At 67.8% G+C, this 211,245-nt stretch carries 199 protein-coding genes, 2 tRNA genes and 3 pseudogenes; 80 read left to right on the forward strand and 124 right to left on the reverse strand.

The window, feature by feature from the left end; translation table 11 throughout:
• Positions 1-99: 99 nt before the first annotated feature.
• From VMT40_RS34690 to VMT40_RS34700, 3 genes are all read right to left on the reverse strand, one after another.
• Positions 100-897, reverse strand: a complete 798-nt coding sequence (locus VMT40_RS34690) for a CPBP family intramembrane glutamic endopeptidase (RefSeq protein WP_326363732.1) — start codon at positions 895-897, stop codon at positions 100-102.
• Between the two features lie 95 nt (positions 898-992).
• Positions 993-1,145, reverse strand: coding sequence for a hypothetical protein (locus VMT40_RS34695; protein WP_326363734.1), 153 nt, complete (start codon positions 1,143-1,145; stop codon positions 993-995).
• Between the two features lie 17 nt (positions 1,146-1,162).
• Positions 1,163-3,988, reverse strand: coding sequence for an ATP-binding protein (locus tag VMT40_RS34700; protein WP_326363736.1), 2,826 nt, complete (start codon positions 3,986-3,988; stop codon positions 1,163-1,165).
• A gap of 164 nt (positions 3,989-4,152) precedes the next feature.
• Here VMT40_RS34700 and VMT40_RS34705 point away from each other — a divergent pair, with 164 nt between their 5' ends.
• The 4 genes from VMT40_RS34705 to VMT40_RS34720 all read left to right on the forward strand — a co-directional run bounded on the left by VMT40_RS34705 (position 4,153) and on the right by VMT40_RS34720 (position 7,032).
• The gene (locus tag VMT40_RS34705) at positions 4,153-4,500 is read left to right on the forward strand and encodes a VOC family protein (protein WP_326363738.1); all 348 of its coding nucleotides are present in this window, start codon (positions 4,153-4,155) and stop codon (positions 4,498-4,500) included.
• Positions 4,501-4,534: 34 nt separating this feature from the next.
• Positions 4,535-4,993, forward strand: coding sequence for an iron chaperone (locus tag VMT40_RS34710; protein ID WP_326363740.1), 459 nt, complete (start codon positions 4,535-4,537; stop codon positions 4,991-4,993).
• A gap of 337 nt (positions 4,994-5,330) precedes the next feature.
• Positions 5,331-6,668, forward strand: coding sequence for a hypothetical protein (locus tag VMT40_RS34715; RefSeq protein WP_326363741.1), 1,338 nt, complete (start codon positions 5,331-5,333; stop codon positions 6,666-6,668).
• A gap of 181 nt (positions 6,669-6,849) precedes the next feature.
• Positions 6,850-7,032: a hypothetical protein gene (locus tag VMT40_RS34720; protein WP_326363742.1), complete on the forward strand. Its 183-nt coding sequence runs from the start codon at positions 6,850-6,852 to the stop codon at positions 7,030-7,032.
• Positions 7,033-7,091: 59 nt separating this feature from the next.
• Here VMT40_RS34720 and argH read toward each other — a convergent pair whose 3' ends face one another.
• The 3 genes from argH to VMT40_RS34735 are packed head-to-tail and all read right to left on the reverse strand — an operon-like array spanning position 7,092 to position 10,663.
• Positions 7,092-8,513 (reverse strand): argininosuccinate lyase, encoded by a 1,422-nt coding sequence (gene argH, locus VMT40_RS34725; RefSeq protein WP_326313647.1) that lies wholly within the window; start codon positions 8,511-8,513, stop codon positions 7,092-7,094.
• Positions 8,510-9,421: a class I SAM-dependent methyltransferase gene (locus VMT40_RS34730; protein ID WP_326363744.1), complete on the reverse strand. Its 912-nt coding sequence runs from the start codon at positions 9,419-9,421 to the stop codon at positions 8,510-8,512. The genes argH and VMT40_RS34730 overlap by 4 nt, the downstream gene beginning before the upstream one ends.
• 39 nt (positions 9,422-9,460) lie before the next feature.
• Entirely contained in the window at positions 9,461-10,663 is a 1,203-nt protein-coding gene (locus VMT40_RS34735) for an argininosuccinate synthase (protein WP_326363745.1), read from the reverse strand.
• 244 nt (positions 10,664-10,907) lie between these two features.
• On the opposite strand from VMT40_RS34735, the gene VMT40_RS34740 reads away from it, so the two are divergent.
• Positions 10,908-11,675, forward strand: a complete 768-nt coding sequence (locus VMT40_RS34740; RefSeq protein WP_326363746.1) for a trans-aconitate 2-methyltransferase — start codon at positions 10,908-10,910, stop codon at positions 11,673-11,675.
• Here VMT40_RS34740 and VMT40_RS34745 read toward each other — a convergent pair.
• Entirely contained in the window at positions 11,668-12,408 is a 741-nt protein-coding gene (locus tag VMT40_RS34745; protein WP_326363747.1) for a hypothetical protein, read from the reverse strand. The two genes, VMT40_RS34740 and VMT40_RS34745, sit on opposite strands and share 8 nt — an antisense overlap.
• A 284-nt stretch (positions 12,409-12,692) precedes the next feature.
• Here VMT40_RS34745 and VMT40_RS34750 point away from each other — a divergent pair, with 284 nt between their 5' ends.
• On the forward strand, positions 12,693-12,851 hold the full coding sequence (locus tag VMT40_RS34750) for a hypothetical protein (RefSeq protein WP_326313652.1): 159 nt from the start codon (positions 12,693-12,695) through the stop codon (positions 12,849-12,851).
• A gap of 24 nt (positions 12,852-12,875) precedes the next feature.
• On the opposite strand, the gene VMT40_RS34755 is transcribed toward VMT40_RS34750, so the two are convergent.
• Positions 12,876-13,598, reverse strand: coding sequence for an NmrA/HSCARG family protein (locus VMT40_RS34755; protein ID WP_326364021.1), 723 nt, complete (start codon positions 13,596-13,598; stop codon positions 12,876-12,878).
• Positions 13,599-13,768: 170 nt separating this feature from the next.
• On the opposite strand from VMT40_RS34755, the gene VMT40_RS34760 reads away from it, so the two are divergent.
• Entirely contained in the window at positions 13,769-14,206 is a 438-nt protein-coding gene (locus VMT40_RS34760; RefSeq protein ID WP_326363750.1) for a MarR family winged helix-turn-helix transcriptional regulator, read from the forward strand.
• Positions 14,207-14,236: 30 nt separating this feature from the next.
• Here VMT40_RS34760 and VMT40_RS34765 read toward each other — a convergent pair whose 3' ends face one another.
• Complete coding sequence (locus tag VMT40_RS34765) at positions 14,237-15,391, reverse strand: glycosyltransferase (RefSeq protein ID WP_326363753.1); 1,155 nt, start codon at positions 15,389-15,391, stop codon at positions 14,237-14,239.
• A 60-nt stretch (positions 15,392-15,451) separates the two neighbouring features.
• Between VMT40_RS34765 and VMT40_RS34770 the strand changes: the two genes are divergently transcribed.
• Together VMT40_RS34770 and VMT40_RS34775 are read left to right on the forward strand one after the other, a co-directional pair.
• The gene (locus VMT40_RS34770) at positions 15,452-16,084 is read left to right on the forward strand and encodes a TetR/AcrR family transcriptional regulator (RefSeq protein WP_326363755.1); all 633 of its coding nucleotides are present in this window, start codon (positions 15,452-15,454) and stop codon (positions 16,082-16,084) included.
• Between the two features lie 122 nt (positions 16,085-16,206).
• Entirely contained in the window at positions 16,207-17,658 is a 1,452-nt protein-coding gene (locus VMT40_RS34775) for an HNH endonuclease signature motif containing protein (RefSeq protein WP_326363757.1), read from the forward strand.
• Positions 17,659-18,717: 1,059 nt separating this feature from the next.
• Here VMT40_RS34775 and VMT40_RS34780 read toward each other — a convergent pair.
• The 6 genes from VMT40_RS34780 to argC are packed head-to-tail and all read right to left on the reverse strand — an operon-like array spanning position 18,718 to position 24,547.
• Positions 18,718-19,245: an arginine repressor gene (locus VMT40_RS34780; RefSeq protein ID WP_326313379.1), complete on the reverse strand. Its 528-nt coding sequence runs from the start codon at positions 19,243-19,245 to the stop codon at positions 18,718-18,720.
• Positions 19,242-20,186, reverse strand: a complete 945-nt coding sequence (gene argF, locus VMT40_RS34785) for an ornithine carbamoyltransferase (protein ID WP_326363758.1) — start codon at positions 20,184-20,186, stop codon at positions 19,242-19,244. Before argF ends, VMT40_RS34780 begins: the two co-directional genes overlap by 4 nt.
• Positions 20,183-21,376: an acetylornithine transaminase gene (locus VMT40_RS34790; protein WP_326363759.1), complete on the reverse strand. Its 1,194-nt coding sequence runs from the start codon at positions 21,374-21,376 to the stop codon at positions 20,183-20,185. Before VMT40_RS34790 ends, argF begins: the two co-directional genes overlap by 4 nt.
• Positions 21,373-22,272, reverse strand: coding sequence for an acetylglutamate kinase (argB, locus tag VMT40_RS34795; RefSeq protein ID WP_326363760.1), 900 nt, complete (start codon positions 22,270-22,272; stop codon positions 21,373-21,375). Before argB ends, VMT40_RS34790 begins: the two co-directional genes overlap by 4 nt.
• On the reverse strand, positions 22,269-23,477 hold the full coding sequence (gene argJ / locus VMT40_RS34800) for a bifunctional glutamate N-acetyltransferase/amino-acid acetyltransferase ArgJ (protein WP_326363761.1): 1,209 nt from the start codon (positions 23,475-23,477) through the stop codon (positions 22,269-22,271). The genes argB and argJ overlap by 4 nt, the downstream gene beginning before the upstream one ends.
• Positions 23,474-24,547 (reverse strand): N-acetyl-gamma-glutamyl-phosphate reductase, encoded by a 1,074-nt coding sequence (gene argC / locus VMT40_RS34805; protein ID WP_326363762.1) that lies wholly within the window; start codon positions 24,545-24,547, stop codon positions 23,474-23,476. The genes argJ and argC overlap by 4 nt, the downstream gene beginning before the upstream one ends.
• 88 nt (positions 24,548-24,635) lie before the next feature.
• Here argC and VMT40_RS34810 point away from each other — a divergent pair, with 88 nt between their 5' ends.
• Together VMT40_RS34810 and VMT40_RS34815 are read left to right on the forward strand one after the other, a co-directional pair.
• A complete protein-coding gene (locus VMT40_RS34810; protein ID WP_442790112.1) occupies positions 24,636-26,336 on the forward strand; it encodes an LCP family glycopolymer transferase in 1,701 nt (566 codons plus the stop codon).
• Positions 26,337-26,364: 28 nt separating this feature from the next.
• Complete coding sequence (locus VMT40_RS34815; RefSeq protein ID WP_326363765.1) at positions 26,365-27,141, forward strand: isocitrate lyase/PEP mutase family protein; 777 nt, start codon at positions 26,365-26,367, stop codon at positions 27,139-27,141.
• On the opposite strand, the gene VMT40_RS34820 is transcribed toward VMT40_RS34815, so the two are convergent.
• Positions 27,142-28,047, reverse strand: a complete 906-nt coding sequence (locus VMT40_RS34820; protein ID WP_326363766.1) for an RNA polymerase sigma-70 factor — start codon at positions 28,045-28,047, stop codon at positions 27,142-27,144.
• Between the two features lie 121 nt (positions 28,048-28,168).
• Between VMT40_RS34820 and VMT40_RS34825 the strand changes: the two genes are divergently transcribed.
• A complete protein-coding gene (locus VMT40_RS34825) occupies positions 28,169-28,660 on the forward strand; it encodes a nitroreductase/quinone reductase family protein (protein ID WP_326363768.1) in 492 nt (163 codons plus the stop codon).
• A gap of 15 nt (positions 28,661-28,675) precedes the next feature.
• On the opposite strand, the gene VMT40_RS34830 is transcribed toward VMT40_RS34825, so the two are convergent.
• Positions 28,676-29,419 carry an SDR family oxidoreductase gene (locus VMT40_RS34830; protein WP_326363769.1) on the reverse strand — a complete coding sequence of 248 codons (744 nt, stop codon included), beginning with the start codon at positions 29,417-29,419 and terminating at the stop codon, positions 28,676-28,678.
• Positions 29,420-29,571: 152 nt separating this feature from the next.
• Here VMT40_RS34830 and VMT40_RS34835 point away from each other — a divergent pair, with 152 nt between their 5' ends.
• The 4 genes from VMT40_RS34835 to VMT40_RS34850 all read left to right on the forward strand — a co-directional run bounded on the left by VMT40_RS34835 (position 29,572) and on the right by VMT40_RS34850 (position 34,838).
• Positions 29,572-31,026 (forward strand): flavin-containing monooxygenase, encoded by a 1,455-nt coding sequence (locus VMT40_RS34835; protein WP_326363771.1) that lies wholly within the window; start codon positions 29,572-29,574, stop codon positions 31,024-31,026.
• 132 nt (positions 31,027-31,158) lie between these two features.
• Positions 31,159-32,718, forward strand: a complete 1,560-nt coding sequence (locus VMT40_RS34840) for an FAD-dependent monooxygenase (RefSeq protein WP_326363773.1) — start codon at positions 31,159-31,161, stop codon at positions 32,716-32,718.
• Between the two features lie 123 nt (positions 32,719-32,841).
• A complete protein-coding gene (locus VMT40_RS34845; RefSeq protein ID WP_326363774.1) occupies positions 32,842-33,720 on the forward strand; it encodes an alpha/beta fold hydrolase in 879 nt (292 codons plus the stop codon).
• 2 nt (positions 33,721-33,722) lie between these two features.
• A complete protein-coding gene (locus tag VMT40_RS34850; RefSeq protein WP_326363776.1) occupies positions 33,723-34,838 on the forward strand; it encodes a GlxA family transcriptional regulator in 1,116 nt (371 codons plus the stop codon).
• On the opposite strand, the gene VMT40_RS34855 is transcribed toward VMT40_RS34850, so the two are convergent.
• The 6 genes from VMT40_RS34855 to VMT40_RS34880 all read right to left on the reverse strand — a co-directional run bounded on the left by VMT40_RS34855 (position 34,814) and on the right by VMT40_RS34880 (position 41,767).
• Positions 34,814-35,533 (reverse strand): helix-turn-helix domain-containing protein, encoded by a 720-nt coding sequence (locus tag VMT40_RS34855; protein WP_326363778.1) that lies wholly within the window; start codon positions 35,531-35,533, stop codon positions 34,814-34,816. The genes VMT40_RS34850 and VMT40_RS34855 overlap by 25 nt on opposite strands.
• 337 nt (positions 35,534-35,870) lie before the next feature.
• Positions 35,871-36,242, reverse strand: a complete 372-nt coding sequence (locus VMT40_RS34860; RefSeq protein ID WP_326363779.1) for a DUF6188 family protein — start codon at positions 36,240-36,242, stop codon at positions 35,871-35,873.
• Positions 36,243-36,313: 71 nt separating this feature from the next.
• Positions 36,314-37,762 (reverse strand): GntP family permease, encoded by a 1,449-nt coding sequence (locus tag VMT40_RS34865; protein ID WP_326363780.1) that lies wholly within the window; start codon positions 37,760-37,762, stop codon positions 36,314-36,316.
• Between the two features lie 10 nt (positions 37,763-37,772).
• Positions 37,773-38,414 (reverse strand): bifunctional 4-hydroxy-2-oxoglutarate aldolase/2-dehydro-3-deoxy-phosphogluconate aldolase, encoded by a 642-nt coding sequence (locus tag VMT40_RS34870; protein ID WP_326363782.1) that lies wholly within the window; start codon positions 38,412-38,414, stop codon positions 37,773-37,775.
• Positions 38,392-40,086: an N-acyl-D-amino-acid deacylase family protein gene (locus VMT40_RS34875; protein WP_326363784.1), complete on the reverse strand. Its 1,695-nt coding sequence runs from the start codon at positions 40,084-40,086 to the stop codon at positions 38,392-38,394. Before VMT40_RS34875 ends, VMT40_RS34870 begins: the two co-directional genes overlap by 23 nt.
• A 10-nt stretch (positions 40,087-40,096) precedes the next feature.
• Positions 40,097-41,767, reverse strand: coding sequence for an amino acid deaminase (locus VMT40_RS34880; protein WP_326363785.1), 1,671 nt, complete (start codon positions 41,765-41,767; stop codon positions 40,097-40,099).
• Positions 41,768-41,890: 123 nt separating this feature from the next.
• Between VMT40_RS34880 and VMT40_RS34885 the strand changes: the two genes are divergently transcribed.
• Genes VMT40_RS34885 through VMT40_RS34895 form a run of 3 tightly spaced genes read left to right on the forward strand, consistent with a single transcriptional unit; the run spans position 41,891 to position 44,107 of the window.
• Positions 41,891-42,925: a sugar kinase gene (locus tag VMT40_RS34885; protein ID WP_326363787.1), complete on the forward strand. Its 1,035-nt coding sequence runs from the start codon at positions 41,891-41,893 to the stop codon at positions 42,923-42,925.
• Positions 42,922-43,692 (forward strand): IclR family transcriptional regulator, encoded by a 771-nt coding sequence (locus VMT40_RS34890; RefSeq protein ID WP_326363789.1) that lies wholly within the window; start codon positions 42,922-42,924, stop codon positions 43,690-43,692. Before VMT40_RS34885 ends, VMT40_RS34890 begins: the two co-directional genes overlap by 4 nt.
• A 10-nt stretch (positions 43,693-43,702) precedes the next feature.
• Positions 43,703-44,107, forward strand: coding sequence for a RidA family protein (locus tag VMT40_RS34895; protein WP_326363791.1), 405 nt, complete (start codon positions 43,703-43,705; stop codon positions 44,105-44,107).
• 72 nt (positions 44,108-44,179) lie between these two features.
• Here the strand turns inward: VMT40_RS34895 and VMT40_RS34900 are convergent, their stop codons facing one another.
• Positions 44,180-45,211 carry a hypothetical protein gene (locus tag VMT40_RS34900; protein WP_326363793.1) on the reverse strand — a complete coding sequence of 344 codons (1,032 nt, stop codon included), beginning with the start codon at positions 45,209-45,211 and terminating at the stop codon, positions 44,180-44,182.
• Positions 45,212-45,248: 37 nt separating this feature from the next.
• On the reverse strand, positions 45,249-45,758 hold the full coding sequence (locus tag VMT40_RS34905; protein ID WP_326363795.1) for a PspA/IM30 family protein: 510 nt from the start codon (positions 45,756-45,758) through the stop codon (positions 45,249-45,251).
• 349 nt (positions 45,759-46,107) lie between these two features.
• Here VMT40_RS34905 and rho point away from each other — a divergent pair.
• Positions 46,108-47,265, forward strand: a pseudogene (gene rho, locus VMT40_RS34910) (transcription termination factor Rho); the annotation flags it as partial.
• Here rho and VMT40_RS34915 read toward each other — a convergent pair.
• Both VMT40_RS34915 and VMT40_RS34920 read right to left on the reverse strand, forming a co-directional pair.
• Positions 47,252-48,037 carry an alpha/beta hydrolase gene (locus VMT40_RS34915; protein WP_326363799.1) on the reverse strand — a complete coding sequence of 262 codons (786 nt, stop codon included), beginning with the start codon at positions 48,035-48,037 and terminating at the stop codon, positions 47,252-47,254. The pseudogene rho and the gene VMT40_RS34915 overlap by 14 nt on opposite strands.
• A gap of 34 nt (positions 48,038-48,071) precedes the next feature.
• Positions 48,072-48,539 carry a winged helix-turn-helix transcriptional regulator gene (locus VMT40_RS34920; RefSeq protein ID WP_326363801.1) on the reverse strand — a complete coding sequence of 156 codons (468 nt, stop codon included), beginning with the start codon at positions 48,537-48,539 and terminating at the stop codon, positions 48,072-48,074.
• Positions 48,540-48,627: 88 nt separating this feature from the next.
• Here VMT40_RS34920 and VMT40_RS34925 point away from each other — a divergent pair, with 88 nt between their 5' ends.
• Entirely contained in the window at positions 48,628-50,034 is a 1,407-nt protein-coding gene (locus VMT40_RS34925; RefSeq protein ID WP_326363802.1) for an MFS transporter, read from the forward strand.
• Between the two features lie 107 nt (positions 50,035-50,141).
• Here VMT40_RS34925 and pheT read toward each other — a convergent pair whose 3' ends face one another.
• From pheT to VMT40_RS34940, 3 genes are all read right to left on the reverse strand, one after another.
• Complete coding sequence (gene pheT, locus VMT40_RS34930; protein ID WP_326363804.1) at positions 50,142-52,643, reverse strand: phenylalanine--tRNA ligase subunit beta; 2,502 nt, start codon at positions 52,641-52,643, stop codon at positions 50,142-50,144.
• A gap of 32 nt (positions 52,644-52,675) precedes the next feature.
• Complete coding sequence (pheS, locus tag VMT40_RS34935) at positions 52,676-53,734, reverse strand: phenylalanine--tRNA ligase subunit alpha (protein WP_326313418.1); 1,059 nt, start codon at positions 53,732-53,734, stop codon at positions 52,676-52,678.
• A gap of 93 nt (positions 53,735-53,827) precedes the next feature.
• Positions 53,828-54,607: a potassium channel family protein gene (locus VMT40_RS34940; protein ID WP_326363806.1), complete on the reverse strand. Its 780-nt coding sequence runs from the start codon at positions 54,605-54,607 to the stop codon at positions 53,828-53,830.
• Between the two features lie 83 nt (positions 54,608-54,690).
• Between VMT40_RS34940 and lipB the strand changes: the two genes are divergently transcribed.
• On the forward strand, positions 54,691-55,383 hold the full coding sequence (lipB, locus tag VMT40_RS34945; protein WP_326363807.1) for a lipoyl(octanoyl) transferase LipB: 693 nt from the start codon (positions 54,691-54,693) through the stop codon (positions 55,381-55,383).
• On the opposite strand, the gene VMT40_RS34950 is transcribed toward lipB, so the two are convergent.
• Positions 55,299-55,811 carry a DoxX family protein gene (locus tag VMT40_RS34950; RefSeq protein WP_326363809.1) on the reverse strand — a complete coding sequence of 171 codons (513 nt, stop codon included), beginning with the start codon at positions 55,809-55,811 and terminating at the stop codon, positions 55,299-55,301. The genes lipB and VMT40_RS34950 overlap by 85 nt on opposite strands.
• 27 nt (positions 55,812-55,838) lie before the next feature.
• Positions 55,839-57,287 carry an MFS transporter gene (locus VMT40_RS34955; RefSeq protein WP_326363810.1) on the reverse strand — a complete coding sequence of 483 codons (1,449 nt, stop codon included), beginning with the start codon at positions 57,285-57,287 and terminating at the stop codon, positions 55,839-55,841.
• A 104-nt stretch (positions 57,288-57,391) separates the two neighbouring features.
• On the opposite strand from VMT40_RS34955, the gene VMT40_RS34960 reads away from it, so the two are divergent.
• Positions 57,392-57,967, forward strand: coding sequence for a TetR/AcrR family transcriptional regulator (locus VMT40_RS34960; RefSeq protein ID WP_326363812.1), 576 nt, complete (start codon positions 57,392-57,394; stop codon positions 57,965-57,967).
• On the opposite strand, the gene VMT40_RS34965 is transcribed toward VMT40_RS34960, so the two are convergent.
• From VMT40_RS34965 to infC, 5 genes are all read right to left on the reverse strand, one after another.
• Positions 57,968-59,482 (reverse strand): APC family permease, encoded by a 1,515-nt coding sequence (locus VMT40_RS34965; protein WP_326363813.1) that lies wholly within the window; start codon positions 59,480-59,482, stop codon positions 57,968-57,970. It lies immediately after the preceding gene.
• 53 nt (positions 59,483-59,535) lie between these two features.
• Positions 59,536-60,360 carry a TrmH family RNA methyltransferase gene (locus tag VMT40_RS34970; protein WP_326363814.1) on the reverse strand — a complete coding sequence of 275 codons (825 nt, stop codon included), beginning with the start codon at positions 60,358-60,360 and terminating at the stop codon, positions 59,536-59,538.
• Between the two features lie 10 nt (positions 60,361-60,370).
• Positions 60,371-60,751 carry a 50S ribosomal protein L20 gene (gene rplT / locus VMT40_RS34975; protein WP_326313427.1) on the reverse strand — a complete coding sequence of 127 codons (381 nt, stop codon included), beginning with the start codon at positions 60,749-60,751 and terminating at the stop codon, positions 60,371-60,373.
• 135 nt (positions 60,752-60,886) lie between these two features.
• Positions 60,887-61,081 carry a 50S ribosomal protein L35 gene (rpmI, locus tag VMT40_RS34980; protein WP_033090982.1) on the reverse strand — a complete coding sequence of 65 codons (195 nt, stop codon included), beginning with the start codon at positions 61,079-61,081 and terminating at the stop codon, positions 60,887-60,889.
• A 64-nt stretch (positions 61,082-61,145) separates the two neighbouring features.
• Positions 61,146-61,838: a translation initiation factor IF-3 gene (gene infC / locus VMT40_RS34985; protein ID WP_326364023.1), complete on the reverse strand. Its 693-nt coding sequence runs from the start codon at positions 61,836-61,838 to the stop codon at positions 61,146-61,148.
• 332 nt (positions 61,839-62,170) lie between these two features.
• Here infC and VMT40_RS34990 point away from each other — a divergent pair, with 332 nt between their 5' ends.
• Positions 62,171-62,539, forward strand: a complete 369-nt coding sequence (locus VMT40_RS34990) for a DUF1844 domain-containing protein (RefSeq protein ID WP_326363816.1) — start codon at positions 62,171-62,173, stop codon at positions 62,537-62,539.
• 80 nt (positions 62,540-62,619) lie between these two features.
• Here VMT40_RS34990 and VMT40_RS34995 read toward each other — a convergent pair whose 3' ends face one another.
• The gene (locus VMT40_RS34995) at positions 62,620-63,228 is read right to left on the reverse strand and encodes a TetR/AcrR family transcriptional regulator (protein ID WP_326363818.1); all 609 of its coding nucleotides are present in this window, start codon (positions 63,226-63,228) and stop codon (positions 62,620-62,622) included.
• A gap of 6 nt (positions 63,229-63,234) precedes the next feature.
• A complete protein-coding gene (locus VMT40_RS35000) occupies positions 63,235-64,071 on the reverse strand; it encodes a class I SAM-dependent methyltransferase (protein ID WP_326363820.1) in 837 nt (278 codons plus the stop codon).
• 125 nt (positions 64,072-64,196) lie between these two features.
• Here VMT40_RS35000 and VMT40_RS35005 point away from each other — a divergent pair, with 125 nt between their 5' ends.
• The 5 genes from VMT40_RS35005 (at position 64,197) to VMT40_RS35025 (ending at position 71,000) form a co-directional block, all read left to right on the forward strand.
• Positions 64,197-64,898: an alpha/beta fold hydrolase gene (locus VMT40_RS35005; protein ID WP_326363821.1), complete on the forward strand. Its 702-nt coding sequence runs from the start codon at positions 64,197-64,199 to the stop codon at positions 64,896-64,898.
• Between the two features lie 316 nt (positions 64,899-65,214).
• Complete coding sequence (locus tag VMT40_RS35010) at positions 65,215-66,036, forward strand: LppX_LprAFG lipoprotein (RefSeq protein ID WP_326363822.1); 822 nt, start codon at positions 65,215-65,217, stop codon at positions 66,034-66,036.
• Between the two features lie 196 nt (positions 66,037-66,232).
• Entirely contained in the window at positions 66,233-67,717 is a 1,485-nt protein-coding gene (locus VMT40_RS35015) for a fatty acid desaturase (RefSeq protein WP_326363824.1), read from the forward strand.
• A 213-nt stretch (positions 67,718-67,930) separates the two neighbouring features.
• A complete protein-coding gene (locus tag VMT40_RS35020) occupies positions 67,931-69,040 on the forward strand; it encodes a type III polyketide synthase (RefSeq protein WP_326364025.1) in 1,110 nt (369 codons plus the stop codon).
• 22 nt (positions 69,041-69,062) lie between these two features.
• Positions 69,063-71,000: an ATP-binding cassette domain-containing protein gene (locus tag VMT40_RS35025; RefSeq protein ID WP_326363825.1), complete on the forward strand. Its 1,938-nt coding sequence runs from the start codon at positions 69,063-69,065 to the stop codon at positions 70,998-71,000.
• A gap of 65 nt (positions 71,001-71,065) precedes the next feature.
• Here the strand turns inward: VMT40_RS35025 and uvrA are convergent, their stop codons facing one another.
• Both uvrA and VMT40_RS35035 read right to left on the reverse strand, forming a co-directional pair.
• Positions 71,066-74,065 carry an excinuclease ABC subunit UvrA gene (gene uvrA / locus VMT40_RS35030; RefSeq protein ID WP_326363827.1) on the reverse strand — a complete coding sequence of 1,000 codons (3,000 nt, stop codon included), beginning with the start codon at positions 74,063-74,065 and terminating at the stop codon, positions 71,066-71,068.
• A gap of 160 nt (positions 74,066-74,225) precedes the next feature.
• Positions 74,226-75,068, reverse strand: coding sequence for a sigma 54 modulation/S30EA ribosomal C-terminal domain-containing protein (locus VMT40_RS35035; protein ID WP_326363828.1), 843 nt, complete (start codon positions 75,066-75,068; stop codon positions 74,226-74,228).
• A 256-nt stretch (positions 75,069-75,324) separates the two neighbouring features.
• On the opposite strand from VMT40_RS35035, the gene VMT40_RS35040 reads away from it, so the two are divergent.
• Both VMT40_RS35040 and VMT40_RS35045 read left to right on the forward strand, forming a co-directional pair.
• The gene (locus tag VMT40_RS35040) at positions 75,325-75,972 is read left to right on the forward strand and encodes a response regulator transcription factor (protein ID WP_326363829.1); all 648 of its coding nucleotides are present in this window, start codon (positions 75,325-75,327) and stop codon (positions 75,970-75,972) included.
• Positions 75,973-76,067: 95 nt separating this feature from the next.
• Positions 76,068-77,801: a GAF domain-containing sensor histidine kinase gene (locus VMT40_RS35045; RefSeq protein WP_326363831.1), complete on the forward strand. Its 1,734-nt coding sequence runs from the start codon at positions 76,068-76,070 to the stop codon at positions 77,799-77,801.
• Here VMT40_RS35045 and VMT40_RS35050 read toward each other — a convergent pair.
• Positions 77,798-78,994: a beta-ketoacyl synthase N-terminal-like domain-containing protein gene (locus tag VMT40_RS35050; RefSeq protein WP_326363833.1), complete on the reverse strand. Its 1,197-nt coding sequence runs from the start codon at positions 78,992-78,994 to the stop codon at positions 77,798-77,800. The two genes, VMT40_RS35045 and VMT40_RS35050, sit on opposite strands and share 4 nt — an antisense overlap.
• A gap of 173 nt (positions 78,995-79,167) precedes the next feature.
• Here VMT40_RS35050 and VMT40_RS35055 point away from each other — a divergent pair, with 173 nt between their 5' ends.
• Positions 79,168-80,502 carry a diguanylate cyclase domain-containing protein gene (locus VMT40_RS35055; RefSeq protein ID WP_326363834.1) on the forward strand — a complete coding sequence of 445 codons (1,335 nt, stop codon included), beginning with the start codon at positions 79,168-79,170 and terminating at the stop codon, positions 80,500-80,502.
• Between the two features lie 175 nt (positions 80,503-80,677).
• The gene (locus VMT40_RS35060) at positions 80,678-82,939 is read left to right on the forward strand and encodes a HelD family protein (RefSeq protein ID WP_326364027.1); all 2,262 of its coding nucleotides are present in this window, start codon (positions 80,678-80,680) and stop codon (positions 82,937-82,939) included.
• 97 nt (positions 82,940-83,036) lie between these two features.
• Here the strand turns inward: VMT40_RS35060 and VMT40_RS35065 are convergent, their stop codons facing one another.
• From VMT40_RS35065 to VMT40_RS35075, 3 genes are all read right to left on the reverse strand, one after another.
• Positions 83,037-83,489 (reverse strand): universal stress protein, encoded by a 453-nt coding sequence (locus VMT40_RS35065; protein WP_326313455.1) that lies wholly within the window; start codon positions 83,487-83,489, stop codon positions 83,037-83,039.
• Between the two features lie 474 nt (positions 83,490-83,963).
• Positions 83,964-84,380: a DoxX family protein gene (locus VMT40_RS35070; RefSeq protein ID WP_326363836.1), complete on the reverse strand. Its 417-nt coding sequence runs from the start codon at positions 84,378-84,380 to the stop codon at positions 83,964-83,966.
• A gap of 103 nt (positions 84,381-84,483) precedes the next feature.
• Positions 84,484-85,368 carry a helix-turn-helix domain-containing protein gene (locus VMT40_RS35075; RefSeq protein WP_326363837.1) on the reverse strand — a complete coding sequence of 295 codons (885 nt, stop codon included), beginning with the start codon at positions 85,366-85,368 and terminating at the stop codon, positions 84,484-84,486.
• Positions 85,369-85,424: 56 nt separating this feature from the next.
• Here VMT40_RS35075 and VMT40_RS35080 point away from each other — a divergent pair, with 56 nt between their 5' ends.
• Positions 85,425-85,895: a VOC family protein gene (locus VMT40_RS35080; protein WP_326363838.1), complete on the forward strand. Its 471-nt coding sequence runs from the start codon at positions 85,425-85,427 to the stop codon at positions 85,893-85,895.
• 50 nt (positions 85,896-85,945) lie between these two features.
• On the opposite strand, the gene uvrB is transcribed toward VMT40_RS35080, so the two are convergent.
• A complete protein-coding gene (gene uvrB, locus VMT40_RS35085) occupies positions 85,946-88,111 on the reverse strand; it encodes an excinuclease ABC subunit UvrB (RefSeq protein ID WP_326363840.1) in 2,166 nt (721 codons plus the stop codon).
• A gap of 527 nt (positions 88,112-88,638) precedes the next feature.
• Here uvrB and VMT40_RS35090 point away from each other — a divergent pair.
• On the forward strand, positions 88,639-89,064 hold the full coding sequence (locus VMT40_RS35090) for a DUF402 domain-containing protein (RefSeq protein ID WP_326363843.1): 426 nt from the start codon (positions 88,639-88,641) through the stop codon (positions 89,062-89,064).
• Positions 89,065-89,148: 84 nt separating this feature from the next.
• On the opposite strand, the gene VMT40_RS35095 is transcribed toward VMT40_RS35090, so the two are convergent.
• On the reverse strand, positions 89,149-89,604 hold the full coding sequence (locus VMT40_RS35095; protein WP_326363845.1) for a hypothetical protein: 456 nt from the start codon (positions 89,602-89,604) through the stop codon (positions 89,149-89,151).
• A 207-nt stretch (positions 89,605-89,811) separates the two neighbouring features.
• Here VMT40_RS35095 and VMT40_RS35100 point away from each other — a divergent pair, with 207 nt between their 5' ends.
• The gene (locus tag VMT40_RS35100; RefSeq protein ID WP_326363847.1) at positions 89,812-90,336 is read left to right on the forward strand and encodes a DUF402 domain-containing protein; all 525 of its coding nucleotides are present in this window, start codon (positions 89,812-89,814) and stop codon (positions 90,334-90,336) included.
• Between the two features lie 72 nt (positions 90,337-90,408).
• Here VMT40_RS35100 and coaE read toward each other — a convergent pair whose 3' ends face one another.
• The gene (gene coaE / locus VMT40_RS35105) at positions 90,409-91,605 is read right to left on the reverse strand and encodes a dephospho-CoA kinase (RefSeq protein ID WP_326363848.1); all 1,197 of its coding nucleotides are present in this window, start codon (positions 91,603-91,605) and stop codon (positions 90,409-90,411) included.
• Between the two features lie 290 nt (positions 91,606-91,895).
• Between coaE and VMT40_RS35110 the strand changes: the two genes are divergently transcribed.
• Entirely contained in the window at positions 91,896-92,114 is a 219-nt protein-coding gene (locus VMT40_RS35110) for a hypothetical protein (protein ID WP_326313473.1), read from the forward strand.
• 69 nt (positions 92,115-92,183) lie between these two features.
• Here the strand turns inward: VMT40_RS35110 and VMT40_RS35115 are convergent, their stop codons facing one another.
• Positions 92,184-93,713, reverse strand: a complete 1,530-nt coding sequence (locus tag VMT40_RS35115) for a phospholipase C (protein WP_326363849.1) — start codon at positions 93,711-93,713, stop codon at positions 92,184-92,186.
• Between the two features lie 233 nt (positions 93,714-93,946).
• On the opposite strand from VMT40_RS35115, the gene VMT40_RS35120 reads away from it, so the two are divergent.
• A complete protein-coding gene (locus VMT40_RS35120) occupies positions 93,947-96,223 on the forward strand; it encodes an MMPL family transporter (protein WP_326363851.1) in 2,277 nt (758 codons plus the stop codon).
• On the opposite strand, the gene VMT40_RS35125 is transcribed toward VMT40_RS35120, so the two are convergent.
• Both VMT40_RS35125 and rpsA read right to left on the reverse strand, forming a co-directional pair.
• Positions 96,169-96,801 carry a TetR/AcrR family transcriptional regulator gene (locus VMT40_RS35125; protein WP_326363853.1) on the reverse strand — a complete coding sequence of 211 codons (633 nt, stop codon included), beginning with the start codon at positions 96,799-96,801 and terminating at the stop codon, positions 96,169-96,171. The two genes, VMT40_RS35120 and VMT40_RS35125, sit on opposite strands and share 55 nt — an antisense overlap.
• A 94-nt stretch (positions 96,802-96,895) precedes the next feature.
• Positions 96,896-98,359: a 30S ribosomal protein S1 gene (gene rpsA / locus VMT40_RS35130; protein ID WP_326364028.1), complete on the reverse strand. Its 1,464-nt coding sequence runs from the start codon at positions 98,357-98,359 to the stop codon at positions 96,896-96,898.
• A 286-nt stretch (positions 98,360-98,645) separates the two neighbouring features.
• On the opposite strand from rpsA, the gene VMT40_RS35135 reads away from it, so the two are divergent.
• Entirely contained in the window at positions 98,646-99,518 is an 873-nt protein-coding gene (locus VMT40_RS35135) for a class I SAM-dependent methyltransferase (protein WP_326363854.1), read from the forward strand.
• A 58-nt stretch (positions 99,519-99,576) separates the two neighbouring features.
• On the opposite strand, the gene VMT40_RS35140 is transcribed toward VMT40_RS35135, so the two are convergent.
• Entirely contained in the window at positions 99,577-99,735 is a 159-nt protein-coding gene (locus VMT40_RS35140; protein ID WP_198347797.1) for a hypothetical protein, read from the reverse strand.
• A complete protein-coding gene (locus VMT40_RS35145; RefSeq protein WP_326363856.1) occupies positions 99,735-100,616 on the reverse strand; it encodes an SPFH domain-containing protein in 882 nt (293 codons plus the stop codon). Before VMT40_RS35145 ends, VMT40_RS35140 begins: the two co-directional genes overlap by 1 nt.
• Positions 100,617-100,778: 162 nt before the next feature.
• Between VMT40_RS35145 and VMT40_RS35150 the strand changes: the two genes are divergently transcribed.
• A complete protein-coding gene (locus VMT40_RS35150; RefSeq protein WP_326363858.1) occupies positions 100,779-102,071 on the forward strand; it encodes an alpha/beta hydrolase family protein in 1,293 nt (430 codons plus the stop codon).
• A 15-nt stretch (positions 102,072-102,086) separates the two neighbouring features.
• On the opposite strand, the gene VMT40_RS35155 is transcribed toward VMT40_RS35150, so the two are convergent.
• Positions 102,087-103,445: an FAD-binding oxidoreductase gene (locus tag VMT40_RS35155; protein ID WP_326363859.1), complete on the reverse strand. Its 1,359-nt coding sequence runs from the start codon at positions 103,443-103,445 to the stop codon at positions 102,087-102,089.
• Positions 103,446-103,516: 71 nt separating this feature from the next.
• On the opposite strand from VMT40_RS35155, the gene VMT40_RS35160 reads away from it, so the two are divergent.
• From VMT40_RS35160 to VMT40_RS35170, 3 genes are all read left to right on the forward strand, one after another.
• Positions 103,517-104,449, forward strand: a complete 933-nt coding sequence (locus VMT40_RS35160) for a LysR family transcriptional regulator (protein ID WP_326363861.1) — start codon at positions 103,517-103,519, stop codon at positions 104,447-104,449.
• Positions 104,450-104,516: 67 nt separating this feature from the next.
• Positions 104,517-104,948 (forward strand): helix-turn-helix domain-containing protein, encoded by a 432-nt coding sequence (locus tag VMT40_RS35165; protein WP_326363862.1) that lies wholly within the window; start codon positions 104,517-104,519, stop codon positions 104,946-104,948.
• Positions 104,945-105,787 (forward strand): alpha/beta fold hydrolase, encoded by an 843-nt coding sequence (locus VMT40_RS35170; RefSeq protein WP_326363864.1) that lies wholly within the window; start codon positions 104,945-104,947, stop codon positions 105,785-105,787. Before VMT40_RS35165 ends, VMT40_RS35170 begins: the two co-directional genes overlap by 4 nt.
• A 73-nt stretch (positions 105,788-105,860) precedes the next feature.
• Here the strand turns inward: VMT40_RS35170 and VMT40_RS35175 are convergent, their stop codons facing one another.
• The 4 genes from VMT40_RS35175 to VMT40_RS35190 form a co-directional block, all read right to left on the reverse strand.
• The gene (locus tag VMT40_RS35175; RefSeq protein WP_326364030.1) at positions 105,861-106,613 is read right to left on the reverse strand and encodes an amino acid ABC transporter ATP-binding protein; all 753 of its coding nucleotides are present in this window, start codon (positions 106,611-106,613) and stop codon (positions 105,861-105,863) included.
• A 54-nt stretch (positions 106,614-106,667) separates the two neighbouring features.
• Positions 106,668-107,609, reverse strand: coding sequence for an amino acid ABC transporter permease (locus VMT40_RS35180; RefSeq protein WP_326363866.1), 942 nt, complete (start codon positions 107,607-107,609; stop codon positions 106,668-106,670).
• Positions 107,610-107,615: 6 nt separating this feature from the next.
• Positions 107,616-108,527 (reverse strand): ABC transporter substrate-binding protein, encoded by a 912-nt coding sequence (locus VMT40_RS35185; protein ID WP_326363868.1) that lies wholly within the window; start codon positions 108,525-108,527, stop codon positions 107,616-107,618.
• 173 nt (positions 108,528-108,700) lie between these two features.
• Complete coding sequence (locus VMT40_RS35190; RefSeq protein WP_442790108.1) at positions 108,701-109,795, reverse strand: isocitrate/isopropylmalate dehydrogenase family protein; 1,095 nt, start codon at positions 109,793-109,795, stop codon at positions 108,701-108,703.
• A 93-nt stretch (positions 109,796-109,888) separates the two neighbouring features.
• Between VMT40_RS35190 and VMT40_RS35195 the strand changes: the two genes are divergently transcribed.
• Complete coding sequence (locus tag VMT40_RS35195) at positions 109,889-110,383, forward strand: 2'-5' RNA ligase family protein (protein ID WP_326363870.1); 495 nt, start codon at positions 109,889-109,891, stop codon at positions 110,381-110,383.
• A 78-nt stretch (positions 110,384-110,461) separates the two neighbouring features.
• On the forward strand, positions 110,462-110,827 hold the full coding sequence (trxA, locus tag VMT40_RS35200; protein ID WP_326363871.1) for a thioredoxin: 366 nt from the start codon (positions 110,462-110,464) through the stop codon (positions 110,825-110,827).
• Between the two features lie 123 nt (positions 110,828-110,950).
• Here trxA and VMT40_RS35205 read toward each other — a convergent pair whose 3' ends face one another.
• The gene (locus VMT40_RS35205) at positions 110,951-111,382 is read right to left on the reverse strand and encodes a 2-keto-3-deoxygluconate kinase (protein WP_326363873.1); all 432 of its coding nucleotides are present in this window, start codon (positions 111,380-111,382) and stop codon (positions 110,951-110,953) included.
• A 453-nt stretch (positions 111,383-111,835) separates the two neighbouring features.
• On the opposite strand from VMT40_RS35205, the gene VMT40_RS35210 reads away from it, so the two are divergent.
• Entirely contained in the window at positions 111,836-112,168 is a 333-nt protein-coding gene (locus tag VMT40_RS35210) for a hypothetical protein (protein WP_326363874.1), read from the forward strand.
• A 52-nt stretch (positions 112,169-112,220) separates the two neighbouring features.
• On the opposite strand, the gene polA is transcribed toward VMT40_RS35210, so the two are convergent.
• Entirely contained in the window at positions 112,221-114,986 is a 2,766-nt protein-coding gene (polA, locus tag VMT40_RS35215) for a DNA polymerase I (protein WP_442790109.1), read from the reverse strand.
• A 92-nt stretch (positions 114,987-115,078) separates the two neighbouring features.
• Here polA and VMT40_RS35220 point away from each other — a divergent pair.
• Positions 115,079-115,151: transfer RNA gene (locus VMT40_RS35220), tRNA-Trp, on the forward strand.
• A gap of 64 nt (positions 115,152-115,215) precedes the next feature.
• On the opposite strand, the gene VMT40_RS35225 is transcribed toward VMT40_RS35220, so the two are convergent.
• The 6 genes and pseudogenes from VMT40_RS35225 to VMT40_RS35250 form a co-directional block, all read right to left on the reverse strand.
• On the reverse strand, positions 115,216-115,911 hold the full coding sequence (locus VMT40_RS35225; protein ID WP_326364032.1) for an ABC transporter ATP-binding protein: 696 nt from the start codon (positions 115,909-115,911) through the stop codon (positions 115,216-115,218).
• Between the two features lie 138 nt (positions 115,912-116,049).
• Positions 116,050-116,952: pseudogene (locus VMT40_RS35230) on the reverse strand (ABC transporter ATP-binding protein); the annotation flags it as partial.
• 35 nt (positions 116,953-116,987) lie between these two features.
• The gene (locus VMT40_RS35235) at positions 116,988-118,217 is read right to left on the reverse strand and encodes a branched-chain amino acid ABC transporter permease (RefSeq protein WP_326363876.1); all 1,230 of its coding nucleotides are present in this window, start codon (positions 118,215-118,217) and stop codon (positions 116,988-116,990) included.
• A complete protein-coding gene (locus VMT40_RS35240) occupies positions 118,214-119,254 on the reverse strand; it encodes a branched-chain amino acid ABC transporter permease (RefSeq protein ID WP_326363878.1) in 1,041 nt (346 codons plus the stop codon). Before VMT40_RS35240 ends, VMT40_RS35235 begins: the two co-directional genes overlap by 4 nt.
• Positions 119,255-119,332: 78 nt before the next feature.
• Positions 119,333-120,565 carry a branched-chain amino acid ABC transporter substrate-binding protein gene (locus VMT40_RS35245; RefSeq protein ID WP_326363879.1) on the reverse strand — a complete coding sequence of 411 codons (1,233 nt, stop codon included), beginning with the start codon at positions 120,563-120,565 and terminating at the stop codon, positions 119,333-119,335.
• Between the two features lie 225 nt (positions 120,566-120,790).
• Positions 120,791-121,414 carry an ANTAR domain-containing response regulator gene (locus VMT40_RS35250; protein ID WP_213560578.1) on the reverse strand — a complete coding sequence of 208 codons (624 nt, stop codon included), beginning with the start codon at positions 121,412-121,414 and terminating at the stop codon, positions 120,791-120,793.
• A 222-nt stretch (positions 121,415-121,636) separates the two neighbouring features.
• On the opposite strand from VMT40_RS35250, the gene VMT40_RS35255 reads away from it, so the two are divergent.
• A tRNA-Leu gene (locus VMT40_RS35255) sits at positions 121,637-121,723 on the forward strand.
• Between the two features lie 132 nt (positions 121,724-121,855).
• Here VMT40_RS35255 and VMT40_RS35260 read toward each other — a convergent pair.
• Both VMT40_RS35260 and VMT40_RS35265 read right to left on the reverse strand, forming a co-directional pair.
• The gene (locus VMT40_RS35260) at positions 121,856-123,271 is read right to left on the reverse strand and encodes an aldehyde dehydrogenase family protein (RefSeq protein ID WP_326363880.1); all 1,416 of its coding nucleotides are present in this window, start codon (positions 123,269-123,271) and stop codon (positions 121,856-121,858) included.
• Positions 123,272-123,402: 131 nt separating this feature from the next.
• Positions 123,403-124,116, reverse strand: coding sequence for a GntR family transcriptional regulator (locus tag VMT40_RS35265; protein WP_326363881.1), 714 nt, complete (start codon positions 124,114-124,116; stop codon positions 123,403-123,405).
• Between the two features lie 165 nt (positions 124,117-124,281).
• Here VMT40_RS35265 and VMT40_RS35270 point away from each other — a divergent pair, with 165 nt between their 5' ends.
• Positions 124,282-125,544 carry an MFS transporter gene (locus tag VMT40_RS35270; RefSeq protein WP_326363882.1) on the forward strand — a complete coding sequence of 421 codons (1,263 nt, stop codon included), beginning with the start codon at positions 124,282-124,284 and terminating at the stop codon, positions 125,542-125,544.
• 21 nt (positions 125,545-125,565) lie between these two features.
• Positions 125,566-126,495: a serine/threonine-protein kinase gene (locus VMT40_RS35275; protein WP_326363883.1), complete on the forward strand. Its 930-nt coding sequence runs from the start codon at positions 125,566-125,568 to the stop codon at positions 126,493-126,495.
• On the opposite strand, the gene VMT40_RS35280 is transcribed toward VMT40_RS35275, so the two are convergent.
• The gene (locus VMT40_RS35280; RefSeq protein WP_326363885.1) at positions 126,492-127,199 is read right to left on the reverse strand and encodes a TetR/AcrR family transcriptional regulator; all 708 of its coding nucleotides are present in this window, start codon (positions 127,197-127,199) and stop codon (positions 126,492-126,494) included. The genes VMT40_RS35275 and VMT40_RS35280 overlap by 4 nt on opposite strands.
• A gap of 107 nt (positions 127,200-127,306) precedes the next feature.
• Between VMT40_RS35280 and VMT40_RS35285 the strand changes: the two genes are divergently transcribed.
• Positions 127,307-128,008 carry an NAD(P)-dependent oxidoreductase gene (locus VMT40_RS35285; protein ID WP_326363887.1) on the forward strand — a complete coding sequence of 234 codons (702 nt, stop codon included), beginning with the start codon at positions 127,307-127,309 and terminating at the stop codon, positions 128,006-128,008.
• Positions 128,009-128,060: 52 nt separating this feature from the next.
• On the opposite strand, the gene VMT40_RS35290 is transcribed toward VMT40_RS35285, so the two are convergent.
• Positions 128,061-129,497 (reverse strand): MFS transporter, encoded by a 1,437-nt coding sequence (locus tag VMT40_RS35290; protein WP_326363888.1) that lies wholly within the window; start codon positions 129,495-129,497, stop codon positions 128,061-128,063.
• Positions 129,498-129,825: 328 nt separating this feature from the next.
• Here VMT40_RS35290 and VMT40_RS35295 point away from each other — a divergent pair, with 328 nt between their 5' ends.
• From VMT40_RS35295 to VMT40_RS35310, 4 genes are all read left to right on the forward strand, one after another.
• Positions 129,826-130,143, forward strand: a complete 318-nt coding sequence (locus VMT40_RS35295) for a hypothetical protein (protein ID WP_326363889.1) — start codon at positions 129,826-129,828, stop codon at positions 130,141-130,143.
• A gap of 148 nt (positions 130,144-130,291) precedes the next feature.
• Positions 130,292-130,864 (forward strand): monooxygenase family protein, encoded by a 573-nt coding sequence (locus VMT40_RS35300; RefSeq protein WP_326363891.1) that lies wholly within the window; start codon positions 130,292-130,294, stop codon positions 130,862-130,864.
• Between the two features lie 143 nt (positions 130,865-131,007).
• Entirely contained in the window at positions 131,008-131,697 is a 690-nt protein-coding gene (locus VMT40_RS35305) for an arsenate reductase/protein-tyrosine-phosphatase family protein (RefSeq protein WP_326363892.1), read from the forward strand.
• 197 nt (positions 131,698-131,894) lie between these two features.
• Positions 131,895-132,257, forward strand: coding sequence for a hypothetical protein (locus tag VMT40_RS35310; protein ID WP_326363893.1), 363 nt, complete (start codon positions 131,895-131,897; stop codon positions 132,255-132,257).
• Positions 132,258-132,419: 162 nt separating this feature from the next.
• Here the strand turns inward: VMT40_RS35310 and VMT40_RS35315 are convergent, their stop codons facing one another.
• From VMT40_RS35315 to VMT40_RS35365, 11 genes are all read right to left on the reverse strand, one after another.
• Positions 132,420-133,331, reverse strand: a complete 912-nt coding sequence (locus tag VMT40_RS35315; protein ID WP_326364033.1) for an acyl-CoA thioesterase — start codon at positions 133,329-133,331, stop codon at positions 132,420-132,422.
• Between the two features lie 13 nt (positions 133,332-133,344).
• Positions 133,345-134,769: a pyruvate kinase gene (gene pyk / locus VMT40_RS35320; RefSeq protein ID WP_326363895.1), complete on the reverse strand. Its 1,425-nt coding sequence runs from the start codon at positions 134,767-134,769 to the stop codon at positions 133,345-133,347.
• A gap of 90 nt (positions 134,770-134,859) precedes the next feature.
• A complete protein-coding gene (locus VMT40_RS35325) occupies positions 134,860-135,528 on the reverse strand; it encodes an amino acid ABC transporter permease (RefSeq protein ID WP_326363897.1) in 669 nt (222 codons plus the stop codon).
• Positions 135,529-135,548: 20 nt separating this feature from the next.
• A complete protein-coding gene (locus VMT40_RS35330; RefSeq protein ID WP_326363899.1) occupies positions 135,549-136,307 on the reverse strand; it encodes a transporter substrate-binding domain-containing protein in 759 nt (252 codons plus the stop codon).
• A 187-nt stretch (positions 136,308-136,494) separates the two neighbouring features.
• Positions 136,495-136,950 (reverse strand): TM2 domain-containing protein, encoded by a 456-nt coding sequence (locus tag VMT40_RS35335; RefSeq protein ID WP_326363901.1) that lies wholly within the window; start codon positions 136,948-136,950, stop codon positions 136,495-136,497.
• Between the two features lie 50 nt (positions 136,951-137,000).
• Positions 137,001-138,155: a prolipoprotein diacylglyceryl transferase gene (gene lgt / locus VMT40_RS35340; protein ID WP_326363903.1), complete on the reverse strand. Its 1,155-nt coding sequence runs from the start codon at positions 138,153-138,155 to the stop codon at positions 137,001-137,003.
• A gap of 187 nt (positions 138,156-138,342) precedes the next feature.
• Positions 138,343-139,143, reverse strand: coding sequence for a tryptophan synthase subunit alpha (trpA, locus tag VMT40_RS35345; protein ID WP_326363905.1), 801 nt, complete (start codon positions 139,141-139,143; stop codon positions 138,343-138,345).
• Entirely contained in the window at positions 139,140-140,375 is a 1,236-nt protein-coding gene (trpB, locus tag VMT40_RS35350; protein WP_326364035.1) for a tryptophan synthase subunit beta, read from the reverse strand. The genes trpA and trpB overlap by 4 nt, the downstream gene beginning before the upstream one ends.
• Positions 140,376-140,434: 59 nt before the next feature.
• Positions 140,435-141,253: an indole-3-glycerol phosphate synthase TrpC gene (gene trpC, locus VMT40_RS35355; protein WP_326363907.1), complete on the reverse strand. Its 819-nt coding sequence runs from the start codon at positions 141,251-141,253 to the stop codon at positions 140,435-140,437.
• Between the two features lie 149 nt (positions 141,254-141,402).
• Positions 141,403-142,446, reverse strand: a complete 1,044-nt coding sequence (locus VMT40_RS35360; RefSeq protein ID WP_326363909.1) for a TIGR02234 family membrane protein — start codon at positions 142,444-142,446, stop codon at positions 141,403-141,405.
• Positions 142,443-144,008 carry an anthranilate synthase component I gene (locus VMT40_RS35365; RefSeq protein ID WP_326363910.1) on the reverse strand — a complete coding sequence of 522 codons (1,566 nt, stop codon included), beginning with the start codon at positions 144,006-144,008 and terminating at the stop codon, positions 142,443-142,445. The genes VMT40_RS35360 and VMT40_RS35365 overlap by 4 nt, the downstream gene beginning before the upstream one ends.
• 221 nt (positions 144,009-144,229) lie before the next feature.
• On the opposite strand from VMT40_RS35365, the gene VMT40_RS35370 reads away from it, so the two are divergent.
• From VMT40_RS35370 to VMT40_RS35385, 4 genes are all read left to right on the forward strand, one after another.
• Complete coding sequence (locus tag VMT40_RS35370) at positions 144,230-144,535, forward strand: hypothetical protein (RefSeq protein ID WP_326363912.1); 306 nt, start codon at positions 144,230-144,232, stop codon at positions 144,533-144,535.
• Between the two features lie 102 nt (positions 144,536-144,637).
• Positions 144,638-145,096 (forward strand): peroxiredoxin, encoded by a 459-nt coding sequence (locus VMT40_RS35375; RefSeq protein ID WP_326363914.1) that lies wholly within the window; start codon positions 144,638-144,640, stop codon positions 145,094-145,096.
• Positions 145,097-145,154: 58 nt separating this feature from the next.
• Entirely contained in the window at positions 145,155-145,751 is a 597-nt protein-coding gene (locus VMT40_RS35380) for a permease (protein ID WP_326363916.1), read from the forward strand.
• Between the two features lie 191 nt (positions 145,752-145,942).
• Entirely contained in the window at positions 145,943-146,440 is a 498-nt protein-coding gene (locus tag VMT40_RS35385) for a MarR family winged helix-turn-helix transcriptional regulator (RefSeq protein ID WP_326363917.1), read from the forward strand.
• 18 nt (positions 146,441-146,458) lie between these two features.
• Here the strand turns inward: VMT40_RS35385 and hisI are convergent, their stop codons facing one another.
• From hisI to VMT40_RS35410, 5 genes are read right to left on the reverse strand one after another with little or no spacing between them, the layout of a single operon-like run.
• Positions 146,459-146,809, reverse strand: coding sequence for a phosphoribosyl-AMP cyclohydrolase (gene hisI / locus VMT40_RS35390; protein ID WP_326363919.1), 351 nt, complete (start codon positions 146,807-146,809; stop codon positions 146,459-146,461).
• The gene (gene hisF, locus VMT40_RS35395) at positions 146,806-147,579 is read right to left on the reverse strand and encodes an imidazole glycerol phosphate synthase subunit HisF (RefSeq protein WP_326363921.1); all 774 of its coding nucleotides are present in this window, start codon (positions 147,577-147,579) and stop codon (positions 146,806-146,808) included. Before hisF ends, hisI begins: the two co-directional genes overlap by 4 nt.
• Positions 147,576-148,391, reverse strand: coding sequence for an inositol monophosphatase family protein (locus tag VMT40_RS35400; protein WP_326363922.1), 816 nt, complete (start codon positions 148,389-148,391; stop codon positions 147,576-147,578). Before VMT40_RS35400 ends, hisF begins: the two co-directional genes overlap by 4 nt.
• A 4-nt stretch (positions 148,392-148,395) precedes the next feature.
• Entirely contained in the window at positions 148,396-149,127 is a 732-nt protein-coding gene (gene priA, locus VMT40_RS35405) for a bifunctional 1-(5-phosphoribosyl)-5-((5-phosphoribosylamino)methylideneamino)imidazole-4-carboxamide isomerase/phosphoribosylanthranilate isomerase PriA (RefSeq protein WP_326363923.1), read from the reverse strand.
• A gap of 9 nt (positions 149,128-149,136) precedes the next feature.
• Positions 149,137-149,649 (reverse strand): hypothetical protein, encoded by a 513-nt coding sequence (locus VMT40_RS35410; RefSeq protein WP_326363924.1) that lies wholly within the window; start codon positions 149,647-149,649, stop codon positions 149,137-149,139.
• Here VMT40_RS35410 and VMT40_RS35415 point away from each other — a divergent pair.
• On the forward strand, positions 149,648-149,908 hold the full coding sequence (locus VMT40_RS35415) for an LppP/LprE family lipoprotein (RefSeq protein ID WP_326363926.1): 261 nt from the start codon (positions 149,648-149,650) through the stop codon (positions 149,906-149,908). The genes VMT40_RS35410 and VMT40_RS35415 overlap by 2 nt on opposite strands.
• Positions 149,909-149,917: 9 nt before the next feature.
• Here the strand turns inward: VMT40_RS35415 and VMT40_RS35420 are convergent, their stop codons facing one another.
• Positions 149,918-150,373: a MarR family winged helix-turn-helix transcriptional regulator gene (locus tag VMT40_RS35420; RefSeq protein WP_326363927.1), complete on the reverse strand. Its 456-nt coding sequence runs from the start codon at positions 150,371-150,373 to the stop codon at positions 149,918-149,920.
• A 99-nt stretch (positions 150,374-150,472) separates the two neighbouring features.
• Between VMT40_RS35420 and VMT40_RS35425 the strand changes: the two genes are divergently transcribed.
• Positions 150,473-150,946, forward strand: a complete 474-nt coding sequence (locus VMT40_RS35425; protein WP_326363928.1) for a nuclear transport factor 2 family protein — start codon at positions 150,473-150,475, stop codon at positions 150,944-150,946.
• Between the two features lie 164 nt (positions 150,947-151,110).
• The gene (locus tag VMT40_RS35430; RefSeq protein ID WP_326363929.1) at positions 151,111-151,560 is read left to right on the forward strand and encodes a hypothetical protein; all 450 of its coding nucleotides are present in this window, start codon (positions 151,111-151,113) and stop codon (positions 151,558-151,560) included.
• 8 nt (positions 151,561-151,568) lie between these two features.
• Here VMT40_RS35430 and hisH read toward each other — a convergent pair whose 3' ends face one another.
• From hisH to VMT40_RS35455, 5 genes are all read right to left on the reverse strand, one after another.
• The gene (hisH, locus tag VMT40_RS35435; protein WP_326363930.1) at positions 151,569-152,207 is read right to left on the reverse strand and encodes an imidazole glycerol phosphate synthase subunit HisH; all 639 of its coding nucleotides are present in this window, start codon (positions 152,205-152,207) and stop codon (positions 151,569-151,571) included.
• Entirely contained in the window at positions 152,204-152,836 is a 633-nt protein-coding gene (gene hisB / locus VMT40_RS35440) for an imidazoleglycerol-phosphate dehydratase HisB (RefSeq protein ID WP_157392819.1), read from the reverse strand. Before hisB ends, hisH begins: the two co-directional genes overlap by 4 nt.
• Positions 152,833-153,963 carry a histidinol-phosphate transaminase gene (locus tag VMT40_RS35445; RefSeq protein WP_326363931.1) on the reverse strand — a complete coding sequence of 377 codons (1,131 nt, stop codon included), beginning with the start codon at positions 153,961-153,963 and terminating at the stop codon, positions 152,833-152,835. Before VMT40_RS35445 ends, hisB begins: the two co-directional genes overlap by 4 nt.
• The gene (hisD, locus tag VMT40_RS35450) at positions 153,960-155,297 is read right to left on the reverse strand and encodes a histidinol dehydrogenase (protein ID WP_326363933.1); all 1,338 of its coding nucleotides are present in this window, start codon (positions 155,295-155,297) and stop codon (positions 153,960-153,962) included. The genes VMT40_RS35445 and hisD overlap by 4 nt, the downstream gene beginning before the upstream one ends.
• A 92-nt stretch (positions 155,298-155,389) precedes the next feature.
• Positions 155,390-156,109: a DsbA family protein gene (locus tag VMT40_RS35455; RefSeq protein WP_326363935.1), complete on the reverse strand. Its 720-nt coding sequence runs from the start codon at positions 156,107-156,109 to the stop codon at positions 155,390-155,392.
• Between the two features lie 192 nt (positions 156,110-156,301).
• Between VMT40_RS35455 and VMT40_RS35460 the strand changes: the two genes are divergently transcribed.
• Genes VMT40_RS35460 through VMT40_RS35485 form a run of 6 tightly spaced genes read left to right on the forward strand, consistent with a single transcriptional unit; the run spans position 156,302 to position 166,040 of the window.
• Positions 156,302-156,607: a hypothetical protein gene (locus VMT40_RS35460; RefSeq protein ID WP_326363936.1), complete on the forward strand. Its 306-nt coding sequence runs from the start codon at positions 156,302-156,304 to the stop codon at positions 156,605-156,607.
• Positions 156,608-156,639: 32 nt separating this feature from the next.
• Positions 156,640-160,683, forward strand: coding sequence for a hypothetical protein (locus VMT40_RS35465; RefSeq protein WP_326363938.1), 4,044 nt, complete (start codon positions 156,640-156,642; stop codon positions 160,681-160,683).
• 54 nt (positions 160,684-160,737) lie between these two features.
• A complete protein-coding gene (locus VMT40_RS35470) occupies positions 160,738-161,280 on the forward strand; it encodes a hypothetical protein (RefSeq protein WP_326363940.1) in 543 nt (180 codons plus the stop codon).
• 28 nt (positions 161,281-161,308) lie between these two features.
• Positions 161,309-161,584 (forward strand): hypothetical protein, encoded by a 276-nt coding sequence (locus VMT40_RS35475; protein ID WP_326363941.1) that lies wholly within the window; start codon positions 161,309-161,311, stop codon positions 161,582-161,584.
• Positions 161,574-162,173: a hypothetical protein gene (locus VMT40_RS35480; RefSeq protein ID WP_326363942.1), complete on the forward strand. Its 600-nt coding sequence runs from the start codon at positions 161,574-161,576 to the stop codon at positions 162,171-162,173. The genes VMT40_RS35475 and VMT40_RS35480 overlap by 11 nt, the downstream gene beginning before the upstream one ends.
• Positions 162,174-162,179: 6 nt before the next feature.
• Positions 162,180-166,040 carry an AAA family ATPase gene (locus tag VMT40_RS35485; protein WP_326363943.1) on the forward strand — a complete coding sequence of 1,287 codons (3,861 nt, stop codon included), beginning with the start codon at positions 162,180-162,182 and terminating at the stop codon, positions 166,038-166,040.
• On the opposite strand, the gene yidC is transcribed toward VMT40_RS35485, so the two are convergent.
• The 4 genes from yidC to VMT40_RS35505 form a co-directional block, all read right to left on the reverse strand.
• A complete protein-coding gene (yidC, locus tag VMT40_RS35490) occupies positions 166,007-166,795 on the reverse strand; it encodes a membrane protein insertase YidC (protein WP_326363944.1) in 789 nt (262 codons plus the stop codon). The two genes, VMT40_RS35485 and yidC, sit on opposite strands and share 34 nt — an antisense overlap.
• Positions 166,796-166,895: 100 nt before the next feature.
• The gene (locus VMT40_RS35495; RefSeq protein WP_326363946.1) at positions 166,896-167,192 is read right to left on the reverse strand and encodes a DUF6412 domain-containing protein; all 297 of its coding nucleotides are present in this window, start codon (positions 167,190-167,192) and stop codon (positions 166,896-166,898) included.
• Between the two features lie 285 nt (positions 167,193-167,477).
• Positions 167,478-167,765 carry a putative quinol monooxygenase gene (locus VMT40_RS35500; protein ID WP_326363947.1) on the reverse strand — a complete coding sequence of 96 codons (288 nt, stop codon included), beginning with the start codon at positions 167,763-167,765 and terminating at the stop codon, positions 167,478-167,480.
• A gap of 55 nt (positions 167,766-167,820) precedes the next feature.
• The gene (locus VMT40_RS35505) at positions 167,821-168,867 is read right to left on the reverse strand and encodes an aldo/keto reductase (RefSeq protein ID WP_326363949.1); all 1,047 of its coding nucleotides are present in this window, start codon (positions 168,865-168,867) and stop codon (positions 167,821-167,823) included.
• A gap of 146 nt (positions 168,868-169,013) precedes the next feature.
• Here VMT40_RS35505 and VMT40_RS35510 point away from each other — a divergent pair, with 146 nt between their 5' ends.
• On the forward strand, positions 169,014-169,862 hold the full coding sequence (locus VMT40_RS35510) for a helix-turn-helix transcriptional regulator (protein ID WP_326363950.1): 849 nt from the start codon (positions 169,014-169,016) through the stop codon (positions 169,860-169,862).
• An 88-nt stretch (positions 169,863-169,950) separates the two neighbouring features.
• On the opposite strand, the gene VMT40_RS35515 is transcribed toward VMT40_RS35510, so the two are convergent.
• The 3 genes from VMT40_RS35515 to VMT40_RS35525 all read right to left on the reverse strand — a co-directional run bounded on the left by VMT40_RS35515 (position 169,951) and on the right by VMT40_RS35525 (position 173,699).
• Positions 169,951-171,543, reverse strand: a complete 1,593-nt coding sequence (locus VMT40_RS35515) for a serine/threonine-protein kinase (RefSeq protein ID WP_326363951.1) — start codon at positions 171,541-171,543, stop codon at positions 169,951-169,953.
• A 268-nt stretch (positions 171,544-171,811) separates the two neighbouring features.
• On the reverse strand, positions 171,812-172,687 hold the full coding sequence (locus tag VMT40_RS35520) for an arylamine N-acetyltransferase family protein (protein WP_326363952.1): 876 nt from the start codon (positions 172,685-172,687) through the stop codon (positions 171,812-171,814).
• Positions 172,688-172,754: 67 nt separating this feature from the next.
• Positions 172,755-173,699, reverse strand: coding sequence for an NAD-dependent epimerase/dehydratase family protein (locus tag VMT40_RS35525; RefSeq protein ID WP_326363954.1), 945 nt, complete (start codon positions 173,697-173,699; stop codon positions 172,755-172,757).
• Between the two features lie 106 nt (positions 173,700-173,805).
• On the opposite strand from VMT40_RS35525, the gene VMT40_RS35530 reads away from it, so the two are divergent.
• On the forward strand, positions 173,806-176,295 hold the full coding sequence (locus tag VMT40_RS35530) for an ABC transporter permease (protein WP_326363956.1): 2,490 nt from the start codon (positions 173,806-173,808) through the stop codon (positions 176,293-176,295).
• Here VMT40_RS35530 and VMT40_RS35535 read toward each other — a convergent pair.
• Complete coding sequence (locus tag VMT40_RS35535) at positions 176,282-177,457, reverse strand: citrate synthase (protein WP_326363959.1); 1,176 nt, start codon at positions 177,455-177,457, stop codon at positions 176,282-176,284. The genes VMT40_RS35530 and VMT40_RS35535 overlap by 14 nt on opposite strands.
• A 90-nt stretch (positions 177,458-177,547) precedes the next feature.
• Between VMT40_RS35535 and VMT40_RS35540 the strand changes: the two genes are divergently transcribed.
• Positions 177,548-178,762, forward strand: a complete 1,215-nt coding sequence (locus VMT40_RS35540) for a citrate synthase (RefSeq protein ID WP_326363960.1) — start codon at positions 177,548-177,550, stop codon at positions 178,760-178,762.
• Positions 178,763-178,979: 217 nt separating this feature from the next.
• Here VMT40_RS35540 and VMT40_RS39465 read toward each other — a convergent pair whose 3' ends face one another.
• Positions 178,980-179,225: a MarR family transcriptional regulator gene (locus VMT40_RS39465; RefSeq protein WP_442790110.1), complete on the reverse strand. Its 246-nt coding sequence runs from the start codon at positions 179,223-179,225 to the stop codon at positions 178,980-178,982.
• 69 nt (positions 179,226-179,294) lie between these two features.
• On the reverse strand, positions 179,295-180,491 hold the full coding sequence (locus VMT40_RS35545; protein WP_326363961.1) for a helix-turn-helix domain-containing protein: 1,197 nt from the start codon (positions 180,489-180,491) through the stop codon (positions 179,295-179,297).
• Positions 180,492-180,526: 35 nt separating this feature from the next.
• On the opposite strand from VMT40_RS35545, the gene VMT40_RS35550 reads away from it, so the two are divergent.
• Positions 180,527-181,234, forward strand: coding sequence for an HAD family hydrolase (locus VMT40_RS35550; protein ID WP_326363962.1), 708 nt, complete (start codon positions 180,527-180,529; stop codon positions 181,232-181,234).
• A gap of 129 nt (positions 181,235-181,363) precedes the next feature.
• Here VMT40_RS35550 and VMT40_RS35555 read toward each other — a convergent pair whose 3' ends face one another.
• Complete coding sequence (locus VMT40_RS35555) at positions 181,364-181,846, reverse strand: NUDIX domain-containing protein (protein ID WP_326363964.1); 483 nt, start codon at positions 181,844-181,846, stop codon at positions 181,364-181,366.
• A gap of 129 nt (positions 181,847-181,975) precedes the next feature.
• Here VMT40_RS35555 and VMT40_RS35560 point away from each other — a divergent pair, with 129 nt between their 5' ends.
• Together VMT40_RS35560 and VMT40_RS35565 are read left to right on the forward strand one after the other, a co-directional pair.
• Positions 181,976-182,599 (forward strand): PhzF family phenazine biosynthesis protein, encoded by a 624-nt coding sequence (locus VMT40_RS35560; RefSeq protein WP_326364037.1) that lies wholly within the window; start codon positions 181,976-181,978, stop codon positions 182,597-182,599.
• A 145-nt stretch (positions 182,600-182,744) separates the two neighbouring features.
• Positions 182,745-183,047, forward strand: a complete 303-nt coding sequence (locus tag VMT40_RS35565) for a hypothetical protein (RefSeq protein WP_326363966.1) — start codon at positions 182,745-182,747, stop codon at positions 183,045-183,047.
• Between the two features lie 105 nt (positions 183,048-183,152).
• On the opposite strand, the gene VMT40_RS35570 is transcribed toward VMT40_RS35565, so the two are convergent.
• The 5 genes from VMT40_RS35570 to VMT40_RS35590 all read right to left on the reverse strand — a co-directional run bounded on the left by VMT40_RS35570 (position 183,153) and on the right by VMT40_RS35590 (position 187,332).
• Positions 183,153-183,656, reverse strand: coding sequence for a hypothetical protein (locus VMT40_RS35570; protein WP_326363967.1), 504 nt, complete (start codon positions 183,654-183,656; stop codon positions 183,153-183,155).
• A 293-nt stretch (positions 183,657-183,949) separates the two neighbouring features.
• The gene (locus tag VMT40_RS35575; RefSeq protein ID WP_326363968.1) at positions 183,950-184,360 is read right to left on the reverse strand and encodes a DUF6086 family protein; all 411 of its coding nucleotides are present in this window, start codon (positions 184,358-184,360) and stop codon (positions 183,950-183,952) included.
• Positions 184,361-184,574: 214 nt separating this feature from the next.
• On the reverse strand, positions 184,575-185,246 hold the full coding sequence (locus VMT40_RS35580; protein WP_326363970.1) for an O-methyltransferase: 672 nt from the start codon (positions 185,244-185,246) through the stop codon (positions 184,575-184,577).
• Between the two features lie 293 nt (positions 185,247-185,539).
• Entirely contained in the window at positions 185,540-186,409 is an 870-nt protein-coding gene (locus VMT40_RS35585) for an SDR family NAD(P)-dependent oxidoreductase (protein ID WP_326363971.1), read from the reverse strand.
• Between the two features lie 83 nt (positions 186,410-186,492).
• Positions 186,493-187,332: a LysR family transcriptional regulator gene (locus tag VMT40_RS35590; protein ID WP_326363974.1), complete on the reverse strand. Its 840-nt coding sequence runs from the start codon at positions 187,330-187,332 to the stop codon at positions 186,493-186,495.
• Between the two features lie 105 nt (positions 187,333-187,437).
• Here VMT40_RS35590 and VMT40_RS35595 point away from each other — a divergent pair, with 105 nt between their 5' ends.
• A complete protein-coding gene (locus VMT40_RS35595) occupies positions 187,438-188,163 on the forward strand; it encodes an SDR family oxidoreductase (protein WP_326363976.1) in 726 nt (241 codons plus the stop codon).
• Between the two features lie 4 nt (positions 188,164-188,167).
• Here the strand turns inward: VMT40_RS35595 and VMT40_RS35600 are convergent, their stop codons facing one another.
• Complete coding sequence (locus VMT40_RS35600) at positions 188,168-189,136, reverse strand: alpha/beta hydrolase family protein (RefSeq protein ID WP_326363977.1); 969 nt, start codon at positions 189,134-189,136, stop codon at positions 188,168-188,170.
• A 100-nt stretch (positions 189,137-189,236) separates the two neighbouring features.
• On the opposite strand from VMT40_RS35600, the gene VMT40_RS35605 reads away from it, so the two are divergent.
• From VMT40_RS35605 to VMT40_RS35615, 3 genes are all read left to right on the forward strand, one after another.
• Complete coding sequence (locus tag VMT40_RS35605) at positions 189,237-190,415, forward strand: winged helix DNA-binding domain-containing protein (protein ID WP_326363979.1); 1,179 nt, start codon at positions 189,237-189,239, stop codon at positions 190,413-190,415.
• 153 nt (positions 190,416-190,568) lie between these two features.
• Positions 190,569-191,039: a tellurite resistance TerB family protein gene (locus tag VMT40_RS35610; protein WP_326363981.1), complete on the forward strand. Its 471-nt coding sequence runs from the start codon at positions 190,569-190,571 to the stop codon at positions 191,037-191,039.
• A gap of 85 nt (positions 191,040-191,124) precedes the next feature.
• The gene (locus tag VMT40_RS35615) at positions 191,125-191,307 is read left to right on the forward strand and encodes a hypothetical protein (protein ID WP_326363982.1); all 183 of its coding nucleotides are present in this window, start codon (positions 191,125-191,127) and stop codon (positions 191,305-191,307) included.
• 60 nt (positions 191,308-191,367) lie between these two features.
• Here VMT40_RS35615 and nadC read toward each other — a convergent pair whose 3' ends face one another.
• The 3 genes from nadC to nadA all read right to left on the reverse strand — a co-directional run bounded on the left by nadC (position 191,368) and on the right by nadA (position 195,341).
• Positions 191,368-192,228, reverse strand: a complete 861-nt coding sequence (gene nadC / locus VMT40_RS35620) for a carboxylating nicotinate-nucleotide diphosphorylase (protein WP_326363984.1) — start codon at positions 192,226-192,228, stop codon at positions 191,368-191,370.
• A gap of 70 nt (positions 192,229-192,298) precedes the next feature.
• Positions 192,299-194,020, reverse strand: a complete 1,722-nt coding sequence (locus VMT40_RS35625) for an L-aspartate oxidase (protein ID WP_326363986.1) — start codon at positions 194,018-194,020, stop codon at positions 192,299-192,301.
• 256 nt (positions 194,021-194,276) lie between these two features.
• Positions 194,277-195,341 carry a quinolinate synthase NadA gene (gene nadA / locus VMT40_RS35630; RefSeq protein WP_326363988.1) on the reverse strand — a complete coding sequence of 355 codons (1,065 nt, stop codon included), beginning with the start codon at positions 195,339-195,341 and terminating at the stop codon, positions 194,277-194,279.
• Positions 195,342-195,418: 77 nt separating this feature from the next.
• Between nadA and VMT40_RS35635 the strand changes: the two genes are divergently transcribed.
• A complete protein-coding gene (locus VMT40_RS35635; RefSeq protein ID WP_326363990.1) occupies positions 195,419-196,177 on the forward strand; it encodes an NUDIX hydrolase in 759 nt (252 codons plus the stop codon).
• 36 nt (positions 196,178-196,213) lie between these two features.
• Here the strand turns inward: VMT40_RS35635 and VMT40_RS35640 are convergent, their stop codons facing one another.
• The 11 genes from VMT40_RS35640 to VMT40_RS35690 are packed head-to-tail and all read right to left on the reverse strand — an operon-like array spanning position 196,214 to position 208,812.
• On the reverse strand, positions 196,214-196,591 hold the full coding sequence (locus tag VMT40_RS35640) for a VOC family protein (RefSeq protein WP_326363991.1): 378 nt from the start codon (positions 196,589-196,591) through the stop codon (positions 196,214-196,216).
• Positions 196,588-198,063, reverse strand: coding sequence for an MFS transporter (locus tag VMT40_RS35645; protein WP_326363992.1), 1,476 nt, complete (start codon positions 198,061-198,063; stop codon positions 196,588-196,590). Before VMT40_RS35645 ends, VMT40_RS35640 begins: the two co-directional genes overlap by 4 nt.
• A gap of 23 nt (positions 198,064-198,086) precedes the next feature.
• The gene (locus VMT40_RS35650) at positions 198,087-198,887 is read right to left on the reverse strand and encodes an ABC transporter permease (RefSeq protein ID WP_326363995.1); all 801 of its coding nucleotides are present in this window, start codon (positions 198,885-198,887) and stop codon (positions 198,087-198,089) included.
• The gene (locus VMT40_RS35655; protein WP_326363997.1) at positions 198,884-200,047 is read right to left on the reverse strand and encodes an ABC transporter substrate-binding protein; all 1,164 of its coding nucleotides are present in this window, start codon (positions 200,045-200,047) and stop codon (positions 198,884-198,886) included. Before VMT40_RS35655 ends, VMT40_RS35650 begins: the two co-directional genes overlap by 4 nt.
• Complete coding sequence (locus VMT40_RS35660; RefSeq protein ID WP_442790113.1) at positions 200,044-200,724, reverse strand: ABC transporter ATP-binding protein; 681 nt, start codon at positions 200,722-200,724, stop codon at positions 200,044-200,046. Before VMT40_RS35660 ends, VMT40_RS35655 begins: the two co-directional genes overlap by 4 nt.
• 52 nt (positions 200,725-200,776) lie before the next feature.
• A complete protein-coding gene (locus VMT40_RS35665) occupies positions 200,777-201,400 on the reverse strand; it encodes a class I SAM-dependent methyltransferase (RefSeq protein ID WP_326363999.1) in 624 nt (207 codons plus the stop codon).
• Positions 201,401-201,442: 42 nt separating this feature from the next.
• Entirely contained in the window at positions 201,443-202,879 is a 1,437-nt protein-coding gene (locus VMT40_RS35670; RefSeq protein ID WP_326364000.1) for a cytochrome P450, read from the reverse strand.
• 11 nt (positions 202,880-202,890) lie between these two features.
• On the reverse strand, positions 202,891-203,595 hold the full coding sequence (locus VMT40_RS35675) for a class I SAM-dependent methyltransferase (RefSeq protein WP_326364001.1): 705 nt from the start codon (positions 203,593-203,595) through the stop codon (positions 202,891-202,893).
• 32 nt (positions 203,596-203,627) lie between these two features.
• Positions 203,628-206,870 carry a thiamine pyrophosphate-dependent enzyme gene (locus VMT40_RS35680; RefSeq protein WP_326364003.1) on the reverse strand — a complete coding sequence of 1,081 codons (3,243 nt, stop codon included), beginning with the start codon at positions 206,868-206,870 and terminating at the stop codon, positions 203,628-203,630.
• Positions 206,858-207,916 (reverse strand): aminotransferase class I/II-fold pyridoxal phosphate-dependent enzyme, encoded by a 1,059-nt coding sequence (locus VMT40_RS35685; RefSeq protein ID WP_326364005.1) that lies wholly within the window; start codon positions 207,914-207,916, stop codon positions 206,858-206,860. Before VMT40_RS35685 ends, VMT40_RS35680 begins: the two co-directional genes overlap by 13 nt.
• Positions 207,913-208,812, reverse strand: coding sequence for a UbiA family prenyltransferase (locus VMT40_RS35690; RefSeq protein ID WP_326364006.1), 900 nt, complete (start codon positions 208,810-208,812; stop codon positions 207,913-207,915). The genes VMT40_RS35685 and VMT40_RS35690 overlap by 4 nt, the downstream gene beginning before the upstream one ends.
• A 354-nt stretch (positions 208,813-209,166) precedes the next feature.
• Between VMT40_RS35690 and VMT40_RS35695 the strand changes: the two genes are divergently transcribed.
• Positions 209,167-210,027 (forward strand): haloalkane dehalogenase, encoded by an 861-nt coding sequence (locus tag VMT40_RS35695; protein ID WP_326364007.1) that lies wholly within the window; start codon positions 209,167-209,169, stop codon positions 210,025-210,027.
• 109 nt (positions 210,028-210,136) lie between these two features.
• Here the strand turns inward: VMT40_RS35695 and VMT40_RS35700 are convergent.
• Positions 210,137-211,245: pseudogene (locus tag VMT40_RS35700) on the reverse strand (Fe-S oxidoreductase); the annotation flags it as partial.

The raw sequence follows: 211,245 nt of genomic DNA on the forward strand, positions 1-211,245 counted from the left end.
CACGCCCGCCGGGTCCTCGGCCGCCCCCGCACCCCCTTAACTGGGGGGGGCCCCGCGCCCCCACCCCCCCCCCCCACAACTGTTTCCGGAGACGGGGTCTCACACCAGATTCAAGACGACGGCGAGAGCGCCGAAGGCCGCCATGGTCGAGGTCACGCCGACGTGCATGCCGATCGACACGCGGATGTCCCGGTGCCGCCAGGCGAGCCAGAATCCCGGGAACATGAACAGCACCCGCGAGACGAACACCCACGGTGTCCAGAAGTGGTAGAGCGAGAACAGGATCGCGCTGGCCACCGGCGCCCAACCGCCCAGATGAGCGAGGCGGGGCAGCAGGAAACCGCGGAAGTACAGCTCCTCGATCAGCGGGAGGGAGACACCGGTCAGCGGCAGGCAGACCAGCATCGTGACGACCATGGTCGAATGCGAGTACCCGTTCATGAATCCGGTGAAGCTGCCCGCGCCGGAGGTGAAGGGGACCCAGCCGAAGAAGTGGTGGAGGAAGAAGCGATTCACCGGCCCGGTGACGACACTCAGCACCGCCATCCACACGATGAGCGGCCCGACCAGCGCCATCAGCTTCCCGCGCGGCAGCGGTCGGTCGGTATAGCGCAGCGCGCCGAGGGAAACGCGGCCATCGCCTCGGCGGCCCAGCCACAGCAGTCCCAACAGGATGGGTATCAGCACCAGGCACAGGGCAATTGCCCACCCCAGCAGGGTCGGGTAGTGAATGGCCCGAATGAACGGTTGACCGATGAGCAGGTACGCGGCGACGACCAGAGCGCCGGGCAGCAGGTGCAGAACGACCGACAGCGGCAGGGAGTGCCGTTCGCTCAGCAGCCGCCCGACCAGCCCATTCCGGGTCGCGGCAGTTGGGATCACGCTGTTGTTCGACATGCCGACCACCGTCCATGACCCGCCTGCCATGGAGCTGATACAGACCTGACACCCGCGCCGACATGCCGCCGCACGGACCAATTCCCAAGGTCGACCTACAGGTGCCCGGGTGCGGTCATCGGAGCCAGGCCGAGGCCGCTGAGCGCCGCCCCGCCTCGGGCGGTCACCTCGTCTCCCGCCAGAATCTTGCCGCGGGCCGACTGGAAGAGGCAGCCCGCGGCGTCGAAAGTAGTTGCGGTGGAGAGCAATCGGTCGTGGGGTCGACCTAGAGGTGGACAGGCGCGGTCATCGGGGCCAGGCCGAGGGCGGTGAGCGCGGCCGCTCCGGCAGTGGCCGCGTCGCCACCGGCGAGAATCTTGGAGCGGACCGACTGGTAGAGGCAGCCCGCAGCGTCGAAAGTGCTTGCGGTGGATAGCAGTTTGTCGCGGTCCTTGGCGAGAATGGCCTCGGTACGGTCGATGATGGCGGTGGCCACGGGATTTTCGCTGACCGCCGCGCGCGCCTCGGCCAGATCGGCTGCGGCGTTCGGGGATCCGCTCAGGGCGGCGGCCTCGGCGTGCAGTGCCACATACCAGGGGAACCACGCACCGGCCACCTGGGTCCGCGCTTGCGTCGGGGTAAGCGGCGTGCGTTCCACCGCGTCCAATGGCTGGCCGTGGTGCAGCATCAGCAGCGCGTCGAAGACCGCCTGATAGCCATCGATATCCGAGGCCGGGGTGGCGAGTTGTTGTAGCACACCGGTCCATTCGCGTTCGGCGTCGAAGTCGTCGCGCAATCCGTGGATCATACGGACCCCCGCCACCGCCGCGCCCAGCGCCGACCGGGCCGGTCGGTCCTCGCGCTGCCAGGCCTCCAGAAAACGCGCCCCGTGCGTGAGCACCTCATCCACATTGCCCGCCAACGCATCCGCCACCAGCAGCCGACTGGTCGCGGTATGCCCGACCTCCGCGAGCATCGGATGTTCGGCCAGCTGCCGTGCCCACCGTCGTGCCCCCGCGAAGTCCCCAGCCCCGAGCCCGAATTCGGTGGCCTGCCCGAGCGCATCGATCAACTCGAGGGTGCCCACCGGCGTATCGGGCACGGTGGACAACAGCCGAATCCGCTTCCGCGCTGTGGCGGCTGCGCCCGCGAGATCCCCACCCCGACTCTGAGCGGCCGCAAGTGTATCCAGCGCCGCGGACTCGACCAACGGATCACGGGCAGCCCGCGCCAGCTCAACGGCCCGCTCTGCACGCGAAACCGCTTCCGCCGCCGAGCTTTCCGAGACTTCCGGGTCCGCGCCGAACGGATCCGACAAGACAGCGGCCTCCGCGACGGCGATGGCCGCACGGGCAATGTCCGGCCGCGCGAGGCGGTCGCCGGTCTCGCCGACTTCGGCCAGCCGCTGAGCTTCGGTGAGGAGCGTGCGGAGTTCTTCGCGGGTGGGAAGGTGCTCGAATCTGTCCCAGAAGCGGCGGGCGGCGGCCGCGGCATTGGCCAGGTCGGTGGCGGCGGCCCCGGAATCGCCTGCGCGCTGGGCGAAGTCGGCGGCGGTGCGGAGCAGGCGGTACAGGTCGTCGCCATTGCCCTGGCAACCGGCGGCGGCCGCGGCCTGGCGGAGCAGTTCGGCGGACTCGGCCGGGTTCTCGCCCAGGTGGGCGGCTTGTTCGTAGCGCCACTGGGATTCGCCGGTGAGGTGGCGGGTGAACAGGAGGCGGGCGAGGTGGCGCGCGAGCCGGTAGGCGTCCGCGCGCCGGTCCGGCTGCTCGCCCGCCCAGCCCAGAGCGGCGCGGAAATCGTCCGCGGCGGCATCGAATCGGGGTCGCCAGTCGGCGCGCACGACGGCGAGCGCGTCCGCCTCGGCCAGGCACCAGCGCAGGTGTCCGGCGCGGGCCACCGTGACCTCGTCGGCCGCCTCGAGCTGCTCGAGACCGTACTGGCGGATGGTCTCCAGCGCGCGGAACCGCGTGCCGGTCGGCGTATCGGTGACCACCAGCAGACTCTGTTCGGCAAGTCGCGCCAATCCCGCTGCGGCGCTGCCCTTTTCGATACCGGCCGCCTCGGCCGCCGCCTCGACCGGGAAGGCGGTCATGAATACCGAGATCCGGCGCAGCAACGCCCGGTCCTCGGGTTCGAGCAGGGTGTGACTCCAGTCCAGGGCCGCCCGCACCGACCGGTGCCGGTCGTCGGCGCGCGCGCCGCCGGAGAGCATGCGCAGCTGATCGTCCAAACCGGCGGTGAGGCCGTCCAATCCGAGCGTGGTCCAGCGGGCCGCCGCCAGTTCGATGGCCAGCGCGACACCGTCCAGGCGCTCACAGAACGACGCGACCTGGTCGCGCAGGGCGTGGTTGGGCGGCCAGCCGCCAGCGGCCGCCCGATCCATGAACAGATCGACCGCGTCCGACGCGCCCTCCCCGGCCAGCGACATCGGCGGCACGGTGTACACGCGCTCGAACGGCACCATGAGCCGGGCGCGGCTGGTGGCCAGCACGCTCACGCCCGGGCAAGCTGCCAGCAACTGTTCGATGAAGGGCGCGACCCCATCCCGAATGTGCTCGCAATTGTCCAGTACCAGCAGGGCGTTGCGGTCGGACAGCGCCGAGAGCACGGCGCGATCGAACCCGCGACCGGGTTGCTCACCGAGCCCCAGCGCCATGGCGACGGTGCCCGCGACCACACACATGTCGGCGCTGGCGAGCGGCACCAGATCGACGAACCAGACGCCGTCGGCGAAGTCGGCGGCGACATCGGAGGCCACCGCCAGCGCGAGCCGCGTCTTACCCACCCCGCCCGGCCCGACCGCCGTCACCTGCCGCTGCGTCTCGAGCAATTCCGTCAGCTCGGCCCGCTCGCGGGAGCGACCGATGAAGGAGGTCAACGGCTTCGGCAGCGCGGGCGCGGGACCGGGACTCGCGGGACGCGACGCGGCGGCCCGCTGGGCCAGCGCCCGCCGATCGGGCACATCCAGCTTCCGCAGCAGCGACGAGACGTGGCTCTCCACCGTGCGCACGGAGATGAACAGTCGCGCACCGATCTCGGCATTGCTGAGATGCTCGCCGACCAGCTCCAGCACCTCGGCCTCGCGGGTGGAGATTTCCAACGTCACAACCATGGAGTCAGTCTGCCGCATCAGCGCGCCACGCACGGTACGGACGAATACCGAGCCGCGCTCCGTGGTGGATTCCGTGGTCACCACGGATGTGACCGCACCCCGGTCCGAGCGAAGCTGAAGGCACACCGGAATTCCCCGGAAACGACCGCCGAACAGGAGAGATCATGACCACGATGGGCATCAGGACGGTCCTGCACCCCGTCTCCGATCTGGCCGCCGCCAAGACCGTATACGCCGCGCTGCTGGGCATCGACCCGCAGACCGACTCCCCGTACTACGTCGGTTTCGAGGCCGAGGGTCAGCACATCGGCCTGGTGCCCGACGGCGGCCCGCAGTCCATGACCGCCCCGGTCTCCTACTGGCACGTCACCGATATCGAGGCAAAGCTGGCCGCCCTCACCGCCGCGGGCGCCACCGTCGAGCAGCCCGCCCACGAAGTGGGTGGTGGCCGCCTGGTCGCCACCGTCGCCGACACCGATGGCAATGTCCTGGGCCTCATCCAGGACCGCTGACCCTCACTCCCCCACTCGCACAAAGGATTCCCCCATGGCCACCAAGTCCACCACCGCCCAGAAGACCACCGTCGGCTTCAGCGCCGAAGAGCGCGCCGCCATGAAAGCCCATGCCGCCGAACTGAAGACGGCCGCCCGCCGCTCCTCCCGCTCCGCCAAGGCCGACGGCGAACAGGACGTGCTCGCCAAGATCGCCGACATGACCGGCACCGACCGCGAATCCGCCGAACGCCTGCACGCCCTCATCAAATCCGAGTTCCCCGACCTCACCTGCAAGACCTGGTACGGCATGCCCTCCTACATGGTCGACGGCAAGATCGTCTGCTTCTTCCAGCCCGCCACCAAGTTCAAGACCCGCTACGCCACACTGGGTTTCAACGACATCGCATCCCTCGACGACGGCGACCTGTGGCCCGTCTCCTTCGCCCTCCAGAAGATGACCCCGGCCGTCGAAGCCCGGATCACCGACCTCCTCCGCAAGGCGCTGAGCTGATCCCGCCTCTCTTGTCCATCACCGCGACATCCAGCTATGGTGTCGCGGTGATCCTCACTAATGGAAAGGGCGCAGTGCGCCCCTGCCGGTGACCCCCGGCCAGTGGTCGGCTCCCGATATCTCGGATGACCGAACCACTATTCTCTCTCACGCTCTCAGCCTCACGGCACTACACGGCCCTGGACCGTGGCCACGCGGTGGAAGTCCCCTTCCGGATGAGCAATCCGCCGAGTCGCGGTTTCTCAGTTCGACTGTTATCGACGGCATACGAACACATCACGGCGGCTCGGCCGACGAATCCCCACCCGTCACCACACTGATCGACCTGATCGCGGCGGTGCTGTCGGCACCCGACGCCAAAACCTTGACCGTCCTGCACGATCGGCTTGCGGAATGCAATGCCATCGATGTGGCGGACGACCTGGTCAAAGGGTTGCGGGCACTCGATCCACCGGCCGAGGACTTGCGCGCCCTGGCGCGCTGGCTGGCCGAGCACGGCACTCGGCGCAATGCCGTGGCGCTCGGCATCGTCATGCTGGGCGTGGCGGGCGACGAGCGCGATCAGGAATTGCTGCTGCTCCTCGGCGCTTTGGAAGATTTGACGCTGTATGTGATTGTCGCGCTGGGCAATTCTCAACCCGACCGAGAACAGGCGATCTACTGCTTGGCTCGTCGGGTCCAGGACTGGGGTCGTATCCACGCCGTGGAGCGGTTGCGCGGAACACAAGACCCCGAGGTCAAGTCTTGGCTGCTTCGCGGAGGATTCCGCAATGGAATCCTGGACCAGTACCTCGCCCATATCGCCGCCACCACAGGAGATCTCTACGCGGCCCTGCTCGCGCCCGAGATCGACGCCGAACTCCTCGACGGCGCGGCGGGAATCCTCGACGCGCTCATGGATCTGTCCGGCCCGAGCTGGGATATCCGGAATTACGCGGACGCCCTCCCGTGCCTCGCCCGATTCGGTGAATTGATCGCCGACTTGCCCCCGAATCTCAGTTACATCGACACCGCCCAGCGCGTGGAAGCTCTATTGAAAGATCCTCCACCCGTGGAAGATTGGCGGGAGTCCGACATCTCCCGTGTGCTCGGTCAATATTCCGCCCTATTGGCTCGCTCCGATTGGTCACAACGCGTCCGGACGGCCTTGGAGCAGTTCGGACGCGAGTCCGATTTCCGCCTCGGGCTCGCCTGCTCGCAGGCGGTCGGCGTCGACGCGCTCCCACATGCGATGTCCCGCCTTCGACAACCTCTTTACGATCGGTACGTCTGGCACTGGGCGATCACCCACACTCCCGAGCACGAATACGCTGCCCTCGTGCGCCTGGCTCGCCAGGTGCTGCCATTGGACGAGATGGCGGTCGAGGGCCCGGACCCCGAAAGGATCATCGGGAGCTCGAACACGGAGGGTGTCCTCGACCTCGTCCTGAGTTATCTCGGTGAATCCGACGCGGCGGATGTCGATCTGCTGCCGCTGATCCGGACCGCACTGCGGGCAAGCGGTTTGCGAGTGCGCGGCTTCGCCCTACGGACGTTGGACAGCAGGTACGGTCGGAACCTTCCCGCCGCCGCTCGCACCTGGGTACACGAGGCCGCCGCCATCGAACCGGACGACGAGCTGCGCGCGAAGTTCGCTGACCTGCTGGAACGGACCGGACCGACCGACGAGAAATAAATGGGATGCGGCGGAGGCGCGCTCGTGGTTACAGTGCTCGGCATGTGGCTGATCCTGTTCTCCTGAGCACGCTTCGCTATTGATGCCCGGCGGTCGTCCAATCCGACCGCGCCTGCGGCTTTCCCGATTCCGACCGGCAACTCAACCGGTTAGTCGGTCATGCATATTTCTAGGAGGACTCATGCCTGAGCGTTTTTCGCTGCCCGAAATCCCCTCTGAACAGCCCGTCGATCAACCGCTTTCGCGGCGGGAGCGGCGGGGGAAGGGGAAGAAGCAGCAACAACAGGGCGGCAATGGGAAGGTGCACGGCGTTGGACGTGTGGCTGTGCCCGCCGCGAAGCATATGAATTACCGGCGCGGATGACGAACGGCCCGTTGGGTTTCCAGTGTGGGAACCCAACGGGCCGATTTCAGTTGTGGGGGTCAGCTCAGCCAGGCGCGCTGGGTGGCGGCGGTGCCGCGCACCTCCTCGAGCTGCTTGGCGACCTGGGTGCCCGCGGTTCCGCCGCGCGCGTTGCGGGAGGCGATGGAGCCCTGGACGGTGAGGACCTCACGCACGCCCGGGGTCAGGGCCGGGTCGACGGCGGCGAATTCCTCGTCGGTGAGCTCGTCCAAGCCCACACCGCGCGCCTCGGCGGCACGCACACACCCGCCCGCGGCCTCATGCGCCACACGGAACGGAACGCCCTGGCGGACAAGCCATTCGGCGATGTCCGTGGCGAGGGTGAAGCCCGCCGGTGCGAGCTCGGCCATGCGGTCGGTGTGGAAGGTGAGGGTGGAGACCAGGCCCGCGATGGCGGGCAGCAGCAGTTCCAGCTGCGCCACCGAGTCGAAGACCGGTTCCTTGTCTTCCTGCAGGTCACGGTTGTAGGCCAGCGGCTGGGCCTTCAGGGTCGCGAGCAGGCCGGTCAGGTTGCCAATGAGGCGGCCCGCCTTGCCGCGGGTGAGCTCGGAGACGTCCGGGTTCTTCTTCTGCGGCATGATCGACGACCCGGTCGACCACGCGTCGGCCAAGGTGATGTAACCGAATTCCGGTGTGCTCCAGATGATCACCTCTTCGGCCATGCGGCTCAGATCGACGGCGATCATGGACAGCACGAACGCGGCCTCGGCGGCGAAGTCACGCGAGGAAGTGGCGTCGATGGAGTTCGCGGCGGAGGAGTCGAAATTCAGTTCGGCCGCAATGGCTTCCGGGTCCAGGCCGAGCGAGGAGCCCGCCAGCGCGCCGGAACCGTAGGGCGACACCGCGGCCCGCTTGTCGAAATCGCGAATCCGGTCGATATCGCGCAGCAGCGGATGCGCGTGCGCGAGCAGGTGGTGGGCCAGCAGCACCGGCTGGGCGGCCTGCAGGTGGGTCTTGCCGGGCATGACCGCGTCCGGGTGCGCGGCGGCCTGCTCGGTGATCGCGTCGACCACATCCAGCACGCCGGAGGCGATGTGCCGCATGGCATCCCGCAGCCACATGCGGAACAGCGTCGCCACCTGATCATTGCGCGAACGCCCCGCGCGCAGCCGCCCGCCGAGCTCGGCCCCGACCCGGTCGATCAGCCCGCGCTCGAGCGCACCGTGCACGTCCTCATCGGATTCCAGGGGCCCGAACGCACCCGAGGCCACGTCGGCGGCCAGGGCATCCAGTCCGGCCAGCATGCCCGTCAGATCGCCGTCCGAGAGCAGCCCGGCCTTGTGCAGCACGCGCGCATGGGCTTTGGAGGCGCGGATGTCGTACGGCGCGAGCGCCCAGTCGAAGTGGGTCGACTTGCTCAGCGCCGCCATGGCCGCGGCCGGGCCGGACGCGAAGCGTCCACCCCACAGCGCGCCTTCGTTCGTGCTGCCGCCCTGGGTCATTGCGTCTCGTCTCCTCGCGGTTTCGTCGCGGTCATCAGAATGTGTTGCCCCATACCGGCCTTGGCCGCCTCGGGGACGGACCGGCCGTGGTCTTCGAGCACGGCGACCGGATCGCCCTCGCTCACCAGCCACCGGTGCATGGCGAACCAGTCGCGGGGGTCCGCGCGGTCCTCCCACGAATAGAACAGGTTTTCCAGGTCGAGCTGGATTCCCGCCTCCGCCATGACCTTCCGACGCCGTTCCCGATCGTCGGACAGGTCATTGCCCATGCCCAGGTTCAACGCCATCCGACTGCCTGGTGCGCTGAGTTCCACCACCTGCTCGAGCAACCGGTTCTGCGCGTGGCCGGGCAGGTACCGCAGCAGCCCCTCCGCCAGCCAGGCGGTGGGCTCGCCCGGCTCGAAGCCCTTGTCCAACAGGGCTTTCGGCCAGTCCTGGCGCAGATCGATCGCCACCTCACGACGGTCGACGGTCAGCTCCTCGGCCGCGAGCACCCGGTCCTTGAAGGCCAGCACCTTCGGCTGATCGAGCTCGAAAACCCGCGTGCCCGAAGGCCATTCGAGCCGGTAAGCACGCGCATCGAGTCCGGCGGCCAGGATCACGATCTGCCGGATTCCCGCGCGCGCCGCCGACGCGAAGTACTCGTCGAAGTACAGCGTGCGAGCAATCAGGACACTGCCCATCGACCAGCCGCGCAGCTCACCGTCGCTGACGCTCTGGCCGCCGAGCCGCCCCGCCATCAGGGAGTTCCAGCCGTCGGATCCCACCGCGCCGACCAGCTTCGCCGCATACGGATCGCGGAACAGCGCGTCCTCGCGACTGGTCTCGTAGGCCCGAATGGCCGCTACCCCGAGCGCCGTCGCGCCCACGCTCTCCGTGATATCCCAACTGTCGTCATCGGTTCGCATGGGCGCGTCTCCTTCGGCCGAGGTCTCGGTCGCAGGCTACTACTTGCTGTTGAGATCCCGGCGGGCCGCGACCTTGGAGGACAGGCCGTGGATCTGCACGAAGCCCTTGGCCAGCGACTGGTCGAAGGTGTCGCCCTCGTCGTAGGTGGCCAGGTTGAAGTCGTAGAGCGACTCGTCCGAGCGGCGGCCGTTCACGACGACATTGCCGCCGTGCAGGACCATCCGCACATCGCCGGACACGTGCTGCTGGGTCTCGGCCACGAACGCGTCGAGCGCGCGCTTCAGCGGCGAGTACCACAGGCCGTCGTACACCAGCTCGCCCCAGCGCTGCTCGACCTGCCGCTTGTAGCGACCCAGCTCGCGCTCGATGGTCACCGCTTCCATCTCCTGGTGCGCGGTGATCAGCGCGATGGCACCGGGGGCCTCGTAGATCTCGCGCGACTTGATGCCCACGAGCCGGTCCTCGACCATGTCCAGGCGGCCAACGCCCTGGCGTCCGGCCCGCTTGTTCAGCTCGGTGATGGCCTCGAGCATGGTGACCGGGCGGCCGTCGATGGCCACCGGCACACCCTTGTCGAAGGTGACGATGAGCTCGTCGGGCGCTTCGAAGTTGACCGTCGGGTCCACGGTGTAGTCATAGACGTCCTTGGTCGGCGCGTTCCACAGGTCCTCGAGGAACCCGGTCTCGACCGCGCGGCCCCACAGGTTCTGGTCGATGGAGAACGGCGACTTCTTCGACACATTGATCGGCAGGTTGTTCTCACCCGCGAACTCGATGGCCTTCTCACGGGTCCAGGCGTAGTCGCGGACCGGCGCGATGACCTTCAGGTCCGGCGCGAGCGCGCCGATGCCGACCTCGAAGCGGACCTGGTCGTTACCCTTGCCGGTGCAGCCGTGCGAAACGGTGTCCGCGCCATGGTATTCGGCGGCCTCGACCAGGTGCTTGACGATCAGCGGCCGGGAAATGGCCGAGACCAGCGGGTAGCGGCCCATGTAGAGGGCGTTGGCCTGAATGGTGGGCAGGCAGTACTCGTTGGCGAACTCGTCGCGGGCGTCCACGACGATGGACTCGACCGCGCCGCAGTCCAGCGCGCGCTGGCGCACGTCGTTCATGTCCTCGCCACCCTGGCCCAGATCGATGGCGACGGCCACGACCTCCGCGCCGGTCTCCTTGGCGATCCAGCTGATGGCGACAGAGGTGTCCAGCCCGCCGGAGTAGGCGAGTACGACGCGCTTCGTCATAGTCCGTGTGCTCCTCGATTGTGCTTATAGGTCCCGGGCCGGTGCGCTGCGGTCCCGAGCCGTGTCGGCTCTGCTGTGGCGCGCTCCGTCGTCCTGCAAATGATTATGCATGACGATGCAATCCCATTCATAACCGGGTCCCCCGGCCAAGGAAACCGACCGCCACCATCCTTGCACCCGGCCGTCGAGCGGGAATACAGTACAGACGTACGGTTTGGGATTTCGACAACGATCGGAGCGGCCCATGTGGGATCCGGACAAGTACCTCGCCTTCGACGACCTGCGCGCGCGGCCGTTCTTCGACCTGGTGAATCGGGTCGGAGCCGAGAAGCCGCGACGAGTGGCCGACCTGGGCTGCGGACCCGGAAATCTCACCGTCACGCTGGCGGAACGCTGGCCGGAGGCGACCATCGAGGCCTTCGATTCCTCACCCGAAATGGTCGACGCGGCAAGGGAATACGGCATCGACGCCACCGTCGCCGACGTCCGCGACTGGAAACCGGCCCCGGACACCGATGTCGTGATCACCAATGCGGTCCTGCAATGGGTACCGGATCACCTTGCGCTCCTGCCGAATTGGATCGATGCCCTCCCGACGGGCGCTTGGTTCGCCCTACAGGTCCCCGGAAACTTCGACGCGCCTTCACATCTCGCGATCCACGGCCTCGCCTCCACCGAACGCTGGTACGACAAGCTCGCGGACGCGGGCATCCTCGAACGCCAGGCCGTCCCGGATCCGGCCGGTTACGCCGGAGTCCTGACCGCGGCGGGATGTCGCGTGGACGCCTGGGAGACAACGTATTTGCAGCCGCTCACCGGAGATGACCCGGTGCTGGAATGGTTGACGGGCACCGCGTTGCGGCCGGTTCGAGACGCGCTCGACGACGCCGACTGGCAGGCCTTCCGCGCCGAACTCGCCCCAATGCTGCGCTCGGTCTACCCCCGCCAGCCCGACGGCACCACCTGGCTGCCCTTCCGCCGCATCTTCGCGGTGGCCCACAAGCTCACCTAGGGTCCGAGGTGGTGTCGTGGATCCAGTCGATCACCGCGAGTTGCCCCAGCGGCTGTGGCACCCCACCGACCATTCTGATCACCACGAACGCCGACCCCGGCGCGCCCAGGTAGCGATTCTGGTTGATCATCGTGACGACCCCGTTGCCGTCGGCCGACACCAGCGATGCCGTGACGACGCCGGTGTGGCCGGGGTGCGCGTCCTGCCCGAAGCTGAGCACATCACCGGGCACGGGCACGCGGCCTCGGCCCGGATATACGCGAATCAGTGGGGTCTGGGACATATCGAAGCCGAGCCGCGCCTGAATCACGGGATCGAAATAGGTATCCACCAGGGCGTCGCCGTTCACCGAGACGGTCGGCAGGTGATATCGCTGATTCAGATATCGCTCACTGAGCTCCACGCATTCCCATTCCAGCGCTCCACCCCATCCGACATGCGGGTCGGATGCGGAAACCACGTCGTTATTGGGACCGCACGCGATGAGATCACCCCAGCGCCCGATTTCCACACTGCCGGGATTGGTTTCCGGATCGCAGACTCCGCCCTCCCACCAGGAGGGTAGGCCGAAGGTCGGGGCCGACATGCCACCTCCGACCGACACACCCGCCGACGCCGCACTCGCCGAGAGCGTTTCGATGGTGGAGGGCAAATCCGGGTTTTTCCCGGCCGCCAATGGCGCGAACAGAGCGATTCCCAACGTCACGCCACCGACGAGCCACGCAATTCGCATTGGTGCGGATCCTCCATTCTTTCGATACCCGGCCGGAAGGGGTTTCGCGTATCGATCCGAACGCAAAACCCGCCGGGACGTTATCAGGAGCCGCGGGCGAATTATCGGCACGAACAAATGACGCGCCGATTTGTGAAATAAGTATTTTTCTGCCGCGAGAAGAGCGCGCCGTCGACCAGGGCAATCCACCGAAACCGCGCAGACCGGCGCGATTCCCAATCACAGCCGTCCAGTCTGTGCCACCCTGAAGATCATCACCCCCGCGTAGAACCGGAGGACTCGCCATGCTCTCAACCCTCGCCCAGAACGTCGGCACCCTGGGCCACGACATCCTCTCCATCGGCTCGGCCGCCTTGCAGTTCGCCCAGGACCTCATCACCGCGGGCGGCACCGGCGGCGGCGGAACCGGCACCTACCCGCCCGGGCAGTACCCCCTCAACTGAGCAGCACCATGGCCACCCGTCGGCTCACCGGCGGGTGGCCATCCATTCCCGCACGGTGAGCAGCCCCGGATGGCGGCGACGCAGCGCGGGAATGTCGGCCCGGTAACCGGATTCGCCGAACCAGAAGAACATTCGCGACTCGGGACCCATCATGCGCAGCACGCGCTGCGGTAGCCGGACGTAGCCGCGCCCGGTGGCCGCCGCGAGCTGTGGAACAGTGAGCTCATCCCCCGCGATCTCCAGTGCGCGGCCGACGTATTCGGCCGGATCGGCGAAGGCCAGGGCGGCGAAGATGCCGATATCGCGGACCGAGATCACCTGCAGCGTCTTGTCTTTGCCCAGCACGGACGCGAGCATCCCGAGGCCGATGGTCGCCACCACCGGCGTCGCGAAACCCTCCATATAGCTGGTCGGGCGCAGGATGGTCGCGGCCAGCCCGAGCTCGCGAATGCGCTGCTCCACCAGCCATTTACTGTCGAAGTGCGGAATACCGCGCACACGCTCCACGCCACCCACGGACGAGTACACGAAGTGCTCGACCCCGGTCGCTGCCGCCGCTTCGGCGAGCGCGATACCCCGCTCCGCCTCCCGATTGCCACGAGGTCCGACCGCGAAGACCCCGTAGACATCGCGCATGGCCGCTGTGAGCTCATCCGGCCGATCCAAATTCGCCGCCACCACCTCGGTTCCGGCTTGTCGCAGGGCTTTCGCCTTGCGCCCGTTCGGATTCCGGGTGACCGCACGAATCTCTCACTCCCCCTGCGCTGCCCGCAGCGCCGCGACCACGGCACCGCCCTGATGGCCGGTGGCTCCCGTGACGAGGATGGTCTTCATACTTACTCCCTAGATAATTACCTAATAGATAGTTACCTAGTTCATTATCACCGTGTTCACCGATGGCCGCTACACTCGAGGACATGACAAGTACCGGTCGCACCGAGGTGACCGCCACCGAACTGGGCGAGTTGCTACAGAAGGCATCTCACGCCTTCGCCCGGCGCGGCATTGCCGGGTTCGCCGCGCACGATCTGTCCCCCGCCCGCGTGCGATTGATCGTCACCGTCGGCGAATCCCCCGACATTCGCATGCGCGAGCTCGCCGATCGCTTGGGCGTCACGGCTCGCGCCGTCACCCCGTTGGTCGACCGCCTGGAGCGGGAGGGCCTCATCAGCCGCACACCCGACGCCACCGATCGCCGCGCGTTCCGCTTGTCATTGACCAAACGTGGCGAGAATCAACGCGAGGCCATTGCCGCCCTCCAAGAGTCGGTCAGCGCAACAGCTTTCGCCGCTCTTACCAGCAAAGAGCAAGTCCAACTGGCCGATTTGTTGACCAAATTCTTGACACCGCAGTGATTCCGACGATGGTTGCCCACCCGTGCCGGGTCACGCCTGGCGAGCAAAGCGCGGCAGTTCGGCCGCAACTGCCGCCGCCGAGGGTCGCTCGGAGATCTCGGCACATAGGCGTTCGGCGGCCTCACGATAGGACGTCTCGGTGAGCACCGACTCCATCGCGCCACGCACGGTGTCGGGAGTCACCCGATCGGGTGGCAGCACCCGCGCCACTCCGGCTGCGGCACACGCGCTCGCGGTGGGGAACTGGTCCGCGCCGCGCGGGGACAGCACCAGCGGGATCCCGTGTGACAGTGCGGCGAGCGTCGTACCCGCACCGGCGTGGCAGAGTACCGCATCACAGTGCGGCAGCAGGGCGGCCAACGACAGCCACTGCGCCACATGGACATTGGCGGGCACCGGCCCGAGATCCGACGGCGCGGTCTCGGTGCCGACCGTGGCGACGACATCGATATCCAGATCGGCCAATCCCGCCAGCAGAGGCCCGAAGGCGGTGGGCTGGTTGAAGATCGGAACGGTGCCCAGCGACACATACACCAACGGCCTGCGGCCCATCCGCTGAATCGCCTCGGGGAGTTCGTCGTCCACGCTGCCGGACACCGCGGGCCGGATCGGCTGCGCGATATCGGCCGCGGGACCGAGGTCGGGCTGCAGGCTGGCCGGGACGGGATCGAGGTAGCCGTAGCGATAGAGCCCGGCGTGCGCATCGGGTTCGATGCCGAATGAATCCCAGAGCGGCGCAACCCATTCGGCCATCGCCGCGATAAGCTCCGGCTCCAGCATCAGACCCGTCCCGTAGGTGAGGGACGGAATCTTGCAGACCATCGCCACCAGCGGCGCGGCCAGATCGACGGGCGCGTGCAGGATCACGTGCGGCTCGAACTCCTCGACGATCTCCAGCAGGTCGGTCGTCTTCCGGGGTGCCATGACCCGGCTGAACATCACGGCACCGATGCGCCAGGGTTGTTGCCCCGCAGCGAATTCCGGCAGGGTGACCGCCTCGGCGGCCGCTTCCGGCGCATCGGGTCCGGCCGCCACCACCGCCAGCCCGGCCTCGCCGACCCGCCGCATCAGCTGTGGCGCGGTCGCGACCAACACCTCATGCCCCTGCGCCAGCAACTCCCGCGCCAGCGGAGCCACCGGCGCGAACACGCCCTCCATCGGGGTTGTCGAGATCAGTACGCGCATAGCCCGATCCTCCCATCGCTATAGCGCACTATATAGTGAACTATAGATACGATGGGCAGCATGTCAACCGCAGACAATCGCACCCGCCGCCGACAGGCGACGAAACGCAAGGTCGCCGAGGCCGCGGCCACCCTATTCGCCGAACGCGGCTACGCGGCGACCACCCTGCAGGCCATCGCGGATGCCGCCGGGGTACACGTGCAGACCATCTATCAGGCGTTCGGCACCAAGGTCGGCGTGCTCGCGGAGACCGCGGCGGTCCTCGTCGCCGGACCCGAGGAGGAGGCCTCGACACCCCCGCCCGAACGTGCCTGGGTCCGTGAGCTTTTCGCCGAACCCGATCCGGCCCGCCAGCTCGCGCTGTACGCCGCGCACATGCGCACGGTCGCCGAACGCTATCTGGGCCTGCTCGACATCATGCGGGTCACCGCCGCGGTCGACCCCGAGGTGAGCGCCTTCCTGACCGCAGCCGAACAGGGCCGATACGACGGCCCCCGCCACATCACCCCGGAACTCGCGGCCAAGGGCGCACTCAAACCCGGCCTGTCGCCCGAGCGCGCCGCCGACATTATGTACGCCCTCACCACCTACGACGTGTATCGCTCACTACTGGTCGACCGGGGCTGGTCCGGTGCCGACGCCGAACGTTTCGTCGCCGAAACGCTGGCGACAGCACTGCTTTCGAAGCCCTAGTGGAGCAAATCCAACTGGCCGCCTTGTTGGCCAAATTTCTGGCACTGCGGAAATTCTGAAAAGCCGTATATAACAATGGAATTCGACTATCGCCGAGATCAATTCGGCGGTAGAATTAGAACATGGATTCGATGGGGGTGACATTCGACAACTGCGGGATCTCCGAACTGGGGGCCGCGGTCGAAACCGTGTCGAATTCGGTCCTGCATGGTCGCCTCGAGTTCTCCAATACCGAGGTCGTGGCCTTGATGCAGCAGCTGGAAACCTACATTCGTCGACTGTCGGCGCTGGATTCGAAGCTGATCATCGAAGCCCACGAACGCGCGCTGCCCGAGGAAAGTGGTGCGGGCAAGCTGATTCCGTTTCTGCGCCACACCCTGGGCTTGTCCGCCCACGACGCGTCGGTGCGGGTGAAGATCACCCACGAGTGCGGGGAATTCCGGGAGCCGACCGGGCATCTGCGCCCGGCGAACCTGGCGATCGCCGCCGACGCCTATGCGGCCGGGGCAATTTCGCGGGACCATGTCCGCCACATCGTCACCATCATGACCCATCTGCCCACCGACATCCCCACCGAAGCACGCGCGCAGACCGAGCAGCTCCTGGTGGAGAAGTCCGCCGAAGGCCTGTTCCCCGACGACCTCCCGAAGATCGGGCGCGAGATCCTCGCCCGCCTCGACCCGGACGGCACCGTCATCAACGACGCCGATCGCCGCCGTCGCCGCGGCATCATCGTGGGCCGTCCCGGCGTGGACGGGATGAGCCACATCGAAGGCTGGATGACCCCCGAACTGCGCGCACTCTGGGATGCGGTGATGGCCAAGTTCGCCCGACCCGGTATGTGCAACCTCGAAGACGAAACACCCCTCACCACCAAGGACGCCGTGATCGAGTCCTCGGTGTTGGACGCCGCCGCGCGTCGTGACCGCCGCGACCAGAGCCAGCGCACCCACGACGCCTTGGTTGCGCTGCTGCAGCCCGGTGTGGACATGAGCAAGCTCGGCTCCCACCGCGGCATGCCCGTCCAGGTCACGTTGACCATGGCGCTCACCGACCTCGAGCGCGGCACCGGCATCGCCACCACCGCCTCGGGCACCCACATGTCCATCAACGAAGCACTGAAGATGGCCTCCGGCACCCGCCCGGTGCTCGCGGTCCTCGACGACCACGGGATTCCGCTCTACCTGGGCTACGGCGAACGGATCGCCACCCCCGGCCAACGGCTGGCGCTGATCGCCCGCGACAAGGGCTGCACCCACCCGGGCTGCGACGTCCCACCCACCATGTGCGCCGCCCACCATGTGATCGACTGGGCCAAGGGCGGACCCACCGACCTGACCAATCTCGCCCTCGTGTGCGACCACCACCACGCCATGGTCAACGACAGCGAACACGGCTGGAAGACAGTCATGTTGGGTAAAGACTCCCCGCATCGCGGACGCGTGGGATGGATCGCCCCCAAATCCCTCGATCCGACCGGCACACCCCGGGTCAACGAGAAACACCACCTCGCAGGGCAAATCGCCACCGATATCGAAGTCAGTTGCCAGCACTGGGGCGCGCGGGCCGCATAACCCGCCGGGTTCGCGCGTGCCCGCGCCCGCCCAACATGTGATTCAGATGCCCGAGGCCAGGTAACCCGAGCGAAGACAACCAAGGCTCATGCCCCACAACGGGATTGCCCCAAGATGGCATGTACCGGAAGTGTGGTTGCGTCGCCGGACCTACCGGACCTGAGCTGACGCGACCCGAGTGCCGCACCCGCCGATCCCAGCCCCCGGACTGCACGCATTACGTTCTAAAGACCAACCAACCCAACCTCACGCCGGGATGTCGTGGCGGCCCAATCCCCGAGGAGGCTGGAACCGCAACCGAGCTGCCCAACCCAGCCAGCCCCTCCCCCTCCTCCAGGCATCTTTTGATCTTTTGTTCTTTTGTCTTTGAGCCCAATGCAGTAACCCGCATCGTCGGCGATGCGAACGAACGGCGGCGGACTCTCCGGGAGCCGCAGCCCAACACTATCGAGATCCCGAGGATAGGGACGCCGCAAACGAGCGGTGCGCCCACCGGGTTCAGTAGGCGGAGTGTGAGGCGGATAATCCGGAACCCGAATGGGTTGCGGCACCGTAGCATCCGACCAACTGAGCACCGTCTGCCGTTCCGCCCGGAACAACACCCCACCCTGCATCCAATGCGAGGCGAGAATCCGCCCGGACAACGCCACCTCGAGAACGGTGAACCGACCACCATATGGATTGGGTGCCGATTCGGAAACGGCGTGGAAGCCGCAGGAGCAGTCCGGATCCGGAACCGCATGGCTGCGACCCCGCCGACATTCGGCCACGGCGTCGACCGGGTAGGGCGTGCCGCCGGTCGCTGGCACGAACAGCTCCCCCTCGATGCGATGAGCCACCTTGTGCGCCAGAACCACCCAGAGCCCATCGTCGGTCAGGGCGAGGCTGGGCTGGACTAGGTCGGGGACTTGGGGGCGGTGCGCTGTCCCGGTTTCGAAGGATGCGATCAGTCCATAGCCTTCGCACATGTGCGTTCCTCGCTCGGGGATGCTGTATCTCTCCGAGCGTACGCGCCCGTACGGCGAACGGTGCCGCAATTATCCTGCGGCACAGTCCGATTCAGGCCAGCTGTTCGATCTTGGCGGCCAGTTCCGCGCCGGTCATGGGCTCGCGGGCGATGACGGCGATGGTGTCGTCACCGGCGATGGTGCCCACGATCTCGGGCAGGGCGGCGCGGTCGAGGGCGCTGGCCAGGAAGTGCGCGGCGCCGGGTGGAGTTCGCAGGACTGCGATATTGCCGCTGGCGTCGGTGGAGACCAGCAGGTCGCCGAGCAGTTTCGAGAGTCGCTCTGTGCCGCCGGTGACGCCGCGCACGGGGCTGCCGTCCTCGGGGACGACGTAGACGCCCGCGCCGCCGTCGGCCGCGCGCAGTTTCACCGCGCCGAGTTCGTCGAGGTCACGTGACAGGGTGGCCTGCGTGGTCTCGATGCCCTCGGCCGAAAGCAGTACGGCCAGTTCGGATTGGCTGCGGACCTCGTGCTGGGACAGGATCGCGACAATGCGGGCCTGCCGTCCGGCGCGGGTGCGGGCGATGGCCGCACCCGACTTGCCGGACGGGGCGGGTGAGCGACGTTCGCCGCTACTCACCTCTCACCTCGCTCGAAGCGTTCGAGCAGCCACACCAGTAGCGCCTTCTGCGCGTGCAAACGGTTCTCGGCCTCGTCCCAGACCGCGCTGTGCGGGCCGTCGAGCACCTCGTCGGTGATCTCCTCCCCGCGGTGCGCCGGAAGGCAGTGCAGCACGGTCACATCCGCGGCGGCCCGCGACAGCAGGTCGGCGTTCACCTGGAACGGGCGGAAGGGGGCCACGCGGTCGCGGCCGTCGTTCTCCTGGCCCATGGAGGTCCAGGCGTCGGTGACCAGCGCGTCCGCGCCCTCGGCGGCGGCCTGCGGGTCGTTCGTGATCACAATGCGCGCACCGGTTTCGGCGGCGCGCTTCTGCGCGGCGTCCACGATCCAACCGAACGGCTCGAAGCCCTCGGGGGCGGCGATGGTGACGTTCATGCCCGCGGTCACGCCGCCGAGCATGAGCGAGTGCGCCATATTGTTCGCGCCGTCACCGAGATACGTCAGATTGCGACCGGTCAGGTCGGAGCCCTTGCGCTCCTTGAGCGTCTGCAGATCCGCCAGCACCTGGCACGGGTGGAACTCGTTGGACAGTGCGTTCACCACGGGAACCGTTGCGGCACCGGCCATCTCGTCGAGTCGGGTCTGCTCGAAGGTCCGCCACACAATGGCGTCCACGTACCGCGACAGGACCCGCCCGGTGTCGGCGAGGGTCTCCTCGCGCCCCAGCTGGGTGTCGCGCCCGTCCACCACGACCGCGTGCCCGCCGAGCTGGGCGATGCCCATCTCGAAGGAGAAGCGCGTCCGCGTGGAGTTCTTCTCGAACATGACCGCGACACCGCGCGGCCCTTCCAGGGGCCGCCGAGACTGGGGGGCGGCCTTCAATTCGGCGGCGAGGGCCAGGATTTCGGCCTGTTCGGCGGGGCTGACGTCGTCGTCACGCAGGAAATGCCGGATGGTCACTTGGTCTCCTCGGTGGCCTGGGCGGCATCCAGGATGCCGGGCAGGTCGGACAGGAAGTTCTCGGCCTGAGTCTCGGTGAGAACCAGTGGCGGCGCGAGTCGAATCACGTTGGGCTTGCAGGGATTCACCAGGTAGCCCGCTTCCCGGGCGGCCGCGTCCACCTGGGGCGCGACGTCGGCGGTGAGCTGGATGCCGATGAGCAGACCCGCACCCCGGACGTGATCGATCAGCGGGTGATCGAGGTGCTCGATGCCGTCGATGAGGATCTTGCCGACCGTCTCCACATGCGAGAGCAGCCCTTCCTCGTCGATGGTGCGCAGCACGGCCAACGCCGCGGCGGCGCAGACGGGATTGCCGCCGAAGGTGGTGCCGTGCATGCCGGGCTGCAGCAGATCCGCCGCCGCGCCCTGGGCCAGCACGGCACCGATGGGTAGGCCGCCGCCGAGGCCCTTGGCCAGGGTGATGACATCGGGCACGATGCCCGCCGCCTGATGCGCGTAGAACGCGCCGGTCCGGCCGATACCGGTCTGCACCTCGTCCAGGATCAGCAGCGCGCCTTGGTCTTTGGTGATGGCGCGGGCCTTGGCCAGGTAGTCGGCCGGTGGCACCACGACGCCGCTCTCCCCCATGATGGGTTCGAGGAACACCGCGGCGGTGTCCTTGTCGACCGCGGCGGCCAGCGCCATGGCGTCGCCGTAGGGCACGTGCACGACGCCCGCGGGCATGGGCTCGAACGGGGCCCGCTTGGACGGCTGACCCGTCAAGGCCAGCGCGCCCATGGTCCGCCCGTGGAACGCCTCCTCGCAGGCGACGATCTTGGTGCGTCCGGTCAGCCGCGCCATCTTGAACGCGGCCTCGTTGGCCTCGGTGCCGGAATTGCAGAAGAAGGCCTTGCCGTGCCCGTCACCGAAGTGGGCGAGCAAGCGCTCCGCCAGCTCGATGACCGGTTCGGACGCGAACAGATTCGACACGTGGCCCAGCGTGCCCAGTTGCTGGGTCACCGCCTCGAGGATCGCCGGATGCGCGTGCCCGAGGCTGTTGACCGCGATGCCGCCCAGGAAGTCCAGGTACCGCTTGCCGTCGGCGTCGTAGACCACCGCGCCCGCGCCGCGCACCAGCGCCACCTTGGGGGTGCCGTAGTTGTTCATCAGGGCGGTGTTCCACCGCTGCTGAATGTCGGCAGTACTCATGAGATCTCCTGTACTGGGGTGACCATCGTGCCGATGCCCTCCCCGGTGAACAGTTCCAGCAGGACCGAATGCGCGACCCGCCCGTCGATGACGTGCGCGGTCGGGACGCCGCCCTCGACGGCCCGCAGGCAGGCTTCCATCTTGGGCACCATGCCCTCGTCCAGCCGCGGCAGCAACTTGGCGAGTTCGTCGGTGTCGATGCGGGTGGTCAGCGACGACCGGTCGGGCCAATCGGTGTACAGGCCCTCGACATCGGTGAGAATGACCAATTTCTCCGCGCCGATGCCCTCGGCCAGCGCGGCCGCCGCGGTATCGGCATTGATGTTGTGCACCACGCCGTCCGCGTCGGGGGCGATGGTGGACACCACCGGAATCCGGCCCGCCGCGATCAGATCCAGCACGGCGGACGGTTCCACCGAGGTCACGTCGCCGACCAGGCCGATATCGGTGGCCTCCCCGTCGACCTGCACGGTCCGGCGGGTGGCGGTGAACAGGTGCGCGTCCTCACCGGAGATGCCGACCGCGTACGGACCGTGAGCGTTGATGAGCCCCACCAGTTCCCGGCCCACCTGCCCGAACAGCACCATGCGCACGACGTCCATGACCTCAGGCGTGGTGACCCGGAAGCCGCCGCGGAATTCGCCGGTCATGCCGAGCTTCTTCAGCATGGCGCTGATCTGCGGCCCACCGCCGTGCACCACGACCGGGTGCACGCCGACGGTGCGCAGGAACGCCATATCGGCCGCGAAGGCGCGCTTGAGCTCGTCGTCGATCATGGCGTTGCCGCCGTACTTGACGACCACGATCTTGTCGCGGAACTTCTGCAGCCACGGCAGCGCGTCGGCGAGGACGTGCGCCTTGTCGAGGGCCGAAAGCTGTTTCACCACATCGTTCATGAGCTGTAGGCCGAGTTCTCTTCGACGTAGCCGTGCGAGAGGTCGGTGGTGCGGACGGTGGCCTCACCGTCGCCCAGGCCGAGATCGGCCACCACGTGGATGTCCGCGCCGGACAGGTCCACCTCACGCGCGCCCGGCGCGCCGAACCCGTTGACGCACACCGGACTTCCATTGAACGACACCGAAACCAGGTCCGGCTCCAGGGAGATCGGCGCGATACCGAGCGCGGCGAGCACCCGGCCCCAGTTCGGGTCGGAGCCGAAGAACGCGCACTTGACCAGGCTGTCCCGGGCGACCGCGCGGGCCGCGACGAGCGCCTCCTCTTCGCTCACCGCGCCTTTCACGGTGATGTGCACGCGCTTGGTGACACCCTCGGCGTCGGACATGAGCTGCTCGGCCAGATCGTCGCAGACCGCCAGCACCGCGGCGTCGAGCTCCTCCTGCGACGGCGTGACCCCGCTCGCGCCGTTGGCCAGGAGGAGCACGGTGTCATTGGTCGAGCAGGAGCCGTCCACGTCGAGCCGGTCGAAGGTGTAGCCGGTGGCCTTGCGCAGCGCCTCGTCCAGCTGCGCGGGCGTCGCCACCGCATCGGTGGTCAGCACGACCAGCATGGTGGCCAGCGACGGCGCGAGCATGCCCGCGCCCTTGGCCATGCCGCCCACGTTCCACTTGTCATTGTGGTGGAAGGCAGCCTCTTTCGGCACGGTGTCGGTGGTCATGATGGCGCGCGCCGCCTCCGCGCCGCCCGACAGCCCGCCGCCCATCTCGTGGACGATCTCGGTGACGGCCGGGATCAGCTTGTCCATCGGCAGCCGGTCACCGATCAAACCCGTGGAGCAGACGGCGATCTCGCCCGCGCCGGTCTCGGTTCCCCAGTTGCTCAACGCCTTCGCCAGCTCCTCGGCGGTGGCGTGGGTGTCCTGGAAGCCGCCCGGGCCGGTACACGCGTTCGCGCCACCGGAATTCAGGATGACCGCGCGCAGGTGCCCGCCGGTGAGCACCTGCTGCGACCACAGCACGGGCGCGGCCTTGACCTTGTTGCGGGTGAACACGCCCGCCGCCGCGTAGTCGGGCCCCTCGTTGAACACCAGCGCCAGGTCCGGCTTACCGGTCTTCTTGATGCCCGCCGCGATGCCCGCGGCCCGGAAACCCAACGGTGCGGTGACGCCCTGGGTCCGCACCAGCTTGCCGTTGTCGATCGTCACGGTGCCACTCCTACGGTGGAAAGTCCTGCGGTCTCGTCGATTCCGAGAGCCAGATTCATCGATTGCACCGCGGCGCCCGCGGTGCCCTTGGTCAAGTTGTCGATCGCGCCGATGACCACCAGCAGCCCGGCGTCGGTGTCCACGGTCACCTGCAGGGTGACGGCATTGGAACCGAGCACCGAACCGGTCTGCGGCAGAACGCCTTCGGGCAGCAGGTGCACGAAAGGCTCCTCGGCATAGGCCTTCTCGTAGACGGCGCGGGCCTGCGCGGCGTCCACGGTGGTCGGGGCGGTGCAGGTGGCGAGAATGCCGCGCGGCAGCGGAGCCAGCACCGGGGTGAACGAAACACTCACGTCCACACCAACTGTGCCCCCGAAAAGCGCCGCCGCCTTCAGGTTCTGCGCGATCTCCGGCGTGTGCCGGTGCGCACCGGCGATGCCGTACGCGCGCAGCGAGCCCATCACCTCCGAGCCCAGCAGCCCCACATCGAGCTTGCGTCCAGCCCCCGAGGTGCCGCTCACCGCAACCACATTCACCCGCGGCTCGATGATCCCGGCCGCGACGGCCGGGGCCAGCGCCAGACTCGACACGGTCGGATAGCAACCGGGCACGGCGATCCGGGTCGCCCCGCGCAGCCGCTCGCGCCCGCCGGGTAGCTCGGGCAGCCCGTAGGGCCAGCTGCCCGCGTGCGCGGTGCCGTAATACTTCTCCCACGCCGCGGCGTCGGTGAGCCGGAAATCGGCCCCGCAGTCGATGATGATCGTGGACTCCGGCAACGCGGTGGCGATCGCCGCGGACTGCCCGTGCGGCAGCCCCAGGAACACCACGTCGTGACCGGCCAGCACCTCGACGGTGGTGGGCTCGAGCACCCGATCGGCCAGCGGCAGCAGATGCGGCTGCAGCTCACCCAGGGTGGTACCGGCATTGGACCCCGCGGTCAGCGCCCCGATCTCGAGGCGCCCGCTTCGGTAGGCTGGGTGCCCTAGCAGCAGGCGCAGCACTTCACCGCCCGCATACCCGCTCGCACCAGCAACCGCGACCCGCAGGGGCCCGTTCGAGACATCCGCCATGTGATGATTATGCACGAGCGTGCAAGCTCATTCACAACCGGGCGAGAATCTGACAGCGAGCGCCGCTTACGGCACACTCGACAGCGCCATGTACGACGACGCCACCCAACCGCTGCCGGTCGTCGGTCCAGAAAAGGGCCGCAGCCGCCGGGCACCGGAGACGCCCACCCAGACTCCTCGCCGGTCCCGGCGGGCGGAACCGACCTCGAACCGTCGGAGGGCAGGCAAGCGCCGTGCCGAATCCCCCCGCGAGAGCGCCGAGCGCACACCCGCCCAGCGGGCCCGCGACAAGAAACTGCGCCTCGCCGGACGCGGCATCACCGCGCTGGTGGCCGCCGCTGTGATGGGTATTACAGGCGCCGTCTGGTACGGCCGCATGGATTTCGATCAGGGCTTCGTGCGTTCGGGCGCGATCTCGCCGGAGGACGTGAACCTCGACGGCGATATCAATATGCTGCTCATCGGCCTGGACACCCGAAAAGACCTGAACGGCAACGACCTTCCCAAGGAGATCCTGGACCAGTTGCACGCCGGTGACGGCTCGGAGGGCGGCTACAACGCCAATTCGCTCATCCTGGTGCACATTCCGAAGGATCTGAAGCACATTGTCGCGTTCTCGATTCCGCGCGACGACTACGTGCCCGTACAGGGCATCCCCGGCTACGACCACGCCAAGATCAAGGAGTCGTACGGCCTCAAGAAGTACGACGTCGAGCAGAAGCTCAAGGCCAAGGGCATGGCCGAGGGCCCGGACCTGGAGCGCCAGGGCCGGGAGGCGGGGCGCGCCAGCATCGTTCAGACCGTGAAGGCGCTCACCGGTGTGCCCATCAACCGGTTCGCGGAGATCTCCCTCGCGGGCTTCTACGATCTGGCGACCGCGCTGGGCGGCGTCGACGTGTGCCTCAATCACGCCGTGGACGACAGCTACTACTCCGGCGCGCAGTTCCCCGCCGGACCGCAGCATCTGGACGGCTCCGACGCGCTGGCCTTCGTGCGGCAGCGCCACGGCCTCGAGAACGGCGACCTGGACCGCACCCACCGGCAGCAGGCGTTCCTCACCTCGGTCGCCAATTCCATGAAGAGCTCGGGCACCCTGGGCAATCCGGTGCGGCTCAAGCAGCTGATGGATGTGGCGCACAAGGACGTGGTGCTCTCCGACGGTTGGAGCCTCACCGATTTCGCCACCACGCTGGGCCGCGCGGAATCCCCGACCGTGGAGTTCCGGACCCTGCCGGTGCTGCGCTACGACAATATCGACGGCCAGGACGTGAACATCATCGATCCGGTGGCCATCAAGAAGACGGTGCGCGAGGCGTTCGGCGTCTCCACCCCGGCCGCGCCCAGCGCCCCGACCACCACGCCGACCTCGACCCTGGACGTGGCGAATGCCAGCGGCACCCCGGGTCAGGCCGCGAGGGTGTCGAAGCTGTTGGCGGCCAAGGGCTTCCCGCAGGGCGATGTCGCCAATGCCACCTACGCGGACGGCACCACCTCGACCATCTACTACGGGACCGGTGCCGACACCGATGCCAAGCAGCTCTCGGAAATGCTGGGTGGCATCCCGGTGAGCCCGTCCACGCAGCTGTCCTCGGGACACGTGAAACTGGTCGTGGGAAGCGATCTCGACATTTCCATCCTCGATCCGACGGCGGCCACCACCACCCCGACCACCACCGCGGGCGGGTCCTCGACCTCCGCCGCCACCTCCGACGCGGCCAGCTCGGACGCACCGGATTCGGGTAAACCCGTGACCACTACGATCGGTTCGAAGATTCCCTGTGTGAACTGACCCGCGGTCGACGAGAGCGGAGTGTGCGATGACGAAATTCGAGGTGCTCCGCGCTCTTCATGACGGCGACAAGCCGCTGTTGCTGCCGAACGCCTGGGACTTCGGGTCCGCGGCCATGCTCGCCGAGGCCGGATTCCCGGCCGTGGGCACCACCAGTCTGGGCGTGGCCGCGGCAGCCGGTCTGCCCGACGGCACGGCGGCCACACGGGACGAAACCCTGTCGCTGGCACAACGATTGGGCCGATTGTCGATTCCGGTGACGGTCGATATCGAGGGCGGCTTCAGCACCGATCCGGGCGAGGTCGCGGAGTTCTGCGCCGAGCTCGCCGCCGCGGGTATCGCGGGAATCAACCTGGAGGACAGCCGATCCAATGCGAAGCTGGCCGAACCGGACAGCCACGGCGAGGTGATCGCCGCCGTGAAGTCGCGGGTGCCGGAGCTTTTCCTCAATGCCCGAACCGATACGTACTGGCTGGGCATCGACACCGACTCGACGCTCGATCGGGTCCTGCACTACGAGAAGTGCGGCGCGGACGGCATTTTCGTGCCTGGCGTGACCGATCCGGACCGGATTCGCGCGCTCACCAACGCCCTGACCGCACCGCTGAACGTGCTGTTCTCCCCCACCGGCCCGACCGTGGCCGAACTCGCCGAGCTGGGCGTGCGGCGGGTCAGCACCGGCTCATTGCTCTACCGCGCGGCCCTGGCCGCCGCCGTGCACACCGCGGAATCGGTCACCCACGGGCATCAGCTTGTCGGTGAAATCCCCAGCTACGCAACGATTCAGCGGCTGCTGGAACCCTAGTCACCGATCGAGGGCACGGGTCAGCCCGGCCGTCCGCAGCTTGTCGGGATTGCGGACCGCGTACAACCCGACAATGCGGTCCCCGTCCACCTCGATCAGCTCCACGGTGTCGATCGCACCGTCCGTGCCGCGCAGCAGGATCGCGGGCAGTGCGTTGTAGGTGCCGAATTCGATCGTCATGTCCCCCAGGCTCTTTCGCACCAACCCGATCAGGTAGGCGGCGACCCGCTCCGCGCCGACCACCGGGCGACGCGCGGCGCTCACCTTGCCGCCGCCGTCGGAGATCTGCACGATATCGGGCGCGAGCACGTCCATCAGGGTCTGGACATCGCCGGTTTGCGCGGCCCGCAGGAACTTTCCGACGACCGCGCGACTGGTCTCGGCATCGGGTTCGAAGCGCTTCTTGCGCGCCTGGACGTGCGCGCGGGCCCGATGCGCGATCTGCCGCACCGTCGCATCGGATTTGCCGAGCATGGCCGCGATATCGACCAGGCTGTGCCCGAACACCTCCGAGAGCACGAAGACCGCGCGCTCGGTCGGGCCGAGGGTCTCGAGCACCAGCAGCATGGCCATCGACACCGATTCCGCCAGCAGCACATCGTGACTGGCGTCGGTCTCGGTGCGAATCGGTTCGGGCAGCCAGCTGCCCACATACTCCTCGCGCCGCCGTCGCACCGTGCGCAGATGGTTGAGCGACTGCCTGGTCACGATCTGCGTCAGATACGCCTTGACGTTGTGCACCTGCGTCGGGTCGGTGTCGCGCCAGCGGAGATAGCTGTCCTGCAACACATCCTCGGCATCGGCGGCGCTGCCGAGCATCTCGTAGGCGATGGTGAACAGCAGCGGCCGCAGCCGGTCGAACGCGTCCACATCGCCCATCGGACCGGAATCGGTGCCCACGGTCATGGTCGAAGCCTAACCACGAATCACCCGAACCCGGCACCGCGCCCCGGTCCGCCCCCACATTCACTCACTGGACACCATGTACAGTGAGCCGCGAGACGCCCGCCCGACCAGAGGAAATCCCATGCCCGACAACCCCTCCGGCAAGCTGACCCTCCAGGGCCGATTCAATCACTTCTCCAGCACCTACTTCGGTCCGATCGCGCGCTTCTACGGCCGTGTGCACCGCCGCCTCTACGAGCGCTTCGGCGGCACCCGATTCGGCACCCTCTTCGGCGACCCGGTCCTCGAACTCATCGTCCCCGGCCGCAAATCCGGTGTCCCGCGCCCGGTCATGCTCATGCAGGTCTGGTCCGGCGACGATCTGCTGGTCTGCGGCTCCAACGGCGGCAACCCCGGCACCCCCAACTGGTGGAAGAACCTCGCCGCCGTCGACACCGCCACCGTGCGCGTGGGCCGCGACACCTTCCCGGTCTCGGTCCGGATCGTCACCGACGACGCCGAGTACGAAACCCATTGGCGCACACTCACCGCGGCCTACGCGCATTTCGACACCTACCGGGCACTGAGCCCCCGCCGCTTCCCCATCGCCGTCCTCACCCGCAAGGGAGACTGACAGCCGTCGCGCGGGTCACCAGGAGACCGGCCCGAGGCGGTCGGTGAAGGTGCCGGTGGGTCCGTCGGCGGGGATCGTGGCGAGGCGGACGATGGCTTCCGCGCCCTCGGCCGCGGTCAGCTGTCCCCGGTGGCCGTTCATATCGGTGGCCGCGAACTTGCCATTGGCGACCTCGCCCGGGGTGATGGCATTGAACTTGATGTCCGGGAGCGCCTGGGCGTAGCGGACCGTCAGCATATTGAGCGCGGCCTTCGACGAGCTGTACGCGAGTTCGTGCATTTTCGAGGCGGCCTGAGCGGGGTCGCTGACGACGGCGAACGAGCCGACCGCACTGGAAACCATGACCACCCGGGGATTCTCGGCCGCCCGCAGCAGCGGGAGGAAGGCGTGGGTCACGCGAATCGGGCCGTAGACGTTGGTGTCGTAGACCGCGTGGATCTCGTCGACCGTGGCGTCGGCGGGGTTGATGGCGTGGCCGGGCGCACCGGCATTGTTCACCAGCACATCGAGCCGGTCGGTGTGGGCGCGAACCAGCCGAACCGCTTCCGCCACAGACTCATCCGAGGTCACATCGAGCGGCACCAGCACCGCGTCCACACCTTCGGCGGCCAGCTTCTCGAGGGCCGCCTGTCCGCGCTGAATATCGCGGGATCCGAGGAAAATCGTCCACCCCTGCGTGCCGAGGCTCCGAGCCGCCTCGAAGCCCAGCCCCTTGTTCGCGCCGGTGATCAGTGCCGTCTGCTTGTCCGTGTTCGTCATGCCCACAAGATGCTCGGGCCCAACGCCGCGTGACGCGATGTGAGCCAGTTCACCTTTCGATCGATCCGCGAACCACCGCCGGTTGACATCACCGCGCGTTACACATACCTTCGGTTTTCAAATACCGACGGTATCCAACAAGGAGGTTGGCGATGGCGTCACGGACCCCGCGGGTCGTGATCATTGGGGCCGGTGTGTCCGGGATTGCCAGTGCGATCACGCTGCAGCACAAGGGATTCCACGACTTCGTGATCCTGGAGAAGGGATCCGACGTGGGCGGGGTGTGGCATTGGAACCGCTACCCGGGGCTCACCTGTGATGTGCCGTCGCAGCTGTATCAGTTCGGGTTCGCACCCAAGCCGGACTGGTCGCATGTGTTCGCGCCCGGGCCGGAGATTCAGGGGTATCTCGCGGAGGTGGCCGAGCGATTCGGGCTGCGGCCACACCTGCGGCTGAACTCCGAGGTGGTCGCGGCCGAGTTCACCGGGTCCGGGTGGCGGGTGCGGACCGCGGGCGGCGAGGTGCACGAGGCCGATTTCGTCATCGCGGCCACCGGCGTGCTGCACCATCCCGCCTGGCCGAAGATTCCGGGGCTCGACGAGTTCACCGGGGATGTCGTGCACACCGCGCGCTGGGACGACTCCCTGCCGACGAAGGGCCGCCGGATCGCGGTGCTCGGCACGGGATCGACCGGCGTGCAGGTGGTTTCGGCGCTGCAGCCGGTGGCCGAGCGCATCACGCATTTCGTGCGCAGCCCGCAGTGGGTGATCTGGGCCCCGATGTGGCTGCCGCAGCCCGCCGTGGTGGGTGCCGTGCTGAATCGGCTGCCCAAGCTGAATCAGGCGCTCTACCAGGCGGGAATGACCGGCGCGAAGCTGTTCACCGATGTCGTCACCCGGCCCAGCTGGCGGCGGCGCGCGGTCCAGGAGTACGCGCGCTTCAGCCTGCGCGCCCAGGTCCTCGATGGCGACCTGCGCGAGCAGCTGACCCCGGACTACGAACCGCTGTGCAAGCGACAGGTGTTGTCCGGCAGCTACTATCGCGCGCTCAAAGCCCGCAATGCCGAGCTCGTCACCACCGCTATCGAGGCCGTCACCTCGACCGGCATTCGCACCACCGACGGCCGCGAGCACGAGGTGGACCTGATCGTCTGCGCCACCGGTTTCCGCGCCCATGACTACATGCGTCCCATGAAACTCACCGGCCGCGACGGCATGTCGATCGACGAGGCCTGGGCCAAGGGTCCGCGCGCCTATCGCATGACCGCGATCCCCGGCTTCCCCAACCTGTTCACCGTGCTCGGCCCCAACTCCCCGACCGGGTCGATCCCGCTGCATCACGCCGCCGAGGTCACCGCCAAGTACATCGCGGCGTGGCTCGAGCGTTGGAGCGCAGGCGAATTCGACACCGTCGAGGTCACCGAGGCCGCCACCGACCGCTTCGACGCGGAGGTCACCGCGGCCCTCGGCCCGACCGTCTGGAACACCGGCTGCAACTCCTGGTACTTCACGGAGGGCGGCAGCATCGACCTGTTGCCCTTCGACCGCCGCACCATGGAAAACATGCTCGCCGCGCCCGACGACCGCGATTTCACACTGGGCCGGTAAACGAATGAGGGAAAGGATCTCGAATCCTTTCCCTCTTCAACGTATATCGCAGGCCGGGGCTTGCCGCAAGACCCCTGTGGTGCTGCAGAATCGCTGCCCGTAGCGAAAACCCACGGAAACGGAGTAGTACGGGTGCGAATCGATACCGATGTGATCATCGTGGGTGCGGGCCCGACGGGTCTGATGCTGGCCGCCGAACTGCGGCTGGCCGGGGTGCGAACGGTGGTCCTGGAGCGGAGCCCGCAGCTGCGGACCGTGCCCAAGGCCAATGGTTTCAGCGGGCAAATCGTGCAGCTGCTGGCTTACCGGGGCCTGTCGGACCGGCTCGCGGCGATCGGCTCTCCGGCCGGTCCGACGGCCGCGATTCCGTTCGGCGGCATGCACGTGGACTTCAGCCCGCTCGCGGATCCGCCGCTGAAGGCCATGCACCTGCCGCAGCCGAAACTCGAAGGGCTGCTCGATGATTGGGCAGTCGAACTGGGCGCGGAGGTGCGGCGCGGCCACGAGGTGACCGGCGTCGAGCAAAACGACGACGCGGTCACCGTGACGGCCAACGGCCCCGACGGCGAATACCGGCTCACCGCACGCTATCTGGTGGCCTGCGACGGCGCGCGCAGCCGCGTCCGCACCCTGGCCGGAATCGACTTCCCCGGCACCACCTATCCGGAGGTCAACCGGCTGGGCCAGGTCAGCGTGCCCGAGTCGGTGACCACGCGCGAGGACGGCAGCCTCGAGGTCGCGGGGCACGTCGTGCCGACCGGTTTCACCCGGACCGACCACGGCGTCTTCGCGATGGGCGGGCTCTCCCCCGCCCGCACGGTCATGATCCAGACCACCGAGGACACGACCGGCGAAACCGACGACAACGAGCCGATGGCCCTGACCGAGCTGCAGGAGAGCATCCATCGCGTCCTCGGCGTCGAACTGCCCCTGGTCGATCCGATTCGCCTGTCGCGGTATCAGTTCCAGGCCCGTCAGGCCGAACGCTACCGCGCCGGACGGATTCTGGTGGCCGGTGATGCCGCGCACGCGTTCCCGGCGACGGGTGTGGGCATCAACGCGGGCATGCTCGACGCGATCAACCTGGGCTGGAAACTGGCTGCCGCCCTTCAGGGTTGGGCTCCCGACGCGCTGCTGGACAGCTACCACGAGGAGCGTCATTTCGCCGGGCGGCGCACCATGATGCACACCCAGGCACAGGTGGCGCTGCGGCGCGGCGACGATCCGGCGGCGGTCGCGCTGCGCGAGTTCTTCCAGGAACTGCTCACCGACGAGCCCGCGCTGTATCGGGTGGGCGCGCTCATCGCGGGCACCGACCTGCGCTACCCGCTGGCCAATCCCAACCGGCACCCGCTGACCGGAACGGTGGTTCCCGACCTGCCGCTGAAGACCGAGGACGGCGACGCGACCGTCGGCGATCTGCTGCATGCCGCCCGCCCGGTCCTGCTGGTCCTGGCCGATCGCACCGACCTGCGCGAGATCGCCGAGCCGTGGGCCGATCGCATCGATCTCCGCGTGGCCACCACCGACGATCGCCCCTCGGATGCCCTCCTGATCCGCCCGGACGCCCACATCGCCTGGGCCGCAACCCTCGACGAGCCCCTCGATACCGCGGCCCCCGCGCTGCGGGCCGCGCTCACCACCTGGTTCGGCGCGCGGACGGATGTCCCGGCGACTTTGGTCAGCGACTGACCGGATCGGCCACACCACTGATCCGTCCGGCCCGAGCCCTCGGCCAACGCTCCGTTCCGGCGTTCAATTTCGGCATGCCGCCCAGTGCGGCAACCGGACGAAATCGCTTGGAAGGACCGGAAAATGACCGAGTACGTAACCCTCGAGCACGGACGGATCGCGTGTGACGTGGTCGGTGACGGACCCTTGGTGGTGCTGTCGCACGGGATGGGCACCCGGCGGCAGGAGTTCCGCCACCTGGTCGGGCCGCTGGTCGCCGCCGGGCACCGGGTGGTCAACGCCGATATGCGCGGCCACGGTGAATCCAGCCTGGATTGGCCGTCGGTGACCGGCAAGTCGGCCATCAGCCGCACCGACGTGGCCCGCGACCTGCTCGGTGTCATCCGGCATTTCGGGGGTCCGGCGGTGATCGTCGGGCATTCGCTCTCGGGCGGTTCGGCCACCATCGCGGCGGCCGAGGCCCCCGAATTGGTGTCCGCCATCGTCGAGATCGACCCGTTCACGCTCACCCAGAGCCTGCATGTGGGCGCGCTGCTGTCGGATCGCCGCCACCGCCGCGCCATGGTGGAACTGATCGGCACCCAGCTGTTGAAGTCGCCGCGACTGTGGTTCCGGTACCTCGAGGGCGTGGCCTACCCGACCGCTCCCGCCGATCAGGACCGCTATCTGAACGGTCTGCGGGAGCACCTGCGCGAGCCGGGTCGCTGGGCGGAATTCATGAAGACCGGCGCGACCACCCCGGCCGACGCGCACGCGCGGATCGGCGACATCCGTTGTCCGGCACTGGTGTTGTTCGGTGCCCAGGATCCGGATTTCGCCGATCCTGCCGCCGAGGCCCGGCGGGTCGTCGATGCCATGCCGCTCGGACTGGGTGAGCTGGCCTTGATCGACGGCGGCGGCCACTACCCCCACGCGCAGTACGCGGACCGGGTGGCCGAGCTGATGATTCCGTTCCTCGCCAGGCACACCGCCCGCCCCGCGGCCGATTCGGTCAGCAACTGACCGTGGCGGACACGACCGTCGACTGCGATGATGGCGAGGTGCCCGCACCTCGCACCATTGTCTTCGTCGTCTTCCAGGGCATGCAGATGTCCGAGCTGGCCGGGCCGATGGATGTGTTCTCGGTACTCAATGGCGTCGCCGAGACACCGCCGCACGTCTTGCCGCCGGTCGCGCCGCGCGAGCGCCCGACCGGCGGCGACGGTCTGGCCCTGTGGAACGAGGTCAGCGAGACCCCGCCCTATCGACTGCTGACGGCCTCGCCGGGCGGTCGCCCGATCACCGTCGACGGGGGCATGACCATCTCGGTGCAGCACTCGCTCACCGACATTGCCGAGGGCGAGGACTTCGACACGCTGATCGTCGTGGGCGGCATGGTCTCCGGTCCCGGTGCCGCCGAGGTGGTTCCGATGCTGCCCGCCCTGGCCCGCAAGGCCCGGCGCGTGGCCTCGGTGTGCGCGGGCGCGCTGCTGCTGGCGTCCGCGGGACTCCTCGACGGCTATCGCGCCACCACGCACTGGGCCTCGACAGATCTGATGGCACAACGCTTTCCGCGCATCACCGTCGAACCGGACCGCATCTACGTCCGGGACCGCAATCGCTGGACATCGGCGGGGATGTCGGCCGGTGTCGATCTGGCCCTGGCCCTGGTCGAGGACGATCACGGCCGCGAGATCGCCGCCCTCATCGCGCGCATCCTGGTGGTGTTCACCCGACGCCCGGGCGGCCAAGCGCAGTTCAGCGCCCAGCTGCGCACCCAGCCCGCCCGCACGCCCGCCATTCGCGCCGTGCAGCAGTGGCTCCCCGATCACCTCGGCGAGGACCTCACGGTCGCGGCGCTCGCGGACCGTGCGGGCATGAGCGAACGCCATTTCGCCCGCGCCTTCCGCCTCGAAACCGGCAGTACGCCAGCGGGTTTCCTGGAGGACCTGCGCGTCGAGGCCGCGCGCCGCCTGCTCGAGTCCACCGAGCTGACCATCGGGGCGATCGCCCGCCAGGTCGGCTACCGCCACGGCGAGACCCTGCACCGCGTGTTCACCCGCCGCATGGCCACCACACCCGAGCGCTACCGGCAGCATTTCGCCAGTGGCGCGGCTCAATTGGCGGGCACGAGGGAGTAGATCCACCAGGGCCGTTGCGGCAGTTCGAATTTGAAGACCTGAATGTGGTAGGTGACCAGCTCGCCGGTGTCGGGCGAGTGGACGCGGGTGCGGCGGCCCTCGATCTCGTCGGACGGGATATCGGTGTTCCAGAAGCGATTCCACTCCGGGGCCGCGCTACACCGCTCGATGATGGCGCGCACCTTCTCGGGTGCGTGAATGGCCGGTGCCAGGTACCGGAACCCGTACACCATCAGGTGCGCGTCGCGTTCCCAGTCGGCCATGACCTCGCGGGCTCGCGGGTCCAGCAGCATCCATTCGAGGATGACGTCGCCCGGCTCCAGGCCCGGAAACGCCCGCAGATAGGCGTCATTCGCGGCCACCAGGTCGACGGCGGGCATGGTCTGGTAGCACGCGGGATGCGGCAGCCCGCGCAGGAAGTCGAGCTCGTAGGGTTCGGGCGGGGTGATTTCGGTGCCGAAGCTGGCCAATTCGGGCTGCAGCAGGGTGGCGGCGTGCTCGCGCACCTGGACCGGGACATCCAGCGCGGTGAACAGCGCGCCGAGCGCGTTCGAGGTCGGCTGTCGAGTGCCCTGCTCGATCTTCTGGATCAACGCCTCGGACACACCGGCCCGCCGAGACAGTTCACTCCGGGTCAGACCGGCCGCCTCACGCCGCACTCGCAAATAGTCCGCAATCCCCGAGAGGGCGGTCACCGACACCTCCAACTGGAAACATCTCCACAACACATTCGCTGGCAAACTTAGCGCAACGACACTGGGACAAATTGGGACAGGGTCGGCCTTGACCGGCGGCGGGTCGAATCGCCATGCTTTTCGGGGTCGCGCGATGCCGTCTGGGTCAGAAGAGCCGTTCTGGATCGGGACGGGTGTTGTGCGGCGACACCGGGTGTCCGCGAGGGGACGGCACGAACGCGGACCACAGAGCTGTCGCCCCTGTGCCCCGCGGCGCGTGCCGCGAGGTATCCGACGTCGCGGCGGTGAACCGATTCGTCGGACTCACCGGCCGCGGCGTCAACGGTGCTCGCGCCGTTCACGATTCGGCCGACCAGACGGCCAGCTCGCCGCCCGGCATGCAGACCGCCAGGTAGCGGCCGGGCGCGGTCACGTTCCAGGCCTCGAAGTACGGGTCGGGTTCCACCACCAGGCGATGCCCGGACTCCAGATCGATGCGCAGCTCGCCGCCGTCCGCGACCACGGCCGAGACGATCACCCCGGTCAGTGCCGCGGCCAGCTCGTCGGTGTGCGGTTCGCCCGGAATCCGGTGCAGGCTGGCCCCGGTGGGGCTGTGGACGGCCAGTTCGCCCTCGATATTGAGCAGGTATTCGCCCGCCGCCAGCGAGAGCTGATAGACGGTGGCAGCGGTCGATACGGCCAGAGTGGAACCAGCGATCGGTAGGTCCATGCGGGTCTCCCTATCCGAAGTGTCTGATTCCACTGTGCCCCAACGTCACCTCCGGATCTGCCTCATGACTCTCAGGTGAGGATCGCGAACAGCAGGGCGGCCACGGCGAAACTGACCACCGACAGCACGGTCTCGAGCACCGTCCAGGTTTGCAGGGTCTGCTTCACGGTCAGGTTGAAGAACTTCGCGATGATCCAGAAGCCGCCGTCGTTCACGTGGCTGAGAATGATGGATCCGGCGGCGATGGCCATGGCGATGAGCGCCAATCCCACCTGCGAGTATCCATGTTCGGCGACCAGCGGGGCGACAATGCCGCCGGTGGTGACAATGGCCACCGTGGCCGAGCCCTGCGCGATGCGCAGACCGCAGCTGATCACGTAGGCGAGCACGATCACCGGCAGTCCGGCCGCGGCCATGGTGTGCGCCAGGGCGGTGCCGATTCCGGTGGCGGAGATCACCTTTCCGAAGAACGCGCCCGCGCCGACCACCAGCAGCAGCATGCCGACCGGTCGCAGCGATTCCGCGGTGACGGTGCTCAGCTCCTGCACCGACGACCCGCGGCGAATGCCCAGGACGTAGAAGGCGACGAGCACGGCGAGCAGCAGGGCCACGGCGGGCGTGCCCAGGAAGGTCAGGACCTGAAGGGGTTTCGAGCCCTTGGTGAGCAGTTGGGTGCCGAAGGTCGCGCCCAGGATGAGGACCAGCGGGATGGCAATGATCGTGCCGATCAAGGCCACCGACGGCGGGCGTTCGGCCAGGGTCGCGGTGTTGTCCGTGGGTGCGGTGGCCGCGCCCGGCCCGTCGGATTCGTTGTCCTGCTTGCGAACCAGGAAGTCCGCGGGCACCTCGACCTGTACCCGCTTGCCGATCCAGCTGCCCCACACGATGCCCGCCGCGATGAATCCCGGTATGCCGCAGACGAATCCCATCACGATGAGCCAGCCCAGGCTCACGCCGAGCAGACCGCCCAGCGACACCGGGCCCGGGTGCGGCGGCAGGAAGGCGTGCGTCATGGACAGGCCCGCGAGCATGGGCAGCGCGTACAGCACCAGCGACCGACCGCCGCGCTTGGCGGCCACGTACACCAGCGGCGCGAGCACGAAGATGCCGATATCGAAGAACACCGGGATGCCGAAGATGAGCCCGAGCAGGCCCATGGCGACCGGAGCGCCCTTCTCGCCGAACGCATTCAGCAGTTTGGCGGTCAAGACGTCCGCGCCGCCGGAGCGTTCCAGGATCGCGCCGAGCACGGTGCCCAGGCCGATGATCACCGCGATATGGCCCAGAATCGAGCCGAATCCGGTCTCCAGCAGCGAATCACCGGATTTCAGCGCGGTGCCCACGATCTGCGAGACCGGCAGCCCGGCGGCCAGGGCCAGTCCGAGTCCGGTGAGCAGCAGGGCGATGAACGGTTCCAGCTTGAACCGAATGATCGCGATCAACAGTACGGCGATCGCCGCACCGCAGAGCAGCAGCAGTCCCGGCGTGCTGGTGCGCAGCCAGTCCACGGTGGTGCCCATGGGATACCTCTCAGTTCAACGCTCGAACGAATGCGGCCGCGCGCGAGGCGATTTCGGCCCATTCGCCCGCCGCCACGGCGGCGGGTGGTACGACATCGGTTCCGGCGGTGACCGCGACCGCCCCGTGGGCGAGGAAGTCCGCGGCATTGCCCGCATTGACCCCGCCGGAGGGGATCAGCCGGACATCGGGGAAGGGACCGCGCAGGTCCTTCAGGTAGCCCGGGCCCAGCGCCCGGGCGGGAAAGATCTTGACCGCGGCCGCACCGAGCTCCATGGCCCGCATGACCTCGGAGGGGGTGAAAGCGCCCATGACAACCGGGATCTCGCGCCGGGCGGCCACCTCGGCGACCTCCTCGGTGAGCCCGGGGGTGACCAGGAACCGCGCGCCCGCCTCGATCGCCGACTCCGCTTGGCCGCGGGTGAGCACGGTGCCCGCACCGATGATTCCCACCCCGGCATCGGCGATCGCACGGATCGCGTCCACTACGCCGGGCGTGGTGAAAGTCAGTTCCACCGCGCGGATTCCGGCTCCGGCCAGCGCCCCGGCCAGGGCGGCCGGGTCCGGGATCTCGGGTGCCCGCACCACGGTCAGCGCGCGGTCGGCCAGGATGGCCCGCAGGGCGGGTGAATCAGTGTCGACGACGGCGGTCATCGAATCTCCTTTCCGGCGGTGACGGGCAGTACCGACGGCCCGCCGCGAGCCCGGGTGCTCGGGTCTCTCCCAGCGCGGCGTCCATGCGGAGGGCGCGGCCCGCGCGGATGCCGGTGGGTTTGCCTGCGTCCAGGGCGAATTCGCCGTTGACGAGGACGTAGGGGATGCCGTGGGCTTGCTGTTTGGGTTGGTCGAAGGTGGCGGTGTCGATCACTGTCGCCGGGTCGAAGAGCACCAGGTCGGCGGCGTAGCCCGGGCGGATGAGGCCGCGGTCGCGCAGGCGGAGGCGTTGGGCGGGACGGCCGGTGAGGTGGTGGACGCAGTCCTCGAGGGTGAGGACGCCGAGTTCGCGGGTGTAGTGGCCCAGGTAGCGGGGGAAGGTGCCCCAGGCGCGGGGATGGGGTCGGTCGCCGACCAGGAGGGCGTCGCTGCCGCCCATGTGGCGGGGGTGGCGCATGATGGCGCGCACGTTCTCCTCGTGGCCGACGTGTTGAAGAATGGTGGTGGCCAGCTGATCTCGGGTCAGCAGGTCGAAGAAGACCTCGACGGGCGGGCGGCTCTGCTCGGCGGCGATCTCGGCGATCGTGCGGCCGACGAATTCGGCGAGCTCCCGATTGGCGACGCCGCTGATCTGAATGGTCTCCCATTCCACGGTCACGCCGTGACAGCCGTCGGAGCCATTGATATTGACGTCCTGGATGATTCGCGCCCGGGCCTCGGGGTCGGCGAGGCGCGCCAGCGCGGCATCCGGCCCGCCCGACATGGCCCAGCTGGGCAGCAGTGCCGAGAGCGTGGTCGAGCCGGGCAGGTACGGGTAGGTGTCGAGACTGATATCGCAGCCGTCGGCCAGTGCGGCGTCGATCATGGCCAGGAATTCCGGTGCGCGGCCGCGGTTCTCGCCGAAGTTCATGGTGGCGTGGGTGAGGTGCAGGGCACAGCCGGTGCGGCGCGAGAGGTCGATCATCTCGGCGTAGGCGTCCAGCGCACCGGCGCCGTAGGAGCGGGTGTGCGGGGCGTAGAAGCCGCCGAATTCCGCGACCACCTCGCACAGGGCCGCGAGTTCCGAAGTGTCGGCGTACATTCCGGGCGTGTAGGTGAGTCCGCTGGACATGCCCACCGCGCCCTCGGCGAGGGCCTGTCGCAGGATCAGCCGCATGTGCTGGATCTCCGCGGGTGTGGCGGCGCGCTTCTCGGTACCGACCACCATGAGGCGCAGTGTTCCCTGCGGCACGAGATACGCCGCGTTCGGCGTGATTCCCGCCGCGTCGAGCCGGTCCAGGTACTGCGCGACGGTGCGCCAGGAGAAATCGAAGTCGGCGGGATTCCCATTCCACCCGGCGATCTGGCGGCGCACGATCGCCAGCGCCGCCTCGTCGATCGGCGCGTAGGACAGCCCGTCCTGCCCGATCACCTCGGTGGTGATGCCCTGGCTCAGCTTCGGGAAGTGCCCCGGATCGGTGAGTAGATGCAGATCGGAATGCGCGTGCATATCGATGAATCCCGGTGCCAGCACCAGATTCTCGCCCTCGTCGAGAATCCGATCCGCCCCGGCGACCGTCCCCGGCGCGGCGATCTCGGCAATGCGCCCGCCCTCGACCACCACATCCGCCCGGAACCGCTCCCCACCGGTACCGTCGATCACGTCGATATCACGAATTAGCAAGTCGCCCATGACAGCCCACTCAGAAGTACGTGGGCAGAAAGTCCACGACCCGAGGCCGCTCGGCCTCCGCATCGTCGATCACCGGAATCAACCGCCACTTGTCGAAAGCGGTGCACGGATGCGAAAGCCCCAGCCGCACCACCCTTCCCACCGGCACATCGGCCTCGGACCCGCCGGGCAGCCGCAAAAACGTGTGCTGATCATTCAAGGCCGACACCATCGCCCCCTCGGGCAATCCGGTGCTTGCCGGTCCCGCCATCACCTGCGGGACCGGCAACCCCTCATCGAACGGCAGATCCCGCTTCCCCGCATCGAGCAATGCGAGCTCCGCCTCCGGCCGCGACACACACCGTGCCCAACCGTGCATGGCCGACCGCAACGAACGCTCCGCGCGCCCCGCCGCCAACGGCGAAATCCCCGAATAGAACCCATCGTCATGCACCAGATAGGCCCCGGACCGCAGCACCACGGCGGTCGGAACCCCGTGCGCCCCTTCCTCGTCCGCGAGTCCGCCCAGCCGCTCGACCACCAGATCGGGATACGCGCTACCCCCGGCGGTCACGATCGCCGCCCGCCCGCGGTGCGGGCCCGTGCTGCGCGAATCCGCGTCTCCCGCAGCGCGCTTCCTCTCGCTCCGGGCACGCGACTCCGCCGCGACCGCGCCACCGGGTACGCCCTCGTGCGCCGCGCCGACCACAGCCTCGCGTAAACCGCCGGTACCCGCTCCCCCACGCCCGCCGATCACACTCTCGCGCAGGCCACTGGACGCCCCGCCGCGCGCAGACGTGTCGGAATCTCGTGAAGATGACTCGCCACTGTCCTCACCGCCGGTGTCCTGGCCGAGGAATTCGTCGTAGCGTCCGGCGGCGGCGAGTTCCTGGTGCAGGATCGCGACTTCGTCGAGGTAATGGCGCACCGCGGCAAGGGCTTCCGGGCTGCGGTCGTGGGCAAGCGCGCCTTCGTAGCCGCCCACGCCCGCGAGGCGTAGGCGCGGTGATTTGTGCACGGCGTCGGCCACGGCATGAGCGGCAGCCAGGCCGCGCGCACCGGTACGACCATGCGGCCCACCGAGTTCCACGATCACATTCAGGCGCACGCCCTCGGGTGCGGATTCGAGGTGGCGTTCCATTTCGCGAACCGTGTCCACGCCGTCTACCCAGCTGTAGAGCTCGAAGGTCGGGTCGTTGGCGATTTCGGTTGCGGCCCAGTGCAGTCCGGTGGGGTCGACCAGGGAATTGGCCAGGACTATGCGGGTCAGGCCGAGGGCGCGGCCGATTTGGGCCTGCCAGGGGGTCGCGAGAGTGATGGCCCAGGCTCCGGCTTCGAGTTGTTCCCGCCAGAGTTGCGGGGACATGGTGGTTTTGCCGTGGGGGGCGAGGCGGACTCCGGCGGCGCGGGCCCAGTCGGCCATGGTCGCGCGGTTCAGGTCGAGTGCGGTGCGGTCCATGGTGAGGACCGGGGTTTGCAGGTCGTCCAAGTGCGGGACTGTGGCCAGGTAGTCGCGCACGGTCAGGCCCCAGGCCGCGGGCGGCAGCGACTTGTGCTGCGGGCCCAGGACCGTCTCCAGTACCGCCCCGGCAGACTTCGCCAGGTTCGTGTCCGGCCCCGGCCCAACGGAATCCGAGAGGGTCGATCCCGCTGGGATTCCGGCGGTCCGGGTGCGGGCTACGACTCCCTTGTCGGCGGCCACGGCGCTCCTTCCAATCAGAGCAAGCATGCATTGCATAATTTGCAACGCTTGTTGCACACCGTGTTTCTGGTGGTTAGTCTGCACGTAATGTCCGAATGCCGCAACCATTCGAAGGAGATTGGTGTGATCCAGCCGACCGCGCGGGCTGTCACCGTCGGTGAGGGGCTCGCGGTGCTCATCGCGGCGCCGGGCCCGCTCGAGGACTCCCCCGTGTTCGAGCGCGGCGCGGGCGGGGCCGAGGCGAATGTCGCGTGTGTGCTGAGCCAGCTGGGTGTGCCGACCGGGTGGCTGTCCCGGGTCGGGGACGACGGATTCGGGCGATACCTGGTGCGGCAGTTGGCCGATCGGGGCGTGGACACCTCGGCCGTCACCGTGGATCCGGCCCGGCCCACCGGGATCTATGTCAAGGAGCGCGGCGGCGGCTCGGGCGGGCCCGCCGATCTGGCCGCGGGCGCGAGCCGAATGCTGTACTACCGCACCGGATCCGCCGCGAGCGCCCTCTCACCGACGGACCTGGCCACGGCCGCGCCGATACTCGCGCGGGCCGAACTGGTGCACTTCAGCGGCATCACCACCGCGCTGTCCCCCTCGGCGACCGAGCTCACCGACGCCCTGCTCGCACTCCCGCGCCGCGACCGTCTGATCAGCTTCGATCTCAACTACCGGCCCGCGCTGTGGGCCCGCCGCTCCGAATCCGCCGCGGACATCCTGGCCCGCCACATTGGCGGCAGCGATGTCGTCTTCCTGGGCGCGGACGAGGCCGAGGAGGTCTTCGGCATCGGCGACGCGGACCGGCTGCGCACCGCGTTCCCGCAACCCCGGCATCTGATCGTGAAGAACGACAAGCACTCCGTGACCGGCTTTCTCGGCGCGGATCGCCTCGAGGTCCCGGCGCTGACCCTCGAGGTCACCGAAAGAATCGGTGCCGGAGACGCTTTCGCGGGCGGCTATCTCGCCGCCCTGCTCCAGGGCCGCCCGCACGAGCAACTGCTGCGCTTCGGTCACCTGTGCGCGGCCGCCGCCCTCACCGGCACCGGCGATATCGCCGACCTGCCGCCGCTGTCGGCCCTCGAATCCCTGGCCGCCGCATCGCCATCCGAGTGGTCGGCCCTGCATTACCGTCCGAGCCCGCTCGTGCCCGAGAATGTGGCGTCATGAGCCAGAGTCTCCAGCGCGCCCTCACCCTCCTCGTCGAACTCGGCGAGGAGCCGAAGTCGCTGGACCAGTTGGCGACTCGGCTCGGCGTGCACAAGTCGACGGTGCTGCGACTGCTGCAGACCATGGAGGCCGACCGCTTCGTCACCCATGACAGCGAGCACCGATATCGGCTGGGCACCAGGCTTTTCGAGCTCGCCAACCGGTCGCTGGAGGGCCGGGACGTGCGCACGGTGGCGCGGCCGCATCTGGCGGCGCTGAATGCCGAGACCGGCCAGACCGTGCATCTGGCCACCTATGAGTCCGGCGAGGCCGTCTACATCGACAAGCTCGACGCCACCCACAGTGTGCGCATGTACTCGCGCATCGGCCGCCCGGCGGCCCTGCACTGCACGGCGGTCGGCAAGGTGCTGGTGGCGGCGCTGCCGCGCGCCCAATGGCCGACCATCGCGGCGGGGCTGGACTACCGGCCCTACACCGACCGCACCATCCGCACCCCGGAGCGATACCTCGCGGAACTCGAACTCGTCGCGGCCCAGGGCTTTGCCGAGGACCACGAGGAGCACGAGAGCTTCATCAACTGCGTGGCCGTCCCGATCCACGACGGCACCGGCGCGACCGTCGCCGCGCTGTCGGTGTCGGTGCCGGACATGCTGCTCGATCACGACCAGGTCCTCGGCCTGCTGCCGCGCGTGCGCGACACGGCCGAGGCCATTTCCACCGAGCTCGGCTGGAGCCCGAGCCCGCGCAATGAGAATCCCGACCAGTGAAAGGCCGAGAATGAGCCAGAAGATCGAAATCCGCACCGACAAGGCCCCGGCCCCCGCGCACGTCTTCTCGCAGGGCGTGCGCAAGGGCCCGTTCCTCCAGGTGTCCGGCCAGGGCCCGGTCGATCCCGCGACGAGCGAGTACCTGCACCCGGGTGATGTTGCGGCACAGACGACCCGGACGCTGGAGAATGTGAAGGCCATCGTCGAGGCCGGTGGCGGGAGCTTCGACGACGTGGTGATGCTGCGCGTCTACCTGACCAAGCGCGAGGACTTCGCCATCATGAACGAGGCCTACGGCAAGTTCGTGAACGAGCACACCACCAGCGGCGTCCTGCCCAGCCGCACAACCGTTTTCACCGGCCTGCCGCGCGAGGAGATGCTGGTCGAGATCGACGGCATCGCCATCGTCGACTGACTCCTGCTGAAATAACACGGGGCCACACGCTGTTTCAGCGTGTGGCCCCGTGCGATATCGATCAGCGGGCGGTCAGTTCCCGGCGAGCACCGCGAGCACCGGCTCCGACAGGAAGAACGGCTCCAGCCGCTCCCGGATCAGCTTGGCCAGCACGCCGTTTCGCTTGGCGGCCTCGACCACGGCCGGGCCGTAGCGCAGGATCTCCTGGGCGATGACCGCCTCGGACAGCCCCAACTCCGGCAGCAGCGCCGCCAGGGTGTGATCGCCGTACTTCTCGAAGAACACCTCGACGCCCTGGTCCACCAGCACGCCCACGTATTCCTTGTTGCGGGTGGTCAGCGCGATCCGGTAGATGATCAGCGCCAGGTCGTGGAGATCCTGCTGGGACAGGTACTCCTTGAGCCCCGCGACCGGCTCCCCGGCGTGCAGGTCCCAGAATTCCATGGCCGCGTCGTGCACGGGCGCGTCCCGCAGCATCTCGCGAATCGCGTTGTTGGTGCGCTTGAGCGCGAATTGCGCGCCCTTACCGGCCATCTCACCGATGAAGGTGCCGCCCGCCTTCTCCGCGGCCTTGCGCGCGGACTTGGCGGCATTGGTGCCCATGGAGACCAGCGAGCCGACGCCGGGAATCTTTCCGGCGATCTGCTTGTTGGTCTCCATGAAATCGTCGACCAGCTTGTCCACGAACTTGGCGGCCACGGTCGCGATGAGGGGGCTCTCGGTCAGCCGCTCCAGGATGCGTTCCTGGGCCTGGTGCATTCCGAAGATCTTCTCCAGCAGCTGCTCGACGGGCTCGCGGTCCACGACGTCACCCAGGGTGTAGTCGGTGTTCTCCGCGATGTCCGCGTACAGCGAGTTGGCCAGCGTGCCGACCATCTCGCCCAGGACCGGGCTGCCGCCGATCAGATCGATGACATTGGCGACGGTCTGCTTGGCCTGATCGATCTCGACCACGTCGCGGAAGATGATGGTGTCTGCGACACCGACCACGTCCTTCACGTCGCGGGCGATCACTTCGGCGAAGCGGTCACCGCTCACCTCGGCGACAATGAAGTCGACCTGGAGGTCGAGCAGCTTCTCGGCGATCTCACGTGGTTCGGTCAAGGTTCCACCCAATCAAGTCTGAAGCGGACCGCCCGGATCACTCGGAATCGTTGCCGTGCACCGATTTTCGAATCTGTTCCAGGCGTTCCCGCGCGGCCTTCGCCCGCGCATCCCACTGTTCCTCTACGCTGCGACCCACCGGTGTCTGCCGATCGAGTTCGCCCATCCCCTGCGATGTGCCGTAGCGCTGCTCGACCTTATCGCGAACTGACTCGAAAGTAGGGACACCGGAGTTCGTATACCCGCCGATCGGGCCCGCGTCGGGCATACCCGCAGGCGGTACCGGTATTCCGGTCACCACCGGACCGGCTCCCACCTGCCCCGATGCGCCAGCCGTCTCAGACTGCGAATAGCCTTCCGTCGGCAGGGTGTCAGGAGTCACATCGATGACGTCCGGGGCATGACCGAGAGTGGCGGCCAGTGACTGGGCCACCGCGTGCAGGGCGGCCAACCCCGCCTTGCCCTCCGACGCGGCCGCCACCACGGCGGCGAGTTCGGCGTCGGGCAGCTGCGCCAACAAGGCCACGAGTTCCTTGGCATCGCTCATGGGATCCAGGCTACGCAGTGTCGGGAGCTTCGGACGGTATGTCGGCATTGCGTCGATGACGGAGGCGGCGTACGGTGGGGACGTCGCAATCCGTGGACGCAGGTAGACACCGAGTCCCTCCCACGAGATTTCTTCTCACCCCGAGTTCGAATTCGCGGCACAGCTGTAAGTCCCGTACGCGGGCAGTTCGGCTGCCTCCGCGATCACTCGGATTCACCGGCGGTTTCGCTCCGCCTTCGGCCATCTCCGGCCATTCCAATCACGCACTCCCAGTGCACAAGTCACTTGATCTTCCAGAGGAGAACACACCATGACCACCATCGATCCCACGCCGCGCGTCACACAGCACGACGCGGCCCGAGAACTCGAACACATCGAAACCCTGTCGCCCGCAACGGGACTCCTGGACATCCACGGTCAGACGGGAGTGCTCCGCACCAGCGGCTACCTCCCCGGCCCCGACGACATCCACGTCCCCACCCGCCTGATTCGCGGGCACGGCCTGCGCCGCGGCGACCTCGTCACCGGCCTGGCGCAGCCGAATCCCAAGAACGCTGCACAGCCGAATTCCAAGGGCGGCAAGCACGCTCCCCTGGTTCGGGTCGACACGGTCAACGGCCACCCGGTCACCCACCTGCCGAAGCGCCCGAATTTCGGGGACCTGACCCCCATTCATCCCAATGAGCGGCTGCGGCTGGAAACCGAGCCCACCAAGCTCACCACCCGCATCACCGACCTGATCATGCCCATCGGCAAGGGCCAGCGCGCCCTGATCGTGGCACCGCCGAAGGCGGGCAAAACCTCTGTCCTGCAGGCGATCGCACACGGCATCGCCGCCAATCATCCCGAGGCGCACCTGATGCTGGTGCTGGTCGGCGAACGCCCCGAAGAGGTCACCGATCTTTCCCGCGGCATCCCCGCCGAGGTCGCGGCATCCACCTTCGACGATTCCCCGGCCCAGCAGACCGCACTCGCCGAACTGGCCATCGAACGCGCACAGCGACTGGTGGAAGAGGGCCGCGACGTCGTGGTCCTGCTCGACTCCCTCACCCGACTCGCCCGCGCCTACAACATGACCGGCCACGGCTCCGGCCGAATCCTTTCCGGCGGTGTGGATTCCACGGCGCTGGTGCCGCCGAAACGGTTCCTGGGCGCGGCCCGCAATATCGAAGGCGGCGGCTCCCTGACGATCATCGCCACCACCCTGGTCGAAACCGGTTCGCTCGCCGACACCGTGATCTTCGAGGAGTACAAAGGCACCGGCAACGCCGAACTCAAACTCGACCGCACGATCGCGAGCCGACACATCTTCCCGGCCGTGGACATCGCCAAATCCAGCACCCGCCGCGACGAGTTGCTGTTCACCCCCGCGGAACGCCTGGCCGTGGACAAACTCCGCCGCACCCTGGCGGAACTCGACGATCAGCGCGCCCTCGACCTGCTCCTCGACGGGCTGCGCAAGACCGGCAGCAACGCCGAGTTCCTGGCCAATATCATCCGGAAGTGAGCCGCTTGGGCGGCAACACCCCGGCCGCCCAGCTGGCCACGGTATCCGCCCATCCCGGGAACCCGATGAGATCGTTGTGCATCCCACCCGGATAGATCACCAACTCCTTGGGTTCCGGTGCGGCCGCGAACAATTCCCGCCCCATCCGCACCGGCAACAGCTCATCCAGGTCGCCATGCATGATCAACACCGGGCACCGGAGTTTTCGAATCCGCCGCAGGCTCGGATACGCATTGGGCACGAACGCCTTCGGCAGAAACGGATACACCGCGACCGCGGCATCGCGCAGCCCCGTGAACGTGGACATGAGCAGGAGCGCGGCAGGCGGGAACGCATTCGCGAGCTCGAGCATCACTCCCCCGCCCAACGACTTGCCCAGATACACCACCCGGCCGGGATCCACCCCCGGCTGCGCGAGCAGCGCCTCGCGCGCCGCACGCACATCCCGGTACGTCCCCTGCTCACTGGTCCGCCCGGTACTGCGCCCATATCCCCGATAGTCGAAAACCAGCACATCGAACCCCACCGCGGCCAGCATGGCCAGCATCGGCGACCGATCGCCAATATTCCCGCCATTCCCGTGCGCGAACAGAATGTGCCCCAACGGCTCTTTCACCGCCCGCACGAACCACGCCACAATGGTCTCCCCATCCGACGTGGTCAGCGACAACTCCTCATAGGGCACACCGAACATCTCGGGCGTAGCCACGATCTGCCGATCGCCCGGCGCATAGGTAAGCGCGTTCAGAATCGGATTCGCCGGATGCCACATATCCCTTTCTTACCGCACGGGGACCGGACGCGGGTCAGGCGCGACCGGGCACCGGGAGTGCGCCGGGGCCCGGCTCCCGGTAGACGTCGCGGAGTTCGACCGGCCTGTGGCAGGCTCGGCAGATGCGGTGGCCGTCGATCAATCCGCCACAGTCGTTGTGCCGCACCACAACCGGCGGCCGGTCAGCCATGATGTGCTTGTCACCCCAGGTCATGAGCGCGTTCAGCACCGGCCAGAGTTCGGCGCCCTTGTCGGTCAGCAGGTATTCGAAACGTTCGGGACGCTCTTGATAGCGGTGCCGTTCCAGCAGCCCCTGCTCGGTCAGCCGGGCCAGGCGGTCGCTGAGCACGGTGCGGGCGAGTCCGAGGGTGTGCTGGAAGTCGGCGAACCGGGTAACGCCCCGGCAGGACTCTCGCAAGATCAGCAAAGTCCAACGGTCACCGACGATTTCGAGAGTCGCGGCGATCGAGCAGTGCTGGGAGTCGTAGGCCCGGGGAAGCATTTCTCAAGTGTAGCGTGAAGCTACTCACCCCTGGTATCGTCACGCTACCTAGTAGGTCCAATCACGATACCTACTGAGGGAGGTTGAAATGTCCCACGTACCGAACGATCCACCATCCCCCCGGTTACGCCTGATCCTGCTGCTGGTGTCGGCCGCGACGTTCATGGCCGGCCTGGACCTGTTCATCGTCAATGTGGCGTTCCCGAATCTGCGCAGTGCCTTCCACACCGATGACGCCTCGTTGTCCTGGGTGCTCAACGCCTACGCGATAGTCTTTGCGGCACTGCCGATTCCACTCGGCAGGTTGGCCGACGCCTACGGTCGGCGCGCGGGCTTCGCGGCCGGACTGGCGGTCTTCGCGGCGGCCTCGATCGGCTGCGCGGTGGCGCCGTCACTGGGCTGGCTGATCGCCGCCCGGGTCGCGCAGGCCGTCGGAGCAGCGGCACTGGTCCCCACCTCGCTGAGTCTGCTGCTCGGCGAATTCCCGCCCGCGCGCAGGCCTTCGGCGGTCGCCACCTGGGCGGCCAGCGGGGCGCTCGCCGCGGCCGCCGGACCACCACTCGGCGGGCTCCTGGTGCAGGCCGGGTGGCGCTGGGTGTTCCTGATCAACGTGCCCATCGCCGCGCTGGCGCTGATCGGCACCTTCTGGCTGGTGTCCGAATCCCGCGCCGAGGGACGACCACAGCTGCCCGATCTCGCGGGTGCCCTACTGCTGGTCCTCGGCATCGGGTTGCTGACGCTCGGTGTCGTCGAAGGCAACGATTGGTCCTGGGGCGCACCGGCAACCGTGATCTGCCTGATCGGTGGACCGGTGGCCGTGGCGGCCTTCCTCGTGCGCTGCACGCGGCACCGGCAACCGGTCATCGAGCCACGCATGTTCGGCGATCGGGCCTTCTCGGCCGCGACCGCCGTGACGGTACTGTTCTTCGCGGGCTTCGGGGCGATCGTGCTGGGCAACATTCTGTTCCTCGCCGACGCCTGGCACGGTTCGGTGCTGCGGGCCGGGCTCGAATTCGCGCCGGGTCCCGCGATGGCGGCGTTGGTCTCGTTCACCGTCGCCGCCAGGCTGATCGCGCGCTTCGGCCATCGATCCGTCGCCGTCTCCGGCGCACTGATCACCGCGCTCGGCAGCGCCTTACTGCTGGCGAGCCTGACCACCGACCCCGCCTATCTCTCCGATTACCTGCCGGGCGGACTCCTCATCGGCGCGGGAGTGGGCCTGACGCTGCCTACCCTGGCCGCCGCGATCTCGGCGCCGCTACCGCCGGACCGAAGAGCCGTGGGCAGCGGCATTTTCGCCATGGGTCGGCAGTTGGGCACCGTGCTCGGCGTCGCCGCCTTCATCGCCCTGCTGGGCCGCTCGGCGATCGACGAGGGCATGTCCGGTTACGACCGCGGCTGGGCCTTCATCACCGTCACCGAATTAGCGGCCGCCGCAGTCGGTTTCGGCATCATCGGCCGACCCGCCGTCGACCGCGTCCCGCAACACCAATAGCGCATCGGAACCATCGACATCGGCGGTCATGACATGGCCGCCAGCCGGAAGTTCACCGAAGGGCCCCGATCCAGCCGGATCGGGGCCCTGAAATTCGGCGTACGAAATCAGCCGCGCAGCACGGCTCCCACGGCGTCGGCGGCACGAGCGACGGCGGCGTCGCGGGCGGCGCTGGCCTCGTCCTCGGTCAGGGTCCGGTCGGTGGCACGGAAACGGAGGGCGTAGGTGAGGGATTTGCGGCCCTCGCCCGCCTGGGCGCCTTCGTAAACATCGAAGAGCGAGATGTTTTCGAGGAGCTCGCCCGCACCGCTGGCCAGAGCGGATTCGACGGCGGCGGCGGGAATGTTCTTCTCGACGCTCACCGAGACGTCCTGCAATACCGCCGGGAAGGCGGAAACCACGGGGGTGGGCCGGATTTCCCGCAGCGGCAGCGCGTCCAGGTCGATCTGGACGGCGCAGGTGCGCGGCGGCAGGCCCGAGCGCTCCAGGACCGCCGGGTGTAGTTCGCCCGCGTGGCCGACCACGACGCCGTCCACGAGGAGTTCGGCGCAGCGGCCCGGGTGCCACGGAAGGTATTGCGTGGCACGGCGTTCGATCGTCACACCGGCGGCATCGGCGATCGCCTCGACGAGGGCGAAGGCGTCGGCCGCTTCGACCGGGCGGCCCGGGCCCCACGGTCCGCGCGGTTCCCGGCGGCCGGTGAGCACCGCACCAACGCGGGTCGGCTGCTTGGGCAGCGAGCGGAGCAGCACGTCGATCTCGTCGTCGGTGGGTCGACGATCCACCGACAGCGGGCCGACCGGCACGGTCTCCTCGGTCGGCAGGGTGACCTGGCCGATGGCGTAGATCGCGAGATCGCGCTCGCCGCGGGAGATATTGCGGGCGGCGATCTCCAGCAGGCCCGGCAACAGCGTGGTGGACAGCTCGGCGCGCTCGACATCGAGCGGGTTCAGCACCCGCAGGGTCTTGCGACGCGGGTCGTCCGCGTCCAGGCCCCAGACGTCGAAAACCCCGGCGGGCATGAACACCGGCGACGGCACCTCGACGCAACCCTCGAACGCCAACGCCTTGCTCACGGCACGACGGCGACGCTGCGCGGCGGTCAGCCCGCGCCCGGCCGGAGCGGTCGGCAGCACCGAGGGAATCTTGTCCAGGCCCTCGAGGCGCAGCACCTCCTCCACCAGATCGGCGGGCTGGGTCAGGTCGGGCCGCCAGCTCGGCGGGGTGACGACCAGCTGACCGTGCCCGGCCTCGCTGACACCCACCTCGATGGAGCATCCCACCTGCTGCAGGCGACGGGTGGCCGCGCCCGGCGCGTAGTGCACGCCCGCGGTGCGATCGGCCAGATCGATATCCATGGCGATCGGCCGCACCGCCGCAGTCGGCACGCGCACGTCGGTCAGCACGGGTTCGACCGTGCCACCGGCGATCTCGGCCAGCAGCGTGGCGGCCCGATCGAGGGCGGCCAGGTTGAGCTCCGGGTCGACGATGCGCTCGAAGCGGCGGCTGGCCTCCGAGGACAGCTTGTGGCGGCGCACCGTGCGGGCGATGGCGACCGGGTTCCAGGTGGCGGCCTCGAGCAGGATGTCGGTCGAGGTGTCCGACACCTCGGTGCTCGCGCCGCCCATGGTGCCCGCCAGCGAGATGACGCCGGAATCGTCGGCGATCACCACGTCCTCGGCGTCGAGGGTGCGTTCGACATCGTCGAGGGTGCGCAGGGTTTCGCCCTTGTGCGCGCGGCGCACCACGAAACCGCCCTGCACCTTGGCCGCGTCGAAGGCGTGCAGCGGCTGGCCCAGCTCGAGCATGACGTAGTTGGTGACGTCCACGGCCGGGGAGATCGGGCGCACGCCCGAGAGCAGCAGGCGACGCTGCAGCCACCACGGGCTCACGGCCTTCGGGTCGACCCCGGTCACCCGGCGCACCGCGAAACGCGTGCACAGGGATTCGGGTTCGATCTTCACCGACCAGGCTTCCACCTCGTCGTCCGGTAGCAGCCGCACCGCCGGGTCGCTGTACTCCAGGTCGAAGCCGCAGGCCAGCTCGCGTGCCAGACCGCGCGCCGAGAAGGCGTACCCGCGGTCGGGGGTGATGGCCAGCTCGATGACCGTATCGCCCAGTCCCAGCAGCTCATTGGCGTCCGCGCCCGGCTCGGCCGTGCCCGGCTCCAGCACCAGGATGCCGCTGTGGTCCTTGCCGATCCCCAGCTCGGCGACCGAGCAGATCATGCCATTGCTGGTGTGCCCGTAGGTCTTCCGCGACGAGATCTTGAAGCCGCCGGGCAGCACACCGCCGGGCAGCACCACGACCACCAGATCGCCCACGGCGAAATTCCGTGCGCCGCAGACGATCTCCTGCAGCTCCGGATTGCCGACATCCACCTTGCAGAACCGGATCGGCTTCTTGAACTCGGTCAGCTCGGTGATCTCGGCGACGCGACCCACCACCAGCGGGCGGTCGATGTCACCGCCCACCGGCTCGAGCGGGTCGACCTCTTCGACCTCGAGACCGACCCGGACGAACCCCGCGTCGAGTTCCTCCGGCGTCACCGACCACCCGGGGGTGGTCCGCTGCAGGATTTCCGTCAGCCAGGACTGCGCTACTCGCACTTGACGTTTCGCTTCCTCGTATCGGGGTCAGGTCAGGACTGGATGCCGAACGGCAGGGTGAAGCGCACATCGCCCTCGACGATGTCGCGCATGTCCGGCAGGCCGTTGCGGAACTGCAGGGTCCGCTCCAGACCCATGCCGAACGCGAAACCGCTGTACACCTCGGGATCGATACCGCTGGCGATCAACACCTTCGGGTTGACCATGCCGCAGCCGCCCCACTCGACCCAGCCGGGGCCGCCCTTCTTGTCCTCGAACCACACGTCCACCTCGGCGGACGGCTCGGTGAAGGGGAAGAAGCTGGGCCGCATGCGCGTGGTGGTGTTCGGACCGAACAGGGCGCGCGCGAACGCGTCCAGGGTGCCCTTCAGGTGCGCCATGGTCAGGCCCTTGTCGATGGCCAGACCCTCGACCTGCGAGAACACCGGGGTATGCGTCGCGTCCAGCTCATCGGTGCGGAAGGTCCGCCCCGGGCACACCACGTAGATCGGCAGCTCGCGAGACAGCATGGTGCGCACCTGAACCGGCGAGGTGTGCGTGCGCAGCACCTGCCGCGAACCCTCGGGCGCGATGTGGAAGGTGTCCTGCATGGTGCGGGCCGGGTGGTCCGGCAGGAAGTTCAGGGCGTCGAAATTGAAGTGCTCGGTCTCGACCTCGGGGCCCTCGGCGACCTCCCAGCCCATGGCCACGAACACGTCCGCGACCCGCTCGGACAGCACCGCGATCGGATGCCGCGCACCCTGGGCGTGCCGCCGGGCGGGCAGGGTCACGTCGATGGTCTCCGCCACCAGGACCGCCGCGTCGCGCTCGGCGAGCAGTTCGGCCTGCCGCGCCTCGAACGCGCTCGACACCCGCCCGCGCGCCACGTTCACGCGCTTACCGGCCTCGGCCTTCTCCTCCTTGGGCAGGCTGCCCAGCGACCGCTGCGCCAACGAGATCGGCGACTTCCCACCCATGTACTCGGTCTTGGCCGTGGCCAATTCGTCGAGGGTGGCGGCCGCGGCGAACGCCTTCTCCGCAGCTTCCGCGGCGGCAGCGAGCGATTCCTCGCTCAAGGCAGCGTTCTGCTCGGCATTGTTGTCATCGGCCACGATGGTTCGTCACTCCCCAGGCTGGTTACGGGTCGGGCGGAATTACCCACCCATTCTTGCTGGTCGCATCGTAATCCTTGTAATCAGCCCACCTCACCTGGATTTTCCCAGCTCGCACACCCCTTCCGGCGTGGTGTGGAGCAGCTCGGCCCGCAATTGCGCGAGCTCGGCGCGCAGGCAACGCACCTCGTCGACGAGCTCCTCGAGGTCGCGATCGGCCCGCTCCACCGATTCGTCGACGATCCGCAGCTTGTCGATGACCCAGCTGGTGACCGCACCGATGGTGAAGGAGATCAAGCCAATTCCGACGGTCATGAGCACCACGGCGACCAGCCGCCCGGTCACCGTCACCGGATGGAAGTCCCCGTAGCCGACCGTGGTCACCGACACCACCGACCACCACGCCGCCTCACCGAGAGTGTGGATATTGGCCCCGGGCGCGTCCCGCTCGGCGTCGAAAACGGCCACGCTGCACAGCAGCACGAGCAGCACCGAGCTGACGCCCACGAACACCGCCAACCGCATGCGCGCCTGGAACCGGGTGTGCCGATCGACCGCGTCGATGATCAGCAGTGCCGCGCGCAGCAGTCGCAGCGGCCGCAGGGGCGGCACCACCACGATCGACAGGTCCAGCCAGTTGTGCCGCAGGAACCGCCGCCGATCGGTCGAAATCCGCAGCCGCAGCAGGAAATCCGCGGAGAACAGCACCCAGATGACAATGTCGACCCGGGTCAGCCAGCCGTCCAGCGCGGGCGTGCGACCGTGGTCGAGCACCTGCCAGACATACGAAACCAGAAAGGCGACGGCCAACGCCGTGAACGGCATCGCCGTCGCCCGCTCCCAATGCACCCGACGAGTTGCGATATCCGCCATGACCAGCAGCCTTGCACCCTCGAGTGGCGCGCGCCACACCTCCCCAGCGGGCCCGGGCAACCTCCGGTGGTACCAATGACTTCGTGAAGTCCAGGCCCGTGACCCTCATCGACGACACCGACCACCTCACCGAGTACGGGGCGGCCATGGAGCGCATGCAGCGAATGTGGGAGGAGCGCGTCGCCGACCAGCGGCCCGACACCCTGTGGCTGCTCACCCACGAGCAGACCTACACCATCGGCCGCCGCACCCCCGAATCACACCTGCCCGCCCCCGACACCAACATCCCCGTCTTCACCACCAATCGCGGCGGGCAACTCACCTACCACGCCCCCGGCCAACTCGTCGGCTACCTCATCGCCCGCCTGCAACCCGGCGAGGGCGTCGTCGATCTCATCCGCGATGTCGAACACCGAATCGTCGCAGTCCTTTCCGAACTGGGCATCCCCGCCGAACACCGTGACACCCCACCGGGTTCGGAACTGCTGACCGGCGTCTGGACCCGCGACACCGGCCGCAAGATCACCTCCATCGGCATGCGCGTCGGCCGCAATGTCTCCACCCACGGCTTCGCACTCAATGTCACAGGCGACCTCAGCCCCTGGAAGCTGGCGGTCGCCTGCGGCATGCCGGATGTGGATATGACTTCGATCGAGCGCGAGCTGTCCGGTCGGCCCGCGCCGACCATGGCTCAGGTGGTGGACACCGTCGCCCGCGTCTTCGAGGCGACTCCCGAAGTGGCTCCCAACGCGGCGAACAACGCCACCGCGATGTAGACAAGCTGCTCCGGCAGGCGGAACCACAGCGGTGTGGCGGGGTCGCCATGGAAGGAGATATGGTCCACGGCCGCATGGATATTCGCCGGGAGCAGCAGGACGAACATCAGTGCCAGGGCGAACCCGGCCGGGCGACGGAACCGGGTGAGGACCAGGCCGAGAGCGCCCATGTACTCCAGGACCCCGGTCGCATAGACGGTGAAACTCGGGAACGGCACGAACGACGGGACCATGGCGGTCAGGTCGTCGTGATTGGGGATGGCGGTGACCGAGGCGGGCGCGAAGTGGGCCGCGCCGGTCATGAGGAGCATGAAGGCCAGGCCGTGGGCGGCGGACACCCGCCAGGTGGCGAAGCGGGCGACGCCCAGCGCACCGAGGAGGCGCAGGACCAGCGTAGGGATCAGCAGCAGGAGCAGGGTCTGGAACATGGCGTGTCTCCGACGGATCGAATCCGGTCAGTGCGCGAGAGCCGGTGCGCCGGTGGATGATTCGGCCACCTGCCGACGGCTGGGCAGCAGCAGGGCGACCAACGCGCCGACCGCGACAATGCCCGCACCGACCTTGATCGCGGGGATGAGGCCGTCGACGTAGGTCGCGGGGCTGACATACGAACCGTAGGAAGCGAAGACCGACGCCAGGATGGCTACGCCCATGGCGACGCCGACCTCACGAATGGTGTTGTTCGTCCCCGAGGCCATGCCCTGGTCGGCGGGGGCGGCGCTGGCCATGACGGCGGTGGCGGTGGGCGCGAAGGTCAGGCCCATGCCGACGCCGCCCAGCACGAACGGCAGGACGAACGAGCCGTAGGAGGTGTCGACGCTGTTGATCAGCGCCATCCACAGCAGCGCACCCGACAGGAACACCTGGCCCAGCGCGATGAGCGGCCGCACGCCCACCCGATCCACGATCAGACCGGCCAGCGGAGCCACCACCATCGGTGCCATGGTCCACGGCAGCGTCCGAATCCCGGACTGCAGCGGCGAATAGCCCTGCACCACCTGGAAGTACTGCGCCAGCAGGAAAATCGAGCCGAACGCGCCGACCGAGAAGGTGAACAGCACGATATTCACGGCGGTGAAGCTGCGCGACCGGAACAGTCGCAGCGGCAGCATGGGATCCGCGGAACGGTTCTCCCACACCACGAACGCCGCCAGCAGCGCCACGCCACCGATCAGCCCGGTCAGCACCTTGGCCGAGCTCCAGCCGTCGTCCGCGCCGTGGATCACGCCCCACACCACCGCGAGCACGCCACCGGCCGAGAGTACCAGGCCCACCGGATCCAATTTCTTTGCGCCACCGAAGGATTCGTTCAACGTCCGGGCGACGAACGGGACGGCCGCGATGCCGATCGGCACATTGATCCAGAAGATCCACTGCCAGCTCAGCCCGGACACGACCGCGCCGCCGATCACAGGTCCGAGCGCCACGCCGAGCCCGGTGATGCCGCCCCAGATGCCGATGGCCGCGCTGCGCATCTTCTCCGGCACCGCCGCCGACAACAGTGTCAGCGACAGCGGCATCACCGCCGCCCCGCCGAAGCCCTGCACGGCCCGCGCGGCGATCAGCATCCACGGTTCGGTGGCCAGCGCGCACGCCGCCGAGGCCGCCGTGAACAGCGCGATACCGGCGACGAAGACCCGGCGACGCCCGAGCCGGTCGCCGAGCGCGGACGCGGTGAGCAGCATCGACGCGAACGACAGGGTGTAGGCGTTCACGAACCACTGCAGGTCGGTGAGGGTGGCGTGCATTTCGGTGCGAATGACCGGCAGCGCGAAGGTGACCACGAGATTGTCGAGGGTGGCCATGAACATGGGGATGCCGACGGCCGCCAGGACCGCGGCCAGCGGGCGCCGCTTGTCGTCGACTTTGCTTGCGAGAGTTGAGGTTCCGAGGGTTTCAGTCATGACCGATCCTTAGTTGTAATTGACTGATAACTAAAGAGTATGCATCGACTGATAACATGTCAATGGCAGGCAGCATTCCCCGACGACGAGGAGGTTCGACGGCTATGACCAGAACGCGGATGACGGCGAGCGAACGCAGCACGGAAGTCCTCGCGGCAGCCACCTCCGCCTTCGCCGAAACCGGCTACGCCGCAACGAAAACCGACGATATCGCGCGCCGCGCCGGGGTCTCCCAGCCCTACGTGATCCGACTGTTCGGCACCAAACAGCAGCTGTTCCTGGCCGTGCTGGACCAGGTGTGCGGGCGCATCGAGGAGCTGTTCCGTGCCGGGGCCACCACCGCCCCACCCGACGCCTCCCCCAAGGATCGCCTCGACTGCCTCGGCAGCTACTTCGGCGAGCACTTCCTCACCGACCGCGATCTGCCCCGGGTCTTCCTGCAGGGCATCGCGGCCGCGAGCGAACCGGCCATCGGCGCGAACATCCGCGACCACTTCGGGCAGCTGTTCAATCTCGCCAAGGAGTTGACCGGCGCGTCGGTCTCCGAGGTGCGGCGCTTCTTCGGCACCGGCATGCTGCTCATCGATCTGACCGCGCTGGGGGTCAGCGATCTCGCATGCGAGGGCAACCCGTCCTGGGCCACCGAGATCCTCACCAATCTCAGCGAGGAAGGGATCTGATCAGGCCCGCACCGGTTCGCCGGACTCCGGCTCGGCATCGGCCTCGATGATCTCCTCGGTCGGCGCGGGCAGCCGCCGCGCCAGCACCTCGCCGCGGAAGAACGCGGGCATGGCGCGCGCCAGCGTCAGATAGATCGGAACGCCGAGCAGCAACGTGCCCACGCCGAGCACGAATATCGCACTGAACCACGAGGTCACCGCCGTCCAGCCCGCCGCGAACAGCAGCGCCAGCCCGCCCAGCGTCGGCAGGATGCCCTTGATCACGAGTGTCCTTGGGCTCCCGGCGAATTCGTGCCGGTACAGCCAGGCGCAGCTGAGCCCGGTGAGCCCGTAGTACAGCCCGATGGAGATGCCGATGGCCGTGACCGCCTCGGCGATCAGCCGTCCACCCGAGGCGAAGTTCAACCCCACGTAGAGCGCCACCGACACCCCGCCGAACACCCAGGTCGAGAACACCGGGGTCCGGAAGCGCGGATCGATGCGCGCGAACGCGGCGGGCAGGGCGTGATGCAGCGCCATGGAGTAGGTGGTGCGCGCGGTCGGCAGGATGGTGGTCTGAGTGGAGGCGGCCGCCGAGGTCAGGACCATGCCGAACAGCAGGTACACCGCCGCGGTCCCGATCCAGCTGTCGCCGAACACGGCCCGCCCCAGCGCGCCCAGCACATCGTCGACGTGATCCGGATTGGCCAGTCCCAGACCGTCTTTCCCGACGCCCGCGAAGGCCTGCGCGGCCACGGTCACCAGCAGGTACAGCGCCACCAGCGTGATGGTGGACAGCACCGCGGACCGTCCCGGCGTGTGCCGCGGATCCACGGTCTCCTGATTGACCGAGACCGCGGAGTCCCAGCCCCAGTAGATGAACACCATCAGCAGCAGCGCCGTCACGAAGTCCGAGAACGACCCGATGGCGAAGGGGTTGAACCAGTCCCAGTGCGGCAGGCTCGACCCGTCGGGCCCGTGCCCGAGCAGCACCCGCCCGAGTGCCACCGCCGAGAACACCACGAGCATGCCGAATTCCACGCTCAGCAGCACCGACTGCAGCCGCGCCGACACATCGATGCCGCGCACCGCGACCACGGTCATGACGATCAGATAGGCAATCCCCAGCAACAACACCCAGATGCTGGTCCCATCCGACCCGAGCCCGTGCGCACCGAACAAATGGAAGGTGTACTGCGAGCTGATCTGCGCCAGGCTCGCCATCACCAGCAAATCCGACACGACAATGGCCCACCCGGCCATCCACCCGGTGAACGGCCCGAACGCCCGCGTCGCCCACACGAACGTGGTCCCCGGATCCGGTTCCACCGCATTGAGATCCCGATACCCGATCGCCACCAGCAGCATCGGCACGAACGCCAACACCACGATGATCGGCGACTGCGCCCCGACGGCCACCACGACCAGTCCGAGGGTCGCGGTAATGCTGTACGCCGGACCCGCCGACGCCACCCCGATCACCACGCTGGAGACCAGGGACAGCGCACCGGACCGCAGGGTGCTGGGGGATGTCACGGCTCGTAAGAATACGGGCAAATCCACAGCACACCGAATCGACCCGGCGTGGGTTACTTCGCGTGCTGCACCCGGGCGCTGGCGTAGAGGCAAATGGCCGCCGCCGCAGCCAGATTCAGGCTCTCGGCGCGGCCGTGGATGGGGATGCGGACGCGGTGGGTGGCGCGGGCGGCGATGGCCTTGTCCAGGCCGTGGGCCTCGTTGCCGAAGAGCCAGGCGACCGGGCCGCGCAGGATGTCGTCGGCGTCGTCGAGGTCGACCTCGCCCTTGGCGGTGGTGGCCAGGATCGCGATGCCCGCCGCCTCGAGGGCGTCCAGGGTGGCGTCGATGTCGCGGGAGCGGGCCACGGGGACGTGGAACAGGCTCCCGGCGCAGGCGCGCACGCATTTGCCATTGTGTGGATCCACCGAATCACCGGCCAGCACAACGCCATCCGCGCCCACGGCGTCGGCGACCCGGATGAGGGTGCCCGCGTTGCCGGGATCGGCGATCTCGACCGGGACGGCCAGCATGCGCGGGGAGGCGTCGAGCACCCCGCTCAGCGGCACATCCACCTGGCGGCACACCGCGACCAGCCCGGGCGGAGTCACGGTCTCCCCCAGCATTTCCGCGGCGCGGTCGCTCACCAGCGTGGTGCGCACCCGCTGCGCGGCGGCACTCGCCACCAGCTCGTGCTCGCGCTCGGCGGCCCGGGAGGAGAAGAACAGCTCCTCGATCCGTCCCGTATCCAGTGCCGCCTCAACCGAATTCGCGCCCTCGGCCAGGAACAGGCCGGTCTTTCGCCGAATCGGCGCGCGATGCAGCTTGACAGCCGAAACGACCCGCGAATTGCGCTCGGAGAGCGCGTCCGCGGGTCGTTTCGAATCGTGTGTCGTCACGCAGGCCGAATCAGGCGGCCGGGGCGTTGACGTCGGCCGGAAGGGCGGCCTTGGCGGCCTCGACCAGCTTGGCGAAGGCCTCGGCGTCGGAGACGGCGAGCTCGGCCAGGATCTTGCGGTCCACCTCGATGCCAGCGGCCTTGAGGCCCTGCATGAAGCGGTTGTAGGTCATGTCGTTCAGACGCGCGGCGGCGTTGATACGAGTGATCCACAGCTGGCGGAAGTCACCCTTGCGCGCCCGGCGATCCCGGTAGGCGTAGGTGAGCGAGTGCAGCTGCTGTTCCTTGGCCTTGCGGTACAGGCGCGACCGCTGACCGCGGTAGCCCTTGGAGGCCTCGAGAACGGAACGGCGCTTCTTCTGAGCGTTGACAGCCCTTTTGACGCGTGCCACTTGTCAGTCCTTGTTCGTTGGGGGCGCTGGGTTTCTCGCGGAGACCCGAGGTGATGCGCCCGAGGTAGTCGGTTTATGCGTTCCGCGAACGGATCGCTAGCGGCTGGCTCTGCCGTAAATCTGGCTGGGCCCGAATTACTTGGCGAGCAGCTTCTTGACGCGAGCGACGTCCGCCTTCGCGACGACCTCCACGCCGTCCAGACGACGAGTCCGGGTGGTCGGCTTGTGCTCGAGCAGGTGGCGACGGTTCGCCTGCTGACGCAGCAGCTTGCCGCTGCCCGACACCTTGAATCGCTTCGAGGCGCCGCTGTGGCTCTTCATCTTCGGCATGGATTCCTCATATCTGTCGTGCCGAAGGCGCGCGAGTTCCACACGCCTTCGGAGCTTCTCGTTATTACTGCTGCGGGGCAGCCGGTTCGGCAGCCGGGGCTGCCGTCTCGGCGGGCGCTTCGGCCGGAGCCGTCGGCGCAGTGCTGCGCTGCTGCGACGAGCTCGCGTCGTTCTGAGCCTTCGCCCGCGTCTTCGCGCCCTTGTGCGGCGCGAGGACCATGGTCATGTTTCGGCCGTCCTGCTTGGCCGACGTTTCGACGAAACCGAATTCGGCGACGTCGGAAGCCAGTCGCTGCAGCAACCGGAACCCGAGCTCGGGGCGCGACTGCTCGCGACCGCGGAACATGATCGTCACCTTGACCTTCGAGCCCGCCTGCAGGAAGCGCAGCACGTGGCCCTTCTTGGTCTCGTAGTCGTGGTCATCGATCTTCGGGCGGAGCTTCTGCTCCTTGATCACGGTCTGGACCTGGTTCTTCCGGGACTCACGCGCCTTCTGCGCGGTCTCGTACTTGAACTTGCCGTAGTCCATGATCTTGCACACCGGCGGGCGTGCATCCGGCGCGACCTCGACCAGGTCGAGGTCAGCTTCCTGAGCGACGCGTAGTGCATCTTCAACACGCACGATCCCAACCTGCTCGCCACCCGGTCCGATGAGTCGGACCTCGGGAACGCGGATGCGATCGTTGATGCGGGTCTCAGTGCTGATGGGGCCTCCTAGGTCAAGCGGTTCGTCAACGACCGCAAGCAATAACTGCAACCCCAATTTCAACACGAAAGCCCCGTGTTGGTATTTCACCACCACGGGGCCCGAGTCGACCGATCTTCGACGCAAACAAGCTGCATCGCACCACATGCAGGACAAACCCACATGCGGAACCCATCAGGTAAATGATGGGCGACCGGACCGTCGAACCTGGCAAGAGACTTGCCGGTAGACGGTGGGAGTCGGGCTCCACTTGATGCCCCGTGTCGGTTGCAGTAACCAGTCCGGGACGGTCGTCGCGGAAGAGTCTAACACTCATAGCCGCCAGCTCCGAATCGGCGGCCCCCGCGACCAGCGCGGACCGGCGCGATGCCATGCTCTACCCCATGAGCGAGGCAACCATGAACGAGGACTCCGGCCTGCTGGACGGTGAGGTCGTCCGCGAGCTGGCCGATATTCCCGCCGTGGAGGTCATCAGCCGGGCCGCCGTCATGCTGATGAGCTCCGCCGCCGAGAAGCTCGGCCTCGGCGACGAGGATCCTGCCAACAGCCCGCACCTGGACCTCGACGAGGCCCGCCGCGTCATCACCGCCCTCGCCGGTCTGGTCACCGCCTCGGTCGAGTACCTCGGCCCGCACGCCGGTCCGATCCGCGAGGGCCTGCAGTCCCTGCAGCGAGCCTTCCGCGAATCCTCCGCGTACCCCGACGCCCCCGGCGCGGGCCCGGGCGAGAAGTACACCGGCCCGGTCTACTGATCCACCGCTGCTTCGGCTTCCGGCCCGGCGCGACCGAACTCGGTCGCGCCGGGCCGTTTTTCGTGCGGTGCGCCGTGGCCTCAGCCGCGGGGTGCGATTCCGGCCCATAGGGTTGCGACCACCGTGTCGGGATCGACAGGGGTGCGGGGTGCGCCGGGCAGCAGCGCCGCGAGGACGGCGTCGTGGCAGATGCCGACGAGCACGGCGGTGGTGGCGTCGATGTCGGTGTCGGGGGCGAGGCGGGTGAGGTCGCGTTCGGCGCGCAGGTAGTCGGCCAGCAGCTCGCGCCAATCGGCCTCGCGGGCTTCGGATTCGGCGAAGCGGGTCAGGACGGCGGGGCTGGCCAGCAGACCGGCGAAGACCGGGAGGACCGTGCGGTGCAGGGCCAGACCGGCTCGCAGGTAGGCGGTCAGGTTGTCGCGGACGGTCGCGGTGCCGGGCGCGGGGAGCGGTCCGAGCTCGGCGTGCGCGGCGGCGACGTGCGCGCCGAGCGCCGCCGCGAGCAGTTCGTCCTTGTCCGAGAAGTGGTTGTAGAGCACGCCGTCGGCGACCCCGGCGGCGCGGGCGATGGCGCGGACGGTCAGACCGGCCGCGCCCTGTTCCGCCAGGAGGCGTTGGGCGGTGGTGACGAGGTGGTCGCGGAGGGCGTCGTCGGAACCGCGTAGCGCCGCTGCCTTTCTCGGGGACATGGGTGGTTACGGTAGCGGGGTGGCGGCGGTGACCAGCCAGGCGTCGACGCGCAGGCGGATGCCGTCGGGGGTGGCGTAGGGGGCCAGAGTCTCCGCGACCGACCGGCGGACCTCGGCGTCGGTGGCGAAATCGACCCGGGCGCGGTGGTAGTGGACCGGCCCCCAGCCCATGATGAATTCCGTGGCGTCGGGGACGTCTCGGCCCCAAATACCCTCGGCCTCACGGTATTCGACGGCGATATCGGTGAAACCCGCAGCGGTCAGCAGGGACCGGATGCGATCGGGGTCGGAGAACGGGCCTACCGAGGGGCCCACCACGAAATCGTCGAGATGAGCTGCGGCAGCGCCGAATACGGCACCCAGATCGGTGCCCGGCATCGGCGGCATGGCCACGAAGGCGAGGCGACCGCCCGGGCGCAGGGCGCGGGCGATATTGGCGAAGGCGGCCGCCGGATCGGCGAAGAACATGATGCCGAAGCGGCTGAGCGCGGCGTCGAAAGCGTTGGCGGGGAAGGGATAGACCTCGACGTCGCCCTGCTCGAAGGCGACATTGGCGACGGCTTCGGCGGCAGCGAGCTCCCGGGCGCGAGCGAGCATGGGGCCGGACAGGTCGACGCCCGTCGCGGAGCCGGTGCCCGCCCGCCGCGCGGCGGCTCGGGTCAATTGGCCGTTGCCGCAACCGATATCGAGGACGCGGTCGCCATCGGACACGGCGGCGGCGGTGAGCAGCGGTTCGTTGAAGCCGTGATTCACGGCGTCGTAGCGGTCATAGTTTCCGGCCCAGTGCTCGCCCTCGTAGCCGTTCCACGCTTCGGACTGAGCGGTATTCACGATCTCGGTCATGACGACTCCTATATGAACAATGGTTCATGAACGTGTGTTCATAATGCGCTCGCGACTCCACCGGGTCAAGACCCCCTAGGACACACGGGTTTTGACTGTCGGTGCGGTGTGCCATGCTTCGAGACATGGCACGGATATTGCTGGTCCCGGGGTTTTGGCTCGGGGCTTGGGCGTGGGAGGAAGTGGCCGAACAGCTTCGGGCACTCGGGGATGACGTGACGGCATTGACGCTGCCGGGCCTGGATCCACAGGATTCGGACCGACTCTCGGCGACGTTGGAGAGCCAGGCGCGGGCGATCGTGGACGCGGCCGGAGATTCGACGGTGCTGGTCGTGCATTCCGGCGCGGGGGCGTCCGGTTACCTGGCGACAGACCTGGCACCGGAACGCTTTTCGCGGGTGATCTACGCCGACACCGTTCCCTTCCCGCACGGGTTCGTCCTGCACCCCGCGCTCGGGGACGCGCCGGACTTCCTGCTACCGGCGACCTGGGCCGAGGTCGAGGCCATGGGCAACAGCCTGGAAGGACTGGACGAGTCGACGCTGGCGCGCTTCCGCGAGCGCGCGGTGTCGGTCCCGGCCGGGGTGGCGGGCCGTCCGGTCACGCTCGGCGATTCCACTGCGCGGCTGAAGATTCCGACCACGGTGATCTGCTGCAGCTTCCCGTCGGAGCTGGTACAGCGGCTGCGCGACGGCGGGGAGGAGCCGATGTTCCAGGAACTACGCAACCTCGACGCGGAGTACCTGGATCTGCCCACCGGCCATTGGCCGATGTGGTCCAAGCCGGTGGAGTTGGCGGAAATGATTCACCAAGCCGCCACCCGCTGAAATATTCAGCGACCAATCGGCAAATAATCAGCGACAGAACAGCATCCCCGTGGCGGCGGCTCAGCTTGCCACCACCACGAGGAACCTGTTAACACTCGGTCCCACGTGCGACATTTTCGGGTTGCAGGGTAATCGCTTGTGCGGCTCGATGATCAAAAATCTTGGCGACACGAACACTGTGCTGGTTGGATGCCGGAGTATCGCCCTTGTCCGGCGCGGACGCGGGCGATGTCCTGCATACTACGACGGGCAGCGGCAAGGCTGTCCTCACTACGAGATCGAATGGAAGCTTCGGGGGTTGTACATGAATGAACCGATGTCCCACGGAAAACGCGCGTCCGGCAGCCGAATTCGGCGCGGTGCCCTGCCCATCGTGATCGCCGCCGCGGCCGTGGCCGCTCTGGTCGCGGGCTGCTCCTCGTCCTCCAGCTCGGACAGCAAGGCCACCACCTCGCAGGCCGCGCCGCCGTCGCAGCTGCCGGACGGCGCGCAGATCGTCGCCGAGTCGGCCAAGACCACCCAGACCCTGCAGGCTGTGCACGCGGACCTGGCGGTCACCAATATCCCGAACCTGCCGTTCGAGAGCATCAAGGCCGACATCACCAACCAGCCGCAGGGCGCGGGCCAGGCCATCGGCGAGGCCAAGGTGAAGGTCAAGCAGGACGACGCCAACTACACCGACACCAAGTTCCTGGTCGTCGACAAGACTCTCTACACCGGCGACGGCAGCAAGTACGCCAAGGTCGGTCCGGCCGAGAAGGTCTACGATCCGGGCATCATCCTGGACAAGGACAAGGGTCTGGCCAACGCCATCGCGCAGGTCAAGAACGCCAAGGCCGAGGGCCGCGAGAAGCTCAACGGCCTGGACGTGGTGAAGATCAGCGGCACCATCGACGCCTCCGTCATCGATCCGATCGTTCCGCAGATCGGCAAGGACGGCGGCACGTTCCCGATCACCCTCTACATCCAGGATGTGGCTCCCCCGAGCGGCGCGGGCACCACGCTGCCGTCCACGGCGGCCTCGCCGGGCACCGGCCCGAACCTGGTGCGCGCCATCGTGACCAAGGACTCGGGCAATGTGTCCGTGACCCTGTCCAACTGGGGTAAGGAAGTCCACGTCACCAAGCCCGGTGGCTAAACGCGCGCTGCACCCTGTCATGTGAGTTCGGAGCCGGTTCGGGGAAAACGCAACGGCGGCAACGGTTGTCGTCGCGCCCCGGACCGGCTTTCGCGTTTGTTCAACCGTTTAAGAGTCTGTTCAGTGAAATGCAAGGCGCGGGATCGACGATTTCGTCTGAAAGTTGAACGTCGTCGCCTGCGTGTGGAGGGAAGAAATGACGATCGAACGCCCGGAAGCCGACGCGACGATCGAACGCCAAGAGCCCGAGGGCGAGTTCCGTCGGCCCCCGCTCGACGGCCCACCGCCGATCTCGAATGTCTGGGTCTACAACGGCAAAGCCTACGACCTCAGCGACTGGATTTCCAAGCATCCGGGCGGCGAGTTCTTCATCGGCCGGACCAAGAACCGCGACATCACCTCGATTGTCGGTTCGTACCACAAGAATCCGGAAGCCATCGGCAAGATCCTGAAGAAGTACTCGCTGGATCGTGATGCCCTGCCCGAGGACATTCACCCCAAGGCCAATGCGCCCGCCTTCCTTTTCAACGAGGGCTTCGACAGCTGGCGCGACACCCCGAAGTTCAACTTCGACAACAAGGACGACCTGCTCCACAAGGTGAAGGCGCGTCTGAAGGAACCCGAACTGGCCGCGCGCATCCGCCGCATGGACACCTACTTCAATATCGTGGTGGCCATTCTCGCGGTGGCGTACTTCGCGGTGCAGGGGCTGCGGCTGTTCGAGCGCAGCTGGATGCCGTTGCCGGTGTTCGTGATCGCCATGGTGCTGCTGCGCAGCGGCCTGGCCGGTTTCGGGCACTACGCCATCCACCGGGCCCAGAAGGGCATGAACAAGATCTACACGAACGCCTTCGACTTCAATTACGTCGCACTGGCTTTCGTGACCGCGGACGGCCACGCGCTGCTGCACCACCCGCACACCCAGAGTGAAGTCGACATCAAGAAGAACGTCTTCACCATGATGATGCGGATCCCGCGGCTGTACCGGGTGCCGATCCACACCCTGCACAAGTTCGGCCACACCGTGACCGGCATGATCATGCGCCTGCTCGATGTCTGCCGCCTCACCCGCAAGGTGGGCATCAAGGACATGTACGGCACCTGGGGTGGGGCGCTGCCGCACTTCATCGGTTCGTTCGGCGTGCGGTTCCTGCTGGTGGGCGAGCTGATCGTGTTCACCGTGATGGGCGACTTCTGGGCGTGGGCCCTGCAATTCGTGGTCACGCTGTGGGTCTCGACCTTCCTGGTGGTGGCCAGCCACGACTTCGAGGTCGAATCCGAGGAGCTCGAGCACAATTCCGAGGACTGGGCCGTCGATCAGATCCAGCAGGCCTACGACCTGAAGGTGGTCGGCAACCGCTACGTCGACTGCTTCCTGTCCGCGGGCCTGAGCTCGCACCGGGTGCATCACGTGCTGCCCTACCAGCGCAGCGGTTTCGCGAACATCGCGACCGAGGATGTGCTGCGCGAGGAGTCCGCGAAGTTTGGTGTGGAATGGCTGCCCGCCAAGAGCTTCTTCACCGACCGCTTCCCGAAGCAGATCCGCACCTACATTCTCGCGCCGTCCGACGACGCGGTGGAACGCAAGTGGGGGTTCGTCAAGGAGCACTTCTCACCACTGGCCCTGAAGACCTGCGCCGTCTACACGGTTCAGGGCTTCACCGGAATCGGAACCGTCTGAACCGATTCCACAACCGCGGTGCGCTCGAGCATGCGCCGATCGCACCGCGGGGCGTTATTTCGAAAACGAGGGGAGTATTTCGTGTCTATCACCATTGATGAAGGGGGCGCTCTGCCCGGTGCGGGGAACACCCTGCCCACGGCGGCGACCCGGTTCGCGGGGGGCGAACCCGGCTCTGCGTACTTCGACGACGCGAGCTTCGCGCCGAGCCCGCTGCCGCCGACCCCGCCGACCACCGTCGGCGTGATCGAGTCCATCGCCACCGGTTCGCCGACCCAGATCTTCTCGCAGGCCGACGCCGCCGCCCAGGTGGCCGGACTGTTCAGCGATCCGGTGCAGCAGCAGCGGATTCCGCGGATCTACCAGAAGACCCGGATCACCACCCGGCACCTGGCGGTCAACCCGATCGATCCCGAATTCCTGTCCTACAGCAAGGAAGTCGGCACCATTCGGGACCGCATGAACACCTTCTACGACCACGCGGTCCCGCTGGCCGTGGATGTGGCCGGACGCGCCGTCGGGCACCTGGAGAATCCGGCGGAGGAGATCGGCATGCTGGTCTTCGCCACCAGCACCGGCTTCATCGCGCCCGGCGTGGATGTGGCCGTGGTCAAGCAGCTCGGCCTGTCGCCCACGATCAACCGCGTGATCGTGAACTTCATGGGCTGCGCCGCCGCCATGAACTCCATTCGCGCCGCGGTGGATTTCGTTCGGGCGCACCCGGACAAGAAGGCGCTGGTCATCTGCCTGGAGCTGAGCTCGGTGAACGCCGTGTTCGACGACAACATCAATGACGTCATCATTCACAGCCTCTTCGGTGACGGCTGCGGCGCGGTGGTCATCGGCGCGAGCAACCCGCAGCGGGAACTACCCGCCGGGTCCGTGGTCATCCGCGACAGCTTCAGCTACCTGTTCGACGACGCGGAGGACGGAATCGTCCTGGGCGTCAACGACAATGGCATCACCTGCGAGCTGTCGGAGAACCTGCCGCAGTACATTCTGCGCGGGGTCGACCCGGTGGTGACCGAGGTGCTGGCCCGCCACGGCATGACCAAGTCCGAGGTCGATCTGTGGGCGATCCACCCCGGTGGCCCGAAGATCATCGAGGAATCGGTGCGCTCGCTCGGCATCGGCTCGGAGCAGGCGGCGACCAGCTGGGACGTGCTCGCCGAGTACGGCAACATGCTCAGCGTCTCACTGATTTTCGTGCTCGAGCAGATGATCGCGCAGCAGGCCGACCGGCCGATCTCGACGGGTGTGGCGTTCTCCTTCGCGCCGGGTGTCACCCTCGAGGGCGTCATCTTCGACATCATCCGTCCCTAGCAAGTCCAGAGAGCCAGCAGCCATGCAACTCATTCGATTCCTCATCTCCATCTCGTGGATGCGGATCGCGGGCGTCATCGCCTCCGGTCTCGTCTGCGGTGCGGCCAATACCTATCTGGTGACATTGATTCGGGGAGTGGTGTCACCGGAACCGCATCCGGGCGTCACGTGGCAGGCGTTCGTGGTGACCGCGCTGATCATCCTGATCAGCGGTGTCATCTCGCAGGTGCTGCTGATTCGTCTGGCGCAGGATGCCATCTACCGGTTGCGCGCGGATTTGAGCGCGCGCATCGTGTCCGCGCCGCTCGAGCATCTCGAGCGGCTCGGACAGCATCGCCTGATCGCGACCCTGACCGAGGACGTGCGGTCACTGTCGCAGGCGGTCACCGCGATTCCGAGCATCTGCATCGACCTGGCCACGATCATCGGGTGCTTCATCTTCCTGGCGATCGTGTCCGGCCCCATCTTCGCCACCACGGTGGCGGGCACGCTGCTCGGAATCGCCTGTGTCGAAACGGTTCTCAAGAAGGTGCGCCACCTCTACAAGGAGGCGCGCGAGAACGAGGACGGTCTGCTGCGGTCCTTCCAGGAGGTGTCGCTGGGCATCAAGGAGCTCAAGCTGCACCGCGGGCGGCGCGGCGATTTCATGGACCGCCATCTCCTCGGTTCGGCCGAGAAGCTGCGGACGCAGAATATCGACGCCGGATCGAAGTTCACCTTCGCGCAGGGCTTCGGCCAGCTGCTGCAGCTGGGCACCATGGCCCTGATCCTGTTCGCGCTGGCCCGGGCGCTGGATCTGCCGCAGAACGTCATGGTCGGCTATGTCCTTGTCACCACGTTCCTTTCGATGCCCATGCAGAACTTCATGCACCGGATTCCGGATCTGCTGCGCGGTGATGTGGCGCTGGCCAAGATCCGCTCGCTGAACCTGTCCATTCAGACCGCGCACGACGAGTCGACGCTGCCCTACACCGAGCGACCGGCCGCCACCGCAGCGCGGCTGGAACTCAATGACGTCAGCTACAACTATCTGACCGAGGCGCCTCCGGCGTTCCCGCCCGTCCCGGGTGGTCCGCCGCCCGGCACCGGAGCCCACCCGGGTGGCGGAGCGCGGCCCCACCCGGGTCGGGGTGGCCGACCCGGTGCGCCCGGCGCGCCGACGGGTGGTCGTCCCGGACCGCATCCGGCGGGTGGCCGTCCCGGCGGTCCGCCGCCCGGACACGGTCCGCGACCCGGCGGCGGCGATCGCCCGGATGTCAACGGCCACCGGTTCGTCGACCACGGCGGGCACGACGGGCGACCGGTTCCGATGGGCGCGCCCATGGCCCCGCCCGAGGCGGACGGCTCCGGCTTCCATCTCGGTCCGCTGGATCTGACGTTCGAGCCCGGCCAGATCTCGTTCATCGTCGGCGGCAATGGCAGCGGCAAATCGACACTGGCCAAACTGATCACGGGTCTGTACGTCCCGCAGCAGGGTCATCTGTCGCTCAATGGCGAGACCATCGACCACGAGAACATCGAGTGGTTCCGGCAGAACACCTCGGCGGTCTTCACCGACTTCCACCTGTTCGAGGACTACCTGGGCTTCGACGAGGGGGTGGACGAGGAGGTCCGAAAGTACCTGAAGGAACTCCAGATCGACCACAAGGTCACCGTGGAGAACGGCCGCCTGTCGACCATCGCGCTGTCGCAGGGTCAGCGCAAGCGGCTGGCGCTGTTGACGGCTCTGCTCGAGGATCGCCCGATCTACATGTTCGACGAGTGGGCCGCCGATCAGGAGCCCAAGTTCCGCGACGTGTTCTACCGGGAGATCCTGGTGAAGCTCAAGAACCGCGGCAAGACCGTCATCGTGATCACCCACGACGACCGGTACTTCGACTGCGCCGACCAGATCGTGAAGCTCGACTTCGGGCGGATCGCCGAGGTCAAGGAGCTCGCACAACCGGTGGCAGCCGAGTAGCTGCGAAAAGCCACGGCCCCGTACCGATTTCGGTACGGGGCCGTTGTCTTTGTATCGACGCGTGATCAGCGCAGCGCCGCGGCCTTGCGGCGGGCGGCGGCGGCCTTCTTGGCGGCGGCGGCCTCGGCGTCGGTCTTCGGCGCGGCCTTCTTGGCGGCGGTCTTCTTGGCCGCCTTCTTCACCGGCTTCGGTTCGGCCAGCGAGGCGGGCTGATTCGCGAGCACATCCTTGAGGAACTGGCCGGTGTAGCTTTCCGGCACGGCTGCGACATCTTCCGGCGTGCCCTGCGCGATGACCGTTCCACCACCGGAACCACCCTCCGGACCCATGTCGATGACCCAGTCCGAGGTCTTGATGACATCCAGGTTGTGCTCGATGACGATGACCGAATTGCCCTTGTCGACAAGGCCGTTGATCACCGTGAGCAGTTTGCGAATGTCCTCGAAGTGCAGACCCGTGGTGGGCTCGTCGAGGATGTAGATGGTGCGGCCGGTGGAGCGCTTCTGCAGTTCGGCGGCCAGCTTCACACGCTGGGCCTCACCGCCGGACAGCGTCGGGGCCGACTGGCCCAGGCGCACATAGCCGAGGCCGACGTCGACCAGGGTCTTGAGGTAGCGGTGGATCGAGGTCACCGGCTCGAAGAACTCCGCGGCCTCCTCGATCGGCATATCGAGAACCTCAGCGATGGTCTTGCCCTTGTAGTGCACCTCGAGGGTCTCGCGGTTGTATCGCGCGCCGTGGCAGACCTCGCACGGGACGTACACGTCCGGCAGGAAGTTCATCTCGATCTTGAGGGTGCCGTCGCCGGAGCACGCCTCGCAGCGGCCGCCCTTCACATTGAAGGAGAACCGGCCCGGCTGATAGCCGCGCACCTTGGCCTCGGTGGTGGCCGCGAACAGGGTGCGGATCTTGTCGAAAACGCCGGTGTACGTGGCGGGATTCGAGCGCGGGGTGCGGCCGATCGGCGACTGGTCGACCTGCACCAGCTTGTCCAGATGGTCGAGACCGTTGACGCGGGTGTGGCGGCCCGGCACCTGCCGCGCACCGTTCAGCTTGTTCTGCAGCACGGTCGCGAGAATGTCGTTGACCAGCGTCGACTTACCCGAGCCCGAGACGCCGGTGATCGAGGTGAGCACGCCCAGCGGGAAACTCACGTCGATGTTCTTCAGATTGTGCTCGACCGCGCCGACCACCGTCAGCTGCTTCTTCTTGTCGATGGGCCGACGCACCAGCGGCACCTCGATGCGCTCGCGGCCGGAAAGGTAAGCGCCCGTGAGCGATCCCTTGTCCTTCAGCAGCCCCTCGTAGGGACCCGAGTACACCACCTGACCGCCGTGCTCACCGGCCAGCGGGCCGATGTCGACCACCCAGTCCGAGGCGTGAATGGTGTCCTCGTCGTGCTCGACCACGATGAGGGTATTGCCGAGACTCTTGAGACGCGTGAGGGTTTCGATGAGCCGCCGGTTGTCGCGCTGGTGCAGGCCGATGGACGGCTCGTCCAAGACATACAGCACGCCGACCAGTCCGGAACCGATCTGGGTGGCCAACCGAATGCGTTGCGCCTCACCGCCGGACAGCGTGGCCGCCGCCCGCGACAGCGTCAGATACTGCAGGCCGACATCGAGCAGGAAGCCCAGCCGCGCCTGAATCTCCTTGATGACCTGCGCCGCGATGGCCGCCTGCCGCTCATCGAGGGTGAGCGTATTGAGGAACTTGGCCGCGTCCCCGATCGACAGATCCGACAGGTCCGCGATCGACATGCGTTCCTTGCCCGCCGACAGCGTGACGGCCAGAATCTCCGGCCGCAGTCGCGCGCCATTGCACACCGGGCACGGGATATCCCGCATGTACCCGTCGTAGTGCTCCTTCATCGCCTCCGATTCGGTGGCGTCCATGCGCCGCTGCAGGAACGGCATCACGCCCTCGAAATCGGCGTAGTACGAACGCTTGCGGCCGTAGCGGTTGGTGTAGGAGACGTGCACCTGCTCGGAACTGCCCTCCAGGACCGCCTTGCGGGCCTTGAGCGGCAACTGATTCCACGGCGTGTCCATGGAGAAGCCGATGGCGTCGGCCAGACCCGACAGCAGGCGGGTGAAGTATTCGGCGGTCTGCCCGCGCGACCACGGCGCGATCGCGCCCTCATTGAGGCTCAGATCCGGGTCGGGCACAACGAGATCGGGATCGACCTCCTTGCGAATGCCCAAACCCGTGCAATCCGGGCACGCGCCGTAGGGCGAGTTGAAGGAGAAAGACCGCGGTTCCAGATCCTCGATGTCGAGGGGGTGCCCGTTCGGGCAGGCCAGCCGTTCGGAGAAGCGCCGCTCCCGATCGTGGGCGTGCTCATCGCGATCCACGAAGTCCAGCACCACGATGCCGTCGGCCAGCCGCAGCGCGGTCTCGATCGAATCCGTCAGGCGCTGTTTGGAACTCGGCTTCACGGTGAGACGGTCGATGACCACCTCGACGTCGTGCTTCTCCTGCTTCTTCAGCTTGGGCGGATCGGTCAGCGAATGCACCACGCCGTCGACCCGGACCCGGGAATAACCCTGCGAGTTCAGCGACTCGAACAGGTCCACGAATTCGCCCTTGCGGGTGCGGACCACGGGCGCGAGCACCTGGAACTTGGTGCCCTCCTCCATGGCCAGCACCTGATCCACGATCTGCTGCGGGGTCTGCTTGGCGATCAGATGCCCGCAGACCGGGCAGTGCGGGGTGCCCGCGCGCGCGAACAGCAGACGCAGGTAGTCGTAGACCTCGGTAATGGTGCCGACGGTCGAGCGCGGATTGCGGTTGGTCGACTTCTGGTCGATGGACACCGCCGGGGACAGGCCCTCGATGAAATCCACATCCGGCTTGTCCATCTGGCCGAGGAACTGCCGGGCGTACGCCGACAGCGATTCCACATACCGCCGCTGCCCCTCGGCGAAGATGGTGTCGAAGGCCAACGAGGACTTACCGGAGCCGGACAGACCAGTGAAAACGATGAGACTGTCGCGGGGTAGGTCCAGATCGACCCCTTTGAGGTTGTGCTCCCGCGCTCCGCGCACCGTCAGGCGATCCGCCACTGGCCATCCTTCCAACGTTTCAGCATCCAGACTTACCCCCGACGCCATGCTAGGGGTCCCCACCGACAAGTTTGGTTACGCACCCGAAAACGCTGGTCACACCGTGTTTATTGCGCTGTTCGCCGCGAGAGGACGAAGCAGCTCGCCGCCAGACTACGGCTCAGGCCAACTTCTCGACCGCACCGCCGAGGGCCGTGGTCGCCATCACACTCGGCAACGCCCGCCGCCCGCAACCGGGAATCGCGCGCGGTTGCAGTCCCCGATCCCGTTCGCGCGCACGGTCCTCTAAAACGCTGCGCTCCGACCCCGCCGCGCCGACCAGCGCCAGATCCCCATCGAAGCGCCGGTACAGCAGACGCCCGCGCCGGGCTTCGGCGTCGGTATAGAACAGATAGGGCAGCCCGCCCGTGCACAGCCGGGTGACCGCCTCCTGTTCGTACATCGACGGCACCGCGTCCCGCGAGCGCCCCTGGGTGCGCACCCCGAGCGGACCGGTCCAGCAGACCACCGCCTCGGATCCGGTCTCCGCGTCGATGAACAGGTGCGCGTCGTAATCCATGGCGTCCAGCACCCGCGCCGCCGCCGCGGGTGTTGCCACCTGTAGTCGACAATCCTTGCGCCGCACGATCGGTCGCGGACCGGTCACCGCGGACAGCGAGGGCCGCGCGGGATCCGGCCAGGGCCGCGACAATTCGTCCGGCGGGCAGCCCAGCCGCAGATCCAATCGCTCCAACGCGAACGTGGACGCGAACCGCCCCGGCCCGGCGACCTGCACCCGGAACGCCTTCCCCAGCGTCCGGACACTCGCCTGCACCAGCGTGGTCTCGTCCTCGGATTCGGGCCAGTGCAGGCGTACCCGCACCGGCCCGTCGACCCCGTGGCGGCGCAGAATTCTGCCCAGTCCGCGCACCACCCGAGTCACCTCACCCGAGGGGACGGGCCCGTGTGTGGCCACCACGAAATCCGGATCGATTCCACTCGACCACACATCGAACGCGCCCATCAGTCGACCCCTCTCTCCGTTCCGACCCGGCAACCCGACTCCATGGCAACACACCTCCGCCACCCTCGACAGTGCCGAAGGTCCCAAAGCAGACCACTTTCAGGGAAAATTCTCCGATAAAAAATCATCGGACGTTCGCCACACCGCGAAATTAGGGACCTTCGGCGGTATCCGGTTGCCCCGCCGCGAGTTACGTTGGCCCATACCGCGCATAACACGCGCGCGCCCGCGGTACCGATTGAGCTTGGAGGCCGTCGTGATCAAAGTCTTCCTGGTCGACGATCACGAGATCGTCCGCCGCGGTCTCACCGATCTGCTGGAGGAGGATCCCGAACTCACCGTCGTCGGGGAGGCGGGCGATGTCGCCCAGGCGCTGGCCCGAATTCCGGCCCTGCGCCCGGACGTGGCGGTGCTGGACGTGCGCCTGCCCGACGGCAACGGCATCGAACTGTGCCGGGATCTGTTGGCCGACATCGACGATCTGCGCTGCCTGATCCTCACCTCCTACACCGACGAGCAGGCCATGATGGACGCCATCCTGGCCGGGGCCAGCGGCTACGTGGTCAAGGACATCAAGGGCATGGAGCTGGCCAAGGCCATCAAGGAGGTGGGCGCGGGCCGCTCGCTGCTGGACAATCGCGCGGCCGCCGCCCTCATGGCGCGGCTGCGGCGCAGCACCGAATTCGACGGTCCGCTGGCCGGTTTGACCGAACAGGAACGCAAACTCCTCGACCTGCTCGGCGACGGCCTGACCAATCGGCAGATCGCCGAACGCATGTTCCTGGCCGAGAAGACCGTCAAGAACTACGTGTCCCGGCTGCTGGCCAAGCTCGGCATGGAACGCCGCACCCAGGCCGCGGTGCTCGCCTCGAAACTACGGACCGGTCAGTCGCGTTCCGCGTAGCGGTCAATCGTGTTCCTGCGTAAACAACCTTTCGGCAACCTTGCCCCGAATAGAATTCCGATGCCGTGTCGCCTCCGCCGGACCGCAGGACAACCATGCACGACACACCCCGCACCGGCCCATACTCGGTGCGTGAAACGCTGTCGCAGCTGCGATTACGCGAATTGCTCACCGAGGTCAAGGATCGGGTCGAACAGATCATCGACGCCCGCGACCGCATCGACGGGCTGGTCGAGGCCATGCTCGCGGTCACCTCGGGCCTGGATCTGGACCAGACGCTGCGCACCATCGTGCGCGCCGCCACCATCCTGGTCGACGCGAAGTACGGGGCGCTCGCGGTGCGCGGGCACGAAAAACAGCTGAGCCAGTTCATCTTCCACGGCATCGACGACCAGACCCGGGTGCTGATCGGCGATCTGCCCGAGGGCCACGGCGTGCTCGGGCTGCTGCTCGACAAGCCGGTGCCGCTGCGCCTGGACAATGTGACGCGTCATCCGGCCGCGGTCGGCTTCCCCGAGCACCATCCGATCATGCGCACCCTGCTCGGCATGCCGGTGCGGATTCGCGGCGAGGTCTTCGGAAACCTTTATCTGTCCGAGAAGTCCGGCGGGCACCCCTTCACCGAGGACGACGAGGTGCTGCTGCAGGCGCTCGCGGCCGCGGCCGGTATCGCCGTCGACAATGCCCGGCTCTACGAGCAGGCCCGCACCCGGCAGGCGTGGATCGAGGCCACCCGCGATATCGCCACCGAATTCCTGGCCGACACCGAACCGGCGAAGGTGCTCGCCCACGTCGTCGAGCACGCCCGGGAACTGACCGCCTCGCAGCGCGCCGTCCTTGCCGTTGTGGACCCCGACGAACTACCCGAATACGTCACCGAACTCGTGGTGGCGCAATGGTCCGGGCCGGGTGAGCCGCCCGCCGGGCACGCGGTGCGCGCCCCCGGCACCGCGGTCGGACAGGCCCTGACCACCCGCACTCCCCTGCGCTTCGACGACGCCCGCCACGTCGACCTCGGCACTCCCCTCGCCGGAATCGGGCCCGCGCTGGTGCTGCCCCTGCACACCCCCGACACCACCCTGGGCGTGCTGATCCTGCTGCGCGCGGCCGAATCCGCGCCCTACACCGACGAATTGGTGGAATTGATCGCCGCCTTCACCGATCAGGCTGCGCTGGCCATGCAATTGGCGGTGGCGCAACGGCGCATGCGCGAACTGGACATCCTCACCGACCGCGACCGCATCGCCCGCGACCTGCACGATCACGTGATCCAGCGGCTGTTCGCCATCGGCCTGTCGCTGCAGGGCACGGTCCCGCGCGCTCGCGTTCCCGAAGTGCAGCAACGGCTTTCCGACGCCATCAACGATTTGCAGGACGTGGTGGAGGAGATCCGCACCTCCATCTTCGATCTGCACGGTGGCGACGGGCACAGCACCCGGCTGCGCCAGCGCATCGAGCGCGCGGTCAAACAACAGACCACCGCCACCGACATTCGCGCGCTCATGCACATCACCGGCCCGCTGTCGGTGGTCGAGCCCACCCTGGCCGATCACGCGGAAGCCGTGGTGCGCGAGGCGGTTTCCAATGCGGTGCGCCACTCCGGCGCGGACACCATCACCATCGACATCGGCGTCGCGGACGATCTCACCATCGTGGTCGCCGACAATGGCTGCGGCATCCCCGACGGCATCACCCCCAGCGGCCTGACCAATCTGGCCCGCCGCGCCGAACAGTCCGGCGGCAGCCTCGCGGTCTATCCGCGCCGTCGCGCCGACGGCGACACCACCGGGACCGGCACCAAACTGCACTGGTCGGTCCCGCTGCACTAGCCGACGGGACCGAGCACCACCGCGGAATTGTGGCCGCCCATGCCGAGCGCGGTCTTCACCGTGATGCCGTCCACGCCGCGCCGCACGCCGTCCAGCAGGCGCGGATGCGCGGGGGCGACGATCGGCGCGGAGACCAGCAGGTCGCGCTCGTAACCCAGTGCGGCGGCGACCAATTCGACACCGGCCGAGGCGGCCTGGCAGTGCCCGGCCAGCGGTTTGATGGCCACCACCTGCGGACGATCGTCGAAAAGCTGGGCCAGCAGCGCGGTTTCGGCGGCATCGCACTGGGCGGTGCCGGAGCCGTGGGTGTTCAGGTAGGCGACCTCCTCGGGCCGCACGTCCGCGCTGGCCAGGGCGCGTTTCACACAGGCGAAGATCTGCTCGTGCGAGGGGTCCACCGAGATCACGTGGTAGCCGTCATTGGTCATGCCACCGCCCAGCACCGCCGCGTACGGGCGGTCCACCTCGCGGCTCATCACGAACGCCACCGAGGCCTCGCCGAAACCGAAGCCGCGACTGCCCTCCTGGAACGGGCGGCAGGCGTCGAGCGGATCGGTGTCGTCGACCGCCGCGCCCACGGCCACGAACGGCTGCACCATTTCCGGAATCGCGGACAGGTCGGTCGCTATCACCAGGACGTCGTCGGCGATGCCCTGGCGCAGCCACATCTGCGCGGTGATCAGGGCGACATTCGACGACGAACAGGCGGCGGTCACATTCATGGCCGGGCCGTGAAACCCGAACTCGCTCATCACCATCGCCACCGGCGTCGAGGGGAGTAATCGCAGATAGTCACGATTACGCCGGGTGCCGCCGTCGACGGTGTAGAAGTCGCGCCACTCGTAGACATTGCCGAGCACGATGGCGTGCAGCAGGCCGACCGTGCGCCCGCGCCGCCAACCGCGCTCGATGGCATCGGCCACCGCCTCGCGCGCCGCGCCCATGACCGCCCGAATGTAGCGGCTGTTCGGCAATTCCGGATCTCCGCCCTCCGGCACGCGGGCAACCCACCCGTTCCGATCCCGTTCCGGCCCGTACCCTGGAAAGAGCCGAGCGGCGGGCTTGCCGCTCAGCAAACCCTCCCACAGAGTTTCGCGGCCCCAGCCGTACCCGGTCACAGCACCGATACCGGCGATGGTCATATGATCTTGGTGCTGACCTGAGGTCTCGGGTTCGGGGATGGTGCCAGCCATTTGCATCGCTCCTTTCGGACTGTTGCCCGTAATGATCACCACTCGCGGGCCGATGCTGTGCGGGACTGTGATTCATTCAATACGGTCGGCAAGCTGCACCAGCTACTTTTCGGATAACAGAATGGTGCCGTGCTCCAGCGACGTGTTGCAACGACGATCAGGGGGTGCAAGAGGTGGTGGGTAACGATCGGGCGAACGACCCGACCGATGCCGAACAGCTGGCCCAGCGGTACCGGTCCCTGGTGGACTACAGCCCCGACGGGGTCGTGGTCCACGAGCGCGGCATCGTGGTCTACGCCAATCCGGCCATGCTGCGACTGCTGGCGGCCGGTGATCCCGAGGACGTCATCGGGCGATCGGTGACCGATTTCGTGGAACCGTCCTCCATCGCGCCCATGCTCGACCGGATTCGCCGCCTCACCATCGCGGGCACCGCCTCCGACCCCACCGAGATGACCCTGCGCCGCTGCGACGGCGGCACCGTCGAGGTCGAGACCGTCTCGGTGCTCACCGCCTGGCACGACCACCTCGCCTACCAGGTCGTGGTGCACGACCTCACCCCGCAGCGCACGGCCGAGGCCGCCCAGCATCGCGCCGAACAGTTCTTCGCCACGGTGGTCTCGCAGCTGGAGGAGGGCGTGGTGGTGATCGACCGGCACGGGCGCATCGAATCCGCGAATCCGGCCGCGCGCCGCATTTTCGGCTACGACGCCGACGACCTCATCGGCACCCACATCGACGACATCCCGCTGTCGCTGCTGGACGCCAATGCCCAGCCCATGCCCTCGTCCTGGTATCCGGTCATCCGCACCCTCGCCACCGGGGAGACCGTGACGCGCTTCGTGTTCGGCGTGGACCGGCCCGACGGGCAACGGCGCTGGCTCTCGGCCTCGAGCCGCCTGCTCAATCCGGACGACCCGGAGTCGGCGGCGGTGTCCTCGTTCAACGACATCACCGAATTCCGCGCCAGCCGAAGGCAATTGGAGTACCAGGCCACCCACGACCCGCTCACCGGACTGGCCAATCGAGCCCTGGTGCTGTCCCGGCTGGCGGCGGCGCTGGGCACCACCGAATCACTGCCGGTGTCCAGCGTGCTGTTCATCGACCTGGACGGGTTCAAGGCCATCAACGACACCCTCGGCCACGCCATCGGCGACACCGTGCTGCAGATCGTGGCCCAGCGGCTGCAACGCGGGCTGCGCTCCGACGACATCGTCGGCCGCATCGGCGGTGACGAATTCCTGGTGCTGCTGTCCGGCCGCACCCTCGGCGACGACCTCGAGGCCCTGATCACCCGGCTGCGCCAGACCATGGCCGAACCGATCATCGCGCGCGGACACCGCATTCACGTGGATGCCTCGATCGGGGTCACGCACCTGCACCCCGGCGACACCCGCACCCCGGAGGCGGTGCTGCACGACGCCGACCTCGCCATGTACCGGGCCAAGCCGCCGAACCATCAAAGCAATACCTTGAGCCGCCGCAGCGACAGCACCCACGCCTCCTGACGCTGACCGGGCAATACGGCGCCGAGTGGAAACGCGCACTAGAGTAGATAACTCTGTTCTCGATGCTTCGCGTGCCGTTCCCAACACGGCGCTGTGGTGAACAAGGAGTTCCGTTTTGCCCGACCTCACCGAGGAGCGTTCCGTGTCCGATTCCGCACCAGCGGTATCCCCCGACATGGAACGCGAGCAGCAGTACCTGACGAAGCTTTACGAACAGCTCGACGGTATGCGCGCCTACGCCCAGCGGCGGCTGCGCACCGTGCTCCTGGAGACGGGCGGCACGCCGCAGGCGCGCAGTGAACGCGAGTCGTTCACCCAGCTCTACTCCGAGGACCTGGCCAAATACGATGCGGCCGAACACGGCCTATGCTTCGGCCGCATCGACCTCGCCGACGACGAGAACGGCGGCGAGGCCGCGGACGGCGAGACGCGCTACATCGGCCGCATCGGCATTCTCGACGAGTCCGCCGATTACGAGACGCTGCTGCTGGATTGGCGCGCGCCCCTGGCCCGCCCGTTCTATCTGGCCACCACCGCCGCACCCGACGGCGTGACGCGTCGCCGCCACATTCGCTCCCGCAACCGCAAGGTCACCGCGGTCAATGACGAGTACCTGGATCTGGACGCGGCCCGCCGCGACGGCGTCATCAATGGCGACGGCGGTGTCGGCAGCGAGAGCGCGCTGCTGGCCGCGCTCAATGCCGCCCGCACCGGGCACATGAACGACATTGTCGAGACCATTCAGCACGAGCAGGACGCCATCATTCGCTCCGAGCACAAGAGCGTGCTCGTGGTGCAGGGCGGGCCCGGCACCGGCAAGACCGCGGTCGCGCTGCATCGCGCGGCCTATCTGCTCTACACCTACCGCCAGCAGCTGGACAAGGCGGGCGTGCTCATCATCGGGCCGAACTCGACCTTCCTCGACTACATCGGTCAGGTGCTGCCCTCGCTCGGTGAGACCGGGGTGCTGCTGTCCACGATCGGCAACCTGTACCCGGGAGTGCAAGCGACACTGGAGGATTCGCTGCGCGCCGGGGAGCTCAAGGGCTCGCTCGACATGATCGAGGTGCTCAAGAAGGCGGTGCGGGACTGGCAGGAGGTGCCGCGCGAACCGATCCGGCTCCACTTCGACGGGCATCAGCTGGAATTGGATCGCAAGATCGTCACCAAGGCCCGCGGCCGCGCCCGGTCCTCGCGGCGCGCGCACAATCTGGCCCGCCCCATTTTCGCCGCCGCCGTGGTGGACGCGCTCACCGATCAGCTGGCCGCCGCCATCGGCGCGAACCCGCTGGGCGGGCGAAACCTGTTGAGCCAGACCGATCTCACCGAGATCCGCGACGAGATGCGCGCCGATACCGAGATCCAGCGCGCCATCGCCGGACTCTGGCCCATCCTGACCCCGCAGGAGGTGCTGGGCGGGCTGTGGGCCGACCCCAAGCGCCTGGCCAGCGCGGGCGGCCACCTCAGTGAGGCCGATCGCGCGGAGCTCTACCGCAGCGACAGCGGCGAATTCAGCGACGCCGACGCGCCGCTGCTCGACGAGCTGGCCGAACTGCTGGGCATCGACGACAGCGAGGAGCGCGAGCGCGCCCGCCGCCGCTGGCGAGCCCAGCTGGCCGAGGCCCAGGACGCCCTGGACATTCTGACCGGTTCCGCCCCACAGGATCTCGAGGACGACCTGGATCCGGAACTGCTCATGGCCTACGACCTGATCGACGCCTCGCAGCTGGCCGAACGCCAGCAGGTGCGCACCCGCCAGACCACCGCCGAGCGCGCCGCCGGGGACCGCACCTGGACCTACGGGCACGTGATCGTCGATGAGGCGCAGGAGCTTTCGCAGATGGCATGGCGAATGGTCATGCGGCGCATCCCGAATCGCTGGATCACCGCCGTCGGCGACGTGGCCCAGACCGGCGATCCGGCCGGTGCCTCGTCCTGGCAGCAGGTGCTGGAACCGTATGTGGCCAAACGCTGGAAGCTCACCGAGCTGACGGTCAACTACCGCACGCCCTCGGAGATCATGGCGGTGGCCGGGGACGTGCTGGCCGCCATCGACCCGGACGCGCCCGCGCCGCGCTCGGTGCGCGACTCCGGCTTCGAGCCGACCGCGCGGCGGGTGGCGGTGACCGAACTGGCCGACGAGATCAAGCGACTCATTGCCGCCGAGGCCGACCATCCGGGCACCACCGCGGTCATCGTGCCGCACGACCTGGCCCCGGAACTGGCGTACCTGAGCGATGATTCGGTGCGGGTGCTGACCGTCCACGACGTGAAGGGCCTGGAGTTCGACGCGGTCATCCTCGCCGAGCCGCACCGGATCCTGACCGAGTCGCCGCGCGGCCTGAACGACCTCTACGTCGCATTGACCCGCGCCACCCAGCGCCTGGCGGTCGTGCACTCCGAGGATCTCCCGGAAGTCCTGCACCGGCTGGGCTGATTTGCTGCCGAGCTGATTTGCTTCCAAATGGAAAGTGGCCGAGCCCGGTTGGGCTCGGCCACTTCTTCGGTATTCGGGTTCGGGGCCAGGGCCCGACTCAGCGCACGGTGTGCACGATCAGCACGTCGGTGCGGGACTTGCGCGCCACATCCGACGGCACCGAGCCCAGCAGGCGGCCCGCGAGGGTGTTGAGGCCGCGGTTACCCACCACGAGCAGATCGGCCTCCACCTCCTTGAGCAGGTTCAGCAGCGATTCGACGGGCTCGCCGACCACGGCCTTCTCCACCACGTTCACCGCGCCGACGGCCACGGCCTTGTCCCGCGCCACGCGCAGGATCTCGCTGGTGGGCGCGGAACCGCGCACCTGGTAGGCCTCGTCCTTCAGCACGTCCGCGGCGGCGGCCACATCGCGGTCGTCGGTCGGGAAATACGCGCAGGCGATGTACAGCGTGGCGCCCTCGTCGCCCGCGAGAGCCGCGGCCCGCTCGACGGCGACGTACGACGAGTCCGAGCCATCGGTACCGACGACGATCGTCCGGTAGGCGGTCATTTCTCCTCCAAGTACAAGGGTCGGGGCCGCGGCGTCCACACCGGTGGGGTTACCGCCGCGGCAACTCCGCCTGACAATAGCGGCATAACAGGCGGAAATATTCGATATCGCAACACATCACACCGACGTGGCGCGCCAGATGTGCGGCACATTCGGCATACCGCCCGAACAGGGCCTTGACTACCAGCGAATTTCCCGGGCCCTCGGGACGCGGCCCACAAAAGGCCAAGACCGTTGTGGCCGTGGGAGATTCGTCACAAATCCGAAATCGCGCCGGACGCCCGCGGGCCGTTCGTCGTGACATCGCACAACGAACGGCCCGCGAAACAGTGACTTCTTCCTACTTCACAGATCGCGAAATTCGGCCCACAACCAGCCGAGAATCGCACTGAGGATGGCGGTATCCACCGAACGCACGCGATCGCTTCCCTCCGGCCGATCAATGACGCGCAATACTAACGCGCCGAGATCGGATCAGAGGCTGAAAAGCGGTCCGGTGAGCGTCAATCCGAGATCGGTGCCGACGTAGGCGAAGAACGCGAACAACATGAGCGCCGCGCCCGCCAGCCCGATGTCCTTGTTGAAGTGCGCCATCTCGCCCTGCTTGGCCTGCGGGTCGGTCTCCTTCCAGAAGGGGTGCATGAGGAAGGCGGTCGGCACCAGGAACACGATCAGCAGCAGCATGCCCAGATCGGCCCAGACGCCCAGCAGCACGCTCAGCGCTCCGGCCAGCAGCAGGACGCCCGAGGCGGGTACCGCAACATCGGCCAGGGGCACGCCCTTGAACTTGGCGTATTCCGCCATGGGCTTGCGCTGGGCCAGATGCCCGAAGCCCGAGCCGAGGAACAGTAGCGCGAACAGGATCCGTCCGATCAAAACCAGCACGTCCATGGCCCGCTCCTATCGATGATCGATCTGCCATTGGGTGATACGGCAACCAACCTCATCAGGGTGGCAGAAAATTCCCGGACCAGCGGCTTCTTCGACAAACCCGTCAGGATGGTAGCGAGCGGCGAGCGTACTCGAGGGGAGGCATTCCGATCTCCTTGGCGAATTCGTTGGAGAAGTGCGCCTGGTCGAAGTAGCCGAGTTCGAGCGCCAGGGCGGCGAGGTCGGAGGTGCGGCCCTCGGCCAGCAGATGCGCGCCGTCCTGCAGGCGGTAGCGGCGCAGCACCCACTTCGGACTGCCGCCGACGTAGCGGCGGAACAGGCGTTGCAGGGTGCGGATCGGGATGTCGAAACGCTCGGTGACCTGGTCGACCCGGGTCAGGTCCGGATCATGTTCCATGGCGTCGACGATCTCGAGCACCAGGCGGTAGGCGGTGTCGTCGCCCGCCTCGCGCCCGAGGTCGACGAGGAAATCCTCGATCAGATCGCGGCGACGGTCGACATCGGTGGTGGCGAGCACGGCCTCGCCCAGGGCGTCGGCGGCCGGGAAGATGTCGGTCGCCGGGACCGAGGTGTCGCTGAACGCCCCGACGTCCAGGCCCGTGAACGCGCCGAAGCCGCCCGCGCGGAACTTGACGCCGAAAGTCTCACCCTCCCCGGCCAATTCGCGCACGTACTTGGTGGTCCACACGCCGGTCACGAAGGCGCCGGTGCGCTCGTGGGTGCGCTCGAAGGTGAGGTTCACGCAGGGGTACGGCAGTACCTCGGCATAGAACGGCGGCTGGCCGCGCCGATCCCAACGCACCGCCCAGTACCACTCGACATAGCGGGACACCCGCTCCCCCGCGGCCAGCCGGGCGTGATTGTTGGCGGCGTTCTGCTGGCGCGGGCGCAGGATTCCCTTCGCGGTCTCCGGCGGCGGCACCGGACGCGGCGCGAACCGCCCATTCTCGTTGTCACCGCTGGTCTTCTCGTTGTCTCCGCTGGTCACTGCCCGTGTCGCTTTCTTACAAGACCATCGCGGCGGCGGCGACGAGAGTAGTTGCCATGAGCGATACCGTGAATCCGATCCCCGAGGGCTACCACTCCATCACCTGCTTTCTCGCCGTCCCGGACGCCAACGCGGCCATCGAGTTCTACACCGCCGTCTTCGGCGCGAAGCTGCTGAGCCGCAACGATCTTCCCGACGGCCAGGCCGCCCACGCCGAACTCCTCATCGGCGACTCCACCATCCAGGTCGGCATGCCCATCCCCGACGAGGGCCTGCGCGCCCCCGCCGACGACTGGGTCCACACCAGCATCGTCCACTACTGCCCCGACGTGGACGCCGTCTCGAAACTCGCCAAGGAGCACAACGCCCGCTACGTAGCCGACCCCGCCACCTTCGTCACCGGCGACCGCTACGGCCGAGTCATGGACCCCTTCGGCCACCGCTGGATCGTCATGACCCGAGTAGAAGACGTCTCCCGAGAAGAAGCCGAACGCCGCGTGAACGAATGGATGGCCCAGCAGGCCTAGGTCTTTCGGGGGTGAAGGGGGCTTGCCCCCTTCTCTCCGAAGGATTCCATTCACGAGAGTCCGGCGGCATCCATGCCGCGTAGTTCCTTTTTGAGGTCGGCGATTTCGTCGCGGAGGCGGCCCGCCAGTTCGAATTGGAGTTCGCGAGCCGCGTTCATCATTTGGTCGGTCATGTCCTTGATGAGGTCGGCCAGTTCGGCGCGGGGCATGTTCTTGACGTCGCGGCCCTCGTAGACGCCCGCGCTCACGGCGCGGCCGGGTTCGCCCTGGGCGCGGCGGCCGCGGCTGGCGTTGCGGCCGGAGCCGCCGACCTCGACCTCGGTCTCCTCGGCCTCGCGGTAGACCTGGTCGAGGATGTCGGCGATCTTCTTGCGCAACGGCTTCGGGTCGATGCCGCGTTCCTCGTTGTAGGCCACCTGCTTGGCGCGGCGGCGCTCGGTCTCGTCGATGGCCTGGCGCATGGAATCGGTGATCTTGTCCGCGTACATGTGGACCTCACCGGAGACATTGCGCGCCGCGCGGCCGATGGTCTGGATGAGACTGGTGGCCGAGCGCAGGAAGCCCTCCTTGTCGGCGTCCAGAATCGCGACCAGCGATACCTCGGGCAGGTCGAGGCCCTCGCGCAGCAGGTTGATGCCGACCAGGACGTCGTACTCACCCAAGCGCAACTGCCGCAGCAACTCCACGCGGCGTAGCGTGTCGATCTCCGAGTGCAGATAGCGCACGCGCACACCGAGACCCAGCAGATAGTCGGTGAGATCCTCGGCCATCTTCTTGGTCAGCGTGGTGACCAGCACGCGCTCGTCGCGTTCGGTGCGCACATTGATCTCGTGCACCAGATCGTCGATCTGACCCTTGGTCGGCTTGACCACCACGTGCGGATCCACCAGGCCGGTGGGCCGAATGACCTGCTCGACGAATTCGCCTCCGGTCTGGCCCAATTCGTACGGGCCGGGCGTGGCCGACAGGTACACCGCCTGCCCGATCCGGTCGGCGAACTCCTCCCAGGTGAGCGGCCGGTTGTCCACCGCCGAGGGCAGCCGGAAGCCGTATTCCACCAGATTCCGCTTTCGCGACATATCGCCCTCGTACATGCCGCCGATCTGCGGCACGGTCACATGCGATTCGTCGATGACGAGCAGGAAATCCTCGGGGAAGTAATCCAGTAGCGTCGCGGGCGCGGACCCGGCCGGACGCCCGTCGATATGCCGCGAGTAATTCTCGATGCCCGAGCAGAATCCGACCTGCTTGATCATCTCCAGGTCGTAATTCGTGCGCATCCGAAGCCGTTGCGCCTCCAGCAGTTTGCCCTGCTTCTCCAAATCCGCCAGGCGCTCCTCGAGTTCGGCCTCGATATCGCGGACCGCGCGTTCCATTCGCTCGGGGCCCGCCACATAATGCGTCGCCGGGAAAATGCGGACCATATCCACCTGCCGCACCACATCACCGGTCAGCGGGTGCAGGTAATACAGCGCCTCGACCTCGTCACCGAAGAATTCGATGCGCACCGCCAATTCCTCATAGGAGGGAATGATTTCGACGGTGTCGCCGCGCACCCGGAAAGACCCGCGGGTGAACGACATGTCATTGCGCGTGTACTGCACGTCGACCAGCAACCGCAGCAGCCGATCCCGGTCGATCTCCTCGCCGACCTGAAGCGACACCGACCGATCCAGATACGACTGCGGCGTGCCGAGGCCGTAGATGCACGAGACGGACGCGACCACCACCACATCCCGCCGCGAGAGCAGGCTCGAGGTCGCGGAGTGCCGCAGCCGCTCCACATCGTCGTTGATCGAGCTGTCCTTCTCGATGTAGGTGTCGGTCTGGGCGATGTACGCCTCGGGTTGGTAGTAGTCGTAGTACGAGACGAAGTACTCGACCGCGTTGTTGGGCAGCATCTCGCGCAACTCGTTGGCCAGCTGCGCGGCGAGCGTCTTGTTCGGGGCCATGACCAGGGTCGGCCGCTGCAACCGCTCGATCAACCACGCCGTGGTCGCGGACTTACCGGTACCCGTGGCACCCAGCAGCACCACGTCCTTCTCCCCCGCCCGGATCCGCCGCTCCAGCTCGTCGATGGCCGCGGGCTGGTCACCGGCCGGTTGGTGCTCGCTGACCACCTGGAACCGACCCTCGACACGCTCGATCTCACCGATGGGCCGGTGCTCGGAGTGCGCCAGGGGCAGGTCGTCCGGGATTTCGGTTGCGAAAGCCATGTCCCCAGCCTAGGACCACCCACCGACAAGTTCCTCGGGACCGAGCCCCCAGGTTGGCAGCGGGACCGAGCCCCGAGGTTGGCAGCGCGGGTGGGCCGAGCCGCACAGCGGTCGCTCCGGCGTCGCCCGATCACGGCTCCCGGCCCTCACCCGCCGCCGCAGTCCGTTCGCCATGCGAAAGTCTCTAGTCTCGCACTCAATTCGGTAAAGGGCTTCTAATGTCCGAATTTTGCCCCACCCCAACGGTTTTCACCATCGCCCACCGACACGGTGTCGCGTAGATCTCAGTCCGTTCACGACGGTTTGAATACCCGCGTCCGGGTGTACTCTGGGCTCGCTGGTCGCACGATTCGAGAAGAGGCAGGGCGATGACCGGTCTGCATATGCCACAGCGGAATTCCACCAATGGCACACGGCCCAACGGCACGATCGGCAACACTGCACCGGTGTCCCCGCATCGCCCAAGACTAGAATTTTTCAATCTCGCGGATCTCTCGTGGACCGATTATCGCGGGTTTCTGCATCCCGTGGAGCGAATCCACGCCGAACCGTTCGGTCTGTATGTCGAACGGACCGTGGACAATCCGCGCTACCACTACATCGAGTCCTGGCTGCTGCCCGACCTCGCCCTGCGCGCCACGGTCTACCACCTGCGCCCCGGCCACGACCGCGCCCAGACCTACTACCTCGACATCGGCGAGTACGGCCCGTGCGAGGCCAAGAAGTGGCGCGCCGAGGGACACTACCTGCACGTGGTGGCCCGCCCCGGCCAGGTGCCCGAATTGGTCGGCATCGACGATCTGCTGACCGCCCACGCCGCAGGCTATTTCGACACCGCGCAGACCCACAAGGCCATCGAGCGGGCCGCCGCCGTGGTCGACGGCATCGCCGGATGCGATCACGATGTCGATCGCTGGCTGGCCCGCCAGGGCATCACGCTCACCTGGCTGTAGCGACGACACCGCTGGCTGTAGAGACGACACCGCCCGGTCCACGAACGGACCGGGCGGGCTCGATCGAGTTTTTCCGTCCTCCGACTAGCCGGAAATGCTCGGCAGCAGATTGTTGAGAATGCCGGATCCGCCGTTCAGGATCCCGCTCGGACCGCAGCCGAAGCTGCCGAAGCTGCTGGCCGGATCGACCTGCACGGTAATCGACTTGGAGATCAGATCCTGGGTGGCGGTCAGCGTGTGGGCGCCGGTGGTGCTGGGCGTCCAGTTGAGGCTGGCCGAGCTCCGCAGCAGATGCGAGACCGGGCTACCGGAGATCTCGGTGCCGTTGTCGTAGAAGCTCACCGGGAGCAGCACATCGACCGACAGCGACGCGGTCAGCGTGTAGGAGCAGCCGACATTGTGGCTGTTACCGCCGGAGACCGTCAGATCGGTCGGCCAGGCGGCGGCCTGCGGCGCGGCGAGGATGAGGGTCCCGGCCAGCGCGCCGAAGGAGGTCACTCCCAGGCCCACCCGGCGGGCGCGGGCATTGCGTTCGCTCATGCAGTTACTTCCCTAGATCGAGACGCCCGCCCAGGCGTGACGGGTCGTGCGCGAAACAACAGCGCAGCCGAACATTAGCGAAACAACATCGCTTCAGATCTGGTTTCGGGAAAATTCACCCCGGTCGGCACCGGATTCAGCAATCTATGGGCGACGCAACATCCGCTCCCCTGGACGACCGCCGCCCGACACGCGATGCTGAATGACATGACTCGGGCACCCGCGGTGGACCTGCACCGACCCAAGGTGGAGTACTTCAATATCGACGAGCTCACCAATATCGACCCCAAGGGTTTCGTGCGGCAGGTGGAGCGGTACCAGGTCGAGCCGTGGGGACTGTACATGGCCCGCACCTCCGACCATCCCGAGTTCCACTACATCGAATCCTGGCTGCTGCCAACGGTGTCGCTGCGCGCGACCGTCTTCCACTTCACCCCGGCACACCTGCGCGATCAGGACTATTACATCGACATCGGCGAATTCGAGCAGATCGGCCCCAAGCAATGGAAGTCGGTCGACCACTACCTGGACCTGGTGGTGCGCCAGGGCCGCGAGGTCGAGTTACTCGACGTGGACGAGCTACTCGCCGCCCACGCCGCCGGTTACCTGACCCTCGCCGAAGCCCAGCAGGCCATCGAGTCCGCGACCTCCACCATCGACGGAATCGCCGCCCACGGCCACAGTTTCGAGGCCTGGCTGGCCTCCCAGGGCATCACCCTGACGTGGATGTGAGCCGCGCCCAGCACGGGTGCGGACCCCAGCATTGACCGTGAGTACGACTCGCCGCGTGAGCGTGAACCGGGCTCAGTCCACCGCCAGCCGCGCGAAGGCCGCGTCGAACCACGGCTCTTTCACCGCGAGGTAGGCGTCGATGGCGGCGGAGCCGGTCAGCCCCGCGGCCTTCGCCTCACCCGCACGCTTGATCTCGAGGTATTCGGCGCGGGCCTCGGAGTCCGTGCGCAGCCAGTCCCGGAAGGCCAGCGCGAACCTCTGCCCCGGCGAATCCGCCACACGCACATGGATGTTCGCCAACCGGCCCGGATCGGCGTTGCCATGTAGACGCTTGGCCCACGCTGCGGCGTCAGCCCCGGCAGGATCGGCCGCGGTCGGTTTCGGGTTGTCGCCGACAATGTGCTCGACGCGCGGAAAACCCGCGCCCGCCAGCCGGTCCCGCAGCGCGTCCGCCACTTCCAGGCTCGCCACGCTGATTTGGAGGTCGATGATGTCCTTGGCGGGCAGGTCAGGCACCGCGGTCGAGCCGATGTGGTCGATGCGCAGCGCGTCGGCCCCGCATGCCAGGGCCAGTCGCGCGATCAGCCGCTGCGCCTGCGCGGGCCACTCCGGATTCGGATCCACCAGCCGCAGTGGGCCTTCCGCGCGTGCGACGACCCCGGTACGCAGATTCTGTTCGAACGGGATCAGTCGCTCATCCCACAGCCGGTGGACCTCACCATCGATCGCGCCGCTCTCACCATTGTTGTCGAGCAGGACGTCGGCGACCGCGCGTCGCTGCGCGTCGGTGGCCTGTGCGGCGATGCGGGCACGCGCGTCGGCCTCGTCGACGCCCCGGAACTCGACCAGTCGCCGCAATCGGGTCTCCTCGGCGGCATCGACGATGACCACCAGGTTCATCAGCGGCGCGAGCCCGTTCTCCACGAGCAGCGGAATGTCCTGCACCACAATGGCGTCCGCGGGCGCGTTGGCGATGAGTTCGGCGGTGCGTTTGCCGACCAGTGGGTGGGTGATGGCGTTGAGGGTGGCGCGGGCCTCGTCGGTGGCGAAGGCCTTGGCCGCGAGGGCCGGTCGGTCCAGGCTGCCGTCGGCGGTGAGGATGTCGTCGCCGAAGGCCGCGACGAGCGCGGCGAGGCCCTCGGTCCCGGGCGCGACGACCTCGCGGGCAATGGCATCGCTGTCGACGAGGACGGCACCGAGGTCGGTGAGAATGCGGGCCACGGTGGACTTGCCCGCGCCCATGCCTCCGGTGAGACCGATACGCAACATTCGCCCAGTCTCGCACCCGGGCCGATCGGCACGACAGTCAGGCCGGTCAGGGCATCAATTCCGATTACCCACTCCGGGGCCGCGGTTTCACCTGCAAGGACAGTCCTTGCCCATTCCGTGATACCGACGAGACCGTTTCGCAACTTTTTCGGCGAATCCGGACCGATCGTCGGCAAGATTCCGACACGCCGGGGTGAATGTCGCGCAAAATTCGGTAAGTCCCACTTTTGTTCGGCTAAGGTTCGCCGCAGGCGATAGTGGGCCGGTAACACGCAAGAGAAGGAATATCAGTGGGTACCAACAAACTCCAGACGGGTCGCCACCGTCTGGGCCTGGCGGGCACCGTGCATTGTCTCGAGATCCCCGCCGTCGCAGCCGCTCTCGCGGAATACCGGCGATCCTGGCTCACCGCGCTACTAAGTCCGGCCCGACACAGCTTCGCGGCCATGCGCAAGCGCTCCTCCGAACCCGTCGTGGTGCGGCGCTGGATTCCAGCCACCGTCGGCTGACTTCCTCCCCGAAACGCACAGTGGCCCGGCCCTTTCGGACCGAGCCACCGGTTGTGTACGCGTAATACCCTACGACCGCACCAGACCGCTGGGCCGCCGCCGCGTCCCCGGATCCTGCCGCGGCATGGAGTTCGGCGGCACCGGGTAGGGCGTACCGACGTTCGCGGTACCGAGGGCGACATTCGGACCGCACTGCGCCAGCGCGTCATTGACCTTCCGATCCGCCGGGGCGAACGCGGGCTTGGACGCGTCCGGGCTCGACGCGAAGTCGAAGGCCGAGGTCATATCGCCGGTCACGCCGCGCCGCCACGCCGTCAGATTCGGCACGTCCACGCCGAAACGCGTCTCCAGCAGACGCAGCTGCGAGGTGTGGTCGAAGGTCTCCGACGCGACCAGACCGCCGCGGCTGTAGGGCGAGATCACCAGGCACGGCACGCGATAGCCCAGCCCGATCGGGCCGCTGATGCCCTCGAACTTCGCGGCCGTCGGCACGGTGATGTACTCCCCCGGCATGCCCGGGGGCGCGGTCGGCGGGGTGACGTGGTCGAAGAAGCCACCGTTCTCGTCGTAGCTGATGATCAGCGCGGTCTTCTCCCACACCGCCGGATTCGAGGTCAGGATGTCGAGCACCTGCATGATGCCGACCGCGCCGAAAGCCGGTGGCAGCGCCGGATGTTCACAGTTCAGCAGCGAGGGGATGACCCAGGACACCGCGGGCAACTGATTGGCGGCCACATCGGCGGCGAAGTCCGACGGGTACGCCGGGGCCTTACCGCGCCGGGCCAGTTCGGAATTCGGGTCGGCGGCCTGCTTGAAGCAGCCCAGCATGCCGTCCAGGATCACCGAGGACAGCGGGCCGACATCGCGGTTGTTGTAGATCTTCCAGCTGACTCCGGCGTCGGAGAGGTTCTCCGGCATGGTGCGCCAGCTGTACGCGTTCTGCGGAATCAGCGTGGGCGTCTCGAGCAGCGGGCCGCCATTGAGTCCGTCCGGATCGATCGTGGCCGACATCCAGTACAGCCGGTTGGGGTCGGTCGGGCCGAGCACCGAACAGTGGTAGTTGTCGCAGAGGGTGAAGGCATTGGCGAGATCCCAGTGCACCGGGATGTCGTCCTTGGTGTAGTAACCCATTGCGGCAGGACCGTTTCCGGCTCCGACCGCGGCAATGGACATCGGCATCCAGCCGTCGTTCTTGCCGCCGTTCCACGCCTTGTGCATGCCGACCCAGCCGTGATCCGGGTCGTTGATGCACTCACCGTCGAGGGTCGCGCCGCGCGTGGTGTCGAGGCGGAAGGGGTTGATGAACCCGTCCGGGGTGGGCCCGACGCCGGGCGCGTAGCCGTACTGGTTCCAGGCCGGGGACGGATCGTCGAATCCGCGCACGCCGGACATGGTTCCGAAGTAGTGGTCGAAGGACCGGTTCTCCTGCATGAGCAGGACGAAGTGCTCGATATCGCCGAGTCCGCCCATGCCCGCCGGATCCGCGGCGTAGGCCCGCTCGATGATCGGGTTCGCCAGCGAGGCGAGCGAGGCCGCACCGCCCGCGGCCATGGCCTTCGCCAGAAAATCTCGTCTATTGATTCCGGCGAACACGCCCATGCTCCGGTGAGGCCTTCCCGCTACGAGTGAAACGAAGTGAACGCGACGAACCTATCCGGTCGCGTGTCCAGTTCGCATCCAACCTTCGAATGATGACGGCCTAGCGAACCATTCGTAACCGTAGTGGGTCCAGTCGTGGATTTCTGACAGTGACTTGCACCTCAACGGCCGGTCGGCCTACCCTGGCAGCCATATCTGAGAGTGACTTTCAGGTATTGATCGTGGGAGACAGTATGTCCACTCCGGCCGTCGCCGACCCGCCCCGACCTCCCGCCGCCACGCCCGGACCCGGCCGCACCGGACGCTGGGGTGAACTCATGGCCCGGCACCGCCGTCTGGTCATCGGCATCTGGTTGCTGCTGGTCGTGGTGTGCGGTGCGGCCTATCCGGCCCTGCACGCGAAACTGGGCGCGCCCGACTACAACGCGCCCGGAACCAGCTCCGCCGAGGCGGATCGCCGTGTCGCACAACACTTCTCGCAGCTGGGTGCGGAGCAGGATCTGATCGTGCTGCACGCGGACGGCCTCGTCGCGGACGATGCGCGATTCCGGGCCGCTCTGGAGCGAGTGCTCGGCGCGGCGCGCGCGGTGCCCGGTGTTGCGGGTGCGGTCGGGCCCTTCGACGGCGATCCCAAGCATCAGATCTCCGCCGACCGGCACACCACGCTCGCCATCGTCGGCCTCAACGGCACCATGGCCGAGCGCGTCGACGTGGCCACCCGGCTGCAGACCGCCCTGGCCGCCGCCTCCGACGCCGAGGTCCGGGCCGATCTGGCCGGATACTCGCCGGTCGAGGGCGAGATTCTGCGCATGGAGACCGCGGACCTGACCCGCGGCGAGGCCATCGGCCTGCCGATCGCCGCCGGGGTGTTGGTCCTCGCCCTGGGCGCGATCGTCGCGGCGACCCTGCCGATCTCGGTGACCGCGGCCGGAATCGCACTGGCGATCGGCGCTCTGTTCGGACTGGCGAGCTTCCTGACCTTCGACTCGCTGGTGCTCTCGGTGGCGACCATGATCGGCACCGGTACCGCCATCGACTACGCCATGTTCATCGTGAGCCGCTTCAATGAGGAGCTGACCCGCCGTGGCGTCCGGGATCGCAAGGACCGCAGGCAGATTCAGGAGGCCGTCGGGGTGGCGCTGGACACCGCCGGACGGACCGTCCTGGCCTCGGGACTCATCGTCATGATTTCGCTGTGCTCGCTGATCGTGGTCGGACTGCCCATGCTCAATGGCGTGGCGCTGGGTGTGGTGACCGCGGTGATCGGCACCCTGACCGCGGCCTTCACCCTCCTGCCCGCGCTGCTGGCCGCGCTCGGCCCGGCCGTCAACCGGGGCGCGCTGCCCGCACGACTGCGCCCGGCCGAGACCCGCTCGACCACGGCCTCGACCGCGTGGGCGCGCTGGGCGCATCTGGTCATGGGTCGGCCCGTGGTGTTCGGCGCGCTCGGCATCGCGGTGCTGGTGCTGGCGGCGCTGCCGATCACCGGCATTCGCTACGGCATCGACATGGGCCTGGATTCGCTGGGCGATCGACCCACCGGGCACGCGACGCGGTTGGTGCGCGACGACTTCGGGCCCGGGCTGCTGTCCCCGATTCAGGTGGTGGCCTCCGGGTCCGGCGACACCGCGCTGACCGCCGACGGCCGCACCGACGTGCTGCGCCTGACCTCGGATCTGGCCCGCGACCCACGGGTGGCCGCCGTGCTCCCGCAGCAGGCCGACGGCCGCTCGCTGGTCACCGTCGTACCCAAGGACGCCTTCGACTCGACCGCGGCGGGCGACCTCAGCGCCGACATCCGTTCCCGCGCAAGCGCGATCGACTCGGCCGAGGTGCTGGTCGGCGGGATCCCCGCCACCTTCCACGATGTGTCGGGTGTGATCACCCGCGGCTTCCCCTGGGTCATCGCGCTGGTGCTGTCGGCCTCCCTGCTGTTCCTGATCGTGGCGTTCCGCTCGATCATCCTGGCGCTCAAGGCGATTGCGCTGAACCTGCTGGCCACCGGTGCGGCCCTGGGGATCACGGTGCTGGTCTTCCAGCACGGCGTGGGCGCGGCGGCGCTGGGCTTCCGCAGTTCCGGCTTCCTGCAGGTGTTCCTGCCCATGCTGGTGTTCGCGGTGCTGTTCGGATTGTCCATGGACTACGAGGTTTTCCTCATCCGCCGAATGAAGGAGGCGTGGGACCGCACCCACGACAACGCGGCCGCCGTCGCCGAGGGCCTGCAGCGCACGGCCCGGCCCATCACCGCCGCGGCGGCCATCATGGTCGCGGTGTTCGCCAGCTTCGTGAGCGCGGATGTCCTGGAGCTGAAGGAGATCGGCTTCGCGCTGGCCATCGCGATCGCCATCGACGCGGTGATCGTGCGGCTGATCCTGGTCCCGGCGTTCATGCGGCTGTTCGGCCGCTGGAACTGGTGGCTGCCCACCCTCGGCCGTCGGTGGCCCAGGCTCGGCCGTCAGCGGAAGACGGCCTCCAGTGCGGTCACCACGGTCTCCACCACCTCGGCGTAGACGTCGCGCAGCCGGGCGGCGAAACCCGTTCCCTCCCAATGGTCCAACCCGGCCATACAGGTCCAGATGGAGATCGCGGCGGCCATCCGCAACTGGAGGTCGTTGCCGTCACGACCGGTCAATTCGGCGAACGCGAGGCGGAACTCGTTCTCCAATGCACGCCACTGCTCGGTCTGGCGCGCCTTGACCTCCGGAATCGACCGCACGTACCCCAACCGCACCCGCGTCCGATATTCGACCTCGTCCGTCACGATCTCGTCGAGCACGACGGGAACCAACGGCCGAGCGATCTCCAACAGTTCGGTGAAATCGCGCGTCTGCCCGGCACCGACCGTTCGAATCACGTCCAGCGACTGCGGATCGGTCTCGTCGTAGAGGACCAGCATCTCCTTGGTCCCGAAGTACCGGTAGATCGAACTCGGCGACACGCCCGCGGCGTTCGCCACCCGCTCGACGGTCACCTCGCGATAGCCGTGCTCGTCGAAGAGATCCAGCGCGACCCGCTGGATGCGGCTCATCGCCTCGACCTTGCGAAGTTCCCAGAGCGAGGGCCTGGGCACGATGGTGGACTTGGACATCTCAGTGCCGAGAATACCCACGCCATAGAAAATCCCCCCGGGTCCATGCAGGACCCGGGGGGATTTTCTTTGGCTATCCCGTCAGGGAAAGCAATTACGCGTTGCCCGACAGCTTCTCGCGCAGCGCGGCCAGCTGGGCGTCGGACGCCAGCGAACCACCGGCCGGAGCCTCGGAGGCGGCGGCGGCCTGCGAACCGGTCTCCGAGGAGTAGTTCGACGGTCCACCGTTGGCGGCCTCGGCGGCGGCGTCGGCGGCCATCTTCTCCATCTGAGCGGTGTGCATCTTGTGGCGACGCTCGGCCTCGGCGTACCGGGTCTCCCACTCCTCACGCTGCTTCTCGAAGCCCTCGAGCCATTCGTTGGTCTCGGAGTCGAAGCCCTCGGGGAAGATGTAGTTGCCCTGGTCGTCGTAGCTGTCGGCCATGCCGTACTTCGACGGGTCGAACTCGGCGGTGTAGTCCTCGTTGGCCTGCTTCAGCGACAGCGAGATCCGGCGACGCTCGAGGTCGATGTCGATGACCTTGACCATGGCGTCGTCGCCGACGGCCACAACCTGGTCCGGGACCTCGACGTGGCGCTCGGCCAGCTCGGAGATGTGCACCAGGCCCTCGATGCCCTCTTCGACGCGCACGAACGCACCGAACGGAACCAGCTTGGTGACCTTACCCGGCACGATCTGGCCGATCGCGTGGGTGCGGGCGAACTGACGCCACGGGTCTTCCTGGGTCGCCTTGAGCGACAGGGAGACACGCTCGCGGTCCAGATCGACGTCGAGAACCTCGACGGTGACCTCGTTGCCGACCTCGACAACCTCGGACGGGTGGTCGATGTGCTTCCAGGACAGCTCGGAGACGTGCACCAGACCGTCGACGCCACCCAGGTCCACGAAGGCACCGAAGTTGACGATGGAGGACACGACGCCCTTGCGGACCTGGCCCTTCTGCAGCTGGTGCAGGAACTCGCTGCGCACCTCGGACTGGGTCTGCTCCAGCCAGGCGCGACGGGACAGCACCACGTTGTTGCGGTTCTTGTCGAGCTCGATGATCTTGGCCTCGATCTCCTTGCCGACGTACGGCTGGAGGTCGCGCACGCGGCGCATCTCGACCAGCGAAGCCGGGAGGAAGCCGCGCAGACCGATGTCCAGGATCAGGCCGCCCTTGACGACCTCGATGACGGTGCCCTTGACGGCCTCGTCACGCTCCTTGAGCTCCTCGATCGTGCCCCAAGCCCGCTCGTACTGAGCACGCTTCTTCGACAGGATCAGGCGGCCTTCCTTGTCCTCCTTGGTGAGAACGAGGGCCTCGACCTCATCGCCCACGGAAACGACCTCGGCCGGGTCGACATCGTGCTTGATGGACAGTTCGCGAGACGGGATCACGCCTTCGGTCTTGTAACCGATGTCGAGAAGGACCTCGTCACGATCGACCTTGACGATCGTTCCTTCGACGATGTCGCCGTCGTTGAAGTACTTGATGGTCTTGTCGATGGCGGCGAGGAAGTCCTCGGCAGAGCCGATGTCGTTGACGGCTACCTGCGGCGAGGTGACGGTGGTGGGCATGTGTTGGGAGGCTCCGGACGGATTGTGGTCGGTAGTGGACATGTGGACTTTCGGTATTGCTGCGAACACACAGCTGTTGGAACTAACGTTGGCGGGACATGCACAGCACACCGCTGCGACGCTGCACAACGCTGCCCTGAAAAGCATGCGGACTCACAGCACGATTGTCTGCTCTACTCGGTCTCGAGAAACCGGGTACAGAAGACACTCGCGGAAAACAGCGTACGCGACGTGTGTTGTACCAAGCAAACATGGGTCCCACCGTCACCCTCGCTAGGGTATGCCCATGTCCGAAGATCACTCCGCCGCCCCCGACGACACCCGGCACGCCGAAGCCAATGCCCTGCTCGGGACGGTGGGAGTGACCCGCGCCAAGGTCGATTCGCAGTCCTCGCAACGGGCCAGCCGCAAGTGGTGGGACGCGGACGCCGCCGCCTACCACGAGACACACGCCGACTTCCTGGGCGTGGACTCCCCCGCGGGCGAGTTCGTGTGGTGCCCGGAGGGGTTGCACGAGGGTGACTGGCATCTGCTCGGGGATATAGAAGGAAAGCGGATCCTCGAGATCGGCTGCGGCTCGGCGCCCTGCTCGCGCTGGCTGGCCGCGCACGGCGCGCACCCGGTCGGGCTCGACATCTCGCGCGCGATGCTGGACCGCGGCCTGGCCGCCATGGCCGCGGGCGGCCCGCGCGTTCCTTTGATTCAGGCGGGCGCTGAGGAGTTGCCCTTCGCCGACGAATCCTTCGACCTGGCCTGCTCGGCCTTCGGCGCGGTCCCCTTCGTCGCCGACTCCGGTCGGGTCATGCGCGAAGTCCACCGCGTCCTGAAGCCCGGCGGCCGCTGGGTCTTCTCCGTGAACCACCCCATGCGCTGGATCTTCCCCGACGACCCGGGCCCCGACGGCCTGCGCGCCACCATCCCCTACTTCGACCGCACCCCCTACGTCGAGCTGGACTCCGAGGGCGAGCCCACCTACGTCGAACACCACCGCACCATTGGCGACCGCGTCCGCGAAATCGTCGCCGCCAACCTCACCCTCATCGACATCATCGAACCCGACTGGCCCGAATGGCTGGACCGCGAATGGGGCCAGTGGAGCCCCCTGCGCGGCGAGATCTTCCCCGGCACAGCCATTTTCGTCACCGAGAAGCGAAACTAGGCCACTCGCCACTCGCCGAAACTTCGCCGCCCCAACCGGAGTCGGCGGGGCGGCGGAGTCATTTGGGTTCGCGGCCTACGTGTTTCAAGGCCATTCTGAGGGCGTATTCGATTTGGGCGTTGATGCTGCGGAGGTCGTCGGCGGCCCATTTGGCGATGGCGTCGTGGACCGCCGGGTCGAGCCGGAGCAGCACCTTTTTCGGCTCGCGCTTGACCATTACGCGTAGAGGGATCCGGCGTTGACGACGGGGGCGGCAGCGCGGTCGCCGCACAGGACGACCAGCAAGTTCGAGACCATTGCCGCTTTGCGCTCCTCATCGAGTTCGACCACGCCCTGCTCGGACAGGCGGTCCAGGGCCATGCCGACCATACCCACCGCGCCCTCGACGATGCGGGAGCGGGCCGCCACCACCTGCGCGGCCTGCTGGCGAACCAGCATGGCCTGGGCGATTTCCGGCGCGTAGGCGAGGTGGGTGATGCGGGCCTCGATGATCTCGATGCCCGCCAGCTGGGTGCGGTCGCGCAGTTCGGCGGTGAGTTCGCTGGCCACCTCGGCCCCGTCGCGCAGGCTCGGGGTGTCCGAGTCGTCGGACTGGTAGGGGTGGGTGGTGGCCAGGTGCCGGACCGCGGTCTCGGACTGGGTGGTCACGAAGTCCTCGTAGTCGTCGACCGCGAAGGCGGCCTTGTAGCTGTCGACCACCTGATAGACGACGACCGAGGCGATCTCGACCGGATTGCCGTCGAGGTCGTTGACCTTCAGCTTCTGGGTCTCGAAGTTGCGGACGCGCAGCGAGATGCCGCGACGGGTCGACAGCGGAGTGATCCAGTGGAATCCGGCCTCGCTGACCGAGCCGATGTAGCGGCCGAAGAACTGAATCACCTTGGCCTGATTGGGATTCACGGTAATGAATCCGGTGAGCACCAGCACGGTGGCCAGGATCGTCAGCGCGAGCAGGACGCCGAGAGCGGTCGACGAGCCGGAGTGATCGCTGGCCCGGCTGTGCAAGCCATGGGCCTCGGCGGCGATCGCGATGGCCAGCAGTACCAGCACCCCCAGCATGATGAAGCCGTTCAGCCGAAAGGCCCGACGCAACTCCATGACATCCTCCTAGTATCGAAGTGATATCACGACGATAGCGCTCCCGACGGGCGGCGGCAAGGGCTCGACCCCGACCGCGTCATACCCCGGTAGGGGGCACCCGATGAGCGGGCTACCTCGGTCGCATTGCCCCCTCGTGCCGGGCGGCGGTGTGGTTTCGGTATGGAAATCGGCTCGATCACAACGACTCACGGCACGCGGGCACGGCATGCGCTCGGCGCGCGGGCACACCGACGGCGGCCCATCGCGGCCCTCGCGATGGGCGTACTGCTGCTCGGCGGCGCGGTCCTGACCGCCTGCGCCCCGGATCCCGTGAGCTCCGCCGCCCCGTCCGTCGACCGGGGGCGACTGGTGCGCTCCGAGCCTCTGCGCACCCTCAGCCCGGAGCAGCTCACCGCCGTGCTCGCCGACGCCGGATTCGATACCGGCACAGCGCGGTTCGGCGCGGACACCTACCGCCTGACCTACGACACCGTCGACCCCTCCGGCTCGGCCACCACCGCCACCGGACTGCTCGCCCTGCCCGCCACCCCCGACCACGACCTCACCGCGGTCCTGTTCGAACACGGCACCATGGCCACCAAGGCCGACGCGCCGTCGGTCGCCGAGCACGGCGGTGACCTCGCCGCGACCCTCACCTTCGCCGGTGCGGGGTTCGCCGGGATCGCGCCGGACTATCTGGGCCTGGGGCTTGGCCCGGGACAGCATCCGTACCTGGATCTGCCGTCCGAGACCACGGCCTCGGTCGACATGCTGCGCGCGGCAAGGGATTTCGTGAACACCACCGGACGCCAGCTGCGACCGGGTGTCGACCTCACGGGGTTCTCGCAGGGCGGACCGGCCGCGCTGGGCGTGGCGCGCAACCTCGGCGGCACCGCGACCGACACCTTCCACACCGCGGCGGCGGCCCCGATCAGTGGCCCCTACGACATCCGCGAGACCGAGTTGCCCGCGCTCCTGGCCGGTGAGCTGGACCCCACCTCCGCGGTCTTCTACTCCGGCTACTTCCTCACGGCCTGGAACCGCCTGCACCAGCTCTACGACTCGCCCGGCGAGGTCTTCCGCGCGCCCTACGACAGCACCGTGGAGCAGCTGTTCGACGGCACGCGCACCGAGCAACAGATCGTCGAGAACCTACCGGAGAATGTGGATCTGCTGCTGACTCCGCACGGGCTCGATCTGCTACGCCATCCGAGCGATCGGCTGGCGGCGGCCCTGCGGACGGCCGACGAGGTCTGCCGGACCGGGACACCGCGGGTGCCGATCCGGCTCTACACCGGCAGCGAGGACCGAGATGTCGTCCCGGGCAACAGCGTTCGATGCCGCGAGTATCTCGGCGCGCAGGGCGTGGACGCCACCACCGTGGACGTCGGGCCGGTCGACCACAGCGGATCCGGGAAGGCGGGAATCGCCGCCGCGGTGCGGTGGTTCCAGGAACTCACCGCGCCGCGGTAGCTTTCGCCGTTCGCGCTAGCGAGGACGAATATTGCGGTTGTTGCGGAACAGGTTGGCCGGGTCGTACTTCGCCTTCAGTCCGGCCAGCCGCTCGTAGGTCGCCGAGCTGTATCCGCCGCGCGTCTGCTCCTCGTCGGCCACGTCGCCGCCGCCGTACAGGAAGTTCAGGTTGTGGCCGATCTCCCAGGGCTGCAATGCCTTTCGAATACCCGCCAGACCGTCGCGGATGGCGTCGGCGTCAGCGCCGGGCATGGCGATCACGCGGGCGACGTACTCGGCGTCGCGGTGGTCCATGGCGATGCCGTTCGGTCCCGGTCGGCGCAGCGCACCGCCGAGGTGCCGGAATCCGGCGACGACCGGCAGCGACGATTCCGGACCGGTCGCCTCCAGGAAGGCGTCGGTGGCGTCGGCGGGCAGCTCGGCCAGCAGCGCGTTGGTCGCGGTGTACGGGTGCGGGTGATCCGGATCGCGGTAGATGCCGTGGGTCTCGGTGTAGGGCATGACCCGCAGGTCGTCGGCCATACGGTCGCCGATCGCGCGCAGCGGTGCGACCAGTCGCTCGCCTTCCTCGGCGGTCCCGGTGAAGGCGATATTGATGGTCGCGGTGTAGCGGCCGCGCAGGTGTTCGGGAACCTGCGGGATGTTCGGGATGGTCAGCATGGTGATGGCCGAGGTCATCTGCTCGGGCAGGTCCTGGGTCCACAGCCGCCAAGCCTCCAGCGCGGGCGCGACAAGTGGGGTGTCGAATTGCAGCTGACCGCCGTAAACCTCGGTGATCGGCAGCAATTCGAGTTCCAGCGCGGTCACGACACCGAAGTTGCCGCCGGTGCCCAGCACCGCGCCGAACAGTTCGTCGCCCGGGGTCAGGCGGCGCACCCGCCCGTCGGCGGTGACGATCTCGATGCCGCGCACATATTCGGCGGCGTACCCGAATTCGCGGGCCAGGATGCCGATGCCGCCGCCCAGGGTGTAGCCGACCACGCCGACCGACAGCGAGGAGCCGTTCAGCGGCGCGAGCCCGTGGGCGGCCGCCGCCTCGATCAGCGCCCCGGCCTGCACGCCCGCCCCGACGCGGGCAATGCGACGCTCGGCGTCGATGCGGATATCGGTCATGCGGCGGGTGCTGATGAGCACCCCGCCGTCGGTGGCGACGGACAGCCCATGCCCGGTCGCCTGCACGGCGATCGAAAGTCCGTGGCGCGCCGCGTATTCCACGGCGGCGCGCACGTCCTCGGTGTGGACCGCGCCGACGACCACGGACGGGCGGTGGGTGTAGGCGGTCTGGAATCCGGCGATCTCCGCGTCGTAGCCGGTGTCACCCGGCTGGAAGACGGGGCCGGTGGTGGTGATGTCGATCTTCGCTGTCTTCGTCATGTCTTAGACTCTGCCCGGACTCGATCAATAACTCCAACAGATAGTTTTTCTTGTAGCTAGAATCAGCAGTTATGGAACTGCGTCAGCTGCGGTACTTCGTCACGGTCGCCGAGGAGGCCAATTTCACCCGGGCGGCGGCCCGCCTGCATTTGGCGCAGCCGGGGCTGAGCTCGCAGATCCGGCAGCTGGAACGCGAACTGGGACAACCGCTTCTGGACCGCACCAGCCGCTCGGTCACCCTCACCCCGGTCGGCGAGGCGGTGCTGCCGATGGCCCGCGCGGCCCTGGAACAGGTCGAGCGCATCACCCACACGGTCGACGAGTTCACCGGCCTGCTGCGCGGGCACGTCCGGGTCGGCATGATCGCCGGTGGCGCGCTCGAGGAGATCGACATGGCGCGGGTGCTGGCCGATTTCCACCGCGATCACCCGCAGATCGGCATCTCCCTGACCGAGGACACCTCCGATGCCATGCACGCCGCCGTCCGCCGCGGCGATCTGGATATCGGCGTGCTGAGCATTTCCGGCGATCTGGAGCCCGCCATCGGCACCGAAACCGTCTACGACAGCGCCATTGTCGCGGCCGTGCCGCTCGCGGCCGAGGGCTTCGGTGAGCGAATCACGCTGGCGGAGTTGTGCGAACATCCCCTCATCTGCCTACCGCGCGGCACCGGACTGCGCGGACTCCTCGAGAACGCCTGCGCCGCCGCCGGTCTCGCCCCGGACGTGGCCTTCGAGGCCGCCACTCCCCCGCTGCTCATCCGGCTGGCCGCCCATGAGCTGGGCGTGGCCGTCATCCCGCGTCTCCCCGCCGACGAGGCGGCGGCGCTGGGCGTGCGCACCCTGGAGATCGACCCGGCCATGCGCGGCCGTCTGGTCCTGGCCTGGAACACCGAACGGCCGTTGAGCCCGGCGGCGAAGGTCCTGCTCGGCCAGCTGCGAATCGCGCTCTCGCACTGGAAGAACGCGACCCGCGACACTCAGGCTGCGAATCACCGAACGTAGCCACTGTCACACCATCACCTAAATATCCCTATTGCGATCACTGATAGGGAAGTTTAGGGTAGTTTTCGTGACAGATCGTCTCTACTCCGTCGAGGAAGTCGCGGACCGCCTCGGACTCCATGTCCGTACCGTCCGCGGCTATGTGCGCGACGGGAAGCTGCCCGCCACCCGCATCGGCAAGCAGTACCGCATCAATCAGGCCGACCTGGAGGCGTTCACCGGCCTGCCCACCCCCGAGAGCCTGCGTGAATCGGTTGCCCGGCAACGGCATTCGGAAGTCTCGAGCATTGTCGAGGTGGACGCGGTGGACCAGACCACCGCCGACCGCGTCAGCAGCCTGCTCACCGGCGCGGCGGGCAATCGATTCGCCAACGACCAACCCCTGCGGGTCCAAACCTTCTACGACCGCGAACGCGCCCGCCTGAAGGTCATTCTCGTCGGCGGCCTGGGCGATACCGCCCGGCTGCTCGAATACATGGAAGGAGTGCTCGCGTCGTGAACGCGATCTACAAGTCCGAGGCCGGTCGCGAGGCCATCCAGGCCCGCTACCGAGAACTGCTGCGGCAGTGGCCGGTTCCCGCCGAGCAATTGCACATCCCGACCCGCGAGGGCGACACCTTCGTGGTGGCCTCCGGTCCGGCCGACGCCCCGCCCGTGATCGCCCTGCACGGCTCGGGCGGCAACTCCGCGACCTGGCGCGGCGATATCGCCACCTGGACACAGGATTTCCGCGTCTACGCCGTCGATATCGTCGGCGAGCCCGGCGGCAGTGCCGAATCCCGACCCGAACTCGGCTCCGACGCCCTCGCCGACTGGCTCGACGATGTCCTTGCGGGCCTTGGCATTTCAGGCTCGGCCGCCTTCATCGGCATGTCGCTCGGCGGCTGGATCGCAGTGGACTATGCCATCCGACGCCCGGATCGGGTCGGCAAACTGGCCCTCTACTGCCCCGCGGGCATCGGCAAGCAGAAGTTCGGCTGGATCTTCAGGAACCTGTTCGACCATCTGTTCAGCAATCACGATCTGCGCCGCACCGCCGCCATCGTCACCGGCCTGAGCGCCACCGACCACACGGAAGTTCTCGACGACGTGGCGCTGACCTTCACCCACTTCAACCCGCGCATGGGCAAGCTCCCGATCTTCACCGACGCCCAGCTGAGCGGCCTGAAGATGCCGGTCCTGGTGATCGTCGGCGCGGATGACCGCATGTTCAAGTCCGCCGAAACCGCCGCTCGCGCAGAGCGTTCCATCCCCGAGGCCACGACCCGCGTCCTCCCCGGCGTCGGCCACGCCATCTTCGGCCAGACCGACGCCGTCCTCGAGTTCCTCCAGAAATAACAAGATCAGGGAGCTCTCACCGCAGGAATTCGGACGAATTCCTCCGGGAGAGCTCCCTGATCTTGTTGTGCGACTAGAGGATGCGCGACAGGAAGGCCTTCGTCCGGTCGTGCTGGGGGTTGGCGAGGACCTCGCGGGGGTTGCCCGCCTCGACGACCACGCCGCCGTCCATGAAGACCAGCTGGTCGGCGACCTCGCGGGCGAAGCCCATCTCGTGGGTCACCACCACCATGGTCATGCCGTCCGCCGCGAGTTCGCGCATGACGCCGAGAACTTCGCCGACCAGTTCGGGGTCCAGCGCCGAGGTCGGCTCGTCGAACAGCATGAGCTTGGGGTCCATGGCCAGCGCGCGGGCGATCGCCACGCGCTGCTGCTGGCCGCCCGACAGCTGGGCCGGATAGGCATCGGCCTTGTCCGCCATGCCGACTCGGGCCAGCAGTTCCTTGGCGCGCACCACCGCGTCGGCGCGCTTGATCTTCTTGACCTGGGTCGGCGCCTCGATGATGTTCTCCAGCGCCGTGCGGTGCGGGAACAGATTGAAGTGCTGGAAGACCATGCCGATATCGCGGCGCTGCTTGGCCGCCTCGCGCGGGTGCAGCTCGTAGAGCTTGCCCTTCTTCTCCTGGTAGCCGACGAGCTCGCCGTCCACGTAGAGCCGTCCGGCATTGACCTGCTCGAGGTGGTTGATGCAGCGCAGGAAGGTGGACTTGCCCGAACCGGACGGACCGATCAGGCACAGCACCTCGCCACGCTTCACCTCCAGGGTGATGCCCTTGAGCACCTGCAGCGCGCCGAAGTTCTTGGCCACCCGGTCGGCGCGCACCATCGGCACATCCGTCGTGGGCAGCGTGTCCTTGATGAGCGACATATCCGCGTTCACCTATCCCGTTCCGCCCGCGACCTGCGCCGCGGCCAAGGCGCGCAACTGTTTTGCCGTCAACTGCCGCGTCGAGCCGCGCGCGTAGTACCGCTCCAGGTAGTACTGGCCGATCATGAGCACGCTGGTGATGAGCAGGTACCAGGTGGCCGCCACCAGCAGCAGCGGGATCGGCTGGAAGTTGATGGAGTAGATGTCGCGGGCCCGGCCGTAGAGGTCGGTGGTGAGCGGGATGGCCGTCACCAGCGAGGTGGTCTTCAGCATGGAGATGAGCTCGTTGCCGGTCGGCGGGATGATCACCCGCATGGCCTGCGGCAGCACCGTGCGGGTCATGGTCTGCGACCACGACATGCCCAGCGCCACCGAGGCCTCCCGCTGCCCCTCGCCCACGGAATTGATTCCGGCGCGCACGATTTCGGCCATGTAGGCGGCCTCGTTGAGACCCAGGCCGATCATGGCGAAGAAGAACGGCGCGGACCAGTGCTGCACATCGAAATGCGTGAACGACGGCCCGAACGGCACACCGACCGTGATCGTCTTGTACAGCGACGGGAACAGGCCCCAGAACACCAGCTGCACATAGACCGGCGTCCCGCGGAAGATCCACAGGTACACCCACGCCACCGACCGCAGCACCGGGTTCGGCGAGAGCCGCATGACGGCCAGCACCACGCCCAGCACCACGCCGATCAGCATGGCCAGCACGGTCAGTTCCAGGGTCACCAACGCGCCCTTGGCGATTCGTTTGTCGCCCAGGTACTTGAAGTAGGTGTCCCAGTGGTACGCGTCATTCGTCTTCGCGCCCCAGAGGAACAGCCCCAGGGCGATGAGAATGATCGCGGCGGCGATCCACCGGCCCGGCCGACGCAGCGGAATCGCCTTGATCGGCTCGGGCTCGGTGTTCTCGACAGTCGCAGTAGAGGCTGCGGAATTGTCCTGCGACATAAGGTTTTAGCTCGATGCTCCGTTGATGACCGACTTGGTGATCGCGCCCTCCTGGACACCCCAGTTCTCGGCGATCTTCTTGTACTGGCCGTTGTCCATCAGGTATTGCACGGCTTCCTGCAGCACCGGCGCCAGCGGGGAGCTCTTCTTGACCGGCCAGCCGTAGGGCGCGGAGTCGAAGATCTTGCCCGCGGCCTCGATCTTGTCGCTGGCCTGCTTGATGGCGTACGCGGTCACCGGGGAGTCGGCGGACATGGCGTCGACCTGGCCCTGCACCAGCGCGTTGGCGGCGGCGGACTGCTCGTCGTAGGCGACCTTCTGGATCTCCGGCTTGCCCGCGGCCACGCACTTGGCGGACTTGGCCGGGATCTCGTCGGTGTCCTGAACCGTGGTGCGCTGCACCGCGACTCGCTTGCCACAGGCATTGTCCGGGTCGACCGGCTTGCCCTTCTGCTGGGCCCACTGGCTGCCCGCGGAGAAGTAGTCGACGAAGTCGGCGGTGGCCTCGCGCTCCTTGTTGTCGGTGAACGAGGACATGCCGACATTGAAGGTGCCCGCCTCGATGGACGGGATGATCTTCTCGAAGTCGGCTTCCTTGTAGTCGGCGGTCAGGCCCATCACCTTGGCGACCGCGTCCATGAGGTCCACGTCGAAGCCGACGATCTTGCCGCTGCTCGGGTCGCGGTACTCATTCGGCTGGTAGGGCACGTTCACGCCGACGGTGAGCTTGCCGGAGGACTTGATGTCCGCGGGGACCTTGGCGGCGATGGTGTCGACCTTGGCCACATCGACCTTCGCGACAGTCGGATTGCTCGACTCCGAGTTGTTGCTACAGGCGGCGGTCAGCACCAGGGCACCGCCCGCGAGCACGCAGGCGGCCCGCAGGGCACGCCCACGGAGAGAGTTACGAACAGACACAGCAGTCCTCCACGAGTTCGGGTGCGCGACATCCGGACGACACACGCCCCTTGCTTTCACCTAGGCACTGTGAAATGTAGGCGAGTGACACCGTCCACGTCGGTCGGTAACCGAACATTAATCGGCGACACGCCGTTGCGTGGCCGAACACGCCCGGTCCCGGAAGTGCGCGCTCACCAGCGGTGCAGCCGGGCGCGCACCTGCTCGGTGAATTCGGAGGTAGATGCTAGCCCACCCAAATCGGACGTGGCGACACCGGCCCGCAACGTATCCGCAACTGCGTGTTCAATGCGCTCTCCAACGCGGCGCAAGGCGCTGTAGCGCTGGGTCCGGCCCATCCAGCGCAGCATCCCGGCCGCGGAGTTGAACAGCGCCACCGGATTCGCGCGATTGCGACCGGCCAGCGTCGGGGCCGCGCCGTGCACGGCCTGCGCCATGATCTGGGTGTCGGAACAGTTCACCGAGGCCGCCATGCCGAGCGAACCGCTCAGCTCCCCGGCCAGATCCGAGAGGATGTCGCCGAAGAGGTTCTCGGTGACGATCACGTCGTAGTCACCGGGCGCGCGGACCAGATGGGCGGCCGCGGCGTCCACGTGCTCATCGCTGACCTCGATGTCCGGATACTCCGCAGCGACCTCGTAGCAGACGTCCCGGAACATGCCCATGGTCATCGGCAGCACATTGGCCTTGTGCACGATGGTGACCTTCTTGCCACGCTCGGCGGCGATCTCGAAACCCAGGTGCGCGATGCGCTCGATGGCGGCGCGGGTGAAGACTCCGACGGCCAGCGCCACGTCGCGCGAAGGCTGGAACTCGCCCGAACCGGCGGCCATATTGCGGTCGGCGTAGAGGCCCTCGGTGTTCTCGCGCAGGATCAGCAGATCCATGGCCGGGGCGACCGAGCGCACGCCCTCGATGGTGCGGGCCGGGCGAATATTGGCGTAGAGGCCGAAGCGTTTGCGGACCGCGCCCGCGGGCGGCAGGCCGACGCGGTGTTCGGGTGCGTAGGAGGCGCTGTCGTGCGGGCCCATGATCCAGGCGTCGAGCTCGGCGAGTCCCTCGAGGGTCTGCTCGGGCACCGGATTGCCGTACTCCTCGATGGCCTCGTGACCGAGTGGCAAACGCACCCATTGCACGGGCGACAGACCGGTCGCCTCGACCGCGTCGTCGACCACTTCCCGGGTCGCGCGCACGATTTCCGGGCCGATACCGTCGCCTTCCAACAGGCCCAGACGTAGTGGCGTGTCGATCTCGCTCATGGCAGTCATCCTCGCGCAACCTGCCCGATCGCGCCTCCCCGGCGCATCTTCCGAGCATGTTTCGAGACCTCGGCGTAAGTTCGGGACACCATGGTGCAATCGGTGGAGTTGGTGCTGGACTCGACGTCCGAGGCCACGGTGCGCGGGCAGTGGGCGCTGCTGCGGGAGCTGGGATTGCACGCGCCGGGGGCCGAGCACCGGCCGCACATCACGGTGGCGGTGGCCTCGGAGATCTGGCCGCGGTTGGAGAAGCCGTTGGGGCAGCAGGACTTCCAGCCCTTCACCGTCCGATTGGGCGGGCTGCTGATGTTCGGGTCGCGCTCGCCCATTCTGGTGCGGGCCGTGGTGCCGTCGGCCGAGCTGATCGCCTTGCAGCACAGGATTTTTCGAATAGTCGAGGACTGCCCCGGCATACCCGCGAATCTGCGGCCCGATGCCTGGACCCCGCACGTCACGCTGGCGCGGCGGCTACGACCCGGCCAAATCCAGGCCGCGCTCGATGCCGTGGCCTGGGACAAGGATTTCCGGGCTACGGTGGAGGGTATTCGGCGGTGGGACGGTGATCGGCGCGTCGAATGGCCCGTGGCAGCGGGTTAGCACCACGCCCGGCCATCCGGGGGAAGATAACCGCAGTGCCCGGTGTTGCTATCGGGGACATCCACACGAGAGGAAGCCATGGCCACCCAGACCCTGACCGAGCAGAACTTTGACGAGGTAGTCACCGGAAACGACATTGTTCTCGTCGATTTCTGGGCATCGTGGTGCGGCCCGTGCCGCAGCTTCGCCCCGACCTTCGAGGCCTCGTCCGAGAAGCACACCGACGTGGTGTACGGCAAGGTCGACACCGAGGATCAGCAGGGCCTGGCCGCGGCCGCGAACATCCGCTCCATCCCGACGCTCATGGCCTTCCGCGAGGGCATTCTCGTCTTCGCCCAGCCCGGCGCGCTGCCCCCGGCCGCCCTCGAGGACCTCGTCACCCAGGTGAAGGCGCTCGATATGGAAGACGTCCGCAAGCAGATCGCCGAGCAGCAGGCGAAGTAACACGCCGCGCACACCTCAGCGCCGCATCTCCCCCGAAAAGAGATGCGGCGCTTGGCGTTTCAACACTGACCCGATTCGAATCCCGTGACCGAAGCAGCTGCGTCGGTCACGGGATTTCGTTTCTCAGAAGTGCGTACCGAGGCGGTTGATGCCCGCGATCATGGCGCGGATCGTCGACTCGGCGGCATCCTCGGCCAGGGCCGCACCCCAGCCGCGACGGCCGTTGAACTCGCACTGGACGAAGGTGGCCATGCCGTCCTCGGTCCGGCGCTGGTGGAACTGCAGGATCTCCACCGGATAGCCCTCGTCGTAGAGGGCCGAGGTCAGCGCCGCCACCGGGCTGCCCGTCGCCACGACGGTGCGCAGGCGATCGGCGATTTCGAGGGTGGCGGTCCCGGCGCGGTGGCCGATCGGCGACCAGTCGCTGAGCTTGACCGGGCCGGTCGGCTCGCAGTACCGGTTGTGGAACTGGGCGGGGGTCAGGCCGGTGCATTCGGCCCGCAGGCTCGCGGGGGCAGCGGCGAACAGCGTGGAGGTATCGAAGGTGATGGTCATTGAACTAGGTCTTCCCGACTTCTTCCGAAGAAAGTGACAGAGGGGACCAGCAAGAAAAGTTCATCGGCCGCAGCGAGGGGCCGGTCCGAATCAGACCCCGCTACGGCGGAGAACTACGAGTACGCGCGCGTCAGCCACATTCGCGGTAAGCGAGATAAGCGCTGCGCGGTCGCGGTCGGCGACATCGAGCACTGCGCTGCGGCTGGAGGCGGGATTCGGCACGGGGTCGAGCATAAGTGCATACCCACGCAATGGCAACCATATTCGCAATCGACCCACGAGTAACTTTGCCGCAGGTCACCCGACATGCGACCGGGGTCTACCACCCCTCGATGCCACAATGGGCAAACACCGTCGGACCACCGATCGACCGCTCCGTGAACACGCCCGGCTCAGACCTTCCCGACCTATCGGACAGCGAGTATTTCCGACCTATCGGACAGGGAGCTCACGATGACCGATCCGAACCTGCAATCCGCCGTCAATGCCCTGCTGGGCGCCCACCGCGCCTGCTGCCGCCAGGCCCTCGACTCCATCGACGCGGGCGGCAAACACGCCACCCGCACCCACCTCGCCCAACTCCTCGACTGTGCCGACATCACCCGCACCGCGGGCGACTTCCTCGAACGCCAATCAACCTGGTCCTCGGCCCTGTGCGAACTGGCCGCCGAAGCCTGCGCCCGCACCGCCGACTCCTGCGACCGCCTGGACGAACACGCCTGCGCGAAAGCCTGCCGCACCGCCTCCAACCTCGCCGCCTCCATGGCCGACCAGCTGGCTCGCTAGCGCCCGAGCAGCCATCGTCCCCAACGAATCGCCGCCGGGCGCGGTCATCGGGTCAGTGGGCGGCGGCGTCCCAGGAGCGGCCTACGCCGACGGAGACCTCGAGGGGGACGGAGAGGTCGATGGCGTTGGACATGTGTTCGCGGGCAAGGGATTCCAGTTGCTCGCGTTCGCCGGGGGCCACTTCGAAGACGAGTTCGTCGTGGATCTGGAGCAGCATGCGGGATTTCAGGCCCGCGTCGCGGATCGCCTGCTGGGTGTCGATCATGGCGACCTTGATGATGTCGGCTGCGGTGCCCTGGATGGGGGCGTTGAGGGCCATGCGTTCGGCGGCCTCGCGGCGCTGACGGTTGGAGGAGTCCAGGTCGGGCAGGTAGCGGCGGCGGCCGAAGAGGGTTTCTGTGTAGCCGACCTTGCGGGCCTGTTCGACGGCGTCGCGCAGGTAGTCGCGAATGGCGCCGAAACGGTTGAAGTAGACGTCCATTTGGACCTTGGCCTCCTCGGCGCTGATCTTCAGCTGCTGGGACAGGCCGTAGGCGGACAGACCGTAGGCCAGGCCGTAGGACATCGCCTTGATGCGGCGGCGCAGTTCCGGGTCCACCTCGGAGATCGGGATGTCGAAGGCCTTCGAGGCGACGAAGTTGTGCAGGTCCTCGCCGGAGTTGAAGGCCTCGATCAGGCCCTCGTCCTTGGACAGGTGGGCCATGATGCGCATTTCGATCTGGCTGTAGTCCGCGGTCATGAGCGACTCGTAGCCGGGGCCCACCACGAACGTGTCGCGAATGCGGCGGCCCATATCGGTGCGGATCGGAATGTTCTGCAGGTTGGGCTCGGTCGAGGACAGGCGACCGGTCGCGGCCACCGTCTGGTTGAAGGTGGTGTGGATGCGGCCGTCGTCGGCGACCGACTTGAGCAGGCCGTCGACGGTCACCTTCAGGCGGGTGGCGTCGCGGTGCTCGAGCAGGTGCTGCAGGAACGGGTGCTGGGTCTTCTCGTAAAGCCCTTCCAACGCATCGGCATCGGTGGTGTAGCCGGTCTTGGTGCGCTTGGTCTTGGGCATGTCGAGCTCGTCGAACAGCACCACCTGCAGCTGCTTGGGCGAGCCCAGGTTGATCTGCTTGCCGATCACCTCGTAGGCGGCATTGGCGGCGTCCGCGACGCGGTCGGCGAATTCGCGCTGCAGTTCCTCGAGCTGCGCGGAATCCACGGCGATGCCCGCGGCCTCCAGATCGGCGAGCACGCCCAGCAGCGGGAGTTCCATATCGCCGAGCAGCGCGGTCGACTCGATGCGCTCGAGCTCGGCGTCGAAGGCGTCGGCGAGGTCGGAAACCGCACGGGCGCGCAGCATTTGGGCATTGGCGACCTCGGCGTCGACCTGCTCCTCGTCATCGAGCAGCGACAGCTGGGTCTCCCCGCCATTGTCGACGCGCAATTCCCGGCTCAGGTAGCGCAGCGACAGGTCCTCGAGGTTGAAGGTGCGCTGGCCCGGCAGGATCAGGTAGGCGGCCAGCGCGGTGTCGGTGCTGAGCCCGCCCAGCTGCCAACCGCGCCCGCGCAGCGCGTGCATGGCGGTCTTGGCCTCGTGCAACGCCTTCGGGGTTTCCGGGTCGGCGAGCCAGGCCCCCAGCGCCTTCTCGTCCTCGGGGGTCAGCGTGTGCACGTCGATGTACGCGCCCTCGCCATCGGCGGCGGCCAGGGCGATGGCCTGGGTGTCACCGTGCACCGGCGAACCATTGCCGACCACCGAGACACCGTGCCGCACACCGGCCTTGGCATGCTCGGCCAGCCAGTCGGCCACGGTTCCGGCGGCCAGCGCGCTACCGCTGATCTCGAAGCCGGACTCGGCCTCGGGCTCGACGGGCGCGAGGGTGTCGAAGAGCCGGTCGCGCAGCACCCGGAACTCCAGCTCGTCGAACAGCCGGTGGATCTTGTCGCGATCCCACGGCTGCATGGCGAGCTGATCCGGCGTGTACGGCAGCGCCACATCCTTGACCATCTCGGTGAGCTGCCGGTTGAGCACCACGGCGGACAGGTTGGCGCGCAAGGCGTCTCCCACCTTGCCCTTGACCTTGTCCACCTGGTCGACCAGCGTGTTCAGATCCCCGAACTCGCGCACCCACTTGGCCGCGGTCTTCTCCCCCACGCCCGGAATGCCGGGCAGATTGTCGCTCGGGTCGCCGCGCAGGGCCGCGAAGTCCGGATACTGCGCGGGAGTCAGACCGTACTTCTCCTCCACCGCCGCCGGGGTGAACCGGGTCAGCTCGGAGACGCCCTTCTTCGGGTAGAGCACGGTGACGTCATCGTTGACCAGCTGCAGCGAGTCCCGGTCACCCGTCACGATCAGGACCTTGAACCCCTGCGGCACGGCCTGCGTGGTGAGGGTGGCGATAATGTCGTCCGCCTCGTACCCCTCGATGGCCATGACCGGAATCCCCAGCGCCCCCAGCACTTCCTGGGTGGTCTCCACCTGCCCCTTGAACTCGTCGGGCGTGGTCGACCGATTCGCCTTGTACTCCGGATACGCCTCGGTCCGGAACGTCTTGCGGCTCACATCGAACGCCGCCGCCACATGCGTCGGCTTCTCGTCCCGCAACAGGTTGATCAGCATCGCCGTGAACCCGTACACGGCATTCGTGGTCTGCCCACTCTGCGTCTTGAAGTTCTCCGCGGGCAGCGCGAAGAACGCGCGATAGGCCAGCGAATGTCCATCCAGCAACAGCAGCGTCGGCCGCTCCCCGGAGCTGGCTGCGGACACGACGGCAGGACGCTGATCAGTAGAGGCAGGGGTCACCCGACAGAGTCTAGGTATCCCCACCGACATCCGTGCGCAGCGGGCGCACTCGGCCCGTCGGCGCAGGTCGATAAACCGATTTCATCCCGGACCCGCCACCTGGTAGCGTGATCACCCGTCAAAGGGGTGTAGCTCAATTGGCAGAGCAGCCGTCTCCAAAGCGGCAGGTTGCAGGTTCGATTCCTGTCGCCCCTGCTTGAAGGTTCGGGCCCGGTCACCGTGGGGTGACCGGGCCCGAATGCTTTCTCGGGGGCCGGATTCAGCCGACGCCCAAGTAGGCGGACTTGACGGCGGGGTCGTGTAGGAGTTCACGACCGTCGCCGGTCTTGGTGACATCGCCGGTTTCCAGGATGTAGGCGCGGTGGCTGCGGGTGAGCGCCTGTTGGGCGTTCTGCTCGACCAGCAGGACCGTGGTGCCCTGGGCGTTGATGTCGGCGATGATTCGGAAGATCTGCTGAATCACCATGGGGGCCAAGCCCATCGACGGCTCGTCCAGGAGCAGCAGCTGGGGGCGGGCCATCAGGGCGCGACCGATGGCCAGCATCTGCTGCTCACCGCCGGAGAGGGTGCCGCCGACCTGGCGACGACGCTCCAACAGGCGCGGGAACAGCTCGAAGACCCAGTCCAGGGTCTGCCCGTACTCGCCCTTGGACTTGAACGGCCTTGCGTGGCAACCCATGTCGAGGTTTTCCTGGACCGTCATGCCCGGGAAGACACCGCGACCCTCCGGGGCCTGGATGAGGCCCGCCACGACGCGCTCGTGGGCCTTCATGCGGGTGATGTCGCGGCCCTGGAACATGATGCGGCCGCGGGTGAGCGGCAGCAGGCCGGACAGGGCGCGCATGGTGGTGGTCTTGCCCGCGCCGTTCGCACCCAGCAGGGTGACCAGCTCACCCTGGCCGACATTCAGCGAAATGCCGTGCAGGGCTTGGATTCTGCCGTAGTTGACGACCATGTCGTCGACGCTGAGCAGCGTGTCCCCGGCCGCGACCTCGGACGCCTCGGAGCCCGGCAATCGCTTGGCCAGATCCGGAACGGGTTCGCCACCAACGCTTTCCGCCTCCGCGGCGTCCTCGGCCCGCTCGGCGTCGGCCTCGTCCGGCACGCCCAGGTAGGCGTTGATCACCGAGGGATCCTGGCGGATCTGCTCCGGCAGCCCGTCGGCGATCTTGCGGCCGAACTCGAGCACCACGATCCGGTCGGTCACGCCCATGACCAGCCGCATGTCGTGCTCGATGAGCAGCACCGTGTACCCGTCGTCGCGGATCTTGCGAATCAGATCCATGAGCGCGGACTTCTCGCTCGGGTTGAACCCGGCCGCGGGCTCGTCCAGGCACAGCAGCTTCGGCTCGGTCGCCAAGGCGCGCGCGATCTCGAGCCGACGCTGATCGCCGTAGGACAGATTGCGCGCCTTCTCCACCGCCTGCGGTGCGATACCGACGAATTCCAGTAGCGCCATGGCTCTTTCGAGCGCCTCGCGCTCCTCACCGCGATGCCGCGGCGTGCGGAACACCGCGCCCGGCACCGAGGTCTTGTGCCGCGCGTCGGCCCCGACCACCACGTTCTCCAGCGCCGTCATCTCGCTGAAGAGCCGAATGTTCTGGAACGTGCGGGCGATGCCGAGGCGGGTGATCTCGTTGCGCTTGGTCTTGGTCAACGGCTTGCCGTCGAAGTAGACCGTGCCACCCGAGGGCCGGTACACGCCGGAGATGGCGTTGAAGCAGGTCGTCTTGCCCGCGCCATTGGGTCCGATGAGTCCGAGGATCTCGCCGCGGCGGATCTCGAAGCTCACATTGTCCAGCGCGGTGAGGCCGCCGAACTTCACCGTCAGCCCGTCGGTGCGCAACAGGGGCGCGCCGATGGCGGTCTGGATTTCGCGATGCGGTGCGGCAATCTCGGCGACCGCGTCCGAATCGGCGAGCACCGGAAGGACTTCCGTCACGTCCAGCACACCGGCGGGTTCGACCTCGGGAGCCTCCGTGTATCCCGCCGCCATGTCCTCGTTGTCGAAGAGCGCGTCGCCCGGCCCCGTCACTGCGCTGCTCCCGTCGTCGGCGCGGCCACCGGCCGTCGCACCGCTCGATACACCTGTCGCCCGTAGGCGAGTAGCTTCTGCCGAGCCGGGAACAGACCCTGCGGCCGGAAGATCATGAGCACCACCAGCGTGAGTCCGAAGAACAGATATTTGTAGTCGCCCAACGACTGTCCGCCCACATTGACCGACATGAGTCGGTTGGGCAGGTACACGATCAGGAACGCGCCGACGATCACGCCGAGCTTGTTGCCCTGCCCGCCGAGCACCACCGCACACAGGAACAGCATCGAGTTGATGACGTTGAACCCGGTCGGGTTGATGAACTGCACCTGGCCCGCGTACAGCGCGCCGGAGAGTCCACCGATGCCCGCGCCGATCATGAACGCCCACAGCTTGAACTTGAAGGTGGGCACGCCCATGATCTCGGCGGCGTCCTCGTCCTCGCGAATGGCGACCCAGGCGCGGCCCACGCGGCTGCGCTCGAGATTGCCGACGAAGATCAGCACGATGACCACCAGCACGATGCCCAGCCAGTACCACCAGGTGCCGGAGTTGGCCCGGTCCAAGGGATTCCAGGAGTGCTGGTCGCCGAGATTGCCGGAGGAGAAGAAGCCGTCCGGATGCTTGGTGGACTCGCCGAGGTGCGGATACTGGATCCGCGACAGGCCGAGGCTGCCATTGGTGATGTCGGGCAGGTTGTCGGCCAGCAGGCGCACGATCTCGCCGAAGCCGAGGGTCACGATGGCCAGGTAGTCGCCGCGCAGCCGCAGGGTCGGCGTGCCCAGGATGAGCCCGGAGATCGCGGTCGCCAGGATCGCGATCGGAACACACAGCAGCCACGCCCATTTCGGGTTGAGCCAGCCGCCCGCGGTCTGATTCCACGGACTGTTCGGACTCGTCAGCAGACCGACCGTGTACGCGCCGACCGCGTAGAAGCCGACGTACCCGAGGTCGAGCAGACCCGCCTGTCCGACAACGACATTCAGGCCGATGGCGATGAGCGCGTACATGGCGAACTGCGCCATGACGCCGCCGAAACTGGTGCCGGGAGTGTCCAGCAGCGGGATCTTGAACAGCGGCAGGATCGCCAGCACGAGGACCGCGGGCACACCGAAGGCCCACTGCGCCGGTCGCGACAGGCCACCCCACCAGCCGCGAATGGCGTCACCCACACCGTGCCCGGCGGACGAATCCGCTGGCGCGGGAGCGGTTTTCGTGTTCGTCATGCCCGCGCCCTCCCCAGGCTCTCGCCCAGAATGCCGGTCGGGCGAATCATCAGCACGGCCACCAGCACCACGAAGGCAACCACATCGCGCCATTGCGTGCCGAACAGGATCTGCCCGTAGTCCTCGGCCAGACCCAGCAGCAGCCCGCCCAGCAGCGCGCCGCGCAGGTTGCCGATGCCACCGAGCACCGCGGCACTGAAAGCCTTGATACCCAGGATGAATCCGCCGTTGTAGATGATGCCGTTGGGGATCTTCAGCGTGTAGAGCAGAGCGGCCGCACCGGCGAGCACACCGCCGATGAGGAAGGTCAGCATGATGACCCGCTCGCGCGAGACGCCCATGAGCGTCGCGGTGTCCGGGTCCTGCGCGACCGCGCGAATGCTGCGGCCGAATTTCGTTCGGTTGATGAGCAATTCGGTGGTCAGCGCCAGCGCCACCGCGGCGAGCACGATCACCAGCGCGATATTGGTGACCGAGGCCCCGAAGATCTGGAACTGCTCGCTCGGCTTCACCAGCAGGATCGGCTGCTGCGCGTTGAGGCCGCCGAGCTTGTTGCCCGACAGCTTCGGCAGCAGGTAGTGCACGAATTCCTGCAGCACGAACGACATTCCGATCGCGGTGATCAGGAAGATCAGGGGTTTCGCCCCGCGTTTGCGCAGCGGGCGATACGCGACGCGTTCCAGGCCGACGGCCGCCGCGCCGGAGACCAGCATGCCGAAGACCATGGCCCCCGCGAGATAGATGACGGTGAGCCCGACACCCTGGGAGTACACGTCACCGCTGGCGGCGAATCCGAAGACCATCAGACCGACCAGCTGGCCGAACATGCCCAGCATGAAAACTTCCGAGTGGGCGAAATTGATCAGGCGCAACACGCCGTAAACCAAGGTGTAGCCGACCGCGACCAAGGCGTAGATCGAACCGTAGGTCAGGCCCTCCACGGTGAGCCGCCAGAATTGGTCGACGACACCGGAGACATTGAATTCGATGGAACTGCTCGCCAACAGTGTCACATCGGCCAGAGCGGGTGCAGACATTCGTTACTTTCGCCGTCCTAAGGAAACAGCGGGTGCCGAAACCGTGCTCGGCACCCGCTGTTCCGAATATCGTGTGCGCTACTTGACCTGGTACATCCAGATCAGCGCGTTCGCCAATTCACCGGTGGGACCCCACTTGTACTCGCGCGCCAGACCCTGGCCGTCGTAGTTCTTCACGAAGTCGACGAGGTCGGGGCGGGTGGTCTTGCCGGACTCGATGCCCTTGATGACGATCGTGGTCAGGTCGTAACCCTCGGTCGAGTAGGTGCCCGGGTCGAAGTTGTTGAACGCCTTGTAGGCGGCGGCGAACTTGTCCGAGGCCGGACCACACGGGCACGACAGCAGCGCGTCCTTGGAGGCGTTGCCCGCCTGCTTGACGAACTCGACGTCCTTGGTGCCGTCATCGGAGATGAAGGTCGCGGTCACGCCGCCATTGCGCAGCTGGCTGACCAGCGGCGAGGCCTCGGCGTAGTAGCCCGCGTAGAAGATGCCGTCCGGCTTGGCCGCGGCCATCTTGGAGACCGTCGCGGAGAAGTCCTTGTCCTTCTGCTTGACGTTGGCCGCGCAGCTCGGGTCGGCGATCGAGCCCAGGCCCTCGGTCACGGTCTTGGCCAGGCCGGTGCCGTAATCGGAGTCGTCGGCGATTACGCAGATCTTCTTGAACTTGCCGGTGCCCTTGAGGTATCCGGCGACGGCCGGGCCCTGGATGCCGTCATTGCCCAGGCCGCGGAAGAAGTTGCCCCAGCCATTGGTGGTGAGGGTGACGTTGGTGGCCGACGGCGTCAGCGACAGCAGGTTGGCCTGGTTGAGGATCGCGCCGGTCGCCTTGGTCTCACCGGAGAAGGTGGGGCCGATCAGGGCGACGATGGACGGATCGCTGACGATGGTCGGAATGACCTGGGTGGCCTTCTGCGGGTCGCCCTCGGTGTCGAATTCCTTGAGCTGGACCTGGCAGCCCGGGTTGGCCTTGTTGTGCTGGTCCAGCGCCAGCTTCACACCGCGGACGATGTTCAGGCCGAGATTGGCGTTGTCGCCGGTCAGCGGGCCCGCCATCGCGATGGTCTGCGGTGCGCACTTGCCCTTGCCGTCACCGGCCGGGTCCGCGGCCGCGGAGGTGTCCTTGGCCGGAACCTCCTTGCCCTGACCGTCCACCTGAACCAGCGGCTGAATGGTCAGGTTCGACCCGCCACCGCCCGAATTGTCCGTCGATTTGCTGCTACATCCGGCAGAAGCCAAAGCCAGTACCGCCGCCGCGCCGATGACCACCGCTCGCGCTGTACGACTGCGTCGCAGCGAAGACGTGCGCGTCATTGAACCAAGCACGATTCACCTCATGTTCTGTGCTCCCCGGTGACCGAGGAGGGCCGCCCCATCGATCGGCCCGAACCAGAACATAGCCCTGCCAGGTTAGCTCCGCATCACATTCGAATCATCCATGTGACATCGCAACAAACGAAAAGGCCCCGCTGTTACCGCACTGTAAACTTTTACAGTTGATTTCCGGCAACAGCAGGGCTATGACGCGGCAAATACGTCCTACTTCGGGGCGAGGTTCTCCAGCACCACTTCCGCGACGGCCTTCATGGTGGTACGGCGGTCCATGGCCGTGCGCTGAATCCACTTGAACGCCTGCGGCTCCGATAGACCCTGGGTCTGCATCAGCACACCTTTGGCCCGCTCCACCAGCTTGCGGGTCTCGAGCCGGTCGGTCAGATTCGCGACTTCGCTCTCGAGCGCCGCGATCTCGTGGAACCGGGACGCGGCCAATTCGATGGCCGGTACCAGATCCGACTTGGTGAACGGCTTCACCAGGTACGCCATCGCCCCCGCGTCGCGTGCCCGCTCGACCAGATCACGCTGGCTGAAGGCGGTCAGAATGACCACCGGCGCAACGCGTTTCGACGCGATCTCGGCCGCCGCGTCGATACCGTCCCGGCGCGGCATCTTCACGTCCATGATCACCAGGTCGGGCCGCAACTCCTCGGCGAGATCCACGGCCTGCTGGCCGTCGCCCGCCTCACCCACCACGTGATAGCCCTCTTCCGAGAGCATCTCCACCAGGTCCATCCGGATGAGCGCCTCGTCCTCGGCAACCACCACCCGCTTGGGGGCGGACGCCGCGGCATCCTTCTTCGAACCGCCCCCTGCTGTCGTTCCCATAGATGAACCCCTGTCGCTTCCGAATACCGATTACCCGATGCCACCTCGTCCCGCGCCACCCTCGCAGGCCCAGCACGCACCGAGTACCCCAAAGAGTACCGTCGCCCCGCCCCCACAACCCACGTACCCAGCGCAAACCGACCAGTATCACAACGATGTCATCCCCCCACCCCCTCGATTAGGGTCTTCCCCCACCCACCCGCTATCATTTCTCCCCGGTGCGCCGGGTTGGCGGAACTGGCAGACGCGACGGTCTCAAAAACCGTTGTCCGGAAGGACGTGTGGGTTCGAGTCCCACACTCGGCACCAAGGTGAAGGGCTGTTTCGGTGGATGCCGGGGCAGCCCTTTTCTCATGCGGTACGCGGGTCCGCGGTTGCGGTCGCGGGGGTGTGGGGTGGAATTTTGTTCTGGGGCGGGGGATTTGGTGTGGCGGGATGGGGTCAGAGTTGGATTGCCTTGAGTTCGAGGAATTCTTCGAAGCCGGGGATGCCTTGGCAGCGGCCGAGGCCGGATTGTTTGAAGCCGCCGAAGGGGGCTCGGGGGTTCATTTTGTAGGCGTTGATGTCGACCTGGCCGGTCCGGAGGCGGCGGGCGACGGCAAGGGCGCGGTCGGGGTCGGCGGAGAAGACGGCACCGCGTAGGCCGTAGTCGCTGTCGTTGGCGAGGGCCACGGCGTCATCGTCGCCGTCGTGGGGGATCAAGGACAGGACGGGGCCGAAGATCTCCTCCCGGGCGATGCGCATGTCGTTGCGGACGTGGGTGAAGACGGTGGGGCGGACGTAATAGCCGCGGTCCAGGGTGGGCGGGCGGTCGAGGCCGCCGGTCACGAGGGTCGCGTCCTCGCGCAGGCCCGCGCGGATGTAGTCGCGGACGCGGTCGTACTGGGCGGCGTTGGCCAGCGGGCCGAGGGTGGTGGACTCGTCGGCGGGGTCGCCCTGGCGGTACTGCGCGACGGCCGCGACCGCCAAGTCGGTCGCCTCGTCGATTCGGTTGCGGGGCACCAGCATTCGGGTCCAGGCTCCGCACATCTGACCGGCGTTGTTCAGGCAGCTGTGGACGGATTCCGATACCGCGTGCTCGAGGTCGGCGTCGTCGAGCAGGACGGCGGCGGATTTGCCGCCGAGTTCGAGGACGAGACGTTTGAGTGTGAGCGCGGCCAGTTCGGCGACCCGGCGGCCCGCCGCGGTGGAGCCGGTGAAATCGACCATGTCGACGGCCGGATGCGTGTCGAGCACCTCGCCCACTTCCGCACCCGTGCCGGGCACCATATTGAACACCCCGGCGGGAACGCCCGCGGCATCGAGGATCTCGGTGAGCAGATAGGCCGACAGCGGGCTCGATTCGCCGGGCTTGTGCACCACCGTGCAGCCCGCCGCCAGCGCCGGGGCGATCTTCACCATGGCCAGGTACAGCGGCTGATTCCACGGGCTGATCGCGGCCACCACTCCGACGGGTTCGCGCCGGATCAGACTCGGCCCGTCGCGTGTCTCGAAGGTGTAACCCCCTGCGATATCGACGGTTTCGGCCAGCAGCCGCTCCGCCCCACCGACCGAGGTCGTCCGGGCCGCCGTGATCGGGGTGCCCACCTCGGCGGTCACCGTGCGCGCCAACTCCTCACCCCGCTTGCCGAAGATCGCCAGCGCCCGCCGCAACACGGCCAGCCGCTGTCCCAGCGGTGTGGACGACCAGGATTCGAAGGCCTCCCGGGCCGCCTCGACCGCATGCCGGGCGTCCGCGGCGGCACCGTCACGAACCCGCGCGACCACCTCCTCGGTCGCCGGGTTCACAATGTCGCGCCGTCCCCCACCGGCCGGTACCCACTTTCCACCGATGAAGACGTCGTCACGAATGAGCATGCTCGTTCCCTCCTCGGAATCTCGTCTCGATTCCGGCATACCCGCCGCCCCCGCACACACGCGTAGCCCCCTTGCAGCGCAACGCTATTCGACCAGGTCGCCTTGGGGCGCAAGGGATTTCGTGGCGCGGGTTATTGCGGGGTGGTGATGCGGGTGTAGGCGGTGCGGATTTGGGATTCGGCGTCGGCCAGGTAGTCGGCGAGCATGGTGGCGGCGGTGGCGGAGTCGCCGCGGGTGAGGGTGGCGAGGATTTCGTGGTTGCGGTGGAGGTAGGGGAGGTGGAAGGCGTTGGCGTCTTCCACTACGTGGAAGATGAGGCGGAGTTCGTTCCAGACACCGGCCATGAGGGAGTCGAGCAGGCTGCTGTCGTTCAGGGCGGTGATGGCTCGGTGGAAATCGACGTCGGCGGTACCGACACCCGCCCAGTCGTTTTCGGCGGCGTAGCGGTCGGCGCGCTCGAGGGCCGCCGCGACCTCGGTGAGGTCGGGGGTGGTTCGGGGGTAGTCGCGCAACGCCGCGCATTCGACGATGCGGCGGCACTTGTAGACCTCGGCGATGTCGGTGATGGCGGGGACACGCACGAAGACGCCGCGGTTCAGTTCGTGGGTGACCAGGCGCTCCTCGATGAGGGTGCGGAAGGCCTCGCGCACGGTGTTGCGTGAAACCTTCAGTGCCTCACAGATATCCGGTTCCGACAGGCGCGCGCCCGGGCGGAAGTGGCCCGCCAGGATGTTGTTGCGGATGATCGTGGCCACCTGGGCGCTGCGGCTGGCGCGATCGAGGGTGTCGCGGTGGACGGCCAAGGCCGCGTACGGCTCGACGGTTGCGGCGTTCGCCGACGTCATCGACGGATCCTCCTCGAGTCCACGACTCACCTGGGTACGCGTCAAGATTACGCCTCCACGTGGGATCCGACGACGATTGGATCGCCGTATTGCAGGATCGTTCAACGATTCATAGAATGAGATGCCTATCACACCCGCTCTGTGATGCGCCCGAGGGGGGTCATCATGACCGAAATATCAACTGTCGCCGAGGTTTCCGTGCGACCTTTCGAATGGTTCCGGAGTCTGAGCGCCACCGGCAAGCGCGCCTTCTTCGGCGCGTTCGGCGGCTACGGCATGGATTCCTACGACTTCCAAGTGCTGCCGCTGGCACTGGCGGCGATCACCTCCTATTTCGCCATCAGCACCGGTCAGGCCGGTCTGCTCACCACCGTGACGCTGGTGCTGTCGGCGGTCGGGGGCGCGGCCGCGGGCGTGCTGGCCGATCGCATCGGCCGGGTCCGCACCCTGCAAATCACCATCGCGGTGTACGCGTTGTTCACCGTCGCGTGCGGGTTCGCCTGGGATTACCCGTCATTGCTCGTCTTCCGGGCGCTGCAGGGCCTCGGGTTCGGCGGCGAATGGGCGGCCGGGGCGGTCCTGGTGGCGGAGTACTCCCGGCCCGAATACCGCGGCCGGACCGTCGGTTTCGTGCAGAGCGCGTGGGCGGTCGGCTGGGGGCTGGCGGTGTGCGTGTACACCGTCCTGTTCCAGGTGTTCGATCCGGCGACCGCGTGGCGGGCGCTGTTCATCACCGGCGCCATGCCCGCCCTGCTGATCATCTGGGTGCGCCGCAATGTCGGCGACGCCGAGATCGCCACGGTGCGGCGGACCGGCGTCGAACGCGGCCGGATCCTCTCGCTCTTCGGCCGAGAACTGCGGCGCACCACCGTTTTCGCGGCGATCATGGCCACCGGGGTACAGGGCGGCTACTACACCCTGGCGACCTGGCTGCCCACCTATCTGAAGAAGAGCCGTCACCTCACCGTGGTCGGCACCGGCGGCTACCTGTTCCTGCTGATCGGTGGCGCGTTCCTCGGCTACCTCACCGGCAGCGTGCTCACCGATCGCATCGGCCGCAAGCGCAATATCCAGCTCTTCGCCGTGCTGTCGGTGATCTTCATGATCGGCTACACCCAGGTCCCCCACGGCGCGAACACACTGGTGCTCGTTCTCGGTGTCCCGCTGGGATTCTCGACCTCGGCCATTTTCTCCGGCTTCGGCTCCTATCTCGCCGAGCTGTTCCCGACTCCGCAGCGCGGCACCGGCCAGGGATTCGTCTACAACTTCGGCCGCGGCGTGGGCGCCGTATTCCCCACGGCCGTGGGGTATCTGGCCTCGACGACCCTCGGTTTGGCGGGCGCGATGCTGTTCGGCGCGCTCGGTTACGCGCTCGCGGTGCTGGCCCTGTTCGGCCTTCCCGAGACACTCGGCAAACCCTTGCGCTGACGCTCCGAAGGGAGTCCCGGGATGGGAACCGTGCTTCGGCCCGGCGAGATCTTCGCCGGATACCGCATAGTGCGGCTGCTGGGCCGCGGCGGCATGGGCGAGGTCTATCAGGCCAAGGACCCCAACCTCCCGCGGCAAGTCGCGCTGAAGGTGCTCAATGCCCGGGCGAGCAAGGACAAGGGTCTGCGCGAACGCTTCTGGCGGGAGGCGAATCTCGTCGCACAGCTGGTGCACCCGAACATCGTCCCCATTCACGCCCGCGGACAGGACGCGGGGCGCATGTGGATCGCCATGGCCTACATCGAGGGCACCGACCTGTCCGCCACGCTGCGCCGCGGCGCGATCGAACCCGAACGCGCCGTGCGCATCACCCTGGAGATAGCCGATGCCCTCGACTTCGCCCACGACACCGGCGTGCTGCACCGAGACGTCAAGCCCGCCAACATCATTCTCGCGACCCGCCCGCGCGAGCGCGCCCTGCTCACCGACTTCGGCATCGCGAAATCCCTGGCGGGCATCAGAAACTCCGCCGACACCGAACAGGTACTGGCCACCCTCGAATACGTCGCCCCCGAACGGTTCCTGTCCCCCGAGACCGTCGGCCGCCGCGTCGACGTCTACTCCCTCGGCTGCATGCTGTACTGCATGCTCACCGGCGAGCTGCCCTACCCGGTCGACGGCGTCCCCGCCCTCGTCCTCGCCCACATGCGCAGCCCGATCCCCAAGCCGACCGACCGAAGACACCGGATCCCGAGAGCTTTCGACGACGTCATCCGAACCGCGCTGGCAAAGAACCCGCGCGACCGCATCGCCACCTGCGGCGAACTGGCCCGGGCGGCGGCCGACGCCCTGGCGGGCGCACCCGTCCTGGCGACAGCCGGAATACCCACCGCGGCGGCGCTGCGCGCCAACCTGATCGCGGCCGCCACGATTCCCCTCCGACCGCGCTAGGGTTCCAGGCCGAACGAACGGATCAGTGCGCCTATCTCGTTGCGGTAGAGCTTGTCCGGGTTGATCGTCTGCGCGCCGAGGCTACCGCGGATTTCCAGGGAGACCAGGCCGTGCAGGTGGCCCCAGATGCGCAGGGCCACGGCGATCACCGCCGGGGGAAGGCCGGGGAACTCCGTGCGGACCTCCTCGACCAGCCGGGGGTCGAAGTCCGACCATTCGAATTCGTAGTCGGCATACCGCGCTTGCGCCGAAGGCCAAGCCCCCGCGGCCAATTCGGTGAGTCCGGAGCACACCCGATGCTCGGCGTCCGGCGCCGCACCGCCCTCCGGCGGCTGGTAGCCGGGCACCGGATCGCCGTAGATGAGTCGGAAACCATCCGGATTCGCCAGTGACCAGTCACGAAACGCGCAGGCCCAGGCCATGATTCGGCCAGCCGGATCGTCGGGCGCGCGGGTGTCGCGGGCGGCGATCACCGCGTCGGCCAACTCGCCGTAGACATCCTGAATCAGGGTCGTCACCAGCTCGTCTCGGGTGGCGAAGTAGCTGTACACGGCATTGGCGGTCATCCCCATCTCACGGGCGATGGCGCGCAGCGTGATCGCGCCGGGGCCGTTGTCGGCCATGAGCCGCAGGGCGACCTCCTTGATTTCCGCCGTCGTCTCGGCGCGGCGGCGTTCTCGGCGGGTCGGTGTCACAGTGGCCACCCGGACAGAGTACATCCCCGTGAGATATCCACACGTTGCGCAAACACTTCACACCGTATAGTTTCTGTGCGGCGTGTTAGAACGCCTTCGACCTCTCAGGAGAAACCATGTTCATCGGAGTAATCGGCGCGACCGGCAATATCGGACAGCGGGTGGTGGCCGAGGCACTGTCCCGCGGTCACCACGTCCGCGCCTTCACCCGCGACACCGCCGCCGCGCAAACCGCCCACCAGAATCTGACCTGGGCGAATCTCGACATCTTCGACAGCGACTCGATCGCCGCCCAACTCCCGGGGCTCGACGTGCTCGTCAGCTGCTACCAACCGGGCAATGCCGCCCGGGACTTCACCGACACCGTCACCCGCTCCATCGCCGACCCGACGGTCTACGCGACGGCCGCCCGCTCCCTGCTGAAGGCCCTGGAAACCCACCCCCGCACCCGGCTCATCGTGGTGGGCGGCGCGGGCAGCCTCGAACTCGAACCCGGCCGGGTGGGCGCGGACGACGACCACCAACTCCGCCGGGACCTCGAAAACCTCGGCCTGCCAGCCGATTACGCGGTCGCGGTGCGCGGACATCGCGACGCTTTGAATGTGCTGCGCCTGTCGAACCGACGCTGGACCTACTTCAGCCCGGCCGAACTGATCGCCCCCGGCGAGCGCACCACCCGCTTCCGCATCGGCGAGGACCAGCGCATCCTCGACGCCGAAGGCCACAGCCGCATCTCCATCGAGGACGCCGCGGTGGCCCTCCTCGACGAGGCCGAACTCCCCCGATTCGTCCAGCGCCGCTTCACCATCGGCTACTAGCGAAGAAGGGCTGTTCCGATGCGCGCCGGAACAGCCCTTCGCCCGTCACTGATTACCGCTGCTTCGGGAGCAGGAAGACGATGGCTCCGGCGACGACGGCGATGGCGAAGGTGGCGAAGGAGGCCGTGGCGAAGGCGTGGGCGGCGGCGGGGACTTGGCCGACTCGGTCGGGGTGGTAGGTGGCGAAATAGATTGCGCCGATTATGGCTACGCCCAGGGCTCCTCCGCATTGTTGGGCGGTGGAGAGGGCACCGGAGGCTACGCTCGCCGATTCGGGGTTGATGCGGCTGAGGACCGTGTTGAGGGCGGGGGTGATGACGAGGCCGCCGCCGATGCTTTGGAGGATGAGGGTGGGGATGACGAGGAGGGGCGTGATTCGGGGGCCCGAGATCAGCAGGATCGCGGTGGAGAGGTAGCCGAGAGCCATGATGACCGCGCCGATTTCGAGGACTCGGTTGCCGTAGCGGGGGATGGTTCGGCTGGCGACCTGGCTGAAAATGAAGAAGGCGGTGGCGGCGGGGGTGTAGACCAGGCCCGCGCCCAGCGCGGAGAGGCCCAGGCCCTGTTGCATGGTGACCGACAGGACCAGGTAGTAGGAGTAGATCAGGGCGTAGAGGGCCAGGACCAGGACGATTCCGAGGGAGAAGGAGCGTTGCTGGAACAGCGACAGGGGTAGCAGGGGGTCGCCGCCGCGGCGTTCCAGGTTTCGTTCGATGAGCACGAACAAGCCGAAAGCGATTGCGCTGGCGGCGAAGCAGACCCAGATCCAGGTGGGCCATCCGGCTTGCTGGCCTTGAATCAAGGGCAGCACCAACAGGAACAGGGCGGCACTCAAGACCAGGACGCCGGGGAGGTCGAGCGTGCGGGTAGCGCTGGACGGCGTCTTCGGGACGTGGCGAAGTGCCAAGGCGAACATGACGACACCAATGGGGACGTTCACCCAGAAGACCAGCCGCCAACCGGAGTCGAAGAGGTTGGCACCGATCAAAAGCCCGCCGATGACCTGCCCGCCGATGGTGGCCATGCCCATGACGACGCCGAGCACGCCGTACACGCTGTGCCGCCGAGCCACGGGCACCAGAACGGTGACGTAGGCGAAGACCTGCGGAACCATCAGGGCGGCACCGAACCCTTGAATGACGCGGGCGGCGATGAGAATTCCCGCGCCCGGCGACAGCGCACAGGCGATCGAGGCCAGCGTGAACACGGCCACGCCGAGCAGGAAGATGCATTTGCGGCCGTAGAGGTCCGCGAGGCGGGTGGCGGTGATGATGAAGACCGCGTAGCTCAATTGATAACCGGCGAGCACCCATTGGACGTCACCGTCGGAGGCGTGCAGATCCGCCACGATCGCGGGGTCGGCGACCACGACGATGAACGAGTCGAGAATCGCGATGAAAAGAGCGGTCAGGACGATCGAAACCGTCACCCACGGAATGGGTTCGGCGATCGCCGCCCGAGGACTGACCGACTGATGGCTGGTTGCCACGATGAGAAACCTCTTCACTGTGTCGGGGATGCGAAGAAAGCATACGGTCGTATGCACACCTTTCTCAAGTGCCGATCTCCCCCGGCGAACCAGTCGTAAATATCCGCGTTTCAATGCGGGCACGCGGCCGGTCGAGCATGATCGGTGGGCCGCAGTCCGAGAGCACGGTGGAGGTCGCATGCGGAACCCGAGGAGCACGTGGGCGACGGGCGCGCCGAGCGGAATCTGCGCGGCCGCGGCGGTCGTGGCCCTCTGCGCCGGATGCGGTTCACAGACATCGGGCACCGCCGCACCCACGGAAACCCCAGCGGCACAGCGGACAACGGCCATGACGACAGCCCCCAAGGACACCAAATCCGGCCTACCCACCGCGGCCGACGGAACCAACCTCGACGCCTGTGCGAATGGCAACTGCGAAATCCGGGTCGACGGGCCGACCACGATCCCCATCCCCGGCTACTCCCGACTCGGCGGCCCGGTCAAGATCGGGCAGATCGCCCCCGGGTCGGTCACGGCCACGTCGAGTCTGTTCGGGTTCCCAATCGCCGGAACCACCGGCGTCGGCGGAACGATCTCGCTCAATGGCCTGTCGGTGAAGGTGGTTGCGGTCCAGGGCAGCTCGGCCGTGCTCCGATTGAGCACATAAACCCGCTCGGATGATCGAAGGCCGGTCGCGGGACGATAGCGAGCATCGGGCATACGCTGGAATACGAGGCCGAGGTGTGGGCCTTCGAACCGGATCCGGGGGTGGGACGTAGGTCCGCACGAGGGTGCGCGATGTGCGGAGGTCATGGATGCGGGTGCAGAGAGTTACCGCCGATCTGTCGGAGTATCCGGATCTGGTCGTGATATTGCTCGGGATGCGGGTGCGCACGCCGCGGGGAATTCTGCGGCTGCTCGGGGTCGGGCCCAAGCTGTACAGATCGCATCGAGATCGGCCCGACGGGCTTTTGTCGCACGAGGATGTGGTGTGGTCGCTGTGGCCGCCGCATTGGGGTGCGCGACAGTATTGGCGAGATCTCGAGAGCCTCGAACGATGGACTCGATCCGAACCGCACCGGATCTGGTGGCAGCAGTTTCTCAAGGACTCCGGCGGCACCGGTTTCTGGCACGAGGCCTATTTCGCCAGGGGCGGAATCGATTCCGTGTACGACGATATGGCCGCGCCCACCGGACTGGCCCGGTTCGCCCGCACCGTCCCAGCTCGGGGGCGGTTGTTCTCGACGCGGGGGCGGGTGCGCGCGGCCGAACCCGAAATCGAGTCCGTGGTAACGGAATCCGCGTTGTACGGCGTGACGGATACGAATACCGATTCGGCTATTGATTTCCCGCATGCGGAGGGGCATGCTCCATTCCAGGGCCATTGACACGTGGCTGATCGATCGCTTCGGTGAACGCGAACCAACGAAAGGTGAGCGACATTCGGCCGGGCGATGAACTTTTCCTCCCAAACCTGTGATCCGGTCACAGAAGTGTTTCGAAAAGACAACGGCGGGCATAAGTTATCCGCATGCATGTGCTGTTCGTGTGCAGCGGAAATGTTTGCCGATCCGTCATTGCCGAACGCCTCACCCTGGCGGTGGCCGCTGAACACGGACTACAGGACCTATCCGCCGAGAGTGCCGGTGTTCGAGCCCTGGTCGGATTCCCGGTGGAACCCCTTGCCGCACAGACGATTGTGGGACTCGGCGGAAACGCCGACAACTTCAAGGCCCGCCGCCTCAAGGCGGACATGGTGCACCGCGCCGACATGGTGCTGACCATGACCGACAAGATTCGCGACCAGGTGCGCGATCTCGTGCCCGAGGCCCTCCCCCGCACTTTCACGCTGCTCGAGGCCTACCGCATCGCGAAGGTCAGCGGCGCGCGCACCGTGCTCGGATTGCATGCCGCCCGCGACGATCTCGCCTATGTCGGCCGCGAGAACATCGCCGACCCGGTCGGCCTGTCGCCGCAACAGTATTGCGATGTCGGCGACCGGATCGCCGAGGCACTGGTCCCCCTGCTGCTGGCGCTGCACGCGCATCAGCATCCGCAGGCCACCCTGCGGCCCCGCGACGCCTCGACCGGCCAGCAGCCACTGCTGGTGATCGACGGCGGCCGGGCCGAACCGGGCCGACGGGGCGAATACCCCAAGCCGGTCGAATCACACCGTCAGGCAGGCGAACCGACCCGCCACGCGGCGGAATCCGCCGGATAGCAGGCGATCCCGGGAGTACTCAACGGTCCGAACTCCCGCGTGTCAATACACCTTGCTGCCGGGTTGGTCCGGTAAGGGATTACACTCTCGCGCGGAACACCTATCAGTTCCGCCGAACGCCACTGCCGGTGGTTCGACACAAGAACAGGACCAAGGACATGCCGAAGCGAATTTCGGATGTTTCGCTCCATGTTTACGTGACACCTCAGACCCTGCACCGCGTCACCGAGACGGTGTGCCGCGTGGTCGATGAATACGTCGCCGATCGAGATATCTTCGCGTGGCGCTTCACCCTCCCGGTGGAGTGCGACGAACCCGAGCACACCGTGCTCGAAACTCAATGGCGGCTCGACCATCCCACCGCCGAACCCGATGACCGCCGCACGTATGAGATCGCGCTCAGCCTGGTGGGCGAGGCCCGTCAACTAACCAAGGCGGGCATCGCCAAGCTCGAACAGCGCTTGGTGCTGGAACTGTCCGCCGACGAGCCGGTCCCGTACATCGTGCACGCACTCCAGCGGGAAAACTTCGAACTCGAAGAGAACCGAGAGCTGATTTAGCCAACTCTCGGGACTCTCAGGGGTTCCCCCTGAAACCCCCGGGACATTTCGGGGGCTCCGCCCCCGGACCCCCGGGACTTTCCGAGGGCTCCACCTCCGGACCCCGAGGCGCGAATCGGGCCGCACCCGGAAGGGATACGGCCCGAATATTGCTGTGTCTTCTCAGCGGCGCGCCGGGAAGTGGCGAATCACGCCCTCCTGGACGGTGGTCGCGAGCAGCTCGCCGGTGCGGGCGTAGAAGTGGCCGCGGGCCAGGCCGCGCGAGCCCGCCGCCACCGGGGACTCGGTCGCGTAGAGCGCCCAGTCGTCGAAGCGGAAGGGGCGGTGGAACCAGATGGAGTGGTTGACCGTGGCCGCGATGATGCGGTCCCAGCCCCAGGACAGCCCGTGCGTGGTGACGATGGAGTCCAGCACCGTGGTATCGGACGAATACGCCAGCGCCGCAACGTGAATCAGCGGATCGTCGGGCAGCGCGCCGTCGGTGCGCATCCACACCCGGTTGTAGTCGAGGCTCTCGCCCTTGCCCTTGAGGATCCAGGCCGGGTCGTTGGTGTAGCGCATCTCGATGGGATGCGGTGCGTTGATGAACATCTGGAGCTTGTCCTCCATGCCCACGAACGACTCTTCCACGCGCGGAAGGCCTTCCGGGCCGGGGACATCGGGCAGGGGCGCGCCGTGCTCGAGCCCCCTACCCCAGTCCTGGAAGGCGGCGAGCATGACGAACAGCTCCTGCCCGTCCTGGTACGCCGTCACCGTGCGGTTGGCGATGGAGCGCCCGTCCCGGTGCCGATCGACGTGATATTCGATCGGCGCCTTGGGATCTCCGCCGCGCACGAAGTGCGCGTTGATCGCGTGGATCGGACGCTCCGGGCCCACCGTGCGGCCCGCGGCGATGATCGCCTGCGCGACCAGCTGGCCGCCGAACGTGCGGCTCCACACCTTCTCCGGATGGTGTCCGAGGAAGATGTCGGGGCCGTTCTCTTCGAGATCGAGCAGGCGTAGTAGCTCACGCAGATCTTCGGATCGACCGGGCCCCTCCGGGTCCGCGACGACGTCCGCAGACGTCTCGTCCAGCGACGCACTCAAACTAGTGGTCCTCCTCGCCGATGCGATGCACGTGGATCAGGTTGGTGGACCCGACAGTACCCGGCGGCGAACCGGCCACGATGACCACCAGGTCACCCTTCTTGTACCGGCCGATCGAGAGCAACGCGTTGTCCACCTGGTGGATCATCTCGTCGGTCGTGCCCACCGGAGGAACGATGAACGTTTCCACGCCCCACGTCAAGGCCAGCTGACTGCGAATCGCGGGCTGCGGCGTGAAGGCCAGCAGCGGCAGCGGGGTGTGCAGGCGGGCCAGGCGGCGCACCGTGTCACCGGACTGCGTGAAGGCAACCAGCGCTTTGGCATTCAGCCGCTCGCCGATGTCGCGGGCGGCGTAGGAGATGACACCGCGCTTGGTCCGCGGCACGTGGGTCAGCGGCGGAACCCGGGTCGAGGACTCCGATTCCACGGCGTGCACGATGCGGGCCATGGTGCGCACGGCCTCGATCGGGTACTCGCCGACGGAGGTCTCACCGGAGAGCATGACCGCGTCCGCGCCGTCGAGCACCGCGTTGGCCACGTCGGAGGCCTCGGCGCGGGTCGGCCGCGAGTTGGTGATCATGGATTCCAGCATCTGGGTGGCCACGATGACCGGCTTGGCGTTCTCGCGCGCCATCTGCACCGCGCGCTTCTGCACCAGCGGCACCTGCTCGAGCGGCAGCTCCACGCCCAGGTCGCCGCGGGCGACCATGATGGCGTCGAAGGCCAGCACGATGGCCTCCAGATTGTCGATGGCTTCGGGCTTTTCGAGCTTGCCGATGACCGGCACCCGGCGGCCCACGCGATCCATGATGTCGTGCACCAGCTCCACATCGGAGGGCGAGCGCACGAAGGACAGCGCGATGAAGTCCACGCCCAGCTTCAGGGCGAATTCCAGGTCGTCGATGTCCTTTTCGGACAGCGCGGGCACGGACACGTCCATGCCGGGCAGCGAGACGCCCTTGTTGTTGGAGACGGGGCCGCCCTCGGTGACGGTGCAGACCACGTCGTTGTTCTCGACGCGCAGCACGGTCAGCCCGACCTTGCCGTCGTCCACGAGCAGCCGGTCGCCGGGCTTGGCGTCCTTGGCGAGGTGTTTGTAGGTAGTGGAAACCCGGTCATGAGTGCCGATGATGTCGTCGACGGTGATTCGGACTTCCTCGCCCGTGTTCCACACGGTCTTGCCATCGCCCTCGAACCGGCCCAGCCGGATCTTCGGTCCCTGCAGGTCGGCGAGGATGCCGACAGCGCGACCGGCGGTATCGCTGGCCGCACGCACCTTCTTGTAGTTCTCGGCATGATCGGAATGCTCGCCGTGGCTGAAGTTCAGGCGCGCAACGTCCATGCCACTTTCGACGAGCTCACGAATCCGGTCCTCGGATGACACTGCTGGCCCGAGGGTGCACACAATCTTCGTTCGTCGCATCACGCCCTAAACCCTAGACCTGTGACAACCCTCATGCCGACCCCGGCACACACATATACGGTTCTCGTAAGCAGCCGTTCAGCTAATGCCTGGTCAACGCGCGACGTGCCTGGCCAACCGGGTCTCCAAGCGGGTTTGGCCGAATCCGAGCACGAGGCATATTACCCAGTAGTAAATTGCGGCAACCCCATACAGCGCGAAGAAGTCGAAAGTCGGCGCGGCCGCCATTTGCGCGGTGCGCAGCAACTCGGTGACCAGAATCGTGGACGCCAGCGAGGTGTCCTTCACCAAGGAGATCAGGGTGTTGGACAGCGGCGGCACCGCGATGCGCGCGGCCTGCGGCAACACCACCAGCCGCAGCGCCTGCGCGTAGCTCATGCCGACCGAGTAGGACGCCTCCCACTGCCCGTGCGCGACCGAAAGGATCGCGGCGCGAATGATTTCGGCCGCGTACCCGCCCACATTGAGGCTGAAGGCGATGATCGCGGCCGGGAACGGCTTCAGCACGATATTGAAGGCGGGCAGGCCGAAGAAGATGATGAACAGCTGCACCAGCAGCGGCGTGCCGCGAATGATCGAGATGTAGAAGCGCGCGGCCGCCGACAGCGGCCACACGCTCGACATGCGGGCCAACGCCACGAACAGCGCGATGGCCAAACCGATCACGAAGCTGATGGCCGTCAGCGGCAGCGTCTTGTCGACCGTGGCCTGCAGCATCGGCCACAGGTTGTGCCTGACCAGCGCCCAGGTGGCGTCGTCCATATCGAATCGCCCTGTGCGGCTTACTTGCTGACGTCGGTGCCGAAGTACTTGTCCGAGATCTTGGCGAGGGTGCCGTCGGCGCGCAGCTCGTCGAGGGCCTTGTTGATCTGATCGGTCAGCGCCTGCTCGTCCTTGCGGGCGGCGAAGGCCTGCTTGGAGGTCTCGCCGGTCTTGCCGACGATCTGGATGGTGCCGGTGCCCTGCTGCTTGGTGTAGGCGTTCACCGCGAGGGTGTCGTTGACGGTGGCGTCGGCGCGGCCGGTCTTGAGCAGCTGGGTGGCCTCCACGAAGCCGGGGATGGCCTCGACCTTGCAGCCCGCCTGCTTGGCGACATCGGCCCAGTTGCTGGTCTCGGACTGGGCGCAGGTCTTGCCGTTCAGGTCGGCGAGGGTGTGGATGCCGTCATTGCCGGTCTTGGTGACGATGACGCCCTCGGAGACGGTGTAGGGCTGGGAGAGCGAATACTTCTGCTCGCGTTCGGGTTTGACGGTGACCTGGTTGGCGATGAGGTCCACGCGCTTGGACTCCAGCGCGGCGAACAGCGAGTCCCAGGGGGCGGTGGTGAACTCGATCTTCTTGCCGATCTTGTCGCCGACGGCCTTGATCACGTCGACGTCGTAACCGGTGAGGGTGCCACCGTTGTCCTGGTAGGTGAACGGAGAGTAGTTGCCCTCGGTGCCGACCTTCAGGACATTGGCGTCGTTCTTGCTGGAGCTGCACGCGACGAGTCCCGCGGCGGCGACTACGGCGAGCATGACGGCGGCGAGCTTACGGCGCACGAAGGGACCTCTCCTCGGGCGTGGGTGACCACGCGACAAACAACCGACAAAGGGTACGCCGCGAACCAACCGGTTAGCACGGCAACCATCATGTTGCGCGAAAACCTTGAACCGGATCAGTGCCGATGATATGCGTGAGCGGCCGTCACTCGATCGAGTGACGGCCGCTCATGAACCGTGTCGCCTGCTAATCGCGCAGTGGACGACCCTGCGGGTCCGGGACCTTGCCGGTGAGGATGAGGATGCCGTCGATCAGGGACCAGATGCCGCAGCCGCCGCAGGTGACCAGCTGCAGCACGCCGATGGTGGTGTAGCCCAGGTAGAAGCGGCCGAGGCCGAGGCCGCCGATGAGCAGCTGCAGCAGGCCCGCGGTCAGCTTGCTCTTGTCCGACAACGGAACTCCGAACGGATCACGCCCGTACGGCGCTTCCGGATCGCCGCCGTAGGGGCCCGCGGGCCCGGGTGCGCCGAAGGGCGCGGGCTGCTGACCGTAGGGCTGCACCGGCTGCCCGAAGCCCTGGGGTCCCTGCCCCGGGTAGGGCTGCTGACCATACGGCTGCGGCTGGCCGTACTGCGGCCCGGTGCCGGGCGCGCCGTACTGCGGTCCGTCCTGACCAGGCTGCTTGTTGTAGGGGTCGGTCACTCGCGTCCTCCTGAATCGCGGACCGTCCCCCCGTGGAACGGCCCAAAAGGTCAGGAGCCATTCTTGCCGGACTCGACGGTTTTCGCCTGGTCAGCAGACTCCTCGCCCTCCGGCTCGGAATCGCCGGATTCGGAGGAATTATCGCGCTCCGTCTCGGATTCGTTGCCGGGCGTAGGAGATTCGGACTCGGCACCGGCTTCGGATACCTCGGTCTTGTCGGAATCGTCCGATTCCGTGGCTGTTTCGGCCACGGTGTCCGCCGCGCTCGCCGCGCCGAAGGCCCGCAGCGCACCGATCTGCCACGGCCACGGCCGCTCGATCCCCGGACGCAGTTGCTCGGCCGTCTCGCGCCCCTTGGTCGCGAACAGGAAATAAGCCACGGCGCAGACGAACACGATCGCCGAGGTGAAGGTGTTCACCCGCAGCCCGAGAATGTGGGTGGCCTCGTCGTCGCGCAGCAGCTCGACGAAGAACCGGCCGAAGCAGTAGATGGCCACGTACAGCGCGAACAGGCGACCGTGGCCGATGCGGTACTTGCGATCCACGTACAGCAGGATCGCCACACCGATCAGGTTCCAGATCAGCTCGTACAGGAAGGTCGGCTGCACGATCTTCTCGGCCGCGCCAGCGGCGGTGCCGTTCATCATGTCCACGCCGCCGCTGTGGTCGTAGCGGACGAAGATCTCCAGGCCCCACGGCATGGTGGTCTGGCGGCCGTAGAGCTCCTGATTGAAGTAGTTGCCGAGGCGGCCGATGGCCTGGGCCAGCAGAATGCCCGGCGCGATGGCATCACCGAAGGCGGGCAAGGGAATCCGATACACCCGGCACCCGATCCACGCGCCGATGCCGCCCAGCAGCACCGCGCCCCAGATACCGAGACCGCCCTCCCAGATCTTGAGCGCGTTCATCGGGTGACCGTTCGCGCCGAAGTACTTCTGCCAGTCGGTGGCCACGTGGTAGAGCCGCCCGCCGATCAGGCCGAAGGGCACCGCGAACATGGCCACGTCGAGCACCATGCCCGACTGGCCGCCGCGCGCCACCCAGCGCTTCTCCCCCAGCCAGATGGCCGCGACAATGCCGAGGATGATGCAGATCGCGTACGCCCGCAGCGGGAACGGGCCGATGTTCCACACGCCGCGCGGCGGGCTGGGGATGTAGGCCAACACGTCGGCACCGGCACTGTCGGCAAGGGTCCGTAAGGTCACGAGTCCCCACCGTAGCCGAAACCGACCGTGGCGCGCCGACGGAGGTCGACGCGCCGCGACCGGCCGGTAGTTTCGGCGACCGGTCGATAGCCGGGTAACGCAAGGGATATACGAAGGGCTCGGCGCGGAATTTCGAGAGAAAGGGCGCGTACCGAATTCGGTACGCGCCCTTCCACCACTCGCCGTATTACGAGGAAACCGGTGCCGAACGCACGCCCCGCGCCAATTCCTCGGTCAATGTCGCGACCGCGTCCAGACCCTGCGCCGCGGCGGTCACCAGGGCCGAGCCGACAATGACACCGTCGGCGTAGGAAGCGATTTCGGCCGCCTGCTCACCATTGCGCACACCCAGGCCGACGCCGATCGGAATATCGGAGTGGGTGCGAATGCGGGCGCACAGGGCCGGGGCCATGGACGAGACCGCATCGCGCGCGCCGGTGACGCCCATGGTGGAGGCCGCGTACACGAAACCCTTGGTGGCTTCGAGGGTTTTGACCAGACGCTCCTCGGTGGAGGACGGCGCGACCAGGAAGATGCGGTCCAGATTGTGGGTGGAGGACGCCACGAACCAGTCGTCGGCCTCCTCCGGAATCAGGTTCGGGGTGATCAGGCCCAGGCCGCCCGCCGCCGCGAGATCGCGGGAGAAGGTGTCCACGCCGTACTTGAGCACCGGATTCCAGTAGGTCATGACGACGGCCTTGCCGCCCGCCTGGGAGATGGCCTCCACGACCTTGAACACGTCGCGCACCCGGACACCGTTCGCCAGGGCCTGCTCGGTGGCGTGCTGGATGGTCGGGCCGTCCATCACCGGATCGGAGTAGGCGACGCCGACTTCGATGATGTCGCAACCGGATTCGACCATGGTGCGGCAGACGTCGATGGAGCCCTGCACATCCGGGTACCCGGCGGGCAGGTAGCCGATGAGGGCGGCGCGGTTCTCTTCGCGGCAGGCCGCGAAGGTGCTCGCGAGTCGGGACTGCTGGTTCACTTCGCTTCCCCCTCGGGCTTGTCGAACAGCCCGAACCACTGGGCGGCCGTGTCCATGTCCTTGTCGCCGCGGCCGGACAGGCTCACCAGGATGATCTTGCCCTCGCCGAGCTCCCGACCGAGCTTGATGGCACCGGCCACCGCGTGCGCCGACTCGATGGCCGGGATGATGCCCTCGGTGCGGCTCAACAGCATGAGCGCGTCCATGGCCTCGGTATCGGTGATCGGGTAGTACTCGGCGCGGCCGATGTCCTTGAGGTAGGCGTGCTCCGGGCCGACGCCCGGGTAGTCCAGACCCGCTGAGATGGAATGGGATTCGATGGTCTGGCCGTCCTCGTCCTGCAGCAGGTACGAGTACGCGCCCTGGAACGCGCCCGGCGAACCACCGGTGAAAGTGGCGGCGTGACGGCCGGTTTCGACACCGTCGCCCGCGGCCTCGTAGCCGATCAGGCGCACGCCCGGATCGTCGATGAAGGCGTGGAAGATGCCGATGGCATTGGAACCGCCACCGACACAGGCGGTTACGGCGTCGGGCAGGTGGCCGGCGTGGGCCTGGATCTGCTGACGCGCCTCCATGCCGATAATGCGCTGGAAGTCGCGCACCATGAGCGGGAACGGGTGCGGGCCCGCGGCGGTGCCGAAGCAGTAGTAGGTGTCCTCGGCATTGGTGACCCAGTCACGCAGCGCCTCGTTGATCGCGTCCTTGAGCGTCTGCGAACCCGTTGTCACACTGATGACTTCGGCCCCGAGCAGGCGCATGCGGGCCACGTTCAACTGCTGGCGCACGGTGTCGACCGCGCCCATGTAGATGACGCATTCGATACCCAGCAGCGCGCACGCGGTGGCGGTGGCCACGCCGTGCTGGCCCGCGCCGGTCTCGGCGATCACCCGGGTCTTGTTCATGCGCTTGGCCAACAGCACCTGGCCGAGCACATTGTTGATTTTGTGAGAACCGGTGTGGTTCAGGTCTTCCCGCTTGAGGAAGATGCGCGCGCCACCGGCGTGCTGCGCCAGGTTCTTGCACTCGAACACCGGCGAGGGACGCCCGGTGTAGTCACGCTGCAGGCGATCCAGCTCGTCGAGGAAGTTGGGGTCCACCCGGCACTTGTCGTATTCGGCGGTGACCTCCTCGATCACCGCCATCAGCGCCTCGGGCACGTGGCGGCCGCCGTACACGCCGAAGTGCCCGCCCAGATCGGGTTCGTGGCTCTTGTGCGCGACGCCGTCGCTCATCTGCGGCAAGCCCAGAGTGTTCTTGCCAGAAAGCTTTTCGGTCTGTGTCATCGCTTCTTTCACCGTCCCCGGCGAACCGGCTTCGGGCACGAGGGGTGGGTTCCGGCGGTCACCAGTTCGGCCACCGCGGCGCGCGGGTCGCCGCTGGTCACCAGGCCCTCGCCGACGAGCACGGCGTCCGCGCCCGCACCGGCGTAGGCCAGCAGGTCCGCCGTGCCGCGAATGCCGGACTCGGCCACCCGGATCACTTCGCTGGGCAGGCCGGGTGCGATGCGCGCGAACACATCCCGGTCCACCTCGAGGGTCTTGAGGTTGCGGGCGTTCACGCCGATCACGCTGGCCCCGGCCTCGAGGGCGCGGTCGGCCTCCTCCTCGGTGTGCACCTCGACCAGCGCGGTCATGCCGAGCGATTCGGTGCGATCGATGAGGGAGGACAGCACATCCTGTTCCAGGGCGGCCACGATCAGCAGGATCACGTCCGCGCCGTGGGCGCGGGCCTCGTGAATCTGGTACGGGCCGACAATGAAGTCCTTGCGCAGCACCGGGATGTCCACCGCGGCGCGGACCGCGTCCAGGTCGGCGAGCGAACCGTGGAAGCGACGCTGTTCGGTCAGCACGCTGATGATGCGCGCGCCGCCGTCCTCATAGGCTCGGGCCAGGTCGGCGGGGTTCGGGATGTCCGCGAGCTCGCCCTTCGAGGGGCTGGCGCGCTTCACCTCGGCGATCACACCGATTCCCTCCGCGTGCAAGGCGGCCTTGGCGTCACGCGGGGACGGGGCCTTCGCGGCGGCCGCCTTCACGGCCTGGAAATCCAGGAGGGCTTCCCGTGCGGCCACATCCGCGCGGACCCCGTCGAGAATCGAGTCGAGTACCGTCATCTGGCTCGAATCCTTTCTGGGGAGACGGACTTGCTGCCTGAGAATCCCCCCAGGCGCTGTCTCACCGCTGCTGATAAAGAGTAAATGGCTATGTTCCCGTGCTTGACAGCGGGGCTGGAGTCGGCTGCGCTGCCGATTCCCCGCCCTGCTCAGTGCTGGTTGCCGCGCTGTCCCCTGTTGTCTGGATCATCGTGTGCGGCAGGGTGATTGGTTTCATCGTCGGTGGGATCGACACCTTCGTCGAGCGCGTCCCAGAGCACGCGACCCGAGAGCTGGCCCTCGGCGGCGGGCTGTGATGCGGATTCCGCATCGCGGACACGGGCGTGATGTGCGGCAACCTGCTCGGCCGCCGACAGCTTCCGATTGGCCGGATTGTCGTACTTTCCGGACATGCGAGGGGCCTGCGCGGACTGCCGCACCAGCAGCAGTCCGGCCACGAACGCGGCCACCGCACCGGCCAGACACACCACCGCGGGCAGCCCCGAGGTCGTCACCTGACCGGCGTGATCGCCGCCGTGCAGCTCGGCCAGCCGGGCCGCGCGCTCGCCCGTGCCCCGGTGCATGAGCAGGGCATACGCGGGCACCGCGCACACCGCGGCCAGGACCGCGACCACCACGCCGACGCCGCGCCGCCACCAGCCGTGAGTGGCGAACACCGCGGCGATGGTGGCCAGGAACGCCAGGGCCAGCGGGGTCAGCGCGCCGAACCAGGTGCCACCGTTGAGGTCCTTGTGGCGGGGCAGGCCATAGTCGCTGGTGATCTCGATGCTGGCCCAGTTCATCCGCGAGGACACCCACAGCAGCGCCGCCGCCACCGCGAGCAATGCGACCGCAGCGATGGGCCGCGACTTCCTCACAGACCCCGCGTCGGCGGCCGAGGCTGCGGTATTGGCCTCCGTCTCGGCGAGATCGGCGGCTCGCGCCCGCTCGGCGATGCGCGCGGCGTCGGCGTCGGCCGAACCAGCTGCGCTCGAATCGGCGGCGGCGGTGACATTTTCGTGCGCACCGTGCTCGGAGCCCGCGTCGGGGGCACTGGCCTTCGCCACTCCGTGCGCGCTTTCCGCCGGGTGCACGGCGTCGCCCGGTGACGAGTCGGGCACCGCCGCAGCGGGTTTCGTGGAGTCGTTCGCCGCCGACCGCAAATCCGGCTGCGCCCCGGGGCCTTCCACGGCGTCCGGGTCCGCACCGCTCATTGGTTCGAGCCGCTCGGGCGGTAGGCACGCACGGTTTCCGCGGCGGCGATGGCCTTGAGCACCGCCATGGCCTTGTTGCGGGATTCGACGTCCTCGTAGTCCGGGTCGGAGTCGGCGACAATGCCCGCGCCCGCCTGCACGTAGGCCGTGCCGTCCTTGAGCAGGGCGGTGCGGATGGCGATGGCGGTGTCGGCGTCACCGGCGAAGTCGAGGTAGCCGACCACGCCCGCGTAGACGCCGCGGCGGGTGGGCTCGAGTTCCTCGATCAACTCCATGGCGCGGACCTTGGGCGCACCGGAGAGGGTGCCCGCCGGGAAACACGCCTGCACGGCGTCGAGGGCGACCTTGCCGGGCTTGAGCCGACCGGAGACCGTGGAGACCAGGTGCATGACGTGCGAGTAGCGCTCGACGTGGCGGTACTCGGTGACCTTCACCGTGCCCGGCTCGCACACCCGGCCCAGATCGTTGCGGCCCAGATCGACGAGCATGAGGTGCTCGGCGTTCTCCTTTTCGTCTGCCAGCAGGCCCTTTTCGAGCAGGAGGTCGTCCTCCTCGGTGACGCCGCGCCAGCGGGTGCCCGCGATCGGGTGCGTGGTGGCCACGCCGTCCTTCACCGTCACCAGCGATTCGGGGCTGGAGCCGACGATGGAGAACGCGGTGCCGCCCGCGCCGTCCGGAATGTGCATGAGGTACATGTACGGGCTCGGGTTCGAGGCCCGCAGCATGCGGTAGAGGTCGATCGGGGTGCCGTGGTAGTCCATTTCGAAGCGCTGCGAGAGCACCACCTGGAACGCCTCGCCCGCCTCGATCTCCTTGACCAGCCGCCGCACGCCCGCGCCGAACTCGTCGGAGGTGCGCTGGCGGCGGTAGTGGGGCTCGGGGCGATCGAAGACCGAGACCGTGGAGTCGGCCGGGGCGGCCAGGGCCTCGGTCATGCGGTCCAGGCGGGCGACCGCGTCGTCGTAGGCCTCGTCCACGCGCTCGTCGGTGCCGTTCCAGTTGACAGCATTGGCGATGAGGGTGATCGCGCCCTCGTGGTGGTCGAAGGCGGCCAGGTCGGTGGCCAGCATGAGGACCATCTCGGGGACCTGGAGGTCGTCGGTGGCCAGCGTCGGCAGGCGCTCGAGGCGGCGGACGGTGTCGTAGCCGAGGTAGCCGACCATGCCGCCGGTCAAGGGCGGCAGACCGGGCAGTCGCTCGGTGCGCAGCACCTCGAGCGACTCGTGCAGCGCGGCGAGCGGATCGCCGCCCACCGGCGCGTCGGCCGGGGTCTGCCCGATCCAGGCGGCCTCGCCGTCGAGCACGGTCAACGCGCTGGGGCTGCCCGCGCCGATGAACGACCATCGCGACCAGGAGCGGCCGTTCTCGGCCGATTCCAGCAGGAAGGTGCCGGGGCGGTCCGCGGCCAGTTTGCGGTACGCCGAGAGCGGAGTCTCGGAGTCCGCCAACACCTTTCGGATCACCGGGACCACCCGGTGATCGGCCGCGAGCGCCCGGAACTGCTCCCGGGTGGTGGTGGTATCGATAGCAGCGTTCAGAGGTGAACCATGCGCGCCGTGCATTCACCCATCATTCCAGGCACGCCGACGGGTTGATAAATCGCGCTCCCCGGCCCAGCCGAGCGGGCACCTGCGGCGAATACCTGAAGCGGTCATCACTACACTCACGGCGGTCTCCAGGCACCCGGCCCGTCCGGGCCAGCTCCCGGAGGTCGTCTCTGCTCCGGCAGCAAGATGGAGAGGTCGCACGCGGTATCCCCATTTTCGAGAGGAGTTCAACACAGATGTACCCCTCGCAACCGGTAGCTCCGGAGGGTCCACGGCACGCAGCCCCGCAGGTCGCCCAGGGCGCCCACCCGGGCCAGCCGCCGCGCATGATGAATATGAACACCGGCGGGAAGTACTCCGCCATCGCCTCGTTCGTCACCTATGTGAAGGCCCTGGAAGCACTGGACCCGCGGAGCTTCCCGGACGAGTACGCCGAGCACACCGACCGCATCCGGGAACTCAAGCCGTTCCTGCGCGCGCACGGCATCCTCGATGTCATGGAGATCAAGAACCCGGAGGTCGCCGCCCTCATCGGGGTGTAGACCGACACCCTGTGTCGGGGGTGGTTGGGGCTCCGGGGGTTTCACCCCCGGACCCCCAAGCAAATAGCTCGTGGGCGATGGATTCGGGGTAGTGTGCGGGGTATGAAGGCAGGTCAGCTCGCGCCGAATTTCGAGCTTCCGGATCAGTCAGGCACCGTGCGTTCGCTCGAGTCGTTGCTCGCGGACGGGCCGGTGGTGTTGTTCTTCTATCCCGCGGCGAATACGCCGGTGTGTACCGCCGAGGCGTGCCATTTCCGGGATCTGGCAACGGAATTCAAGAACGCCGGGGCCACGCCCGTGGGGATCAGCGCGGATTCGGTCGACGTGCAGTCCGGATTCGCGGAGAAGCAGGGGCTGGGGTATCCGGTCCTGTCCGACGCGGGGGCCAAGGTGGCCGCGGAGTTCATGGTGAAGCGGGGGCTGCTCGGCGGGATCATGCCGGTCAAGCGGACGACCTTCGTGATCGACCCGGATCGGACCATCGCCAAGGTCATCTCGAGCGAGATTCGGGCGAATGTCCACGCCGACGAGGCGCTGAAGTTCCTGCGCGAGCGCGGCTAGAGTTCCGGCCGGAGCGTCGCTGCTTCGCGCGCCAGCAAATCGGACATACGCTGGGGCTATGACTACGCCCAGCACGGACCAGCCGGAGCGGACCCGCTCGACCTTCGTCACGTGGCGCAATCGCATCATCGCGTTCGTGGTGGGCGCGGCCGTGCTGTGGCTGGCGTACGTGATCCTGGCCGCGTTCATTCCGCGATGGTGGGCGCAGCGCATTGCCGAAATGGTCGGCTCGAGTTTCGCGAAGGGAATCTGGTACGGCCTGCTCATGGGCGCGGTCTGCACGGCCGTGCCATTGTTCCTGCTGTTATTAGCCGCGCTCAGCTGGAGCAAACGGGGCGGTAGGTTCATTGCCGGTGCCGCGGCCGTCCTCGCCCTCATTGTCGCCATCCCGAATTTGATGACGCTGACCATCGTGCTCGGCGATTCCACTGCCGCACACGCCGGTCAGCGCATTCTCGATGTCGACGGCCCCGGCTTCCGCGGCGCGGCCCTGGCGGGCGCGATCGTGGCCGCGGTGCTGTTCCTGCTCGTGGCATTTCTGGTGGTGCGCAGGCGATTCCGCCGTCATCGTGCCGAGAAGCAGCGGAGCGCACCGGAAAAGCCGCGCGTGTCCCCGGAAACTCCGGCAAATCCTCCGGAAGTCGGCGCGAACTGATCCGGTGTCGCGACACGCGTGATCGATGTCACGTCATTCAGCAACACCGTGACTGACGAGCGAAGTCGTGGCAAACTTTGACGTGCGAGTGACTCGTTCGATGCCGTATCGCAGGCCCTCCCGCCGGTCGGCACGCCGCGTCACTTTGCTGCTACGAGAGGGCGCGCACGGTGACCAAGTGGTTGACTCCCATGGAACAGCGAGCTTGGCGTACCCTTGTCGCGCTCACCACCCGATTGCCCGCCGCGCTGGATACCCAGCTGCAACGTGAGTCCGGGATTACCCATTTCGAATACTTCGTGATGACTCTGCTCTCCGAAGAACCGGGCCACCGGTTGCAACTGAGCGAGCTTGCGCAAAAGGCAAACGCATCGCTATCGCGGCTCTCGCACGTGGTATCCAAACTCGAACGACTCGGCTGGGCGCAGCGCGTCACCATCAGCGGACGCCGCGGGGCGCAGGCCGTGCTGACCGACGCCGGATTCCGGAAGGTCACCGAGGCCACGCCGGGCTATCTGGAATGCGTGCGCGGCTTGGTCTTCGACGGCCTCGACGCGCAACAGACCAAGGAGTTGCTCGAATTGGGCGAGATCCTGGTCGCTCAGCTGGACAAGGGCATGGCGCGCGGGCTCGGTCGGTCGGGGCGACCGAACTCGCACGTGGAGATCAACTCGCACGATCCGGGCTAGAGCGAAAAGGTTTGGGGCTCAGGCTTTGTCGGCCAGCAACACATCGGTGTCGAAGCAGGTGTGCGTCCCGGTGTGGCAGGCCGCGCCCTCCTGATCGACGACCAGCAGCACGGTGTCACCGTCGCAGTCCAGGCGCACCTCGTGCACGTACTGGGTGTGGCCGGAGGTCTCGCCCTTGACCCAGTACTCCTGCCGCGAGCGCGAATAGTAGGTGCCCTTGCGGGTTTCGAGAGTGCGCGCCAGGGCCTCGTCGTCCATCCACGCCATCATGAGCACGTCGCCGGTGCTCTTCTCCTGCGCGATGGCCGCGAACAGGCCGTCGGCATTGCGCTTGAGCCGGGCCGCGATGGCCGGATCGAGGGTGCTCATCGGACCGTGATTCCTTCCGCGCGCATGGCGTCCTTGACCTGGCCGATGGTGAGGTCGCCGAAGTGGAAGACGCTGGCGGCCAGCACCGCGTCCGCGCCGGACTGTACGGCCGGGGCGAAGTCCTCCACCTTGCCCGCGCCGCCGGAGGCGATGACCGGCACCGACACCGCGGCCCGCACGGCCTTGATCATGGGCAGGTCGAATCCGGCCTTGGTGCCGTCGGCGTCCATGGAGTTGAGCAGGATCTCCCCTACCCCCAGTTCGGCCCCGCGCACGGCCCATTCGATGGCGTCGATGCCGGTGCCGCGCTTGCCGCCGTGCGTGGTGACCTCCCACCCGGACGGGGTGGGGTCCTGGCCCTCGGGCACGGTCCGCGCGTCCACCGACAGCACGATGCACTGCGAGCCGAATCGCTCCGACATCTCGCGCAGCACCTCGGGCCGGGCGATGGCGGCGGTGTTCACCGACACCTTGTCCGCGCCCGCGCGCAGCAGCCGGTCCACGTCCTCGACGGTGCGCACGCCGCCGCCGACGGTGAGCGGGATGAAGATCTGCTCGGCGGTGCGGGTCACCACGTCGATCATGGTGCCGCGGTCGCCGGTGGAGGCGGTGACGTCGAGGAAGGTCAGCTCGTCCGCGCCCTGGGCGTCGTAGGCGGCCGCGAGTTCGACGGGATCGCCCGCGTCCCTGAGGTTTTCGAAGTTGACGCCCTTGACCACGCGGCCCGCGTCCACGTCCAGGCAGGGGATCACACGCACTGCCAAGCTCATTGCTCTACCTCTCCTCGGACCCGGTCGGCCGTATCGGCGATCAGTTCCAGTAGTTCCTCGTGCACGCCGGGCGCGGCGGCCAGCACCGAACCGGATGCGATGGTCCAGTCGCGGCCCAGCAGGTCGGTGACCACGCCGCCCGCGGCCCGGACCAGGGCCACGCCCGCGGCGTTGTCCCAGGGATGATGTCCGAACACCACGGCCCCGCCCAGAATTCCCGAGGCGGTGTAGGCCAGGTCGATGCCGGTGGACCCGTACATGCGCTGGCGGCCCGACAGCCGTGACAGCGCACCCAGCAGGTTGAAGCGGAAGATGCCCGGAATCCGGCCCGCCCCATCGATATTGAAGCTGCCGAAGCCGATCATGGCGGTGGCGAGCTTGGCCGGAGCCAAGGGCGGCAACGGTTTTCCGTTCAGCAGCAGCGGCCCGCCGTCGACGGCCGCGTACCGCTGCCCCAGGATCGGCAGCCAGGTCAAACCGATGACCGGCACCCCGTCGCGCACCAGCGCCAGCAGCATCCCGCACATCGGGCTACCCGCCGAATAGTTGAAGGTGCCGTCGATGGGGTCGAGCACCCACGCCGTCCCCGAGGTCAGCTGTGGGCCGCCGAATTCCTCGCCGTGCACCGGGATTCCGGTGCGTTCGCCGAGGCGCTGCGCGATGGTGCGTTCCAATTCCAGGTCGAGTTCGGTGGCGAAGTCGTTGCGCCCCTTCTCGACCGCGCTCGGCGCTCCGATGCCCTCCACGAAACGCGGTGCGGCGGAGTCGAGCACGTCACTGGCGATGCTGAGCAGCTCGGCGAGGTCGGCCACGGCGCTAGCGGACCGCGGCCAGGGCTTCGGGCAGGGTGAACCGCCCCGCGTACAGCGCCTTGCCGATGATCGCGCCCTCGACGCCCTCGTCCACCAGCGTCGCGATGGCGCGCAGGTCGTCGAGCTGCGAGATGCCGCCCGACGCGATGACCGGGGCCTCGCAGGCATTGGCGACCTGGCTCAGCAGTTCCAGGTTCGGCCCGGTCAGGGTGCCGTCCTTGGAGACGTCGGTGACGACATAGCGCGAGCAGCCGTCGCGTTCGAGGCGCTCGAGCACCTCCCACAGGTCGCCGCCGTCGGTCACCCAGCCGCGTCCGCGCAGCCGCCACTCGCCGTCGATGAGCTTGACGTCCATGCCGACCGCGATCTTGTCGCCGTACTCGCCGATGGCCCGCGCGCACCATTCCGGATTCTCGATGGCCGCGGTGCCGAGATTGACCCGCGCGCAGCCGGTGGCCAGCGCCGCCTTCAGCGACTCGTCGTCCCGAATGCCGCCCGACAGCTCGACCTTCACGTCCAGCTCGCCGATCACCTCGGCCAGCAGCTCCCGATTGCTGCCCTTGCCGAACGCAGCGTCCAGATCCACCAGATGCACCCACTCGGCTCCCGCGTGCTGCCAGGCCAGGGCGGCGTCGCGCGGCGAACCGTAGCTGGTTTCGCTGCCCGCCTCCCCCTGAACGAGGCGCACGGCCTCACCATTGGCGACATCGACGGCGGGTAGCAGCACAAGACTCACGCAAGCATCCTAGTGGTTACCAATCGCCCGGCCGCCGTCGGCCCGGACCGGCCGTCTGCGCGAATCGATCACCGGAACGGCCGCGAGAGCGCATCCTGAGTCGGCAATCGGGCCGATGCCCGTCCTCGCAGCGACCAAAGGAGACCTCTTGTCCCGGAACGCAAGAATCACGATCTCGGTGCTCGCCGTGCTCGCGGTCGCGGGCTGTGGCGGAGGGACGAGCGGGACGCAGGCGACGACGACATCGAGAACGACGACGGTCACGACCTCGACCGGCGCGACACTATCCGTAACCCCGACCACCGTGCCCGCGGGCGGCGCGACCACCGAGCAGCCGTGCAAACCGGATCCGGCGGTGATCAGGAACGCGGCGGCGACCCTGGCCCCGGTGGAGGTGGTGCCGGGCAAGCCGTGGAAGTGGGCACTTCCGGCGGTCGGGGCCAATCCGACGGTGAACGGGATCTGTTCCGGATTGTCGGCCGCGTTGATCAGTGTGGAAGGGGCGACGGCCAGTTCGCCCATGCAGGTGTTGCTGTTCCATCGCGGCGGGTACGTGGGGACGGCCGAGCCCACATGGAACAGCTTCATCTCCCCCGATCCCGCGCACACCACCGACGACAGCGTCGGGTTGAAGTACAAGATCCCGGGCAGCTGCGACGCCTGCGCGGACGGGACCTTCTATTGCGTCCAATACCGTTGGGACGGGGCGAAAGTCGAGACCGTGGGACGGCCGCCGCGGGTGATCGGCAAGACCGTGGAGCCGGGGTCGACGCGGTGTTGATCCCCGGGGTCAGCCCGCGCGCGAATGCTTTTCGAGGATGCGGTTCAGGGTCAGCACGAAATTCGCGCGCTCGGCGGAGGTGAAGCCGGGCAGTAGGTCGCGCTGCGCGGCTTCGAGACGTTCGTCGAGCTCGGCCAGGTGGGCTCGCCCCGCCGCGGTGAGCGTCAGGGTATTGCGGCGGCGGTCACCCGGATCGGGGCTGCGCCGCAGGAAGCCGCGGTCGGCGAGATCGTTGACCGCGGCCACCACGTCGCTGCGGTCGATGCCGGTGCGGCGTCCGGCCTCGGCCTGGCTGAGCGGGCCCTGCTCGTCGAGGGTGGCGAGCAGGGCGTAGTGGTAGCGGCGAGATCCGGTGGGCTCCAGGGCCTTGTCGGTGCAGCGGTTGGCGATGATCGCCACCTGGCCGACCAGGCGGGTGGGCAGGGCACGCAGCCTGCCGGAGGCTCCTTCGGGCGCGGAATCCATGAGAGGAATCTAGCAACACTTGTTGGGCAGACCCACAATCGGTTACATTGGTTCCACCAACGTTGGATCAGCCAACGAATATCGGGAAAGAGTCACGCCGTGAACGCCATCGACACCACCACCCGCCAATTCCAGGATCTGGCCGACAAATTCGAGATCACCGAGCTGGTCAGCCGCCTCGGCCGCGCGCTCGACGAGGGCGATTGGGAGGAATTGGCCGAGCTCTACACACTCGACGCCAGTGCCCGCACCCCGGGCGGGCTGGCCACCGGCCGCGAGGCCCTGGTGACCCAGGCCCGCCGCAATCACTCCCCCGACCGCCACATCCAGCACGTGATCAGCGGTGTCCTCATCACCCTCGACGGCGACACCGCGCGGGTTCGCGCGAACCTGCTGGCCGTCTTCGCGTGGGACCCCGCCCAGGACCCCACTCTCGGGTCGCGTCCGCAACTCACCCTCGGCGAGATCTACCGCTTCGAGGCCGTCCGCACCCCCGGCGGCTGGCGGTTCTCGCGCGTCGAGTCCAGCCCGGTCTGGTCCGTCGGCACGCGTCCCGCGCCCGCCACGCCCTAGCGTGCGGCGGCCCGGTCGGGAGCGTCGCCTATCCTCGGAGGTGGCGACGCTGAAGGAGAGTAGGGCCGTGCGAGTGACAAGCGGGACGAGTTAGGTCGATGTCGGAGCGGGAAGTACCGGGACCGGGATCCTTGCCGGGGCCCGGTGGGGACAGGTTCGACGCGGTGGAACGGTTGCGCCGCAAGCTGGAAAGCTTGCGAGCCGCCGACAACAAGCCTGCCCCGACGGGGGACGGCACGAATCTCACCCGAATGCCGCGTCGCCCGCGGCGCATGACCGAGGAAGTCGGCGGCCCACCGGATCAGCCGTGGCGTCACGACGGCGGTTCCCGCTACGATCCCGCGCCGACCAGACCCGTCACCCGCTCCGAACTGCAACGCGAAACCGGCTGGTGGCCCGCCGATCCGGGCGCGAACACCCAACCCGAGGCCGCACCCGGACACGAGGGCAGCGTCATCGATTTCGGCGCGGCGCGCGCGAGACGAATCGGGGGCGAGGCCCCGGCCGCCGGTATTCGGCGCGTGGCCCGACCCCGTCGCATCAACTCCGATACCGCCGAGAGCCCCGAGAGCTCCGGCGTCAACTCCGACGAAAAGCCGGATTCACCACGCTGATCGCGCGGTCAGATCGAGTCGACCCAGTTGCGCAACAACTGAGCCCCGGCGTCCCCGGACTTCTCCGGGTGGAACTGGGTGGCCGAGAGCGGACCGTTCTCGACCGCGGCCAGGAACGGCACCCCGTGTTCGGCCCAGGTGAGCTTGGCCGGGGCGATCTGGCTGCCGCCGTCGGGTTCCCACGCCCAGTGCTGGGCGGCGTAGGAGTGCACGAAGTAGAAGCGGGTGTCGGCGTCCATGCCCGCGAACAGCACGCTGTCCTCGGGAGCCTTGACCGTGTTCCAGCCCATGTGCGGCAGCACGGGCGCGTCCAAACGCTCGACGGTGCCGGGCCATTCGGCGCAACCCTCGGTCTCGACGCCGAATTCGACGCCGCGCTCGAACAGAATCTGCATGCCGACGCAGATGCCGAGCACCGGGCGGCCGCCGGACAGGCGCTTGCCGATAATGCGGTCACCGCGCACCGACAGCAGACCGGACATGCACGCGGCGTAGGCGCCGACGCCCGGAACCACCAAACCGTCGGCGTTCAAGGCGGTTTCGGGATCGGCGGTAATGGTCACCTCGGCACCGGTGCGGGCCAGCGCCCGGCTCGCGGAGTGCAGGTTGCCGGAACCGTAGTCCAGCAGCGCGATCTTCTTGGTCACAGCGAACCCTTCGTGGAAGGCACGCCGGTGACGCGCGGGTCGTATTCGACGGCGGCGCGCAAAGCCCGTGCGACGGCCTTGTATTCGGCCTCGGTGATGTGGTGCTGGTCGCGGCCGTAGAGCACGCGCACGTGCAGCGCGATGCGGGCGTTCAAGGCGATCGACTCGAAGACGTGCCGGTTGATGACCGTCGAATACGACGCGGTCGGCGCGACGCTCGGAATGATGGTGTGCAGCATGTGATCCGGTTCCCCGGTGTGCACGCAGTACGGCCGCCCCGACACGTCGACGACGGCGTGCGCGAGGGTCTCGTCCATCGGGATGAAGCAGTCGCCGAAGCGGCGGATGCCCTTCTTGTCGCCGAGCGCCTGGCCCAGGGCCTGGCCGATGACGATGGCGGTGTCCTCGACGGTGTGGTGGGCCTCGATCTCGATGTCGCCCTTGGCCTGCACGGTCAGATCGAAGCTGCCGTGCTGGCCGAAGGCGGTCAGCATGTGGTCGTAGAACGGGACGCCGGTGGAGATGTCGGTCTTGCCGGAGCCGTCGAGATTGAGCTCCACCACGATGCTGGATTCGCGGGTGGTGCGCTCGACGCGGGCAATGCGATCGGCGGGACGGTCGGTGGTCATCGGGCGATCAGCTCCTCGGACGCCAGTTTCGCGCTGACGCGCAGGAATTCGTCGTTCTCGGCGGCCAGGCCGATGGTGGTGCGCAGGTAGCCGGGGATGCCGACATCGCGAATGAGCACGCCCTCGTCGAGGTAGTGCTGCCAGGCGCGCGGGGCATCGGCGAAGCGGCCGAACAGCACGAAATTGGCGTCCGACGGAATGACCTCGTAGCCGAGCTCGGCCAGCGCGGCCATGACGCGATCGCGCTGGGCGGCCAATTCGTGGACGCTGCCCAGGGTTTCGTCCGCGTGCCGCAGGGCCGCGCGGGCGGCGGCCTGCGTGACCACCGACAGGTGATACGGCAGCCGCACCAGCAGCATGGCGTCGATGACCGCGGGCGCGGCCACCAGGTAGCCGAGCCGTCCGCCCGCGAAGGCGAACGCCTTGGACATGGTGCGGCTGACCACCAGCTTGCTCGGGTACTTGTCGATCAGGCCGATCGCCGAAGGGGCGGAGGAGAATTCGCCGTAGGCCTCGTCCACCACCACGATGCCGGGCGCGGCCTCGAGGATGCGTTCCAGGTCCGCGATCGGAATGCTGTGTCCGGTCGGGTTGTTGGGGCTGGTCACGAAGACGACGTCGGGCTTCTTCTCGTGCACCGACATGACCGCGTAGTCGATGTCGAGGGAGAAGTCGCCATTGCGCTTGGCCTCGATCCACTCGGTGTCGATGCCCTCGGAGATGATCGGGTGCATCGAGTACGAGGGCACGAAACCCAGTGCGCTGCGGCCGGGTCCGCCGAAGGCCTGCAGCAGCTGCTGGAGAATCTCGTTGGAGCCGTTGGCGGCCCACACATTGGCGGTGTCCACCGCCACGCCGGTCTGCCGGGTCAGGTAGGCGGCCAGATCCGAACGCAGGCCGACCGCGTCGCGATCCGGATAGCGGTGCAGATCGGCGGCCGCCGCGCGCACCGACTCGGCGACATCGTCGACGAGGGCCTGGCTCGGCGGGTGCGGGTTCTCATTGGTGTTCAACTGCACCGGCACCGTCAATTGCGGTGCGCCGTAAGGACTCTTGCCGCGCAGGTTCTCCCGCAGCGGCAGATCGTCGAGCGAGATGTTCGATCCGGGAACGGTCACAGCACTCACGCCAGCTCTCCGAATCGCGCCTGCACGGCCTGACCGTGCGCGGGCAGGTCCTCGGCATTGGCCAGCGCCACCACGTGCCCGGAGACATCCTTCAGCGCCGCCTCGGAGTACTCGACGACGTGAATCCCGCGCAGGAAGGTCTGCACGCTCAAACCCGAAGAGTGCCGGGCACATCCGGCGGTGGGCAGCACGTGATTGGAACCCGCGCAGTAGTCGCCCAGCGACACCGGCGACCACGCGCCGACGAAAACCGCTCCGGCCGAACGCACCTGGGCGGCGACGCCCGGCGCGTCGGCGGTCTGGATCTCCAGGTGCTCGGCCGCGTAGGCGTTCACCACGCGCAGACCCTGGGCGATGTCATCGACCAGCACGGTGCCGGACTGCTTGCCCGACAACGCTTCCGCGACGCGATCGTGGTGCTTGACCACGGCCATCTGCGCGGTCAGCGCCCTGTCCACCGCGTCGGCCAGCTCGACGCTGTCGGTCACCAGCACGCTGGCGGCCAGCACATCGTGCTCGGCCTGCGAGATGAGGTCGGCGGCCACGTGCACCGGATCGGCGGTGGCGTCGGCCAGGATCGCGATCTCGGTGGGCCCGGCCTCGGCATCGATGCCGACCAGCCCGCGGCACAGCCGCTTGGCGGCGGTCACATAGATATTGCCCGGCCCGGTGATCATGTCGACCGGTTCCAACTGCGCGCCATCGGTATCCACGCCGCCGTAGGACAGCAGCGCCACCGCCTGCGCACCGCCGACCGCCCACACCTCGTCGACACCCAGCAGCTTGGCCGCGGCCAGGATGGTCGGGTGCGGCAGGCCGCCGAACTGCGCCTGCGGCGGGGAGGCGACGACCAGCGAGTCCACGCCCGCGGCCTGCGCCGGAACCACATTCATGACGACCGAGGACGGGTAGACGGCATTGCCGCCGGGCACGTACAGCCCGACCCGCTCGACCGGAATCCACCGCTCGGTCACGGTGCCGCCGGGCACCACCTGGGTGGTCTTGTCGGTGCGCCGCTGATCGTTGTGCACCTTGCGGGTGCGCTCGATGGCGACCTCGAGGGCGGTGCGCACGGCCGGATCCAGTTCGGCGAGAGCCTTGTCCAGCTCGGCGGCGGGCACCCGCACCGAGACGGGCTTCACGCCGTCGAACTTTTCGCTGAATTCCTGCGCGGCCGCCACGCCCCGATCGCGGATCGCCTCCACGACCGGCCGCACATGATGCAGCACCGAGTCCACGTCGACGCCCCCGCGCGGCAGTGCCGCGCGCAGTTCGGCAGCAGTGGGAGTACGTCCGCGCAAGTCCACGCGGGCGAGCTCGATGCGGCTAGTCATAGCGCTGTGCAGTCCTTGTCTGTGCTGATTTCGAAGCGATACCAGCCTATCGGGTCGCCGCCAGCGCTTTACTTCCCGGCCGAGGCAGCGCTCTACTTCCCGGCCGAGGCAGCGTGCGCGATTGCCGCCCGTAAGCCGTCGGGGGTCAGGTTTTCCACCACGGTATCGCCGACCTTCACCACCGGAACGTGGGTCAGACCGGCCTTGATGGCGGCCTGGCTGTGCGAGGCGACGAATCCGGCGTAGCGGCCGGAGTGGATGCACTCGGCGATGTCGGGTCCAGTGACCCCGGCCTCCCCGGCGATCCGGACCAGCCGATCGTCGGACAGGCCCGGGCCGTTCTCGGCGGGCTGGTCCTCGAACAGCCGCTTGCTGAAGACAAGCCAGGCGGGCTTGTCGGCCACGGCCACACAGGTTCCGGCATTGGCCGCGCGCCCGGAGTAGTTGTCGGTGGACAGGCCGTTCAGGACCGCGACGGTGTCGTATTCGGCGGCGATCGTCCCGGCGTCGACCAGTTCGGTGAGCGTGGGCCCGGTGGTGGCCTCGAACTGGCGGCAGATCGGGCATTGGAAATCGGTGATGACGGTGACCACGGTGGCGGCGCTGCCGAAATGCAGGCGGCCCTCCGGGGTGTAGACCGCGGGCGGGGCGACGGCCGCGGCGGCCTGCTGCTGCTCGTCGTTCTTGTGCACGTAGCTGGCCACGATGACGGCGATCAGGGCGGCGATGACAATGACCGCGCCCACGGACATCGGGGTGACGATGCGGCGTTGCCGGGTCGCTCCGGCGACTTTTCGGCTGCTGCGATTCATGATTAGCCATGATATTGCTGGCCAATTGTCCAAATAGGTTTGACACTCGAATGTCAAGAGCCTCCGCAGTAAAAGGGCCGAAAAAAATATCCGCAGCGGACAACGTGTAGCAGGTACCGGAGCTGGGAAAACTCGCGATTTGTAATCCGGGTCACCTTGACCGGGCATTTCTCCAATCCGGACGCTTAGCGCATGAATTGCATCGGCAAGCTCGCGGTTACTGCCGCCCTGGGCGCAAGCGTCCTCGGCTCGGTACTCGGAATGCCGGGAACGAATACGGCTGCCGCCGATCCGGCACCCGCCGAGTGCAGCACCGACAACTCGGTTCCGAATCGCTCCACGCTGTCCTGCCCGCCCGGAGTGGGCGAGGGATTGCACGCCTATATCCAATGCCGCGATATCGGCGGCCTACTGCACACCCGCATCGGCACCACGCTCGGGGCCGAGGGCGGCGTCTCGGAGGCCAACTGCGCCTACGGAGAAACCGGCCCGGCCTGATCAAGGCACCCGTCGATCGAAAGGTTCTTCCCATGTCCGCACCGCTGACTCGAACCCGGACGACCAAACGCGCCGCCCGCCAAGCCAAGGATTGCAAGCGCAACCGACGCGGCCTCTACGCCGCGGCCGCCTTCGCCTCGCTGGCCACCGTCATGGTGGGCACCAGCCAGGCCGACGCCCAGCAGGGGCCGACCCTGCCGGTGCCGCCGATCAATCTCGGCACCCGGCCCGCGATCGGCGACGCCCAGCAGCCGGTGAATCCGCTCGGCGTGCCGCTGCCGCCGGAGATCAGCGGCGGACTGCAGAACCTCGGCAATGCCGTACCCGGTCTCGGGGCCGCGGCCCAGGATCTGAGCAACGGGGCGGGCCCGAATCTCGGTGCGGCCGCGCAGGATCTGGGCCAGACCGCGCAGAGCTTCGGCGTGCCCGTGCCCGATCTCGGTGCGCTGGGCCAGAATCTGGGTCCGGCCGCGCAGGGCCTGATCGATCAGGCGGTGAACGCGCTGGGTGGCGCGGCACCCGGAACACCCGTCCAGCAGGGGCTGAGCGGGTTGCGTGACCTGTTCACCCCGCCCGCGCCCACCCCGGGTGCCGCGCAAACCCCCGGTGCCACCGCCACTTCCGGTGGTGTCGCGGGCACCATGACCCCCGCCGGGGCGCCCACGCCCGCGGCCGGTCCGCTGGGTCCGGTGTCCTCGCCGGTCGCGCAGCTGGCCGAGGTCGCCGCGCAGGTGGTGGGTTCGCACATCGACCTGGGGCAGTTGGGTGCCTGGGCCGATCAGACCTTCCCGTCCGGGCCGCTGCGGCAGCCGGTCGAGGACCTGCTGGCCTTCGTCAATCAGGCGCTCGAGGGTGTCGGCTCGCGGCGACGGGATCTGGCCGACGATCCGATCGCGGAGCTCATCGACAAGGGCCGCGCGCTGTTCGGCTTCCCGGTCGACGGCACCGATCCGGCGCAGGGTCTGCGCGAATTGCTGAATCCGATTCTCGGACAGACCGTCGGCACCGGTGATCCGCTGCAGCAGCTCGCCGAGACGCTACGGAATCTGGTGGCGAATCCGGCCGCCGGACTCGATGCCCTCGGTGCGTCGGTGCTCGGTTTCGCCGCGCCCGCGCTGTCGGGTCTGGCTCCCATGCTCGGGTTCCTGACTCCGGTGCTGGGCTTCCTGGCCGATCCGGCCGCGGCGGCCGAACCGCTGCTGCACGAGTTGCGGTCCATGCTCATGGGCACCGGTGTGCGCCGTGACGCCGCGCTGCCGTTGCTGGCCCTGCCGATCGTGGGTCTGTTCGCCATCGCGCCGCTGCTGTTCGCCGGTGCGCTCGCGATCGGCGCGATCGGTATAGGCGCGGTGGTGGTGCTGGCGGCCATCGTGGCCGCGCCCTTCGTGATCGGTGCGCTGGTGATCGGCGGCATCGTGCTCGCGGTGCTGGCGTTGCCGGTGCTCGCGGTGCTGGCCATCATCGCGATTCCGGTGCTGTTGATCGCGCTTCCGGTGGCGTTCATCGCCTTCCAGGTGCTGGCCCCGGTGATCCTGGTGGGCGGCATGGTCGCCTTCGCCGCGATCGTGGTGGGCGGCATCGGCGTGGCGGCGGCGTTCCTGGCGCTGGGCGGTACCGCGCTGGCGGGCATTTTCGTCGCGACGCTCGCGGCCGGACTGCTGGCCACCATCTTCATCCCGTTCCTGGGTCTGTTCATCGCCCCGATCGCCTTCTCGGTCATCGCCTTCGGCACGCTGCTGCTGGGCTCGATCGGTCTGGGCGCGGTGGTGTTCGGCACCCTGAGCATCGCCTTCCTGGCCGCCGCGGCCCTGTTCGCGGTGCTGGTGGTGGCGTCGTTCTTCACCCCGTTCGGCCTGATCACCCTGCCCGCCCTGGCGATTCTGGGTGTGGCCGCGCTGATCCTGTTCGGGGCCGCGGGTTTGGCCGCGGGCATCATCATCGGCGCGCTGTTCGTGGCCGGACTGGCCGCGCTGTCGGTGGTCGGCTCGGCCGCCGTCATCGGCCTGCTGATCCTGTCGCTGGCGGCGACGGCGGTGCATCTGGCCGCCATCGTGGCGCTCTGGTTCGCCGGTGCGGCCGCCGGGCTGATCCTGACCGCCGCCGGTGCCATCGCCCTGGCCCTGGCCGTGCCCGCGGGCCTGATCGCCACAGCCGCACTGGTTTTCGCGCTGCCCATCGTGGGTCCGCTGCTGGCTCCGGTGTTCCTGGCCGTGCTGGTGGGCATTCCGGCCGCGCTCGGCATGCTGCTGCTGTTCGGCGGACTCAGCCTCGGTGGTCTGCTGCTGGCCTTCTGCACCACCGCGCTGCTGAGCCTGGCCGTCACCTGGGCGTCGGGCACGGTCATCGCGGGCGGCCTGCTCATGCTGCTCATGCCGTACACCATCCCGTTCGTGCTGCCCGCGCTGATCGCCTTCGCGGCCATCGTCTCGGCGGCCGTAATGGGTTTGGCGACACTGGATTTCGTGTTCACCCTGGCACCGTTCGTGGTGATCTTCGCGGGTGCGATCGCGCTCATGCTGGCCGCCGTCGCGGCGGTGGCCGTGGGCGGGCTGGCGATCAATGTGCTCAGCTTCGGCATGCTGACGCTGACCCTGGGCGCGCTGATCCTCGTCAACCCGCCGCTGGCGCTGCTGGCCCTGCCGCTGCTGCTGGGCGCGATGCTGTTCACCGTGCTGGGCGGTATCGGCGGTACCGCGATCGTGACCGGCCTGCTCATGGGCCTGGTCGGCATCCTGACCCTGGGCAGTGGAATCCCGTTGGCCCTGGCCGCTTTCATGATCATCGGCACCTTCGTCTACGCCTCGCTGCTGTTCCCGCCGTTCGCCCTCGTGGCGATTCCGGTGGCCATCGCGGCGACCGTGGCGGCGCTGGCGGCGATCGGCGCGGTCATCACCGCCGGGCTCGCCATTCTGGGCGCGGAGGCGGTCGCGGGCGTCATCCTGGCTCTGGCCGTGGCGCTGGCCGCGACGGTGGCCATGCTGCCGGTGGGCATCGCGGCTCTGGTTGTGGCCGTGGTGTTCTCGCTGCCGTTCCTGATCGTGGGCCCGTTCGCCCCGATCCTGTCCACAGCGCTGTCGCCGATCATCGCGTTGGCCCTGGCCGCGCTGTGGTCGCCGTTCCTGGTGGCCGGATTGGTCGTCGCCGCAACGGCTCTGGGCATCAGCGCCTTCGGGCTGCTGGCGGTGCCGCTGTTCGCGCTGATCCTGTTCGGCGGCCTGTGGGCGGCCGCGAAGGGCGTCGTCCTGGTGGCCTGGCTGGCGACCATGGCGTTCGACTTCTCGGCCATCGCGATCCTGGCGGTGACGGCGGCGCTGGTGCTGGCTCCGCTGGCCGCGGCCCTGGCCGCATTGGTGGCGGCCGCCATTCCGATTCTGGCGCTGGCGGCGCTGGGTGCGGCGGCCGTCGCGGCGGCCCCGTTCCTCGCCATTGGCGCGGGTCTGGCGGCGATCGTCGGAGTTCCGTTGCTGGCGGTCGGTATTCCGCTCGCGCTCATCGGCCTGGCCACGGTGGCGCTGATCGCGCTGCTGCTGGTGGGCATCCCGGTCGGCGCGTTCATCGCAGTCGCCTTGGCGGCGCTGGCCGCGGTCGCGGCCGTCGGCGCGGCGGCGGTCGCGGGCGGCGCCGGACTGGCGCTGCTGGCGGCCGTCGCCATTCCGGTGCTGGGCATTGCCGCGGCCGTGGGCATTCCCGCTCTCGCCCTGGGTGTTCCGGCGCTGGCGCTGGGTCTGCCGCTGCTGGCCCTGCTGGCGCTGGCGACCCTGGCCGCGGTGATCCTGATCCCGCTGCTGCTCCTGCTGGATCCGGCGTTCCGGTCCTACATCATCTCCGCGATCCGCGCGGCGATGGATCCGGGTGCCACCGGTGGCGGTACCGCCGCGACCGGAACCCAGTTCCTGGACAGCATTACCGACACGGCGAGCCTGGATCAGGTCATCGCCGGGCTGATGAAGCTGCTCGCTCCGGCGAATCAGCCCGCCGCCGCGACCGTCGCGCACTCGGACATCCCGCTGGTGGGTGCCGAGGCGGCCGACGGCCTCCAGAACGACTCCCGACGCCTGGTCGAGGTCGGAGTCTGACAACTCGATAGCTCCTCTCCCCCAATGGAATCCCCTCATCCGAAGGAGATCGTCATGAGCACCGAAACCAACGACCCCACCATCCCGTTCGCCACCCTCGACCCGGCTCTGCACCTGGAGTACCTGTACGGCCCGCAGTGGGCGGCGGTGATGCGGATCGTGGAGCGCGCCGCCCAGCTCACCGCCGAAGAGCGGGAGAAGATGAACGCCGAGGCCGGAAAGCGCATGCAGGACAGCATGAGCGCGCTCACCGGCGCGGCGGGCGGCGCGGGCGGCCTGGCCGGACTGCTGTCCGGCCTGGGCCAGCCGTCGCAGGATCCGCAGCCGCTGCAGATCGCCAGCGAGACGGCCAAGGAGTTCGGCCGCTCCCGCAATGTGCAGGTCGCGGGTTTGATTGCCGGACAGGCGGTGTCGGGCACGGCCGCCACCAGCGGCGAGTTGGCCGGGCTGCTGCAGTCGCTGGGCTCGATCGGCACCCTGACCGTGGTGAGCCAGGCCGTCACCGCGGCCGTGCTGAGCGATCTGGTCGGCCGCGGCCGCTACACCCAGGAGGTGCACGACGCGCTGATGCAGCCGTGGACCTCGGTCATCTCCTGAATCACCTTCTCGCAGTGAGGAGTACGCCATGATCGAGACCCGGTTCAGTAGTGTGGGCGTGTCCGATCCCCTCGGCGGTCTGCTCGATATCCGTTCCGCCCCCGTGGGTTACGGGTACTACGAGGAGAGCGCCACGGATGCCGAGACCCGTGAACGCTGCCACCACCCGCGGCGCGGGCCGGTGGGCTGGTGGCAGCGGCACCGCACCCTGCGGCTGGGCGTCGGCTTGGCGCTCGTCGCGAATCTGGGATTCCTGCCCGCCGTGCAGGATGCCGTGCTGACGGGGTTGTCCCATGTCGCGTAGCACGGGTCGGCGGGTGGCGACGGTCATCGTAGGTTGCGCGATGACCGTCGCCGCCCTGGCGGGCTGCTCCCACCCACCGGCCGCGAAACCCGCCGCCGATCCCGATACCGCCGATTGCGGTGCGGGCGCCCGCGCGATCGGCGGCCTGCAGACCACCTTCACGTCACTGTCGTCGGAACTCAATGGCATCGGTCCCGCCTCCGACCGCGGTGACCTGGCCGATGTCGAGCGCCGGGTGCGGGAGGCGGCACGCCTGTCGGCCCTCATCGACACCGATCTGAACACCGCGGCGGGTACGATGACCGAGCCGCTGCCCCGGCGGGCCTTCACCGCCGTCGCGAATGCCGGAGCCGCGCTGCACGACAGCTTGACCCAGCTCGCCCGGGCCGTCGACGGAGCCAGTCCGCCCCAGGAGACGGTCGACTCCGTTCAGCGTTCACTACACGCGCTCGACACATCGGTGGAGGGTATGCGGTTGTCCTGTTCCACGGTTTTCGCCGATTCCACGGTCGCTCCGACGACCCCGGCCGGACCGACCCCTCGGCCCACCCCGGCCGGACCGGTCGCGGGCCCCGGAATTCGTCGGTAGGCGCCGTTGGCGGAGCGGGATGACCTGCCACCGCGGCCGGATCGACCGAAGCCGCCCGGCCCCGCCGATTCCGGTGGGGCCGACGCCGGTGGCCGCGCCGCCTTCGCCGCCCGCCTGACCGCGCTGTTCGCGGCGGCGGGCGCGCCACCGGTGAAACAGGTGATCCGCGCGGCGAATACCCGCCTGCGACCCGGCTGCACGCCGATCACCGCGCAGCGCATCAGCGACTGGCGGCTGGGCAATCGCACACCGGCCAGTTTCGAGGCCGTGGTGCCGGTGCTGGAGGTGTTGATCCGGGAGGCCCGCCAGCGACCACCCGACCCGGAGGTGGACGCGACCCTGCTGGATCCGCGCCACTGGCAGGCGGATTGGCAGGCGGCGAAGACCGCCAAGGAAGTCCCCGACAGCAACCGCCCGCCCTATCGCGGGCTGCTGCCCTACCGCCCCGAGGACGCCGACCTGTTCTTCGGCCGCGACGCGGCGCTGCGCCGGTTGTGGGATCTGATCGAGGCCGCCGAGGCCGATACCGAGCCCGCCGTGGTGATCCTGCTCGGTGGGCGCGGAGTCGGGAAGTCCTCGCTGCTGGCCGCGGTGCAGGCGGATCCGCACGGGCGTACGGCGGTGGTGGTGGCCCCGGGCGACGAGGTGGAGGTGGCGCTGGCCGAGGCCGGACCCGGACCGCGAATCCTGTTGGTGGACAATGGCCGCACCTTGTTCACTCGGTGTCGGACCGAGGTCGCCGACCGGTTCCTGACCCAGCTGGGGGCGGTCTCGCGGGCGGACGCGTCACCGCGCACCGCCGTCGTCCTGGTCTGCGACAGCGGGCTGCTCACCGATCTCAGCAATCACCCGGTGACGGCCGCGGCGCTGCGGAATCCGACCATGCTGCTGGAGCCGATGTCGGATTCCGAACTGCGCGAGGCGATCACGCGCCCCGCCGCCGCCACGGGGCTGAAGGTGGAGGACAGTCTGATCGAGGTGCTGCTGAAGGATCTGTCCCCCTTCGATCCACACAGCCCGCTGCGCCTCACCATGTTCTCCTATGTGCTGTTCGACACCTGGAAGCACCGCCACGGCCGCACCCTGACCCTCGACGCCTACCGCGAGACCGGCGGTGTCGAGGTCGCTTTCGCGAAGGGCTGCGAGCTGCTGTTCGGCCGTCTCAACGAGCGCGAGCAGGCGGCGGTCCGTCAGGTCCTCATGGCCTTGACCTTCATCGGCCCGATTTCCACCCAGCGCGACCGCCTTTCCCCCGAGGTCCTCATCGAGGAGGCCGAGGATCCCGACATCACGCGCGCCGTCATCGACTGGCTGCTGCGCAACCAGCTCGTCGTGCGCCATAAGGACCGCATCGAGCTGGTGCACGACCTGCTGCTGACCGCCTGGCCCCGAATGAGCGAATGGATCACCGAGGAAAGGGAATTCGCCGCCATCCGCCCCCGCATCGAGGCCGACGCCCGCGAATGGGCACGGCAGGACCGGCCCGCGCGACTGCTCTACTCCCGGACCCGGCTCGAGGACGCCAATGCCTGGCTGCGGCGCACCGCCACCCCCAACCGGCTGGCCCGGGAGTTCTTGTCCGAGGCCACCGTTCGCCATCGCCGCCGGGTGCGGCGGGTGCGCGCGTTCCAGGTCGCGATCGCCGCGCTCACCGTGCTGGCGGTCGTGCTCGCCGTGGCCGTGTACGTGGGCCGCACCTCCGTGGCCGAGGAACGCCGGGGCGCGTGGCTCGGGCAGGTGATCGCCGAATCCCAGCGCCTGGAACAGATCGATCCGGGTCTGTCGGTGCAGCTGGCGCTGGCCGGGTATCGCATGAACGACGACGATCCGGGGGCGCGGGCCAGATTGCTGGCGGCACAGAGTCTTCCATTGAATACCGCCTCGCCCGAGGCGCACGCGGGACCGGTGTACGGGCTGAGCGCCGCCCCGGGCCGAGGCCTGGCGGCCAGCGGCGGGAGCGACGGCACCGTGCGGCTCTGGAACGTCTCCGACGAGCGGGCGGTGACCGCGCTCGGCGGCCCGCTGACCGGACCGCGCGGCCCCGTCGAGGCCGTCGCCTTCGACGGCGCGGGCACGCGGCTGGCCGGAGCGAGCCGGGATGGCACCGTTCGCCTGTGGGATGTGCTGCACCCCAACGAACCTCACGCCCTCGGCAGCATCGATCTGGGCGCGGCCGCGACCGCCGTCCGCTTCCTTCCCGGCGATCGCACGCTGCTCGCGGCCGATGCCGAGGGCACGCTGTCGCTCCTCGATGTGACCGACCCGGGAGCGATTCGGCGACTGGCGACCGTCCCCGCGCACTCCGGTGCGATTTCCGCGCTGGCGCTGTCCACGGACCCGGTCCCCGGTGCCGCCCCGCCGCCCCCGGACGCGGCGACAGTGGTGGCCAGCGCGGGCGCGGACCGTCGGGTGCGGTTGTGGGAGGTCGACGCGGCGGGCGGGCTGGCGGCGGGCGCGGACCTCGCCCTGCCCGGCGCGGTCGAGGCGCTGGCGGCGGGGCCGGGCGGGCTGCTGGCGGCCGGGACCTCCGATGGCGATCTGCTGGTCTGGGATATCCGGGACCCGTCGGCCCCGCGCGCGGTCGGCCACGAGATGCCGCGACGCGCCCCGATCGTGGGGCTGGCGTTCACCCACGATGATCAGGCGTTGGTGTCGGTGGGATCCGATGGGGCGCTGCGGATCTGGGACACCCGGGATCGGAATCGAGTGTCGCCGACGGGGTGGGTGTTCCACAGCAGCGTGGAGTCGATCGCGCCGCTCACCATGCTCGCCGACACCCGCATGCTGACGGCGGGCCCGGACGGACACGTGGTGGCCTGGCGCACGCCACTGGTGTATCTGCCGATCATTTTCGACGGCGCGCTCACCGACGCCGGGCTGTCCCGCGACGGCACCCGGCTGGTGGGCGGATTGCACGATGGCCGGGTGCAGGTCTGGGATGTCCGCAACCCGCAGCTGGCCCAGCCGATCGGCGAATTCCCCGCCGCGCCACCGGATTCCGACGGCATTCGGGTCGCCGTCCGTCCCGATGGCGACCTGGTGGCCGTGGCGGGCGCGGACGGCGTGCGGCTGTGGGATCTGCGTGCTCCGGGCCATCCCGTTCCTGTCGCCGGACCGTTGGCCGAAAGCTCCGGCCCGGTCCTGGTTTTCGCCCCGCACGGGGACCGGCTGCTCACCGGCGGCCCGCAGGGGCGACTGCGGCTCTGGGACGTCTCGAATCCCGCGGCGCCGCGACCGGTGACCACGCTGCCGCCGGATACCGAGCGCACGGTGACGGCGGCGACCATCGCGCCGTCGGGCACGGTGGTCGCCGCCGCCGATGACGCCGCGCGAATCCACCTGTGGGACTTGGCCGATCGGGACCATCCGGGCCATCACGTGGTGGACGTGGGCGGCGTGAACATTCATGTGCTGCGCTTCGCGCCGGACGGCGAGCGCCTGTTCACCGGCGACGACTCCGGAATGGTCCGCGCGTGGCAGGTCTCCGACTTCGACCATCCACGCGAGCTCGGCGTGGTGCGCGCGCATGTCGGCGCGGTGCGTGACCTCGCGGTCGACACCACCGGGCAGCGGCTGGCCTCGGGCGGCAACGACGACGCGGCGCGCCTGTGGGATATCGGTGCGGGCGACGGGATTTCGCCGGTGACCGCGCCGCTCACCGCGCCGGTGGGGTGGGCCTGGTTCCTGTTCTTCGCACCGAAAGACCCGTCCCGGTTGTTCGGGGTCGGCGACCAGGTGTCGGCGCTGTGGTTCACCGATCCGGCGGCGGTGGCGAACCGATTGTGCACCGCCACCGCCACGCACATCGGGGATACCGTGTGGCGGGAGATGTTTCAGTCGGTTCCCTTCGTCGCCCCCTGCCCGTAGCGGGTCGCGACCAGATGCTGCTGTGCGAAGGTCCAGGCGTTCTGGGTGACGAAGTACAGCAGGATCGCGATCGGCATCACCGGACCGAAGAACAGGGCCCCGGCGGGAAAGACCCACTGCGACACCGTGTTCATGATGCGGGCCTGCGATGCCGCCGCGGCGTCGGCGGGCGGGGTCTGGCGGGCGACGGCGGCGCGGGCGGTGAAGTGGGTGGCCACGGCCGCGATGATCATCAAGGGAATGGCCACGGCGGCAACGGCGGTGAACGACGAACCCGCCGCGGTCAGGGTGGCGTTCAGGGGTGCGCCGAAGAGTTTGGCGTCCAGGAACGACTGCACCTGAGCGGCATTGAAGACGTAGTTCTCGGTGTGGCCGGGCTGGAACGAGCGCAGCACGTGGTAGAGGCCGATGAACACCAGGGCCTGGCCGATCATGGGCAGAAAGCCCGTCAGCACGTTGACGCCGGATTCCTTCTGGAGTTCCTGCAGTGCCAGGGCCTGTTTTTCACGGTCACCGGCGTGCTTGCGTTTGATCTCCTGGACCTTCGGTTGCATCTCGGCCAGGGCGCGGGAGAACTTCAGCTGCGCGAGGAACGGGCGAATCAGCAAGGCCCGCAGGGTCATGACCAGGAAGACGATGGCCAGCACCCAGGCCAGGCCGCTGCCGGTGCCGGTGCCGGTGCCGAGGATGGCCGCGAAGGCGGTGTGCCACAGCCACAGCACGGCGGACACGGGGTAATAGATGAAGTCGAGCACGGAGTACCTCGCTGCAAAGTCGCCCGCGCATCGGCTGCGGGCGAACGGAATTGGGGATGCGAAGAACCCGACCGTGCCCGCCCGTCGAGGGCGGGGCGGGTCAGGCCGCGAGGACTCCGGGTGCGCGCGGACGCGGACGCCCGGGAGCGTCGGGATTGCTCTGCCGCAGGAAGGTGCCGCGACGCCGCCGTCCGGCCGATTCCGCCGGACCGCTCCGCGCGACCGCCACCAGCAGCGGCCCGCGCGCCGACAACAGCGCGGCGGTCACCGCGACCACCGCCACCGCACCCAGCACGAACAGCGAATCGGGGGTGGCCGCGGCCAGATACAGCACGGCCCACGCGGAGACCACGAGCGCGCCCAGCGGCAGCGCCGTCGATCGAATCCGGTTGACCATGCGGCCGACATTACCTCGGTTCGGCCCCAACAGCACTGTGCCATCCACCCCGCGCTGTGCCCTACGCCCAGCGACTGCGCCATGCTCATGCTTCATGACCCCGGCCGCGGTGGCCGTCGCTGGACCCGGCCGGGCTGGACCGGCGCGGCGTGATGGGCGCCTGCGGCTGAGCCCGAAACCCGGCAGCCGCGCCGTGCGCCCTGCCGCTGTGAGATGTGCCCCACGCACGACAGACCGCGCCCCCGCGGTTCACCGCGGGGGCGCGAGGATCACGGGCCGTGCCGACTACTCGGCGACCAGCCGCTTGATGATCATGGGCTCGGCCAGGATGCCCTCCAGCACCCCGGCGACGTGCTGGAAGTGCTCGGTGGCGAAGTGCTTCTCCAGGGCGTCGGCGTCCACCCACTCCTCGACCACGACCATGTGCGCCGGATCGTTCGGATCGGTGAAGGGCTGGTAGGAAATGCAGCCCGCCTCGGCCAGCGACGGCTCGATCATGGACTCCAGGCCGGTGCGCAGGCGGTCCTCGTGTCCGGCGGCGGCGCGCAGTTCGGCAATCACGTGCAGGGTCATGGGGGTTCTCCTCGAAATCGGTGGTGGTTCTTCGTTATTCGTAGCGTGCCGGGCTTCAGCGCCCGATCGGGCCCTCGCCCGCGCCGGTGGTGCGCAGCGCGGTGGCGATGGCGTCCAGGTCGGCGGGGGTCAATTCCAGTGCGGCACCGCCGATCCAGCCGTCGACCTGCTCGGGCGAGCGCGCGCCGACGATCGCGCCGGTGACGCCGGGCCAGGTCAGGGTCCAGGCGATGGCGACCGCGCTGACGGTGGTGTCGTGCGCCGCCGCGATCGGGCGCAACGCCTCCACCAGGGCCAGGTTGCGGTCGAGCTCGGTGGTGAACTCCGGGAAGCTCTTGCGCCAGTCGTCGGCGGGCAGGTTGGCGACGCGTTCGGCCGAGAACGCACCGGTCAGCAGGCCCGAGTGCTGCGGCTGGTAGATGATGCCGCCGGTGTGATGTGCTGCCGCCCAGGCCAATTCGTCGGCGGCCTGCCGCTTGATCAGCGAGAACTGCGGCTGAATGGCGTCGACGTGGGCGATGGACTCGGCGATCTCCAATTGCGGCACATCGTGATTGGACAGGCCGATGGCGCGCACCTTGCCTTCCTTCACGAGGTCGGCCATGGTCTGCCAGTACTCCTCGAGCGGGGTGACGGTGGCATTGTCCACGCCGTCGGGGTCCGAGAAGTCCAGCGAGGCACCGGTATCGGGCCAGTGCACCTGGTAGAGGTCGATGCGCTCGACATTCAGCCGTCGCAGCGAGTCCTCGAGTTCGCGGCGCACGCTGTCGGCGGCCATGATCCGTTTGGGCGCGGCGGCGCGGTCGTTCTCGTCCCACACCAGCCCGACCTTGGTGAAGACGTAGGGCCGATCGGCCTCGGGCAGTCCGGCGATGGCCTTGGCGACCACTTCCTCGGAGTGGCCGAGCCCATAGACCGCGGCGGTGTCGATCCAGTTCACGCCCGCCTCGATCGCGCGGCGAATGGTGGCGATGGAGTCGTTGTCGTCCTGGGCGCCCCAGGTGTAGCGCCAGCCCGAACCGCCGACCGCCCACGCGCCGAATCCGATCCGGCTGATGGTCATGTCGGTGGTGCCGAGTTGAGTAGTGGGGAGGGAGGTCATGGGGTGTGCTCCTCGTATATCTTTCGCCGTCTGCCGCGGCGCTGACCACTACTTTCGTCGCGCGCAAGCGCCCTAAACAGTGCGGCGTCTGCCTGGGCACGCGATGACCAGGATGGATTTCGCGGCCCGCTTGGTTAACTGGAGTCATGACCTTGGACCGCCGCGCCGAACTCGGTGAATTCCTGCGCTCCCGCCGCGCCCGGCTCAGCCCGGAGGAGGTGGGTCTGGTCGATCACGGGGCCCGCCGCCGCGTGCCCGGCCTGCGTCGCGAGGAACTGGCCCTGCTGGCCGGGGTCAGCGTGGATCACTATGTGCGCCTGGAGCAGGGACGCAGCCTGCAGTTCTCGGAGTCCGTGCTGGACGCGGTGGCGCGGGCGCTGCGGCTGAATCAGGTTGAGCGCGACCATCTTTACCTGCTGGCCCGCCCGTGGTCGGGCGAGGAGCCGCCCGCCGCGCAAGAGGTGCGCCCCGGTCTGCGTCGCCTGCTGGACGCCGCCCACGACGTGCCCGCCTACATCGTGGGTCGCGGAGTGAGCGTGCTGGCCTGGAATCGTCTGGCAGCGGCCCTGATCACCGATTTCGGCGCGCTCGCGCCCGAACAGCGCGACTTCCTGCATCTGGTGTTCCTCGACGAGGGCGCGAAGGACCTCTACGAGGACTGGGACGACAAGGCCGCCGACACCGTGGCATACCTGCGCGTGGACGCCGCCCGCAATCCCGGCGACCCGCGCATTACCGCGCTCATCGACGAAATGAACGCCAAGAGCCCGGAATTCGCGCAACTGTGGGAGCGCCACGAGCTCAAGGACAAGACCCACGGCCGCCACATCTACCGGCATCCCATCGTGGGGCGCATCGAGCTCGGCTACGAAACCCTGCGGCTGCCGGACGATCCCGATCAGGCACTGGTCGCCCACCACGTGGAGCCGGGCTCGCCGAGCGAGGACGCGCTGCGGCTGCTGGCCTCCCTGGCCGCCGAGACCGCCGATCACTGAGACACTGCGGGACTACTGAGACGCTGCGGACCACTGAAACGGAAAGCGCCGCACCGGAATCCGGTGCGGCGCTTACGTTTCGAGTCTCTTACTTGGTGTCGCTGTCGATCAGCAGGTTGCCGCTGCCCGGGTCGATCACCCGCAGCGTCACCGACTTGTTCCCGTTCTTGGTGGTCAGGCTGGCCAGCTGAATGTCCACCGACCCGTCGGCATTGTTGCTGTCATTGCCGCGCGCGCCCTCGATGGTCGAGTAGCGCTGGATCGGGTTCTGCGTCCAATAGTTCTGGAACGCCGACAGACTCCCGTACACCTGCTGCGCGGCCGGGGTGAGCCGACTCCACGCGTCCTGGTAGCGCTGGTAGGTGATGGCCTCGTAGAACTTGTCCACCGCGTCCGCGCCATTGCCGACGCTCACGGTCGAGGCGCTCTTGGTCTGGCCGAGGCCCGACGGCGCGCCCTTGGTGGCGCTCGCCGAGGTCGTCGCCTTGGTCGTGCTGCCGTCGCCCGCGCCCGAGTTGCTGCCCGAGCTCGAGTTGCTCAGCAACCCGAACGCGATGCCACCGGCCACCACGATCACGGCGACCAGCGCGATCCAGATCAGCTTCTTGCGCGATCCGGATTCGCCGTCGTCGTAATCCGGTTCCGGCGCAGGGTGATTGCGGGTCGGCGGGCCGGAGTTCATGGGCGGGCGCGGCGGCGGGGTCTCCAGCAGCTGCGCCTGGCTCATGGCACCGGTCGGAATATCGGCATTGGCCGAGGGCCGCCGTTCCATCTGCCGGGTCTGGCGCGGCGCGGCGGCGCGCGAGGCGGCACCGGCGGGCGGGGTGGCCACGCCCGAGCGGCGCGCGGCCAGCACCCGGGTGGCCTCGGCGTCCGGGCCGACCTCGGCGAATTCGGCCATGATGTCGCGCACGTCGAGCATGCTCGGCCGGTCCTCCGGCTCGAAGCTCAGCAGCGACAGCAGCAGATCCGACAGCGGACCGGCATTGCGCGGCTCGCTGATCTGGCCATTGGCGGCCGCGTACAGCAGCGCGAGCGGATTCGGGTTGGTGCCGTAGGGCGGTTCGCCCTCCAACGCGTGGAAGAGCGTGGCGCCCAGGGCGAAGACATCGGCGGCCGGGGTCGGCTCGGCGCCGCGCGCGACCTCGGGGGCGAGGTAGGCGGCGGTGCCGGAGATCAGCCCGGTGGCGGTGAGGGTGACATCGCCCTTGGACTTGGCGATGCCGAAGTCGGTGATCTTCACCGCCCCGTTGTCGCCGAGCAGGATGTTGCCCGGCTTGACATCGCGGTGCACGATTCCGGCGCGATGGGCGGCGATGAGCGCGCTTGCCACCTGTTCGCCGATGCGGGCGACCTGCGGCAGCGGCAAGGTGCCCTGCGCGGACAGCACCACCGCGAGGCTCTGCGACGGCAGGTATTCCATCACCAGACACGGGTCGCCCTCGTGCTCGGTGATGTCGAACACGACGATCGCGTTGGGGTGCTGGAATCGGGCGGCATTACGGGCCTCGCGGGCCGCGCGCTGCCGAACGATGTCCTTGTCCGCATCCGAGAGGCTCGGCTGGGTGAGGATCTGTTTGACCGCGACGGACCGTTCGAGCCGTTGGTCGACGGCTCGCCAGACGACACCCGTGCCGCCGCTACCAATCCGTTCGACCAGGCGGTAGTGCCCTGCGATCACTTGGCCGGTTTCGATGGCACTACTCCGAAGTTCTCCGAGACGACTGTGACAGTGCGGTTGCCCGCGCGTTTCCCCGCACGAGTGTAGCGGGCGACGCGCGGATCGCCGACGTCAGCGTGAGATATGAGCGAGATCTCGGTGAGATCTATGCCGCAGCGGAGTGACGTTTACGTGACTCGATACCGGAAATCCCTGGTCGGAGTGCATCTATGACGAGACATAGACCAAACGGTTTGGTGCGTGTTTGCTCCCACACACCGACACGCGGTCAGCTACTTTTCGGCGCGGCGGGCCACTGCGCGCGCGTGAGTTGCGCCGCGTCGGCCGCGTCGAGCTCGATATCGAAGACCTCCGCGAGCACCTTCGGTAGTTCAGCAACTTCCAATTCGCGTACTTCGTCCGATCCGTCCGGATAGTTGGTGGTCCAGGTGGTGCCGTCGAGGGTGTGTTGCACGTCCGCGTGGAAGCGCTGCACGAAGGGGCGGGTGGTGAACGGTGAACGCGGCGAGGTCGACACGTAGTGGTTGCCGACCGCGTAGTCGACGCGGTACTGCGGGGTGGTGACGAAGGTGTGGCGGTCCACGAACCCGTCCTTGCCGAACTGGTACAGCGTCCAGACCTCGCCGCCGACCGGGTCGGGCCGGGATTCCAGCCGGAAACGCCATGCGCCAGCGCTGAATTCGCCGCGACCGGAGACGAGTTCGACCGGTTCGAGGGGACCCCAGCCGAAACCGACATCGCAGAGCCAGATTCGGTCGTCGTCGGCGGTCTTCACCCGCAGCAGGGCGTGCGTGGCCGGGCGCAGGTTGGTCGCGCCGCGGGTGACGCGTCCGGACATGGCGGTGAATTCGAAGCCGAGGCGCTCGAGCGCGGCGGCGAAGAGCAGCACGTTCTCGTAGCAGTAGCCGCCGCGTCGCCGCCGGATCAGCTTGTCCTGCAGGGCATCCAGTTCCAGGGGGATGCCGCGGCCGAGAATGATCTCGAGGTTCTCGAACGGAATGGTGGTGGTGTGGGCGCGCACCAGCTCGCGCAGGGTGGCCAGGGTGGGCGTGCGCTCACCGGTGAAGCCGATCCGGGCCAGGTAGGCATCGAGGTCGAGCTCCTCGCCCAGCCAGGTGTAGGTAGGGTCCGCCGGTGTAGTCATCACTGCCTTCCTGTCAGGTCGTCGTGATGATCAACTCGGTTCGGCGGCCGGGTGTTCCGCCGTCGGGTCAATTCGTCGCGTTCACGAGTGTGGGCAGGCCCTCGCGGTAGGTCGGATAGGTGGGCTTCCAGCCCAATTCGGCGCGGGCCTTGGCATTGGAGACGCGGATGGAGAAGTCCAGCATCTGGGCGGCGGCCAGCGGAGAGGTCATGCGCAGCAGTCGGGCCGGGACGCGGCGGGGCGGGCGCGCGCCGACGGTCTCGGCCATGGCGTCGAACATGGTGCCCCAGGTGATGGGTTCGTCGTCGACGATGTTGTAGGCCTGGCCGGGGACGCCGTGTTCGAGGGCGGCGACGGTCGCGGCGGCGGCATCGGCGAGGTGGATGAAGCCGGTGTAGCCGGTGACGGTCTTGGGCAGCGGGAACACGTGCATCTTCAGGGCGCGCACGAAGGTGTCGGAGGCGCCGGGGCCGTAGAACAGGCCATAGCGCAGGGCGATTCCGTCGATGCCGGGTGCGCGCCAGGCACTGGCTTCGGCCTCGTGCAGCGCGGCGATGATGCCGTCGTTGACGTCGCCGGGGATGCGGCCGAACGGGTCCTGTTCGGTCACCGGGGTGCTGCCGTGGTCGCGCAGGCCGTAGCCGACGATCAGCGATTGCGTGAGATACCTGCGCGCACCGGTTCTTTCGGCCAGCTCCACCAGGTGTTTGCTGCCGATCTCGCGTAAGGCGTTGGTGCGCAGCAGACCCGGGGCGTGGTAGTGGGTGGGCGGGGAATAGCGGTAGGCGGTGAGCTCGTGGATGATCGCGTCGGCGGTCAGACGCTCGGTGGCGCGCAACAGGTCCGAGCGGTCCATGACATTCGCGATCAGCGGTGTGGCGCCCAGCGAGCGCGCGATCTCCGCGCCGCGCCCGCCCCGGGTCAGGGCATACACCTGATGTCCGGCCGCCCGCAGTGCCGTGACCAGCGGCCGTCCGATCGCACCCGTCGCTCCGGCCACCACGACCTTCATCGCACTTCACCTCGTCTCACCACGCCTGTACCCCTTCGAGGGTAATGTCCGGGTCGGGAGGGGTCAGGGGGTGGACACCATGGGTGGGGGAACCTACCGTCAATTCATGATCGCGCTGCTGGACCGGCTGCGGCTGTTCACGATTCGCGAGTTCACCACGCACTGGGGGCGGACGGTGGCGTCGATCGTCGTCCTGTCGGTGTGTTCGGCGTTCCTGGTGGCGGTCATCGGCATTTCGGGCTCGCTCACCGGGTCGATCGAGAAATTGACGAGTGGGCTGGCGGGCAATGCGGCGCTGGAGATCTCGGGGGTCACCGACGCCGGGTTCCCGCAGCAGGTGCGCGCCGATGTGGCCGCCGTGCCCGGGGTCGCCGCGGCCGTGCCCATGTTGCGGGCCAGTGCCGGGCCGGATTCGGATCGGCTGCTGGTGCTGGGGGTGGATTCCTCGAGTTCCGCGCTGGACAGCGATCTGAAGGGAGCCGTGCAGGGCGATGAGCTGGCGAGCCTGTTGACGGTGCAGAACGGCGTATTGGCCGGGCCGGGAACGGGATTCGCGAAGGGGCAGCAGGTGCAGCTGGGGCCTGTGCGGGTCACCATCGCGGCGGTGTTGGGCGGGAAGCAGCTCTCGCAGCTCAATGGCGGGCATTACCTGGTGGCTCCGCTGCCGGTGGCGCAGCGCATCACCAATCGGGTCGGGGAACTGGATTCGGTGATGATCGTCGCCAAGCCGAATACCGATCGGGCACAACTGCGTTCGGCGATCACCGCCGCGGTGGCGGGCCGGGCGGTGGTCGGCACGCCGAGCGCGCGGGCGGCCCAGACCGGCAATGGCATTGTGATGGTGCGCTTCATCGCGTCCATGGGCGCGGGGCTGGCGTTCGTGGTGTCGGCCTTCCTGATCTACAACACCATGAGCATGGCGCTGGCGGGGCGGCGGCCGGTGATCTCCATGCTGCGGGCCATCGGGGCGCGGCGGCAGACGATCGTGCGGGATGTGCTCGTGGAGGCGTTGGCGCTGGGTGTCATTGGCGGGCTGCTCGGTTCCGGGCTGGGTGTGCTGGTGGGCCGGTACGCCATCAGCCTGCTGCCGGGCGCGTTCACGCAGGTGATGGACGCTCGGCTGCAATACCTGCTGCCCTGGTACGCGATTCCGGTCGCGATCGTGGCGGCCACGGCGACCAATGTCGCGGCCTCGGCGGTGGCGGCACGGCAGGTGTATCGGGTGTCGCCGGTGGAGGCGTTGGCCCCGGTCGGCGCGTCCCGGGCCGATGTGGTGTCGACCCGATTGCGGGTCGCGGCGGCCGGGCTCGGGGCGGTGCTGGTCGTCGCCGCGATCGCCGTGCAACGCGCCCACCTGGGCTTGTTCGCCGCCGCCGCACTGGGTTTCGCGCTCGGCGCGGAAATCCTGCTGGCTTTCGCGTGCGCCGGTCCGATCGTCCGGCTGGCCGCGACCTGCGCGCGACGGCTGGGTTCGGCCGGAGTATTGGCCGGGGTGAACATCGACCGCGCCCCGCGCCGCGTCTGGGCGACGCTCATGACCGTCACCATCGCCGTCGGCATGACCATCACCATTACCGGCGCGAACGCGGACGCGACCCGTTCGGCCCGAGAGACTTTCGCGTCTCTCGGCGACAACGACGCCTGGGTGGCGCTCAGCGCCGAGGACATGACCCCCACCACGCTGCTGCCGGACGATATCGTCCGACGCGTCGCCACCGTCCCCGGCATCGGCCGCACGGTGGAGGGCCAGCTCGCCTTCGCCTCCCTCTCCGGCACCAAAGCCCTGGTCTACGGCGTGGATCCGGGTAGCAACTACTCCATGTTCCATTCCCTGTCCCCCGACATCCAACGTCGACTCCTGGCGGGCGAGGGCCTGGTCCTGTCCCGGGATCTGGCTCGCACCCTGGGTGTTTCGGCCGGTGACGACCTCACCATGCAGACACCCAGCGGCGAGCGGCGCACCCGCGTCCTGGAAACGGTGTCCTACTTCTCCGCGCTGGCCGGAACCGCCGCCATGAGCCTCACCCTCATGCGCGACTGGTTCCAACGCCCGGGCTCCACCACCCTGCAGATCGACGCGGCCCCGGGAGTCGACCGCCACCAACTGATTTCGGCGATTCGCGCCGCGCTGCCCCCGGAAATCCATGTCTACTCCGGGGCAGCGGCTCTCGACGGCATCAGCCGTGCCATGCAGGAGGGTCTGGTCCTGTCGCGAATCATGCTGGTGATCGTCGCGTTCATCGCGGCCATGGCCCTGTTGAACACCCTGACCCTCGCTTTGTTGGAGCGCCGCCGCGAACTGGGCATTCTTCGGGCCGTCGGCTCCAGCCGCCGCTTCGCCCTGCGCATGGTGTTGGCCGAAGCCGCCGCCATCGGTGTGGTCGGAGCCGGACTGGGCGTCCTGTTCGGCCTGACCGATCAGTTCTTCTACTCGCTGCTGGCCACCGACATGCTCGGCATCGACGTCACCTTCCGGCCCGGCCCCCTGCTGGCCGTATTCACCGCCGCCGCACTGGCTTTGAGCCTGCTCGGCTCGATCCCGCCCGCGGTGCGCGCCTCCCGACTCAATATCGTCGAGGCGGTCAGCGCCGACTGACCGCGCGAGGCACCGGCTGGGGCGCGGCCGGGCCGATATACCGCGCGGCGGGACGAATGATCTTCGCGCTCTCGGTCTGTTCGAGAATATTGGCCGTCCAGCCGACCACTCGGCTCACGGCGAAGGTCGGGGTGAACATCGGCCGGGGAATGCCGCACAGCTCCATGACCACACCGGCGTAGAACTCCACATTCGGGTAGATGCTGCGGCCGGGTTTGAGCTCGGCGAGCAATTCGACCACGCGTCGTTCGACGGTGGTGGCGAAATCGACTCGCGCACCGCCGAATTCCCCTGCGGTCTCGCGGAGCAGCAGAGAACGGGGATCGTCGGTGCGGTAGACCGCGTGGCCGAAACCCATGATGCGCTCGCCGTTTCGAATCTTGGCGCGTACCCAGTCATCGATGCGGTCGGGCGTGCCGATCTCGTCGAGGCTCTCCAGGGCGCGGTCGGGCGCACCACCGTGCAGCGGTCCGGTGAACGCGCCGATGGCCGCGATCAGGGCCGAGGCGATATCCGCGCCGGTGGATGCCACCACCCGGGCGGTGAAGGTGGACGCATTGAAGCCATGGTCGATCGTGGCGACGAGGTAGCGGTCGATGGCGCGGACGGACCGTTCGTCGGGGAGTTCGCCGGTCAGCTGATAGAGCCAATTGGCCGCCGTCGACAAATTCTGTTGTGGCTCAATCGGTTCCAGTCCTCTGTGCAGCCGGTGCAACGCGGCCAGGATGGTCGGGGTCAGCGCGCACAGCCGGAGCGCGTCGCGGCCACGTGCGGCCGGATCGGCATCCCACAGCGGGGGCAGGTCGAGGACGTCCGCCAGCATCGAGAGGGCGGTGCGCAGTCCGGTCATCGGACGGAACCGCGTGCCGGTGGTGGCGGCGACCAGTATCGGCAGCAGCTCATCGGGTAGTTTCCGCAGTCCCGCAATGGTTTTCGTGAATTCGTCCAGCTCCGCCGCCTCGGGCAGCCGTCCCTCGAGCATGAGGAACCACACCTGTTCGAAGGTGCAACTCCGCGCCAGCTCGATCGCCGAGTACTGCCGGTAGTGATAGAACCCCTCGCCCCCACGCACGTCCGAGAGCCGGGTCTCCGCCGCGATCACGCCGCGCAGTCCCGCAGGTACCTCGATGAGCTCGTCGATGGGAGTCGTATTGATCGTCATTGTTCAGACCTCCTCCCCCTGAACAATGACGATCACCATCAACTACAGTCAATATTGATCCAGTCAACATGACCACCGAAGGCGCAGCTCATGGCCGACGAAAGTGACGCACGTTACCTCACCACCGCCGAGGTCGCCGACCGCCTCGACATCAAGCCCGCCACGGTCTACGCCTACGTCAGCCGCGGATTGCTGACCAAGCTCCCCACCTCCGACCGCCGCGGCAGCCTCTTCCGCGAGGACGAGGTCTCCCGCCTCGCCCGCGGCCGCCGCCCCGGCTCGGCCCCCCGCGGCACGCTCGACGACATCACCACCGAAATCTCCCTCCTCGACCGAGACGAGCTCTACTACCGCGGCCACAACGTCGCCGACCTGGTGGCGGCCCACCGGGTCGAATCCGTCGCGAATCTCCTATGGACAGGCGAACTCTCGCCCCCATCAACCCAATTCACCGCGCCCCCAGAAATTCTCGCGGCCACCCGCGCCGCAGTCGCCGCCCTACCCGAACAGACCCGCCTCTCCGACCGCCTGCGAGTCGCCGTGGCGGTGGCGGGCGCAACCGACCGATTGCGTTTCGACCTGTCCCCCGAAGGCGTACTACGAACGGCCGGAATCCTCGTCGCCGTCGAATTGGACGCTCTCACACCCGAACTCCCCGCATCGGACACCCTCGCCGAACTCCCAACGTCGGGCACCCTCGCCGAACGCCTCTGGCCCGCCCTCACCCCCCACCCCCCGAATATCCCCCTCCTCGACACCACCCTCACCCTCCTGGCCGACCACGGCCTAGCCGTCTCCACCGTCGCCGCCCGAGTAGCCGCCAGCGCCCGCGTCCACCCCTACGGCACGGTGGCGGCCGCCCTCGGCGCCCTAGACAGCCAATACCACGGCGGCGCAAGCACTCTCGCCTACCGATTCTTGGCCGACGCCCTCACCGACCCGGTCGGAGCGGTCTCCGAGCGCCTACGCCTGGGCGGCCCCCTCCCCGGCTTCGGCCACCTGATCTACCAGCACACCGACCCGCGCGCCGACCTCCTACTCGCCGCGCTGCGCACAATTCCAGCGGCCACCCCCGCCCTGACCGCCATCGACACCCTGAAATCCCACCTCGCCACTCCCCTGGTCGCCCTACCGAACATCGACCTGGCCCTCGCAGTCCTCATGCACGCCTTCGATATGCGCCCCGACGCAGGCGAAACAATCTTCGCCGTCGCCCGCACCCTCGGCTGGATCGCCCACACCTTGGAGGAGTACACCGAACCCCCCATGCGTTTCCGCCCCACCAGAACCCCATCACCCCACTAGGTCTCCACCGACTCGACGTTGCAGGCCCGAGTATCGCTCCGACAGCAACGATTCGGTCGATTCCTGGAGTCCAAATCCTCAAAATCGATGATGGGGAATCCGTCGTCGCCGATTGGAATTATTCCGGCCTCGGTGTACCAGAATCCGGCTGGCCCGCCTTCGCGGCCGGGGTTCTTGGGCAACGGGCCGAGCCGTCGCTCGCCGTCAGTCATTGGCGTCACCGCCAGTTGGCGTAGACGGGACGGTGGAGCGCTTGCCGTCCGCGTTCGGTGCGTCGCCAACGTGCTGGGCTCTGCGGCGTGACTACCGCGAGTCCGGATCGTTCGAGCCGCATCAGCGCTCGCCGGATCGATGCCTCCGGCAACTCTGTCGCGCGACTCAGCTCGCGAACGGTAGGCGAGCATTCATCGCTCGAATCAGCCAGCACTCGTAGAACTTTGGCTTCCGCTCGGGTCAGTGCCATGGCTCAGAAGGTATGCCGTGGACGGGGAGGTAACCCGGTCTCGGAGACCGGGTTACCCGTCGGACCGTGTCAGACGGGGATGCCGAGCCGATCGGCCAGGCGTGCCGCCTGCGACCGGGTTGGTGAGCGTGTTCCCTGCACGAGGCGACGGATCATGTCGTGGGCGGCGGGGTTGTATTGCAGGTCCTCGGGCGCGGACTGTTCGGCATCAAGAAGGTGCAGAAGCACTCCGGTTTCCTGACGGCGCAGTTCGTAGGCACGGGCCAGATCGAGGGCGCAGGTGAATCGCCGTTCGACAGAAGGACATTCGGTCATATCGAGGGTTTCGGTGATCCGGAGCGCCTCGATCGCGTCCCCGGCCTGCAGTTCGACGGCGATTGCGTACAACCCGACGTTGAGCGCACCGAACATGGTGTGCCCGACATTGCCCGCGCCCCGGAGTCGGTTCGCTGTCGGATGAACCTTGTGCAGTCGATCGCGGGCTTCCCACAGGCGACCGGCACGCGCCTCGGCCATGGCCGCCACGAGTTCGAGGGCACCGGTCATCGCGACTGCCGCGGTCGTCGCCCCGACATCGGCGAGGACGGTCGCGGCGGCATCGGTGGCGAGTTCGATTGCGGCGTCGTACTCGTTCGAGATCAGCAGCACATGCCCGAGATTCCAGCGGGCGACCGCGAGCCCGATCGGATCATCGGCGTCCTCGGCTGCCCGGACACCGCGATCGGCCACCAAGTACGACAGGTCCGATCGACCGACTCGACGAGTCACGGTACGCAGCAGCCAATAGAGCTCGCTGGCAACCGCCGCTACTCGGCGCCGGTCGGCTCCATGACGGTCTCGGCGCAGGGTCGCCTCGGTGTCTCGGATGAGCTGCGGCAGGATCGGAAGCACCTCGGTATACCGGTGACCGCTGTGCTGCCAGGTGTTCCATGCCGATTCCGTACGGCTGACAAGTGCGGCCACGTCAACCGGTTCGCCGCCGCCGGACATGAGTGCCAGGGCCAGACGGTCGCCGCCACGCAGCACGGGCGCGGCGGTGTCCGTGGCCGAGTCGCCTAGCAGAATGCCCGCAGGAACCCGCAGCGCGGCGGCAAGCGCCTGAATCACACCGGCGCTGGGTGTTTTCCGGCCGCGTTCGATCTGCCCGAGATAGTCCTCGCTGATTCCGGCGAGACCCGCGATGACCGCTTGTGACTTCCCAGACCGCTCCCGATGCACACGCACCCGCGCGCCGATATCGTCGTTGGACCGAGGCGCTCTGGCCATATGAGTCACAGTAGGACCGGAGGTGAACGATTCGCATGGGATTCACGGTCGGAGACAGCGCTGTCCTCGTCCTGTGGGACGTGGACCATACGCTGATCGAGACGCGTGGCGTCGGCCGCGCAGCATTTGCCGCCGCGTTCGAACGGGTCACCGGCCGCGTACTAGAGCGAATGCCGCACATCACCGGCCGCACCGAACCCGACATCTACGCGGCTACAGCGGAACTACACGGCATAGCACATCCACCGCCATTCACCCTGTTCGCCGACGCCCTCGCAACGGCCTACGACGAACGCCGAGAGCAACTTCGCGACCAGGGCCGAGCCATGCCCGGCGCCGAACAAACCCTCACCCACCTCGCAGGGCTGCCTGAAATCCGGCAATCGGTGCTCACCGGCAACACCCGCCGCGTCACCCACACCAAGCTCGAAACCTTCGGACTGCAACAGCATCTCGACCTCGACACCGGCGCCTACGGCGACGACGACCGAAACCGCCCCGCCCTTGTCCGGATCGCCCAAACGCGGGCCGCCGACCAACGCGGCGAATTCGATTGGCACAACACAGTTCTCGTCGGCGACAGCCCCGGCGATATCGAAACCGCACACCGAGGCGGCGCACGGATAATCGCCGTCGCCGCAGGCGGCACCCCCGCCAATGAGCTAGCGGCAGCAGACGTCATCCTCCCGAACCTCGACCCACTCGCAATCGAGCAAGCGATCCGAGCCCTGACGTCATCCTGACCACCCACCCAAAGTTGATCATGGGCCAAAACCTGCACAACGACGCCCGAATTGACAGAAACCTGCCCTCCAACAGCGATTTGTGCACGAATCGGCCCATCGGCAACGGTTCGATATGGCACTCTGAAGTCACCTCACTGCTAGCCCATCTTCCAAATAGACCGTGCGGCCCTCGACGCGAGCCTGTACCGCCGCCGCGACGCGTCGAGCCATACCATCCGGCAGCCGTGTGGCAGCCTCGGTCTCATCGCAAAACGCCCAGCTGCGGAGTTCTTCGGATTGAAGAACGATTGCCGCCACCTGAGCGGTTTCCAATTCGCCGCCATCGAAGATCAGCATCAAACCGTCGTCGGCATACCGGCCCGGTGAGACCCAGTCGACCGTCAATAGGCGCCCGAGAGGCACACGGAGACCCAGCTCTTCCCGAACCTCCCTCACAACGGCGGCCCCCGGCGACTCACCGGCCTCCACAACCCCGCCCGGCAGTTCCCAATAATCCTTGTAGGTAGGTTCAACCAGCAACACGCGACCCAGCGCATCGACGAACAGCGCCCCTGCCCCCATCCGCTTCCGAGGCAGCCTCGCGACATATTCAGCCCGTTCGGATTCCATGGGGCACAACACTATCCACATGCCCGTGCACAGGTAGAGCTTGCGCTGTCCGCATCCTCCGTGCGGGAAGCGACAGATAAGAGCGCGGTTTGGTTGACTGGTGCGGTGATCGACTACGAGGTTGTGCGTGTGTTCTGCGGGCCTGATGGAGAGTTCGGGAATGAGCTCGGGGTGGTTCGCGATGGTGCGGCGGTCACCGACGATGTCGACCGACTGAATCTGGCGCGCGCCCTGGGATTCTCCGAAACGGTGTTCATCGACGACGAGATCGCCGGTGTCATCGACATTTGGACCCCATCGACGCGATTGCCGTTCGCCGGGCACCCGTGTGTCGGTGCCGCGTCGCTGCTCGCCACCCCGGAGCTCACCACCCGCGCCGGTCGTGTCCGTGCTCGCCATGACGGTGAATTCACCTGGATCGCAGCACAATCGGACTGGGCACCACCCCGGGTACTGAAACAATTCGGTTCGGCCCAAGAAGTGGACGCCCTCGAGGTTCCGCCGCAGGGCGATTGGGTCTACGCGTGGGCTTGGCACAACGAGCCAGCTGGCCAGATCCGCGCCCGCGCGTTCCCTGGCCGAGGCGACGGCATCGACGAGGATGAAGCCACCGGAGCCGCAGCAATCCTCTTGACCGCCACCCTGAACCGCCCCCTCTCCATCCGGCAAGGCCGCGGCTCCCAGATCACCACCCGCCCGCTCGCCGAAGGGTGGATTGAGATCGGCGGGCGGGTCCTAGAGACCCAACACTAGTTACATCGGAACTGGTTACGAGAAACATCACCGATGCGAAATGGACGGGGGGTTCTGGTCCGGAAAGACTGTTACTCAATGGAATTCATTGTCGGTACAGTCGATGAGGACAATCATGTGTGTACGTCGAGTCCCTGTTATCTGCATGTCTGTCGCGGCGTCGACCGCGCTGATCGTAGCGCTGACCGGTACCGCTCAGGCCGCGTCGGGAATGGTGTTCTACAAGTCGGCCGATGGCCGTGATCACTCGGCCATCGACCCCGCCGACGGCGTGTGCCATACCCTCGAGGGCATCGGAGGAGTCATCTACGCGCTCAACGCAACCGACAAGTCAGTGCGGTTCTACTCGGACCAGTCCTGCGGCGAGACAGTGGTCGCGACTATCCCACCCAACGAATCCGCCATGTTCGACCCCGCCGGGTCGATGCTGTTTGCCGGAACCAGATGACCACCATTCGACCGGTGCCCCCGTACGGCGATCAGAACGCGCGTTCCCGTTCGCCATCCGTCCAGAAGTAGATGAGGGTCCTTACCAGCCTTTATCGAGCCCGCTCTAATGGTCCGCACAATCGGCACGGCGCTCGATAACCTGCATCCCGTTACCCGCCCCAAGGAACCACCAGCCGGACGGTGGATCGGACTGGAACCGGCCGTCCACCAATGCGATGAAACCATCGGCGACTTCGAGGATCCGATTTAGGCCTATCCCGCCCTTGGTTCGCGAAAATCCTTGTGAGACAGCCATATCAGGCAGGATCATCCACCGCCGTAACCGTTCCTCGGCAACATCACCGACGGCAATGGCAGCAGCACGCGCAGCGTGGGCATACTCGCTGATCCATCCACGCTGCCGCTCGGTCTCGAATGTCAAGCTGACGCCGAGGTCCGTGATGGCTGCAGCGACACGCCAGTCCGCGGCTATCGCGGCAAGCCACGCGTCGGGTACTCGATCGCTGCTGACCATCTGTTCGACCAGGTAGGCGAGCCACGCGCCGAGAGCATCATCCAAGGCCCAGAAACCACGGCCGTCGACGTTCACGAAGGTGGTCCGGCTCATGCCCAAACCATCTCACGAGCACGAATGCTTCGCCGGTTTCCGCACCGTGGTGTCGTGCATCAGCGAACCCGGGTGACAACCCGTTTGAGCCATGACATCTCGCCATGTGCACTCATCGTGAATCGGCAGTTGTGACGCAGTCGAGACGGACGACCATCATTTGAATTGCTCAGGGACAGAACCCATGGCTTTCATATTTCGCTCTCGTCGGATGCTATCGAAGGCGATTTGCCACCAAGGCCAGTCGCCGCAGAACGCGAGAAAATCGGCAGGAGAGTGCGGTGTTCGTGAACTCAGAAGTTCATGGATCGGGCGCGCTCCTCGACGCGATCGTCCATTCCCCATTGCTCCATAGGATGGATATCTACTGGAACACCAGCACGATCGGCGATGACGATAGCGACCGCCAAGACGCCATCGATGAGGCTGCGGTATGTGGAGTTTCCTGTTGTCACGTAGGCGTTCCGCAGTGCTTCAGTGAATGCTCGGAACTGAGCGGCGTCGACGTCGACAGTGTCCGGGTCCAGCTCCCGCACGTGGAGCCCGGTCGGCGTCTGCAAGCTCTGGCTGATGCACTCGGCCATCGAGACGAACATCCTTCCGGTCCAGTTTCCTGGGTTCCACAGGTCAGTGTCTTCTGTTTCGAAGTACATGCTCATTGCGGCTCCGATCTGGTCCCTGACGCGAATGACTTCGCTGGTCATTCTGCTGACCGGTTCTCACCGGGACGAACAGGCTCACGACAAGCGCGTTCGATCGTCGTCCAGGGAAGGCGCTGAAATCGGCAAGAGAGGGCGTTCCGTCGGCAGTGGTGCAGGGTCGGCGGAACGACCGGATCGCGGCAGATCAGTGCGTTCGAAATCCAAGCAGAACCGTCCGGCGGCAGCTGTGCAGCCGCCGGACACTCGTTACCGCGAATTAGGTCACCACCGCCAGCGCGAAACCGTCCCAGCCCTTCACGCCCACGGTCTGTAGCGCGGTGGCATTCAATCGTGGATCGCTGCCCATGGCCTCGATCAGCGCGCGGCTGCCGTGCACTCGCGGGTCGTCGCTGTGCGGGTCGGTCACCGCGCCGTTGCGCACGATGTTGTCACCGATGATCACAGTGCCGGATTTCGAAAGACGCAGTGCAGCACCGAGATACGCCGGATTGTTCGGCTTGTCCGCGTCGATGAACACGACATCGTAGGGCTCCTCACCGGCAGCGATGAGAGCTTCTACGGTCTCGGTCGCCGAGCCCAGCACCAGGTTGATGCGGTCGGCGACCCCCGCCCGCTCGAAGTTGGCCCGAGCTACTTCGGCGTACTGCTCGTCCACCTCGAGCGTGGTGACATGCCCAGTGGCGCCCACGGCACGAGCGAACCAGATGGTGCTGTATCCCCCGAGCGTTCCGAACTCCAACACCCGGCGCGCACCGGTCATCTGGCAAATCAACGCCAGCAGCTTGGCCTGGTTCGGAGCAACCTCGTGATCGGGCAGTCCGGCAGCACGGGAGGTCTCACGGGCCGCGGAAAGAGCATCGTCCTCGGCTACCAACTCCTCGATGACATACCGGTCCACATCACGCCACGACTGTTCAGATTCGTACACGCTGCGGATGGTTCCACGATGATCTTGACCCTTGTTATGAAGAATGTCGCACTGCCGCAACCGTTCACCCGATCGACAAGCCCCGTTCGCCTACCCGCGCGCCTCCGGAACTGCACCAGCATTCGGCATGCGCGAGCAATTTCCGAACGGATCCGATTGGGCGGCCGCCTCCCCGCACCCTCGGCTGGCTAGCCCACACTCGCGAGGAGTACACGAACCCCCACGCGCTTCCGCCCCACCAGAACCCCATGACCCCATTTGGTCCAGGGGCCATGGCCGACTGCGTAGAGCGATCAGAACGCGCGCACGGCGGGTGCCATGCCTGGGAAGTCTGCGGACTCGCTGACTGACGCCCACTTCTCGACGTCGGCGAGGGCGGTGCGGTAGGTGCGGGTGAGGTTGCGGACTGCTTCGGCGCCGAGGGGGAGGCGTAGGGGCGCTTCGGGGGTGTCGAGTATTTGGCGGATTATTTGGGCGGCGCGGGTTGGGTCGCCTTCCTGGGTGCCGTTGGCTTCGGACAGGTTTGTGCGTACGGCGCCGATGACCTCGTCGTAGGTTGAGTTCTGCTGTGCGGTTTGGAGTACGTCGGGGGCGTTGAAGGCGGTGCGGAAGCGGCTGGGCTCGACTATGAGGACTCGGATGCCGAAGGGGGCGACCTCGCCTGCTAGGGCCTCCGACCAGCCCTCTAGCGCGAATTTGCCTGCCGAATAGCTGCCGACTGCGGGGAAGGACATTCGGCCGCCCTGGCTGCTCATTTGCACGATCGCGCCCAAGCGTCGCTCCCGCAGGTGGGGCAGGACGGCACGGACGTAGGCGGCCGGGCCGAACAGGTGTTGTTCGAGCATGGATCGGAGCTCGGCGTCGGTGATCTCTTCGGCGGCACCGACCTGTCCGGCACCGGCATTGTTGACCAGCACGTCGACGCGGCCGAACACCTCCAGCGCCTGCTGCACGACCGCGGCTGCTCCCGCCGTGTCGCGCACATCGTGCTCGACAGCGAGGAGCCGATCTCCGTAGCGCGCCTTCAGATCGTTGAACCGGTCGGCCCGTCGCGCGGTGCCGACCACCTGCTCGCCCGCCGCGAGTGCCGCCTCGGCGAGTGCCAGGCCCAGGCCCGAACTCGCGCCCGTGATGATCCATGTCTTCGTCTGGTTCGTGGTCATGGCCCCGACGCTAAGACTTGGAGTGCACTCCAAGGCAAGGCCGATCCGCAACGGTCCGTTGGCCTTTCGCTGCGCGGTGGGGGTCAGAGGCGGGTCGCGGTCCGCACCAGGTCGGCTACGGGATTGGATTTGCTGTGGGGTGGCCAGGCTATGACCGTTGTGACCGGCGGGGCGTCCGATACCGGGACGATGGCGTGGCTGTCGCGTAGGTGGGATCGGACGGATTCGGGCATGATCGCGCAGGTTCGGCCGAGGGCGATCAGTTGGGTCAACTGGGTGTGGTCGCGGACCTGCGGGCCGGGACCGTCCGGGTAGGTCCCATCCCGTCGAGGCCAGCGTGGGAGGGGGAGGTCTGTCAGGCCACGGACTTCGGCCATCGTGAGGTGAGGGCGGGTGGCGAGGGGGTGGCCTGCGGGGAGGACCAGGACCTGGTGTTCGGTGTGGAGGTCCACGGTGGCGAATCCGGTCGTGGTGTCGAAGGGGCGGTGGAGGAGGGCGACGTCGGCGCGGCCGTCGCGCAGGAGACCCTCCTGTTCGCCGGGACCGGACAGGATCACTTCGACCGGCACGGCGTTCGGTTCGGCGGCGTAGGCGTGCAGGAGCTTCGACAGCAGTTCGCTGGAGGCTCCGGCCTTCGTGGCCAGCACTATGCCGGGGTGGTCGGCGGCGGCTCGGCGGGTGCGGCGCTCCGCGGCCTCGACCGCTTCGAGGGCGAGGCGGGCCTCGCGCAGCAGGACCGATCCGGCCTCGGTCAAGGTGATCGCGCGAGAACCGCGGTGCAGCAAAGCAACTCCCAGCCGTCGTTCCAGCTGCTGGATCGCTCGCGACAGCGGTGGTTGGGCCATCGAGAGCCGCTCTGCCGCGCGGCCGAAGTGCAACTCCTCGGCGACGGCGACGAAATATCGCATCTCCCGCGTCTCCACCGGGCCATGGTATCCGGCGATGACCATGACCAATACCCGTGCGGTATCGCCGCCCACCGGATCGGTCTTGGACGCCGCACCCGCGGCCGCAGCAGGATCGGCGCTATGAGTGAACGGACGATCGCGCTGGTGACCGGCGCGAACAAAGGAATCGGATACGAGATCGCCGCCGGGCTGGGCGCGCTGGGCTGGCGCATCGGGGTGGGCGCGCGGGATCGGCAGCGCCGCGACCTCGCGGTGGAGAAGTTGCGCGCGGCGGGCGTCGACGCGTTCGCTGTCCCGCTCGATGTGACCGATGACGAAAGTGTGGCCGCGGCAGCGGAATTGATTTCCGATCAGGCCGGGGGCCTCGATGTTCTGGTCAACAATGCCGCGATCACCGGCGGCATGCCGCAGACCCCGACCACCGTCGATCCGGCGACCGTGCGAGCCGCCGTGGAAACCAACGTGATCGGCGTCATCCGCGTCACCAACGCGATGCTGCCGATGCTGCGCGCCTCGGCCTCACCGCGTATCGTCAATGTCTCCAGCAGCGTCGGCTCGCTCTCCCTGCAAACCACGCCCGGCCTCGACATGGGGCCGATTTCCGCCGCGTACTCGGCGTCGAAGACCTTCCTCAACGCCGTCACCATCCAGTACGCGAAAGAGCTGAAAGACACCAACATCCTGATCAACTGCGGCTGCCCCGGATACACCGCGACCGACCTCAACGGCTTCCAGGGCGTCCGCACCCCACAACAGGGCGCGGCCATCGCGATTCACCTCGCGACCCTGCCCGACGACGGGCCGACCGGCGAATTCTTCGACGACAACGGAGCCGTGCCCTGGTGACGAATCAGGCCGCGCACTTGGCGTTCAGCGGGGCGGGTGGGGCGGTGTCGATGCCCGCGGCGATGTCGATGAGGTAGTCGTGGGCGCCGAGCGGTTCGGTGCCGAGCAGGAGACGCTCGACCGCACAGCCGGATTCGAAGAAGACCGGATTGATGCCGTGCTCGCCCGGAACGATGTGGCCCTCCAGGTCCCGGCCGCTGATCACCGTGTACAGCGAGGTCGGTTTGCCGGTGGCGGTGAGCGCGGCCCGCATTTCCAGCGAGCTCGCGTACGGCACCAACGCATCCGCAGTGCCGTGCAACAGGATCGCCTGCTTCACCGCGATACGACTGGCCTGGAAGGCGGGCGACCGATCGATGTAGGACTGCGGGCAGGTGAGCGGATTGCAACCCCCCGCGTCCCGTTCGATTTCGGGCCGAAGGGATTTGCCGGGCAGATTGGACAGCAGCCACGCGCTGATGTCCTCGGCGTGGCCGAAGGTGTCGACCCAGTAGTCGTAGGTGCCGGGCGGGGCATAGGCGGCGGCCAGGCCGCTGGTCACGCCGCCCTGGCTCCAACCCCACAGCACGGTCGGACCGATACCGGGATGCTCGGCGCGATACCACTGGGTGGCGGCCACGGTGTCGCGCCATCCGGCCCACACGTTCCATTCGCCCGTGCGCCACACGCCGTCGTCGGAGCGCTGATCCATGCTGACCAGGGCCGCGCCGGTCTGGCGCACGAGCGAGGTCATGTATTCGGGGAAGTCGCTGGCGCTGCCGTCGTGGCCGTGCACCGCCACGATCAATCCCCGTGCCCCGCCGTCGGGTTCGTACACGCGCCCGGTGGCGGTCTCCCCGTCCACGGTCAGGCTCACGGGCCGCATGGACACCCCGTCGGTCGGGGTGCTCGAAACCTGCGGGGCCGCAACCATCGTCGCGGCGAGCATTCCGGCCACCGCGCCGATCACCCGCAACCCCGGCCATCGACCCACAACCGGCATCGTCGCACGTGGACGCGGTTCGCCCGCGCACCCACGCCGAAACTTGCATCAGGTGCAACCGGATCGGGTTGCGGGCCGCTAGGATTCGACCATGCGTTCGATGGACGTCGCCGAGCGGCGGGCTCGCCTGGGAACCAGGCATCGACTGGCCGCGGCGACCCGCAGCGATGTGGTCGACGACATCGTGCGTTCCCTGGTGGTGCTGCACGCCACCGATCCGGCGACGGTGTACCTGTCGGTCGCCGCGCGCGGGATCGCGATCGAACCCGGGTACGTCGAGAAGGCGCTCTACGACGATCGGACGCTGCTGCGCATGCTGGCCATGCGACGCACCATGTTCGTCGCACCGGTCGACCTGGTGCCGGTCCTGCAGGCGTCCACCGCGGATGCCTTGGCGCACAAGCAGCGCCGGACCTATTCGCGCTATCTCGAGCAGGCCGGGGTGATCGACGGGAACGTCACCACGTGGTGGAACGAGGTCGAGGCGGCGACCCACGCGGCGCTGCTGGCCCGGGGCAGCGCGACGGGCGCGCAACTGAGCAAGGACGTGCCGCGCCTGCGCACCCAGGTCGACACCGCGCCGGGCAAGCCGTATTCGAAGCCGACCAACATCACCACCTGGGTGCTGGTGACGCTCGGCTGCGAGGGCCGCATCGTGCGCGGGCGACCCAATGGGAGCTGGGGCAGCAGCCAATACACCTGGGCGCCCATCGAATCCTGGCTGCCGGACGGCATCGCGGCCATGCCGGTCGAAACGGCCCGGGCCGAGCTGGTGCGGAAGTGGTTGCGCGCCTTCGGCCCCGCACCGGTGAGCGATATCAAATGGTGGACCGGATGGACGCTGGGCGAAGTGCGCAAGGCGCTGACGCACGTGGACACCGTCGAGGTGGATCTGGGCGGTGAGACCGGCCTGGTCCTCGCCGACGATCTGGATCCGACACCGCCACCCGAACCCTGGGCCGCCCTGCTCCCGGCCCTCGACCCGACGCCGATGGGCTGGCAGTCCCGCGACTGGTATCTGGGCCCCCATCAGCCCGCCCTGTTCGACCGCAACGGCAATGTCGGCCCCACGGTCTGGTGGAACGGCCGCATCGTCGGCGGCTGGGCGCAGCGTTCGGACGGCGAAATCGTCTGGCGGCTGCTCGAAGACGCGGGTTCCGACGCGGAGAAAGCGATCGCGGCCGAGGCCGAACGCCTGCGCGCCTTCTACGGCGATATCCGCCCCGTCCCCCGCTTCCGAACCCCGCTGGAGCGCGAACTCACCGCGTGAACGCCACGCCGTGGGACCCGCTTCTCAGCTGAGTGCCAGGATTTTTCTGCGAGCCTACCGAGCGGCCGACTGTTACTGTCGATTGCGTTGGTTCGCACAGTCCGGGCTGGGACACGGGGAGTCATGGGTCCGGAAGTTCTACGGAGTTTTGTCATGGCGTTCTCGAATCGGCTGGTCTCCCCCGCCTCCCCGCACACCGATTCGACGGGCCGCCCGCCCAGACCGGAGCCGCGAAACGACCTGTGGGGAGAGTCCTTCCGCGACGCCGCGCTCGGCATGTGCGCGGTGCTGTCGGCCATCGACGGCCGCATCGATCCGGCGGCGCGCATGCGGGTCGCGCAAATGGTCGGCGCGCACGAGGTGCTCGGCCGTCAATCCGCCGACGATCTGCGAAACCTGTTCGAGGACAATTGCGCTCGGCTCATCATGGACCCGGCCTTCGGGCACGCCTACGTGATGGCGCAGATCGCCAAGGCCACCGAGCAACCCGAGCACGCGCGGGCGGTGGTGCGCATCGGATTGATCGTCGGGCGAATCGAGGGCGAACTCGACGCACACGCGGTCACGGTGATTCGCGAGGCTTGTCAGGTATTGCGCTTGGACCCGCACGAATTCGGTGTGTAAAGCCCTCTGGCTTTTGCTGGACAGTGGCCCGTCGCGGCGCGCATTCTTGGGACGTTTGAATGCCTAGCGAGGGGATTCACTCTGCATGGCTCTTCAAGGGTTCCTCAATATTCTGCTCGACACCGTCCACCCCAATCGGGGCTGGCGTTACTGCGCCTGGTGCGAAGGCACCGGGGCCGCAGGGTATTCCGCGAACGGGTCGGTCATCCTGTGCACGGGATGCGGCGGCATCGGCTGGCTGGTCGATCCGCCTGTGTATCGCCGCTGAACAGCGCATTCGTCCCCGGCCGAGTGGCACGCCGGGGACGAATCGAGCAGATTACGCATTTCACATATCTAGTCCGAGATCCAGTACTCGGACCGAATGGGTGAGCGCGCCGACGGCTAGATAATCCACGCCCGTACGCGCGTAATCGGCCGCCTGATCCAGCGAAAGACCGCCCGAGGATTCGAGTTTCGTGCGCGGCGAGCGAGTATTTCGGCGCTGCACCGCCGCCTGCGTGGCCCACAGCGGGAAGTTGTCCAGCAGCACCAGTTCCACGTCCTCGGCGAGCACCGCGTCGAGCTGTTCGAGGCTGTCCACCTCGACCTCGCACTCGATCGTCGGATTCAGCTCCCGCACGGCACGCAGCGCGGCAACCACCGAGCCCGCCGCCACCACATGGTTGTCCTTGATCAACGCGGCATCGCCGAGACCCATGCGATGATTCACCCCGCCGCCGACCCGCACCGCGTACTTCTGCAGGGCGCGCAGGCCCGGAAGTGTCTTGCGACTGTCGCGAACCCGGCAATTCGTCCCGGCAATCGCATCCGCCCACTGCGAAGTGGCGGTGGCGATCCCGGACAGATGACACACCAGATTCAACATGGTCCGCTCGGCCGTGAGCAGCCCGCGCGTCGGCGCGACCAGGCTCAGCACCTTGTCCCCGGGCTGCACCCGGGTCCCGTCGGCCACCCGCGCGGTCACCTCGTAATTGCCAGCACCCAGCACCTCGTCCAGCACCAGCAACCCGACATCCAACCCGGCCACCGTCCCCGGTTGCCGAGAAGCCATGTCCGCCTTGGCCACCGCATCCTCTGGCACCGTGGCCACGGTGGTGACATCCGGCCCATACCGCAGATCCTCATCCAGCGCGGTACGAATCAACGCGACCACCTCGTCGCGATCCAGCCCAGCGTCGAGGCTCATGCCTGCACTCCTTCTTCGATGACTTGTCTTGCGCGCGCACCACGCCCACCGCGTGCGCTATCGACGGTGGTCATGAGGCGGCGGAGACGATGACCCGCCCCCACGGCACCGCGGGCACGAGATCGTCCGTGATCAGCTTCGGTCGCCCGTCGGACCCCAGGCGCACGGCCGTGCTGCGCCGCGATTCCTCTTGCGGCTCCGGGTAGTCCGATCGTGTATGGCACCCCCGGCTCTCGGTCCGCGCCGCCGCCGCGAGCAGCAACGCCCGCGCGGTGAGGGTCAGCGCCGAATCCTCCAGCTCACGGATGATGGCAGCTGCCGAATCCGATTGCGCGGCGGCGTGATCCACCCGCACGTGGTCAACGCCGTCGACCGGATCGCCCGGAGCGTTTCCGGAGCGGTCCAGCGCCCATTCGACGGTGATGTCGGGCGCGGCATTGTCGGAGATCAGGCCGACCATGCGGAGGATCGCTTCGCGCAGGCCGTCGCCGTCGCGGACCACTCCGGCACATTCGGTCATCAACTCCTGGAGGAGTTTCCGGTCGGCGCGGGGGAAGCGGAGGGGGCCCACCTCGGTGATCGGGGCGGACATCCCCCGACGTTCGGTGGCGGCCACGCCCGCACGCTCGCCGACGACCAGGCCCTCGAGGAGACTGTTCGACGCCAGGCGGTTGGCACCGTGCAATCCGGTGCGCGCCACCTCACCGGCGGCGTACAGGCCGGGAACCGCAGTGCGACCATGGGTGTCGGTGAGGATGCCGCCGCACTGGAAGTGGGCGGCGGGGGCGACCGGGATCAGATCGATTGTCGGATCGATGCCCGCCGCCAGGCACGACGCGGTAATGGTCGGAAACCGTTGGGGGAAGCCGTCGATCGAGCGGGCGTCGAGATAGACGTGGTCGGTGCCGAGCTCGGCCATGCGAGCCGCGATGGCACGCGAGACGACATCGCGCGGAGCCAGGTCGCCGCGCGGGTGCACGCCCGCGGTCACCGAATTGCCTTCGGTGTCCACCAGTATCGCCCCCTCGCCGCGCACGGCCTCGCTGATCAGCGGGCGACGGCCCAGCCCTCCCGGAGTGAACAGGACCGTCGGGTGGAACTGCACGAATTCGAGATCCGAGACCAGCGCCCCGGCGCGCAACGCCAGGGCGATACCGTCCGTGGTAGCTCCGGCGGGATTGGTGCTGCACGCGTACAGCTGGCCGAGGCCACCGGTCGCGAGCAGCACGGCGGGTGCGTGCACGATGCCGAATCCCTTGTCCGACACCGCGATAACGCCACGAACACCTTCGGGCCCGGTGACGACGTCGAGCACCGCGGCCCCGAACATGACCGGCATTCCGGCCGCGTTCAGCGCACGCTGGACCTCCGCGCCGGTGGCGTCGCCGCCCGCGTGAATGATCCGGCGGGTGCTGTGACCGCCCTCGCGGGTGCGCGAGACCTCGCCGTCGCGACCGAGGTCGAAGACCGCGCCGAGATCGGTCAGCACCGCGACCGCGTGCTGGCCGCCCTCGACGATGGATCGCACCGCGTCCTCGTCACACAGCCCGGCTCCGGCCACCACCGTGTCGTGCACGTGGGATTCCACCGAATCCCCGTGCGGCGCAACGACGGCGATCCCGCCCTGCGCGTACTGGGTGGAAGTGTCGTTGGGCCCGCCCTTGCTGAGGGTCAGCACCCGCAGGCCCTGTCGCGAGGCGGTGCGGGCGGCGGTCAGACCCGCCACGCCACCACCTACGACCACCAGATCGGCCTCGGCTTCCCAAGTGATGGAAATCGATGTGTTCACCATTGCTCATCCCTCCCCCATTGCCCCCCAGCGGCTCGACGACCAGCGCCGACCCTGGCTACTCGGAGATCCGATACGGCCACTTGGCAATCCGCCACGGCTACTCGACGATCCGAGCAGACGCCGTCGTCGGCGGCCTCGCTCTTCACCTGCCCACCAACGAGATTCGTTCTCGGCCGCTGCCGAGAGCCGACCGTGTGCCTCGGGTGCGTCCCCGGCCCGGCGGCGGTATCGGCCGCCGGGGCGAGCGGGGCCATGGCTATTCGCCTCCGCCCGGGTTGCCGATCTCGATCATGCGCTGGACCGAATTGCGGGCCAGGGCGGCGGTTTCGGGATCGACGTGGACCTCGTCGCGGTTCTCCACCAGGCAGCGGAGCAGGGCGGCGGGAGTGATCATCTTCATGTACTTGCAGGAGGCGCGGTCGTTCACGGCCTGGAAGTCGATGCCGGGGGCGGCCTTTCGCAGCTGGTGCAGCATGCCGACCTCGGTGGCGACCAGGACCTGATTGGCTGAGCCATTTTTGGCGCTTCGCGCCGCGGCGGCCTTCGCGGCGTCGATCATGCCGCCGGTGGACAGGATGTGCACCCGCTCGGCCGGGAACTCGCCCGCGCCCGCCAGGTAGAGAGCCGAAGTGGCGCAACCGCATTCGGGGTGCACGAAGAGCTCGGCGTCGGGGTGGGTGCGGGCCTGCTCGTTGAGCTCGTCGCCATTGATGCCCGCGTGCACGTGGCACTCGCCCATCCAGATGTGCATGTTCTCGCGGCCGGTCACACGCTTGACGTGTGCGCCCAGGAACTGGTCCGGCAGGAACAGCACCTCGCGGTCCGGGTCGATGGAGGCGACCACGTCGACGGCATTGGACGAGGTGCAGCAGATGTCGGTGAGCGCCTTCACCGCCGCGGTGGTGTTGACGTAGGAGACCACCAGCGCGCCCGGGTGCTCGGCCTTCCACGCGCGCAACTCGTCGGCGGTGATGGAGTCGGCCAGCGAGCAGCCCGCGCGCTGGTCGGGAATGAGCACGGTCTTCTCCGGGCTCAGGATCTTGGCGGTCTCGGCCATGAAGTGCACGCCGCAGAACACGATGGTGTCCTCGGGAGCCTCGGCCGCGATCCGGGACAGCGCCAGGGAGTCGCCCACGTGGTCGGCGATGTCCTGGATCTCCGGGAGCTGGTAGTTGTGCGCCAGGATGGTGGCATTGCGCTCGCGCGCCAGTCGCTTGATCTCCGCGGCCCACTCGGGGGTGGCCTCGACTCCGGTGAATCCCGACGGCCCGTCCGCGATGCGCTCGGTCAGCGTCATCGTCGCGCCTAGTGCTGCAGCCATGGCATGGCTCCTTCTCTCATGCGCCCGGCAACTTCGCCGATTCGCATCCAACCGGTTTTCGACTTAGAATCGAAAACGTGGCCCATCGTAGCACCATCCACGAAACGCTCACCGCGGTGTTCCAGGTTCGTCGCTTCCCCGACACCATCCGTGCAGGTGAGAGCCCTAGCGTGGGTGGGATTGCCGTTTCCGACCGCTGTCCGCCCGGCTGGCACACCGAATTGGCGGTGCTGCTCTGGGAGCGCGCGCTGGACCCCGCCAAGGGCACCTGGTCACTGCCCGGCGGCCGCCTGCGCGACGACGAGGATCTCGATACCTCGGCCGCGCGGCAGCTCGCCGAGAAGGTCGATGTTCGTGAGCTGACGCATCTGGAACAGGTCTGGGTCTTCAGCGACCCGAACCGAGTCCCCGGCGACCGCCGAATCGCCTCGGCCTATTTGGGTTTGGTCCCCATGACCGCCGAGCCGGTCCTCCCCCACGACACCCGCTGGCATCCGGTATCGGCCCTGCCGGACATGTCCTTCGACCACGGCACGGTGGCCCGCCACGCCCGAAACCGCCTGGCCGCCAAGCTTTCCTACACCAACATCGCCTTCGGCCTGGCCCCCGACACGTTCACCATGTCGACCCTGCGCGAAATCTATTGCGCGGCACTCGGATACGAGGTGGACACCACGAACCTGCAGCGAGTCCTGTCCCGCCGCAAGGTGATCACCCCCACCGGCGCCACCGCCTCCCCCGGCCGCACCGGTGGCCGCCCCGCCGCCGTCTACCGCTTCACCGACTCCGAAATCCGCGTCACCGACGAATTCGCCGCCCTCCGCCCGCCGGGCTGAACCGATTGCCGATTGCCGGAAAGAAGCTCCAAGGCGCTACGGCCGATCGCCGACCTGCGTGACGTAGAACTGGTTGCCGTCGTGGTCGCGGAAGGCGAACATCGGTGGCGCGGTCTCCCACTCGAGCAGCTCCCCGACCCGCATTCCGAGCTGGTGCAACGTCTCGCGCGCCGCCCGCGCGTCGGGGGTGCCCAGCCGGATGCCGGTGTCGATGCCCGCGGGCAGGTTCGGACCGGCCTGCACCAAGGACAGCGACGCGCCACCGCCGGGCAATTCCAGTTCGACCCACCGGAATCCGGGTTGCAATTCGGTGTCGAGCCGCGTCTTCAGACCGAGGGTCTCGAGCATCTGTTTGGTCCGGTCCTGGTCGGTCACGGGGATGGCAATGGTGAGTACCGACGTGTAAACAGTCATGCCGGTTGGGACGAGGTGACCCGGCCGAATTCATCGCCCGGAGCCACCGGGTCCAGCCTGCGGACCCGAATCGTGATCGCGACCACGATCGCGGTGATCACGAAGAATCCCGCACCCCAGTAGAACCCGACGTCGTAGCTGTGCACCGCGGCGTGGGCGGGCAGGTCCGGGGTGGGCGGGTGATTGTGCGCGTAGCGGGTGGAGACCTGCACCGCGATGGTGGTGAGCAGGGCGGTGCCGATCGCGGCACCGATCTGCTGCACGGCGTTCAACAGTCCGCTGGCCACTCCGGCGTCGCGGTCGTCGATCGCGTACAGCGCGGTGGCCTGCATGGCCACGAAGATCTGCGCCATGCCGAGGGCGATGACGATCTCGGCCGGGAACACCGCGGCCCAGTAGGAGTACCCGACCTTCAACTGCGCCAGGTAGATCAGACCGCCCGCCCCGAGTTGGGCACCCGCCAGCATGAGCACTCGCGGGCCGACCTGGGGCAGCAGCTTGCTCGCCACTCCCGCGGACACGACGATGCCGAAGGGGAAGGGCAGGAACGCGATTCCGGCCCGCAGCGGCGACCAGCCCAGGTTCTGCTGGAAGTAGTAGCTGAGGAACAGGAACACCGCGTACATGGCCACCGGAACCAGCAGGGCGGCCAGGAACGACCCGCCCCGATTGATCTCACCCGGAATACGCAGGGGCAGCAGCGGATTGGCGGTCCGTGCCTCCACCGCGACGAAGGCCAGCAGCAGCCCGACCCCGATCACCAGCAGCGCGAGCGTGCTGGCCGCGCCCCACCCCGCCTGCGCCGCGCGATTGAAGCCGTAGACCACGCTGGCCAGTCCCGCGGTCACCAGGACCACACCGGGCAGGTCGTAGCCGCCCGCCCGCCGGGCCGGTACGTCCCGGACGACGACCGCCAGGGCCGCCGCCGCGGTGGCGAGCGCGATCGGGGTGTTGATCAGCAGGCACCAGCGCCAGGACGCGTACTGCGTCAACGCTCCCCCGCCGATGAGCCCGAGCGCGAAGCCCGCCCCGGACACCCCGCCGAAGACGGCGAACGCGCGCGCCCGCTCGGCCGCGGCGGTGAAGGTGACCGACACCAGCGACAGTGCGGCGGGGGCCAGCAGGGCCGCGAACAGACCCTGCAGCGCCCGACCCGCGAAGAGCATGCCCGGACTCACCGCCGCGCCCGCCAGCGCCGAGGCCACCGCGAATCCGCCCAGTCCGATCAGGAAGACGCGCCGCCGCCCGGCATAGTCCGCCAGGCGGCCGCCCAGGAGCAGCAGGCCGCCGAACACCAGGGTGTACGCGGTGAACACCCATTGCTTGTCGGCCTCGGCGATGCCGAGATCGGTCTGCGCGTACGGCAGCGAAATCGTCACGATCGTCGCGTCCAGGACCACGATCAATTGCGCGATGGACAGCACCACCAGCGCCCACCAGCGACGGTCGGACGCCACCCGTACTTCGGACATGTACCCCTCCGCATTCTGGGAACTCATTTGTTGACGGACCGCCCGGGCAACCGGCTCGCCACGAAATCCACCGCGGAGCCGAGCACGCCGATGACGAGGACGATGGCCACCACTTGGTCGTAGGCCAGTTGGTCCCGGGCGTTGAGAATCTGGTAGCCGAGTCCCGATCGCACACCGAGCATTTCGGCGGGCACCAGCACGATCCAGGCCGTGCCCAGACCCAGGCGCAACCCGGTCCGGACGTGATCGCGGACGGCCGGAATGATCACCACGCGAAGCTGTTCCAGGCGCGTCGCGTGGAACGACCGTGCCACGTCCAGGAATCCGCGGTCGATGGCGTGCACCCCGGACACGGTGTTCAGCAGGACGGGCCAGACGGCCGCCGCCGCGACCAGGAAGTAGACCGGCTGATTGCCGATGCCGAACACCGCGATCGCGATCGGCGTCCACGACAGCGGGGAGATCATGCGCAGGAACTGCACGACCGGCGTTGCGGCCCTGGCGATTCGGGCGCTCAGGCCGATCAGCAGCCCCGCCGGTACCCCGATGACCATGGCGATGGCCAGCCCGATGACCAAGCGCCACAGGCTGATCGCCGCATCGGACACGAGCACGCCGCGTCGGTACAGCTCGACGATCGCGGGGAACACCCGCTGCGGCGCGGTCTGCCGCAGCAGCGAATGCTCCGGCGACAGCACCGATGTCGCCAGCCACCACAGCAGGACCGTGACGAGGACCGCCGCGGCGGGCGGCCAGAGTGTGGCGAGCAGCGACCGGGCCGCGGCGCGCGGACCCGGGGTGGATCGGACGACGGTAGTGGTCACGGCAGTTGCACCTGTTCAGCTCGCACGAGATTGCCGGGCAGCCCCAGCGCCCGCGTTCCTCCATGCGCGGCAATCGAATTCAGCACGAAGGTGTCGTTCACCAGTTCCCCGTGTGCCGCTCCCGGATCCAGGTCGTCGAGGAAGCCGCGGTCGCCGTCGACGACCGTGTCGTGCATGGCCTCGACCAGTTTGGCGGTGAAGCTCGGGTACGGATACGGCTGGAATCCCACCAGTTGCGGCGACCAGTCGGGGTGTCGCAGCTGATAGGGCGGCGTCGGGTAGGTGAGCGCGGTGCGCACGGCCGGAAGCGGCTGGGGCAGATAGCCTCCGGAGGTCAGGGCACCGGCGGCCCGATTCCGGTCCTCGGTGATCCGCAGCTGCGCGGACACCACGGCGTCCATGACCGCCTGCACCGCGGCGGGTCGCGCCGCGATCACGTCGTCGCGGGTGACCACGACGCAGCAGGCGTGGTCGCGCCACACATCGCCGAGGAATGTGTGGATGCGCCCGATCTTCTTGATCTGCGCGATGGCGTTGAACGGATCGGCCACCACGTATCCCGCGATGGAGCGATTCGCCAAGGCGGGCACCATATCCGAGGGACTCATGACGATCAGTTCGACGGTGCGCGCGGATTTCGAGGCGCTGCGCCGGACCACCGGTGTGAGGCCGTGTGCCCGCAGCAGCTGCTGCAGGACAATATTGTGAATCGACCACCAGAACGGAATCGCGACCTGGGTTCCCGCCAGCTGTTCCAGCTCCGAGATGTCCGGGGCCACGGTCAAGGCCGAGCCATTGGTGTGATTCCAGGCCAGCACCCGCACCCCCGCGCCCAGCACCCGCCGCAGTTGCAGGGCCATCGGCATCAGCAGGTGGGCGACGTCGACCTGACGGGAGACGAACGCCTCCGCCAGCCCGGCCCAGCTGCGGAACAGCACGGGCTTGCCGCCGCTCACCCCGGCGGGGTACAGGCCCGCCGCGTGCGCGATCAGCAGCGGGGACGCGTCGGTGATCGGCAGATAGCCGATGCGCAACGCGGTCTCGCTGCGCCGACCGGCGGTCGCCGCGCTGTGGGCGAGATCAGCGGTGCCGAAGAGTCCGGCGGCCACGGTGAGTCCGGTGGCACCCGCCAACAGGTGCCGTCGCGAGATGGCCGTCACGACACCGCGACCTCGTCGGGGTGGTACCGCTGGAGGATGTCGTCGCGCAGCGCCGGTGCGTCGCCACTGTGTTCCTCGCGGGCACTATGCACCTCACCCCATTCCCGGCGAATCCGGCCGCGGTCGAGCAGCACGATCCGATCCGACAGGGCGATCGCCTCCTCCACGTCGTGGGTGATGAGCACGACGGTGGCCCCGAGCTCGGCGACGAGTCCGGACAGCCACTGCCGCAGGTCGATTCGCGTGGCCGGGTCCAGGGCGCTGAACGGCTCGTCGAGCAGGAGCAGCCGGGGCCGGGTAGCGGCCGCCCGCAGCACGGCCACCCGCTGTGCCTGCCCGCCCGACAGTTCGCTCGGATAGCGATCCGTCAGGGCCTCGAGTCCGAAGCGCCGCAATAGGATCGCCGGGTATTCGCGGTCGAAGTCGAGCCGGTGCGCGGTGAATCGCCGTGCCAGCGAGATGTTCTCGACGACGGTGAGCCACGGCAGCAGCAGCGACTGCTGGAACACCACGCCCGTGCGCGGGCGGGTGCCGTCCGCGGCCCAGGTCACGGTTCCGGCGGTCAGACTCTCCAGGCCCGCCAGGACCCGCAGCAGTGTGGACTTGCCGCTGCCGCTCGGTCCGAGCACGGCGAGGAATTCGCCGCGCTCGACCGAGAGGTCCACGCCGTCCAGCACGACGGTGTCGCCGAACTTCTTGGTGCCGCCAGCGACCGTCAATTCGTTGGCACTAGGCACGTTTCACGCCGGTGAGCCGCGTATACATGCCGCCGTGGATGCTGTCTACGACCACATCGCCGAGCTGCTCACGGAATACCCGCTCGAAGGGCTCGAGCTTCTTGTAGTGCGATCCCACGATGAAGGACTTCAGGTAGTTGTAGCCATTGATGGCCTGGTGCCCGAATCCGGAGGTGCGCGGCAGGGCATCGATGATGCGGACCGCGGTCCCGGGCTTCAGGTTGCCGAGCAGCTCGTCCAGCTTCTGCGAGGGATCCGGAACACAGCTCATCGCAATGCAACTGAACACCACGTCGACATCCTTGAGCAGCGGTGTCGTCGCGATGTCGTCGACCACGAGCTTCACATTGTTCCACCCGTGGGCCACCACCCGCTTCTCCGCCTTGGCGAGAATGGCCGCGTTGTTGTCCAGCCCGATCACCCGGCCCGACGGTCCGATCGCCTCGATCAGCGCCGGAAAGGCCAGGCCGGTACCGCAGCCCAGATCGGCCACCGTCTTGCCGGACAGGTCCAGGCCTTCGACCAGGGCTGGGTGCAGCTTGTCGATCCCGCCGAGGGACAGCACCCACGCGGTCCGGTCGTAGATCGGTGCCGCAATGTCGTACCGCTCTGCCAATTTCCTCAAATCCTCTCTCAGTTTCCCTGGGGCTGAATGCTTTTAGCGGCGCGTCAGTCGAACGCGGAACCCGCCCTTGAAGGTCGGTGCCAGTCCGGTGTCCTCGCGAATGGTGAAGTTCGGCGGGATCTCGACCTTGTACTGGCTCAGGATCAGGGCGACCAGGTATGGCGCGATCAGGTATCCCAGTTGCGCGCCGGTGCACCGGTGCGGGCCCGCGCCCCACGCTAGGAAGTGCAGCAGACGCGGTTGATCGACCCGTTTGCTGTTGTCGTAGAACCGATTCGGATCGAACTTGTCGGGGTCGGTCCACCAGCGCGGATCGCGGTGGATCGTCGAGATGGGAGCTCCCAGCATCGTATTGGGCGCGATATCGAACCCTTGGAAGTTCGCCCCGGTGGCGGTGAAGCGCAGCAGGAGCGGAAACCCTTGCATGCGAATCGATTCCTCGAAACACGCCTTCGTCCACCGCAGGGTGCGCACCGACTCGATGGTGGCCTGCGACAGATCGACCGTGGCGCACTCCTGCACCAGGCGGTCGGTCGCCTCGGGGTCGAGGAGCGTGCGGACGACCGTCTGGGTGATGGCACCGGCGGTGGTGCCGTAGGACGCGCTGGTCATGGTCGCCACGTCGAAGCAGAGGTCCCAGAAGGTCATGGGGGTCTTCAGCTTCTTGTAGCCGAGCACCATGCCGTCCAGGACGTCGCCATAGGTGCCCAGCTTCGGCGAATTCTGGCGCTCGACCACGCGATTCTTGACGATCATCGCCGCCGAGTACACCGTCCACGGCCGAATCTTGTACGGCCCCCAGGGGCGCACCAGATTCGGCGGATCGGCGATCTTCAGCGTCGATCCGAGGAACTTGGTGAAGGTCGCCATGCCCTCGTGCAGTTCCCGCATCTCCTTGTCGGTGAAGGGATCGGTGTAGGTCTGCCTGAGCACGCCGCGCAGGAGGGTCTGGAAGATCACCTCTTGCAGATCGGTGACGCCGTGGGCGTCGGTCGCCGCGGCGATGTTCGCGTCCAGGGTCTCGAGGTAGGCGTCGACATTGGCCTGGAAGGTGTTCTTCAGGCCGTCGCGCGTGACCAGCGGGCTGACGATGCGACGTCGTTCCCGGAAGAGCTCGCCCTCGATGAACGACAGCCCGTTCTGCCGCTTCGCCAGCGCCGGGTGGTAATTCCCGAATTTGCTGTAGTCGCCGGACGTGTCGCCCATCGCCTTGTGCACGTCCTCCGGGTTGCCCAGGACGACGAGGTCGCGCAGCGGCAGCTTGATGCGGACGACGTCCCCGTAGGTCCGGACCGCCTCGCGCAGAAACTTGTTGCGGTCCTTGGCGAACTCGGGATACGAGCCCATGATGCGGTGGCCCGGCGGGCCGGGCAGATGCCCATTCGAGAAGCGGCGGCTGGTAATGCTGGTGGCGGAGTGCACCTTCGGTGCCCCGTTCGGTGCCTCGAGATGCGGGCATTGATTGGCCATGGAGAATCCTTCTACTTACCGAAGACGTACGCGCGGACCAGGCCGCCGTGGTACCGAGCCTCGGTTTCCAACGTCAGGCCCGCGTTCACACAGCGGGAGATGGTGTAATCGGCACCGCGATCCGAGGCCACTTCCTCGGTCATGTGCGCGACGGGATCCAGACCGAAAAGTCCGGCGATCCGGCGGGTTACCGCCAGGCGCAGCTTCATCATCGCCAGCAATACCGGGTTGTCGGGCATGGCGAGTTCGATGAGCAGAAAGCGCCCGCCCGGGCGGAGCACCCGGACGGTCTCCGCCAGCGCGGCGGCCGGATCGTCCATGTCGTCGAGCGCGAAACACATGGTGACGGCGTCGAAGGAGGACGAATCGAAGATCACGTCCTCCGCGCTGCCGCGCATCGAATCCCAACTGCCGCGCGGATGTTCGCGCCGCAGCCGGGTCAGCTTGCGCTCGGCGACCTCGAGCATCTGCTCGTTGAGATCGACGCCGACATAGGCGAGGGGAAAGCGGTATTCGGCCGCCAGCGCGGTCGCGATGGCCGCCGTCCCCGCGGCCAGATCCAGCACCCTGGCATCGGCCTCGAGCCGCAGCAGGCGCACCGCCTCCCGGCGCAGCCTGGTGTCGCCGCCCAGGGTCATGACCGTATTCACCAGGTCATAGCGCGGCGCGATCTTGGTGAACATGGCCTGGGGCGTGGCCGGACGTGTCGTTGTCATTCACTGCCCTCCTCTCGGTGTGCCGGACGCTGTCATTCGCGTTGTCCCACACGGCGAATCGCCTGCCCGGCCGCGTCGGCGGCGACCGCCTTCACCATCGACCAGGCACCCGATCGCGCGGACTTGCCGTCGCGCACCCAGCCCGCCACCAGTCCCACCACCTGGCGCGGGTGAATCCGGCCCGCGAGCGCGGGTGCCTCGACCGCGGGGATGCGCGCGTCGATGAGCGTCGCGCCGTTGGTGCGCAGGGCGTTCCGGAACGCGATGCCGAACTCCTGCGACGTGCGCGCCGTCACCGCCGCGACCCCGCAGTGCCGGGCGAAGCTCGCGAAATCACAGGGTGCGAACTCCGAGGAGGTGTCCGGCCAGCCCATGATCCAGCTCTCGAACTTGATGGCGGCCAGCGCGCCATTGTTGAAAACCACGATGACCGTGGGTGATTCGAGCCGCGCGGCATTGCGGAGCTCGGCCAGGGTGATGGCGATACCGCCGTCGCCCACGATGGCGACGGAGATGTCGTGCGGATTGCGCACGGCGGCATCGATGGCCGCCGGAACCGCGAATCCCATGGTGGCGAACGAGGCGGTCCACAGGTACCTGGTGGCCGACCGGACGAAACGGTACGCCCACAGCGTATTGATGCCGACATCCACGCTCAGGGTGGAGGCCCGCTCGGTCCGCGCCAGTTCGTGATCGATGATCTGTGCGACCGTGGCCGCCCGCAACGGCCGCGAGTTCTCCCGCGGCCCGTCGCGTCGCGGCGTCGCGGTGTCGGCCGGAATATTCGCCGCCGCAGGCTCTTTCGTGCTGCCGATCAGTGCCTCGAGCATGGCGCGCGCGTCGCCCAGCAGCCCGATCGACTCCGGCGGCAGGCGCAGGAACGTCAGCGGATCGGCATTGATCGAAATCACCGGGCCGCTGCCGACGAGTTCGAATGCCGAACCCCGCCAGGAGACTCCGATCAGGAGGACGAGATCACTGCGGCGAATGCGCTGCATGGCCTCGTCGTGCCCGGAGGTCCCGACCAACCCGTCGCAGTGTTCCCCGAGGACGTTCGCGGCGAGCGCGCCCATGGTGCCGTACAGCGGAGCGCCGAGCCGGGAGGCCAATTCGAGCAGTTCGGGGCGCGCCCCGCGCGCGCCGCGGCCGACGACGATCGAGACGTTCCCGGCCGCCGCGAGCAGCTGCGCGGCCCGCGCGATCTCCTCGGGGGCGGCCACGGTACTGCCGGGCAGCCCGATCAAGGAGGCCGGAATGCCCAGCGACCGTGTGCTTTCCACGAGCGCGGCACCATTGCCCGCCGACAGCGCCGCCCGGGTGAGGTGAATGTGAGTCACCCCCTTGCCGCCACCGGCGACGCTCAGCAAGGCCGCGCGCAGGCGCGCCGCATCCTGGTCGCCGCCCTCCAGCACCACCGAGATCGCCGAGATCTCCCCGAGCACCTCCACCGGGTCCAGGAACCAGCGGTCGATCTCCACCGAGATCAGCAGCACCGACGCGCTGTCGAACGCGGCGTCGTAGAGGCCGTTCAGCTGCCCGAGCAGTTCCGCGGGCGAGGTGACCAGGACGCCCGCCGTCGTGCCCGAGGCCTTGCAGGCCGCGGTCGCACGCATGGCGGCCGCCTGGATATCGGAGACGACCCGCAGGTCGAGTCCGGCGGGCGTCGCACCCGTCAGACCGGTTCGCGCGCAACCGGTTCGAGAAACATAGACCGAGTCGACGCCGTGGGCCGCGACCGCTTCGAGCAGATCGTTCGTGTATCGGACGACCTCCGGGGCGGGCGTCGATTCGACCGGTGCCGACTCCGGTTCCAGGGCGGAGGTCAGGATCACCGCCGGTCCGCCCGATTGTCCGGCCTCGTCCAGGCTCGCGGCCAGCGCGGCCGGATCCTCCGCCCAGAAGACCTGAATACCGAAGGCCGAAGCCAGATCTCGGACCGTCGCACCCGATTCCGCGACGCAGACGACGGTGACGGGCACCGCGTATCGCACGGCCGTGGACAGCTCCGAGATGTACTGATCCAGCGACCCGAGCTCGGTCAGCGCGTAGCACCGGTCGTTCGCCGCCAGGGCGAGGCCGATCGCCATCGGCAGCGCCGAACCCTCCGCCTGGAGGTTCCAGGCGCTGTGGATGTCCGCGTGCGCGCTGAGGAATCGGCGCGACAACCGCTGGACCGGTCCGGGATCGACGGCGACCGACGCACCCTCGAGCCGCTGCGCGAGCACGGCCCAGCCGTCGGGCAGATCCTCGTGGCGAGGTACGGCCAGTGCGGCTCGTGCCGGGCTGTCCCGACGGCTCGACACGGCGGCGGCCAGGGACTCCAGGATCGCCGGGATGTCACCGGCGATACCGACCCGCCGCGCACCCGTGTCGAAGCCGGACGTCGCGAGATCCGTGATTTCGATGAGGTTTTCGGCGGCCGGAAAGTATCGCCGCACACCGACGGTAGGCCTGCCGATCACCAGCACGGTGTCGTCGGCGGCGGCCGCGCCCTCGTCCTCGACCGGGTTCACCAGCGCCTCCGGGATTCCCGATTCGGGCAGGGCGACCAGCCGGGCTCCGAGCGCGGCCGCGAGCACGCGGGCGCGATCGACCGATTCCGCACTGCCGGAACCCAAGACGATGGTCATGGGATGCGCGCACAGGTGGTCGGCGAGATCGTCGACGCGCTTCTTGTCGACCTCGACGGCGCTGCGGCGGTCCAGCCGGTACGGGCTCGGCGCTTCGGTGGCGTCGACCGGGGAATGCAGCAGATCCGACGGGATGGCGACGTGCGCCGAGGTCCGCTCGAGTCGGATGGCCAGCATGATCTGGTCGAACACGCCGATCTGGTCGGCGGACATGAGGTCCGCGGAGCGCCACGTGCCGTCCCGGAACAGCCGGGTGGAATCGATCTCCTGAAACGATTGGGTGCCGATGCCCGACAGGCCCACCTGCCCGGAGATCGCCAGCACCGGCACCCGGTCGTAGAGACCGTCGTACACGCCCGGAAGCAGGTGCGTCGCACCGGGACCGGCCGTACCGAAGCAGACGCCGACGGTGCCCGAACGCCGGGCGTAGCCGACCGCCATCCAGGAGGCCGCGCTCTCGTGACGGACCGCGATCAGGTCGATCTCCGCGCGCCGCCCGACCGCGTCGACCAGGCAGTTGACCGATTCCGCGGGCATGCCGAACAGGTACCGTACGTCGTTGCCGACCAATCGATCCACGAGCGCGTCCGCGAATCGTGGCCGCCCCAGCAGGTCGGCACCCAGGTGCGGATTCATCTGTGGCATGCGCTTGCCTCCATCCGGCTGTATCCCTCCGCGAGCGCGGCAAGGACGTCATCGAGGTGTTGCGGTGCGGGCACGGTGATCCGGACACCGAGACCCCGATAGGCACGGACCGCGATCCCGTTCCGGGAGAAGCGATCCACCAGCTCCGCCGGATCCCTGGTCGGCAACCACAGGAAGTTGCCGTACGACTCGGGAACCGTGAATCCTTGCGCGCGAACCGATTCCGCCAACTGGGATCGGCACCGCACGACCTGGTCGACCTGCCCGGCGAGCTCATCGCCCACCTCCAGGGAGGCGATGGCCGCGGCCACCGCCAGCCGGTTCACCCCGAAGGGCATGGCGGCGGTCCGGCACGCGCCGATCAGCTCGCCGTCGCCGATCGCGTATCCCACCCGCAGGCCCGCGAGCCCGTAGGCCTTCGAAAAGGTCCGCATGACAATGAGATTCGGATGCGAGCGGGCCAGTCGGAAGCTGGCCGCGGGGTCGCCGGTGCGGTCGAAGTCGATATAGGCCTCGTCCACCACCACGACCGTGTGGCTCGGCACGGCGGCCAGGACCCGCTCGATCTCGTCGGGACCCACGCGCTCACCGGTCGGATTGTGCGGCGCGCAGATCAGGATCGCGGCCGCGTCGTCCCCGGCCGCCGACACCAGGGCCTCGGGCGACTGCCATCGAATTCCCCTGCCCCACACCGGAACCGGCGTGCCCCCGGCGTCCACCACGACGCGCTCGTACGCGTCGAAAGCCGGAACCGCGAAGACGACGCGGCCGCCGTGCCCGGCCACCCGGCGCAGCACGTACCCGAGCACGCCCACGCTGCCCGGACCCACGATGACCTGCTCGGGGCCGCAGCCCACGAAGTCGGCGATGGCCGCCCGCAGCGACCCGTACGCGGCCGACGGGTAATCCGCCGCGCGGTCCACCTCGGCCTCGATCGCCTTGCGCACGCTCGGCAGCGGCGCGAAGGGCAGGGCGTTGTTCGAAAGGTCCAGCGTGACAGTCGAGTAGGTGCTCTCTTCCTCCGCGCGGTACTCGTTCACGATCACGCGACATCCTTCTTTCTGCGGGTATCGAGCTTCAGCGCGTCCATCAGGAAAATGACCAGCAGCGACCCGGCGACAATGCCGATCGAGGAGACCGACGGATCGGCCACCAGGACCCAGGTGGACAGGTAGCCCGTCGAGACCACCATGTCGAAACGCAGCATGTTGTTCGCCGACTGGCTGTCCTCGCGCAGGACCATCCGCGCGGCCTGCACGCAGACGACCGGCAACCACGCCAGGGTCAGCAGGTACTTCATCGCGAATTGCCCACTGGCGACCAGGAATACCGGCCCCAGATAGACGACGACGGTCGCGGCGGCGGCCACCACCGCGGCCCGCAGCCGGGTCTTGTTGATCGTCGCCGAGGTCGTCAGACCGGCCTTCCGGTCACCGTGGTAGTCGGGCAGATTCTTCACCAGACCCTTGGCCGCGAACCAGACGAACAGGTAGGCGGCCATGCCGAGGAACTGCCAATTCCCGACAACCGCCGGTCCGTGCTTCGCCACGGCGGGAGCCATGAGGAAAGGAAAGGCGACATCCAGGGCGAAGAGGGCGATCGAGGCGACCGGACGCTCCTTCACCCGGAAGGGCGGCAACGAATACTGGTGTGCGATGACCACGCACATCGCGGTCAGCACAACGAAAACGGGGCCGACCAGGGCGGCCAGCGCCAGCATGAGCGCGCACACCGCGTAGGCGCTCCACAGCAATCGCCGCCGACCGTAGAGACCGAGCAGATACAGGCGCGCGGGCAGATTCTCATTGTCCTCGGCTACATCGGAGTAACCGTTGAAGAGATTCGCGGCCGCGCTGTAGAGAAAGGTGATCGCCAATCCGATCAGCACGTCGGCATCGATCGGCAGCCCGAGCAGCTTGCAGGACAGGCAAAATGCCAGCATCCCCGGCAGGCACGTACGCGGACGCGCGAAGGAAAGAAAGAGCTCGACTCGTCCCAGAAAACCCTTGGTATGCCCCTCGGAGGAATTCACCCAATAAATTCGCTCTTCCGCCGACCTGCTCAGAAACTCGTCGAGCGTCGGTATCGAAATAGTTTCAGCCACGCCCATCAATTCCTATACGGCGTATCGATGATCTTCCGGGAGCTTACCCGAAATCCGTTGTGGCCCAAGCTTGTCCAACCGCCGCATTCGTCAGTTGCACACCCTTTTGTGCAATCCGAACCCCTTGCGATTCACGCGATTTCGAGTACCCGGGGTATATCAGTGATCGTCTCGTATCGCAGAGAGGTTCCCATGCTGATCGACTTCGTTCCCGACCAGAACCTGTACCCCTTCGAATCCCGCTGGTTCGATTCGCCCGCGGGCCGGGTGCACTACATCGACGAGGGGTCCGGGCCGACAATCCTTTTCTGCCACGGTGTTCCGACATGGAGCTTCCTGTACCGCCACATCGTGGCCGAGCTCCGGGACCGGTACCGCTGTATCGCGGTCGACTACCTGGGCTTCGGATTGTCCGAACGCCCAGCGGATTTCGGGTACACGGTGGCCGAGCACATCGACGTCCTCGGCCAGCTGATCGACCACCTGCGGCTCGACGACTTCCTGCTGATGGGGCACGATTGGGGCGGCCCCGTCGGCCTGGGCGCGGTCACCCCGCGTGCGGACCGGCTGCGCGGAATCGTGTTGGGCAACACCCTGTTCTGGCCCCCCGAACCACTGGCGAACCGCACATTCGGCCGGGTCATCCGCACCCGCCCCATGCAGCGCCGCATTCTCGAACAGGGCTTCCTCATCGAGAAATTCCTGCTCGGCGAGCTCGGCCGCACCCTCACCCCGGCCGAGGCCGACCACTACCGCCTGGTCCAGCCCACTCCCGACGCCCGACGCGGACTCGGTGTCATGGCCAAACAAATCGTCGACGCCCGCCCCCTGCTGGACCAACTCTCCCGAGACGTCCCCGCCCAGCTCGGCGACAAGCCGACCCTCCTGGTGTGGGGCATGAAGGACCTGGTCTACCGCCCGAAGGCCCATATCCCCCGCATGCTCTCGACCTTCACCGACGTCGAAGTCGTCGAACTCCCCCAAGCGCGCCAGTTCATCCAGGAACACTCCCCCGAGGCAATCGCCACCGCCATCACCAAGCGCTTCCCCTGAGACCACCCGCGCAGCGGAACGATACGCCGAAACGACATGGGCGGCACTACCACTCGGTAGTGCCGCCCATCTCAGTACGGTTCAGCCGCCAGGCATTTCGGACCCGGGGCTAGCTCTTCCGGCCCGGAGCCTTCATGCCCGACTTGAAGCCGAGCCCACCCGGCTTGGCAGCAGGCGGCATGGCCGAGCCAGCGCCCTCCGAGATGCCATTGGCCTTCGAGGTGCCATTGGTCTCGGTGGTGCCGTTGCTGGCCGGGGCGGCAGGTTCGGCCGAAGTCGCGGCGGGCTCGCTGGCCGGAGCCTGCGGAGCCGAATCGGCCTGGGCGGCAGGCGCTTCCGCAGCGGGCGAGGGAGTCGCGGCGGCGGGTGCCTTCTGGCCGGGGCGCTTGAGGCCGGACTTCATGGCCAGGCCCTTGGGCGCGATGGACGGCTTGGCCTCGGCGGCCGGAACCGACTCGACCGCAGCGTCGGCCGGAGTGGCCGGGGCCTCGGCGACCGGTGCGGCAGCCTCGGCCGGAGCAGGCTCGGTGGTGGGCTTGGCACCGGGAGCCTTGGCCGCACCCTTCATCGCCAGCCCACCGGGCTTCGCGCCCGGAGCCTTGAGCCCGCCCTTCATGGCCAGCCCGCCCGGCTTGGCCACCGGAGCCGCGGGAGCCTCCGCGGCGGGTGCTTCGGTTGCGGCGGAGGCGGTTTCGGCCTTCGCGCCCGGAGCCTTGGCGGCACCCTTCATCTGTAGGCCCTTGCCACCGGGAGCCTTCAGGCCGCCCTTCATGCCCAGCCCGCCCGGCTTGGCGGTCGGAGCCGCAGGGGCCTCGGCCGCAGTCTCGGCCTCGGCGACCGGAGCGGCCTCGGCCGCAGCCGCGGGCTTCGCGCCGGGAGCCTTCAGCCCACCCTTCATGGCCAGACCCTTGCCGCCGGGAGCCTTCGCGCCACCCTTCATGCCCAGACCGCCACCGGCCGGAGCCGCCTTCGGCGCAGCCTCGGCAGTGGCTTCGGCCACAGCGGCTTTCGCGGGTTCGGGGGCCGGAACCGGTTCGGGCTCTTCGACCTTCGGGGTCTGGATGACCTTCAGGTTCTCGGTCAATGTGGCGGCATCGACGCGGTCGATGGACTGCAGCATCAGCTGGGCGACGTCGACGACCTCGACGCCCTGGCCGACTTCGCCGCCGTCCTTGCGGGCGGTCACGCCGTCGGTGAGCATCACCCGGCAGAACGGGC

The organism is Nocardia sp. CDC160 (genome assembly GCF_035818795.1).
GTDB lineage: Bacteria > Actinomycetota > Actinomycetes > Mycobacteriales > Mycobacteriaceae > Nocardia.

Excerpts from the sequence above, each read along its gene's own strand:
- VMT40_RS34690 (WP_326363732.1), bottom strand. The coding sequence starts at position 897 with ATGTCGAACAACAGCGTGATCCCAACTGCCGCGACCCGGAATGGGCTG.
- VMT40_RS34700 (WP_326363736.1), bottom strand. The coding sequence starts at position 3,988 with ATGGTTGTGACGTTGGAAATCTCCACCCGCGAGGCCGAGGTGCTGGAG.
- VMT40_RS34705 (WP_326363738.1), top strand. The coding sequence starts at position 4,153 with ATGACCACGATGGGCATCAGGACGGTCCTGCACCCCGTCTCCGATCTG.
- VMT40_RS34710 (WP_326363740.1), top strand. The coding sequence starts at position 4,535 with ATGGCCACCAAGTCCACCACCGCCCAGAAGACCACCGTCGGCTTCAGC.
- VMT40_RS34720 (WP_326363742.1), top strand. The coding sequence starts at position 6,850 with ATGCCTGAGCGTTTTTCGCTGCCCGAAATCCCCTCTGAACAGCCCGTC.
- argH (WP_326313647.1), bottom strand. The coding sequence starts at position 8,513 with ATGACCCAGGGCGGCAGCACGAACGAAGGCGCGCTGTGGGGTGGACGC.
- VMT40_RS34730 (WP_326363744.1), bottom strand. The coding sequence starts at position 9,421 with ATGCGAACCGATGACGACAGTTGGGATATCACGGAGAGCGTGGGCGCG.
- VMT40_RS34735 (WP_326363745.1), bottom strand. The coding sequence starts at position 10,663 with ATGACGAAGCGCGTCGTACTCGCCTACTCCGGCGGGCTGGACACCTCT.
- VMT40_RS34740 (WP_326363746.1), top strand. The coding sequence starts at position 10,908 with ATGTGGGATCCGGACAAGTACCTCGCCTTCGACGACCTGCGCGCGCGG.
- VMT40_RS34745 (WP_326363747.1), bottom strand. The coding sequence starts at position 12,408 with ATGCGAATTGCGTGGCTCGTCGGTGGCGTGACGTTGGGAATCGCTCTG.
- VMT40_RS34750 (WP_326313652.1), top strand. The coding sequence starts at position 12,693 with ATGCTCTCAACCCTCGCCCAGAACGTCGGCACCCTGGGCCACGACATC.
- VMT40_RS34760 (WP_326363750.1), top strand. The coding sequence starts at position 13,769 with ATGACAAGTACCGGTCGCACCGAGGTGACCGCCACCGAACTGGGCGAG.
- VMT40_RS34765 (WP_326363753.1), bottom strand. The coding sequence starts at position 15,391 with ATGCGCGTACTGATCTCGACAACCCCGATGGAGGGCGTGTTCGCGCCG.
- VMT40_RS34770 (WP_326363755.1), top strand. The coding sequence starts at position 15,452 with ATGTCAACCGCAGACAATCGCACCCGCCGCCGACAGGCGACGAAACGC.
- VMT40_RS34775 (WP_326363757.1), top strand. The coding sequence starts at position 16,207 with ATGGATTCGATGGGGGTGACATTCGACAACTGCGGGATCTCCGAACTG.
- VMT40_RS34790 (WP_326363759.1), bottom strand. The coding sequence starts at position 21,376 with ATGAGTACTGCCGACATTCAGCAGCGGTGGAACACCGCCCTGATGAAC.
- argB (WP_326363760.1), bottom strand. The coding sequence starts at position 22,272 with ATGAACGATGTGGTGAAACAGCTTTCGGCCCTCGACAAGGCGCACGTC.
- argC (WP_326363762.1), bottom strand. The coding sequence starts at position 24,547 with ATGGCGGATGTCTCGAACGGGCCCCTGCGGGTCGCGGTTGCTGGTGCG.
- VMT40_RS34810 (WP_442790112.1), top strand. The coding sequence starts at position 24,636 with ATGTACGACGACGCCACCCAACCGCTGCCGGTCGTCGGTCCAGAAAAG.
- VMT40_RS34815 (WP_326363765.1), top strand. The coding sequence starts at position 26,365 with ATGACGAAATTCGAGGTGCTCCGCGCTCTTCATGACGGCGACAAGCCG.
- VMT40_RS34820 (WP_326363766.1), bottom strand. The coding sequence starts at position 28,047 with ATGACCGTGGGCACCGATTCCGGTCCGATGGGCGATGTGGACGCGTTC.
- VMT40_RS34825 (WP_326363768.1), top strand. The coding sequence starts at position 28,169 with ATGCCCGACAACCCCTCCGGCAAGCTGACCCTCCAGGGCCGATTCAAT.
- VMT40_RS34830 (WP_326363769.1), bottom strand. The coding sequence starts at position 29,419 with ATGACGAACACGGACAAGCAGACGGCACTGATCACCGGCGCGAACAAG.
- VMT40_RS34835 (WP_326363771.1), top strand. The coding sequence starts at position 29,572 with ATGGCGTCACGGACCCCGCGGGTCGTGATCATTGGGGCCGGTGTGTCC.
- VMT40_RS34845 (WP_326363774.1), top strand. The coding sequence starts at position 32,842 with ATGACCGAGTACGTAACCCTCGAGCACGGACGGATCGCGTGTGACGTG.
- VMT40_RS34860 (WP_326363779.1), bottom strand. The coding sequence starts at position 36,242 with ATGGACCTACCGATCGCTGGTTCCACTCTGGCCGTATCGACCGCTGCC.
- VMT40_RS34865 (WP_326363780.1), bottom strand. The coding sequence starts at position 37,762 with ATGGGCACCACCGTGGACTGGCTGCGCACCAGCACGCCGGGACTGCTG.
- VMT40_RS34870 (WP_326363782.1), bottom strand. The coding sequence starts at position 38,414 with ATGACCGCCGTCGTCGACACTGATTCACCCGCCCTGCGGGCCATCCTG.
- VMT40_RS34875 (WP_326363784.1), bottom strand. The coding sequence starts at position 40,086 with ATGGGCGACTTGCTAATTCGTGATATCGACGTGATCGACGGTACCGGT.
- VMT40_RS34890 (WP_326363789.1), top strand. The coding sequence starts at position 42,922 with ATGAGCCAGAGTCTCCAGCGCGCCCTCACCCTCCTCGTCGAACTCGGC.
- VMT40_RS34895 (WP_326363791.1), top strand. The coding sequence starts at position 43,703 with ATGAGCCAGAAGATCGAAATCCGCACCGACAAGGCCCCGGCCCCCGCG.
- VMT40_RS34905 (WP_326363795.1), bottom strand. The coding sequence starts at position 45,758 with ATGAGCGATGCCAAGGAACTCGTGGCCTTGTTGGCGCAGCTGCCCGAC.
- VMT40_RS34915 (WP_326363799.1), bottom strand. The coding sequence starts at position 48,037 with ATGTGGCATCCGGCGAATCCGATTCTGAACGCGCTTACCTATGCGCCG.
- VMT40_RS34920 (WP_326363801.1), bottom strand. The coding sequence starts at position 48,539 with ATGCTTCCCCGGGCCTACGACTCCCAGCACTGCTCGATCGCCGCGACT.
- VMT40_RS34925 (WP_326363802.1), top strand. The coding sequence starts at position 48,628 with ATGTCCCACGTACCGAACGATCCACCATCCCCCCGGTTACGCCTGATC.
- VMT40_RS34940 (WP_326363806.1), bottom strand. The coding sequence starts at position 54,607 with ATGGCGGATATCGCAACTCGTCGGGTGCATTGGGAGCGGGCGACGGCG.
- VMT40_RS34950 (WP_326363809.1), bottom strand. The coding sequence starts at position 55,811 with ATGTTCCAGACCCTGCTCCTGCTGCTGATCCCTACGCTGGTCCTGCGC.
- VMT40_RS34955 (WP_326363810.1), bottom strand. The coding sequence starts at position 57,287 with ATGACTGAAACCCTCGGAACCTCAACTCTCGCAAGCAAAGTCGACGAC.
- VMT40_RS34960 (WP_326363812.1), top strand. The coding sequence starts at position 57,392 with ATGACCAGAACGCGGATGACGGCGAGCGAACGCAGCACGGAAGTCCTC.
- rpmI (WP_033090982.1), bottom strand. The coding sequence starts at position 61,081 with ATGCCGAAGATGAAGAGCCACAGCGGCGCCTCGAAGCGATTCAAGGTG.
- VMT40_RS34990 (WP_326363816.1), top strand. The coding sequence starts at position 62,171 with ATGAGCGAGGCAACCATGAACGAGGACTCCGGCCTGCTGGACGGTGAG.
- VMT40_RS34995 (WP_326363818.1), bottom strand. The coding sequence starts at position 63,228 with ATGTCCCCGAGAAAGGCAGCGGCGCTACGCGGTTCCGACGACGCCCTC.
- VMT40_RS35000 (WP_326363820.1), bottom strand. The coding sequence starts at position 64,071 with ATGACCGAGATCGTGAATACCGCTCAGTCCGAAGCGTGGAACGGCTAC.
- VMT40_RS35005 (WP_326363821.1), top strand. The coding sequence starts at position 64,197 with ATGGCACGGATATTGCTGGTCCCGGGGTTTTGGCTCGGGGCTTGGGCG.
- VMT40_RS35010 (WP_326363822.1), top strand. The coding sequence starts at position 65,215 with ATGTCCCACGGAAAACGCGCGTCCGGCAGCCGAATTCGGCGCGGTGCC.
- VMT40_RS35015 (WP_326363824.1), top strand. The coding sequence starts at position 66,233 with ATGACGATCGAACGCCCGGAAGCCGACGCGACGATCGAACGCCAAGAG.
- VMT40_RS35025 (WP_326363825.1), top strand. The coding sequence starts at position 69,063 with ATGCAACTCATTCGATTCCTCATCTCCATCTCGTGGATGCGGATCGCG.
- VMT40_RS35035 (WP_326363828.1), bottom strand. The coding sequence starts at position 75,068 with ATGGGCGCGTTCGATGTGTGGTCGAGTGGAATCGATCCGGATTTCGTG.
- VMT40_RS35045 (WP_326363831.1), top strand. The coding sequence starts at position 76,068 with ATGCACGACACACCCCGCACCGGCCCATACTCGGTGCGTGAAACGCTG.
- VMT40_RS35050 (WP_326363833.1), bottom strand. The coding sequence starts at position 78,994 with ATGGCTGGCACCATCCCCGAACCCGAGACCTCAGGTCAGCACCAAGAT.
- VMT40_RS35060 (WP_326364027.1), top strand. The coding sequence starts at position 80,678 with ATGGAACGCGAGCAGCAGTACCTGACGAAGCTTTACGAACAGCTCGAC.
- VMT40_RS35065 (WP_326313455.1), bottom strand. The coding sequence starts at position 83,489 with ATGACCGCCTACCGGACGATCGTCGTCGGTACCGATGGCTCGGACTCG.
- VMT40_RS35070 (WP_326363836.1), bottom strand. The coding sequence starts at position 84,380 with ATGGACGTGCTGGTTTTGATCGGACGGATCCTGTTCGCGCTACTGTTC.
- VMT40_RS35080 (WP_326363838.1), top strand. The coding sequence starts at position 85,425 with ATGAGCGATACCGTGAATCCGATCCCCGAGGGCTACCACTCCATCACC.
- uvrB (WP_326363840.1), bottom strand. The coding sequence starts at position 88,111 with ATGGCTTTCGCAACCGAAATCCCGGACGACCTGCCCCTGGCGCACTCC.
- VMT40_RS35095 (WP_326363845.1), bottom strand. The coding sequence starts at position 89,604 with ATGAGCGAACGCAATGCCCGCGCCCGCCGGGTGGGCCTGGGAGTGACC.
- VMT40_RS35100 (WP_326363847.1), top strand. The coding sequence starts at position 89,812 with ATGACTCGGGCACCCGCGGTGGACCTGCACCGACCCAAGGTGGAGTAC.
- coaE (WP_326363848.1), bottom strand. The coding sequence starts at position 91,605 with ATGTTGCGTATCGGTCTCACCGGAGGCATGGGCGCGGGCAAGTCCACC.
- VMT40_RS35115 (WP_326363849.1), bottom strand. The coding sequence starts at position 93,713 with ATGGGCGTGTTCGCCGGAATCAATAGACGAGATTTTCTGGCGAAGGCC.
- VMT40_RS35120 (WP_326363851.1), top strand. The coding sequence starts at position 93,947 with ATGTCCACTCCGGCCGTCGCCGACCCGCCCCGACCTCCCGCCGCCACG.
- VMT40_RS35125 (WP_326363853.1), bottom strand. The coding sequence starts at position 96,801 with ATGTCCAAGTCCACCATCGTGCCCAGGCCCTCGCTCTGGGAACTTCGC.
- rpsA (WP_326364028.1), bottom strand. The coding sequence starts at position 98,359 with ATGCCCACCACCGTCACCTCGCCGCAGGTAGCCGTCAACGACATCGGC.
- VMT40_RS35135 (WP_326363854.1), top strand. The coding sequence starts at position 98,646 with ATGTCCGAAGATCACTCCGCCGCCCCCGACGACACCCGGCACGCCGAA.
- VMT40_RS35140 (WP_198347797.1), bottom strand. The coding sequence starts at position 99,735 with ATGGTCAAGCGCGAGCCGAAAAAGGTGCTGCTCCGGCTCGACCCGGCG.
- VMT40_RS35145 (WP_326363856.1), bottom strand. The coding sequence starts at position 100,616 with ATGGAGTTGCGTCGGGCCTTTCGGCTGAACGGCTTCATCATGCTGGGG.
- VMT40_RS35150 (WP_326363858.1), top strand. The coding sequence starts at position 100,779 with ATGGAAATCGGCTCGATCACAACGACTCACGGCACGCGGGCACGGCAT.
- VMT40_RS35155 (WP_326363859.1), bottom strand. The coding sequence starts at position 103,445 with ATGACGAAGACAGCGAAGATCGACATCACCACCACCGGCCCCGTCTTC.
- VMT40_RS35160 (WP_326363861.1), top strand. The coding sequence starts at position 103,517 with ATGGAACTGCGTCAGCTGCGGTACTTCGTCACGGTCGCCGAGGAGGCC.
- VMT40_RS35175 (WP_326364030.1), bottom strand. The coding sequence starts at position 106,613 with ATGGTGCGCGCCGACCGGGTGGCCAAGAACTTCGGCGCGCTGCAGGTG.
- VMT40_RS35180 (WP_326363866.1), bottom strand. The coding sequence starts at position 107,609 with ATGTCGCAGGACAATTCCGCAGCCTCTACTGCGACTGTCGAGAACACC.
- VMT40_RS35190 (WP_442790108.1), bottom strand. The coding sequence starts at position 109,795 with ATGACTGCCATGAGCGAGATCGACACGCCACTACGTCTGGGCCTGTTG.
- trxA (WP_326363871.1), top strand. The coding sequence starts at position 110,462 with ATGGCCACCCAGACCCTGACCGAGCAGAACTTTGACGAGGTAGTCACC.
- VMT40_RS35205 (WP_326363873.1), bottom strand. The coding sequence starts at position 111,382 with ATGACCATCACCTTCGATACCTCCACGCTGTTCGCCGCTGCCCCCGCG.
- VMT40_RS35210 (WP_326363874.1), top strand. The coding sequence starts at position 111,836 with ATGACCGATCCGAACCTGCAATCCGCCGTCAATGCCCTGCTGGGCGCC.
- polA (WP_442790109.1), bottom strand. The coding sequence starts at position 114,986 with ATGTCGGTGGGGATACCTAGACTCTGTCGGGTGACCCCTGCCTCTACT.
- VMT40_RS35225 (WP_326364032.1), bottom strand. The coding sequence starts at position 115,911 with ATGGTCGTCAACTACGGCAGAATCCAAGCCCTGCACGGCATTTCGCTG.
- VMT40_RS35235 (WP_326363876.1), bottom strand. The coding sequence starts at position 118,217 with ATGACGAACACGAAAACCGCTCCCGCGCCAGCGGATTCGTCCGCCGGG.
- VMT40_RS35240 (WP_326363878.1), bottom strand. The coding sequence starts at position 119,254 with ATGTCTGCACCCGCTCTGGCCGATGTGACACTGTTGGCGAGCAGTTCC.
- VMT40_RS35245 (WP_326363879.1), bottom strand. The coding sequence starts at position 120,565 with ATGACGCGCACGTCTTCGCTGCGACGCAGTCGTACAGCGCGAGCGGTG.
- VMT40_RS35250 (WP_213560578.1), bottom strand. The coding sequence starts at position 121,414 with ATGGGAACGACAGCAGGGGGCGGTTCGAAGAAGGATGCCGCGGCGTCC.
- VMT40_RS35260 (WP_326363880.1), bottom strand. The coding sequence starts at position 123,271 with ATGCTCATTCGTGACGACGTCTTCATCGGTGGAAAGTGGGTACCGGCC.
- VMT40_RS35265 (WP_326363881.1), bottom strand. The coding sequence starts at position 124,116 with ATGACGTCGGCGAACGCCGCAACCGTCGAGCCGTACGCGGCCTTGGCC.
- VMT40_RS35270 (WP_326363882.1), top strand. The coding sequence starts at position 124,282 with ATGACCGAAATATCAACTGTCGCCGAGGTTTCCGTGCGACCTTTCGAA.
- VMT40_RS35275 (WP_326363883.1), top strand. The coding sequence starts at position 125,566 with ATGGGAACCGTGCTTCGGCCCGGCGAGATCTTCGCCGGATACCGCATA.
- VMT40_RS35285 (WP_326363887.1), top strand. The coding sequence starts at position 127,307 with ATGTTCATCGGAGTAATCGGCGCGACCGGCAATATCGGACAGCGGGTG.
- VMT40_RS35295 (WP_326363889.1), top strand. The coding sequence starts at position 129,826 with ATGACGACAGCCCCCAAGGACACCAAATCCGGCCTACCCACCGCGGCC.
- VMT40_RS35300 (WP_326363891.1), top strand. The coding sequence starts at position 130,292 with ATGCGGGTGCAGAGAGTTACCGCCGATCTGTCGGAGTATCCGGATCTG.
- VMT40_RS35305 (WP_326363892.1), top strand. The coding sequence starts at position 131,008 with ATGCATGTGCTGTTCGTGTGCAGCGGAAATGTTTGCCGATCCGTCATT.
- VMT40_RS35325 (WP_326363897.1), bottom strand. The coding sequence starts at position 135,528 with ATGGACGACGCCACCTGGGCGCTGGTCAGGCACAACCTGTGGCCGATG.
- trpB (WP_326364035.1), bottom strand. The coding sequence starts at position 140,375 with ATGAGCGACGGCGTCGCGCACAAGAGCCACGAACCCGATCTGGGCGGG.
- trpC (WP_326363907.1), bottom strand. The coding sequence starts at position 141,253 with ATGACGGTACTCGACTCGATTCTCGACGGGGTCCGCGCGGATGTGGCC.
- VMT40_RS35360 (WP_326363909.1), bottom strand. The coding sequence starts at position 142,446 with ATGAGCGGTGCGGACCCGGACGCCGTGGAAGGCCCCGGGGCGCAGCCG.
- VMT40_RS35365 (WP_326363910.1), bottom strand. The coding sequence starts at position 144,008 with ATGCACGGCGCGCATGGTTCACCTCTGAACGCTGCTATCGATACCACC.
- VMT40_RS35370 (WP_326363912.1), top strand. The coding sequence starts at position 144,230 with ATGTACCCCTCGCAACCGGTAGCTCCGGAGGGTCCACGGCACGCAGCC.
- VMT40_RS35375 (WP_326363914.1), top strand. The coding sequence starts at position 144,638 with ATGAAGGCAGGTCAGCTCGCGCCGAATTTCGAGCTTCCGGATCAGTCA.
- VMT40_RS35380 (WP_326363916.1), top strand. The coding sequence starts at position 145,155 with ATGACTACGCCCAGCACGGACCAGCCGGAGCGGACCCGCTCGACCTTC.
- VMT40_RS35385 (WP_326363917.1), top strand. The coding sequence starts at position 145,943 with ATGGAACAGCGAGCTTGGCGTACCCTTGTCGCGCTCACCACCCGATTG.
- hisI (WP_326363919.1), bottom strand. The coding sequence starts at position 146,809 with ATGAGCACCCTCGATCCGGCCATCGCGGCCCGGCTCAAGCGCAATGCC.
- hisF (WP_326363921.1), bottom strand. The coding sequence starts at position 147,579 with ATGAGCTTGGCAGTGCGTGTGATCCCCTGCCTGGACGTGGACGCGGGC.
- VMT40_RS35415 (WP_326363926.1), top strand. The coding sequence starts at position 149,648 with ATGCAGGTGTTGCTGTTCCATCGCGGCGGGTACGTGGGGACGGCCGAG.
- VMT40_RS35410 (WP_326363924.1), bottom strand. The coding sequence starts at position 149,649 with ATGGGCGAACTGGCCGTCGCCCCTTCCACACTGATCAACGCGGCCGAC.
- VMT40_RS35420 (WP_326363927.1), bottom strand. The coding sequence starts at position 150,373 with ATGGATTCCGCGCCCGAAGGAGCCTCCGGCAGGCTGCGTGCCCTGCCC.
- hisB (WP_157392819.1), bottom strand. The coding sequence starts at position 152,836 with ATGACCACCGACCGTCCCGCCGATCGCATTGCCCGCGTCGAGCGCACC.
- hisD (WP_326363933.1), bottom strand. The coding sequence starts at position 155,297 with ATGACTAGCCGCATCGAGCTCGCCCGCGTGGACTTGCGCGGACGTACT.
- VMT40_RS35455 (WP_326363935.1), bottom strand. The coding sequence starts at position 156,109 with ATGAATCGCAGCAGCCGAAAAGTCGCCGGAGCGACCCGGCAACGCCGC.
- VMT40_RS35460 (WP_326363936.1), top strand. The coding sequence starts at position 156,302 with ATGAATTGCATCGGCAAGCTCGCGGTTACTGCCGCCCTGGGCGCAAGC.
- VMT40_RS35465 (WP_326363938.1), top strand. The coding sequence starts at position 156,640 with ATGTCCGCACCGCTGACTCGAACCCGGACGACCAAACGCGCCGCCCGC.
- VMT40_RS35470 (WP_326363940.1), top strand. The coding sequence starts at position 160,738 with ATGAGCACCGAAACCAACGACCCCACCATCCCGTTCGCCACCCTCGAC.
- VMT40_RS35475 (WP_326363941.1), top strand. The coding sequence starts at position 161,309 with ATGATCGAGACCCGGTTCAGTAGTGTGGGCGTGTCCGATCCCCTCGGC.
- VMT40_RS35480 (WP_326363942.1), top strand. The coding sequence starts at position 161,574 with ATGTCGCGTAGCACGGGTCGGCGGGTGGCGACGGTCATCGTAGGTTGC.
- VMT40_RS35495 (WP_326363946.1), bottom strand. The coding sequence starts at position 167,192 with ATGGTCAACCGGATTCGATCGACGGCGCTGCCGCTGGGCGCGCTCGTG.
- VMT40_RS35500 (WP_326363947.1), bottom strand. The coding sequence starts at position 167,765 with ATGACCCTGCACGTGATTGCCGAACTGCGCGCCGCCGCCGGACACGAG.
- VMT40_RS35505 (WP_326363949.1), bottom strand. The coding sequence starts at position 168,867 with ATGACCTCCCTCCCCACTACTCAACTCGGCACCACCGACATGACCATC.
- VMT40_RS35510 (WP_326363950.1), top strand. The coding sequence starts at position 169,014 with ATGACCTTGGACCGCCGCGCCGAACTCGGTGAATTCCTGCGCTCCCGC.
- VMT40_RS35520 (WP_326363952.1), bottom strand. The coding sequence starts at position 172,687 with ATGACTACACCGGCGGACCCTACCTACACCTGGCTGGGCGAGGAGCTC.
- VMT40_RS35525 (WP_326363954.1), bottom strand. The coding sequence starts at position 173,699 with ATGAAGGTCGTGGTGGCCGGAGCGACGGGTGCGATCGGACGGCCGCTG.
- VMT40_RS35530 (WP_326363956.1), top strand. The coding sequence starts at position 173,806 with ATGATCGCGCTGCTGGACCGGCTGCGGCTGTTCACGATTCGCGAGTTC.
- VMT40_RS35535 (WP_326363959.1), bottom strand. The coding sequence starts at position 177,457 with ATGACGATCAATACGACTCCCATCGACGAGCTCATCGAGGTACCTGCG.
- VMT40_RS35540 (WP_326363960.1), top strand. The coding sequence starts at position 177,548 with ATGGCCGACGAAAGTGACGCACGTTACCTCACCACCGCCGAGGTCGCC.
- VMT40_RS39465 (WP_442790110.1), bottom strand. The coding sequence starts at position 179,225 with ATGGCACTGACCCGAGCGGAAGCCAAAGTTCTACGAGTGCTGGCTGAT.
- VMT40_RS35545 (WP_326363961.1), bottom strand. The coding sequence starts at position 180,491 with ATGGCCAGAGCGCCTCGGTCCAACGACGATATCGGCGCGCGGGTGCGT.
- VMT40_RS35550 (WP_326363962.1), top strand. The coding sequence starts at position 180,527 with ATGGGATTCACGGTCGGAGACAGCGCTGTCCTCGTCCTGTGGGACGTG.
- VMT40_RS35555 (WP_326363964.1), bottom strand. The coding sequence starts at position 181,846 with ATGGAATCCGAACGGGCTGAATATGTCGCGAGGCTGCCTCGGAAGCGG.
- VMT40_RS35565 (WP_326363966.1), top strand. The coding sequence starts at position 182,745 with ATGTCTGTCGCGGCGTCGACCGCGCTGATCGTAGCGCTGACCGGTACC.
- VMT40_RS35570 (WP_326363967.1), bottom strand. The coding sequence starts at position 183,656 with ATGAGCCGGACCACCTTCGTGAACGTCGACGGCCGTGGTTTCTGGGCC.
- VMT40_RS35575 (WP_326363968.1), bottom strand. The coding sequence starts at position 184,360 with ATGACCAGCGAAGTCATTCGCGTCAGGGACCAGATCGGAGCCGCAATG.
- VMT40_RS35585 (WP_326363971.1), bottom strand. The coding sequence starts at position 186,409 with ATGACCACGAACCAGACGAAGACATGGATCATCACGGGCGCGAGTTCG.
- VMT40_RS35595 (WP_326363976.1), top strand. The coding sequence starts at position 187,438 with ATGAGTGAACGGACGATCGCGCTGGTGACCGGCGCGAACAAAGGAATC.
- VMT40_RS35605 (WP_326363979.1), top strand. The coding sequence starts at position 189,237 with ATGCGTTCGATGGACGTCGCCGAGCGGCGGGCTCGCCTGGGAACCAGG.
- VMT40_RS35610 (WP_326363981.1), top strand. The coding sequence starts at position 190,569 with ATGGCGTTCTCGAATCGGCTGGTCTCCCCCGCCTCCCCGCACACCGAT.
- VMT40_RS35615 (WP_326363982.1), top strand. The coding sequence starts at position 191,125 with ATGGCTCTTCAAGGGTTCCTCAATATTCTGCTCGACACCGTCCACCCC.
- nadC (WP_326363984.1), bottom strand. The coding sequence starts at position 192,228 with ATGAGCCTCGACGCTGGGCTGGATCGCGACGAGGTGGTCGCGTTGATT.
- VMT40_RS35625 (WP_326363986.1), bottom strand. The coding sequence starts at position 194,020 with ATGGTGAACACATCGATTTCCATCACTTGGGAAGCCGAGGCCGATCTG.
- nadA (WP_326363988.1), bottom strand. The coding sequence starts at position 195,341 with ATGGCTGCAGCACTAGGCGCGACGATGACGCTGACCGAGCGCATCGCG.
- VMT40_RS35640 (WP_326363991.1), bottom strand. The coding sequence starts at position 196,591 with ATGACTGTTTACACGTCGGTACTCACCATTGCCATCCCCGTGACCGAC.
- VMT40_RS35645 (WP_326363992.1), bottom strand. The coding sequence starts at position 198,063 with ATGTCCGAAGTACGGGTGGCGTCCGACCGTCGCTGGTGGGCGCTGGTG.
- VMT40_RS35670 (WP_326364000.1), bottom strand. The coding sequence starts at position 202,879 with ATGGCCAATCAATGCCCGCATCTCGAGGCACCGAACGGGGCACCGAAG.
- VMT40_RS35675 (WP_326364001.1), bottom strand. The coding sequence starts at position 203,595 with ATGACAACGACACGTCCGGCCACGCCCCAGGCCATGTTCACCAAGATC.
- VMT40_RS35680 (WP_326364003.1), bottom strand. The coding sequence starts at position 206,870 with ATGCCACAGATGAATCCGCACCTGGGTGCCGACCTGCTGGGGCGGCCA.
- VMT40_RS35690 (WP_326364006.1), bottom strand. The coding sequence starts at position 208,812 with ATGCTGGCATTTTGCCTGTCCTGCAAGCTGCTCGGGCTGCCGATCGAT.
- VMT40_RS35695 (WP_326364007.1), top strand. The coding sequence starts at position 209,167 with ATGCTGATCGACTTCGTTCCCGACCAGAACCTGTACCCCTTCGAATCC.